This is a genomic window from Nocardioides korecus (assembly GCF_054778395.1).
Window position 1 is genome coordinate 1 of record NZ_BAAGZO010000004.1, and the last position, 222,841, is coordinate 222,841.

Genomic DNA, 222,841 nt, shown 5'->3' on the forward strand with positions numbered 1-222,841 from the left:
GAAAGGCCTTACCGCTCGACTTGCATGTGTTAAGCACGCCGCCAGCGTTCGTCCTGAGCCAGGATCAAACTCTCCGTTGAAAACAAACAGCCACCACCACCCCACAAAGGAAGCGACAGCGACCAAATCTTCAACCTGTGTTCAAACCCCAGCAAGAGGAACGATCACTGACAATAAACATTGTCAGAATCATTGTTCTTACCAAAGGAACCATCACAAACCAACCCAGCACCCAAAAGGCACCAGACCAATCCGCGACAGGTAAATTAATTCGTCGACTTTTGACACACTGTTGAGTTCTCAAGGATCAAACGCGCACCGCTAGCGGATTTCCATCCGGGCCGCGGGGCAACCTGGTAAAACTTACCGGCTCCGCTTGGCCCCGTCAAATCCGGGGACTTGGTGATCCAGTCTCGACTCCGAGCAAACCGAGTTGCTCTGCGTCACCCTCGATGAGGGCCGTCCAGTCCGAACCGAAGTCCCGACCTGGTCGAGTGTCCCGGGGGCCGGCCACCCAGCCTCTCGGCTTTGTGTCCCGCCGCTCCCTGGCGACAAAGAGAACAGTACACACGTCTGCGGGGAACGCGAAATCGGGGGTACCCCTTTCGCGAACCCGCAGGTCAGCGCAGGTGCTCGGGTCTGAGCACCGGGACCCAGAGCGTGTAGCGGTCGGCCCGGTAGACGCTGCGAGTCACCTCCACGACGTTCTCGCGGCAGAACGCGCGGCGCGAGATGTGCAGGACCGGCGCTCCGGGCTCGAGCTCCAGGTGCTCGGCCTCCTCCTCCGTGGCGATCCCGGCGAGCACCGAGTCCTCCCCCCACGTGGGCATCAGGTCGCGCATCGCGAGCCAGAAGTAGAGCGAGCTCGGCAGCTGGTCGTCGAGGAAGTTCGGGAACAGGTCGAGCGAGAGGTAGACGTGCTGGATGGCCATGGGGACGTTGTCGGCCAGCCGCAACCGCTGCCAGTGCGCGATCGCGGACCCCTCCTCGATCTCCAGCGCTCGCGCGACGCCGGGACCGGCGCTCTCCCGCCGGGCCAGCAGGGTGCGCGACTCCGGGCGCTTCCCGCGCCGCTCCATCTCCTCGGTGTACGCCGAGAGCCGCATCTGCATGTCGATCAGCGGCTTGGTCACGAACGTGCCGCGTCCGGCGACCCGCTCCAGCAGTCCCTGGGCGACCAGCGCGTCGATGGCGTGACGCACGGTCATGCGCGCCACCCCGAACTGCTCGGCCAGGTCGCGCTCGGAGGGTGCCGGTGTCCCGGGCTCGGCACTGACGATCACCGAGCGGACGTACTCGCGCACCAGGACGTGCTTGCGTCCACGTCGACCTCCCCCGCGGGAGGAGTGCTCGTCAACCACCGTCTGCGCTCCTTCGTCGTGCCATCAGGCCTGAACCTAGCCAAGGTTGTGGGGTAACGGGCCAGATGGGGCCAACATTTCGCGCCCACGGGGTCCCCGCCCGAGATCGGCAGGGGTGTTGCCGCGTCTCGTTATGGTCGGGGTCCAGGCGCGATCACAGGAGTGCACCTTCGTGACCATCCCCGTTCCCTCCCCCCCGGCCAGCTCACCGGGCGGCGACGACGTCGTCCTGCTCGGGGACGACGGCACCCCCATCGGCACCGCCCCCAGGACCACCGTGCACGACCGGGACACCCCGCTCCACCTCGCCTTCTCGCTGCACCTGGTCGACCAGGACGGTCGGACCCTGCTCACCCGGCGGGCGCTGGACAAGCGCACCTGGCCCGGGGTGTGGACCAACACCTGCTGCGGCCACCCCCGGCCCGGCGAGGCACCGGCCGCCGCCGCGCGTCGTCGGGTGGCCGAGGAGCTCGGGATCGAGGTGGCGGACCCCCGGGTGGTGCTGCCGAGCTTCTCCTACCGGGCGGTCGACGCCAGCGGGCTGGTGGAGAACGAGCTGTGCCCCGTCCACGTCGCCTCCGTCGACGCGGCGGAGGTCGACGCAGCCCTGCGCCCGCACCCCGAGGAGGTCGCCGAGACGGCGTGGGTCGCCTGGGAGGACCTGCACGGCGCGGTGGTGCGCACCCCCATGGCGTTCAGCCCCTGGATGGTCGACCAGCTCGTGGCCCTGGGCCCCGTGGCGCCCCTCGCTGACCGGGAGGTCGGCCGATGAGCACGGTCGTCGTCGTGGGGGCCGGCCTGGCCGGGCTCTCCACGGCCTGCCACCTGGTCGGGCAGGGCCACGAGGTGGTCCTGGTCGAGCGCGAGGCGATCCCCGGCGGGCGCGGCGGACGGGTCGAGAAGGGCGGCCACGTCTTCGACACCGGCCCGACCGTGATGACCATGCCGGAACTGCTGGCCGACGCCACCCGGGCGGCCGGCAGCGACCTGGCCGACGTCGTGACGCTGCAACGGCTGGACCCGGCGTACCGCGCCCGGTTCCACGACGGCACCGAGATCCAGGTGCGCCACGGCCACGAGGCCATGCGGGCCGAGATCGAGCGCACCTGCAGCCCCGGGGACGCGGTGGCCTTCGACGGCTTCGTGGACTGGCTCAAGCGGCTGTACGACGTGGAGCTGCCCCACTTCATCGACCAGAACTTCGACTCCCCGCTCGACCTGCTCCGCTCCCCCGCGGCGGCGGCGAAGCTGCTGGGGATGGGCGGCTTCGGTCGCCTGGGTCCCGCGGTGTCGCGACGCTTCACCGACGAGCGGCTGCGCCGGCTCTTCACCTTCCAGGCGATGTACGCCGGCCTCCCGCCCAGCTCGGCACTGAGCCTCTACGCCGTGATCACCTACATGGACTGCATCGAGGGGGTCTACTTCCCCGTCGGCGGGATGAGCGAGGTGCCGCGCGCGCTCGAGCGGGCCGCCCTGCGCGCCGGCGTCGACGTCCGCTACCGCCAGTCGGTCACCCGTGTCCTGCGTGGTCCCGGCGGGGCCGTCGCCGGCGTCGAGGTGGAGGGCGGGGAGAAGATCCGCGCCGACGCCGTCGTGTGCACCCTGGACCTCCCCGTCGCCTACCGGAACCTGCTCCCGGACCTGACCCCGCCGCGGGTCGTGCGCCGTGGCACCTACTCCCCCTCCGCGGTGGTGTGGCACGTCGGCGCCCGCGGGACGGTCGCGCCGGGCGTGCGCCACCACAACATCCACTTCGCGAAGGCCTGGGACTCCGCCTTCGACGCGCTGATCAAGCAGGGCCGGATGATGCCGGACCCCTCGCGCCTGGTGACGGTGCCGTCGCTGACCGACCCGAGCCTGGCGCCCGAGGGCAGCACCACGATGTACGTCCTGGAGCCGGTGCCCAACCTGGCCGGCGAGGTGGACTGGAAGAAGCAGCGGGCTCCGATGCGCGACTCGCTGATGGCCTTCCTGGACGCCGAGGGATACCCGACCGACGTCGTCGCCGAGGAGCTCGTGGACCCGCTGGACTGGCAGGCCCAGGGCATGGAGCAGGGCACGCCGTTCGCCCTGGCCCACACCTTCCTCCAGACCGGTCCGTTCCGGCCCGGCAACGTCGAGAAGCGGATCCCGGGGCTGTTCTTCGCCGGCTCCGGCACCACGCCCGGCGTCGGGGTGCCGATGGTGCTGATCTCGGGCAAGCTCGCCGCGCAGCGGTGCGCCGACTACCTGCCCTCGCCCCGGCGGGTGGCGTCGTGAGCGTGCTCGACACCCTCGACCCGGTCGTCGCGCAGGGCTACCGCGAGGCGGCGGAGCTCACCCGACGGCACGGGACGACGTACTTCTGGGGGGCCGCGCTGCTGCCGGCCGAGCGGCGCCGCCACGTGCACGCCGTCTACGCGCTGTGCCGGCTGGCCGACGACATCGTCGACGACGCCGTCGCGGAGGGCCGCGACGTCGAGGCCACCCGCTCGCAGCTGGCCTCCTTCCGCAGCCGCTTCGAGGACGCCGTCGCCACCGGGACCAGCACCGACCCGGTGCTCGCGGCCGCGGCCCGCACGGTCGCCGACTGCGCCATCGACCCCGGCTGCTTCGACCGCTTCTTCGGCGCGATGGCCCAGGACCTGGACACCAGCAGCTACCGCAGCTGGGAGGACCTCCTGGGCTACATGGACGGCTCGGCCGCCGTGATCGGCGAGATGATGCTGCCCGTGCTGCAGCCCCGCAGCCCCGAGGCGCTCGAGCCCGCCCGCTCACTCGGCCTGGCCTTCCAGCTGACCAACTTCCTGCGCGACGTCGGCGAGGACCTCGACCGCGGCCGCGTCTACCTCCCCCAGGAGGACCTCGAGCGGTTCGGCGCCGACCCGGCCCGGCGCACGGTCGACGACGGCTGGCGGTCGGTGATGCGCTTCGAGATCGAGCGCAACCGGGCGCTGTACGCCGAGGCCGACCGCGGCCTGGCCCTGCTCGGCGGCTCCGCCGAGCGCTGCGTGCGCACCGCCCGGGTGCTCTACAGCCAGATCCTCGACCGCATCGAGGCCTCCGACTACGACGTCTTCGCCGAGCGCGCCCGGGTGCCCACCTGGCGCAAGGCCGGCACCGCGGCCCGCACGGTGCTCTCGCCGGGTCGGACCTCCGACGGTCGGCCCCGGGTGCCGGTCGAGCTGCGCCGGATGCCCGCGCGCGACCGCCTGGAGCCGAGCTGGCGCGACGCCAGCCCCCGTCGCATCCGCCGCTCGCTGGACGCGGCCCTCGCGCAGGACCCCGGCGGCTGGTACGTCGTCGCCCCCAGCACCGCGCTGCGGAGCCGCTCGATCGTGCGCACCGTCGGCGGCCAGGAGGTGACCCTGTGGCGCACCGCAGACGGGGTCGTCGCCGGCCCCGGCAGCTGCCCCCACCTCGGCGCGCTGCTCGAGGACTGCGAGGTCTTCGGCGACACGCTGCACTGCCGCTGGCACGGCCTCGCCCTCCCGCCCACCGGGGCGGCCGGGTGGACGCCGTACGCCGCCCACGACGACGGGGTGCTGCTCTGGGTGCGCCTGTCCACCCTGGGCGAGGAGACGACGCCGGCGCCGCGGATCACCGCGCGCCCCGACGCCGCGACCTCGGTGGCCGCGGTCGTGGAGGTGCCCGGCACCTGCGAGCCGCGCGACGTGATCGCCAACCGGCTCGACCCGTGGCACGGGTCGTGGTTCCACCCCTACTCCTTCAGCCACCTGCACGTCGTGGAGGAGGCCAGCGACGAGCACGTGCTCACCGTCGACGTCACCTTCCGGCTCAGCCGCACCTGGGGGGTCCCGGTCCGCGCGGAGTTCGCCTGCCCCGACGCCCGCACGATCGTGATGACGATCGTCGACGGCGAGGGGGCCGGGAGCGTGGTGGAGACGCACGCGACCCCGCTGGGCCCCGACGCCCAGGGCCGGCCGCGCACGATGGTCACCGAGGCCACGATCGCGACCTCGGAGCGGGCCGGGTTCGCCGTGGCCCGCCACCTCGCCCCGGCCCTGCGCCCCGCCATGCGCAAGGTGGCCCGGCGGTTGTGGGTCGACGACCTCACCTACGCCGAGCGCACCTGGCTGCTGCGCAGCCGCGGCGAGGACTACGGCGTCTGAGCCGCCCGGCCCACGCGACCGGCCACCAGCCGGTGCAGCGGGGGCACGACGCGCAGGCGCGGCGCCGTGGGCACCGACCACACGCCGTGGCCGCGGACGCCGTACGCCGCCAGCAACCGGTCGGCGGCCTGCCACCCGGTCGTGGCCGCTCGCTCCATCAGGGCCACGGGCAGCTCGCAGCGCACCCCGTCACCGGCGAGGACCACGCTGGGGTCGGGGGTGACCACGCCTGGGCGCGAGGCCCACGCCTCCGTGCCGATCAGGGGGCAGTCCGCCCGGCGCAGCCACTCCTGCTCCACGACCTGCGCCCCGGTCAGCTCGGGGTGCAGCACCAGCAGCTCGCTCCACAGCCGCTCGCGCAGCGGCTCGTCGGCCTCCTCGACGGCGTAGGCGTGCAGCTCCACCACCGACCCGCCGTGCGCGCGGTGCCAGTCGGCGGCGCCGTGCTCGAGCAGCTCCAGCACCGACACGTTGTCGAGCGGTCCGAACCCGCTGGTGGCGCGGAACGGCGCCGACCCGGCCGCCACCGGGCGGCTCAGCCAGACCCGCCAGACCACGAAGTCGGGGGCGTCCCGCTGGTGGGCCACCGCGGCGCGCCAGGGCTCGTCGCCCAGGGTCGGCGAGTCGGCGACCAGCGCGCGCAGGGGCGCCCGGTCCAGGGCCAGGACGACCCCGTCGGCGAGCAGCGCCGGTCCCGAGCCGGCCAGCACCTCGAACCGCTCGCTGCCGCGGCCGTGGCGCACCTGGGTGACGCCCGTGCCGGTGCGCACCTCGACCCCCAGGCCTCGCAGGTGGTCGGCGAGCGGGGCCCACAGCGCGGTGTCGTAGTCGTCGACCGGCACGTCGAAGAGCAGGCCCTCGGCGGAGCCGACGAAGTAGGAGTGGAACATCGCCACGAGCTCCCCGGCGGAGAAGTCGTGGGAGTCGGCGAAGAAGCTGCGGGCGAAGACCTCGAGCGCGAGGTGCCGGGCCTGGTCGGGGAACCGCAGCCGGTCCAGGAAGTCGGCCGCGCTGACCCCGTCGTAGCGCTCGAAGGCCCCGGGGAAGGAGACGTCGAGCAGCTCCATCGCGGCGGCCACGTCGACGCGGGCCAGGTCGCGCAGGCCGAAGGTCGGGGACCGCAGCACGAAGCTCGCCACGTTGAGCGGGGGCGTCCGCGCGATGCCGGTGAAGGAGTCGGTCGGGCCGTCCTTGAGCGAGAGCGGGTAGTCCGGCACCGGCCGCAGCCGGGCGAGCTCGGGGTCGGCCCGTCGGAGCAGCGCACGCAGGTTGTAGTACTGCCGGAAGAAGGCGTGGAAGCCGCGGCTCATCGTGCGCCCTTCCCCCGGCTCGCCCACCGGCCAGGCCGCCACCCGGCCGCCGAGCCGGTCCTCCCGCTCGAGCAGGGTCACCCGCACGCCCCGCTCGGCCAGGGCCGTCGCCGCGGTCAGGCCGGCGATGCCGCCGCCGACGACCACGACGTGGTGGCGGCCGTCGTCACCGGCGCGCCCGTCGGCCGGCGGGTGCCACACGCTGCGGCGGTCGCGCCCGGGCCGCCAGCGGCCGGGCGCGGCGGGGCCACGGGGACCCGGGCTCACGCCGGACGCCGTCCCGTGAAGGTGTGCAGCACCCCGCGCTGCCAGCCGCCGAAGGTGCGGCTGCGGACGTCGGTCAGACCGGCGGCCACCATCCGGCTGCGCAGGCGCTCGGTGGGGTCCATGTCGACGACGCTGCGCCACAGGTAGCGGTAGATCGGGCTGCGCGGGGCGGTCAGCAGGCCCAGCGGCACGACGACGCCCCACGACACCGCGTCCCACACGACGCGGGCCCGCCGGCTCTCGCGGACGCTGTACTCGTGCAGCACCGCGACCCCGCCCGGCACCAGCAGGTCGACCACGCCGCGCAGCAGCGAGTCGCGCGCCGTGACGTTGCGGACCAGGTAGGCGGCGAAGACCCCGTCGTACGCCGCCGAGGTGCCCGCCGTGCCCTCACCCCACGCGGCGGGCTCGAGGTGCTCGGCGTCGTCCTGGACGAAGCGCACGGAGCCCTGCCAGGTCTTGGCCCGCGCCTGGGCGAGCATGCCGGCCGACCCGTCGACGCCGACGAGCTCGTAGGAGGTGTGGCCGGCGGCGCGCAGGGCCGCCTCCAGCGCCCGGGTCGAGGCGCCGGAGCCGCAGCCCAGGTCGACGATCCGCACCGGCCGCACCGGCCGCACCGGCCGGTCGGGCACCGGCCGGGGCAGCTGGGCGACCAGGACGTCGGCCGAGATCCGCAGGTGGCGGTGGTAGCCGGGGTTGAGCGCCACCATCAGGTCGTAGGTCGGTGCCACCCCGTCGAAGGACGCGGGCACCGGGTTGGGAGCGGGGGCGGTGGTGGTCACGGGGTCTCCTGGGGGGACGCGGGTTCGTGGTCGGGGTGGGCAGGGGCGGGGGGCTCTCGCCGGGCGGCGAGGAGCCAGAGCAGGAGGGTCAGGGTCACCATCGCGAAGCCGAAGAGGAAGTCCTCGACGGGGATGTCCCAGGGGAACCGGAGGCCGGAGGTCTCGCTCTCGTCGTAGAGCACGATCGGGTCCGACAGCTTGGTCAGCCAGCCGTCGACGAGGACCTGGAAGCCGACGACGATCGCCATCGAGAGCCAGTACTGCGCCGTGGCGAAGACGCCGGTGCGGGCCCAGCGCAGCTCGAGCAGGACCACGGCCACCACGGACACGACGGCCAGGACGGTGTACTCCGGCATCAGCGACCCTGCCTGACGCCCGGGCCCCGACGGCGCTCGCGCAGCCGGGCGCCCAGGGCGAGCACCCGTCCCACGGCCTCGTAGGTGAGCAGCCCGCAGATCGGGACGACCAGGAAGAACACCAGCTCCTCCAGGGGCATGGCGAAGGGCAGCAGCACGCCCGTGGTGAACCGCTCGCTGTAGTGCCAGGTGCCGCGGGCGATCGCCACGACGTCCCACACCGAGAACAGCACCACCACCGGCGCCAGCGCGAGCAGCAGCCGGCGGGGCCGCCGCCAGACCCTGGCCCCGAGCGCCAGCTCCAGGGGCAGGGTGAGCAGCACGCAGCCCGCCATCAGCAGGAGGTACTGGTAGTGGTCCACCGCGGTCAGCCTAGGAGGTCGCTGGTGACCAGACGCCGACGTCCCGCCCGGAGGGTCCGGACGGGACGTCGTGGCAGGACGGGACGGCTCAGCGTCGGCGCCCCCGGGACAGCAGCAGGATCACCAGCACGGCGATCACGCCCTCGCGCCAGTAGCTCTTGGCGAGCACCGGCAGGACCGCAGCCCCCAGGTCGAGGGCGTCGTCCTCCGCACCGGCGCCGCCGGTGCCGGCCGTGCTGGCAGAGCCCGAGGTCCCGATCGAGCTGACCGGCCTCGTCGTGGTGCCCGCACCCGACGCCGGCGAGCCCACGGGGGCGTCACCCCCGGCGGGAGCCGGGGCCGCGGCCACCGTCGAGGCGGACCCGTCAGCCCCGTCGGCCCCGTCGGACCCGCCGGTCGCCGGGGCGCCGGCTGCACCGACCTTCTTCTCCAGGCAGGCCGTGAACTGGCCGAGCAGCTTGTCGCTGACGTCCTGGATCACGCCCCGGCCGAACTGCGCCGGCTTGCCGGTGATGTTGAGGTCGGTGGTGACCTGGACCCGGGTCGAGCCTCCCCCGACGTCGCTCATCTGGGCCAGGACGTCGGCGCCGGCGGTGCCGTTGCCGCGCTTGTCCTTGCCCTTGGCCTGGATCTTCATGGTGTGGGCGGACTCGTCCTTCTCCACGAAGGTGCCGGTGCCGCCGTAGACCAGGGCGATCGGCCCGAGCTTGACCTTGACCGTGCCCTTGAAGGTGTCGCCGTCGACCTCGGTCACCACCGCGCCGGGGAAGCACTGCCCGACGCTGGCGATGTCGTTGAAGGCGTCCCAGGTCTCCTGGAGCGTGGCCGGGACCGTGAACTCGTGCTTGAGGTCCATCGGCGCCTCAGCCCACGGCCTTCAGCACGGCCCGGCGGGTCAGCACCGTGGCCAGGTGCGTGCGGTACGCCGCGTCGCCGTTGAGGTCCGAGGGCGGGTTGGTGCCCTCGCCCACCCGGTCGCACGCCGCGCGCACGCCGTCCTCGGTGGCCGGCTGGCCCACCAGCGCCTGCTCGGTGGCGCTGGCCCGCAGGGCGGTGGAGCCCATGTTGACCAGGCCGATGCGGGCCTCGCTGATGGTCCCGCCGTCGACCTTGACCGCCGCGGCGACCGAGACGATCGGCCACTGGTGGGCGACCCGCACGAACTTCTCGTAGTGGGTCCCCCAGCCCTCGTGCTTGCGGAACCGGATCGCGGTGAGGATCTCGTCCTCGCCCACGGCGGTGGTGAACAGGTCCTCGAAGAACTCGGTCGCGGGCACCGTCCGCTCCCCGCTCGGGCCCTGGATGACCAGGTCGGCCTCCAGCGCCAGGGTCGGGGCGCCGCAGTCGCCGGCCGGGTCGGCGTGGACCAGGGCGCCACCGAGGGTCCCGCGGTGGCGGATCTGGGGGTCGGCCACCTCCGAGATCGCCTGGTGGAGCAGCGTGAGGCTGCTCCTGATCCCGGCGTCGGCGAGGATCTGGTGGTAGGTCGCCATCGCCCCGATGCTGATCGTGTCGCCCTCGTCGCGGATCTCCCGCAGCGAGTCGATCTTGCCGATGTCGATGACCACCTCGGGAGCGTTGAGGCGCATCCGCAGCACCGGGAGCAGCGACTGCCCACCGGCCAGGATCTTGGCCTCGTCACCGTGCTGGGCCAGGGCGGCCAGGGCCTCCTCGACCGAGGTCGGGGCGACGTAGTCGAACGGGGTGGGGATCACTGGCCTGCTCCTTCGTTGCCGGCGCCGTCGTGGCGCTGGGTCTGGCCCTCACCGTCGGTGGCGGGGTCGAAGTGGGCGGCCGCGGCCCCCACGGTGTCCTGCTGCGCACCCGCGGTGCCCTGCTGGATGGCCTTCCAGACCCGCTCGGGCGTGCAGGGCATCTGGATGTCCTTCACCCCGAACTGGCGGATCGCGTCGAGCACCGCGTTGACCACGGCCGGCGTGGAGGCGATGGTGCCGGCCTCGCCGACGCCCTTGGTGCCGAGCGTGTTGGTCAGCGACGGCGTGGAGTTGTGGCTCACGTCGTAGCTGATGGTGTCGGCGGCGGTGGGCACGAGGTAGTCCACGAAGCTGGCCGAGACCAGGGTCCCGGAGTCGTCGTACACCGCCTCCTCCCACAACGCCTGAGCGATGCCCTGCACCAGGCCGCCGTGCACCTGGCCCTCGACGATCAGCGGGTTGATCACGTTGCCGATGTCGTCGACGCAGGTGTACTTGCGCATCTTGACCTGACCGGTCTCGGTGTCGACCTCCATGGCGCACAGGTGCGTGCCGTGGGGGTAGTTGAAGTTGATCGGGTCGTACGTCGCGTCGGAGTCCAGCGAGGGCTCCATGCCCTCGGGCAGGTCGTGCGCGGCGAAGACGGCCATCGCGATGTCGGTGATGCCCACGCCCTGGTCGGTGCCGCGGACGCCGAAGCGCCCGGCCGAGAACTCGATGTCCTCGACGTTGGCCTCGAGCATGTGCGCCGCGACCGGCTTGGCCTTCTCGATCACCTTGTCGGTGGCCTTGACCAGCGCCTCGCCGCCCACGACCAGCGAGCGCGAGCCGTAGGTGTCCAGGCCCTTGTGGGCGATCTGGGTGTCGCCGTGGAGCACCTCGACGTCCTCGAAGGGCACGCCGAGCCGGTCGGCCACGATCTGGCTGAACGCGGTCTCGTGACCCTGCCCGTGGGCGCTGGCGCCGGTGACGATCTCGACCTTGCCGGTGGCCAGCATCCGCACGCTCGCGTGCTCCCAGCCGCCGGCGCCGTAGTCGAGCGAGCCGAGCACCCGGCTGGGCGCGAGGCCGCACATCTCGGTGAAGGTCGAGACGCCCAGGCCCAGCTGCACCTTGTCGCCGCTGTCGCGACGGCGCTTCTGCTCGGCGCGGAGCTCGTCGTACCCGAAGTTCTCCTTGGCCTTGGCCGTGGCCGCCTCGTAGTTGCCGGAGTCGTACTCCAGCCCCGCGACGGTGGTGAAGGGGAACTCCTCGTGGGTGATCCAGTTGCGCTCGCGGACCACCAGCGGGTCCTCGCCGAGCTCGAGCGCGAGCTCGTCCATGATCCGCTCGATGCCGAACGTGGCCTCGGGCCGGCCGGCACCGCGGTAGGCGTCGGTCCAGGTCTTGTTGGTCAGCACCGTCTGGCAGTTGAACTGGTAGGCGGGGAACTTGTAGATCGCGTTGAACATGAACGCACCCAGGACCGGGACGCCGCCGCCGACGAGGCTGACGTAGGCGCCGAGGTCGGCCAGCAGGTCGACCTTGAGGCCGGTGACCTTGCCCTCCTTGGTGGCGGCCAGGGTGATCTTCTGCCACTGGTCGCGGCCGTGGTGGGCCGACATCAGCGACTCCGAGCGGGTCTCGGTGAACTTCACCGGCTTGCCCGTGCGGCGCGCCACCGCGACGGTGATCCACTCCTCGGGGGTGGTCTGGAGCTTGCCGCCGAAGCCGCCGCCCACGTCGGGGGCGATCACGCGGATCTTGGACTCGGGGATGCCGGTCGTCGCGGCCAGCGCGAACCGCAGGATGTGCGGGATCTGCGTGGCCGACCACATGGTCAGCTGCTCGCCGGTCGGGTCGACCACGGTCGAGCGGGGCTCCATGAACGCCGGGATCAGGCGCTGCTGGCGGAACTCGCGCTCCACCACGACGCCGTTGGCCCGGGCCTCGGCGATGGCGGCCTCGACGTCGCCGCCGGTGCCGGCCGCGGCCGAGTCGAAGGTCCACAGCGCGCTCTTGTTGGTGCCCAGGTCGGGGTGCGCCAGCACCTTGTCCTCGGCCGACTCCTTCAGGTCCAGGGCGGCCGGCAGCTCCTCGTAGTCGACGTCGACCAGCTCGGCGGCGTCACGGGCCTCGGCGGCGCTGCGGGCCACGACGACGGCGACGACCTCGCCGGCGAAGCTGACCCGGTCGGCGGGGACCGGGAGGTGCACCGGGGTGACCTGGTCGGGGGTGATCGGCCAGGCGTTGATCAGGACGCCCTGGGTCTCGGCCAGGTCGGCGCCGGTGAGGACCTCCACGACGTTGGGGGCGCCCTGCGCCTCGCTGACGTCGATGTTGGTGATCTTGGCGTGGGCGAAGGGGCTGCGCACCATGGCCAGGTGCAGCATGCCGTTGAGCTGGATGTTGTCGGTCCAGCGGGTGCGGCCGGTGATGAGGCGCTGGTCCTCCTTGCGCCGGCGGTCGCGGCCGATCTCCAGGCGGGGAGCGGCGGAGTCGGTGGTGGTCTCCTGGGTCGCGGTCATGTCAGACCTCCACGGTCTCGGTCTGGGCTTCGGTGGCGGGCGCGCCCTCGGCGTGGGAGCCGGTGGCACCGCCCCGGGCCGCGGTCTGCACGGCCTTGACGATGTTGTGGTAGCCCGTGCAGCGGCAGAGGTTGCCCTCGATGCCGACGCGGATCTCCTCCTCGGAGGGGTTCGGGTTCTCCTTGAGCAGGTCCACCGACTGCATGATCATGCCGGGGGTGCAGAAGCCGCACTGGAGCGCATGGCACTCGTGGAAGGCGGCCTGCACGGGGTGCAGCTCGCCGTGCTTGGCGAGCCCCTCGATCGTGGTGACCTCGCTGCCGGCGGCCTGGACCGCGAGCACGTTGCACGACTTCACGCTGCGGCCGTCGAGGTGGACGGTGCAGGCACCGCAGTTGCTGGTGTCGCAGCCGATCACGGTGCCGGTCTTGCCCAGCTTCTCGCGGAGGTACTGGACGAGCAGCATCCGGGGTTCGACGTCGTCGGAGACCTTCGCCCCGTCGACGGTGAGTTCGATCCTGGCCATGGGTGCACTCCTAGTGACAGCTCGGGTCATGTGACGGGGCTCACGCTAGGCAGGCACGGTTGGACAAAGGTTGGCGTCAGCCCCGGTCCCGGGCGCCGCGCTCCAGACGCCGGGCGAGGTACGCCGCGGTGGCGCCGACCCCGGCTGCGGCGACCTCCGCGGGGGTGCCCGTGGCGACCACCCGGCCACCCGCGTCGCCGCCGCCGGGACCCAGGTCGACGACCCGGTCGGCGGTGGCGATCGTGTCGAGGTCGTGCTCGACCAGGACGACGGTGTTCCCCGCGTCGACCAGCCGGTGGAGCTGGCGCAGCAGCAGCGCGATGTCGGCCGGGTGCAACCCGGCCGTGGGTTCGTCGAGGAGGTAGAGGGCGTGCCCGCGCCGGGCCCGCTGCAGCTCGGTGGCCAGCTTGATCCGCTGGGCCTCGCCACCGCTGAGCTCGGTGGCCGGCTGCCCCAGGCGCAGGTAACCCAGGCCGACGTCGCTCAGCGTCTCCAGGCTGCGCGACACGGCCGGCACGTCGGCCAGGAACACGGCCGCCTCGTCGACGGTCATCCCCAGCACCTGCGCCACGTCGTGGCCGCGGTAGGTGACCTCGAGGGTCTCGGCGTCGTAGCGCGCGCCGTGACAGGTCGGGCACGGCGCGTAGGTGCCCGGCAGGAAGAGCAGCTCCACCGCGACGAACCCCTCCCCCTGGCAGGTGTCGCACCGACCCTCGGCGACGTTGAAGGAGAACCGGCCGGCGCCGTAGCCGCGGGCCCGGGCCTCGTCGGTCGCGGCGAACAGGCGGCGCACGCCGTCGAAGAGGCCGGTGTAGGTGGCCAGGTTGGACCGCGGGGTGCGTCCGATCGGGCGCTGGTCGACCAGCACGAGGCGGTCGACGGCATCCAGGCCCTCGGCGTGCACGGTGTCCACGTCGGGCGCGGCCGCCGGCTCGTGGCCGGGCTGGTCGTCGCCGGGCTGGTCCTCGGGGTCGCGCGGCTGGCCGAGGTGCCGGCGTACGACCTCGGCGAGGACCTGGGTGACCAGGGTGGACTTGCCCGACCCCGACACCCCCGTCACGGCGGTGAGCACGCCGAGACCGAACTCGGCCGAGACGTCGGTGAGGTTGTGGCGGGTGACGCCGCTCAGGCGCAGCCAGCCCTGCGGCTCCCGCGGGTCGTGCACGAGCGGCTCCACCCGGCCGAACAGGTGGGCGCCGGTCACCGACTCCTCCACCTGCTCCAGCCCCGCGACGGGTCCGCTGTAGAGCACCCGTCCGCCGCCCTCGCCGGCGCCGGGGCCGAGGTCGACCACCCAGTCCGCACGGCGTACGACGTCCAGGTCGTGCTCGACCACGAAGAGCGAGTTGCCGGCCGCCTTGAGCCGGTCCAGCACCTCGAGCAGGGGCTCGGCGTCGGCCGGGTGCAGCCCGGCGGAGGGCTCGTCGAGGACGTAGACCACCCCGAACAGGCCCGAGCGCAGCTGGGTGGCGATCCGCAGGCGCTGGGCCTCCCCGGGCGAGAGCGTGGTCGAGCTGCGGCCCAGGCCGAGGTAGCCCAGCCCGAGGTCGAGCAGCACCTCGATGCGCGCGACCAGGTCGGCGCACAGCCGCACCGCGACCTCGGTGGCCCCGGCGGACGCCGCCACGGGACGCAGCACCTCGGCGAGGTCGGCGAAGGTCAGGGCGTTGAGCTCGGCGATCGTGCGCCCCAGCACCGTGACCGCCAGCGCCTCGGGGCGCAGGCCCGCCCCGTGGCACTCGGGGCACGCGCCGCTGCGCACGAAGCGCATCGCCCGCTCGCGCATCCGCTGGCTGGAGGAGTCGGCCAGGACGTGCAGGACGTTGCGGCGCGCGCTCCAGAACTGGCCCTGGTAGTCGCGCCCGACCGAGTCGTCGACGTCGCCGCGCCGCGTGATCAGCACCGAGGGCTGCTCCTCGGAGTAGAGGACGAAGTCGCGCTGCTCGCGCGGCAGCCGCTCGAAGGGGGTGTCGACGTCGATGCCCAGCGCGTGCACGATCCGGCGCAGGTTGGCGCCCTGCCAGGCCCCGGGCCAGGAGGCGACCGCACCCTCGCGGATGGTCAGCGCGGGGTCGGGGACGAGCAGGTCCTCGGCCACGTCGTGGACCACGCCGAGCCCGTGGCAGCGCGGGCAGGCGCCGGCCGCGGTGTTGGGCGAGAACGCCTCGGCCGCGAGGTGGGCGGCCCCCGGCGGGTAGGTGCCGGCCCGGGAGAACAGCATCCGCAGCAGGTTGGACAGCGTGGTCAGGGTGCCCACCGTCGAGCGCGAGCTGGGGGCGCCGCGACGCTGCTGGAGCGCCACCGCCGGCGGGAGGCCGGTGATCTCCTGGACGTGGGGCGCGCCGACCTGCTGCAGCAGCCGCCGGGCGTACGGCGCGACCGACTCGAAGTAGCGGCGCTGCGCCTCGGCGTACAGGGTCCCGAACGCGAGCGAGGACTTGCCCGACCCCGAGACGCCGGTGAACGCGACCAGGGCGTCCCGGGGCAGGTCGACGTCGACGTGGCGCAGGTTGTGCTCACTCGCCCCTCGGACGCGGACGAGGGGGTCGTGCGGGTCCTGCGGCGCGTGGGTCACCCCACCTGCCTACCCGTCCCGCCGTCCGCGCCGACACCCGGGTCTCGGTCAGGAACCCCTCAGCCGACCCCGGTAGCCTGACGCGCATGTCAGCGACTCCCGACCCGACCTCCTCCCCCCGCACCGCGTGGGGTCACGGCCTGGCCACCCTGACCCGGGACGGCAGCGTCCTGGACACCTGGTTCCCGGCCCCCGCACTGGGCGAGCCGGGCTCCGGCGCGGAGGTCCCGGAGGGACTCAGCTCGCTCGCCGGGAAGGACGCCGCCCGCCGCGTGCGCACCGAGGTCGTGACGGTCACCGCCGACCTCGACGCCGCTCCCGGCGACGCCCACGACGCCTACCTGCGGCTGCACCTGCTCAGCCACCGGCTCGTGCGGCCCCACGGCGTGAACCTCGACGGGCTGTTCGGCCTGCTCGCCAACGTCGTGTGGACCAGCGCGGGTCCGTGCGCGGTCGCGGACTTCGAGCAGGTGCGGCTCGCGCTGCGCGGGCGCGGCCCGGTGCAGGTCTTCGGGGTCGACAAGTTCCCCCGCATGACCGACTACGTGCTGCCCACCGGGGTGCGCATCGCCGACGCCGACCGGGTGCGCCTGGGCGCCCACCTGGCCGATGGCACGACCGTGATGCACGAGGGCTTCGTGAACTTCAACGCCGGCACGCTGGGCGCCTCCATGGTCGAGGGCCGGATCAGCGCGGGCGTGGTCGTGGGCGACGGGTCCGACGTGGGCGGCGGCGCCTCGATCATGGGGACGCTGTCGGGCGGCGGCAAGCAGGTCGTCTCCGTCGGCGAGCGCTGCCTGCTGGGCGCCAACTCCGGCATCGGGATCTCGCTCGGGGACGACTGCGTCGTGGAGGCCGGCTGCTACGTCACCGCCGGCACCAAGGTGACGGTGCGCGACGGCGAGGAGTCGACGGTCGTCAAGGCCGCCGAGCTCTCGGGCGCCGACCACGTGCTGTTCCGGCGCAACTCGGTGACCGGTGCCGTCGAGGCCACCGCCTGGGCCGGCGGCGGCATCGCGCTGAACGCCGTCCTGCACAAGAACTAGTCCCCGGCTCCCCCACCCATGCGCCTGCGCACCCTGGTCTTCCTGGTCGTCCTCGCGGTGGTCGCCGCCGTCGGGGTGGCGACCTGGCGCGGCGCCGGGCCGCTGCCCGACCCCGAGGGCTGCAGCGCCACCCTGGCCGGGCACCGGGTCGACCTCGACCCCGAGCAGGCGAGGTACGCGACCCTGATCGCCGCCCTCGGCGTACGCCGTGGTCTGCCGGCGCGCGCGGTCTCGATCGCCCTGGCCACGGCCTACCAGGAGAGCAAGATCCGCAACCTGACCCACGGCGACCGCGACAGCCTGGGCCTCTTCCAGCAGCGTCCCTCGCAGGGCTGGGGCACGACCGCACAGGTCCGCGACCCCTACCACGCGACCAACGCGTTCTACGACGGCCTGGCCAAGGTCCCGAACTACCGCGACATGCGGATCACCGAGGCCGCCCAGCGGGTGCAGCGCTCGGGCTTCCCCGAGGCCTACCAGGCCCACGCCCAGGACGCCCGCACGCTGGCCTCGGTCCTCACCGGATTCTCCCCCGGCGGCCACTTCACCTGCGTGGTGCGCGAGTCGCAGGAGCGCGGCACCCGGGCGGCGGTCGCCTCCGACCTGGCGGCCGCCTTCGGCTCGCCCACCGTCGTCCCGGGCGCCCGCCAGGACCTCGACGTCGTGGTCGGGCGCGGCGAGGCGGGGCGACGGCAGGGCTGGGCGGTGGCGCAGTACCTCCTGGCCCACGCGGGCAGCCTGCACGTGCGCACCGTGGGGTTCCACGGCCGCCGCTGGCAGACCGGCACCCCCTCGGAGCAGGGCTGGCGGCCCGCCGGGGCCGGGCGCGCGCCGGTGGACCGGGTGCGCGTCTCCCTGGGCTGAGCCGTCAGGACAGGCGGTCGACCGCGGCCGCCACGCGCTCGTCGGTGGCGGTGAAGGCCACCCGCACGTGCCGGCGCCCGGCGTGGCCGTAGAACGCACCCGGCGCGACCAGGACGCCCCGCTCGGCCAGCCACGCGACGCTGTCCCAGCAGTCCTCGTCACGGGTCGACCACAGGTAGAGCGAGGCCTCGGAGTGCTCGACGGCGAAGCCGGCCGACTCCAGCGCTCCCCGCAGGAGCGTGCGCCGGGCGGCGTAGCGGGCGTGCTGCTCGCGGGCGTGGTCGGTGTCGCGCAGCGCGGCCGCCATCGCGACCTGCTGCGGCCCGGGCATCATCAGCCCGAGGTTCTTGCGCACGGCGAGCAGCTCGCCGACGACGCGCGGGTCGCCGGCCACGAAGGCGCAGCGGTAGCCGGCCAGGTTGGAGCGCTTGGACAGGGAGTGGACCACCAGGATCCCCTCGGGGGAGCCCCCGCAGACGTCCGGGTGCAGCACCGAGACCGGCTCCGCCTCCCAGGCGCACTCCAGGTAGCACTCGTCGCTGACCAGCAGGACCCCGCGCTCGCGGCACCACGCCACGACCTTGCGCAGGTGGTCCGGCGGGAGCACCCGCCCGGTGGGGTTCGAGGGGGAGTTCAGCCACAAGACCGCCGGCGTGCGCGGCCCGATCGCGGTCAGCGAGTCGGTGGCCAGGGTGTCCGCCCCGACCAGGGCCGCGCCGACCTCGTACGTCGGGTAGGCGACCTCGGGCAGGACCACGAGGTCACCGGGGCCCACGCCGAGGTGCAGCGGCAGCTGGGCGATCAGCTCCTTGGACCCGACCACCGGCAGCACGCCGTCCAGGCCGAGCCCGGTGACGCCGTGGGACTGCTCGAGCCAGTCCAGGCACGCCTGGCGCGTGGCGACCAGCCCGAGGGTGGTCGGGTAGCCCGGGGAGTCGGCCGCCTCGGCCAGCGCCCGCTGCACGACCTCCGGCGTGGGGTCGACCGGGGTGCCGATGGAGAGGTCGACGATGCCGTCGGCGTGCGCGCGCGCCCGCTCGGCGTACGGCACGAGCCGGTCCCAGGGGAAGTCCGGGAGCCGGCTCGAGACGCTCGCACGACCCAGCGGGCCGGCGGGAGGAGGGGTCACTCCTGGTTCTGGGGAGGCAGCGCCGCGATCAGCGCGTGGTCCTTGTCGATCTCGCCCATCTTCGCCGCGCCGCCGGGCGAGCCCAGGTCGTCGAAGAAGTGCACGTTGGCCTCGTAGTAGTCCTTCCACTCGGCCGGGGTGTCGTCCTCGTAGTAGATGGCCTCGACGGGGCACACCGGCTCGCAGGCGCCGCAGTCGACGCACTCGTCGGGGTGGATGTAGAGCATCCGCTTGCCCTCGTAGATGCAGTCGACGGGGCACTCGTCGACGCACGCGCGGTCCTTGAGGTCGACACAGGGCTGAGCGATGACGTAGGTCACCTGGATCCTCCTAGGAGAGTCATGGTCCGATGCGGACGGCCACCAGCCTAGTATCCCCGGATGGCCGCCGGACGGACGCCCGCCCATCTGGGACCGCACGTCGTGGGCGTCCGGGTGGTGGTACGCCGACGGGTGCCCGGCGAGACGGGTCCGAGCGGGGGCCCCGCGATGACCGACGTGCTCGGGACCTGCGAGTCCTGGGGGCCGTCCGCCGACGGGACGCGGGTCCTGGTGACCGTCCGGCGCGAGGACGGCGAGCTGGTCGAGATCGACGCCGCGGACATCGTCTCGGGCAAGCCGGTGCCGCCCCGGCCCTCCCGTCACCGGCACCTCTCCCCCGCCGACGCCGATCGGCGCGCGGCCCGGGGCTGGCCCCCGACCGAGGTCGAGCCGCTGACCCCCGACGGCGACTGGCTGCTGCGCGCGGCCGGCGGGTTCTCCTCGCGCGCCAACTCGGTCCTGGCGCTGGGCGATCCCGGGATGCCGCCGGAGGGGGCGGTCGGCCGGGTCGAGGGCTGGTACGCCGCGCGCGGGCTGCTGCCCCGGGCCCACGTGCTGGGGGGCGAGCACGCCGAGCCCGCGGTGCTGGAGGCGTTCGCGGCGGCCGGCTGGTCGGCGTACGAGGAGACGCTGCTGCTGCTCGCGCCGGTGCCGCGGGTGCTGCGCGCGCTGCGGGACCGGGCCGGTGCCGCGGAGAGCCCGCACGTCGGGCACGCGACCACGGTCGACGCCGGCTGGCTGGCCACCGACGAGCGGGCCGACCGGTACGGCGCCGACGCCGTGCGGGTGCTCGAGGGCGGCGACGTCGACCTCGTCACCGTGCGCGACGGGGCAGCCTCCCCGGTGCTGGCCCGTGGGCGCGCCAGCCTCGACGGTGACTGGGTCGGGGTCTCGTGCCTGTGGACCGCGCCCGGGCGACGTCGGACCGGCCTGGGCGGGCTGGTCCTGGCCGAGCTCCTCGACCGGGCCGCCGAGCGGGGTGCCACCACGGCCCACCTGCAGGTCGTGGTGGGCAACACCGACGCCCGGTCGACGTACGAGGGCCTGGGGTTCGAGGTGCACCACCGCTACGACTACCTCGCCGCGCCGGGACGCCCCGTCCCCTGAGCCCCGCCCCGCGGTGGGGTCAGGCGCGCGCCCGGCGTCGGTTGACGACCACGGTCCCGGCACCGGCGAGCAGCAGCGCCACCCCGGCGGGGAGCAGACCGCGCTCGGGGCCGCCGGTGCCCGGCAGGGACGAGGTGGTCGGGGAGGTGGTGGCCGAGGTGTAGGCGCCGGCCGCGGAGTAGGTGCCCGCGGTCGAGCCGCCGGTCGAGGTGTAGCCGCCCGCGGTGGAGGTCGTGGTCGACCCCGAGGAGGTGGAGACCGGCGAGGTGCCGCCGGTGGTCGAGCCACCGGTGCCGCCGGACCCGCTGCCGCCGGAGGAGCCCGTCGAGCCCGGGGCGGGCGTCGCGGTGCCGTCACCCGACGGCGAGCCGAGGCGGGTGCCCTCGACGACGAAGTCCAGGGGCGCGAGCTGCTGGCCGGACAGCGCGAGGACGGCCGGGAGCGTGCCGACGCGGACGAGTCCGGCCGGCGGCGTCAGCGCGATCCCGTAGGCCTCGGTGCTGACGTTGGGGGGCATCTTGTCGAGCAGGTAGGTGCCGTCGGCACCGGTGGTCGCCGAGCGCACGATCGAGCCGACGCTCAGCGTCACCTTGGCTCCCTTGACCGGGAGGTTCTCGTCGTCCCTGACGCTGCCGGTGACGTCCTGGCCCTGGGTCTGGGCGAGGGTGAAGGCGGCCCGGGCGTCGCCCAGGGCCAGCTTCACCGGCGCCAGGACCTGGCTCGTGGCCTGGCAGCCGGGCACGCCGCTGTCGTCGATCCGCGCCCGGAGGTCGTCCGAGGCGAGGGTCTGGCCGAAGGACCAGGCGCCCTTCTCGCTGACCGGCACGGCGTCGCCGACCTGGTGGCCGTCGGGGTCGACCAGCAGCACCTTGGCCTTGGTCAGGTCGCACGTGCTGCCCTTGGCCGCCGTCACGGTGCCGCTGAGCTGGTGGGTGCGGGCGACGACCCAGGTCTGGAGGACCGGCGACCCCGACGCCCAGGTCGAGGTCAGCGTCACGGACTGGAGCCGGGCGCGCGGGAGGAACCAGGCGTCGGCGCCGATGGAGTCCCCGGGGGCGTCGGACCCGGTCAGGGTGAGCTGGGTGGGGTCCCAGGTCGGGGCCGCGCCGGGCACCGTGGGGCAGGACCGCATCCGCTCGCGGGTGGCGCAGGCGTTGAAGCCGCTGACGAAGCCGAGGTCCTCGGCGGTCGCGGGCTGGCCGTCGGCGCGCACGCCGGTCACCTGGACGGTCTCGGAGTCGACGTCGCCGACCACGAAGCCCCAGCCGGTCGAGGCGGAGACGGTGGGGGCCACGGCGTCACCGACCGCCTTGGCGCCGGTGAAGGTCAGGGTCGTGGACGACGGGGTGCCGGGCACGTCGGAGGCCGGCCGCACGGACAGGAACCCGCGGCGCTCGCTGCTGCCCCAGTAGCGTCCGGGAGGCGTCTGGGACCCCCACCAGGTCGAGAGCCCGGTGGGCACGCTGGCGGTGCGGTCGGAGTCGCTGACCACGTGTGCGTCGGGGAACCCGGACGCGCCGAGGTGCGGGTCGGCGACGTAGGCCCCGGCGGTGCCCAGGAGGTCGGTGCCCCAGCTGGCGAAGGCCGCCGGTGGGACCACGGGGGTCGCGGCGTCGGCGGACCCGGCGGCGCCCAGCAGGACCGTGGACCCGGCCGAGCCCAGGAGGAGCAGGGCCGTCCCCCACGTCGTCGTCGACCGCCTGCGCGCCATGACCGTGTCCTTCCTCCGGACCAGCGGTCCGCGACTGAGCACGCCGTCGGTGATCGAGCGGCCTGCGTCAGAAGCGTAGGGAGATTGAACCCCATGCGTAGGCAAATGACCGTTTTGCCGGGCCGGCCCGGCGGTGGGCTAGCCCAGCCCGGCGAAGAGGTCGCCCTCCAGGGTCTCGCCGGCCGCGGGGGCGGGGGTGCCCTTGGCGATCCGGTAGTACTCCGTGCCCCAGATCTCGTTGCCCTGGTTGTTCGACAGCGCGAAGACCGGGCCGTCGACCGCGATCTGCGTGCGGTGGGCCCGCAGCGCCTCCATCTTGGCGTGCTGGTAGTCCTCGGCGGCCACGGCCGCGGTCAGGTGCTCGTCCTCGACCATGAAGGCCGGCAGGTGGTCGGGGTCCATCCCCTCGAAGGTCGTGGTGTCCCCGGCGTCGCGCAGGTGGCGCAGCCCGTCGCGCACCTTGCTGGCCGACATCGCCCCCCAGTAGATCTTGGCGATGTCGTGGGCGCCGCCCAGCTCGGGGCGGAACGACGGCACGGCCGCGAGCGAGGCGGCGTACGTCGCGACGCGGTGGGCCTGGATGTGGTCGGGGTGGCCGTAGCCGCCGAACTCGTCGTAGGTGACCAGGACCTGCGGACGGACCTCGCGGATCACCTCGACCAGGTGGCCGGCCGCCTCGGTGAGGTCGGCGAGCCAGAAGGCGTTGGCCGGGACGTCGTCGGCCGCGACCGCGTGGCCGTCGGCGTGCCACTGCATGCCGGAGTCGCGGTAGCGGCCGAAGCCGCCGAGGTAGCGGTGGTCGGTGACGCCGAGCGCCTTCATCGCGTTGGCCAGCTCGACCTTGCGCTGGTCGGCCAGGGTGTCGTCACGGTCCGCGGCCATGTGCTCGAGCTCGGGGACCAGGATCTCGCCCATCTCGCCGCCGGTGCAGGTGACCAGGGTGACGCCCACGCCCTCGGCGACGTAGCGCGCCATCGTCGCGCCCTGGCCGATGCTCTCGTCGTCGGGGTGGGCGTGCACGAGGAGGAGTCGCTTGTCCATGCCCCAACCCTAGGGCGCGGCCCCGTCGGCCCGTCAGGGTCGGTGGCGGCGCTTCGGTGCGGACGGCAGGGTGAACGGTGCCGTGGGCGGCGGCCCGGGGTCGGGCTCCAGCCAGCCGTCGTGCTGCTCCACCAGCAGCTCGAGCATCACCTCGGGAGCGTCGGTGACCACGACCCACGGGTGGTCCTCGTCGTCGTCCTCGCCGGCGAAGGCCTGACGCTCGTACGCCGCGTCGAAGCCGTCGCGCCGCAACCGGGCCACCGCGGTCGCGGCGTCCTCCTCGGTGAAGAACACGCCCCTCACCGGAGGAGCTCCCCCACCGGTCGCCCACCCAGCAGCCCGCACAGCTCGGGCAGGAAGACCCGGTCGGCCCCGACCCAGTCGACCTCGTCGAGCTGGTCGGCCCGCAGCCAGCGCACGGCCCCGTGCTCGTGCGGGACCGGGTCGCCGGAGACCAGGCGTGCGGTGACCGCCACCAGCACGAGGTCCTCCCCCACCACCGACCGGCCCTCGAGCCGCCCGGTCACCTCGACGCGGCAGCCGAGCTCCTCGGCGACCTCGCGCACGGCCGCGGCGTCCGGCGTCTCCCCCGGGTCGACCTTGCCCCCGGGCAGCTCCCAACGCCCGGCGAGGGCGGGCGGTCCGCTGCGCCGGGCCGCCAGGACCCGGCCCGGGGTCGTCACCGCCACCGCCACCACCTCGCGCACCGGCTCAGCCTAGGGCCGTTAGCGTGGAGCGGTGAGCCCGATCCGACTGCAGCGCAGCGACCGTGGCGCCGAGGACGTCGACGCCCTGGTGGCCGGCCTGGGCACGCGCGTCGGCATCGCCGGCGTGCTCGAGGACCTCAACCGCCGCGCCCGACCGGCCCGTCCCCCGGGCCGCGCCGTCGACGACGGCTTCACCTGGGACGCCGCCGACGCGGCCAGCCCCACGTGGTTCCCCCAGGGCATCACCACCTCCGCCGACGCCGGGGCACGCGCGGGGCTCGAGGGTCGCCGGGTGCTCGTCGTGAGCTGGTACAGCAAGCGCACACCCCAGCAGGGCGGCCCCGACCAGGGCAGCCGGATCACGGTCGTCGACCTCGACACGCTCGCCTACCGCCACGTGCTGCTCGTGGTCCCGGAGCGCACGGCCGGTCGGGTGACGGCCGTGCCGCTGCGGGCCCACGCCGGCGGCCTGGTCTGGTACGCCGACCACCTCCACGTCGCCGGCACCACGCGCGGCCTCTACACCTGCCGGCTCGAGGACCTGCTGCGCGTCGACGACACCAGCGCCGTGCTCGGGCACCGCTACGTGCTGCCCGTCCGCCACCGCTACCTCGCCTCGAGCGACCCCGGCACCGAGGACATGCGCTACTCGTTCCTGTCCCTGGACCGCGACGCCGACCCGCCGCAGCTGCTCGCCGGGGAGTACGCCGTGGGGAAGCAGACCCGCCGTCTCGTGCGGTTCCCCCTCGACCCGGACACCGGCCACCTCACCGGCACCGACTCGACGGCCGAGCCGGTGTGGGTGGACGACGGCGGGGCCGGCCACATGCAGGGCGCCGCGGTCGCGCGGGGTCGCTTCTACGTCACCACCAGCCGGGGCGCCCGCCACCGCGGCCGGATGCAGGTGGGCACGCCCGGCTCGCTGCGACCGCGCCGACGGACCCTGCCTCCCGGGCCCGAGGACCTCACGTACTGGCCCGAGACCGACCGGCTGTGGTCGCTGACCGAGCACCCCGGCAGCCGCTGGGTGTTCAGCGTGCCGCGGGCGTGGTTCGACCGGCGGTGGCACCGCCCCTGGTGAGCGCGGCTCCCCGGGGTGGGGAGGTGCGCGCCGTCAGCTGGCCGGGGTCAGCGGGTGCGTGGCGGGCAGGCCGGTCGCCGGGTCGATGACCGGGGTGCACGCGGTGGGGTGGTCCAGGTCGGTGACCGTGGGCACGGGCGAGGTCGTCGCGTCCACCGGGACGGCCCTGGTGAGGTCGATGACGGTCGGCAGACCGGTGAGCACGTCGAGGAGGACGCTGGGGTCCGTCGCCGAGGGCACCGGGCAGCTGGGCAGCGGCCCGGTCGCGGTCGTGGTGTCGACCGGCCCGGTCGTGGGGGTCGGCGTGGGGGTCGGCGTCGGCTTCGGCGTGGGCTTGGGGGTGGGCGTCGGCGTCCCCGAGGGCTGGTGGCCGGGGCCCGTCGAGGGCGTGGTGCCGCCGGGCGTCCCCCCTGCGGTCGGACCCGTCGTCGGGCCCGTCGTCGGGCCGGTCGTCGGGCTCGTCGGGGTGCTCGTCGGGGTGCCGGTGGGAGTCGTGCCGGTCGGCGCGGTGGACGGACTCGACGGGCCGGAGGGGGTCGAGGGGGTCGACGGGCCGCCGGTGGTGGCGGGCGAGCCGGTGGACGGGGTGTGCGGGACGGGGCCTGACGCCGGCCCGGTGACGGCCTTCGTCGGGACCTTCACCGCGTGGGCGGGCTTGCCCGGGCGGGCCGGGGCGCTGGCGGGACGGGTGGTGCCCGGGACGGCCCAGGAGCCGAAGCTGCCGGCCGAGCCGGTGGTCGAGCTGGCGAAGAGGTCGCGCCAGGCGAGCACCTGGGCCAGGTAGTCCTCGGAGTGGTTGTAGGACAGCACGGCCGACCGGACGCCGGCCGGGGTGGACAGGTCGCGACCGCCGGAGCACAGGTAGACCATGGCGGCACCGGCGGCGTCGTCGATGTCCTGCGGGTCCCGGACGCCGTCGCGGTCCATGTCGACACCGACCGTGCGCCAGGTGGAGGGCAGGAACTGCATCGGGCCGACCGCCCGGTCCCACCTGCGGTCCCCGTCGAGGGCGCCGTTGTCGGTGTCGGGGACCGCGGCGAAGGCGTGCCCGTCCAGGCGGGGCCCGACCACGGCGGGCACGGCGCGGTGACGGGCGTCGAGGCGGTGGCCGGCGAGGTTGCCGGACTCCACCTGGCCGATGGCGGCCAGCAGGGGCACGCCGATGTGGCAGGAGGCGGGGGCGCTGGCCGCGGCCGTGGCGTACGCCGAGGCGACGAAGGCCGGCACGTCGAGCAGGGTCGCGTGGCCCGCGGTGACGCCCGAGGCGGAGAAGGCCACGTCGATCCCCCGCGTGGCGGTGGTCGCCGAGCGGGGCACCACGACCGGCTGGGCCATCGAGCCGGCCGCGACCGACGGCACGGGCACGGTGGTCGGCGCGCTCGCGCGCGCCGCGGGAGAGCGTTCGGCGGTCTCGGCCAGACCGGGCTGCGGGGTCGTTCCCAGGGCCGCCAGGACGGCGAGTCCCGGCACCCCCAGTGCGATCGCGAACCTCGTGCGCCTCATGATCCCGGGACAGCCTTCCGTCGTGCTCGCCGAGGCGGTCGCCCCAACCGAGAACCAGTCTGTGGCATCGGGGCAACCCGTGGGGCGAAGTCGGACAAGTCGGACCAAACTCCGGCCACTCGACTAGACAGGTGCGAGTCCACCGGTCCACATCCCAGGACGTCGAGATCTTCACTTGTGCCCCGATCGACCGTACTTTGGTACCTCTCCGGGCGCCGCCCACGTCGCGGGGGGACGCAGGGGGTGCGTGGACACATGTCGACCGGTGCCAGGCAGCACGCCGACCACGAGGCCGTGGTCCGGGTGCTCGCGCGCCCCGAGGACGAGTTCGGCGAGCTGGTCGAGCTCGCGGCCGCGTGGTGCGACGTCCCGGTCGCGGGGATCACGCTGTACGCCGGTCCGGAGCTGGTGGTGCCGGTGGCGACCGGCACGGCACCGTTCACGACGCCGGTCGAGGCCTCCTTCTGCCACGCCGCCCGCGGGCACGACGGGCTGTTCGTGATCGAGGACGCGGCGCAGGACGAGCGCTTCTCCCGGCTGGCGGGCGAGGGCGGCCCGTTCGGCCGCGCCCGCTTCTACGCCTCGGAGCCGCTCACGGCGCCCGACGGCGACATCGTGGGGCGCCTGTGCGTGGTCGACGTCCGCCCCCGCGGCCTGAGCCCGCTGCAGCGCCGGTCCCTGCGCGCCCTGGCCCTCGGCGCGTCCCAGCGCCTGGAGCTGCGGCTGCTGGGGCGCGAGATCCCGTCGGTGCCCCGCGACCCGGGCGAGGAGACCGCCGCCGCCCCGAGCCGGGAGCCCCACGCCGAGGGGGCCCGGATGGCGGCCGAGGTCGTCGCCCAGCTGGCGGCCGAGCTCAGCCACGACCTGCGGGTGCCGCTCAGCTCGGTGATCGCCAGCGTCGAGCTGCTGGAGGAGGAGCTGTCGGGGCACCCCGACGACTCGGTCACCACGCTGCTGGGGCGCGCGGTGCGGGCGGCGGACCGGATGATCCGGATGCTCGACCAGAACATGGAGGTCGGGGCCGACCCGACCCGGCGTACGCGGGTCGACCTCGGCGAGGTCGTCGAGCAGCTGCTGCTCGACTCGGCTCCCCTGCTGCAGCCGGCCGGGGCGATCGTCGAGCACCGCGACCTGCCCACGGTGCTGGCCGACCCCGACGACATGTACTCCGTGCTGCAGAACCTGGTCACCAACTCGGTGAAGTTCGCCCGCCCCGACGTGCCCGCGTGGGTCCGGATCAGCGCGCGCCGGGCCGGCCCGAGCTGGCGGATCTCGGTGCGCGACAACGGGGTCGGCATCCCCGACGACCGGCGGGTGGACGCCTTCTCGCTGTTCAGCCGCACCGGCAGTGAGATCGAGGGACACGGCATCGGGCTGGCCACCGTCGCCCGCATCGTCAAGGCGCACGGCGGCCGGGCCGGCATCGAGCCCGTCCCCGGGAGCGGCACCGAGGTGTGGTTCGAGGTCCCGCGGGCCTGAGCCCTGGCCCGCCCGGACTAGCCTGCGGGCATGAGCACCTTCACCCTCGGCTCCCTGTCCGTGCACCGCGTCGGGTTCGGCGCCATGCAGCTGCCCGGCCCCGGCGTGATGGGCCCGCCGCGGGACCGTGACGAGGCGCTCGCCGTCCTGCGTCGCGCCGTCGAGCTCGGCGTCGACCACGTCGACACCGCGCAGTTCTACGGCCCCGACGTCGCCAACGAGCTGATCCGCGAGGCCCTCCACCCGTACGCCGACGACCTGGTGCTGGTGTCCAAGGTCGGGGCCCGCCGCAACGAGCAGGGCGACTGGCTCCCCGCGCAGCGTCCCGAGGAGCTGCGCGCCTCCGTCGAGGACAACCTGCGCAGCCTCGGCGTCGAGCGGCTGGGGGCGGTCAACCTGCGGCTGATGGACGAGGGTCACGTCGAGGACCCCGCCCAGGTCGTGCCGCTGGAGGACCAGCTGGCCGCGATGGTGGCCCTGCGCGAGGAGGGCAAGATCGCCGGGGTCGGGATCTCCAACGCCGGCGTCGACGCCGTGCGCACCGCCCTGGACCTGGCCGACGTGGTCTGCGTGCAGAACCCGTTCAGCCTGCTCGACCGTCACGACGACGAGGTGCTCGAGCTGTGCGCCGAGCGCGGCGTGGCCTACGTGCCGTTCTTCCCGCTCGGGTCGGCCTTCCCGGGCATGCCCAAGGTCACCGACGACGCCCGCGTGCGCAGCATCGCCGAGCGCCACGGGGTCTCCCCCGCCCAGGTCGGCCTCGCGTGGCTGCTCGCCCACCGCGAGAACGTCCTGCTCATCCCCGGCACCTCCCGCGTGGCCCACCTGGAGCAGAACATGGCCGTCGCCGACGTCGCGCTGGACGCCGACGACCTGGCCCTGCTCGAGGGTCCGGCGGCCTGAGCCGGACCGGGGTCCCGCGCGTGCGACGACCGGCCCGGTCCGCCCTGGCGGGCGGGATCCTGGCCGCCGTCGCGCTGGCCGGGTGCGGCCTCGGCGCGTCCGGGCGCTCCGACCCGCCGCCGGGGCCGGACGCCACGCCGTACACCTCACGGACCTCGCTGGTCGACTGGCCGACCTACCAGCACACCGCCGACCGCGCGGGCCGGGTCGCGGCGGGACCGCGGGGCGCGCTGAAGGTGGGCTGGCGGGCCGACCTGGAGGGGGCGGTCTACGGCCAGCCGCTGGTGCTGGGCGACACGCTGGTGGTGGCCACGGAGGAGAACCAGGTCTACGGCCTGGACGCCCGCACCGGCCGGCAGCGGTGGCGCACCGACCTCGGGACGCCGCAGCCCCGGGCCGGTCTGCCCTGCGGCAACATCGACCCGCTCGGGGTGACCGGCACCCCGGCGTACGACCCGGCGACCCGGCGGCTGTTCGTCGCCGCCGAGACCGAGGGTGGCGCGCACACGCTGTGGTCCCTGGACCCGACCGACGGTCGCAAGGACTGGCACCGGAGCCTGGACACCCAGCCGGACCGCAACCGGCTCGCCGAGCAGCAGCGCGGAGCCCTGCTGGTCACGCAGGGTCGCGTCGTCACGGTGTTCGGCGGGCTGGCCGGTGACTGCGACGACTACGTGGGGTACGCCGCCTCGGTCCCGACCGACGGCCGGGGCGCCACCACGAGCTACGCCGTGCCGACCGCGCGCGAGGCCGGGATGTGGGCCACCCCGGGGGCCGTCGCCTCCCCCGACGGGATGGGCACCCCCGCGGGCACGGTCCTCGTGGCCAGCGGCAACGGCGCCGAGCTGAAGGGTCGGTGGGACGGGAGCGACTCGGTGATCGAGCTGGACGCGGCGAGCATGCGGCGCCGCTCGGTCTTCGCGCCGTCGTCGTGGAAGGACGACAACGTCAAGGACCTCGACCTCGGGTCGAGCTCGCCGGTGCCGGTGCCCGCGCGGCAGCGCGTGGTGATCGCCGGCAAGCGGGGCACCGTCTACCTGCTCAAGACCCCCTTCGGCGGCATCGGCTCCGAGGTGGCCCAGCTCGACGGCTGCCGGGCCTTCGGCGGCTCGGCGGTCGTGGGGTCCTCGGTGGTGATGGGCTGCCACGGCCCCGACGCGATCCGCCTGCTCCGGGTGCGCCGCGACGGCCTGAGCTGGGCTTGGACCGCCAAGGGCCTCTTCACCGCGCCGGTGGTCGCGGGGAGGCGGGTCTACGTGGCCGACCGCGAGACCGGCGACCTGGTGGTGCTGTCGCTGTCCTCGGGCCGCGAGGTCAGCCGACAGCACGCCGGCCGGATGCCGAACTTCCCGTCCTCGGTCGTCTCCGGCGACTGGGTCTTCGTCGGCTCGACCGACGGCGTCACGGCGTTCCGCGGCGAGTAGCCCCCTCGGGTCACCCCGCGAGCAGGGTCTCCAGCATCAGCTCGGGGTGGTCGCGCTCCATCACCCGGATGCGCCACTTGTCGGGGGCGAGCAGCAGCAGGGTGCCGTCGCGGCGCTCGAGGATCTCCACCCCGCGCACGTCACGCCAGGTCGGGGCCGAGGCGGCGTCGGTGCGGCGCGCCTCGGTGTAGCCCAGCCGCTCGAGCCGGATCGCGGCGCCGAACTCCGACTCCATCCGGGCCTGGACGACCTCGAACTGCATCGGGCCCACGGCCGCGAGCACCGGTGACTGGTTGCCGCGCAGGTCCGAGCGGAGCACCTGCACGACGCCCTCGCTGTCGAGCTGGTCGATGCCGCGCTGGAACTGCTTGAAGCGGCCCCGGTCCACCGCCGTCGCGATCGCGAAGTGCTCGGGGGCGAAGGTCGCGATCGGGGGGTACTGCACCGGCTCGTCGACGAAGATCGTGTCGCCGACGGTCAGGGCGTTGGCGTTGACCAGGCCGATGATGTCGCCGGGCCAGGCGGTGTCGACGACCTCGCGGTCGCGGCCGAAGACGCTCTGGGCGTACTTCGTGGCGAACGGCCGGCCGCTCTGGGCGTGGGTCACGACCATGCCGCGCTCGAACACCCCCGAGCAGACCCGGGCGAAGGCGAGGCGGTCGCGGTGGTTGGTGTCCATGCCGGCCTGGACCTTGAAGACGAAGGCGCTGAACGGCGCGGTCACCTCGCGCACCTGGGCGGGACGCCCGTCGGGGTCCTGCGGGTCCGCCGCGCCGTGGTGGAAGGGCGAGGCCGGGGGCGCGAGGTCGACCAGGGTCTGGAGCAGCATCGCGACGCCGAAGTTGAGGATCGCGGAGGCGAACAGCACCGGCGTCGTGAAGCCGGACAGGAACAGCGACTGGTCGTGGTCGGCGCCGTCGGCGCTGAGCAGCTCGGACTCCTCGGTGCTGGCCGTCCAGACGTCGCCCTCGCGGGCCAGGGCGGCGTCGGGGCCCATCCGCTCCTCGGGCGCGCGGGTCGCCCCGCCGGCGGTGCGGGTGTAGGCGACGTACTCCCCGGTCGAGCGCTCGAGCACGCCGCGGAAGTCGCCCGCGATGCCGACCGGCCAGGTCAGGGGCGTCGGGACCAGCCCGATCTGCTCCTGGATCTCCTCCATCAGCGCCAGCGGGTCCAGGCCGGGGCGGTCCCACTTGTTGATGACGGTGATCACCGGGATGCCGCGGGCCTTGCAGACCCGGAACAGCTTGAGCGTCTGGGGCTCCAGCCCCTTGGCCGCGTCGACCAGCATCACCGCGGCGTCGACGGCCGAGAGCACGCGGTAGGTGTCCTCGGAGAAGTCGGAGTGGCCGGGGGTGTCCACGAGGTTGACGACGTGGTCGCCGAAGGGGAACTGCAGCGCCGCGGAGGTGATCGAGATCCCGCGGGCCTTCTCCATGTCCATCCAGTCCGAGACCGTGGCGTGCCGCCCGGCCTTGCCGTGGACCGCGCCGGCCTCGGTGATCGCCCGCGCGTGCAGCGCCAGCGCCTCGGTCAGCGTCGACTTGCCCGCGTCGGGGTGGCTGATCACGGCGAAGGTGCGACGACGGTCGGCCTCGCGCGCGACCTCCTCCACCCGGTGGTGGGAGGTGCTCGAGGCGGGGCTGGCGGGGCTGGTCGTGCTGCTCACGGTGATCGTCCTGCGGGGCTGGGCAGACGCCCGGCGGTGGCGCGGGCGACCGCCCGAGTCTACGCCGGAGGGACCGACGCCCCTTGCCCCAGCGGCGCCGGCGTCGCATCATGCGCCCATGGCCGACGAGGGGCAGGTCGTCCCGCCCACCCGCAAGCGCATCGTCCTGTGCTGCGACGGGACCTGGAACAAGCCCGACGCCGACGTGGTCACCAACATCGAGAAGATCGCACGGACGGTGCAGACCGACCGGCCCTGCCCCGACGGCGTGCAGCAGGTGGTGGAGTACGTCGCCGGCGTGGGCGTGGGGTACGCCGCCGACCGGATCCTCGGCGGCGCCTTCGGGCTGGGCCTGTTCAACAACGTCCGCAACGCCTACCGGTTCCTCGCGCTGAACTACGCCCCCGGCGACGAGGTCTTCGTGTTCGGCTTCAGCCGGGGCGCCTACACCGCGCGCTCGGTCGCGGGCCTGGTCGGCTCGATCGGGCTGCTCACCCGGGCCGGCATGATCCGCGACGGCGTCCTGCGCCAGGCCCTCGACCTCTACCGGCTCCGGCCCGCGCAGGAGACCCCGGAGCAGCTCGCCCGCCGCAAGGAGACGATCGCGGCGTTCCGGGCCGAGCACTGCCACCCGGCGGAGACCACGACGATCCGCTTCCTCGGCGTCTTCGACACCGTCGGCGCGCTGGGGGTGCCCGGGATGCTGCGCACCGGGCACCAGTTCCACGACATCACGCTGGGTCGCGGCGTGGAGCTGGCCCGCCAGGCGCTGGCCATCGACGAGCGTCGGCGGGTCTTCGAGCCGTGCCTGTGGGCCGTCCCCACCGACGAGGTCGACCTGCAGGTGGGCTCGGGCACCGGCGGCCGGCCACGGGTCAAGCAGGTGTGGTTCGCCGGGGCGCACTCCGACGTCGGCGGTGGCTACCCCGAGCAGGGCCTGTCGAACTCGACGCTGCGCTGGATGAGCGACGAGGCGCGCGCGGCCGGGCTGGTCTTCGAGGAGGACGACCTGTCGACGTACCTGGGCAGTCGCAGCGAGGCCTGCGTGCACGACTCGCTCCAGCCCAAGGGGCTCTACTCCGCGATCAACGCCCGCGAGCAGCTGCGCGGCGACCTCGCCTCGTGGCGGCACCCGGGCGTGCGCTCCGGGGTGTTCCTCCCCGACGGCCGCCGCGACCTCGAGCCCGCTCCCCCGCTCGACCCGGGCGGTCGCGACCTCCGGGTCCCGGTCGTGATGGCCTCGACGGCCTGCGAGGACGCCTCCCACGGCTACCGCCCCAGCAACGTGTCGGCGTACGTCGACCGCCACCGCGACCCGTCCGACCCCACGGCGTACGAACCTGCGCCGCGGCTGCCCGAGGGCTCCCTGCCCCCCACCCCCGCCGCCGTGCGCCGCCGCCGGCAGGCGCGGACCTGAGGCTGGTGGGTGCCTTCGACCTCCCCGGGGGCGCTGCAGCCCCCGGTGCCGCACGCCCCGACGGCGCCTCCCACCGGCCGTGGGGTGAGGTACGACCTCGCTCAGGGGCTAGACCAGGAACGCCACGACGGCCGCGAGAGCCGCACCCGAGGTCAGCAGCGACCACCACCAGAGCCTCGGCCCCAGCCTCACCAGCGCGGGACGCGCGGAGAGGACCGCCACGAGCCCCACCAGCAGCACCACGGCGCCGACGACACCCAGCCGGGACGGTCCGCCGGGCCCGGCGCCCGGCGCAGCGCAGGACGCCCTGACGGACCCGACGAGGTGGTCGGGTCCGTCAGCCAACCCCTGCCGATGTGGTCGAACCACTGTTCACGGATCACGGTCGCCACACAGGGTCGGAACCTGCCGTGGCCCGTCCGCCCCAGGGGTGGGGCGAGAGCGCCAGGCTACGTGGCCGCACCACCCGTGGTCGAAGGCTTTCGGCGCCGACCGGTCACGGGCGGACGTCGTCGGACGTAGGCTCCGGCGCATGGCGGAGTACCAGGTGACCCTGTGGCGCGAGCTTCCCTCGATGGTCGCGGCCCGGGCGGGCGACGAGGCGGTCAAGGCCCAGCTCCCACCGAGGTTCCAGGAGGCGATCGACGAGGCGGCGATGCGACTCGGTGACACGGGCGCCGACGACTACCTCGCCGGCTGGGGCCGGTCCCCCTGGACCGCCGCCACGGGTACGCCGGCCGAGGTGCTCGACCGCGTCCTCGCCGAGCTCGAGGCGGAGTGGCCCGCCGACCGGGTGGCCGGGTACCTCGACGGGCTCGGCCGCTAGCCGCTGCCCGCCGCTGGTGCCCGGCCCGGCCGACGTCAGCCGGTGGAGTCGTTCCCGGCCGGGGTCTTCCCGGCCGCGGTCTTCTTCGCGGTGGCCTTCCCCGGGGCCTTCCCGGCCGCGGTCTTCTTGGCCGGGGCCTTCTTCGCGGTGGTCTTCTTGGCCGGGGTCTTCTTCGCCGTGTCCTCGGCACCGGAGGGGAGCCCGAGGGCACGCTCGAGCGCGACCAGCGCCTCGCCGGTGTGGACGGCCAGCCGCTGCAGGTGCGGCACGGCCTCCCGGTCACCGATGAAGCCGAAGTTCATGGTGTCGGCGTACGTCTCCAGGGTGATGTTCAGCGCCATCCCGTGCGCCGGGATCGACACCGGGTAGACCGCCTCCAGGCGCGAGCCGTGCAGGTACAGCGTCTTCCGCGGCCCGGGCACGTTGGAGAGCACCAGGTTGAAGGTGGTCGGCAGCGGGTTCTTGACGCCGGCGATCGCGGACAGCGTCTGGGCGACGCTGGGCGCCAGCAGGTACCCCGAGTACGCCAGGGCGGGCAGCTGACCCAGGCCGGCCATCTGGTCCTTCGCCTGGCTCGTCGAGTCCATCACCGCCTCCAACCGCTCCACCGGGTCCTCCGCGTGGGTGCCCATCGAGGCCATCAGCACGGCGACCTTGTTGCCGCCACCCTCGTCCCCGTCGTCACGGATGTTGACCGGCACGAAGGCCACCAGGGGCTTCGCCGGCAGCTCGCCGAGCTCCTCGAGGTAGGTGCGGAGCCCACCGCCGCAGACCGCCATCACCACGTCGTTCAGGGTCCCGCCCGACGCCTTCGCGACGTCCTTGAAGCGGGAGGTGGCGAACTGCTGGGTGGCGAAGCGACGGGTGCGGCTGGTGCGCTGGTTGAAGATCGAGTCGGGCGCGCTCCAGCCGCCCTTGAGGTTCTCGTGCTCCTGCCCGCGGCTGGTCTCGAGCTTGACGACGGCCTTGGCCACGCCGGCCGCGGAACCCGCCGCGCCGAGCGCACCCTTGGCCGCCCCGGTCACGGTGCCGCTCACGGCGCGGACCAGCGACGCGGACTCCTTCGGGGGCTTGGAGCGCTTCGGCGGGTCGAGGCTGAAGAAGAACTTGCCCTTGCTCTCGGGGTCCTCCGAGAGCGAGCGCCCCAGCATCTTCACCGCGCTGTAGCCGTCCACCAGGGCGTGGTGGACCTTGGTGTAGAGCGCGAACCGACCTCCCTCGAGACCCTCGATGACGTGCAGCTCCCACGGCGGCCGGGTGAAGTCGAGCTGGTGGCTGTGCAGCCGCGAGACCAGGATGCCGAGCTCGCGCTCGTCGCCCGGGCTGGCCAGCGCGGAGCGCCGCACGTGGTAGTCGAAGTCGAAGTTCTCGTCCTCGACCCACGCCTGCCGCGGGTGCCGCAGCAGGAAGGGGTGCGTCAGCTTCTGGTTCCACGGCGCCCGGACCGGCTCGTGCCGCGCCTCCTCCAGGACGTCGCGCAGGTACGTCGGTCCGGCACCGGCCGGTGGCGTGAACGGCATCAGCGACGCCACGTGCATCATCGTCTCGGGCGTCTCGGTCCACAGGAACATCGCGTCCTGCGGGGGAACCCTGCGCTTGGTGGCCATGGGCCGATCCTGCACCACGCAGCCCGATGCGTCCGCCGACCGCGAAGGCTGGCCGCCCCAGCGGGGCCCCGGTCAGACGTTGAAGCGGAACTCCACGACGTCGCCGTCGGCCATCACGTAGTCCTTGCCCTCCATGCGGACCTTGCCGGCCGACTTCGCGGCGGCCATGGTGCCGGCCTCGACGAGGTCGTCGAAGGAGACGATCTCGGCCTTGATGAAGCCCTTCTGGAAGTCGGTGTGGATCACGCCGGCGGCCTCGGGGGCCGTGGCGCCCTTGCGGACGGTCCAGGCGCGCGACTCCTTGGGGCCGGCGGTGAGGTAGGTCTGCAGGCCGAGGGTGTCGAAGCCGACGCGGGCCAGGACGTCCAGGCCGGGCTCGTCGACGCCCATGTCGGCGAGCATCTCGCGGGCCTCGTCGTCGTCGCCGAGCTCGACCAGCTCGGACTCGAACTTGGCGTCGAGGAAGATCGCCTCGGCCGGGGCGACGATCGCGCGCATCCGGTCCTTGAGCTCCTCGTCGGCGAGCTCGTCGGCGTCGCAGTTGAAGACGTAGATGTAGGGCTTGGAGGTCAGCAGCGACAGCTCGCGGACCAGCTCGCGGTCGATCTTCGTGGAGCTGATCGGGGTGCCGGCCTCGAGCGCCTCGAGGGCCTCCTTGGCCGCGGCGAGGTTGGCGGCCCGGGCCTTGTCGCCGCGGGTCTCCTTCTCCAGCCGCGGGACGGCCTTCTCGACCGTCTGGAGGTCGGCCAGGATCATCTCGGTCTGGATCGTGGAGATGTCCGAGGCGGGGTCGACCTTGCCGTCGACGTGGGTGACGTCCTCGTCGGTGAACACGCGGGTCACCTGGCAGATCGCGGAGGACTCGCGGATGTGGGACAGGAACTTGTTGCCCAGGCCCTCCCCCTGCGAGGCGCCGGCCACGATCCCGGCGATGTCGACGAACTCCACCGTCGCGGGCAGGACCTTGGCCGAGCCGAAGATCTTCGCGAGCACGCCCAGGCGGGAGTCGGGGACCCCCACGACGCCGACGTTGGGCTCGATCGTGGCGAACGGGTAGTTCGCGGCGAGCACGTCGTTCTTGGTCAGGGCGTTGAAGAGGGTCGACTTGCCCGCGTTGGGGAGACCGACGATTCCGATGGTGAGTGCCACGGGCGTCGAGTCTAGGTGCGGGCGGTCACCACCCACGAATCGCGCGGCCCCCCACCTCACCTCGCGGCTCCCGGTGTGGCGCGCGCCACAGCGGGTAGTAGACAGTGGGGACCCGCCCGCTCCACCCGACGTACGCCGGAGGCACCGTGACCAACCTCGCCGACAACCTGACCGCGACCGCCGAGAAGTACGGCGACCGTCCCGCGGTGAAGCTCGACGACATCGTCCTGACCTGGGCAGACGTCCAGGAGGGCGCCCGCCGCGTCGCGGGCATGCTCAAGGAGAAGGGCGTCGGTCCGGGCGACCGGGTCGGGATGGTGCTGCCCAACGTGCCGCCGTTCCCGGTCATCTTCTACGGCGCGGTCTCGCTCGGCGCGGTGGTCGTGCCGATGAACCCGCTGCTCAAGGCCCGCGAGGTGAAGTACTACCTCGAGGACTCCGGCGCCTCCATCGTCTTCGCCTGGAAGGACATGGCCGCCGAGGCCGGCAAGGGCGCCTCCGAGGTCGGGATCGAGTGCGTCGAGGTCGGCACCGACTTCGCCGAGGTCCTGGGCGGCTTCGAGCCGCACACCGAGGTGGCCGACCGCGCCGACGACGACGACGTGGTGCTGCTCTACACCTCGGGCACCACCGGGCAGCCCAAGGGCGCCGAGCTGACCCACCACAACATGATCACCAACGCCGCGACCAGCGCCGAGACCCTGATCGAGATCAGCGAGGAGGACGTGGTGATGGGCTGCCTGCCTCTCTTCCACGTCTTCGGCCTCACCTGCGGGCTCAATGCCGTGACGCTCAAGGGCAGCTGCCTGACCCTGATCCCCCGCTTCGACGCCGACAAGGCGCTCGAGGTGATCAAGCGCGACCAGGTGACGGTCTTCGAGGGCGTCCCGACCATGTACGCCGGGATGCTGCACGCCCCGGGCGCCGACGACGCCGACATGTCGAGCCTGCGCACCTGCATCTCGGGCGGCTCGGCGATGCCGGTCGAGGTCATGAAGAACTTCGAGCAGGCCTTCGAGTGCGAGGTCTTCGAGGGCTACGGGCTCTCCGAGACCTCCCCGGTCGCCTCCTTCAACCAGCCCGGCCAGGAGCGCAAGCCCGGCTCGATCGGCACCGAGGTCCGCGGGTGCGAGCTCAAGATCGTCGACGACGAGCGCAACGAGGTCGCCCAGGGCGAGGTCGGCGAGATCGCGATCAAGGGCGAGAACGTGATGAAGGGCTACTGGGGCCGCGAGGAGGCGACCGCCGAGGCCATCGTCGACGGCTGGTTCCTCACCGGCGACATGGCCAAGAAGGACGAGGACGGCTACTACTTCATCGTCGACCGCAAGAAGGACCTGATCATCCGCGGCGGCTACAACGTCTACCCCCGCGAGGTCGAGGAGGCGCTCTACGAGCACGAGGCCGTCCGCGAGGTCGCCGTCATCGGGATCCCCGACGACAGCCTCGGCGAGGAGGTCGGCGCCGCCGTGGCCCTCAAGGACGGCCAGAAGGTCGACGTCGAGGAGCTGCAGTCCTTCGCCAAGGAGCGGCTCGCGGCGTACAAGTACCCCCGCGCGGTCTGGATCGTCGAGGAGCTGCCCAAGGGCCCCACCGGCAAGATCCTGCGCCGCGAGGTCACCGCACCGGAGAAGGAGCAGTCCGCATGACCACCACCGTGGAGACCGAGCAGCCCACCCCTGACGAGGCGCAGGCCGAGCGCAAGCCGGCGGCGAAGAAGACACCCTCCCGCTCGAGCGCGGCGAAGAAGGCCCCGGCCACCAAGGGCGCCGCCACCAAGTCCGCCGTCACGAAACCGGCCGCCCGGAAGACCGCGGCCCAGAAGACGGCGGCCCAGAAGACGGCGGCCCAGAAGTCGGCGGCCCAGAAGTCGGCGGCGAAGAAGGCCCCGGCGAGGAAGACCGCCTCGAAGGACCCCGCCGCGACGGCCGAGAAGCGGATGCACCGCCGCGACGAGTCGCCCGAGGACGCCGCGATCTCCAGCAGCACCGCGCTGGCCACCCCGCTCGACCTGCTGCTGGCCGACGCCGGCACCAGCCCGCTGCGCCGCTTCGTGCCGGGCGTCTCGGGGATCAAGTTCACCGCCGGCCTGGCGCGCCACCCGCGCAAGGTCGCCAAGCGCACCGCGGGGCTGGCCTACGAGCTCACCCGCGTCGGGCTGGGCCGGTCCCACCTCCGCCCGGCCGAGAAGGACCGCCGCTTCTCCGAGGAGGCCTGGGCGCGCAACCCGGTCTTCCGGCGCACCCTGCAGACCTACCTGGCCGCCGGCCGGGCCGCCCGCGGGCTGGTCGACGACGCCGGGATGGACTGGGGCGACGACCAGCGGATCCGCTTCATCGTGGACAACCTCGTCGAGGCCGCCGCGCCCAGCAACAACCCGTTCCTGAACCCCAAGGTGCTCAAGCGCACCCTCGACACCGGCGGCGGCAACCTGCTCGAGGGCGGACGCCGGCTGGTCAAGGACTTCGCGACCGCACCGCGGGTGCCGTCGATGGTCGAGGCCGACGCCTTCGAGGTGGGCCGCGACATCGCGGTCACGCCGGGCGCCGTGGTGCTGCGCACCGACGTCTTCGAGCTGATCCAGTACACCCCGCAGACCCCCCAGGTCCGCTCGGTCCCGCTGCTGATCGTCCCGCCGACGATCAACAAGTACTACGTGATCGACCTCGCCGAGCAGCGCTCGATGGTCGAGTACCTCGTCCAGGCCGGCCAGCAGGTCTTCTGCATCTCCTGGCGCAACCCCGACGTCCGGCACGCCGACTGGGGGCTGGACACCTACGGCCAGGCGATCCTCGAGGCGATGACGGCGTGCGAGGAGGTCACCGGCCAGGACAGCACCGCGATCTTCGGGATCTGCTCGGGCGGCATGATCGCCTCGATGGTGATGGCCCACCTCGCCTCGATCGGCGAGCAGGACCGCGTGGCGGCGTACAGCCTGGCGGTGACGGTCCTGGACCAGGAGCGCGCCGGGGTCACCAGCGCCCTGCTCTCGCACAAGGCGGCGGCGGCCTCGACCCAGGCCTCGAAGGAGAAGGGCTACCTCGACGGGCGCGCCCTGGCCGAGATCTTCGCCTGGCTGCGGCCCAACGACCTGATCTGGAACTACTGGGTCAACAACTACCTGATGGGCCACGCCCCGAAGGCCTTCGACATCCTCTACTGGAACGCCGACCCGGTCCGGATGAGCGCGGCCATGCACCGCGACTTCATGGACCTGGCCATCCGCAACGCGCTGGTGGAGAAGAACGCCGCCGAGATCCTGGGCTCCAAGGTCGACCTGTCCACGGTCACCACCGACGCCTACGTCGTCGCCGGCATCGCCGACCACCTGTGCAAGTGGGAGTCCTGCTACCAGACCACGCAGCTCTTCGGCGGTGACACCAAGTTCGTGCTGTCCACCAGCGGCCACATCGCGGCCATGGTCAACCCGCCCGGCAACCCCAAGGCGAGCTTCCAGACCTCCCCCTCGGGTCACGGCCAGCAGGGCACCGACAACCCCGCCGAGGCCCACGAGTGGTTGGAGCGGGCGGTCAAGGTCAAGGGCAGCTGGTGGGACGACTACGTCGCCTGGCTGGGCGAGCGGTGCGGCGAGGAGAAGACGGCGCCCGAGAAGCTGGGTGACGCCACCCACGAGCCGCTGGCCGAGGCGCCGGGCACCTATGTCCACGACCGCTGAGCGTCCCGTGGCTGCGTCGGGCTCGCGCGACCGCGTGCGGAACGTCTCCGTGCGCGGCATCACCGCGCGGGTCTCGGTGCGCCCGGCCCGGGGGACGTACGCCGACGCGCCGCCGCTCCTGCTGTGCAACGGCATCGGGATCAGCCTGGAGGCCCTCCAGCCGTTCATCGACCACCTCCATCCCGACCGCGGGATCGTGCGCTTCGACGTGCCCGGCATCGGCGGGTCCGCGCTGCCGCCCGGGCCCTACCCGATCGCGGCGCTCTCGTCGTGGGTGACCGCCCTGATGGGCAAGCTGGGGCACCGTCGCTTCGACGTGCTCGGGCTGTCCTGGGGCGGCGGGCTGGCCCAGCAGCTGGCGGTGCAGTCGCCCCGCAAGGTGCGCCGGGTCGTCCTGGTCGCGACCGGCACCGGCGTGCTGATGGTGCCGGCCAAGCCCTCGGTCCTCAAGATCATGTCGACGCCGCGCCGGCACCGGGACCCGGCGTACGCCCGTGAGGTCGCGCCGCTGATCTACGGCGGCACGATGCGCACCGACCCCGCCAAGGGCGCCGCGCTGCTGCACGGCGCCACGAGGTCGGGGCCCAAGCGCGGCTACTACTACCAGCTGGCGGCGATGGCCGGCTGGACGAGCCTGCCGTTCCTGGGCCTGCTCCGGCAGCCCACGCTGGTGATGGGGGGCGACGACGACCCGATCATCCCGGCGGCCAACCCGCGGATGCAGGCCGCGATGATCCCGCACTCCCGGCTGCACCTCTACCACGGCGGGCACCTCGCGATCCTCACCGAGGCCGACGAGCTGGCCCCGGTGGTGGAGGGCTTCCTGGACGAGACCGACGACGAGAGGGAACGCCCGTGAGCGAGGCTGAGGACCTGGCACGTGGCGACCTGGGGCTGTCGGACTCGCCGTTCTCCGACTTCCTCGGCTTCGAGCTGATGCTCCCCGAGCAGGACCGCGAGCTGCTCAGCCGCGTGCGGGCCTTCATGACCCGCGAGGTCGAGCCGGTGATCAACGACTTCTGGACCCGCGCGGAGTTCCCGCACGAGCTGGTGCCCGGGATCGCCGAGCTGGGCATCGCCGGGCTGGCCTACGACGGCCCCGGCTGCCCCGGCCGCGGCGCCCTGGTCGACGGCATGGTCGCCATGGAGCTGGGCCGCGTCGACCCCTCGATCGCGACCTTCATGGGCGTCCACGGCGGGCTGGCGATGGGCTCGATCCAGCTGTGCGGGTCCGACGAGCAGCGCGAGCGCTGGCTGCCCGCCATGGCCCGGATGGAGCTGATCGGCGCCTTCGGCCTCACCGAGCCCGAGACCGGGTCGGCCATCTCCGAGGGCCTGGCCACCACCGCCCGGCGCGACGGCACCGACTGGGTGCTCAACGGCGAGAAGAAGTGGATCGGCAACGCCGCCTTCGCCGACCTGGTCGTGATCTGGGCCCGCGACGAGGAAGACGGGCAGGTCAAGGGCTTCGTCGTGGAGAAGGGCACCGAGGGCATGACCTTCGACAAGCAGGAGGACAAGATCGCCCTGCGGGTCGTGCAGAACGCCGAGATCCACCTCCACGACGTGCGCGTGCCCGAGGACAACCGGCTCCAGCGGGCCGAGTCGTTCCGGTCCACCGCCGACGTGCTGCGCGTGACGCGGATGGGCGTGGCGTGGCAGGCCACCGGGTGCGCCCGCGGCGCCTTCGAGCACGCCCTGCGCTACACCAAGCAGCGCCAGCAGTTCGGCCGCCCGATCGCGGGCTTCCAGATGGTCCAGGACCTCCTGGTCAAGATGCTCGCCGGCGTCACCGCCTCGACCGCGATGAACGCCCGCGCCTCCCAGCTCCAGGACGCGGGACTGCTCAAGGACGAGCACGCCTCGCTGTGCAAGGCCCACGCCACCGTGCGGATGCGCGAGTCGGTGGGCTGGGCGCGCGAGGTCCTCGGCGGCAACGGGATCCTCCTCGAGCACCACGTGGGCCGCTTCGTCGCCGACGCCGAGGCGATCTACTCCTACGAGGGCACCCGCGAGATCAACACCCTGATCGTCGGCCGGGCGATCACCGGCGAGAGCGCCTTCGTCTAGGCGCCGTCCACAGGTTTCTCCACCGACTCGCGGGGGCCGGTCGCGGGGCCGTCCGTGCCCTCGCAGGGTGGGGGACGTGCGCCTCCCGACCGCCCCCGTCCTCGCCGTCCTGCCCGTGCTGCTGGCCGGGTGCTCCCCCGGGGCTCCGCACGACCAGCCCGTCGGCTCGGGTCCCGTCGCCGCGACCCCGGCGGCCGGCTCCCGGGGGCCCCACCCTCGCCCCGTGACGCGCGCCGTGGTCGGGCTGGTGCTGCGCGACCTCGACCCGCTGCAGGGGTTCGCCGCGTCGGCGTACTGCCTGGACGGTGGGAGTGTCCGCTGCGACCTGCCCGCCGACCCCCTCTGGACGAAGTACGCCGAGTGGCGCGGCCCGCGCCTGGGCCACGGCACCGCGGGGACGGACGCGCCGCGGGCGTTCTACCTGGTCGGGGTCCTGGTCCACCGCCGCCCGGACGGCGCCCGCGCCCTGGTCCGCGACGTCGGGCACCGCTCCCCCGCCGGCCCCGTCCACGAGCCGGTGCGGGTCGAGGGGAGGCGGACCTACACCTTCGGCCGGCGGGGCCACGCCGTCGTGCGCTCGACCCGGGTCGGCCACTGGACCGGGGTGGTCTCGGTCAGCCGCGTCGACCTGCTGCGCCTGCGCGAGCGCCCGGTGCGCGACGTCGTGCAGGTCGACACGACGCTCCACCGCGGCCGGGTGAGCGTGCAGGTGCTCGGCTGGCTCGACGGCGCGACCGGTCCCGACCCGGCCGTGGCCCTGGACGCCCTGACCCAGCGGGTGTTGCGGCGGCTCGACCAGCCCTACGCCGCGCTCCTGCGCAGGCCCGGCTGAGGCGCCTCCGCCGGCGTCGTGGCCCGCCAGACCGCCGGGCGCGGGACCGAGCGCACCTCCCGGCTCAGCGTGGGCACCAGCGCGACCAGCCCGCACGCCACCGCCAGGGCGGCCATGGCGCCGCGACCGCCCAGCCACGCCAGGGCCCCGCCGCCGAGGACCGGCGCGAGCGGCATCAGCAGCATCGCGACGAACTGCATGCACGAGGTGGACCGGCCCACCAGCTCGGGCGGGGTCACGGCCAACCGGTAGGCGCCGATGCCGGCGTTGCCGGCCGGGTTGAGCAGCAGCACGGACCCGAGCGCGGCCGCGGCGACGACCGGCCCGTCGACCAGGGCCAGCGGCACCCCCACCACGGCCAGGCTCCAGGCCACCGCGAGGGTGAGGTGGCCGGTCGCCAGCCGCTCCACCAGGCGCGGGGCGAGCAGCCCCCCGACCACCCCGGCCACACCGGCCACGGTCTCGACCAGCCCGATCGTCGTGGGGTGCACCCCGCTCCGGACCAGCCGGAGCACGACGGCGAAGAAGAGCGCGTTGACCACGAGGTTGCTCATCGTCGCCCACACGGTCAGCACGCGCAGGAACCGGTGGCCCACGATGAAGGCCGCCCCCTCGCGCACCTCGGCCAGGGCCCGGCGGCGCGGCCCGACCCGCTCCGGGGCCGCGAGGTCGGTGCGCAGCCGGCCCAGCAGCAGCCGGGCGACGGCGTACGTCACGGCGTCGACGGCGAACGGCAGCCACCGCGCCACGGCGTACAGCGCTCCGCCGAGGGGGCCGCCGGCCACCATCGCGACGAACTGGCGCGACTGCTGCTGGGCCAGGGCCGTGGGCAGGTCCTCCGCGGGCACCACGGCGCGCACGGCCGCGGTCTCGGACGGCCCGAAGAAGGCGGCGGCGACCCCGGTCAGCAGGGCGACCACGAGCAGGTGCGGCACCGTGAGGTGGCCGCTGAGCCCGGCCGCGGCGAGCGAGGCGTAGAGCAGCACCCCGCTGCCCGCCGAGGCGCGCATCACCCGCCGCCGGTCGACCCGGTCGGCCAGCACCCCGGCCGGGAGCAGGCAGGCGACCAGGCCGAGCAGGTGCGCGGCCTCGGCCGCCGCTGCGGTCAGCGTCGAGCCGGTCAGCGCGTAGCCCAGCAACGGGAAGACGAACATGCTCATGTGGCTGCCGAGCTCGCTGATCGTCGTGCCGATCCACAGCACGGTGAAGTCGTGGTGACGGGTGAGGCTGCGGAGACCGGGCATATCCGCACGTTAACTTGCGCAATGTTTCTTGCGCAACAGGTCGTGCGAAAACGCTAGGCTCCCCTGCATGTCTCCGTCGGAGCGGTCCACCCCCGTGCACGACCCGCGCGTGCTGCGCGCGATCGCCCACCCCGTGCGCACGCGCATCCTGGAGGAGCTCGGCGCCGCCGGCCCGATGCGGGCCGCGGACCTGGCGCGGGTGCTCGGCGTCCCGGCCAACCAGGCCAGCTTCCACCTGCGCCAGCTCGCGAAGTACGCCCTCGTCGTCGAGGCCCCCGAGCTCGCCCGCGACGGTCGCGACCGGGTCTGGCGCACCGCCCACGACCGCGGGCTCTCGATCGACACCCGCTCGCTGGCCGACCTCCCCGGAGGCGCGGCGGCCGTCGCGGTGTTCCAGCGGTCGTGGACCGAGGCCGCCCACGACGCCGTACGCCGAGCCGCGGCGGACGGCGAGCGACCCGCCCCCGCGATCGTCAGCGACACCTCGCTGCGGCTGACCCCCGCGGAGGCCCAGGAGCTCAGCGAGGCGATCGGCGAGCTCGTGGACGCCTGGAAGGAGCGCGGCCGGGGCGAGGACCCCAGCCAGGACGGGGAGGGCCGGGTGACCCACCAGCTGCTCCAGATCCTCCAGCCCGCGCGCGACGTCGCCGAGCGTGAGCCGGACCGGAGACTCGACGAGAGCTGATCGTCCTGCCCGAGGCTCGTGGACGGTTCGGGGCCGTCACAGGCCTCGTGGAGGGTCTCTAACCCCGATTCACATGCGGGACCGAGGGCTCCCCCTCCCTCAGAGCCGGCGCAAGCCCTCGACCTCAGAGGACCAGCTCGCCCTCGGCGTCGGAGGCGACGAGGTCGACGGTGGCCAGGATGCGCCAGTCGTGGAAGCCCTCGGGGTCGCCCACGATCTGCTGGACCTCCCAGGTGTGCTCGGTCTTCTCCACCAGCAGCATCCGGGGGCCGCGGGCGTCGGGGCCGGTGTCGATGGAGTCGTGCTCGGCGTAGTAGGCCTCGAGCATCTCGGTCCACTCCCCCTCGCTCGGCCCCTCCAGCTCGGCCAGCTCCCACGGCCGGCGGCGGGCGGCGAGCTCGAGGCGACGGAACAGCGCGTTGCGCACCAGCACGGTGAAGGCGCGGACGTTGGCCGTGATCCGCTCCGGGGCCGGGGGCAGCACGTCGGGACCGGCCTCGGGCAGCACCCGGTCGGGGTCGTTGAGCTGCTCCCACTCGTCGAGCAGGCTGGAGTCGGTCTGGCGCACCACGGCGCCGAGCCACTCGATGATGTCCTCGAGCTCGTCGGTGCGGACCCGCTCGGGCACGGTCTGGCGCAGCGCCCGGAAGGCGTCGCCCAGGTAGCGCAGCACCAGCCCCTCGGAGCGGGTCAGCCCGTAGAACGCGACGTACTCCCCGAAGGTCATGGCGCGCTCGTACATGTCGCGCACCACCGACTTCGGCGAGAGGGCGTCCTCCCCGGCCCACGGGTGCTGGGCGCGGTAGAGCCCGTAGGTGTGCTCGAGCAGCTCCTGGAGCGGCTTGGGCCAGGTGACCTCCTCGAGCAGCTCCATCCGCTCGTCGTACTCGATCCCGTCGGCCTTCATCTCCCCGATCGCCTCGCCGCGGGCCTTGTGCTCCTGCGCGCCGAGCACCGGCCGCGGGTCGTCGAGGGTGGCCTCGACCACCGACACGACGTCCAGGGCGTACGTCGCGGCCTCGGGGTCCAGGGTGTCGAAGACCTCCAGGGCGTACGCCGACAGCGGCTGGTTGAGCGCGAAGTCCAGCTGGAGGCCCTCGGCCAGCCGCACCCGGCGACCGTCGGCCTCGCGCGGGACGGTCTCGACGACCCCGGCCGCGAGCAGCGAGCGGTGCTGGGCCGCCGCGAGCCGCATCAGCCGCAGGCCCGCGCGGTCGTCCTCGTGGTTCTCCCGCAGCAGCCGGCGGATCGCGGCCGCCGGGTCGCCGGGCCGGGCGATCACGTTGAGGAGCATCGCGTGGGAGACCCGCATCCGCGAGACCAGCGGCTCGGGGTCGGCGGCGACCAGCCGGTGGAAGGCCTCCTCGGTCCAGGTCACCTGCCCCTCGGGCGCCTTCTTGCGCTGCACCCGCTTGAGCTTCTTGGGGTCGTCGCCGGCCTTCTTGACCAGCCGGGCGTTCTCCACGACGTGGTCGGGTGCCTGCACCACGACCGTGCCGGCGGTGTCGAACCCGGCGCGGCCGGCGCGGCCGGCGATCTGGTGGAACTCCCGGGCCTTGAGCAGCCGCTGCCGGCGTCCGTCGTACTTGGACAGGCCGGTGAACACCACCGTGCGGATCGGCACGTTGATGCCGACCCCGAGGGTGTCGGTGCCGCAGATGACTTTGAGCAGGCCGGCCTGGGCCAGCTGCTCGACCAGCCGGCGGTACTTCGGCAGCATCCCGGCGTGGTGCACGCCGATGCCGGCCCGGACCAGCCGCGCCAGGGTCTTGCCGAACCCGGGGCTGAACCGGAACGTCGCGATCCGCTCGGCGATCTCGTCGCGCTCGGCGCGGGTGGCCACGTTGACGCTGGTCAGCGCCTGGGCGCGCTCCAGCGCCGCGGCCTGGGTGAAGTGCACGACGTACACCGGCGACTGGTGGGTCGTGAGCAGGTCCTCGAGCGTCTCGTGCAGCGGCGTCACCGCCCACTCGAAGCTGAGCGGCACCGGCCGCGTGACGCTGGTGACGGTCGCGGTCTCGCGGCCCGTGCGCCGCGTCAGGTCGGCGGCCAGCTCCGTGACGTCGCCCAGGGTCGCGGACATGAGCAGGAACTGCGCGCCGGTGAGCTCCAGGAGCGGGACCTGCCAGGCCCAGCCGCGGTCGGGCTCGGCGTAGAAGTGGAACTCGTCCATCACCACCTGGCCCACGTCGGCGGTCGACCCCTCGCGCAGCGCGATGTTGGCCAGCACCTCGGCCGTGCAGCACACGATCGGGGCCTGGGAGTTCACCGAGGCGTCCCCGGTGAGCATCCCGACGTTGTCGGCGCCGAAGACCTCGATCAGCGCGAAGAACTTCTCCGAGACCAGCGCCTTGATCGGCGCGGTGTAGAACGTGCGCCACCCCTGGGCCATCGCGATCGCGTGGGCCCCGAGGGCCACCAGGCTCTTCCCGGTGCCGGTCGGCGTGGAGAGGATGACGTGGTTGCCGCTGACCAGCTCGATCAGCGCCTCCTCCTGCGCGGGGTAGAGGCTCAGGCCCTGGTCGGCCACCCACCCCTCGAGGGCCTCGAAGGTCGCGTCCGGGTCGGCGCCCGCAGGCAGCCGCTCGAGCAGGGGTCGTCCGGTGTCAGCCATGTCCCGCCCATCGTCCCCGACGACCGGGAGCCGGGGCGAATCCTGCCCGTCTAGGCTCGACCGGTGCGCATCGCGACCTGGAACGTCAACTCCCTGCGGAGCCGGATCGACCGCGTCGAGGCGTTCCTCCAGCGCCACGACGTCGACGTGCTGGCACTCCAGGAGACCAAGGCCCGCGAGGACCAGCTGCCGCTGATGGGCCTGCAGAGCCTGGGGTACGACGTCGCGGCCGTCGGGCACGACCAGTGGAACGGCGTGGCCGTCGTGAGCCGGGTCGGGATCGAGGACGTCGAGGTCGGGTTCGAGGGCGTGCCCGGCTTCGGGGACCCGGAGAAGGTCGAGGCGCGCGCGCTCGGGGCGACCTGCGGCGGGGTGCGGGTGTGGTCGCTGTACGTCCCCAACGGCCGCAAGGTCGACGACCCGCACTACGCCTACAAGCTCGCGTGGCTCGCCCGCCTGCGCGAGGCCGCCCGCTCGATGTCGGGCGACACCGCGCTGGTCGGCGACTGGAACATCGCCCCGCGCGACGAGGACGTCTTCGACATCGCCGCCTTCGCCCGGAGCACCCACGTCACCCCGCGGGAGCGGGCCGCGTTCGAGGCGTTCCTCGACGACGGCTGGACCGACGTCGTGCGGCCGCACACGCCTGGCGCGGACGTCTACACCTACTGGGACTACTACCGCCAGCGCTTCGAGCGCAACCGCGGCATGCGGATCGACTTCGTGCTCGGCAACCCCGGCCTGGCAGAGCGGGTCACCGGCGCCTTCGTCGACCGCGACGAGCGGGCCGGCACCGGGGCCAGCGACCACGCCCCGGTCGTGGTGGACCTGCGCGACTAGGCCCCGGACGCACCGCGACCCGGCCCGGCCCCCGCACGTGGGGGCCGGACCGGGTCGTGGCGAGGAGGCTCAGGCCACGTCGTACCGGTCGGCGTCCATGACCTTGACCCACGCCTTGGCGAAGTCGCGGACGAACTTCTCACCCGCGTCGGAGGCCGCGTAGACCTCGGCGACCGCGCGCAGCTCGGAGTTCGAGCCGAACACCAGGTCGTTGCGGGTGCCGGTCCAGACGACCTCGTCGGTGCCGCGCGTGCGGGCCTCGAAGGAGTCGCGGTCGTCGCCGACCTGGCTCCACTCGACGTCCATCGTCAGCAGGTTGACGAAGAAGTCGTTGGTCAGCTGGCCGGGGCGGTGGGTGAGCACACCGGCGGTCGACCCGCCGGTGTTGGCCCCCAGCACCCGCAGGCCACCCACGAGCACGGTCAGCTCGGGGGCGCTGAGGCCCAGCAGGTTGGCCCGGTCGACCAGCAGGAACTCCGCGGGGAGCTCGTGGCCCTTGCCCAGGAAGTTCCGGAACCCGTCGGCCTTGGGCTCGAGCCAGGAGAACGACTCGGCGTCGGTCTGCTCGGCGCTCGCGTCGGTGCGACCCGGGGTGAAGGTCATGTCGAGCGCGTGCCCGGCGTCGGCGGCCGCCTTCTCGACCGCGGCCGTGCCGGCCAGCACGATCAGGTCGGCCAGGGAGATCTTCTTGCCGCCCGTCGCGGAGGCGTTGAAGTCGGCCTGGATGCCCTCCAGGACGCTCAGCGCCCGGGCCAGCTCGTCGGGCTCGTTGACCTCCCAGCCGTTCTGCGGCTCGAGGCGGAGGCGGGCGCCGTTGGCCCCGCCGCGCTTGTCGCTGCTGCGGAACGTCGAGGCCGAGGCCCAGGCGGTCGCGACCAGGCGCGAGACCGGCAGGCCGGACTCGAGGACCTTTGTCTTGAGCGCGGCGACGTCGGCGTCGTCGACCAGCTCGTGGTCCAGGGCCGGGACGCGGTCCTGCCAGAGCAGCTCCTCCGAGGGCACCTCGGCACCCAGGTAGCGCTGGATCGGGCCCATGTCGCGGTGGGTGAGCTTGAACCAGGCACGGGCGAAGGCGTCGGCGAACTGGTCGGGGTTGGCCAGGAAGCGGCGTCCGATCTCGTCGTACACCGGGTCGACCTTGAGGGCCACGTCGGTGGTCAGCATGGTCGGCGGGCGCGAGAGCGAGCCGTCCTGCGGGTCGGGCACCGTTCCGGCCGCGGCACCGTCCTTGGGCTGCCACTGGTGGGCACCGGCCGGGCTCTTGGTCAGCTCCCAGTCCAGGTTGTAGAGGTTCTCGAGGTACTTCATCGACCACTGGGTCGGCGTGGAGGTCCAGGTGACCTCGATGCCGCTGGTGATGGCGTCGCGACCGGCGCCGCTGCCGTAGGAGTTCCGCCAGCCGAAGCCCTGCTCCTCGAGGGGGGCGCCCTCGGGCTCGGGACCGACGTGCTCGTCGGGGTTGGCCGCGCCGTGGGTCTTGCCGAAGGTGTGACCGCCGGCGATCAGCGCGAAGGTCTCCTCGTCGTTCATCGCCATCCGGCCGAAGGTCTCGCGGATGTCGCGGGCCGAGGCCAGCGGGTCGGGGTTGCCGTCCGGGCCCTCGGGGTTGACGTAGATCAGGCCCATCTGGACCGCCGCCAGGGGGCCCTGGAGCTCACGGTCGCCGCGGTAGCGGTCGTTGCCCAGCCAGGTGGTCTCGGGACCCCAGTAGACGTCCTCGTCGGGCTCCCAGACGTCCGCGCGACCGCCGGCGAAGCCGAAGGTCGGCAGGCCCATGTCCTCGAGCGCGACGTTGCCGGTGAACACGATCAGGTCGGCCCAGGACAGGTTGCGGCCGTACTTCTGCTTGATCGGCCACACCAGCCGGCGGGCCTTGTCGAGGCTGGCGTTGTCGGGCCAGCTGTTGAGGGGGGCGAAGCGCTGCATGCCCGCCCCGGCGCCCCCGCGGCCGTCGGCCACCCGGTAGGTGCCGGCGCTGTGCCAGGCCATCCGGATGAAGAAGGGGCCGTAGTGACCGAAGTCGGCGGGCCACCACTCCTTCGAGTCGGTGAGGACCTTCTTCACGTCGGCGCGGAGCTCGTCGAGGTCGACGGTCTCGAACGCGGCGGCGTAGTCGAAGTCCTCCCCCATCGGGTCGGAAGCGGGGTGGTGCTTGCGCAGGATCTTGACGTTGAGCGACTCGGGCCACCAACGCTCGTTGGACGAGCCCTCGGTGGGGTGACTCATCCGGCCGTGGGCGACCGGGCAGCCGCCCGCGTCGTCGGTCTGCATCTGGGCCTCGCGGGTCTCGTGACCGTTCTCGGACACTGTGGTTCCTCTCGTGGTGGGTGGCTGGAGCTGCTGTCAGGGAGTGGGCGGCGCCGGGGCGGTCGCGCTGGTACGGCGTGACGGCTCGCGGCGGCAGTCGGGGCAGGTGCCCCAGAAGATGACCTCGGCCTCGTCGACCTCGAACCCGTGGTCGTCGCTCGGGACCAGGCAGGGCGCCTCGCCGACGGCGCAGTCCACGTCGTCGATCGCGCCGCAGCCGCGGCACACGACGTGGTGGTGGTTGTCCCCGACCCGGGCCTCGTAGCGGGCGACCGAGCCGTGGGGCTGGATGCGACGCACGAGCCCGGCGGCGACCAGGACCCTCAGGACGTCGTACACGGCCTGGTGGGACACCGCGGGGAGGTCGCGGCGGACGCGGCCGATCACGGTCTCGGTGTCGGCGTGCGGCAGGTCGTGGACGGCGGCCATCACGGCCACGCGCGGCCGGGTGACCCTCAGGGAGGTGCCGCGCAGCACGCTCTGCAGCTCCTGGTCCGTCGGCACGCCCCTCACCCTGCCCGAGCGCCCGTCGCGAATCAAGGCCTCTCTTGAATGATTCAAGAAAAGTTGCCACGGTCGTGCCCACCCCGTCGCCGGATCCTGGGTCCTGTCGGTGGGGCCTGCCAGGCTCGCGCCATGTCCCCCGTGGTGACCGTGCTCGTGCTCCTGCTGACCCTGGTCGTCGGCGTCCTCCTCGGCCTGCTCGCCGCGACGGTCGGCCCGCTGCGCCCCCGCCGCTCCGACGACGTGCTGCACGCCCTGTCGGCCCGCGGGGAGGACCAGGCCGTGCTCCGCGACGGCCTCGACCGCCTGCACGACCGCCTGGGCGACGTCGAGCAGCAGCGGGCCTCCTGGCAGGGGCAGCTGCGCCAGCAGGTCGACGACGTGCGCCGCAGCACCGACCTGCTGCGGCGCGAGACCGGCGCCCTGTCGAGCGCGCTGCGCAAGCCGCAGGTGCGCGGGCAGTGGGGCGAGCTGCACCTGCGCCGCGCGGTGGAGCTGGCGGGCCTGGTGGCCCACTGCGACTTCGACGAGCAGGTCTCCCACGTCCGTGACGGCGCCACCCAGCGCCCGGACCTCGTGGTCCACCTCGCGGGCGGTCGCAGCGTCGTGGTCGACGCCAAGGTCCCGCTCGACGCCCAGCTCGACGCCCTCGCGTGCGACGACCCCGACGAGGCCGCCGGCCACCTGCGACGCCACGCCCGCCAGGTCCGCACCCACGTGGAGGCGCTGGCCGGCAAGTCCTACTGGCGCGGGCTGCCGGGGTCACCGGAGTTCGTGGTCATGTTCGTCCCGGCCGAGTCGTTCCTGTCCACCGCGCTGGAGACCGACCCCGTGCTGATCACGTGGGCCGCGGAGCGCGACGTGGTGCTCGCCTCCCCCACCACACTGATCGCGCTGCTGCGCACCGTGGCCCACGGCTGGCGCACCGAGCAGCTGGCCGAGCGCACCCGCGAGATCCACGAGCTCGGCCTGGAGCTGCACTCCCGGCTGGGTGTGATGGGCGGGCACCTCGACCGCGTGGGCCGCTCCCTGAAGGGGGCCGTCGAGGCCTACAACGGCGCCGTCGGCTCGCTGGAGAGCCGCGTCCTGGTCACCGCCCGCCAGTTCGAGGACGTCGGCGTGGCCCGGCAGCCGCTGGCCGCGGTGCGTCCGGTCGAGGTCGCCCCCCGGCCGCTGACGGCCGCCGAGCTGCTCGAGGCCGTGGCTCCCCGGGAGGCCGACCGACCCGGCCTCGACGAACCCGCAGGTCAGCCCACCGGCGAGTCGCGTCGTCCGGCGGGGTGAGCAGTCCTACGGTGACGCTCGTGAGCGCACCCACCCTGTGGGAAGAGGGCCAGATGGCCGGCACCCGCGTCGTCGGGTTGTCGGTGGTGCTCGGCCTGGTCGCCCTCGGACCCGACCTGCTGCTCGGGGGCCGTCTGGGCCTGGTCTTCGACGCCGGGCTGGTGCTGGTCTGCGTCGCGGCCGCGCTGGCGGTGCGCCCGCGCGACTCCCTCACCGTGGCCCTGCTCCCCCCGGCGCTGCTCCTGGGCCTGGTCGTGCTGCTCGCGATCCTCGACCCGGGCCAGGTCGCCCGCGCGGACGACGGCGTGGTCCAGGCCGTGGTCTCGGGGCTGGCGCACCACGCCACGGCCCTGCTGCTGGCCTACCTGCTCACCGTGGGCGTCCTGGTGATCCGGCACCGGGTGCGGGTCGCCCGTCGGGCTCACTCGAACCTGGAGGGGTCCCCCGCGCCCACGCGCGTCACCTCGGGCACGCCGTCGGAGAAGTCGACCACCGTGGTGGGCTCGGCCCCGCACTCACCGGAGTCCACGACCGCGTCGACGGAGTGATCGAGCTCCTCCTTGATCGCCCAGCCGTCGGTCATCGGCTCGTCGTGGTCGGGCAGCAGCAGGGTGCTCGACAGCAGCGGCTCGCCGAGCTGCTCGAGCAGCGCCCGCACGACCGGGTGGTCGGGGATCCGCACGCCGACCGTCTTCTTCTTCGGGTGCATCAGCCGCCGGGGCACCTCGGAGGTGGCCGGGAGGATGAAGGTGTAGGCCCCCGGGGTCGCCGCCTTGATCGACCGGAAGGCCGCGTTGTTGAGCTGCACCAGCTGACCGAGCTGGGCGAAGTCGCGGCACACCAGAGTGAAGTGGTGCTTGTCGTCGAGACGACGCAGGCGCTTGATGCGGTCCAGCCCGTCCCGGTTGCCCAGCTGGATGCCCAGGGCGTAGCAGGAGTCGGTCGGGTAGGCGATCAGCCCGCCGGAGCGCAGCAGCTCCACCATCTGCGCGATGGCCCGGGGCTGGGGGTCCACCGGGTGGACGTCGACGTAGCGGGCCACGTCACCGCTGCTCGGCGGCCAGCGCAGCCGCACGGATGTCGCGGCGCAGCTCCGGGGGCAGCGCGAAGATCAACGACTCCTCGGCCGTGTGCACGGCCTCGGCGTCGGGGAAGCCGCGGGCGGCCAGGTAGTCCAGCACCCCGGTGACCAGCTCGTCGGGCACCGAGGCCCCCGAGGTCACGCTGACCGACCGGACGCCCTCGAGCCAGGCCTCGTCGATCTCGCCGGCGTCGTCGATCCGGTGGGCGGCCAGGGCACCCGCCTCGAGCGCGACCTCGGCCAGGCGCACGGAGTTGGAGGAGTTGGCCGAGCCGACCACGATCACGAGGTCGGCGCCCGGGCTGATCTCCTTGACGGCGAGCTGGCGGTTCTGGGTGGCGTAGCAGATGTCGTCGCTGGGCGGGTCGAGCAGCAGTGGGAACCGCTCGCGGATCGCGTCCACGGTGTCCATGGTCTCGTCGACCGACAGCGTGGTCTGGGACAGCCAGGCCACCTTGGCGGGGTCGCGCACCACGATGCCGGGCACGTCGGCCGGGCTCTGCACGAGCTGGATGTGGGCCGGCGCCTCGCCTGCGGTGCCCTCGACCTCCTCGTGACCCTCGTGGCCGATCAGGAGGATGTCGTAGTCGTCGGTCGCGAAGCGGCGGGCCTCGTGGTGCACCTTGGTCACCAGCGGGCAGGTCGCGTCGATGGTCTTGAGGTTCCGCTCGGCGGCGTCGGCGTGCACCATCGGCGACACGCCATGGGCCGAGAAGACGACCGTGGCGCCCTCGGGCACCTCGTCCAGCTCCTCGACGAAGATCGCCCCGCGCGACTCCAGCCCGGCGACCACGTGCTTGTTGTGCACGATCTGCTTGCGCACGTAGACCGGCGAGCCGTAGAGGTCCAGGGCCTTCTCGACCGTGATGACCGCGCGGTCCACGCCGGCGCAGTAGCCCCGGGGGGCGGCCAGGCGGACGGCGCGCTCGGCGTCGTCGGGCGAGAGGACGCTCGGCGTACCCAGATCAACCATGCCCCCATCGTAGGCGGGGACCTCCACCCCAGGCTCTAGGGTGCGGCCATGGCCCTGGACACCTCGCCCGAGCACCCGGCGCCGGTCCGCCAGATCTCGCAGGCGATCGGCCAGTGGGTGGACCGTCTGGGCGCGGTGTGGGTCGAGGGTCAGATCACCCAGGTCTCCCGTCGCGGCGGGACCGCGACGGTGTTCATGACCCTGCGCGACAAGCTCGCCGACGTCTCGGTCCCCGTCACCTGCCCCCGCGGCGTCCTCGACGCGCTGCCCACCCCCCTGGTCGAGGGGGCCCAGGTCGTGGTGCACGCCCGGCCGTCGTTCTACGCCACCCGGGGGTCGCTCTCGCTGGCCGTGCGCGAGATCCGGCTGGTGGGCGAGGGCGAGCTGCTGGCCCGCCTGGAGCGACGGCGGCAGCTGCTGGCCGCCGAGGGGCTCTTCGCCGTGGCGCTCAAGCGCCCGCTGCCCTTCCTGCCACGCACCGTCGGCCTGGTCACCGGCCAGGGGTCGGCGGCCGAGCGCGACGTGCTGGAGAACGGGCGGCGGCGGTGGCCCGGGGTCAGGTTCGCGGTCCGGCACGCGTCGGTGCAGGGGATCCACGCGGCCCGCGAGGTGATCGAGGCCGTCCGGGCGCTCGACCTCGACCCCGAGGTCGACGTCATCGTGGTCGCCCGTGGTGGCGGCTCGGTCGAGGACCTGCTGCCCTTCTCCGACGAGGCCGTCGTGCGCGCCGTCGCCGCGGCCCGGACGCCGGTGGTCTCTGCCATCGGTCACGAGCAGGACTCCCCGCTGCTCGACCTGGTCGCCGACGTGCGCGCCTCCACGCCGACCGACGCCGCCAAGCGGGTGGTGCCCGACGTGGCCGAGGAGGCCCAGCGGCTGCTCCAGGTCCGCGAGCGCGGCCGCCGCGCCGTGCTGGGCCTGGTCGAGCGCGAGCGTCGCCAGCTCCAGGCCCTGGTCAGCAGGCCCGTCCTGGCCGACCCCCGCGGCGGTCTGGCCGACCGGTTGGCCGAGGTCGACCAGCTGCGCCAGCGCGCCCGGCGCACCTTCGTGCACCGGCTGGACCGCGGCGAGGACGACCTGGTCCACCAGCTGGCCCGCATCCGGGCGCTGTCCCCGCTGGCCACCCTGCGCCGGGGCTACGCCGTGCTCTCCGACGCCGACGGCCGGGCCCTGTCCACGGTCGCGGGCCTGGCGGCCGGCGACGCGATCCACATCCGGGTCGGCGACGGCCGCATCGGCGCGACCACGACCAGCGTCGACCGGATCGACCTGCTCCACGACCCGCACGACGAGCCAGACGACGAACGGACGGACCACGATGACTGACGCACCCGCCACCCCGGCCGGGTCCGAGCCCGACCTGAGCTACGAGGACGCCCGCGACCGGCTCGTCGAGGTCGTGCGCACCCTGGAGCAGGGCGGCACCAGCCTGGCCGAGTCGCTGGCCCTGTGGGAGCAGGGCGAGGAGCTCGCCAAGGTCTGCCAGCGCGCGCTCGAGGGAGCGCGGGAGCGTCTGGACCGCGCCCTGGGCCCCGAGGGTGACCAGGGTGACCAGGGCTCGCAGGGCTAGCGGGGCTAGCGGGCGTTGACCTTGGTCTGCGACACCAGGTCGCGGATCTGGGCGTCGGGGGCCGAGCCCGCGACCAGCACCGACTCCTGCACCCGACCCGGCCCCGGACCGGTGAGCGTGCGGGCGAGGCCGTAGTCACCCCCGGAGTCGGTCCACACCTGCCAGGTCTCCCCGGCCAGCTGCAGGTCCTTGCCGCGCGTCGCGTTCGGGTCGACGTACTGCTTGACCAGGTCGGAGATCGAGGCCCGGGACTCGTCGATGCCGACGAACTTCTGCTTCGTGGTGAGGATGCCGACGTGCCAGGACGGGTTCGTGCCGGTGGTGTACGTCGCGGACGTCGCCTTCCACCCGATCGGCAGCCGCGGCGGGGCCAGCATCGCCAGCTTGTCGTCGGCCACGCCGGCCTTGAGCATCACCCGGTAGTCGACCGCCTGCACGGGCGTCGCGGCGTTGTCGCGGAACAGCCCGCGGAACCCCACGAACGCGACCACGACCAGCACCGTCACCAGCATGGCCGCGAGCAGACCGCTGTTGCTGCGGGTGTAGCGACCCCCCTGGGGAGCCCGGGAGGGCTGGGGGGCGCGCGGGGGCTGGGACTGGCTCATGGACACCATCCTGCCAAGCACCTGGACGGCTAGAGTCGGCGCCATGTCCGAGAGCCACGTCCCTGACTCCCTGTCCGTCGCCCCCAGCTCCCCCGACCGCAACCTCGCCCTGGAGCTGGTGCGGGTCACCGAGGCCGCGGCCATGGCCGCCGGCCGGTGGGTCGGACGAGGCGACAAGAACGGCGCCGACGGCAAGGCCGTGAACGCCATGCGCACCCTGATCTCCACCGTCGGCATGCGCGGCACCGTGGTGATCGGCGAGGGCGAGAAGGACAACGCGCCGATGCTCTACAACGGCGAGGAGGTCGGCGACGGCGACGGCCCCGAGTGCGACGTCGCGGTGGACCCGATCGACGGCACCACGCTGGCCGCCAAGGGCATGGCCAACGCGATCGCGGTGATGGCGGTGGCCCCGCGCGGCACGATGTACGACCCCTCGGCCGTGTTCTACATGGAGAAGCTGGTCACCGGCCCGGAGGCGGCCGACGTCGTCGACATCCGCTACCCCGTCGCCGAGAACGTCCACCAGGTCGCCAAGGCCAAGGGCACGCGCCCCGGCGACGTCACGGTCGTGCTGCTGGACCGGCCCCGCCACGAGCAGCTGGCCGAGGACATCCGCGCCACCGGCGCCCGGATCAAGTTCATCAGCGACGGCGACGTGGCCGGGGCCATCATGGCCGCCCGGGCCGGCACCGGCATCGACCTGCTGCTCGGGGTCGGCGGCACTCCGGAGGGGATCATCGCCGCCTGCGCGATGAAGTGCCTCGACGGCGTCATCCAGGCCCGGCTGTGGCCGACCGACGACGCCGAGCGCCAGCGCGCGATCGACGCCGGTCACGACCTCGACCGCGTGCTGAGCACCGACGACCTGGTCGCGGGCGACGACTGCTTCTTCGTGGCGACCGGCATCACCGACGGCGAGCTCATGCAGGGCGTGCGCTACAAGGCCGGCGGCGCCTCGACGCACTCGCTGGTGATGCGCTCGCGCAGCGGCACGATCCGCTCGATCCACTCCGAGCACAAGCTGTCGAAGCTGCGCGCGTACGCCGACGTCGACTTCGAGAGCTGAGCCGCGCGTGTACGTCGTGGTCGGCGAGTCCCTGATCGACGTGGTGCTGGACGCGGACGGCGACACCACCGAGACCCCGGGCGGCTCGCCGCTCAACGTCGCGGTCGGCCTGGCCCGGCTCGAGGTGCCCGCCACCCTGGTGACCCAGGTCGGGCACGACGAGCGCGCCGAGGTGCTCGTGCGTCACGTCGAGTCCAGCGGCGCCGTCGTGCTCACCGCCCCCACCACCAGCGGCCGCTCGTCCGTCGCCCGGGCCACGCTCGACGCGGGCGGCGCCGCGTCGTACGACTTCGACCTGGAGTGGTCGCTGCCGCGCCAGGAGCTCCCGGCCTGCCAGGGGCTCCACGTCGGGTCCCTGGGCACGATCCTCGAGCCCGGTCGCGAGAGCGTGTCCGACCTGGTCGACCAGGCCGTCGACCGCGACCTGTTCGTCAGCTTCGACGCCAACCTGCGCGAGACCTTCGTCGACGACCGCGACGCCACGTGGGCGCTCGTGCGCGACCTGGGCGCGCGCTGCACCCTGGTCAAGCTCAGCGACGAGGACGCGCTGCTGCTGCGCCCGGACAGCGACCCCGACGACGTCGCCCGCGAGCTGCTGGGCGGCGGACGCACCGAGCTGGTGCTGCTCACCCGCGGGCCCGACGGCGCCACGGCCTTCGCCGGGGACCGCGCCGTGCACGGCACCACCCGGCCGGTGGCCGTCGTGGACACCGTCGGGGCGGGCGACGCCTTCATGGCCGCGACCCTGGCCCAGCTGCACGACCTGGGCGCGCTGGAGCCGGTCGGCCCCGGGGTGCCCACGGAGGAGGCCGAGCTGGCCCGCCTGCTGTCCGGTTCGATCGAGTACGCCGCCCTGACCTGCGAGCGGCGCGGGGCTAACCCACCTCGGCGAGCGGAGCTGGCGCCAAGCTGGCCCGCCTGAGCTGCTGCTCGCGCAGGGCGCTGAGGACGTGGTCGAGCACGACCGGGTCGACCGCCATGCCGCAGTGGCTGGTGCGCACCTCGACGTGGCGGGCCGAGGGGTCCAGGCACGCCTTCCAGTCCACGACGCCGTCGCGCTTGCTGTAGACGGCCGTGAAGGCCACGTCGGGGTGGAGCGGCTCGTGCATCTCGTCGTAGCTGAGCCGGGCGCACTCACCGCCGAAGCAGTCCGAGCTCATGATCGAGCGCAGCCCGGCGCGGTTGAGGTGGCTGAGCAGCTGGGCGTCCCACGCCAGCAGCGCGTGGACGGCGCCCGGCGCCATCACCGGGCTGCCGAGGCTGACGACGCCCTCGACCAGGTCGGGCCGGCGCGCGGCCAGGCCGCGGGCGAGCATGCCGCCCAGGCTGTGGCCCACGATGCTCACCTTGCGGCCGCGGCGCTCGGCGATGGCCTCGATGCGGGCCTCCAGCCGGTCCGAGGACTCCCGCGTGCAGCGGAAGTTGACGTGGATCTGCGAGCGGTAGGTGCGGAACCCCTGGTGGCGCAGGAAGGTCGACATCGCCCGCAGGGTCGCGTCGCCGGCCATGAACCCCGGCACGAGGAGCACCGGGTCGTGGGGCGGCACGCGGTGGCTGCCGGCGTACGGCAGGACCGCGCGGGCGCGTCGGTCGACGCGGTTGCGGCGCACGAGGCGCGTCGCCTCCACGAGGGTGCTGGTCTCCCGAGCCAACGCGCGCACTCCCGTGGGGCCGCCGAAGCCGTCCGGCATCAGGAACGTTCCGAGGGGTGAGGTCACCTTTCGGACGGTAGCGTGAAACAAGTGTTGACGGTCAACTAATCTTCGACAATCTTGACATTTCCGGATTTGAGGTAACTCCATGACGATCCCCGTCTCCGACGAGCTGTTCGCCCCGGTCTCCCCCGGGGTGGAGCTGTGCTACCAGACCTTCGGGTCCCCCGACGGGGATCCGTTGGTCCTGGTGATGGGTCTGGGTGGGCCGATGACCTGGTGGGACCCCGACTGGTGCCGGATGCTGGCCGAGGCCGGCTTCCACGTGGTCCGCTTCGACAACCGCGACACCGGGCGCTCGAGCCGGATGAAGGGCCGCACGACCCGTCGCGGCCTCGTCCAGGCCTTCCTCGGGCGCGGCACCCGGCCGCCGTACACCCTCGAGGACATGGCCGACGACGCGTTCGGGCTGATGGACCACCTCGGCTGGGAGACCGCGCACGTCTGCGGGGTCTCCATGGGCGGGATGATCGTGCAGACGATGGCCCTGCGGCAGCCCGCGCGGGTGCGCTCGATGGTCTCGATCATGTCCACCGTGGGCCGTCGCACCGTCGGGTGGCAGCACCCGTCGCTGCTCCCCCAGCTGATCGGCACCCGCGGCGCCGGCCGGGAGGCGTACGTCGCGTCGTCGGCGCAGATGTGGAAGCTGATCGGCTCCCCCGGCTACCCGCAGACCGACGAGCAGGTGCGCGCCCGGGCCGAGGAGACCTTCGACCGCGGCGTCTCGGCCAGCGGTGTGATGCGCCAGATGCTGGCCATCCTCAACCAGCCCGACCGCTCCCGGGCCCTGGCCTCGCTCCGGATCCCGGCCGCGGTCATCCACGGTGCCGCGGACAAGATGGTGCACATCTCCGGTGGCCGCGCCACCGCCCGTGCCATCCCCGGCGCCGAGCTCGTCGTCCTCGACGGGATGGGGCACGACACGCCGGCCGAGCTGTTCGGCACCTTCACCGAGGTGCTGCGTCGCACCGCCGATCGGGCCCGGTTAACCTCTCCGGCGTGAGCGACGCGCCCGACTTCGAGTACTCCGACCTCCTGCCCACGGGGCCCGACGAGACGCCGTACCGGCTGATCACCACCGAGGGGGTCTCGACCCTCGAGGTCGACGGCCGCACCTTCCTCGAGGTGGAGCCCGAGGCGCTGCGCCGGCTGACCGCGGAGGCCATGCACGACATCGCGCACTACCTGCGGCCCGCCCACCTCGCGCAGCTGCGCCGGATCATCGACGACCCCGAGGCGTCGGGCAACGACCGCTTCGTGGCCACCGACCTGCTCAAGAACGTCAACATCTCCGCCGGCGGCGTGCTCCCGATGTGCCAGGACACCGGCACCGCCATCGTGATGGGCAAGAAGTCCGAGGGCGTGCTGACCGGCATCGAGGACGGCGAGGCCATCAGCCGCGGCGTGCTCGACGCCTACACCACGCTCAACCTGCGCTACTCCCAGCTCGCGCCGCTGACCACCTGGGAGGAGAAGAACACCGGCACCAACCTGCCCGCGCAGATCGAGATCTACTCCACCCCGCAGACCAGCGGGAAGCCGGAGTACAAGTTCCTGTTCATGGCCAAGGGCGGCGGCTCGGCCAACAAGTCCTTCCTGTTCCAGGAGACCAAGGCCGTCCTGAACCCCACGCGGATGCGGGAGTTCCTCGACGAGAAGATCCGCTCGCTCGGGACGGCCGCGTGCCCGCCGTACCACCTGGCCATCGTGATCGGCGGCACCAGCGCGGAGTTCGCGCTCAAGACCGCGAAGTACGCCTCCGCGCACTACCTCGACAACCTGCCCACCTCCGGGTCGATGGCCGCCCACGGCTTCCGCGACCTCGAGCTGGAGGAGGAGGTCTTCGAGCTGACCCAGTCCTTCGGGATCGGCGCGCAGTTCGGCGGCAAGTACTTCTGCCACGACGTGCGCGTGGTCCGGCTGCCCCGGCACGGCGCCTCCTGCCCGGTCGCGATCGCGGTCTCGTGCTCGGCCGACCGCCAGGCGCTGGGCAAGATCACCGCCGAGGGCGTCTTCCTGGAGCAGCTCGAGACGGACCCCGCGTCGTACCTCCCCGAGACCGAGCTGGAGGAGGGCGACGTCGTCGCGATCGACCTCAACCGGCCGATGGACGACATCCTCGCCGAGCTGACGAAGCACCCGGTCAAGACCCGGCTCTCCCTCACCGGCCCGCTCGTGGTCGCCCGCGACATCGCCCACGCCAAGATCAAGGAGCGCCTGGACGCCGGCGAGGAGATGCCCGACTACCTCCGCGACCACGCCGTCTACTACGCCGGCCCGGCCAAGACTCCCGAGGGCTACGCCTCGGGCTCCTTCGGCCCCACGACCGCCGGGCGGATGGACTCCTACGTCGAGCAGTTCCAGGCCGCGGGCGGCTCCAAGGTGATGCTGGCCAAGGGCAACCGCTCCCAGGTCGTCACCCGGGCCTGCGAGGCCCACGGCGGGTTCTACCTCGGCTCGATCGGCGGCCCGGCCGCCCGCCTGGCCCAGGACTGCATCAAGTCCGTCGACGTGCTGGAGTACGCCGAGCTGGGCATGGAGGCGGTCTGGAAGATCGAGGTCGAGGACTTCCCGGCCTTCATCGTGGTCGACGACAAGGGCAACGACTTCTTCACCGACCCCGGTGGCACCGTGACCGTCCCGATCACGGGCCTCCGGGTGCGCTCGGCGGAGTAGCGCTCCTCGTCGTCTCGGCGTTCCTGGTCGTCCCTAGTTGTCGAGGTCGCGGCCCACGTGGGGGTCGCGGTGCTCCTCGGGCTTCACGTAGTCGTCGTTGTCGTGACGGTCGCTCTCGCCCGTGCGGGCGTTGGGGCCCTGACGGCCTTCCTGCACGCCGTCCTCCGGGGCGCCCGCGACCGACTGGTCGGGCTGGATCTCCTCGCCCGCGCCCTGCAGGCCGGCTCCGGCGGCTTCTGAGGTCTGACCCTCGTCGTCGCCCGGCTTCTTCTCCACGCTCTCGAACCTCCGTGATCAGTGGTCGGGCGGCGGACACCGCCCCCGCTGAACCTACCCAGGCGACCCAGCCGGGACCCCGGGCGACCGGGTCCTACAGTGCGACGCAGGTCCGACCAGGGCCGACCGGGGCCGACCAGGAGGGCACCATGACCGAGTACGCCGAGGTGGCGCGCGCCGAGTCCGAGCGCGGGGAGCTCGTGCTGCGCCGCCGCAGCAGCCCGCAGGCGGCCGACGTGCTCGAGCTCCGGGTCAACGGGGTCTTCGTGATGGACACCCAGGAGACCTCCTCGGAGGAGGACATGGCCGTCCTGGCCCTCGACCTCGTCGAGCACCCGCGTCGGGTCGTGGTGGGCGGCCTCGGGCTCGGCTTCACCACCCGGCGGGTGCTGGCCGACCCGCGCGTCGAGGAGGTCGTGGTCGTCGAGATCGAGGAGGCGCTGGTCGGCTGGGTGCGCGACGGCACCGTCCCCCACGGCCCCGCGCTGCTGGCCGACCGGCGACTGCGCGTGGTGACCGCCGACGTGGCCACCGCGATCACCGAGGCGCAGGACACGGGGTCGGCGTACGACCTGGTGCTGCTCGACGTCGACAACGGCCCGGGCTACCTGGTCCACGACGTCAACGCCCGGGTCTACCAGCACGACCTGCTCACCGCGACCCGGGCGCTGCTCGCCCCCGGGGGCGCGCTCGTGGTGTGGTCGGCGTCCCGCTCGCCGCAGCTGCTCGCGACGCTGGCCTCGGTCTTCGGGTCGGCCGAGGAGCTGGTGCGCCCGGTGGGGCTGCAGGGCCGTGACGAGGAGTACCTGCTCTACCTCGCCCGGGCGTGACTAACCTGACGGGCATGGCGCAGGAGACGACCCCGACCCGGACCGAGCACGACAGCATGGGTGACGTCGAGGTCCCCCGCGACGCCCTGTGGCGGGCCCAGACCCAGCGCGCGGTCGAGAACTTCCCGATCAGCGGCAGCACCCTGGAGCCCGCCCACCTGGTCGCGATGGCGCGCGTGAAGCGGTCCGCCGCCCGGGTCAACGCCGACCTCGGCATCCTCACCCAGGAGCAGGCGCGCGCGATCGCCGAGGCGGCCGAGGCGGTCATCGGCGGCGAGCACCACGACGCCTTCCCCGTCGACGTCTTCCAGACCGGCTCGGGCACCAGCTCGAACATGAACATGAACGAGGTGCTGGCCTCGATCGCGGACCGCGCGGGCACCTCGGTGCACCCCAACGACCACGTCAACGCCAGCCAGTCGAGCAACGACACCTTCCCCACGAGCATCCACGTGGCCGCCGTCGAGGCGACCACCGGCCACCTGGTGCCGGCGCTGGACCACCTCGCGCAGGCCCTGGAGGCCAAGGCCGAGGAGTTCGCCGACGTCGTGAAGTCCGGCCGCACCCACCTGATGGACGCGACCCCGGTGATGCTCGGCCAGGAGTTCGGCGGCTACGCGGCCATCGTGCGGATGGGCATCGAGCGGCTCGAGGCCACCCTGCCCCGGGTCGCCGAGCTGCCCCTGGGTGGCACTGCGGTCGGCACCGGCATCAACACCCCCGACGGGTTCGCAGAGCAGGTCATCGCCGACCTCGCCGAGGCCACCGGGCTGCCCTTCCGCGAGGCGCGCAACCACTTCGAGGCCCAGGGCGGCCAGGACGCGCTGGTCGAGCTCTCGGGCCAGCTGCGCACGATCGCGGTGGGCCTGACCAAGATCTGCAACGACCTGCGCTGGATGTCCTCGGGACCCACGACGGGCCTCGCCGAGATCCACCTCCCCGACCTCCAGCCCGGGTCGAGCATCATGCCGGGCAAGGTCAACCCCGTGCTGCCGGAGGCGACCCTGATGGTGTGCGCCCAGGTGATCGGCAACGACGCCACCGTGGCCGTCGCCGGGGCGAGCGGCAGCTTCGAGCTGAACGTGATGATGCCGGTGATGGCCCGCAACCTGCTGGAGTCGATCCGGCTGCTGGCCTCGGTGACGCCGCTGCTCGCCGACCGCTGCATCAGCGGGATCACCGCGGAGCAGGAGCGCCTGCTGGCGTACGCCGAGTCCTCCCCCTCGGTCGTCACGCCGCTGAACAAGCACCTCGGCTACGAGGAGGCCGCGAAGGTCGCCAAGGGGGCGCTGAAGGAGGGCCGCACCATCCGCGAGCAGGTCCTCGCGATGGGGTACGTCGAGCGCGGCGTCCTCACCGAGGAGGAGCTGGACGCCGCGCTCGACGTCCGGAGCATGACCGGCCGCTGAGCCGGCGGGTCCTCAGAGCCCGGCGAGCAGCTTCCTCATCTCCCGGATCTCCGCGGTCTGGCTCTGCCGGATCGAGGCGGCCAGCTTCGTGGCGTCCTGGTTGGCGCCGTCGCTCAGCTCCTTCCTCGCCATCGCCACGGCCCCGGTGTGGTGCTCGACCATCTGGGTCAGGAACAGCCGGTCGAAGGCGGTGCCCCGAGCACGGTCCAGGGCGCGCATGTCGGAGCCGGACATCATGCCGCCCATCGCGCCGCCGGCCGTGCCGGAGGAGGACGGGACCTTCTCGTCCCAGTCGCGCAGCCAGGACGACATCTCCCGGATCTCCGGACCCTGGGCCGCCTCGATCTTCGAGGCCAGGGCCCGGACCTGCGGACCGGCGTCGTGGGTGGCGGCCATCCTCGCCATCTGCACGGCCTGGCGGTGGTGCGGGATCATCTGCTGGGTGAACGTGACGTCGGCGGCGGTGTGGCTGCTGGAGCCGCAGGCGGCGAGCAGGGCGACCAGGACGACGGCGAGGGCGGCCAGGGGCGCGCGCAGGGGTGTGGCGGGGGTCTTCACGGTGTTCTCCTAGGACGGGGTGTGGGCGTGCGGGTGCTGCGAGGGGTGCGAGGGCGCACTCCTCCTCAGCAGCGGCAGACCGACAACGTCCACAGGTCGGGCGGGTCCGGGGGCCGGGCCCGGAGCGGCGCCAGGAGACGCAGGCGCCGGCCGGCGACCACCCGCCACCCGGTGCCTCCCGTGCGCAGGGCGAGGACCACCAGCAGCAGGAGCAGCCCCAGGACGGCGACGCAGGAGCCCATGCCGGGCATGCCCGTCGCCCCGTGGTCGTCGGCTGTGGGCGCCCGCGCGGCCGCCCGGGCGGGCGCGAGGACCGACGTCGCGGCCGTCGCGGTGGTCCCCGTCATCGAGGTCATCGAGGTCATCGGGGTCCCCGGGTCCATCGACCCGTGCGAGGCCAACCCGTGCATGGCCAGCAGGCCCGCCAGCACGACGAACGCCGCCCAGGCGCCGACCGTGGAGGTCGGACCGGACGGCGTACGGCTCATGGGAGCAGGCTAGGGCTCAGTACCAACCGTGGCCGAGCTTGAACGACTCCGCCGCGCAGGCGCTGCCGTAGCGCGCCTTGACGTACCCCAGGCCCCACTTGATCTGGGTCACCGGGTTGTTGGCCCAGTCCGGACCGGCCGAGGCCATCTTGGACCCGGGCAGCGCCTGCGGGATGCCGTACGCCGACGACGAGGGGTTGTCGGCGTGCACGTCCCAGTCGGACTCCCCGACCCACAGGCTGTCCAGGCAGGAGAACTGCGAGGCGTCCATGCCGAACTGCGGCAGCAGCGACTTGGCGATGGTGCGGGGGTCGGCCGTGGAGAGGTCGCGGGTGTGGGTCGCGGACCGGCCGGCACCGCCGGCGAGGGCACGCTTCTTGGCCGGGACGACCGCGGGACGGCGCTCCTCGGACCGCGACACGCGCTGCTGGCGCTCGCGCAGCTCCGCGGCACCGAGCTGCTGCACGGCCGAGGTGGGCTGGCTCGCCGCGGCGGCGGTGGCCGGGGCGCCGGCGGACGCGGGGCCGGTCAGGACGCCGGCGGAGACGGCGACGCCGGTGGCGGCGACCGCGGTCCCGGACAGGAGCAGTGCTCCTCGCAGGCCCTGGCGGCGCAGCCAGTGGGGGTGGCGCAAGCGGCTCTCGGGCGCGCTGCGGTGCTTGGCGACGTGGTGCTTCGACACGTGAGGTAACCCAGACGGTGGAGGACATGGACGTCAGCCACGCTCATGGAACACGCACACGGTGCCGAGACCCGTGCGGAGCGGGCGGGGGAAGGTCCCCACCACAACACCCTTCGGGGTCGAGTTTCAAGTTCAACGACCTGGTCAGCGCCGTGATGCCCGCCACCTGGTGGCCCGGAGCCGCCTCAGGAGCCACAGCGGTCACGGGCACCACGGGCGCCCCAGGGATCACATCGTGACGTGCTCCAGCATCTCGGTCACCAGCGCCGCGATCGGCGACCGCTCGCTCCGGGTCAGGGTGACGTGGGCGAAGAGCGGGTGCCCCTTGAGCCGGTCGACCACCGCGACGATGCCGTCGTGGCGACCCACCCGCAGGTTGTCGCGCTGGGCGACGTCGTGGGTGAGCACGACCTTGGAGTTGGCGCCCATCCGCGAGAGCACGGTGAGCAGCACGTTGCGCTCCAGGGACTGCGCCTCGTCGACGATCACGAACGCGTCGTGGAGCGACCGGCCCCGGATGTGGGTCAGCGGCAGCACCTCGAGCATGCCCCGGTCGAGCACCTCCTCGACCACGTCGGGCGTCGTCACCGCACCGAGGGTGTCGAAGACCGCCTGACCCCAGGGCGACATCTTCTCCGACTCGTTGCCGGGCAGGTAGCCGAGCTCCTGGCCCCCGACCGCGAACAGGGGCCGGAACACCACGACCTTCTTGTGCTGCCGCCGCTCGAGCACGGTCTCCAGACCGGCGCACAGCGCCAGCGCCGACTTGCCCGTGCCGGCCCGGCCGCCCAGGGAGACGATGCCGACCTCGGGGTCCAGGAGCAGGTCGAGCGCGATCCGCTGCTCGGCCGAGCGACCGTGGATGCCGAACGCCTCGCGGTCCCCGCGCACGAGGTGGACCCGCTTGTCCGCGTGCACCCGGCCCAGCGCGCTGCCGCGCTCCGACATCAGGACCAGGCCGGTGTGGCAGGGCAGGTCGCGGGCCTCGTCGAGCTCGAGCACGTGGTCGTCGTACAGCTCGTCGAGGTCCTGGCCGGTGACGTCGACCTCGGTCATGCCGGTCCAGCCGGCGTCGGACTCGTGGATCTGCTCGGAGTGGTACTCCGCCGCGTCCAGGCCGACGGCCGAGGCCTTGATCCGCAGGGGCAGGTCCTTGGAGACGAGCGTGACCCGGTGGCCCTCCTGCGCCAGGTTGAAGGCCACGGCCAGGATCCGCGTGTCGTTGTCGCCGAGCCGGAAGCCCGAGGGCAGCGACTGGGCGTCGGTGTGGTTGAGCTCGACCCGCAGCGTGCCGCCCGCCTCCCCCACCGGGACCGGGGTGTCGAGACGGCCGTGCTCGACGCGCAGCGCGTCGAGCATCCGCAGCGCGGAGCGCGCGAAGTAGCCGAGCTCGGGGTGGTGCCGCTTGCCCTCCAGCTCGGTGATGACCACCACGGGGAGCACGACCTCGTGCTCCTCGAAGCGGCGGATCGCCGCCGGGTCGGCGAGCAGGACCGAGGTGTCGAGGACGTAGGTGCGCCGGGCACCGACCTCCCCGGGGACCTCGTCGTGCTGGGTGCCGGTCCGGTCCTGCTGGGCGGCCGTGTGCGTCGCTGGTGCCACGTGGATCCCCTTGTGACCGTGCGCGCACTCAGCGCCCGGTCCGTTAGCTGGTGTGCTCGGACCGGGAACGGCGCCGGGGGTCAGAGTGCTGACCTCCGGTGGTGCAGTGGTCGTGATCTCTCACGAGCTTCGCCCTCCTGGTATCCGTCCGCTTCCCCGCGGACCGACACCGGCAACGTACGACTGCGCCACGAGCCGTCGGGGGCGACACGCCAGGACGTCGTGTGAACGTCGTGTGTCGTGCGGGAGGGGGTCGCCCCGGGCGACCTGCCCTCGGAGGGCTCAGGCACCGAAGCGGCGCTCGCGCTCGGCGTACGCCCGGACGGCGCGGAGGAAGTCCACGCGCCGGAAGTCGGGCCAGTAGGCCTCGCAGAAGTAGAACTCGCTCTGGGCGCTCTGCCACAGCAGGAAGCCGCCCAGGCGCTGCTCGCCGCTGGTGCGGATCACCAGGTCGGGGTCGGGCTGGCCCTTGGTGTAGAGGTGCTCGGCGATGTGCTCGACGTCGAGGGCCTCGGCGAGGTCCTCCAGGCTGGTCCCGCGGGCCGCGTGCTCGTGCAGCAGCGAGCGGACGGCGTCGGCGATCTCGCGGCGACCGCCGTACCCCACGGCGATGTTGACCAGGAGCCCGTCGACGTCGCGGGTGGCCTCCTCGGCCTCCTTCAGCCGCGCGGCCACGGTCGGGGGCAGCAGGTCCAGCGCCCCCACGGGGTGCAGCCGCCAGCGCCCCTCCGACGCCAACGTCTCCACGGCGTCGCCGATGATCCCGAGCAGGGGCTCGAGCTCCGCGGCGGGCCGGTTGAGGTTGTCGGTGGAGAGCAGCCACAGCGTCACCACCTCGACGCCGATCTCCTCGCACCAGCCGAGCAGCGGCTCGATGTTGGCCGCCCCCGCACGATGCCCTTGGGCGGTGTCGGTGCCCACGGCGCGCGCCCAGCGGCGGTTGCCGTCGAGCATCACGCCGACGTGCTTGGGGACGCGGTCGTGGTCGAGGCGTCGGGCGACCCGGGCCTCGTACGCCGGGTAGAGCACCCGCCGCGCCGCTCGTCTCCAGTCCGCCACGACAGGCGACTGTACTCGCGCCGGGTCCCTGTGATCCCTCCCTCAGAGTTTCCGGCGGTTCGCCGTGGACGCGTACCTTGTCCCCCATGGCCCCAGACCAGCCCCTGCCCTCGCGCGGCTCCCGCGGCCGCGTGCCCGAGCGGGCGGCAGAGCGCCTCAGCGAGGGCGTCGAACGCGTCTCCGAGCGGGTCCGCGAGGTCAAGCAGGACGTCAAGCCGAAGCTGCGCGGCTGGCTGCACGCCGGCACCTCGCCGCTCGCGCTGGCCGCCGGCATCGTGCTGATCTGCCTGTCCCCGAACACCCTGACCCGCATCGGGTCGGCGGTCTTCGCCGCGACCGCGCTGCTGCTCTTCACCGTCTCGGCGATCTACCACCGCGGCACCTGGTCACCGCGCACGTGGGCCTTCCTGCGGCGCTTCGACCACTCCAACATCTTCTTGCTGATCGCCGGCTCCTACACCCCCTTCACGCTGATCCTGCTGCGCGGCTCCGAGCGCGTCGGGCTGCTGACGGTGGTGTGGACCGGCGCGATCCTGGGCGTGCTGTTCCGGATCTTCTGGACCGACGCGCCCCGCTGGATCTACACCCCGATCTACGCCGCTCTCGGCTGGGTGGCGATCTTCTACGCGGGCGACTTCGCCTCGGGCGGCACCGCGGTGATCACCCTGATCGCGGTGGGCGGCGGGCTCTACACCCTGGGCGGGCTGGTCTACGGCCTGAAGCGGCCCGACCCGTTCCCGACCTGGTTCGGCTTCCACGAGGTCTTCCACACCCTGACGATCGCGGCCTTCACCTGCCACTACATCGCCGCCAGCATCGCGACCTACCAGCTGCGCTGACCGCGCCCGTCCGCACGCCGTTCCGCGAGGACCCGCGCGCACAGCAGGGCCAGCAGGCCGAGCACCGTCGCGGCTCCGACCACGAGCAGGACGTCCTGGGCCCGCTCGAGGCCGCTGGACACCGGGCGCCCGGCGTCGAGCGCGTCGAAGGTGCGTCCCCACAGGACGGCGTACGTCGCCAGGGCCGCGAGGAGGACGACCCCCAGGACCACGGCACCCCACCTCACCGCTCGCGGCTGACGCGTCACGACGAGGAGCACGCAGCTCACCAGGGCGAGCACGGGGACACCCGGCAGGGCCAGGCCGACCAGGGCGTCCGCGACAGAGCTCACCCGTGGAACGTAGCGGACCCGCCCGTCCGCGGCGCGGTGGACCGCCGCAGGGAACCGGACGCCGCGCACGGCCGTCCCAGGTGACGTGGCCAGGACCGGAGATCGTCGCTCCCTCACCGTGCTCCCCCGGCGCGCGGTGGCCGGGCTCGCGCTGCTCCTCGGCACGAGCGCCTGCTCGGCCAGGCTCGACCAGGCCTGCACGCTGATGGGCGGCAGCAGCGCTCTCAGCATCGCGGTGGCCCCGACGCTCCGGGCGTCGCTGACCTCGCTCCGGCTCGAGCTGTGCCAGGGCGACCGCTGCGGCCGCACGAGCATCCCGGCGACGCCGCAGGATCCGGGCGAGACCTCGTCGTTCGTCGCCCTCGACGGCCTCGGGGACGGGTGGGACCCGGACGCCACGTCGCGCCTCGAGGTCCGCGGGGTGGCGGTCGACGGGACCGTCGTCGTGCGCCGGACCGAGAGGTTCGAGTTCGACCACTTCTACCCCAACGGCCGCGAGTGCGACGTCACGCCGTACCTCACCCACCACACCCGGCTGACCGATCGGGACCGGGTCGGCTGAGGATGCTCGGCCCGCCCTCACAGGCCGGAGCATGCCACATCCTGGTCTTGTATTCGAACACCTGTTCGACGTAGGATCAGGGCATGCCCGGGTCCCCACGTCCGACGACGGCCCGCACCGCGGAGCTGCTCGCGCTGGTGGACGCGGGCGTGACCGAGAGTCGTCGCGTCGAGGCCCGGCGTGCCGAGCACGTCCTGGCCTGGGTCGAGGCCCACGCCCTCGACGCCGGTGACCCGACGCAGGCTGGCTTGCTGGACTCCCCCGGTGTCGGCACCCTGTCGCTGGGGGCGGCCGAGATCCACGCCGAGCCCTTCTGCGACACTGAGCTCGCCGTGGTCCTGCGGGTCCACCCGCTGGCCGCACGGGCCCTGATGTCCGACGTCGTCGACCTCGCGCGCCGGCTCCCGAGGACCTGGTCGACGCTGCTCGGCGGCGACCTCGAGCTGTGGGTGGCCCGCAAGATCGCGTCCGCCACCCGGCCGCTGGACGCCCGTGGGGCCGCCGAGGTCGACGCGGCCCTGGCCCCGGCGCTGGCCACCCTGCCGACGGGCCGGCTGCTCGACCTCGCCGCGGCCCGGGCGGTCGAGGCCGCCCCGGAGGCCGCCGACGTACGGGCGGCCGAGCGCCGCACCCGGCAGGGGGTCTGGCTCACCCGACCGACGGCAACGGGGAGCACGGCCTGCAGACCCTGGTCGCCCGTGGCCCCGTCCAGGCCGTGCGCCAGACCTGGGCCACGCTGGACCACCTCGCCCACCTGCTCGCCACGCACGGCTGCCCCGACGTCGCGTCCACCGCTCCGGACGGGGCACCACCCACGCTCGAGCAGCTCCGCGGCGAGGCCCTCGGGCTGCTGGCCAACCCGCTGGCAGCGCTCAAGCTGATGGTCGGCTCCGGCGAGCACGACCACCCGGAGGTCGTGGCGGCCGCCATCCGGGACGCCCCGCCGGCCAGCACCCGCCCGCGGGCCGTCGCCCACGTCCACCTCTCGCCGTCGCTGCTCGACGAGGCAGGAGCCGGCTCCCGGGTCGCGCGCGCCGAGGAGCTCGGCGCCCTGACCCGCGCCCAGCTCGTGGACCTCCTCGGCCACCACCACGTCACCCTGCGTCCGGTCATCGACCTGGCCGACGACGTGGCCGCCGACTGCTACGAGGTGCCGGCCCGGGTCGCCGAGCGGGTGCACCTCCTGCGCCCCGCCGACGTGTTCCCCCACTCCAGCGGTCGCTCCCGGCTCACCGATCTCGACCACGCCGAGCCGTACCGCCCCCACGGACCACCCCGGCAGACCCGGGTGTCCAACCTGGCCCACGTCGGACGCACCGCCCACCGCGCCAAGACCCACCACCCCGGCTGGCGGCTGCGACTCGATGACGGCCGAGCCGTCTGGACCACCCCGCACGGCTACGTCCTGGTCACCGACGGCCGGGGCACGCACCGCCTGGGGCCGCCGGGGGTGAGCCGCCCCAGCAGCGGCGTCGCCGAGCGACACGTGCTCGACCTGGTGTGGCAGCAGACCGCCTGAGCGGAGGGTCCACCGGTCGGCGGGACGAGTCCGGCTCCTGTCAGGTCGGGGCCACTAGCGTCCGGGGCCTCCTCGGGCGCTCTCACCGTGCCCGTCCCCCGACCGCCCAGGAGCGCCATGAGCACGCCCGCCCCCGCGTCCACCCACGACCACCGCACCCTCCGGTCCGCCGCGGTCAAGGTCCCCGCCGTCACCGCGATGTTCTGGCTGGTCAAGATCCTGACCACCGGCATGGGCGAGGCGGCCTCCGACTGGCTGGTCTCGATCAGCATCGTGCTGCCGGTCCTGATCGGCCTGGGCGGTCTCGCCTTCACGTTGCGCCGCCAGCTCCGTGCCCCGGCGTACGACGCGGTGACCTACTGGTCGGCCGTGGCGATGGTCGCGGTCTTCGGCACCGTCGCGGCCGACGCCGTCCACGTGATCGGGATCCCGCTCCAGCTCACCACGGCCGGGTACGCCGTCGCCGTGGCCGTCATCCTCGTCTGGTGGCACCGCAGCGAGGGCACCCTGTCGGTGCACAGCGTGGTCGGCGGTCGTCGCGAGCTCTTCTACTGGGCCACGGTGCTGGCCACCTTCGCGCTCGGCACCGCGGCCGGTGACCTGACCGCGTTCGCCTTCCACCTGGGGTACCTGTGGTCCGCGGTCCTGTTCGGCGCCGCCATCCTGATCCCGTGGGGGCTCCACCGCGTCCGCGTCCTGGGCGAGGTCGGCGCGTTCTGGACCGCCTACGTCCTGACCCGCCCCCTGGGCGCCTCGGTGGCCGACTGGCTGGGCAAGGCCAAGCTCGGCGGGCTGGGGTACGGCGACGGCGTGGTCACCCTGGTCTCGCTTGTGCTGATCGCCGCGCTCGTGGGCTGGGTCGCCCGCAGCGAGCGGACGGCCTAGCCCCCGGGCCGCACGATCGGGAACAGGATCGTGTCGCGGATCCCGAGCCCGGTCAGGTTCATCACCAGCCGGTCGATGCCCAGGCCCATGCCGCCGGTGGGTGGCATGCCGTACTCCAGGGCCTGCAGGAAGTCCTCGTCCACCTGCATCGCCTCGGGGTCGCCGGCCGCGGCCAGCAGCGACTGCTGGACCAGCCGGCGACGCTGCTCGGTGGGGTCGACGAGCTCGCTGTACGCCGTGCCCTGCTCGGAACCGAACATGACCAGGTCCCACTTCTCGGCCAGCCGCGGATCGTGCCGGTGCTCGCGCGTGAGCGGGGCGTTCTCCTTGGGGAAGTCGGTGTAGAAGACCGGCGTGGTCGTGGTGGCCTCGCACAGGTCGCCGTAGATGCCCTCGAGCACCGTCCCCCACGGCGTATGCCGGTCCAGCTCGAGCCCGATCCGGGCGGCGTGGGCCAGCAGCGCCTCCCGGGGGGTGTCGGCGGTGACCTCCTCGCCCAGGGCCCGCGAGACCGCCTCGCACACGGTCAGCACCGGCCACTCACCGGACAGGTCGACCTCGGTGACGCGCCCGTCGGCGCCGACGCGGCGGGCCATCGGTGACCCGTGCACGGCGGTGGCGGCCTCCTGGATCACCTGCTGGGTGAGCACCCGCATGCTGTCGTAGTCCTGGTAGGTCGCGTAGACCTCCAGCGAGGTGAACTCCGGGTTGTGCTTGAAGTCCGCGCCCTCGTTGCGGAACTGCCGCCCGATCTCGAAGACCTGCTCCAGCCCGCCGACCACCAGCCGCTTGAGGTGCAGCTCGGTGGCGATGCGGAGGTAGACGTCGAGGTCGTAGGCATTGACGTGGGTCTCGAAGGGACGGGCGTTCGCGCCGCCGTGCACCTGCTGGAGCACGGGGGTCTCGACCTCCATGAACCCGCGGGCGTGCAACGAGTCGCGGACGCTGCGCACCACGGCGGCGCGCAGCCGGGCCACGTCGCGGGCCTCGGGGCGCACGATCAGGTCGACGTAGCGCTGCCGCACGCGCGCCTCGGGGTCGGTCAGGCCGCGGTGCTTGTCGGGCAGCGGGCGCAGCGACTTGCTGGTCAGCACCAGCTCGCGCGCGCAGACCGACAGCTCGCCGCGCCGGGTGGTGAGGACCTCACCGGTGACCGAGACCTGGTCGCCGAGGTCGAGGACCTGCCACAGCCGGTGCCCCTCCTGCCCCAGCACCCGGGCGTCGACCATCACCTGGAGGTCGCCGGACCCGTCGCGCAGGGTCGCGAAGCCCAGCCCGCCGAGGTCGCGCTTGAGCATCAGCCGCCCCGCGATGCTGACCTCGGTGCCGGAGCGGGTGTCGGGCGCCAGGCCCGGCAGCAGCGTGCAGCCGAGCGCGCGCACCTGGGCCAGCGTGTGCGTGCGGGGCGCCCCGACCGGGTAGGGGTCGATGCCCTCGGCACGCAGGCGGTCCAGCTTGGCCCGCCGCACCCGCACCTGCTCGGGCAGCCGCTGGCCGGCCAGCGCCTCCTCGAGGGCGTCGGGCGGGGGCGGGACGAGCGCGAGCACCTGCTCGGCGTGCTCGCGGGTGGCCCGGTCGAAGGTCTCGTCGCCCTCGGCGCGGCGCAGCATCCGGGCCAGCGACGGCTTGGTCAGGAATCCCTCGGCACTGCCGGCGGCGGTGCCGACGCGCGGCAGGTCGGAGGTGTACTCGAAGAGCACGAAGCGCGACTGCCAGGCCGGCTGGTACTTCGCGTTGGCGCGGTAGAGCGACTCCAGCTGCCACGAGCGGCTGGCGAGCACCAGCCCGCGGCGCCACAGCCGGGCGATCGGCCCCGCCCCGATCTCGGCGCCGCGCTCGAAGGCCTCGCGGAACATCGCGAAGTTCAGCGACACCGGGCCTACCCCCAGCCTCGCCGAGTGCTCGGCCAGGGAGGCCACCATCAGCTCGATCAGGCCGTTGTCGGCCGCCGGGTCGCGCCGCATCAGGTCCAGGGAGAGCCCCGTGCGGCCCCACGGCACGAAGCTGAGGAACCCGCGCAGGCGTCCGGTGGCGTCGTACGCCCTGACCATCACGCACTGGCCGTCGACGAGGTCGCCCAGGCGCCCCAGGGCCATCGAGAAGCCGCGCTCGTCGCCGCCGTCGCCGCGCCAGTGCCCGGCGGCCTCGCCGAGGACGGCGAAGTCCTCGCCGGTCAGCGCCTCGTGGCGCTGCACCACGGTGGTGTAGCCGCGACGCTGCAGCCGGCTCACCGACTGCCGCACGGCCTTGAGGCCGGGCCCGTTGAGCGAGAAGGTGCCGAGGTCGAGGATCGCCTCGTCGCCGATGTCGAGGGCGGTCAGCCCGGCCCGGACGTACGCCGCCGCACCGGTCTCCCCCGCCCCCATCACCGCGACCGACACACCGGCGTGGCGGGCCTCGCGCCGCCAGGCCACGATGGCGTCGTCCCAGTGCCGGGGGTCGCCCACCGGGTTGCCGGAGGCCAGGCTGACCGACCCGATCACGCGGTGCGAGACCCCGGCCCGGGCGGTGGCGACGTCGCCGGTGTCCCAGACCACGGCCTTGTCACGCCGGGTCGCGAAGTAGCTCAGCGAGTCGTGCTCGCCGAAGTCGCGGACCATGGCCAGCACCCGCGCCTCGTCCTCGAGCGTCGGGGTGGAGAGCTGACGGGGCGCCCGGAAGAGCACCGCCGCGGACCACAGCAGCACCGCGGCCCCGGACATGCCGATGAACAGCCGGACCACCAGCGGGGCCCGGGCGTCGGTCAGCAGCCCCTCGCGGCCGATGTCGGCGAGCAGCCGTGAGAGCGTGTAGACGGCCGCATCAGCCGGGCCGTCGCTGGTACCGACCCACAGCACCAGGCCCACCCCCACGGCCAGGACCGCGCCGCCCGCGACCAGGAGGACGGCCAGGGCGCGGCGGAAGTTGCCGGGCACGCGTCGCACCGACCACTGCTTGCGGAAGCGCAGCATCACCACCATCGCGGCGCCCGCCAGGACCAGCCCGACCGCCTCGGGCACGGTGCCCCGGCCGGTGGCCAGGTCGACGGCCCGCGCCACCTCGGGGAAGCCGAGCCACCAGAGCATCACCAGCCACCAGGCGGCCCTCAGCCGGCGGCGCAGGCCGACGGCCATCACGAACAGCAGCGCCGAGTAGACCAGGGTGGGGACCAGCGGGATGGTCACGGCGCTGATCGGGTCGACCCGCTGCTGCATGTAGTCACGCCACGGGTCGACGACGGCCACCACGAACACGAGACCGGCGAACACGAGCATGAGTGCAGCGCTGCGGTCGGGCCACCGGTCGTCCTTCACGGGCTCCGGGGCGCACGGCGCACCCGACGGACCCCGTGCGACACCCGAGGTCGGCGGTTGCTGGATGACGGTCATGGTCATCCTTCTACCGGTCCCATCCTGACGGGTCCATGACCGCCCCACCCCGAGGCTCCACACTGGGGCCGTGCCCGTCACCCGTCCCCGCGAGCGCGCAGGAGTGCGCGAGGTGGTCGACGCCGTCGCCTTCGTCCTCGCGGGCCTCGCCGTGGCCTGGCTCGCCGTGCTCGTCCCGGTCACCGGCGCCGGCCCGGGCTGGCGGCTCGTGCTGCTGCTGGCGTTCTGGGTGCTGGTGGCCTACCTGCTGCTCCCCCGGCTGCACCGGGTGCTGACCTACGTCTACGTCCCCGACTACTTCATCGGTCGCACGCGCACCAGCGACGGCCTGCTCGGCGACCCCGTCAACCTGGCCCTGCGCGGCACCGAGGACCAGCTGCGGGCCGCGCTGGAGGGGGCGGGGTGGGTGCAGGCCGACGAGGTGACCCTGGCCAGCGGCGCGCGGATCGTGCGGGCGGTGCTGGGACGCCGGAGCTACCCCGAGGCACCGGTCAGCCCGCTGCACCTGTTCGGGCGGGTGCAGGACCTCGCCTTCCAGCAGGAGGTCGACGGCCGCCCCACCAAGCGCCACCACGTGCGGTTCTGGCGCTGCCCCGAGGGCTGGCGCCTCCCCGGGGGGTACGCCGTGGACTGGCTCGCCGCCGGCACCTACGACCGGGCGATCGGCCTCTCGCTGTGGACCTTCCAGGTGACCCACCGGATCGAGCGCGAGACCGACCTCGAGCGCGACCACGTCGTGGCCAGCCTGACCGGCTCGGTGCCCGGGATCGCGGTGCACCGGATCGAGCACTTCTCCAGCGGCTACCACTCGCGCAACGGCGGCGGGGACCGGATCGTGACCGACGGGACCCTGCCGGTGCTCGACCTCTCCGCCCTGCCGGCCGCCCCACCCGAGCGGGGGCCGCACGTGCCGTCCCTGCTGCGCGCACCGGCCCCCACCCTGTTCGGGGGCGCGGTCGCCCTCCTGCGCGGGCTGACGGCCCTGGCCTCGACCGTGGCCACCGCCTTGGGCGCCGACAGCCTGGTCGACGCCGGCGCCTCCACGCTCACGGTCGCGATCACCGTGGCGGTCTTCGCCGTCACCGGCCTGGTCGACGTCGGCCTGGCCGTGGCGGTGGTGCGCGGCCGCGACTGGGCCCGGCTGCTGCTGCTGGCCGACAGCACGCTGCTGATCGGCGACGCCCTGGTCAACGACCTCGCCGGCGGGCCTCGTCCGACCCTGGGAAACGGGCTGCCCGCCGTCACGCTCAGCATCCTGGTGATGCTGGCCCTGAGCAGCGGCCGGGCACGCGCCTACCCCCGCGAGCGGGCCGCCGAGCGCGCGGCCGGCGCCTGACCGGGCGCCCGCTGACGGTCCCGCACTGCTACTGGAGCGTGCTCGCGGCCACCGATCGTGCCGAGATGTCCGTCGAGGCCACCTCGGACCGGGGAGCAGGAACGCCTCGAGGTCTCGGTGGCGATCCTCGAGCACGCCGACTGCCCGGTCGCGGTCGTGCCGCTCTCCTCCTGAGGCGTCCCGACCCGGCGTGCGCCGGTCGCAGCCTCAGCCGCCGGTCACGTCGCCGGTCCACCGCTCAGGTGCCCGGCCGCAGGGGCGCGAGCGGGACCGCCCACCGCAGGCAGGTGCCACCGCCGGGGGGCACCGACAGGGTGAGGGTGCCGCCGTGGCGGAGCGCGCGCTCGCGGAGGTTGGACAGCCCGCTCTCCACCACGTGCTCGGGCAGGCCCACGCCGTTGTCCACCACCTCGACGACCAGCCCGTCCTCGACGGACACCGACACCTCCAGCCGGTCGGCCCGGGCGTGGCGCACCAGGTTGGACAGCGCCTCGGTCAGCACCGCCACCACCTCGGCCGCCAGGTCCGGGGGCACCCGGGTGCGGATCGGGCCCGAGAGCAGCAGACGCGGGCGGGCGCCGAGGCTGTGCGCCGCCCGCTCGACCAGGCGGGTCACCACGGACTGCAGGTCGGCGGCCTCCTCGGCCGTCCCCAGCTCGAAGATCGTCCGCCGGATGTCCTTGATGGTGGCGTCGAGGTCGTCGACCGCCTGCTCCACCCGACGGGTCAGCGCCGGGGACTCCGAGAGCCGCGCCGCGCCCTGGAGGGACAGGCCCACGGCGAACAGGCGCTGGATGACCAGGTCGTGGAGGTCGCGACCGATCCGGTCGCGGTCCTTGAGGACGGCCAGCTGCTGGGCCTGCGCCCGGCTGCGGGCCAGCTGGATGCTCAGCGCGGCCTGCTCGGCGAAGCCGGCCGGCAGTGCGGGGTCGAGCTCGGCGGCGCGGCCGGCCTGGGCGTCGGTCCACCCCAGGCACAGCACCCCGGTCCACCCGGTCGCGGCGGACAGCGGCAGCAGCATCGCCGAGGTCAGGTCCGGCCACCCCGGCACCTGCCGGAGCGCGGTCTGCTGGCGCGGGTCGTCCTGGAGGCGCTCGCGCACCTGCGGCACGCCCGACTCGACGACCTCGCGCGCGACCGAACGGTCCAGCGGGAGCTCGGCCAGCCGCACCAGGTCGACCGTGCCCCCGGAGACGACGCGGAACTGCATCGACGCAGGATCCGGGCCGGACACGACCCACACCACCTCGGCGCCGGCCAGGTCGCGGGCGCGGTCGGCCACGAGCTGGAGGGCGTCCGCGTCGGTGGGCGCGGCCGCGATCAGCGTGGTGATCTCGGCCGTCGCCTCCATCCAGCGCTGGCCGCGCCGGGCCGCGGCGTACAGGGTGGCGTTCTCGACCGCGACGCCGGCCGCGGCGGCGAGCGCGATCACGATGCGCTCGTCCTGCTCGGTGAAGTCGCCGCCGCCCACCTTCTCGGTCAGGTAGAGGTTGCCGAAGACCTGGTCCCGCGTGCGCACGGGCACCCCGAGGAACGAGTGCATCGGCGGGTGGTGCGGCGGGAAGCCGTACGACGCGGGGTGCTCGCCGAGGTCGTGGAGCCGCAGCGGCTCGGGCCGCTCGAAGATCTGGCCGAGCAGCCCGTGACCGGCCGGCAGGTCGCCGATCGAGGCCGAGCGCTCGGGGTCGATCCCCCGGTGCACGAAGGAGCGCAACCGGCGCTCCGGCCCGGGACCGAGCACCCCGAGAGCGGCGTACCTCGCCCCGGCCAGCGTCCGGGCCGCGGCCACGATGCGCTGGAGCAGTCCGTCGAGCGAGAGGTCGGCCCCCATCGTGACGACGGCGTCGAGCAGGAGCTCCCAGCGCGCGACCTCGTCGAGCTGGTCACGGCCGTCCTCGGCGCGCTGGAGGGCCATGGACGCGCCCCCTTCCCGGGGCGGCCCCCGGTCTCCTCCGTCGGACGACCTCACCCTCCCACCGCAGGCCGCTCCGGGCCAAGGTCCGGGGACGCGGAAGTCGGCGGGACCCTCAGAGGGTGGGGTGGCGGGTCGCGAAGATCGCCGCCTGGGTCCGGCTGGCCAGCCCCAGCTTGGCGTAGAGGCTGGAGGTGTAGTTCTTGATCGTCTTCTCCGCCAGGAACATCTCCTCGGCGATCTGGCGGTTGGTCTTGCCCTCGCCGATCAGGCCCAGGATGCGGCGCTCCTGCGGGGTGAGGGCCTCCACCGCCGGGTCGGTCTCGGGGCCGCGCCGGAGCCGGTCGAGGACCTGGGCGGTCACGGCGGGGTCGAGCAGCGACTGCCCGGCGGCGACCCGACGCACCGTGTCGACGAGGTCGTGGCCGCGGACCTGCTTCAGGACGTAGCCCGAGGCGCCGGCCATGATGGCGGAGAACAGCGCCTCGTCGTCGTCGTACGACGTCAGGATCAGCGCCGCGATCCTGGGCTCGCGCGACCGGACCTCACGGCAGACCTCCACCCCCGAGCCGTCCGGCAGCCGGCCGTCGAGGATGGCCACGTCCACGCGCAGGGCGGGGATCCTGCGAGCCGCCTCGGCGGCGAGGCCGGACTCTCCCACGACCACGATGTCGCCCTCGCTCTCGAGCAGGTCGCGGATCCCGCGGCGCACGATCTCGTGGTCGTCGAGCAGGTAGACGCGGATCGGAGAGGGCGTGACGTCGTCCATGGGCCGACGATAGGCGGTCGGGGGCCCGGAGGGGACCTGTCGCTGGTCCCGGCGACGCGGGACCGCCGGCCCCCGGACGCACGAGGACCCCGTGCCGCCGGCACGGGGTCCCCACGGTCTCCCGGACGGGCCGGGCGCGACTCTCGATCAGCTCTTGAAGGCGTCCTTGACGTTCTCGCCGGCCTGCTTGACGTTGGACTTGCCCTGCTCGGCCTTGCCCTCCGCCTTGAGCTCGTCGTCGTTGGTCACGTTGCCGACGACCTCCTTGGCCTTGCCCTTGAGCTCCTCGGCCTTGTTCGAGGCCTTGTCTGCGATACCCATGGTGGTTCCTCTCGGTTGGGGATTGTCTACCAGTCTTGTGGACCCACCCAACTCCGTGGGTGATGTCCACGAGAACGCTCGGGAAAGAGCTCCCGACGTCGTCCTCAGCGCACCCGTGGAAGGCTGCGGGACAGGGAGGCGACCTTGAGCTGCACGCTGCAGCGCAGGTCGTCGCGCTCGAGCACCTGGGCCAGCTGCGCCGAGACCAGGTCGGCCTGGCGGGCCAGCAGGGCCAGGTCGGCCTCGGGCTCGATGGTGGCGGTGAGACGGGCGACCAGCTGGCCGCGGTCGCGGACCACGACACCACGGGCGCTGCGCACCCCGAGGGTGTCGGAGAAGGCGTCCGCCGCGGCGCCGGCGACCTTCGAGGCGTTCACGTCGAGGCGACCGCCCGAGCCGGAGCCGCGCAGGTGGAGCCGCGCGACGTTCTGGCGGTTGAGGTGCGCCGCGATCCAGCGCAGGCCCAGCAGGACCAGGAGCACGCCGACCACGGCGCTGGCCCAGGGCCACCAGGCCTGGCCCACCAGGTCGGTGGCCGAGCTGGTGCGCAGGGTGCCGGTGACCGGGCCGCGACCGCTCCAGGTCCAGAGCGCACCAGCGCCCAGGGCGATCAGCAGCAGGGCCACCAGCAGGGTGACGACACGGTCGATGGCGAAGGTGAGTCGGCTCATCATGAGAGGTCCTCGTTCCGGATGTAGACCTTGGTGCGCGGGGTGTTCTCCACGGCGTCGAGGCTGGCGGCCAGGCGCTGCTCGAGGTCCTTGGCGATCTCGACGTTGCGGTCCTTGCTCGCCACGGTCGTGGCGCGGACCTTCATCGAGCGCGACGTGGCGTCGACGTGCACGTCGGTGACGGCGTCGGCGCCCTCGACCGCGGACGAGGCGATCTTGGCCAGGTCCTTGGTGCGCAGGTGGACGCCGGTCTCGGCCTGCAGCGCCACCGAGCGCCGGGGACGGCGCAGCAGCCCCACGGGCAGCAGCAGGAGACCCACCACCACCGCGACGATGCCGACGGCGAGGACGAGCGGGTCGGTCCACTTCGTCCCGTCGACGGCCTTGACGACCGCCCCGGTCCAGGACGACCCCTGGATCGCGCCGGTGCGGACCAGCGCCTCCTGGACGCCGACCACGCCGAGCGCGATCAGCAGCAGGGCGAGCAGCTGGGCCACGAGGGGGGCGCTGCCGACCCCGACCGGGGCCTTGGCGGCCCTCAGCACGGGCGTCTCGGGCGACGCGGGGTGGGACCCGGTGTCGTTGGTCGTGGTGCTCATCGGTGGCTCCTCACTGCACTCGTCGGTGGGCGGTCTCGACGTGGACCACGTCGGCCACGGTGACGTCGACCGCGGTCACGGTCACCCCGGTCAGCGTGGCCACGCGCTCGGAGACGTGCTCGCGGACCTGGGTGGCCAGCCGGCTCAGGGGCGTCGGCCAGGTGGCCGCGACCTCCACCTTGATCCGCGAGGTGCCGCCGGCCACGACGGCCTCGGCGTGCGGCAGGCCGCCCCGCACCGCGCGCAGCAGTCCGCTGCGGGTGTCGGTGGCGCCCTCGACCTCACCGGTGGCGATGGAGGCGATCCGCTCGACCACCTTGTCCGCGATCGAGGTGCGACCACGGTCCTCGGGAGCGGGGAGCCCGCCTCCCGGGGTCGCGGCGCCCTCGTCGACCTCAGCCACGGTCGCGCCGCACGATCTGGGACAGGTCGAGCTCCCCGTCGAAGTGGCCGCCGATCACGTAGCCGGCCGCGCCGAGGACCAGCGCGATCAGGAAGCCGACGAAGCCGCCGGCGGCGGCGGCGATGGCCAGCAGGAGGCCGGCGATGAGTCCGATGGTGGAGGTGGTCATGGTGACTCCTGGGGCTGTGGGGTGGGCGGGGTTCGTTCGGGTGTGGTGCGGGTGATCTGCGGGTCAGAGGTCGAGGTAGCGGCGGTGTCCCGGCCAGCCCGGAGGCAGCCGGGCCCGGGCGCCGCGGGCGGAGCGACGTACGGCTCCCCGGGCGCGGCGCAGGCCACGGGCGACCGGCTGCCAGGGACCCGGTGGGTCCAGGGCGACCTGGGCCGCGGCCCCGACCTCGCGGTCGGCGTAGCGCTGGTCGACCCGGGCCAGCTCGTCCTGCATGCGGGCCGGGTCGCCCCCGCGGTCGGGGTGGTGGGCCAGGAGGACGGCGCGCCGGTCGGCCCGCCACTGCTGACGCAGCGACGGCTCGACCGGCCCTCCCCAGCCCACGGCCCTAGACCTGCTCGGCAGCCGGTGCGACGTCCTCGACGACGACCGACACCTCGGTGTCGACCAGGGGGGCGACCGCGGCCCGGACGGCCTCGGCGACCTCCAGGAGCGGACGACCCATGGCGACGGTGACGTGCACCTCGGCCCCCTCGGGCCGCAGCCGCACACCGCGCACCTGTCGTCCGACGAGGTAGGTGCCCACCTCGCCGAACGAGCCGGCGTGCAGCCCCGTGACCCCCGGCACGGCCAGGGCCGCCTGGGCGACCCGATCGGCCGGTGTGTCCGGGCGGTCCGGGGAATCCGCGGTGCCGGGCTGGTCGGTGGTCACTTGACCCGCGGCTCGCTGTCCGTGGACTCGTCGTTGCGGTCGTCGCTCTCGACGTGGACGTCCTGGACCTCCACGTTGACCTCGGTCACCTCGAGGCCGGTCATGCGCTCGATCGAGGCGATCACGTTGCGGCGGATGCCGCTGGCCAGGTCGGCGATGGACACGCCGTACTCCGCCACGAGGGTCACGTCGACGGCGGCCTGGCGCTCGCCGACCTCGACCGACACGCCCTGGGAGTGGTTGCTGCTGCTGCCGGGGATGCGCTCGCGCAGGGCGCCGACCGCACGGGAGGCGCCGCCGCCGAGTGCGTAGACACCGGAGACCTCGCGGGCCGCGATGCCGGCGATCTTGGACACGACGGTGTCGGCGATGGTGGTGCGACCGTCGTTGCCGACCAGCTGGTTGCCGGTGGTGGCCTTCTCTACGGACTTCTCGGTCATGTGATGACTCCTTCGTCGTCAGTGCGGATTCGGTCGAACACACGTAGGACGTGCCCAGTCGTGCGATCCTCACGCCGGTGTGCCCCGGATCACATTTGCGACGGGCCCTAGGGTCGGGCCTGTGACCGAGGAGCGCAGCGACCCGGGCGACCCGGGCGGGGCCTCCCGGGCCAGCGAGGCCGCCCTGGCACGCCGTGCGGGGCTCGGCGACCGGGCTGCGTACGAGGAGCTGTTCGCCCGGCTGTTCCCGGGGTCGTTCCGGTTCGCGCTGCGGATGCTCGACGGGGACGAGGCGCTGGCCGAGGACGCCGTGCAGGAGGCGTGGGTCAAGGCCTGGCGCAAGCTGCCGGACTTCCGGGCCACCTCGAAGTTCTCCACCTGGCTGTTCACCATCGTGACCCGCGAGGCCCTCGACGTACGCCGCCGCACGCGACCGCTCGCGGTCGACAACGACCTCCTCGAGCCGCTGACCCACCGGTCGACGCTCCAGCGCGGCCCGTCTGCGGACACCGACCCGCACCAGGCCCTGATGGCCCGCGAGCTGTGGGAGAACTTGACCCTCGCGCTGTCCGAACTACCGTGGCGCCAACGCGCCAGCTGGCTGCTCCGGGAGCTCGAGGACTTCTCCTACGACGACATCGCGCGGGTCCTCGACACGACGCCCACCGTGGTGCGCGGCCAGCTGCACCGGGCCCGGCGCACCCTCGCGATCAGGATGGAGCAGTGGCGATGACCGCAGCACCGGGGCCCGCCGACGAGCCGGTCCCAGCCGACACCCCCGACTCCCCCGACTCCGCCGACTCCCCCGAATTGGGCCTGCCGGCGGGCCTGGAGGCCTCCCTGGCCGCGGCCACCGCCCAGCTCCGCGCCCGCCCGGTCCCCCGCTCGGTCGAGATCGCCGACGAGGTCCTCCGGCGCAGCCTGGAGACCCCCCGCCCCGCCGTGCTGGTGCACGGCCGCGGCCGCTTCGACTTCGTCAAGATGAGCTCGACGGTCATCACCGCGGTGCTCCAGCAGCGGCTCGACGGGGGACTGTCCGGGGCCGCGGTCAGCCGGGTCCTGCTCGACGTCGACCGCGACGAGCACCTCCGGGCGGCCACGATCGAGCTGTTCGTCCGGTTCGGCACCGACATCCTGAGCCAGGCCGACCTGGCGCGCGAGCTCGCGCGGTCGACGCTGGAGGAGCTGCTCGGCCCCGAGCCGGGGACCGCGCCCACGACCGAGGTGGTGGTGGGCCACGTCCACGTCAGCGACGTGACGCGCGGCGACCCCCGGCTCGTGGACCCGGACGAGGAGTGACCCGGGCGGTCGTGGTCGGCAGCGGGCCCAACGGGCTCGCGGCCGCCCTCACCCTGGCCGACCAGGGTCTCGAGGTCACCGTGCTCGAGGCCGCGGACACCCTGGGGGGCGGCACCCGCAGCCGCGAGCTGACCCTGCCGGGCCTGGTGCACGACGAGTGCTCGGGCTTCCACCCGCTCGCGGTCGACAACGCCTTCACGCGCCGCTTCGACCTCGCCGCCCAGGGGCTGCGCTGGCGCTGGGCCGAGGTGGAGTACTCCCACCCGCTCGACGACGGTCGCGGGGCCGCGGCCTGGCGCTCGGTCGAGCGCACGGCGGCGGCGCTGGGTCCCGACGAGCGGGCCTGGCTCCAGGTGTTCGGCTCGGTCAGCCGGCACTTCGACCGGGTGGCCGAGGACTTCCTGCGCCCGGTCGTCCACGTCCCGACCCACCCGGTCGCGCTGGCCACCTTCGGCGCCCGTGCGGTCGCGCCCGCGACGCTGCTGGCGCGTCGCTTCGCCACCCCCGAGGCCCGGGCGCTCTTCGCCGGGGCCGCGGCCCACGCGATGCGCCCCCTCACGGCCCCGCTCACCTCCGCCATCGGCCTGGCGCTCGGCGCCTCGGCCCACCGCTACGGCTGGCCCGTGGCCGAGGGCGGGTCGGCGTCGATCAGCCGGGCCGTCGTGGGCCTGCTGACCCAGCTCGGCGGGCGGGTCGAGACCGGCGTCGAGGTCACCTCGCTGGACCAGGTCGGGGACGCCGACGTCGTCCTGCTCGACCTGGCCCCGGCCGCCGCGGCCCGGGTGATCGGCGACCGGCTGCCGGCCCGGGTGCGACGCTCCTACGAGCGCTACCGCCACGGGCCCGGCGCCTTCAAGCTCGACCTCGCCGTCGAGGGCGGCGTCCCGTGGCGCCACGCTGAGTCGCGAGCGGCCGGGACCGTCCACGTCGGCGGCACCCTGGCGGAGGTCGCCCACACCGAGCGCGAGGTCGACCGTGGCCGGATGCCCGAGCGGCCCTTCGTGCTGGTGGGCCAGCAGCACCTGGCCGACCCGGGTCGCTCCCGCGACGGCGTGCACCCGGTCTACGCCTACGCCCACGTGCCCGCCGGGTGGGACGGCGACCCGGCGGTGGCCCGCGAGGCCCTGCTGGGGCAGCTCGAGCGGTTCGCCCCCGGGGTGCGCGAGCGGGTCGTCGCCGAGCACGTCACGACGCCGCGCGACTGGGAGCGCCTGGACGCCAACTTCGTGGGGGGCGACGTGATCACCGGCGCCAACACCGTGGGCCAGCTGCTGCTGCGTCCGCGGCCGGCCCTGGACCCCTACGCCACGGGCGTCGACGGGGTCTACCTGTGCTCGGCCGCGACGCCGCCCGGCGCCGGGGCGCACGGGATGTGCGGCTGGAACGCCGCCCGGTCGGCGCTGCGGCGGCTCTAGCCCTGCTGACCCGCGTCGGTGGGGCCCCAGGGCGCGGTGGGGGCCAGGAGGGCGGCCACGACGGCGTCGAGGTCGAGGTGCTCGGACTCCTGCCCCGAGGGGACCAGGCGCTGCGTCGCGACCAGGAAGCGCATCAGCGAGCGCGCCTCGGCCTGGAGCATCACCCAGCCCTCGGGCGAGCCGAGCTCGATCACGACCACGGCACCGCCGCGGTTGCCCACCGACGGCCAGACGTGCACGTCCCCGTCGCCGCTGGGCTGGTCCAGCCCGTCGTCGAGCAGGTCCCGGCCCAGGTCCCACACGACCGGCCCGCCGGCGGCCCAGAACGTCGCGCGGACGGCGTACGGGTCGCGGGCGTCGTAGTGCAGCTCGGCTGGGACCATCTCCACCGACCCCAGCTCGTCGACCAGCTCCAGCCGCAGCTGGTGCGTGAGGGAGTGGGGAGTGGTGGCGTCGACGCGGTCCGAGCGAGTCATGCGGTGTTCCTGGCCTTCCGTGCCGTGGGTGACCCGGGGTCCGGATCGGGCCCGCGAGGATGTCTCCATCCTCGCCACCGCAACACGGGTCGCGGCAGGGACCGACGTGGCATCTGTGCGTAGTACCCAGACACCGGACCAGGGCCCGGAATGCCAGCAAAACGCGACGAACCGCGCACTCGGCCGGCCCCGCTAGGCTGAGCCGATGTCCACCTTCGAGCTCACGTCGGAGAACTTCGAGTCCTCCGTCGCCGACAACGACATCCTGCTGGTCGACTTCTGGGCCGGCTGGTGCGGGCCGTGCCGCCAGTTCGCCCCCACCTACGAGGCCGCCGCGCAGGCCCACCCCGACATCGCGTTCGGGTCGGTCGACACCGAGGCCGAGCACGAGCTCTCCGCCGCGGCCCAGGTGTCCTCGATCCCGACCCTGATGGCCTTCCGCGAGGGCGTGCTGGTGTTCTCCCAACCCGGCGCCCTGCCCCCGGCCGCGCTGGAGCAGCTGATCACCGCGGTGCGCGAGCTCGACATGGACGACGTGCACCGGCAGGTCGCGGGAGGCGCACCCGGTGGACGCGGCTGACTGGGACCGGCGCTACGCCGGCACCGACCTGGTCTGGTCGGCCTCGCCCAACGTCTTCGTCGAGCAGGAGGTCGCCGACCTGACCCCGGGCACCGCCCTGGACCTGGCCTGCGGCGAGGGACGCAACGCGCGCTGGCTGGCCGGTCGGGGGTGGCGGGTCACCGCGGTCGACTGGTCGGCCGTCGGCGTCGACAAGGGGCGCCGGCTGAGCCCGGAGGTGCACTGGCAGGTCGGCGACGTGCTGACCTGCCCACTGCCGAACGCCCTCGACCTGGTCGTCGTCGCCTACTTCCAGGTGCCCGCCCCCGAGCGCCGCACGGCGCTGCGGCGCTGCGCCGCCGCGCTGGCCCCCGGCGGGCGCCTGCTCGTGGTCGCCCACGACTCGACGAACCTGACCGAGGGCACGGGCGGCCCCCAGGACCCGGCGCTGCTCTACACCGCCCAGGACGTGCTCGACGACGTCGCGGACGTGCCCGGGGTGGACTGGGAGGTCCTCCGGGCCGAGCGTGTCGAGCGCCCGGTGCCCGCGGCCGACGGCCACGGCGCCGCCGGCACCGCCCTGGACGCGCTGGTGCACGCCCGCCGCGGGGACTGAGGGCGCCCCGGCGGCCTCAGGTCCGCTGGACCTCGAAGAAGTCCGCGAGGGCGGGCACCCGGCGGAGCACGAAGCGGTCCAGGAGCAGCACCGCCACCAGGCTCACCCCGAACACCGGCAGCAGCACCCCCAGCACCACCACGGCCGCCCCCAGGCCCGGAGAGGCGCGCAGCGGCATCCGTCCGCGGGGCGCCCCCGTCCGTGCGCCGGAGGGCCGTCGGCGCCACCAGGTGAGCGGGCCGGTGACGCACAGGGCGATCACGCCGAGGCAGAAGCCCGCGGCCAGGACCGTGCTCGCCGTGCCCAGGCTGCGGCCCTCGTGCAGGCCGATGCCCTGGGCCACCACCTTGGCCAGCACCGGGTAGTCCTCGAAGCCGTACGCCGACCGCACCGCGCCGCCGAAGCGGTCGACGTGGACGGTGCGCTCGTCCGAGGGCGCGTCGAAGGCGTAGCCGATCACCGAGAAGGTGCCCCGCTCCCCCGCCGGCAGCGCCACCGTCATCGGGTGCCGCAGCCCCTCGCGCCAGGCCACGGCGAGCGCGGTGTCGACGTCCACCACCGGCGTGCCCTCCTCGGCGGCCGCCCCCGCAGGCACCGGGGTGCGCTGGAGCCCCCACGGGACCGCTGCGTGGCTGTGCGGGAGCGACTCGTCCAGCGTCGAGGACGGCGAGGAGACCGCTCCCGGGTCCGTGCTCCACATCGAGGAGCCGCCGGCGGTGGCCACCCGCTGGACGGCGCCGCCGAAGACGCCGGTCCAGGGCAGCCCGGTGACCAGCATCGCCACCAGGCCGACGCCGACCACGCCCCCGAGCACCGCGTGGCCCGAGCGCAGCCGCGCCCCGGGGCGACCGGCCCGCCGGACCCGCCGCCGGGCGGCGCGACCGCGCTCCAGCAGGACGTAGCCGGTGACGGCCGAGACCAGCGCCCAGCAGGCGCCCAGCTCCATCACCAGGTCCCCGGTGCGGCCCGACATCAGGTCGGCGTGCAGCCGGATCGCGGTGCCGCTGAGCGTGGCGTCGGGGTCGAGGTCGCCGAGCACCTCGGAGGTCCAGGGGTCGACGAACACGTCGCGGCCCTCGCCGTCGGACCGGGTCACCGAGAAGACCGTGCTGCGGTCGGGCGCCGACGGCTCGGTCAGCGACACGACCTCGGCGCCGGGCAGCGCCCGCTCGACGGCGCGCTGCTGGGCGGCGTACGGCTGGGTGAGGGTGGAGCCGGCGGGCTGCTGGACCCGCATCAGGTCGGCGTGCAGCAGTGGTTCGAGCTGGAAGCGGAACAGGTAGACCAGGCCGGTGCCGGCGAGGACGAGCAGCACCGGCACCACCACGACGCCGGCGTAGAAGTGCCAGCGCCAGAACGCGCGGAAGAGGCCGCCCCGGGAGCGGGCGCGGGACGCGGCGGGCGGACGCGGCGGGCTGGCGGTGGGCAGGGTCGGGACAGGGGTGGGCATGCGGGAACTCCGGAGGGTGCGCAGGTGGGTGGAGCAGGGTCAGGCGACGGCGGCTGCCGTCGGCGGACCCCTCCTGCTCACGTCGCCGGCCGGGAGGTGCGGCACCGGCACCCAGGGGGCCCGGAGGTGGTCCCCGAGCCGGGCCCGCGGAGCCGTGCCCTCCCGCGGGCGCACGACGAGCAGCGCCCGCCGCAGCACCTCCAGCGTCCCCAGCGCCCGGTCGAGCGCGTGCGACCAGGCCCGACCGGCCAGACCGAGGACGACCCACAGGGCGCGCTCGCCCCGGGCCAGCCACCAGCCGCACACGGTGGCGGCGAGGACGTGGGCGGCGAGCATGCCCGGGTGGTCCAGCGGGCTCCCCGCCATCCCCGGCATCCCCGCCATCCCGGGCATCCCGTGCTCCTCGTGGGCGTGCCCGGCCGTCAGCGACAGCGCCAGGTGCACGCCCTGCTGGCCCAGCACGAGCAGCGCGCAGGTCCGGACGGCGGAGGCCGGGCGCCGGAGCAGGGGCGCGGCCAAGGCCGCTCCGCCCAGCAGCAGCGCGAGCACGGTCAGCGGGCCCGGGAGCAACCCGCCGGCCTCGACGTGCGCGAGTGCGCCGGTCGTCCAGGCCACCGCCGACAGCACGAGCGCGCGGGCGGCGAGGAGGCCGCCCACGGCCCGCTGGTCAGCCACCCCCGCGACCATCCTCGGGTCAGGTGGACCGGGGCTCGGGACCCGTGGAGCCGGCGCCCTCGGCGTCGCGCTCGGCCTGGGTGGGGATCCGCGGGGTCTTCGAGGGGCGATCGGGGCTGGGCGCGAAGACGTCACCGCGCTCGGCGTTGGCGCGCACCGTGCGCAGGTGCCGGCTCAGGCTGATGCCCAGCAGGGCGACCGCCACACCGAGGGCGATGAACACCGCGAAGGCGACCCAGCCGGCCTTGACGTCGTCGGGCGCCGGCACGGGGTCCTTCGCAGGGAGGACGAGGAGCGGCAGCAGCACGGCGTACATGCCTCCAGTGTCTCAGGTGCCCGGTCGGGGCCCCCCATCCAGGTCAGTCCAGGTCGGGGAGGTCGCGGATGCCCGCGAACAGGTCGTCCTCGGGCAGGGTCGTCTCGACGTGGGAGGTCACCAGCTCGAACTCCTCGGTCGGCCACACCCGGCGCTGGAGGTCCAGCGGCGCCTTGAAGAAGAACCCGTCGGGGTCGATCTGGGTGGCGTGGGCGATCAGGGCCCGGTCGCGGACCTCGAAGTAGTCCCCGCACGGGACCTGGGTGGTGATCCGGGCGTCGTGCTCGGGGTCGACCTTCCACTCCTTCAGCCGCTCCGCGAACGGCGACTCGAGCCCCTCGGCCTCCATCGCCTCGTGGATCGCGACGAAGCGCGGCCGGTTGAAGCCGTGCTGGTAGTACAGCTTCAGCGGCTGCCAGGGCTCCCCGGCGCCGGGGAACCGCTCGGGGTCCGCGGCCGCCTCGAAGGCCACCATGGAGATCCGGTGGCACATGATGTGGTCGGGGTGGGGGTAGCCGCCGTTCTCGTCGTACGTCGTGACGACGTGCGGCCGGAACTCCCGGATCAGCCGGACCAGCGGCTCGGCGGCCACCTCGGGGTCGACCAGGCCGAAGCAGCCCTCCGGCAGCGGCGGCTTGGGGTCGCCCTCGGGCCACCCGGAGTCCACGAAGCCGAGCCAGTCCTGGCGCACGCCGAGGATCTCGCGGGCCGCGTCCATCTCCTGGCGGCGGATCTCGGTGATGTTCTCCAGCACCTCGGGGCGCTCCATCTTGGGGTTGAGGATCGACCCCCGCTCACCCCCGGTGCAGGTGACCACGTGGACGTCGACGCCCTCCCGGACGTACTTCACCGTGGAGGCCGCACCCTTGCTCGACTCGTCGTCGGGGTGGGCGTGCACGTGCATCAACCGGAGCATGCCGCCCATCCTAGGAGTGGGCCCGGGTGGCAGGATCGGTGAGGTGAGCGACCTGATGTCGGAGCGCTACGGCGCGCCCAGCCGCACCCGCAGGCGCACGACCCTGGTCGTGTCGGGCCTGGTGGGTGCGGTGGCCCTCGCCTGGGTCGTGTGGGCCGCCTGGTTCCAGAGCAACCCGGAGGTCCAGTCGGCCCTGGTCTCCTTCGACGTGGTCGACCAGCACTCGGTCACCGCGCGGGTCAGCGTCGAGCCCACCTCGCGCTCGGTGTCGGCCAGCTGCAAGCTGCGGGCGTACGCCGAGGACCACTCCGTGGTCGGCGAGCGCAACTTCCGGGTGCGCGACGCCTCGGGCACGGTGCGGCTGACCGTGCCGTTCCGCACCGAGCGCGGGGCCACCTCGGTCGAGATGATCGGGTGCACCGCCCCGGGACAGTCGCGTCCGCGCTGACCGCGTTGGTAGCCTCGACCACTTGCCCGAACGACCTCACCACCGATCCAGGAGCTGCACATGACCGAGTCGACCCAGAGCACGTCGACCCAGAGCACCGTCTGGCTCACCAAGGCCAAGCACGAGCAGCTCACCGCCGAGCTGGAGGAGCTGCGCGGGCCGCGGCGCGCCGAGATCGTCAAGCGCGTCAGCGACGCCCGCGACGAGGGTGACCTGAAGGAGAACGCCGGCTACCACGCCGCCCGCGACGAGCTGGGCAAGCTCGACGGCCGGATCCAGCAGCTCACCGACATGCTCGAGCGTGCCGAGGTCGGCGAGACCCCGGCCGACGACGGCGTCGTGGAGCCCGGCATGAAGGTGACCGTCAACCTGGTCGGCCTCGACCTGGAGGAGACCTTCCTCTTCGGCGCCCGCGAGATGGCCGGCGACGACATCAAGGTCTACTCCCCGCAGTCGCCCCTGGGCCAGGCCATCCACGGCGCCAAGCGGGGCGACACCGTCTCCTACACCCTGCCCAACGGCAAGGAGATCAAGGCCGAGATCACCGAGGCCGTGCCGTACGCCGGCTGAGCCTCAGTCCACGATCCGGTAGCCGTGCTCGCGCAGCCGCGCGAGCACGGCCTCGGCGTGGTCGGCCCCGCGGGTCTCGAGCTGGAGCCGCACCTCGACCTCGCCGACGTGCAGCCGCGTCGAGGTGCGCTCGTGGGCGACCTCGAGCACGTTGACGCTCGCCTCGGCCAGGCCCACGAGCAGCTGCGCGAGGCCGCCGGGACGGTCGGGGATGACGCAGCCGAAGTTGAGGTAGCGCCCACCCGAGGACAGGCCGTGGCGGATCAGGTTGCCCAGCAGCAGCGGGTCGACGTTGCCGCCCGAGAGCACGGCCACGATCGGCGTCTCCCAGCGCTGCGGCTCGTCCATCACCGCGGCCACGGCAGCCGCCCCCGACGGCTCGACCACCATCTTGGCGCGCTCCAGGAGCAGCACCAGCGCCCGTGACATCGAGTCCTCCGAGACCGTGACGACCTCGTCGACGTGCTGCTGGATCGCGGCGAAGGGCACGTCGCCGGGCTTGGCGACCGCGATCCCGTCGGCCATGGTCGCCATCGTCTCCAGGGCGACCGGCGCACCGGTGCGCAGCGACTCGGGGTAGGCGGCCGCCTGCTCGGCCTGCACGCCCACCACCCGCACGTCGGGGCGCAGCGCCTTGATCGCGAGCGCCATCCCGGCGAGCAGCCCGCCGCCACCGGTGGGGACCAGCACGGTCCGGACCTGGGGTGCCTGCTCGAGGACCTCGAGCCCGGCGGTGCCCTGCCCCGCGACGATGTGGGGGTGGTCGAAGGGGTGGATGAAGACCGCCCCGGTCTCCTCGGCGAACTCCTGGGCCGCGACCAGCGCCTGGGTCAGGAACTCCCCGTGGAAGCGCACGTCGGCGCCGTAGCCGCGGGTGGCGTTGGCCTTGGGGATCGCGGCGCCGACGGGCATGAAGACCGTCGCCCTGATCCCCAGCACCTGCGCGGCCAGCGCCACCCCCTGGGCGTGGTTGCCGGCCGAGGCGGCCACCACGCCGCGGGCGCGCTCCTCGGCGGACAGGGCGTGCAGGCGGGTGTAGGCCCCGCGGATCTTGAACGACCCGGTGCGCTGGAGGTTCTCGCACTTGAGCAGCACCTCGCCGCCGACCAGGGCCTGCAGCCAGCGGGACTCCTCCATGGCGGTGACCAGGGCGACCTCGCCGACGACGTCGACGGCGGCCCGGACGTCGTCCAGCCCGACGCTGGCCACGGGGTGCTCGCTCACGACTCCTCCTCCACGACGTCGTCCGCCGACCGGTGGACCGGTTCGGGGGTCTCACCTACCGCGGTGTCGGCCGCGAGGTGCTGCACCACCGCGTTCAGCGACGCCGCCAGCGGCACCGCGATCAGGGCCCCGGAGACGCCGGCCACGAGCACGCCGAGCGCGATCGCCACGATCACGCCGAGCGGGTGCACCGAGACGAAGCGGCCCATCAGGAAGGGCTGGAGCACGTGGGCCTCGAGCTGCTGCACCGCGACGATCACGCCGAACATGATCAGCGCGGTGACCGGCCCCTGGGTGACCAGCGCGACCAGGACCGCGACCGTGCCGGAGATGAAGGCCCCGATCAGCGGGATGAACGCCCCGAGGAACACCAGGACGCCGATCGCGCTCACGAAGGGCACCCCCAGCACCGCCGCGCCGATCATCACGCCCATCGCGTCGGTGGCGGCCACCACGACGGTGGCGCGCACGAACTGGGTCAGCGAGCGCCAGGCCACCCGCCCCGAGGAGTCGGCCCTGACCCGGCCCGCGCGCGGGAAGAGCCGCACCAGCCAGGCCCAGATCAGGGGCCCGTCGGCGAGGAAGAAGTAGGTCGCGAACAGCACGATGAACGCCCCGGCCACGATGTGGCCCAGGGCCGCGCCCAGCTCGGTGGCGGCCGTCACCGCGTCGGCGCTGCTCTGCTGGATCTTCTCCTGGGCCTGGGCGAGCGCCGAGGTGATCTGGGAGTCGGTCACGTGCAGGGGTCCGTCCATCAGCCACGTGCGGATCTGGCCGAGCCCGCTGGTGACCTGGGTGGACAGGTCGCTGACGCCGTTGGAGACCTGGTTGCTGACGAAGGTGATCAGCAGCGCGATGAACCCGATGCCGAGCAGGACCACCACCAGGGCGGCCACCTTGCGCGAGAGCCCGAGCCGCTGGAGCCGGCTGACCACCGGGGTGACCAGGGCCGCGATCAGCAGCGCGATCACCAGCGGGAGTACGACGACCAGGAAGTAGTTCAGGACGTAGAGGATCACCGCGAGGGTCCCGGCCATGACCAGGAAGCGCCACGACCAGGCGGCGGCGAGGTCCACGCCGTACGGCACGCGGGCGGGCTTGAGGTTGGAGGGACCGCCCGCGATCTCGGGGGAGGAGTCCATCGCCCGGCGGGCGGCCCGGAGCTCGGCCCACTGCGCACCGATCCGCTCGCGCAGCTCGCGGGACTCCGCGTCCTGGAGGGCGTCGTCCGCCTCGTCCGGCCGACCGACGGGCCCGGGACGGGGCGTCGAGCGACGCCGCCACCGGCCTAGGCGCGCGCGGCTTCCGCTGTCGGGGGCGGCGTCGTCGGCCGGGGTGGTGGAGGGCACGCGGACAGGCTACGGGCCAGCGCGGCCGACGCGGCCGGCCGACTCTCCGCCAGCAGCCCGACGGCGGCCAGGACGTAGTCGCGGTCGACCACGACCCGCGGGTCCTCGGGGAGCTGCCAGCCCTCCGGCGAGGCCCCGGTCAGACCGTCCAGGACCCGGCCGACGGTGCGGTCGGGGGCGTGTCGCAGCACCCCGCCGGACCCGACCAGCAGGCCCACGCGGCGCAGGTCCTGGCCGCTGCGCTCGACGACCCGGCCGTCGGGACCGACCACGACCCGCGAGCGGCCGACGTGGCGGCGCAGGGCCAGGGTGGCGGCGACGCGCGCGAGCGCCGCGTCCTCGTCCTCCTCCGCGGGGGTCGTGGGCACCACCTCCGGAGAGGCCGTACGCCGCTCCGCCGCCGCGCCGAGGGCCAGGTCCACCGGGTCTAGCGGGTCCACCAGGCCCGCCTCGCGCCCGGCCGCGAGGGTCGACGTCGCGCTCCAGCGCATGCCCAGGTCGCCCTCGACGGTGCGGGTGACCGGCGTGCTGGCCACCACCTCGCGGCCCAGGCCGGCGTCCTCGGGGTCGAGCCGGACCACGGAGTGCACGTCGGTGGTGGCGCCGCCGACGTCGACGACCACCACGTCGACACCGACCTCGCGGGCCAGCACCTCGACCCCGGTCAGCACCAGGTCGGGCGTGGGCCCCTGGACCATCGCGGCGAAGTCGGCCCGGGCGCTCAGGTGCTTGCCCCCGATCACGTGGGCCAGGAACATCTCGCGCACCGCCCGACGGGCGCCGCCGGGGGCGAGCACGCCGATGCGCGGCACCACGTTGTCGGTGACCGTGACGGGGAGGTCGCCCAGCGCCGCGCGGACCTCGGGCCGGGCCTCGGCGTTGCCGGCCACCACCACGGGGCCGCGCCAGCCGCTCGCGGCCAGGCGACGGGCCCCGCCGAGGACGCCCTCGGTGTCGCCGCCGTCGGTGCCGCCGGTGAGCAGGACCACGTCGGGGGCCGCCCCGCCCGGGGCGGCCAGGTCGGCGAACTCCTCGTCGCCGCTGGCCCGGCTCAGGACCGCGACCACCTTGCCGCCGCTGGACAGGGCCACCCGGCGGCCGGCCTCGGCCGTCACGAGCGCCTCGCTACCCACCACCGCGATCCGCAGGCCGCCGCCGGCCGAGGAGCACGCCAGCACCGGGGCGTCGGAGGCGCCCGGGTGGGCGCCGGTGAGGGCGTCACGGCACGCGTCGATCCCGTCCAGGACGTCGGTGCCCACGGTGGTGCGGTGCTCCGCGGTGCCGAGCAGCTCCCCGGTCAGGTCCTCGACCAGCGCCGCCTTGGTGAAGGTGGAGCCGACGTCGACGCACAGCACCAGCGCCACGAGGGGCCCCTAGACCTGGCCCAGCGCGCGGTCGAGGTCGGCCAGCAGGTCCTCGGCCGTCTCGATGCCGACGCTGAGCCGGATCAGGTCCGAGGGCACCTCGAGGTCGGTGCCGGCGACGCTCGCGTGGGTCATCCGGCCCGGGTGCTCGATCAGCGACTCCACGCCACCCAGGGACTCCCCGAGCGTGAACACCTCGGTGCGGCCGCAGACGTCGACGGCGTGCTGCTCCCCGCCGGTGACCCGGAAGGACACGATGCCGCCGTACCTCTTCATCTGGCGCGAGGCCACGGCGTGGCCAGGGTGCTCCTCGAGGCCGGGGTAGATCACCTGCTCCACGGCCGGGTGGGCGGCGAGGAACTCCACGACCCGCTCGGCGTTGTCGCAGTGGCGGTCCATCCGCACGCCCAGGGTCTTCAGCCCGCGCAGGACCAGCCAGGAGTCGAAGGGCCCGGCGACCGCGCCCATCGCGTTCTGGTGGAAGCCGACCTGCTCGGCGACCTCGAGGTCGCGCACGACCAGGGCGCCGCCGACGACGTCGGAGTGGCCGCCGGCGTACTTGGTCGTGGAGTGCACCACGACGTCGGCGCCCAGCGTCAAAGGCTGCTGGAGGTAGGAGGAGGCGAAGGTGTTGTCGACCACCAGCAGGGCCCCGGCGTCGTGGGCGACGGCGGCCAGCGCCTCGACGTCGCCGATGTTGAGCAGGGGGTTGGTGGGGGTCTCCAGCCAGACCAGCTTCGTCTCGCCGGGCCGGATCGCGGCCCGGACGGCGTCGACGTCGCTGACCGGCGCCGCGGCGTACGACAGGCCCCAGCGGGTCGCGACCTTGTCGAAGAGCCGGAAGGTGCCGCCGTAGGCGTCGTCGGGGATGACGACGTGGTCACCGGGCGAGCACAGGCTGCGCAGCAGGGTGTCCTCGGCGGCGAGGCCGGAGGCGAACGCGAAGGCCCGCTCCCCCTCCTCCAGCGCCGCGAGGTTGCCCTCGAGCGCGGTGCGGGTGGGGTTGCCCGACCGGCTGTACTCGTAGCCGCCCCGCAGGCCACCGACGCCGTCCTGCTTGTACGTCGAGGTCGCGTAGATCGGGGGGATCACCGCCCCGGTCATCGGGTCCGGCTCGTAGCCGGCGTGGATGGCACGGGTCTCGAAGCCGGACTTGGACCGGTGCTCCTCGGACTGCTGGGGACGCTGCTCCTGGGTCACCGGCGCCACGCTACCCGCCCGGGAACACGCACCCCCGGCCTACTGTTGGGCCCAGTGGATCCGACGAAGGGAACACCGATGTTCTTCACCCGCAGCACCCCCACGCTCCCCACCCCCGAGGAGGCCCTGAAGGGCCGCGAGGAGCGGTGGTTCCCCCTGGCCGAGCGGCACAAGGCGCTGGACGCCCCGCTCGTCACCGACGAGGTCCCCGAGGGCTACCAGGTCGCGCTGTTCGGCCTGGGTTGCTTCTGGGGCGCCGAGGAGATCTTCTGGCAGGTCCCGGGCGTGTGGTCCACCTCCGTCGGGTACGCCGGCGGCAGCACGCCGAACCCGTCGTACGAGGAGGTCTGCAGCGGGCGCACCGGCCACACCGAGGCCGTCCGCGTGGTCTTCGACCCGGCGCAGGTCTCCTACGACGAGCTGGTCGCCACCTTCTACGAGGTGCACGACCCGACCCAGGGCATGCGCCAGGGCAACGACACCGGCACGCAGTACCGCTCGGCGATCTACTTCGAGACCCCCGAGCAGGAGCAGGTGGCCCGCGAGGTCACCGAGCGCTACCAGGCCGAGCTGACCAGGCGCGGGTTCGACCGGATCACCACCGAGGTGCGCCCGGCCGCGGACACGCCGTACTACTACGCCGAGGACCACCACCAGCAGTACCTGCTGAAGAACCCCTTCGGCTACCGCTGCCACGCCAAGACCGGCGTCCCGGTGCCCCGAGCCTCCTGAGACCCCGTCGTGAGGTGCGCCTCACGTGTGCCGCGTGGGGCGACGGGTACACCAGAAGTGCGTGCGTCCCTCGCACGCACCACTAGGGAGGGAACACCATGGGAATCATCGGCGTCATCATCGCGGGCTTGATCATCGGTCTGCTGGGCAAGTTCGTCGCCCCGGGCGACAAGGACAACATCCCGCTCTGGCTGACCCTGCTGTGCGGCATCGGCGGCGTCATCCTGGGCTACTACGTCTACGCCGCCTTCGGCGGCAACGGGAGCAACGGCGTCGACTGGACGCGTTGGCTCGTCGCGATCATCGTGTCCGCCGTCCTGGTGGTCATCGCCTCGACCGTGACCGGTCGCAACACCAACCGCGGCTCGCGCGTCTGAACCACGCACCTCGCACCCCCGGCCCGGAGCCTCGCGCTCCGGACCGGGGGTGTCGCGCGTCCAACCTGAATGTCCCGATTCCGCCCCGATGGGCCCCCTGAGGCACACTGGGGCCCATGAGCGACCAGACTCCGCCGCCCGGTCCCGCCGAGCCCACCCGGCCCGTCGACCAGGGCACGAGCGAATCGACCCCGCCTCCGCCGCCCCCGGCCTCCGACCTTCCGCAGCAGCGCGGCCAGCCCGTGCCCCCGCCGCCGCCGGCGAAGAAGTCCAAGAAGGGCCTGCTGATCGGCCTGGTCGCCGGTCTCGTGGTGCTGGCCCTGATCGCCGGCGGCGTGGCCGCCTTCGCGCTGGGTGCCTTCAAGAGCGGACCGGACAAGCACTCCATCGCCACCCCGGCGACCGCGGGTGGTCTCAACCGCGACGCGGCCAAGGAGAAGCAGCTCCAGCAGCAGCTCGACGCCGCCGAGCAGCAGTTCAAGACCCAGGCCAAGAACGTGTCCTACACCAAGTCGGGCGTCTACCAGCAGGGCGACTCCAAGAAGGGCCCCACGGGCGCCCTGGTGTTCCTCGGCGCCAAGCTGAGCAAGATGCAGAGCCCCACCGCCTTCGTCAACGCCTTCTCCAAGCAGGCCGGCACCAACGGCTTCAAGATCTCCAAGATCGCCGCGGGCGACGCCGGCGGCAAGGCCGTGTGCGCCGAGCAGTCGCAGGGCCAGAAGGTCGCGATCTGCGCCTGGGCCACCAACGACACCATGGGCGAGCTGGTCCCGACCGTCCCCGGCTACGACTCCAAGCAGCTGTCGAAGATCCTGGTCGCGATGCGGTCGGACATCGAGAAGACCCAGTAGCACCTCCCGTGCTCACCCGGTGGGGCCGTGACCTCGACCCCGAGCACCCTCACCCCGAGCACCCCCGCCCCCAGCTGGTCCGACCCGGCTGGGTCAGCCTCAACGGCCGCTGGGAGCACGCGTTCACCGCGAGCTCCCGGCGGCCGTCGGCGTGGGACGGCCCGATCGTGGTGCCGTTCTCCCCTGAGACCCTCCTCTCCGGGGTCGGGCGCCAGCTCCGGCCGCACGAGTGGCTCTGGTACCGCCGCACCTTCGCCCCTCCCCCGCTCGTGCCCGGCGGCCGGCTGCTGCTGCACCTGGGGGCGGTTGACCAGTCGTGCACGGTCTGGGTCGACGGCACCGAGGTCGGCTCCCACACCGGCGGCTACCTGCCCTTCACCCTCGACGTCACCGACGCGCTCCTCGGGACCCCCGTCTCGACGCTCGAGGTGCGGGTGCGCGACCTGTCGGAGACCTCCTTCCACGCCCGTGGCAAGCAGCGCCTGGACCGCGGGACGATCTGGTACACCGCCCAGTCGGGGATCTGGCAGAGCGTGTGGCTCGAGCCCGTCGCACCGGCGTACGTCGGGGGGCTGGTGCTCGTACCGCACCTGGCCAGCGGCGAGCTCGAGGTCACCGTCGTGGGCCGCGGACGCGACGTCCCGGCCACGGCGACCGTCACCGTCGACGACCAGACCGGCGTCGCGGTCCCCGTCGGCGTCCCGACCCGGGTCCGCCTCGACGACCCGCGTCCCTGGACGCCGGCGGACCCGCACCTGCACGACCTGGTGGCGCGGCTCGGCGACGACCGGGTCACCTCCTACGCGGGCCTGCGCTCCCTGGGGGTCGGCACCGACGCCGGCGGCCGGCCGCGGCTGCTGCTCAACGGCCAGGTCCAGGCGCACGTCGGCGTCCTGGACCAGGGCTACTGGCCCGACGGGCTGCTCACCCCGCCCAGCGACGCCGCGGTGGTGCACGACCTGGAGACCGTGCGCGACCTCGGCTTCACGGTGCTGCGCAAGCACGCCAAGATCGAGCCGCTGCGGTGGTACCACCACTGCGACCGCCTCGGTCTGCTGGTCTGGCAGGACGTCGTCAACGGGGGTGGCCGCTACCGCGCACTCACCACCACCCGCCCTGCGCGCCTGGGCAGCTGGGTCCCCGACCGGGCCCACGGCCTGTTCGGCCGGCAGGACCCGGAGGGGCGCGCCGAGCTGCTCGGCGAGGTCGACGCCACGGTGGAGCTGCTGCGCAACGCCCCGAGCGTGGTGCTGTGGACGCCGTTCAACGAGGGCTGGGGCCAGTTCGACGCCGCCGCGGTGGCCCGGCGCGTGACCCGCCTGGACCCCACCCGCCCGGTCAACCACGTGAGCGGCTGGGTCGACCAGGGTGCGGGCGACGTGCGCAGCTTCCACGCCTACCTGCGCCCCTTCCGGCTCCCCCGGCGCGAGCACTGGCGGCGCGGGTGGCGACCGGCCCGCGTCGTCGCCCTGAGCGAGTACGGCGGGATGAGCCGCCGCGTCGAGGGCCACGACTGGAGCACCCGGGAGTTCGGCTACCGCCACCTCGAGGACGCTGCCGGCCTGACCGCGGCCTTCGCCGAGCTGCACGACGACCTGGTCCACCAGGCCGAGCGCGGGCTCGCCGCGACCGTCTACACCCAGCTCAGCGACGTGGAGGACGAGCTGAACGGGCTGGTCACCTGGGACCGCGAGGTGCTCAAGCTCGACGCCGACGTCGTACGCCGGGCCACCGCGCGGCTGCGCCGGGCCATGGGCGAGCCGGTCAGCTAGGACCGCTCGCGTCCACCCACTCCTGACCCACCACGGCCAGGTCCGCCTCGCCGCCGGTCAGCTCGGCCACGATCTCCTCGGCCACGGGACGGGCGACCGGGGGGATCGCGAAGCGCAGCGAGGCCTGGTCGAAGTACTCCACGCCCAGGACCCGGGCGCCGCGGGAGCGCAGGTCGTGCTCGAGCCGGCCGACGGCGGCGATGTCGACGACCACCTCGCACACGTCCTGGAGCACCCGCTCGAGGGTCCCGACCTCCTCGAGCACCGCGCGCGCCGCGTCGGCGTACGCCCGGGCCAGGCCGCCGGTGCCGAGCAGCGTGCCCCCGAACCAGCGCGACACCACCACGACCACGTCGCTCAGCCCGCGGCCCCGCAGCACCTCGAGCACGGGCGGACCGCCGGTGCCGGACGGCTCGCCGTCGTCGCTGGACTGCTCGAGCAGCCGCTCCGGCCCGATGACGAGGGCGTGCACGTGGTGGCGGGCACCCCAGTGCTCGCGCCGCAGCTGGTCCACGACCGCGCGGGCGTCGGCCTCGTCGCGGACCCGGGCCACGGTGCCGAGGAAGCGTGAGCGGCGGACCTCGTGCTCGACCGAGCCGTCGCGCGCCACGGTCAGGTAGGAGGTGGCCGGCACGGGCACGAACCTACCGGGCGCGTGCCCAGCCGCCCGCCTGGGAGCATCGGGGCATGGACGCACCCTCCTCCGACCGGCCCCGTCCCGACCAGCCCCGCCCCGAGCGCCCTCGACGGATCGTCTCCCTGCTGCCCTCGGCCACCGAGATCCTCTTCGCCATCGGGGCCGGCGACCAGGTCGTGGGCGTGACCTTCGAGTGCGACTTCCCCGCCGAGGCCCGCGAGCGGCGGATCGTGTCCACCAGCGCGCTGCCCGAGGGGCTGTCCTCGGCCGACATCGACGCCTTCGTGGCGGCGGCGGTGCGTGCCGGGGAGGACCTCTACCACCTCGACGCGGGCGCGCTGGCCGACATCGACGCCGACCTGGTCGTGACCCAGGACCTCTGCGCCGTGTGCGCGGTCGACGTCTCGGTCGTCGACGACGCGCTCGCGCACCTGGGCTGCACGGCGGAGGTGGTCACCACCGACCCGCACACGCTGGAGGAGGTCCTGGAGACCGTCGTGCTCCTGGGCGAGGTCACCGGGCACCGCGAGGAGGCCGACGCCCTGGTCGCCTCGCTGCGCGCCCGGCTGGCGGCGGTCGAGGAGCGCGTGGCCGCTCGCACGACCCCGGCTCCCCGGGTGCTGCTGCTGGAGTGGACCGACCCGCCGTACGCCCCCGGCCACTGGGTGCCCGAGATGGTCGCCCTCGCCGGCGGCGAGCCGGTGCTGGGCCGCGCCGGGGCCAAGTCGGTGCGCGTGACCTGGGAGGACGCCCGGGCGGGCGACCCGGAGATCGTGGTCTGCGCCCCCTGCGGGTTCGACCTCGAGGGTTCCGCGGCGCTGGCCCGGGACCTGGTCGACGCGGGTGAGCTCCCGGCGCACCTGCCGGTGTGGGCCGTCGACGCCAACGCGTCGTTCGCCCGTCCCGGACCGCGCCTGGTCGACGGCGTGGAGGCCCTCGTGCGGGTCGTCGAGGCGGGCACCGAGGCCTCGACCGCCAGCGAGTGGCGGGGCGACCTTGGGAGTGACACCCCACCACTCCTCGTCCGCGGCGGCGGTGTTGGAGGGACCCCGGAGGGCCACCCGCCAGGGGGACGAGCGGTGCTGCGGGACCAAGGATAGGCACCCGGACCGGCCCGCAACGAGGAACTCACCAGTCCGGATCAGACCAGTTGCGCGGACCCCGTCCCGGGGTCAGGCGGGAGCGACGAAACCGAGCAGGTCCTGCCGGGTCAGCACGCCGATCGGGCGGCCGTCCTCCTGCACGAGCAGGGCGTCGGCGTCCCTGAGCGCGGCCACCGCCTCGGGCACGCCGGTGCCGGCACCGACCGAGGGCAGCGGCGGGTCCATGTGGTCCTCGACCTGGTCCGCGAGCCGCGCGTCACCGGCGTACAGCGCGTCGAGGAGGCGGCGCTCGGAGACCGACCCGGCCACCTCGGCCGCCATCACCGGCGGCTCGGCGAGCACGACGGGCATCTGCGACACGCCGTACTCCTGCAGGATGGCGACGGCCTCGGCGATGGTCTCGTGCGGGTGGGTGTGGACCAGGTCGGGCAGGCGGCCCTTCTTGGTGTGCAGGACCTCGCCGATGCTCAGGCCGCTGCCCGGGTCGGAGAGGAAGCCGTAGCGCGCCAGCCAGTCGTCGTTGAACACCTTGGTCAGGTAGCCGCGCCCGCTGTCGGGCAGCAGCACCACGATCACGGCCTCGCGACCCGCGCCGCCCCAGTCCGGGTCGGCGTCGAGCTCGTGGGCCAGCTGCACCGCGGCGTACGCCGCCATGCCGGCCGACCCGCCGACCAGCAGGCCCTCCTCGCGCGCCATCCGGCGGGTGAAGGCGAAGCTGTCCTTGTCCGAGACCTCGATCACCCGGTCGGCCACCGAGCGGTCGTAGGTGTCGGGCCAGAAGTCCTCCCCCACGCCCTCGACCAGGTAGGGGCGGCCGGTCCCGCCGGAGTAGACCGAGCCGTGCGGGTCGGCGCCGACGACCTGCACCTCGGGGTTGCGCTCCTTGAGGTAGCGGCCCACCCCGCTGATGGTCCCGCCGGTGCCCATGCCGGTGACGAAGTGGGTGATCCGCCCGTCGGTCTGGTCCCAGATCTCCGGACCGGTGGTCTCGTAGTGGGACAGCGGGTTGAACGGGTTCGCGTACTGGTTGGGCTTCCAGGCGTTCGGCGTCTCCCGGACGAGCCGGTCCGAGGTGCTGTAGTAGCTGTCCGGGTGCTCGGGGGCCACCGCGGTGGGGCAGACCACGACCTCGGCGCCGTAGGCGCGCAGGACGTTGCGCTTGTCCTCGCTGACCTTGTCGGGGCACACGAAGATGCAGTGGTAGCCGCGCTGCTGGGCGACCAGGGCCAGACCGACCCCGGTGTTGCCCGAGGTCGGCTCGACGATCGTGCCGCCGGGGACCAGCTCGCCGCTGGCCTCCGCGGCGTCGATCATCCGGACCGCGATCCGGTCCTTCACCGAGCCCCCGGGGTTGAGGTACTCGACCTTCGCGAGCACGAGCGACGAGGTGGTGCCGACCGTGCGGTTGAGCTTGACCAGCGGGGTGTTGCCGATCAGGTCCAGGAGGGAGTTGGCGTACTTCATGGAGGCGAATCTACTGGCCCCGACGGCCCCGAATAGAATCCAGGAGTGGGGACAGCAGCGGCAGCACGCAGACTCGCGGCAGCCGCGGCTGTCGGGGGCGGTGGTCTGTCCCTCCTCGGCGGCTCGCTGTACGCCGTCCTGAAGGCCGAGGCGGGCGTCGCGCGACGCCTGATCGGCGAGACCGACGGCCGGGTCCCCGACGCGACGGGGTGGTACGGCCGGGGACGCCCCGGCCCCGCCCTGCGCCTGGCCCTCCTGGGCGACTCCAGCGCCGCCGGGTACGGCGTGCACAGCGTCGAGCAGACCCCGGGTGCCTGGCTGGGCTCTGGCGTGGCCGAGCAGGCGGACCGCCGGGTGCACCTGCGCTCGTACGCCGTGGTGGGGGCGCAGTCCAGCGACCTGGCCCCCCAGGTCGACCAGGTGCTCGGCACCGGTCCCGACGTCGCGGTCGTCCTGATCGGCGCCAACGACGTCACCCACACCGTGCTGCCGGCCGCCTCGGTGCGCCACCTCTCCCAGGAGGTGCGCCGCCTGCGGGAGGCCGGCGTGCAGGTCGTCGTCGGCACCTGCCCGGACCTGGGCACCATCGCCCCGATCCAACCGCCCCTGCGCCAGGTCGCGCGAGCGTGGTCGCGTCGCCTGGCGGCCGCCCAGACCATCGCCGTCGTCGAGGCCGGCGGGCGGACGGTGTCCCTCGGCTCGATCCTGGGGCCCGAGTTCGCCGCCGCCCCGGCGCTGCTGTTCGGCCCCGACCGCTTCCACCCCTCGGCCGCGGGCTACGAGGCGCTGGGCCGTGTGATGGTCCCCTCGGTGCTCTCCGCCCTCGGGCTCGGCGAGGCCGGCGAGGACGCCCCGCGCGAGACCCGTGGCGAGGCGGTCCTGCCGATCGGCTACGCCGCGGTCAAGGCCAGCCAGAACCCCGGCACCGAGATCGACGGCACCGAGGTCGGCGGGGCCACCCGGGGCGTGGGCGGACGCTGGGTCACGCTGATGCGCCGGCGCCAGGTGCCCACCGGTGCCGCCGAGGTCCCCGACGCGCAGGACGCCCCGGCCGGGTAGGGCCGGGGCGTCCTGGTCGATCGGTCGATCGAGTCGGGCTAGCCGCTAGTTGTTGCCGCGCAGGATCGCCAGCAGGCGCAGGATCTCGATGTAGATCCACACGATGGTGACGGTCAGACCGAAGGCCGCGCGCCACGACTCGCGCTCGGGGAGGCCGGCGGCGACGCCGCGCTCCACGAAGTCGAAGTCCAGGATCAGCATCAGGACGCCGAGCCCCAGGCCGAGCAGGCTCGAGACCAGACCCATCGGGCCGAAGCCGTTGAACCCGAAGCTGGAGCCGAAGAAGCCCAGCACCATGTCGAGCAGGCTGACGGCCACGAAGCCGAACATCGCGGCGATCACCCAGGTGCGGAACTTCTGCCCGACCTGGATGTTGAAGAACTTGTACGCCACGAGCGTGCCGCCGACCGCGGCCATCGTGCCCACGACCGCCCCGAGGACGAGCCCGCTGCCGAAGCCGGACTCCAGGGCCTTGCTGAAGGCGCCGATGAAGATGCCCTCGAGCGCGGCGTAGCCGATCACCAGGGCGGGGCTGATCACCTTCTTGAAGCTGTTCACCATGGCCAGCGCGAAGCCGCCCAGGGCGCCGACCATCGAGATGGCGTAGAGCCCCGAGAGCTGGGCCTGGGTCTCGATCGGGCCGGTGAGCACCCAGGTCAGGGCCGCGAAGACCATCACGACGGCGAGCGTGAGGCCGGTCTTCTGCACGACCGAGTCGACGGTCATCCGGCCCTGGTCGACCTGGGGCGCGTAGCCGGTGCCGTAGGGGTCGTTGCCGTAGCCCTGGTCGCCGTAGCCCTGGCCGGCGTAGCCGCCCTGCTGGGGACGACCCACGTTCCACTGGGACGGGTCGGTGTAGCCGGTCGAGGTCGCGCCGCGGGCGTTGCGGCCGTTGAACCCCTCGGACCGGTTGAAGATCGGGTTGCTGCTCTGCATGGCGTCCTCCTGTGGATGCCTGACGGGCGCCCCACTCTGGTGCCCGCGACGACGCCCGAGCCTCTCGGGCGTCACTGACTCAACGGGCGAGACGTACCCCGTGTTCCCACGCGTCACACCCGTGCCCCGGGTGGGACTCGAACCCACACTGCGCGGTGTTTAAGACCGCTTCCTCTGCCGTTGGGATACCGGGGCGGACCGTCCGACTATAGGGAGCCGGGCCGCCCCAGCTCCGCCGCCCGTCCCAGGACCGCGTCGAGCATCGGCTCGGTGAGCCGTCCGGTGAAGGTGTTCTGCTGGGAGGGGTGGTAGCAGCCGAGCAGGCGGAGATCGGCGTACGGCCCCTGCAGCGGGACCTCGACGCCGTGGCCGAAGCGCGGTCGGGGGCGCGGGACCGCGACGCCGGCGGCCGCCAGGGCCCGCAGCGAGGCGTCCCACCCGAACCCGCCCAGGGCGACCACGACGCGCACGTGGGGCAGCAGCAGGCGCACCTCCCGCTCGATCCACGGGGCGCAGGTGTCGCGCTCCTCGGTGGTCGGCAGGTTCTGGGGCGGGGCGCAGCGCACGGCGGCGACCATCCGGGCGCCGACCAGGCGCTGGCCGTCGTCGGCGCGGACCGAGGTCGGCTGCGTCGCCAGCCCCACCCGGTGGAGCGAGGCGAACAGCCAGTCCCCCGAGCGGTCGCCGGTGAAGACCCGGCCGGTGCGGTTGGCGCCGTGGGCGGCCGGGGCGAGGCCCACGACCAGGACACCGGGCTCCGGGTCGCCCCAGCCAGGGATCGGGCGGCCCCAGTAGTCCTCCTCGGCGTACGCCGCCCGCTTCTCGCGCGCGACCTGCTCGCGCCAGGTCACCAACCGCGGGCAGGCGGCGCACACCGAGACCCGGGCGTCCAGGACGGGCAGGTCGGCGCGGGCCGCGAGCCGGGCCACGCCCGCCGCGCTCCGGGCGACCGGCGGGACGGGGTCCCCCGGGGCCACCGGGTCGCCCGGCCACCCCGATCCGGGTGGCACCGGGCCCGGGTCGCTCACGCGTCCTCGGCCGCCAGGGACCAGGCGATGCCGTCGAGGATGTCGTGCTCGGAGACCAGGATCGAGCCGACCCCGGTGCGCCGCAGGACGCGGTCCAGGATCAGGCCGCCGGCGCCGATGACGTCGGCGCGACCGGGGTGCATGTAGGGCAGCGCCCGACGCTCCTCCACCGTCATGGCGAGCAGGCGCGAGACCGCGCCCTGGAGCGCGTCGCGCCGCAGGACGGCGTGGTGGATCAGGTCGTGGTCGTAGCGCTCGAGGTCGAGCACCGCCGCCGCGAGCGTGGTGACGGTGCCGGCGACGCCGATGACGGCTCCGGCGCGGGCCGGGTCGACCTCGCAGTCGTCCAGGGCGGCCTCGATGTCGTCGGTCGCGGCCCGGACCTGCTCGGCCGTGGGCGGGTCGTCGGCCAGGTGCCGCTCGTTGAGCCGCACCGAGCCGATGTCGAGGGACCGGGCGCCCTCGACGGTGCCGTCGGCGTCGCCCAGGATCAGCTCGGTCGAGCCGCCGCCGATGTCCAGGACCAGGAGCGGGCCGGGCAGGGGCGGCAGCGTGCGGGTCGCCCCGGCGAACCCGGTGCGGGCCTCGGCGTCGCCGTCGAGGATCCGCGGGGTGGCGCCGACCCGCTCGGCGATCCCGTCGAGGAACTCCGCGCTGTTCTCGGCGTCGCGCGCGGCCGAGGTGGCGCAGAAGCCGACGCGGTCGACGTCGTGCTCCCGGACGAGGTCCATGAACTCCTCGGTGGCGGTGAAGACGCGCTGCAGCGAGGCCTCGGCGATCCGGCCGGTGCGGTCCACGCCCTGGCCCAGGCGGACCACGCGCATCTCGCGCACCACGTCGGTCAGGCGGCCCGGGGACCCCTCGGTCCCGGCCTCGACGTCGGCGACCAGCAGCCGCAGCGAGTTGGTCCCGCAGTCGAAGGCGGCGACGCGGGTCACGCGGGCTCCTGCGGGTCGACGCAGGGACCGCTCTCCCACCAGGGACCGAGTGCCTCGAGCACCTCGTCGCCGAGCGGGTTGACCCCCGGGCCCTGGGCCAGCGCCTGGCCGGCGAGGACGTGGAGGCACTTGACCCGGTCGGGCATGCCGCCGGCCGAGACCCCGGCGATCTCGGGGACCTCCCCGATCGCCTCGCGCGCGGCGAGGTAGGACGCGTGCGCCGCGCGGTAGCCGGCCGCCAGGTCCTCGTCCTGGCCCAGGCGCTCGGTCATCTCGCGCATCAGCCCGGAGGCCTCCAGGGTGCCGATCATCGACGCGGCCCGGGGGCAGGTGAGGTAGAAGGTCGTGGGGAACGGGGTGCCGTCGTCCAGGCGTGGCTCGGTGGCGACCACGTCGGGGTTGCCGCACGGGCAGCGGTGGCCCACGGCGTGCACCGAGCGCGACGGACGTCCCAGCTGGGCCCGGACGACCGCGGTGTCGCGCGCGTCGAGCCCGCCGGACGCGGGAGCCGGCTCAGCCACCGCTGGAGCTGGGGTCGGCCGAACGGGGCGTGATCTTGGTGGCCGGGGTCGAGACGCGCTCGGGGTGGTCGGCGGTCTCGACGGTGCCGTAGACGCGCTGCCACCACGGGTCGCGCAGCGGCTTGGCCACCGACGACGGGTCGGGCAGGGTGCTGGCGGTCGAGAGCGGCTTGCCGTCTCGTCCGACGACCTGGTAGCTGGTCTCGCCGGGCAGCACCCACCCGAACCGCTGGCGGGCCTGCGCCTCGATGTAGGCCTTGTCGTTCCAGCGGCCCTTCTCCTTCTTCAGCGCCGCGATGTCCTTCTCGGACTGGGAGATCTGGGCCCTGAGGTCGGCGATGTGCGAGCGCTGCTCCAGGTAGGCGCGCATCGAGGAGGCGTAGGAGACGACGAGCAGGGCGGCCACCACGACCAGCACGGCCATCCGGTTGGTGAACCGGGGCCGGGGACCGCGCGGGGCCGCGGCCGACCGTCCCGACCCGCTGCGGGCCGGGCGGCTGTTGCGCGGGCTCGACCCCGGGCGCACGTCGCGGCGCGAGGTGCGCTGCGGCGTACGCCGACCGGGGGTGCGGGGAGAGCCCGAGGAGGCAGGCACGACTGGTGCTCCTGGTCCCTCAGCCCTGGAAGCGCGGGAAGGCGGCGCGACCGGCGTAGCGGGCCGCGTCGTCGAGCTCCTCCTCGATGCGCAGGAGCTGGTTGTACTTGGCGACGCGCTCGGAGCGGGCCGGGGCGCCGGTCTTGATCTGGCCGCAGTTCGTGGCCACTGCCAGGTCGGCGATCGTGGTGTCCTCGGTCTCGCCGGAGCGGTGGCTCATCATGCAGCGCATCCCGTTGCGGTGGGCGAGGTCGACGGAGTCGAGGGTCTCGGTCAGGGAGCCGATCTGGTTGACCTTGACCAGCAGGGCGTTGGCGTTGCCACCGTCGATGCCGCGCTGGAGCCGCTCCACGTTGGTGACGAACAGGTCGTCGCCGACGATCTGGATCTGGTCGCCCAGCCGGCCGGTCAGGGTGGCCCAGCCGTCCCAGTCCTCCTCGTCCAGCGGGTCCTCGATGGACACGATCGGGTAGGAGGAGACCAGGTCGGCGTAGTAGTCGGTCATCTGGGCCGAGCTGCGCTTCTTGCCCTCGAAGGTGTACTTCCCCTTCTCGCAGAACTCGCTCGCGGCCACGTCCAGGGCCAGGGCGAAGTCGGTGCCGAGGGTGAAGCCGGCGCTCTTCACGGCGTCGGCGATCAGGTCGAGCGCGGCCCGGTTGCTGGACAGCTCGGGGGCGAAGCCGCCCTCGTCGCCCACCCCGGTGGCCAGGCCCTTCTTCTTCAGCACGGCCTTGAGGGCGTGGTAGACCTCGGCGCCCTGCTGCAACGCCTCGCGGAAGGAGGAGGCCCCGATCGGGGCGATCATGAACTCCTGGATGTCCACGTTGGTGTCGGCGTGGGCGCCGCCGTTGAGGATGTTCATCATCGGCACCGGGAGCAGGTGGGCGTTGGGCCCGCCGACGTAGCGGAACAGCGGCAGGCCGGAGCTGACCGAGGCGGCGCGGGCGACGGCCAGCGAGACGCCCAGGATGGCGTTGGCGCCGAGGTTGGCCTTGTTGGGCGTGCCGTCGAGGTCGATCATCGCCTGGTCGACCAGGCGCTGGTCGCTGGCGTCGAGACCGACGATCTCGGGCTCGATCTGGTCCTGGACCGCGGCGACGGCCTTCTCGGTGCCCTTGCCGCCGTAGCGCTTGCCGCCGTCGCGCAGCTCGACCGCCTCGAAGGCGCCGGTGGAGGCACCCGAGGGGACCGCGGCGCGGCCGACGGAGTCGTCGTCGAGGAGGACCTCGACCTCGACCGTGGGGTTGCCGCGGGAGTCGAGGATCTCGCGGGCGATGACGGTGTCGATGGAGGCCAAGGCAGATGCTCCTGCGTCGAGGGGGTCGGGCACCGCGGGACGGGCCCGGAGGCACGTCCACCCTAACCGCGTCCGGCCTCCGGGGCGCGCAGCACCCGCGGCCGTCGTCCGGGTCTAGTCGGGCCCGCCCAGCAGCAGGTCGCCCCCGCCGGTGAGCGACCCCAGCGAGCGGCACCGACCGACCTTCAGGTCGCAGGACAGCACCGCCAGCGGGCTGCCGTCGCTCAGGGCGACGCCCCACAGCCGGCCCGGGCCGGTCCAGCGCGCGAGCTCGAACCCGTCGCCCACGACCCCGCTGGGCTGCACGCGTCGCCGCGTGCCGGTCCGGAACGGGTCCAGCGGACGGGTCGCCGAGACCACGAGGCCGTAGCCCCCGGCCCCGCCCGGCCCCACGCGGACGGGTGCGGCCGGGTCGGCGGGCGCGTTGTCGCGCAGCGGGCGCACCCGCAGGTCGGCCGGCTCGCCGAGCAGGTCACGGGCCCGGACGGGCGTCACGGAGGCGGGGGCCACGGCCCGTCCGGTGCGGACGTCCCACGCCCGCTGCCGCCCCGCGACCGTCACCCGCACGTGCCGTCCGTCGCGGTCGGTGACGAGGTCGGTCGCCGGGAGGTCCGGTCCACCTACCCCGGTGTCGCGCACCACCCGGGTGTCGGTGGTCCAGAGCCGGCCGGCGTCGAGGAAGAAGACGGCCCCCCGGACGAGCACGAACGACTCCACCGAGCGCGGGGCCAGGTCCCAGGACCGGGTGCCGACGTGCAGGACGCTGCCCTCGACCCACACGACGTCCGCCGGGTCGTCGGGGCGCAGGGACCCGGTGGCGGGCGGGACCCGGTCCGGCACCCCCGCCGTCGCCGCACCGGTGGGACGGGGGGCCACCGTGACGGTCCCCGTGGGCCGCGCCGGGGTGGTCTCGTCGTCGGTGCCGCCCAGGCGACCCGTGACGAGCCAGGCGGTCGCGCCGGCCAGGGCCAGGAAGCAGACCAGGGAGAGCACGGTCGTGACGGACAGCCAGGGGCGCCGCCTGCGTGGGCTCACGCCTGCGCCCGGCGTACGGCGTCGCGCAGGGCCTGCTCGGGGTCGACGCCGGTCGCGCGGGCCTCCGCGACCAGCGCCAGGAGGCGGTCGCCCAGCTCGGGGGAACCCGGCTTAGCCGGGACCGGACGCCCGGCCCGCTCGAGGCGGTCGAGCAGCTTGGTGGCCCGGGTGAGGGCCGGGAGCGCGAGCGGGACGCCCTCCATCAGCGTGGTGCGCTGCTTCTCGGTGGCCTTGAGGGCCTCCCAGGTCTCGTTGATCCGGACCGGGTCGGTCTCCACCACGTCACCGAAGACGTGCGGGTTGCGGCGCAGCAGCTTCTCGCGCAGGCCTGCGGCCACGTCGTCGAGGTCGAACCACCCCTCCTGCTCGGCCACGGCCGCGTGGAAGTAGACCTGGAGCAGGACGTCGCCGAGCTCCTCGCGCAGGTGGTCGCGCGCGACGTCGGGGTCCGCCGCGGAGTCCAGCTCCTCGATCGCCTCGAGCGTCTCGAAGGTCTCCTCCAGCAGGTGGCGGGCCAGGGTGCGGTGGGTCTGGGCGGCCTTCCACCCGCACTCCGCCCGCAGGCGCCGCATGATCTCGACGAGCTCGATCAGCGGCGAGTCCCCGCCGCCGTCGTCCACCGGCTCAGCCGCACTTCTGACTGGCCGGGAGCGACGCCGCGAAGGTGGGGTCCAGGTCGGTCTTGGCAGCGGCCTTGGCGTAGTCGGAGCCCGCCTGCGACACCGAGCCGTCACCGGCCCCGGGGAAGCCGTCCTTGCCGGGCGCGTAGCGCGCGTCGGTGTCGATGCGGGGCTTGGTGGACTTCAGCCAGGCGGCGCGCTGGGCCAGGCCGGCGTTGAGCAGCTGCTCGATGTTCTGCGCCGTCGGCTTCTGACCGGTCTTGGTCGAGGCGACGTCGACCAGCTGGGCGCGGGCCCGGGCCCACTTCGTGAACGTGGAGGTCAGCGTGGCCTCGGGACCGGCCTTGAGCGGCGCGAAGAGCGGCTCGACCTGGCTCAGGAACGCCTTGACCACCAGCGGGTCGGCCGAGGCCTTCTGCGAGTCGCCGTACTCCCGCGACAGCGCGGTGTCCATCAGCAGGCCGAGCGAGCTGGTGGTGAGCTTGGACCGTGAGGTCGCGGTGACGCCCTGCTGGCCCTTGAGGCTCTCGCGCAGGTCGCACTGCGCCGCGGCGACGGCCTGCACCTGGCGGTCGGAGATCGTGGTGTCGCCGACGACCGCGGCGGTGCCGGGGGCGACCTGGCCGCAGCCGGAGAGCAGCAGTCCGCCGGCCAGCAGCACCGGGCCGAGCACGGCCCCGCGTCGGGTCTTCACGATCCGGTCTCCTCACTGCCGCGGCGAGCCGCGGCGCCGTCCGTCGGCGCGAGCACGCCGTCGATCACCTGCCGCGCCCAGGCCAGGAGCTCCTCGTCACGCGGCGCCTGGGCCCCGAACCCGGTCGGGAGGGGCCGCGGCACGAGCATCGTACGCACGGGTGCCTTGTAGAGGCTCTTGGGATGCAGGCGGTTGAGGCGCACGACCCGCGAGTCGGGCAGGTCCACGGGGTGGAACCGGACGAACTTGCCCTGGACGGTGACCTCGGAGAGGCCGGCGTCGCGGCAGCGGGCGCGGAAGCTGGCCACGGCCAGCAGGCGCGCCACGGGCGGCGGCGGCGGGCCGTAGCGGTCCACCAGCTCCTCGGTGAGCCGCGCGACGTCGGCGTCCTCGCGGACCTCGGCCAGCCGCTTGTACATCTCCAGGCGCAGGCGCTCGCTGGGGACGTAGTCGTGCGGGAGGTGGGCATCGATCGGCAGCTCGATCTTGACCTCGATCGGCTGCTCGACGGCCGGTCCGCCGTCGGTGCGGAACTCCGCGACCGCCTCGCCGACCAGCCGGACGTAGAGGTCGAAGCCGACGTCGGCGATGTGGCCCGACTGCTCGCCGCCGAGCAGGTTGCCCGCGCCGCGGATCTCGAGGTCCTTCATCGCGATCGCCATGCCGCCGCCGAGGTCGGAGTGCTGGGCCAGGGTGGCGAGGCGCTCGTGGGCGGTCTCGGTCAGCGGCTTGTCCTGCGGGTAGAGGAAGTAGGCGTAGGCCCGCTCGCGCGAGCGGCCCACCCGGCCGCGCAGCTGGTGCAGCTGGGAGAGCCCGAGGGTGTCGGCCCGCTCGATGATCATGGTGTTGGCGTTGGAGACGTCCAGGCCCGACTCGACGATGGTGGTGCACACCAGCACGTCGAAGCGCTTCTCCCAGAAGTCCAGCATCACCTGCTCGAGCTGGTGCTCCCCCATCTGGCCGTGGGCGGTGGCCACGCGGGCCTCGGGGACCAGCTCGCGGATCTTGGCCGCGGCCTTCTCGATCGAGGTGACCCGGTTGTGGATGAAGAAGCACTGGCCGTCGCGGAGCAGCTCGCGACGCACGGCCGCGGTGACCTGGCGGTCCTCGTAGGCCCCGACGTAGGTCAGCACCGGGTGCCGCTCCTCGGGCGGGGTCGCGATCGTGGACATCTCGCGGATGCCGGTGATCGCCATCTCCAGCGTGCGCGGGATCGGCGTCGCGGACATCGAGAGCACGTCGACGCTCGTGCGCAGGCGCTTCATCTGCTCCTTGTGCTCGACGCCGAAGCGCTGCTCCTCGTCGACGATGATCAGCCCGAGGTCCCTGACCCGGATGTCGGGGTTGAGCAGGCGGTGGGTGCCGATCACGATGTCGACCGACCCGTCGGCCAGCCCGGCGATGACCTCCTTGGCCTCCTTCTCGGACTGGAACCGGCTCAGCGGCTTCAGCGTCACCGGGAAGCCGCTCATCCGCTCGGCGAAGGTGGCGAAGTGCTGGGTGACCAGCAGGGTCGTGGGCACCAGCAGCACGACCTGCTTGCCGTCCTGGACGGCCTTGAACGCCGCGCGCACGGCGATCTCAGTCTTGCCGTAGCCCACGTCGCCGCAGACCAGGCGATCCATCGGCACCACCCGCTGCATGTCGGCCTTGACCTCCTCGACCGTGCTGAGCTGGTCGGGGGTCTCGTGGAAGGGGAAGGCGTCCTCGAGCTCGGTCTGCCACGGGGTGTCGGGGCCGAAGGCGTGGCCCTTGGTGGCCTGGCGGGCGGCGTACAGCTTGATCAGCTCGGCCGCGATCTGGCGCACGGCCTTGCGCGCCCGGCCCTTGCGCTTGGCCCAGTCGGCGCCGCCGAGGCGGTCCAGGCTGGGCTGCTCGCCGCCGACGTAGCGGGTGACCTGGTCCAGGGTGTCCGCGGGCACGTAGAGGCGGTCGGCGGGGTGACCGCGCTTGGAGGCGCCGTACTCCAGGACGAGGTACTCGCGCACCGCGCCCTGGACGGTGCGCTGCTTCATCTCCACGAACCGGCCCACGCCGTGCTGCTCGTGGACCACGAAGTCCCCGGCCTTGAGCTCCAGGGGGTCGATCTGCTTCTTGCGGCGCACCGGCATCTTGCGCATGTCGCGCGTGGTGGCCTTCTGCCCCGCGACGTCCTCGCCGGTGAGCACCATCAGGCCGGGATCGAGGAGCGTCAGCCCGTGGGAGATGCACCCGCGGGTCACCTGCACCACGCCGTCGCTAGAGGCCTCGACGTCCTCGACCAGGCGGGCGGGCACGTCGTGCTCGGCGAGCACCTCGACCATCCGCTGGGCCTGCCCGTGACCCTGGTGCACGGTGACGACCTGACGCCCGGCGGCGAGCGCGGCGCGCACGTCGGTGACGGCCTGCTCGACGTCGCCGCGGTAGGCCTCGGCCGGCTGGGCCTCGACCACGGCCGCGCCCCCGTCCTCCCCGGCACCCTCTTCGGGGAGGTCGAGCCCGAACGGGCTGATCCCCCACCAGGCCTGGCCACGGGCCAGCGCCACCGAGCGGACGTCGCCGACGCCGCGCAGGCTGGCCGCGCCGAGGTCGATCGGGGCCTGCCCGCCGGTGGCCGCCGCGGCCCAGCTGGCCTCGAGGAACTCCTCGCTGGTGGCGACCAGGTCGTGGGCACGGGTGCGGACCCGCTCGGGGTCGAGCACGAGCACGTGGGTCTGCGCGGGCAGCAGCTCGACGAGCAGCTCCATGTCGTCGGTCAGCGCCGGGGCCAGCGATTCCATGCCCTCGACGGCCATGCCCTCGGCGAGCTTGTCGGTGATCTCGCGCAGCTGGGGGTGGGCCTGGCCGAGCTCGGCCGCGCGTCGGCGTACGTCGGGGGTCAGGAGCAGCTCGCGGCACGGCGGCGCCCACAGGCGCTGCACCGGCTCGACCGTGCGCTGGTCGGCCACCGCGAAGGTGCGGATCTCCTCGATCTCGTCGCCGAACAGCTCCACGCGCAGCGGGTGCTCCTCGGTCGGGGGGAAGACGTCGACGATGCCGCCGCGCACGGCGAACTCGCCGCGCTTCTCCACCAGGTCCACGCGGGAGTACGCCGCGGCCGAGAGCCGGGCGACCACGTCGTCGAGCTCGATCTCCTGGCCCGGGACCAGCTCGACCGGCTCGAGGTCGGCCAGACCCCTGACCTGGGGCTGGAGCACCGAGCGCACCGGGGCGACCACCACGCGGACCGGGCCGTTGCTGGTGTCGGTGCCGGGGTGGGCGATGCGGCGCAGCACCGCGAGCCGGCGCCCGACGGTGTCGCTGCGGGGGCTGAGCCGCTCGTGGGGCAGGGTCTCCCAGGCCGGGTAGAGCACGACCGAGTGCGGGTCGACGACGTCCTGGAGCTCCTCGGTGAGGTCCTCGGCCTCCCGCACGGTGGCGGCCACGACCAGGACGGTGCGACCGGCGTCGACCAGGCCCTTGACCACGAAGGGGCGCAGGGCGGCCGGACCGGTCAGGTCCTGGACCGGGACGCCGTCGCGGGCGTCGGCCATCGCACCGGCCAGGGTGGGGTTGCGGAGGACCAGGTCGGCCAGGGCGGCGGTGCTCATCGGGGTGCTCCTCGCGGGGCTGAGGTGGGACGGCGCGTGCGCGGGCGCACGACGCGAGCCCCCAGCCGGAGCGGACAGGGGGTCGCCCCGAGTCTACGAGGGCCGACCGACAGGTCGGTCACGTCGGGTCGGGGGCCACCTCGGCCTCGCTGCGCAGCACGCAGAACTCGTTGTCCTCGGGGTCGGCGAGCACCACCCAGCCGCGCCCGTCCGGCGTGCGCCGGTCGTCGACCTCGCGTGCGCCCAGGCCGAGCAGGCGGCCGAGCTCGTCGTCCCGCGTCCCGGCACCGGGCCGCAGGTCGAGGTGGATCCTGTTCTTGACCTGCTTGGCCTCCGGCACCTCGATGAACAGCAGCGGGTGACCGCCGTCCGGGCGCTGGATCCAGCACTCCTGGTGCCCGGGGGCGTTGGGGTCCTCGGGCTGGTCGACGTAGCCCAGGACCTCCTTCCACCACGCGGAGAGGGCGAAGGCGTCCCGGCAGTCGATGCTGGTGTGGGAGATGTACGACGTCATCGACCCACCATGGCGCCCGCGTCCGGCCGGCGCCAGCGGGATCTAGGAGACGACGACCTCGATGCGCTGGAACTCCTTGAGCTCGGTGTAGCCCGTGGTCGCCATCGCGCGGCGCAGGGCCCCGACCAGGTTCATCGTGCCGTCCGCCACGTGCGAGGGGCCGAAGAGGATCTGCTCCAGCGTGCCGACCGTGTCGAACTGCACCCGCTGGCCGCGCGGCAGCTCGGCGTGGTGGGCCTCGGTGCCCCAGTGGAAGCCGCGGCCGGGGGCGTCGGTGGCGCGGGCCAGAGGGGAGCCGACCATCACCGCGTCGGCACCGCAGGCCACCGCCTTGGCGATGTCGCCGCTGCGGCCGATCGAGCCGTCGGCGATGACGTGCACGTAGCGGCCGCCGGACTCGTCGAGGTAGTCGCGGCGGGCGGCGGCGACGTCGGCCACCGCGCTGGCCATCGGGACCGCGACGCCCAGGACGGTGCGGGTGGTGTGCGCGGCGCCTCCGCCGAAGCCGACCAGCACGCCCGCGGCGCCGGTGCGCATCAGGTGCAGCGCGGCCTGGTACGTCGCGCAGCCGCCGACGATCACGGGCACGTCGAGCTCGTAGATGAACTCCTTGAGGTTCAGCGGCTCCGCGGTGGAGGAGACGTGCTCGGCGCTGACCGTGGTGCCGCGGATGACGAACATGTCCACGCCGGCGTCGACGACGGTCTTGGCGAACTCCTTGGTGCGCTGCGGGCTCAGCGACCCGGCGACCGTGGTGCCCGACTCGCGCACCTGGCGCAGCCGCTCGGTGATCAGCTCGGCCCGGACCGGCTCGGTGTAGATCTCCTGCATCCGGCGGATCGCGTCGGTCCCGGTCAGGGAGGCGACCTCCTCGAGCAGGTGGGTCGGGTCGTCGTACCGCGTCCAGAGGCCCTCGAGGTTGAGCACCCCCAGCCCGCCCAGACGGCCCAGCTCGATGGCGGTCTCGGGCGACATCACGGAGTCCATCGGCGCGGCCACGATGGGGGTGTCGAAGCGGTAGGCATCGATCTGCCAGGCGGTGGACACCTCCTCGAGGTCGCGGGTGCGCCGGCTGGGCACGATCGCGATGTCGTCGAAGGAGTAGGCCCGGCGTCCGCGCTTGGCGCGCCCGATCTCGATCTCGGTCACCGCGCAACCCTAGCCGCCGAGGAGGCCCGTGTGTCCCCCGAGGCGGCCCGTGGGGCGGCCGAGGGGGCCCGTCCGGTCGGGTGCGCGCACACTTGGTGGCATGCCCCTGGTTCGCATCGACCTGACCGAAGGACGCTCCGAGGAGGAGCTGCGCCTGATCGCCGACACCGTGCAGTCCTGCATGGAGGACGTCTTCGCCGCGCCGGCGCGCGACCGCTACCAGGTGATCACCGAGCACCGGCCCGGTCGGATCATCTGCGAGGACACCGGGCTCGGCCTGGAGCGCACCGACGGGCTGATGGTGGTCCAGGTGACCCAGCAGGGACGGTCCGCGGACCAGAAGCAGGCGCTGTACGCCGCCCTGGCGGAGCGCCTCGCCGAGAAGGCCGGTGTGCGGCCCGAGGACCTGGTGGTCTCGGTGGTGGCCGCCGAGCGCGAGGACTGGTCCTTCGGGATGGGCCGCGCCCAGTTCCTGACCGGCGAGCTCTAGGCGGGTCCGGGCTCGACCCGGCCGTTGACCGCGTGGTCGAGGGCGGCGGCCAGCCAGCGCACGTAGCGCTCCTCGTCCCAGCCCAGCCCGGCCAGGCACAGGTAGTTCTCCGCGGTGGTGAGGGTCTGCACGGCGCCGACCGCGTCGGGGGCCGTGGTCGCCCCGGTCGCGACCACCTCGACCATGGCACGGGATAGGCGCAGGCGGCGCAGCTCGGCCCCCCGGCGCAGCGCCTCGGCGACGGGGTCCTCGTCGGCCGCCTGCCACAGCACCCGCACCAGCCCGGCGATCGGGCGGATCATCGATGCCGTGAACCGGGCGACCTGCTCGCGACGCTCGGCCGGCTCGGCGTCCGGGTCGACGCCGAACGCGACGAAGGCGTCGTGCATGTCGCCGGCACCGGCCATCCGCTGCCGCATCACAGAGATCAGCAGGTCGCTGCGGGAGACGAACCGGCGGGCCAGGTCCAGCTCGGGCACCCCGGCGAGCCGGGCCACCCTCTCGAAGGTCGTGCCCGACCAGCCCCACCGCAGGAAGGCCTCGGCGGCGGCGTCGAGCACCTCGGGACGTGCCCCGTGGTCCGGCGTGGCGCCGGTGAGGTCGAGGTGCATCACCAACAGGTCGGCGTACCCCTCCTCGCCGGGCAGGGCGAACGCGCCCGGGACGGTGCCCACGACCTCGAACCCCAGGGAGCGCCACAGCCGCACGGCGGCCAGGTTGGTCGAGACCACGGCGTTGAACTGGATCGCGCGGAAGCCCCGCGCGCGGTGCCAGGCGACGACGTGCTCGCCCAGCGCCCGCCCCACGCCGCGACCGCGTGCCTGCGGCCCGACCACGAACGACGCGGTGCCGACGTGGGCCCCGGGGCCGGGCCGGTTGGGCCCCGCCTTGGCCGCGCCGAGCACGGTCTCACCGTCGACGGCCACCACGAGCAGCTCGCCGACCCAGGTGGCCCGGGTCGCCGCGACATCGGCGGGCACCTCGAGGGCGTAGGTCCGCCCCTGCCGGGCCACGTCCACGACGAGGTCGTGCACCTGGGGCCAGTCCCGCTCCTCCAGGGGGCGCAGCACCACCGGAGGACTGGTCGGCGTGGGGGCGGGCACGGCAGGAGATGTTACGACGCCGAGCGGCTCCTGGCGCTCACCCCTGGGCGCGTCCCACGGCCGAGACCTGCAGCTGCGGGCTGGATCCGGTGGACCCCTGGCAGGCCTGGGTCCGGTAGGCCACGAAGCGGCTGACCCGCGACCCGGGCGGGTAGACCCGCAGCCCGTCCGAGGTCGTCGGGGCGCACGTCGCCGCGTCGTAGTTGCCGGCGTCGGCGACCTGGAGCACCGCGGTCGTGGTCTGGCCGGGGGCCAGGCTCACCTGCCGCAGCGACCCGGTGCGGACCGCCGGCGACCCGATCTGGCGACCCGCGCCACCGCCCACGAAGGACACGCCCGGGTGACCGTCCAGGACGCACCGGGAGGCGCCGGTGTTGCGGAAGGTCAGCAGCACGAACTGGCTGCCGGCGGCACCGCCTCCGGCGGCCTGGTCGAGGCCGACGGCCAGCCCCGAGGCGGGGCAGGTGCCGGTGGTGCCGGCGCTCGCCGCCCCGGTGGCCCCCGAGGACGCGGTCGGGGACGACGTGGGCGACGCCGCGGCGGACGGGGACGTACCCGTCGTGGCGGTGGCACCTGCGGTGGGGCTGCTGCTCGGGGAGGCCGACGCCGAGGCGGAGGACCCCGTGACCGGGGCGTCGGTGACGCCGGAGGAGGCCTGGACCCCGTTGCCGCCGCACCCGGCGAGCAGGACGGTGGCCAGGACGGGGGCCAGGACGGGGGTCAGGACGGCGATCGCGGGGGTGGCCCCCGGACGCCGACGGAGCGAGGAGCGCGAGGAGGTGGTCATGGCTCCCACGCTAGGACGGCCAGGTCGCGCTGCCCGCACGGTCAGGTCACGGTCCTGTGACCTCGGTCGACCCGGTGGATCCTGGCCGCCCGGGGCGGTCGGCGGCCGCCTCCGGGACGACCAGGGAGGCGCACGCCCCTCCCGAGGCGGGGTTGGTCAGGCGCAGCGGGGCCCCCAGCACCGCGGCCTGGCCGGCCGCGATCACCAGCCCCAGACCGTTGCCGCCCGGTCGGCCCGGACCGCTGCGGAACCGGCGCGGCCCGTCGCGCAGGAGGGCGGCGTCGAACCCGGGGCCGTGGTCGCGCACGCTCACCTCCCGCCCCTCCTGGCGGACCTCCACGGGGGCCCGCCCGTGCTCCAGCCCGTTGCGCACCAGGTTGCTCAGCACCCGCTCGAGCCGGCGGGGGTCGGTGAGCACCTCGACCGGCTCGGCGGAGGTCACGAGCACGACCTCCCCCTCCGCGTGCTCCCCGCTGACCAGGCCCCGGTGCACGGCCCGGCGCACGGTCTCCGCGAGGTCGACCGTCTCGAGGTCGGCCTCCTCGGCGCCACGGTCCAGGCGGGAGACCTCGAGCAGGTCCTCGACCAGGGTCGTCATCGCGGCCGCGCGGTCGCGCACCAGCTCGGCGGGCCGTGAGTCGTCGAGCAGCGCCGCCGCGGTGACCAGCCCGGTGACCGGCGTGCGCAGGTCGTGCGCCACGTCGGCGGTGAACTGCCGTTCCTGCGCCAGCCGGGCCCGCAGCCGCGCCGCCATCGCGTCGACCGCGTCGGCGAGGTCGCCGACCTCGTCGCGCCCCCGGCCCACCGACTCCCGCAGCGACGGGGCCCCCTCCGCCCCGGCGGCGACCTCGCGCGCGGAGCGGGCGGCGAGCCGCAGGCGTCGGGCGAGGCCGTTGGCCGAGAGCAGGCCCAGGAGCGCGGCCAGCAGGACGGTCACCGTCCCCGCGGCGACCAGCGACCGGTCGACCGCGGCCAGGCTGCGGTCGGCGGGCCGGAGCGTGGACCGCGTGCTCAGCACGACACCGCCGGACCGGACGGCGGCCCAGACGGTGCGCGTCCCCGACCCGGTGACCAGGGTCGCGCGGGCGCCGTCGCGCCGCACCGCCGCCAACAGCGCGGAGGGCACGCCGCGGTCGCCGACCCGGGCGTCGAAGCTGAGCAGGCCCGTGCGGCGGTAGACCTGGGCGGCGACCGCGATCCGCTCTGAGGCTCCGGAGCGCGCCTGCTGGACCCGGTCGAGCACCAGCAGGGCGTGGACCGCGACCCCCAGCCCGGTCACCGCGAGGAGCACGATCAGGGTGATCACGACGGCGATGCGCAGGCGCAGGCCGGTCCGCGGGCGGCGTACGCCGGGGAGCGCCACGTCAGGACCGCAGCCGGTAGCCGAAGCCGCGCACGGTCTCGACCCGCTCCGCGCCGACCTTGGCCCGGAGCCGTTGGACGTGCACGTTGACCAGGTGGGCCTCGTCCTGCCAGGGGTCGTGCTCCCAGACCCGCTCCAGCAGCTGGCGCCGCGACAGCACCGCCCCCGGGACGTCGGCCAGGGCCAGGAAGAGCCTCATCTCGGTCGCGGTCAGCGCCACCGGGGCGTCGCCGCGACGCAACGTCAGCGACCGCCGGTCCAGGGTCAGGTCCCCGAACCGCTCCACCGCCTCGCCGGGCGGGGGCGGCTCGGCCGGCGTCGCACGGCGTACGACGGACCGCAGCCGCGCGAGCAGGACCTGCACGTCGAACGGCTTGGTGACGTAGTCGTCGGCCCCCGCCTCCAGACCTCCCACCACGTCGACGGCGTCGGTGCGCGCCGAGACCAGCACCACCGGGGTGGAGCCGGCCTCGCGGATCCGCCGCGTCAGCGTGACGCCGTCCAGACCCGGCAGCACGACGTCGCTGAGCACCACGTCGAACGCCGGGTCGGCCGACCCGAACAGTCCCCAGGCCTCGAGCCCGTCGGTCACCCAGGCGACCTCGTGGCCGTGGCGCTCGAGGTGCAGCTGGGTCGCCTCCCCGATGACCGGGTCGTCCTCGACGAGCAGCAGCCGCACCCGGGTCCCCTCAGCGCCAGGAGTAGTTCGGCGCCTCGGCGGTGATCTGGATGTCGTGGGGGTGGCTCTCCTTGAGCCCCGCGGAGGTGATCCGCACGAAGCGACCCCGCTCGCGCAGCTCGGGGATCGTGCGCGCGCCGACGTAGAACATCGACTGGTGCAGGCCGCCGATCAGCTGGTGGGCGACCGCGGACAGCGGGCCGCGGTAGGCGACCTGGCCCTCGATGCCCTCGGGCACGATCTTGTCGTCGCTCTCGACGTCGGCCTGGAAGTAGCGGTCCTTGGAGTAGGACTTCTTGCCCCGGCTGCTCATCGCCGCCATCGAGCCCATGCCGCGGTAGGCCTTGTACTGCTTGCCGTTGACGAAGACCAGCTCGCCGGGGCTCTCCTCGCAGCCGGCGAGCAGGGAGCCGAACATCACCGACTCGGCGCCGGCGACCAGGGCCTTGGCGATGTCGCCGGAGTACTGCAGGCCGCCGTCGGCCACGAGCGGGACGTCGGCGGGACCGCAGGCCAGCGAGGCCTCGTGCACGGCCGTCACCTGGGGCACGCCGACCCCGGCGACCACGCGCGTCGTGCAGATCGACCCGGGGCCGACCCCGACCTTGACGGCGTCCACGCCCGCGTCGACCAGCGCCTGGGCACCGGCGCGGGTGGCGACGTTGCCGCCCATGACCTGCACGTGGCGGGTGGCGGGGTCGCTCTTGAGGCGCCGGATCATGTCGAGCAGCAGGCGCGCGTGACCGTGGGCGGTGTCCACCACGAGGACGTCCACGCCGGCCTCGACCAGGGTGGTGGCCCGCTCCCAGGACTCGCCGAAGTAGCCGACCGCGGCCCCCACCAGGAGGCGGCCGTCGCCGTCGTTGGAGGCGTGCGGGAACTGCTCGGACTTCACGAAGTCCTTGACCGTGATCAGGCCGGCCAGGCGACCCTGCTCGTCGACGATCGGGAGGCGCTCGCGCTTGTGCTGGCGCAGCAGGGCGGTGGCGTCGTCGCGGGAGATACCCACCGGCGCGGTGATCAGCGGCATCGGGGTCATCACCTCGTCGACCTTGGTCGTGGCCCACTCGGCGACCGGGGTGAAGCGGAGGTCGCGGTTGGTGATGATGCCCAGCAGCCGGTTGTCGACGTCGACGACGGGCAGGCCCGAGACGCGGTACTCGCCGCAGATCGCGTCGAGCTCCTCCAGCGTCTTGTCGGGCGTGATCACGACCGGGTTGGAGATCATGCCGGTCTGGGTGCGCTTGACCAGGTCGACCTGGTAGGCCTGGTCCTCGATCGAGAGGTTGCGGTGCAGGATCCCGATGCCACCCTGGCGGGCCATCGCGATCGCCATCCGGGACTCGGTCACGGTGTCCATCGCGCTGGAGATCAGCGGGGTGCGCAGCGAGATGTCGCGGGTCAGGCGCGTGCTGGTGTCGACCTCGCTGGGGATCACGTCGGTCTCGCCCGGCAGCAGCAGGACGTCGTCGTAGGTCAGGCCGAGCGTGGCGAACTTGGACGGGACTTCTGCGTCTGACATCGGATCTTCGGGCCCTTCGCTGCGGTTGCTCTGGTCGCCGATCCTAACGTCCGGCGGGGGCGCTCTCTTCCCCCCTGCGACCGCGCAGCGCGCCTCGCCTACCGCTGCGGCGCCGCCCCGGCCGGACGGCGTACGCCGGTCACGGCGATGCGCGCGGCCAGGGTCCCGGCGCTGACCCGCACCCGCGCCCGGAGGCCGGCGCCCAGGACCATCGGGACCACGCCCTCCTCCTCGGCCGGGGCGACCAGGAGCAGGTCGGCGTGGCCGGCGTCGGCGACCTGGGCGGCCGCCCGGAGCAGCAGCCCGGTGCCGATGCCCAGACGACGCCATGCCGGCGCGACCTCGACGCCGAGCTCGGGCACCGTCGCGTCGCCCCGGAAGGTGGCGACGCCGACGACGTGGCCGCCGATCCGCGCGACCACGCCCAGGAGGCCCGGGACGGCCTGGGTCCGGTCGTCGGGAGCGGGTGCGACGTCGTACTCCACGGGGGCGGAGCGCCGGACCGGGGCGGCCGGGCCGGACGGGCCCGACCCGGTCGCCGGGGCGACCGCGGCGCTGGCCACCGTCGAGGCCAGGCCACGCAAGGCCGCGGCCCGGGAGTGCTCGGTCGCGCTCCACCGCTCCGGGTGGGCGCCCAGCAGTCGCTCGAGGAGCCGCGGCAGGGCCTCCGGGTCGGCGACGACGTCCTGGGCGGCGTGCAGCCACCGCGTCGGCTGGTCGATCAGGTCGTGGGTGGTGCAGGGCTCGACGCTCACCTCGTCCCCTCCCGCACCACCCACGAGCTCAGCGACCGCCCGAGCGGTCCAGTCGTCAGGGGCACTGATCACCAGCTCGTCGGTGACCCGCCCGAGGTCGGGGAAGATCTGCAGACCCAGGATGTTCAGCCCGTTCTGCCCGCACAGCGAGGCCAGCTCGGCGAGTGCGCCCGGGCGCTCGGTGAGGGTGCATCGCACGCGGAAGAACATGCGCCCATCGTGACGAGCACGTGTTGCGCGCGATGGGCGCGGATGTTTCGCGCAGGTCAACAAAACGCGGACGGCCGCCCCGCGCGGGTGTGCGGGACGGCCGTCGGCAGGTGGAGCGGTGGAGCAGGTTCAGCAGGTGGAGGACTACTTGGTGAAGCCGACCTGGGTGTAGTCGGTGGCCTGGAACTGCGTGGCGCCGGTGTTGACCAGGCCCTTCTGCACGGCCCAGATGGTCGGGGTCGTGCCGAGGGTGACGATCGGGACGTAGTCGAAGATGACCTTGTCGATGTCGTTGGCGATCGCCTGCTGCTTGGTCGGGTCGAGCTCGGCGTTCGCCTTGTCCCACAGCGGGCCCAGGCGCGGGTCGGTGATGCCGGTGAAGTTCTGGCCCGCGTCGGCCGGGTCGAACAGCGACTGGGTCGTCGAGACCGGGAAGGGCGTGCCCTGCCAGCTGAAGGACGTCATGTCGTAGTTCTTCTTGATGATGTAGTCGCTGAAGTACTTGTCGGTCGGGACGGTGTCCAGGGTGACAGGGATGCCGACCTTCTTCAGGAAGCCCTCGATCAGCTGCGCGCGCTGGGCGTTGGTCGGGGTGTCGGAGGGCACCAGGATCTTCAGGGACAGCGGCGTGCCGCCCTTCTCGTAGACCCCGCCGGAGCCCTTGGTGTAGCCGGCGGCCTTCATCTCCGAGGCGACGGCCTTGGTGCTGTAGTCGATCTCGCTGCTGGAGATGTCCTTGTAGCCGGCCTGGCCGGGGACGTAGACGACGCTGCCCTGCACGGCCGGCTTCACGCCGAGCTGCTTCTGGGTGACGGCGACGAAGGTCTTGCGGTCGATGGCGTGGGCGATCGCCCGACGCAGGTGCACGTCGGCCAGGGGGCCCTTGGAGGCGTTGAACGTCAGGTGCGTCCAGGTCAGACCGCCGGACTTCTCGATGACCGCGTCGGTGCGCTTCTGGGCCTGGGCGAGCACGTCGGGGTTGGCCTGGGTGTCGACCAGGTTGATCTCCTTGTTCGCGAAGGCCTGGCCCAGGGAGCTCTGGTTGACCACGCGGAAGACGATCTTGTCGAGCTTGGGCTTGCGGCCCCACCAGCGCGGGTTGGGGGTCTCGGTGACGACGCCGGCGTTGGAGTCGATCTTGGAGATCACGTAGGGCCCGTTGCTGGGGTACATCTTCTTGGTGAACCCGGTGTTGAAGGCGTTCGGGTCGGAGGTCACCGACGACGGGAGGGCCGGGTACATCGAGTTGGGCCAGTCGGCGTTCACCTTGCTGTAGGTGATCGTGTACTCGTAGTCCGAGGCGCCCTTGTCGATCGACTTGATGTCGCGCCAGCCGGCGTCGGAGAGGATCTCGTACTTCTTGTTCTTGCCGTTGAAGACCTTCCAGAAGTTGACCACGTCGGTGTAGGTGATCGGCTTGCCGTCGGACCACACGGCCTTCGGGTTCAGCTTGACCTGGATCTTCTGGGGGCTCTTGGAGACCAGCTTGGCGGACTCGATGTAGTTGGGGTCCACCTCCCACTTGCCGTCGGAGGTGAACTTGATGCCGGTCTGGCTCACCGCGGGCGCCTCGAGGGTCGCGGTGTCGGCGAGGCCGTCGCTGGCCTGGAGCTGGTTGAAGTTGGTCGGCAGCTGGCTGACGGCCTGCACGAGGGTGCCGCCCTGCTTGACCTGGTCGTACGACGCCGTCTTCCACGCCGTGTTGGGGAGCACCGCCCCGTTGGAGCTGCCGGAACCGCCGGACCCGGAGGATCCCGGCGCGGTGTTGCTGCCGCCGCACGCCGCGACCGACAGCAGCGCTGCGGCCGTGGCGGCCGCGAGGGCCGCGTTCTTCTTGGTGTTCATGACTTCCTCCTGTGGTGGTGGTGCCGGAGTGGAGCGGTGACGCGGTGGAGCCGGTGGAGCGGTCGGTTCAGTCGGGGATGATCTCGGCGGCGTGCTCGGCGCTGCGGTCGACGTGGTGGCACGCCGCCGAGGTGGCGCCGACCAGGCGCAGGGCGGGGTCCTCGGTCAGGCAGCGCTGCTGCCGGCCCTCGTCGAGGGTCGCGAACAGCGGGCACCGGCCGTGGAAGTTGCACCCGGCGATGTCGTCGGTCGGGCTGGGCAGGTCGCCCACGAGCAGGATCCGCTCGCGGCTGCGCTCGGCGACCGGGTCGGGGATCGGGACCGCGGACATCAGCGCCTGGGTGTAGGGGTGCAGCGGCCGGGCGAAGACGTCGCCGACGTCGCCGGTCTCCACGATCCGGCCGAGGTACATCACCGCGACCGTGTCGGCGATCTGGCGCACGACCGACAGGTCGTGGGCGACGAACAGGTAGGACAGGCCGAGCTCGACCTTGAGGTCGTCGAGCAGGTTCATCACGCCCGCCTGGATGGAGACGTCCAGGGCCGAGACCGGCTCGTCGAGGACGAGGAGTCGGGGCTCGGTGGCCAGGGCCCGGGCGATGCCCAGTCGCTGGCGCTGACCGCCGGAGAACTCGTGGGGGTAGCGACCGGTCATCGAGTGGTCGAGCCCGACGAGGTCGAGCAGCTCGGCCACGCGCGCGCGGCGGGCGTCCTTGCCGACGCCGTGCACGGTCAGCGGCTCGCCGACGATGTCCTCGATCGTGAGCCGGGGGTCCAGGGCCGCCATCGGGTCCTGGAAGACGACCTGCACGTCCTTGCGCAGCGCCAGCCGGTCGGACTTGGACAGGGTCGAGACGTCGGTTCCGGCGACCGTGATCGACCCGGCCTGGGGGTCGGCGAGCTCGAGGATCTCCAAGATGGTGGTGGACTTGCCGCAGCCGGACTCCCCGACCAGGCCCAGCACCTCGCCGCGACGGATGGTCAGGTCGATGCCGTCCACGGCCTTGACCGTGCCGATCTGCTTCTTGAACACCGCACCGGTGGTGAGCGGGAAGTGCCGCTGGAGCCCGCGGACGCTCAGGATCGGGTCCTCGGCGCTCCCGGGGACCACGGTCTCCGCCACCGGGACCGGCCGGGGGAAGACGTCGGCCGCGGTCAGGGCGCCGGACTCCAGCTCGGGCGAGCGCAGGCAGGCCGCGGCGTGGTCGCCGGCCAGCTGCAGCAGCGGCGGCTCCTCGGCGGTGCACTCGGGCACGCTGATCGGGCAGCGGGGCTCGAAGGGGCACCCGGGCGGGAGCGCGGACAGGGACGGCGGACGCCCCTCGAGCGGGACCAGGCGGGTGCGGCCGGCGGTGACCAGGTTGGGCACCGAGCGCAGCAGCCCGATCGTGTAGGGCATCTCGGGCTTGGCGAAGACGTCGTCGACCGGACCGGTCTCGACGAGCCGGCCGGCGTACATCACCGCGATCCGGTCGGCGTTGCCGGCGACCACCCCGAGGTCGTGGGTGATCAGCACGACGGCGGCGCCGGTGATGTCCTTGGCCTTCTGGAGCACCTCGAGGATCTGGGCCTGGATGGTGACGTCCAGGGCCGTGGTCGGCTCGTCGGCGATGATCAGCTGGGGGTCGTTGGCGATCGCGATCGCGATCATCACGCGCTGCCGCATGCCGCCGGAGAACTCGTGCGGGAAGGACCGCACCCGGCGCTCGGGGGCCGGGATGCCGACCACGCGCAGGAGCTCCACCGCCCGCACCTGGGCCGCCTGCTTGCTCAGCGAGCGGTCGTGCAGCCGGAGGCCCTCGGCGATCTGGTCGCCCACGGTGTAGACGGGCGTCAGGGCCGACAGGGGGTCCTGGAAGATCATCGCGATCGAGCTGCCGCGCAGCTCCGAGAGCTCGCGGTCGCTGCGGCCGAGCAGGGGCTCGCCCTTCCAGAGCACCTCCCCCTCGACCTGGGCGCTGCGGGGCAGCAGGCCCATGACGGCCATCGAGGAGACCGACTTGCCCGACCCCGACTCCCCCACGATGCCCAGGAACTCGCCCTGGTCGACGGTGTAGGAGATCCCCCGGACCGCCCGCACGTCGCCGCCGCCCTGCGGGCCCGGCCGCTGGGGGAAGCTCACGGAGAGGTCGCGGACCTCCAGGAGGGGCGCGTCAGTCACTGGTGCTCCCGGACGTGGGGTCGACGGCGTCGCGCAGGGCGTCGCCGATGAGGCTGACCGCGAAGAGCAGCACGATCAGCACGAGGGCGGGGAAGAGGAACATCCACGGACGGGTGGTCGCCGAGGGCGTGCCGTCGGCGAGCAGCACGCCCAGGGAGACGTCGGGACGCTGCACGCCGAAGCCGAAGTAGGACAGCGCGGTCTCGGAGTTGATCGCCGCGACCACCCCGAGGGTGGCGTCCACGATCAGCAGCGAGGCGACGTTGGGCAGGATGTGGCGCCGGATGATCGTGCCGGTGCCGACCCCCATGAACCGGGCCGCCTTGACGAACTCGCGGTCGCGCAGCGACTTGGTCTGCTGCCGGATCACCTGGGCCATCACCATCCAGCTGAACAGCGCGATGAACGCGGTCAGCGCCAGGAACGACAGGCTCTTGAAGATCGGGCTCAGCAGCACCAGCACGAAGAAGACCGGCAGGACCAGCAGCAGGTTGATGAACCAGCTGATCACCGCGTCGGCCTTGCCGCCGAGGTAGCCCGCGAAGGCCCCCACGAAGGCCGCGATCGCCGTGCCGGCCGGCCCCGCGATCAGGCCGATCACCAGGGACTTGCGCAGGCCCGAGACGGTCTGGGCGTAGATGTCCTGGCCGATGTCGTCGGTGCCGAACCAGTGCAGGCTGCTCGGCCCGGTCGAGGAGTTGATCAGGTCCTGGTAGTCCGGGGTCCACCGGCTGATCCAGAGGCCGACCACCGCCCACACCATCATCCCGAGCACCACGACGGCGCCGATCCAGAAGCGGGGGGTGGCGCGCAGGCGCAGCCAGATCAGGCGGGCGCGGCTGGCGTTGCGGGGAGCCTTGCCGGGCTCGACCAGCTGGGCGGTCGGGTCGACGCCCACCGCGATCGGGTCGGTGACCGACATCAGATCCTCACTCGCGGGTCGAGGGCGGCGTACAGGACCTCCGCCAGGGTGGAGGAGATCAGCACCAGCACCGAGAGGTAGAACACCGAGCCGGCGGCCGAGTTGACGTCGCTCTGGGTGATCGAGGTCAGGGCCAGCTCGCCCATGCCGTGCCAGGTGAAGATCAGCTCCAGGAAGGTCGAGCCGGCCACCAGGGTGCCGAAGCTGTAGGCGAAGTACGTCGACATCGGGATCAGCGCGACCCGGACACCGTGGCGGATCATCGCCGACCCGCGGGTGCGGCCCTTGGAGCGCGCGGTGCGGATGTAGTCGCTGGAGAGCACGTCGAGCATCGCGTTGCGCTGGTAGCGGGAGTACGACGCCGCGCCCAGCGCGGTGAGCGCGATCGTCGGCAGCACGATGTGGCTGAGCCGGTCGAGCAGGATCGCGCCGGTGCCGGACGTGCCGGGGGTGTACTGCCCGGTGAAGGAGATCACCTGGGTGCCCACCGCGTCGTTGAACTTGGTGGCCAGGATCATCAGGATCACCCCGAGCACGAACACCGGCGTGGCGAGCAGCAGGTAGGAGACGTAGGTGACGACCTGGTCGCTGGCCTTGTACTGCCGCACCGCCCCCCACACGCCGAAGACGACCCCGAGCAGCGCCCCGAGCAGGGAGCCGATCAACAGCAGCTGGAGGCTCACCCCCGAGCGCACGAGCATGTCGTGGCCGACGGAGTCCTGGCTGAAGTTCAGCCCGAAGGAGCCGTGCAGCACGATCCCGGTGAACCAGTCCCAGGTGCGCTGGAGCAGCGGCACGCTGGGGTCGACCCCGAGGCGGGCCAGGCTGGACCTGATGGCGGAGTCGCTGGGTCGCGGGTTGCGGCCGTAGAACCGGGCCGCCGGGTTGAGCACGGCGCTGGCCAGGACGTAGCCCAGCACGGTCGCGATCACCGTCAGGATCAGGTAGTTGACGAAGCGCCGGAGCGTGTACAGGATCACGCGGTCACCGGACGGTGTCCCGGGTGCAGCACGTGGGGACCTCTGGATCTACTCGCGGGGGAAGGGGCCGAACATTCGGTTGCACGCTAGCAACCGTCGAGGCCGGAAATCGTGATGGATCTCATGCGTCACGGCAACAACCCGATAACGAATGCGACGGCCACCAGGGCCACCAGGACCGCGGCCTCGCGGCTCCGCCAGGTCACCGAGCCGGTGCGGTCGGCGTCGCGGGCGGGCCCTCCGGAGCGCGTCCAGGCGTCCCGGAACCGCTCGACGGTGACCGTGGAGGCGGACTGCTCGACCGGCGGCGTCGGGAGCGCGCGGCCCCGGAGACCACCCGCTCCACGGGCGGGCCGGCGCCGCGGGACGCCGGGAGCGTTCCAGGAGGTGACGCGCCGGAGCCGGCCGCCCTCGCCGCGGTAGGCGAGCACGACCAGGCCGCGGACGTCGACGGTCTCCAGCGCGGCGTACGGCACCTCGTGGACGCGCAGCGGGTTGACCACCCGGAGCGCGTCGGTGCCGACCTCCAGGCGCGGGCTGAACAGCCCCACCCAGGCGAGGTAGGAGACGGCGGCCACGACCAGCACGGTCTGAACGGCGTACGCCGCCGACCCCTCGACGACCGCGTCGACGACGCAGGCCGCCCCGACCACCCACACGGCCAGGGGCACCCAGACCGCCCCGGACTGACGCAGGGCCACCGCCCGCTGCGGGGCAGGGCCGTCCGGGCCGTCGGGACCGGTCTGGTCGGCGGGGACACCTCGTCGAGCTCGCACGCGCCCAGGCTAGGCGCGGACCGGGGCGGGACCCCCCGCGCCCCGCCCCGCAGCCCCCGCTCTCAGACCACGAGGCCCAGCAGCAGGACGAAGACCAGCCCGCTGACCGAGAGCACCGTCTCCATCAGGGACCAGGACTTGAGCGTCTGGCCGACCGAGAGGCCGAAGTACTCCTTGACCAGCCAGAAGCCGGCGTCGTTGACGTGGGAGAAGAACACCGAGCCCGAGCCGATCGCGAGCACCACCAGCGAGGTCTCCCCCGTGCTGAGGCCCTCGACCAGGCCCAGCATCAGCGCCGAGGCCGTGATGGTGGCGACGGTGGCCGAGCCGGTGGCGAGGCGGATCAGGACCGCCAGCACCCAGGCCAGGACCAGCACCGAGATGTTCGCGCCCTTGGCCCAGTCGGCGAGCAGCGTGCCGATGCCGGTGTCGACGAGCACCTGCTTGAAGCCGCCGCCGGCCGAGACGATCAGCAGGATGCCGGCGATGGCGGGCAGCGAGGACTCCACGGTCCTGGTGATGCCGGCCCGGTCCATGCCCGAGGCGCGGCCCAGGGTGAACATCGCGACCACGACCGCGATCAGCAGCGCCACGAAGGGGTTGCCGATGACGTCGAAGACCTGCTGGAGACGCTGCTCGGGGTCGTCGACGGCGATGTCGACGACGGCCTTGGCCATCATCAGCGCCACCGGCAGCAGCACCGTCGCGACGGTGGCGCCGAAGGCGGGGCGGTCACCGACGGTGCGCTCGTCGCGGCCCTCGAAGATCTCCGGGGCCGGCACGTCGACCCAGCGGCCGGCGAGCTTGCCGAACAGGGGCCCGGCGACCACGACGGTCGGGACGGCCACGAGCACGCCCAGCATCAAGGTGGTGCCGAGGTCGGCGCCCAGGGAGCTGATCGCGACCAGCGGGCCGGGGTGCGGGGGCACCAGGCCGTGCATCGCCGAGAGGCCGGCCAGCGTCGGGATCCCGATGGTGATCACCGAGAGCTGCGCCCGGCGGGCGACCAGGTAGATCACCGGCATCAGGAGCACCAGGCCGATCTCGAAGAACATCGGCAGCCCGATCAGGGCACCGACCCCGGCCATCGCCCAGGGCAGGGCGCGGCGCGAGGAGCGGCCCACGATGGTGTCGACGATCTGGTCGGCGCCACCGGAGTCGGCCAGCAGCTTGGCGAACATCGCGCCCAGGGCGATCAGGGCCCCGACGCCGGCCGCGGTGGCACCGAATCCGGTGGAGAAGCTCGTGATCACGCCGCCGACGTCCTGGCCGGCCACGATGCCCACGGTCAGCGCGCCGAAGATCAGGGCGAGGAACGGGTGCAGCTTGGCGAAGGTGATCAGGGCGACGATCAGCGCGATGGCCACGAGGGCCGCGGTGACCAGCTGCCAGCCGGCGGCGACCGGCTGGGTCAGCGGCGCCGCGTCGGCGAGGGGGACGAACATCATGGGCGGGGCTCCTTGCTGGGCGTGGCGTGCTGGTCGACGTAGGTCTGGACGATCGCGTCGACCGGCTGGTCGACGTCGACGACGAGCCCGAGCTCGTCGGGGTCGAGGGGCTCGAGGGTGGCGAACTGCGAGGCGAGCAGCGAGGGCGGCATGAAGTGGCCGGGACGGCTGGCCTGGCGCCGGGCGATCACCTCGGGGCTGCCGGCGAGGTGGAGGAACTCGCACCGCGGCGCGTGCGCCCGCAGCTGGTCGCGGTAGGCGCGCTTGAGCGCCGAGCAGCTCATCACTCCCCCGGTCGCCGCGTGGTCGTCGAGCCACCGGCCGATCGCCTCCAGCCACGGTCGACGGTCGTCGTCGTCGAGGGCGTGGCCGGCGGTCATCTTGACGATGTTGGCCTCGGGGTGGAAGTCGTCGGCGTCCGCGAACGGCACCCGCAGGCGCTGCGCGAGGGCGGCCCCCACGGTCGACTTGCCCGAGCCCGAGACGCCCATGGCGACCACGAGCGGCGGGGTGGGTGGCAGCGAGGTGCTGGTCATGCGGTCTCCCTTGTGACGGTCACCACAGTCCACCCCAAAGATATGATCTTTGCAAGACCCGGACGGATATTGATCGGATCTTCTTTCCGTGGGAGGCACCTGTCAGGATGCGGGCATGACTGTCGGCCGGGCCCACGGGGCGCTGCACGCCGAGGTGCTCGACGCGCTCGGCGCCCGCCTGGTCTCCACCGACCACGGCGACCCGGCGCACCTCGCGGCCGGGACGGTGCTGACCCTCGAGGCGATCTCCCGGGAGTACGCCGTGTCCACCCCCGTGGCCCGCGAGGCCGTGCGGGTGCTCGAGTCGATGGGGCTGGTGACCTCGCGCCGCCGGGTGGGCGTGACCGTCCAGCCGCGGTCGGCGTGGAACGTCTTCGACCCGCGGCTGATCCGCTGGCGCCTGGCCGGCGAGGACCGCACCGCCCAGCTGCTCTCCCTCAGCGAGCTGCGCCGAGGCTTCGAGCCGGTGGCGGCCTCACTGGCCGCCGAGCGGGCCAGCGCCGCCCAGTGCTCCGAGCTGGCCGCGGCGGTCAGCGACATGACGGTGCTGGGCCGCGAGGGCGACCTCGAGGCCTATCTGGTCGCCGACGTGCGCTTCCACGCCACCCTGCTCGAGGCCAGCGGGAACGAGATGATCCGGGCCCTGGCCCAGGTGGTGGCCGAGGTCCTCGCCGGACGCACCCACCACGACCTGATGCCGGCCCGACCCAACCCCGAGGCGATCGCGCTGCACGACGCCGTCGCCCGGGCCGTGCGCGAGCGCGACCCCGTCGCCGCCGAGCACGCGATGCGGTCGATCATCGACGAGGCCGCCGCCGCCATGCGCCGGGAGCACGACGGCTCCTGATCGGCGTACGGCCTGCTGGGGCGCCACGGGGGCGGCGGTTTCCCAGGTGATGAACCGAAACTGCCTCTCTGCACACCAGATCTGGTGTGCAGAGAGGCAGCAAGGGCTCATCACCTGGGAAACCGGCAGGGCCTCCAGGGTCAGAGGTGGTTCAGCGGTCGATCAGTGACCGTGCCCGTGGCCGGAGGCAGCCTCGGGCTGCTCCTCCTCGGGCTTGTCGACGATCAGCGTCTCGGTCGTGAGCAGCATGCCCGCGATCGAGGTCGCGTTGACCAGGGCCGACTTGGTGACCTTGACCGGGTCGAGCACGCCCTGGGAGACCAGGTCGCCGTAGGTCTGGGTCGCGGCGTTGTAGCCGTTGCCGACCCCGAGCTCGCGGACCTTGGCGATCACGACGTAGCCCTGGTCGCCACCGTTCTCGGCGATCCAGCGCAGCGGCTCGTCGGCGGCCTTGCGCACGACGCGCACGCCGATGGCCTCGTCGCCGGTCAGGCCGAGGTCGCCCTCGAGCACGGACACCGCGTGGATGAGGGCGGAGCCGCCACCGGCGACGATGCCCTCCTCGATCGCGGCGCGCGTCGCGGAGACGGCGTCCTCGATGCGGTGCTTCTTCTCCTTGAGCTCGACCTCGGTGGCGGCACCCACGCGGACGACGCACACGCCGCCGGCGAGCTTGGCCAGGCGCTCCTGGAGCTTCTCGCGGTCCCAGTCGGAGTCGGTCGACTCGATCTCGGCCTTGATCTGGTTCACGCGACCGGCGACCTCGTCGGCCTGCCCGCCACCCTCGACGATGGTGGTGTTGTCCTTGGTCACCACGACGCGGCGGGCGGTGCCCAGCGCCTCGAGGCCGACCTGGTCGAGCTTGAGCCCGACCTCGGGGGCGATGACCTGACCACCGGTGAGGGTGGCGATGTCCTGCATCATCGACTTGCGGCGGTCACCGAACGCGGGGCTCTTGACGGCCACGGCGTTGAAGGTGCCACGGATCTTGTTCACGACCAGGGTCGAGAGCGCCTCGCCCTCGACGTCCTCGGCCAGGATGAACAGCGGCTTGCCGGCGGCGATGACCTTCTCCAGCAACGGGAGCAGCTCGGCGATCGCCGAGATCTTCCCCTGGTGCAGCAGGATGTAGGGGTCGTCGAGGACGGCCTCCATCGACTCCTGGTCGGTGACGAAGTACGGCGAGAGGTAGCCCTTGTCGAACTGCATCCCCTCGGTGAACTCAAGGTCGGTGCCCATGGTGTTGGACTCCTCGACCGTGATGACGCCGTCCTTGCCGACCTTGTCGAACGCCTGCGCGAGCAGGTCGCCGATGTGGCTGTCGCGGCTCGAGACGGTCGCGACGGCGGCCATGTCGCTGCGGTCGTCGACGTCGCGGGCGGCCTCGTCGAGCGCCTTGCTGACGGCGGCGGTCGCCTTGTCCATGCCCCGCTTGAGGCTCATCGGGTTGATCCCGGCGGCCACGGAGCGCAGGCCCTCGTGGACCATCGCCTGGGCCAGCACGGTGGCGGTGGTGGTGCCGTCACCGGCGACGTCGTTGGTCTTGGTGGCCACCTCCTTGGTCAGCTGGGCGCCGAGGTTCTCGAACGGGTCGTCCAGCTCGATCTCGCGGGCGACGGTCACCCCGTCGTTGGTGATGGTGGGCGCACCCCACTTCTTGTCCAGGACGACGTAGCGGCCGCGGGGGCCGAGCGTCACCTTGACGGCATTGGCGAGCTTGTCCACGCCGCGCTCGAGCGAGCGACGGGCGTGCTCGTCGAACTCCAGGATCTTGGGCATCTCGGTGGATGCTCCTTTCGTGTGTTCGGTGGAGGAGAAAAGCGACAGTCCGAGGCGAAGAGCGTCCCGAGGTCGGGAGCGGTCTTCGACCTCGGACTATCGAGGGGGTTCGGTCAGCCGACGATGGCGAGGACGTCGCGCGCGGAGAGGATGAGGTACTCCTCGCCGGCGTACTTGACCTCGGTGCCGCCGTACTTGCTGTAGATGACCTTGTCGCCGACGTTGACGTCGAGCGGGACGCGGTTGCCCTTGTCGTCGATGCGACCCGGACCCACGCTCAGGACCTCGCCCTCCTGGGGCTTCTCCTTCGCGGTGTCAGGGATGACCAGGCCGGAAGCCGTGGTCTGCTCGGCCTCGAGGGCCTTGACGACGATCCGGTCCTCGAGGGGCTTGATGTTGACCGACACGATGTCGACCTCCACTTTCCACAAGTCGTTGGTTGCTGTCTTGAAGTTCGCGCGCCTGGTCCGACGTACGCCGTCGCGGGGGTCGCGCATCGGCACGGGCGCTGGCACCCTCACCAGGAGAGTGCCAGTGGAAAAACTAGCACTCGGGCTCCGCGAGTGCCAGCGCGCCCACCTGTGCGCGAGGATGCGGGGCGTGGACGTCGCGGCGGTGGAGCAGCTGGTCGGCCCGTCCGGGCAGGCCCTGCTCGCGCGGGCGACGCGCGCCACCGAGGACGACCCCGATCCGCTGCGCGTGCAGACGGAGCTGCGGCGGCACGCCGAGCCGGCCCTGGTGGCCGCCGCGCTGACCCAGGTCGAGCTGCGACGTCGTGCCCGCGCCAAGTTCGGCGACCTGGCCGACGTCATGTTCTTCACCCCCGACGGGCTGGAGCAGTCGACCCGGCTGCCCGTCGCCGCCCACCGCGCCGCACGGCTGGTGGCGGCCGGCACCGGCACCGTGGTCGACCTCGGCTGCGGCATCGGCGGCGACCTGGTCGCGCTGGCCCGGGCCGGGATCACCTGCGCCGGCGTCGACCTGGACCCGGTGCGGGTCGCGGTCGCGCGGGCCAACCTCGCGGCCCTCGGCCTGGGTGGGGCGGTCGCCGTCGCCGACGCGACCACCGTCGACACCACCCCCTTCGACGTGGCCTTCGCCGACCCGGCCCGGCGCACCGCGCGGGGACGGACGTTCGACGCCGACGGCTGGACCCCGCCGTGGCCCTTCGTGGAGGGGCTGCTGCGCCGCGCCTCGTGCGTGAAGACCGCCCCCGGGATCCCCCACGACCTGGTCCCCGAGGGCGTCGAGGCCGAGTGGGTCAGCGACCACCGCGAGGTCAAGGAGGCCGTGCTCTGGTCGGGCCGGCTGGCCACGACCCGCCGGCGGGCCACCGTCCTCGGCGACGGCGGGCTGGCCACGATGACCGACGACGAGGACCCGGGTCCTGGCGCGGTCGGCGTCGGCCCGGTGTCGGCGTACCTCCACGAGCCGGACGGCGCCGTCGTCCGCGCCGGCCTGGTCACCGCCGTGGCCGCGGTCGTCGGCGGGCAGCTGGTCGACGAGCACATCGCCTACGTCACCTCCCCGGAGCCGGTGCGCACGCCGTTCGCGCGCTGCTACCGGGTGCTCGAGGAGGTGCCCTACCGGGAGAAGCCGCTGCGGGCCGCCCTGCGCGAGCGCGGCGTGGGGCGGCTGACCATCAAGAAGCGGGGCGTCGCGGTGGTGCCGGAGGAGCTGCGCAAGCGGCTGAGCCTGCGCGGGGACCAGGAGGCGACCCTGGTGCTGACCCGGGTGGCCGGCCGCGGCACCGCGCTGCTGGTGGAGCCCGTCACGTGAGCGAGCCTCCCCCCGGCCGGACCGGGGTCCCGCCGGCAGCCGCCGCTCCCGTCGACCCCGCGGCCGACCACCGCCGCTGGATCGCGCTCCTGGTCTGCTGCAGCGCGCTGTTCATGACGCTGCTCGACGTCTCGGTGACCAACGTCGCGCTGCCCTCGATCGCGGACTCGACGGGGGCCGGGCCCGCGCAGCTGCAGTGGGTGGTCAGCGGCTACACCCTGGCCTTCGGGCTGGTGCCGGTGCTGGCCGGCCGGCTCGGCGACGACCACGGCCGCCGCCGGATGTTCCAGGTCGGCGTGATCGGCTTCGCGCTGACGAGCGCGCTCTCCGGGCTGGCGCCCACGGCCCCGGTGCTGATCGCGATGCGGGTGCTCCAGGGGATCTCCGGGGGCCTGATCAACCCCCAGGTCTCGGGTCTGATCCAGCAGATGTTCCGCGGGGGTGAGCGCGGCCGGGCCTTCGGTGCGCTCGGCACCACGGTCGGCCTCGGCACCGCGCTGGGACCGCTGGTGGGCGGCGTGCTGATCGCGCTCGGCGGCCCCGACCTGGGCTGGCGGCTGGTGTTCTTCGTCAACGTGCCGGTCGCGGTCGTGGTCGTGGTGATGGCCCGGCGGTTCCTGCCCGACAGCCCGGCCACCGGCCGGCACCGGCTCGACGTGGTCGGCGCCCTGCTGCTCGGCGCGGCGACCCTGTGCGTGCTGGTCACCGCGGTGGAGTACGACTCGGTGGGCTCGCGGCTGCTGCTGCTCGCGGTCCCCACCGTGGTCCTGCTCGTCGTCTTCTGGCGGCGCGAGAGCCGCCTGACCCGCACCGACGCCGACCCGCTGGTCGACCTGCGGCTGTTCCGTCGGCCGTCGTACACCTCCGGGGTCGTGCTGGCGCTGTGCTACTTCCCCGCCACCGCGGGCCTGCCGCTGGTGCTGGCCCTCTACTTCCAGCGCGGGCTCGGCTACAGCGCCCTGGAGTCGGCGCTGGGCGTGACGTCCTTCGCCGTGGGCAGCGCGGTCGCCGCCCAGACCGCGGGGCGGTTCGTCACCCGGCTGGGTCGACCGATGGTGGTCGGCGCGGCGCTGCTGTTCGGCCTCGGCGCGGTCGCGATGGCCCTGGTCGCGCGCACCGTGCCCACCGAGCACGCCGCGCTGGTGCTGGCGGGCCCGCTGTTCGTGATGGGGCTGGGCAACGGCGGGCTGATCACGCCCAACCAGGCGCTCACCCTGGCCGACGTCGACCCGGTCACCGGCAGCACCGCCGGCGGCGTCCTGCAGACCGCGCAGCGGGTCGGGCTCGCGATCGGTCAGGCGGTGATCGGGGCGGTGTTCCTGTCCGCGGTGGACGGCACCGGCCCCGCGGCGTACGCCGGTGGGCTGGGCGCCGCGGTCACCGCCGCCCTGGGCTTCGTGGCCCTCGCCGTGGCGATCGGGACCGCCGACATCCTGCGTCAGCGGTCGCGCGCACGCCGCTGAGCGACCATCGCGAGCGCCCGCCCCAGGAGCAGCGCGAGCAGCACGCCGGTCACGTCGGCGACCCAGTCGCGCCAGTCGCCGTCGCGCTGGATCGGCAGGGTGGCCTGGAGCACCTCGCTCAGGGCGGCGTACGCCGCGAGGCCCACGCCGAGCCGGACCCGCGGGACGGCCGCGAGCAGGCCCGACAGCGTCAGCACGGCGAAGATGGTGGCGTGCACGACCTTGTCGTTCGGGCCGCCTCTGGGCACGTCGGGGCCCGGGGTCAGGAAGGCCACCAGGCTGGCCAGCACGAGCAGCAGGAAGAGCGTCCGCGCCGCCACCAGCGCGACCGGGCGGGCGCCGGTGGTCGTGCTCAGGACAGGCCGGCGCGCTCGGCGCCGATGGTGGTGTCGGGCCCGTGGCCGGTGTGGACGACCGTCTCGTCGGGCAGGTCCAGCAGGCGGGTGCGGATCGACTCCAGGATCAGGTCGGCGTCGCTGAAGGACCGACCCGTCGCCCCGGGGCCGCCCTGGAAGAGGGTGTCGCCGGTGAAGACGCAGCCGAGGTCGTGGACGTAGAGGCAGATCGCGCCCGGTGCGTGGCCCGGCGTGTGGATCACCTTGAGCGCCGCGCCGCCGACCTTGATCGTCTGGCCGTCCTCGAGGTCGACGTCCCACAGGAAGTCGGGGTGGGTGAGCTCCCAGACCTCCTTGTCGGCGGGATGCATCAGGATCGGGGCCGAGACCCGCTCGCGCAGCGCCGGCGCCACCCGCACGTGGTCGTCGTGGGCGTGGGTGGCGATGATCGCCTTGACCTGGCGACCCGCGACCACGGCGAGGATGTCGTCGACGTCATGGGGGGCGTCGATCACGACGCACTCGTCGTCGTCGCCGATGACCCAGACGTTGTTCTCGACCTCGTGGGTCTCGCCGTCGAGGGAGAAGGTGCCGCTGGTGGTGGCGTGGTCGACACGGACGTGGGAGCTCATGGGGCGACCCTACGCAGGCGGGTGCGGGAGGATCGGCGGGTGGCCACCCTCGAGCAGCTCTGGGGCGACCTGACCCGGGTCGGACCCGACCGCGGCGACCACCGGGTCGCCCTGCGTGCCGCCGTCTCGGTCCTGGTGCCGCTGCTGGTGCTGGCCGCGCTGGGGCGGCTGGAGTGGTCGATCTACGCCACCTTCGGGGCGTTCACCTCGCTCTACGGCCGGGAGCGGCTGCACCCGGCGCGCACCCGCATGCAGGTCACCGCCGCCGGGGTCCTGACGACCTGCGTGACCCTCGGCGTCCTGGTGGGGTCGCTGCCGGAGCGCCGGTGGGTCGCGGTGGTGGTCGGGGCGATGGTCGCGGGGCTGGCCTCGCTCGCCTCCGACGCCCAGGGGTGGCACCCGCCCGGGCCGCTGTTCCCGGTCTTCGCCTTCGCCGCGACCGCCTCGATCGACTCCTCGGCCGCGGACGTGCCGGTCGGCCTGCTGGTCACCGGGTCGGCCGCCCTGCTCGCGGTGGCGGTGGGCGGCGCCGGCCAGCTGCGCCGCGCGCGGGTCCGTCCCCAGGAGGTCGCGCGCACCCCCGTGCCCCGCGTCGACCTCGCCGCGGTGGCCCGGCGCCACGTCGCCCGCTGCGCCGGGGCCGCCCTGGTCGCCGGGGCGGTCGCGACCGGCCTGGGCATCGGGCACCCCTACTGGGCCGTCGTCGGGGCGGTGGTGCCGCTCTCGGCCCACGCCCTGCTCGCCCAGGTCGTCCGGGGCGTGCAGCGCCTGGTGGGGACGGCCCTGGGCCTGGTCGTCGCGGCGGCGCTGCTGGCCCTGGACCCGCGCGGGCTGGTGCTGGTCGTGGTGGTCGTGGTCCTGCAGGGGGTTGCGGAGCTGCTGGTGGGCCGCAACTACGCGCTCGCGCTGGTGGCGGTGACCCCGCTGGCCCTGCTCGTGGGGCACCTGGCGGCGCCCAGCCCGGCGGGTCCGCTCCTGCTCGACCGCGGGGTCGAGACCGTGGTCGGCGTCGCCGTCGGCGTCCTGGCCGGGTGGCTGACCCGGGACCGGCGGCCCCGCGGCACCGGTGGTGGGGGCTCAGCAGCCGCGGCGTGAGGCTCCGGGCACGTCCAGCGGCAGCCGTCCCGGGGCTCGCTGCTGCCCGAGGAGGACGGCGACCAGGTTGTCCAGGACGACCGGCTCGTCGCCGTACGTCGCCAGCTCGACGCGCGAGGACACCCGTCCGAGCACGCCGGGACGGTCCAGCGCGACGGTGACGTCGGCGGGTGCCGGGGTGCCGCCGTCGCTGCCGACCAGGGCCAGGGTGGGGGCGTCCGCGCGCACGACGACGGTGCGGAAGACCGGCACCTTCTTGGTCACCTCGACGCGGGTGCGGACCTTGACCACGCGGAACTTCTTCCCCCCGGGCTTCGGGTGACGGATGCGCTTCCTGACCTTGGTCACCTCGGTGCGGTGGCCGGTGACCACCCGGCGGCTGCCCGCACGCACGCGCCTGGTGGTGTCGTGCAGGACCGTCACCCCGCGCGCCTCCAGCCGGGGCCCGAGGGCGGCCACGTCGGAGGCGGGTCCGACCAGGCGCACGCGGTCGGCGACCAGGCGACCCGAGCACGGGCCGGCCACCGACGTGGTCGCGGCCCGGGTCAGGGCCGCAGCCGCGCCGCGCCCGCTGCCGGGGGCCGCTGCCCGACCCCGCGGCAGCGCGTGCAGGGCGTCGATCATCCGGGCGGCGGCCTGGTCGAGCCGGCCACGGTCGAGGTGACCGGTGCGCACGGCGCGCACGATCGCGTCGCGGGCGGCCCGGGGGTCGGGCGGCATCAGCAGCACGTCGGCCCCCGCCCGCAGCGCCCGCACCGCGGCGGCGGGACCGGGTGCCTGCTGCTGCACGCCGGCCATGTCGAGGGCGTCGGTGACCACGAGACCCCGGAACCCCAGGTCGCGGCGCAGCAGGCCGGTGGTCACCCGGCGCGAGATCGACGCCGGGACGCCCCGGTCGACGGACCGGACCGCGATGTGGCCCACCAGGACGGCCGGCGCGTGGGCGGCGACCGCCGCGACGAACGGGACCAGGTCGGTGCGGCGCATCCGCCGCAGCGACCGGTCCTGGACCGGCAGGCCCAGGTGGCTGTCGGTCGTCAGCGCCCCGTGACCGGGGAAGTGCTTGACCACCGGGAGCACGCCGGCGTCCTCGACGCCCCGGGTGGCGGCCACCACCTGGCGCGCCACCGCGGCGGGGCGTCCACCGGCCGAGCGGGAGCCGATGGCGCTGTCCCGGTCGCCGACCGTGACGTCGGCGTCGGGGGCCAGGACGACGTCGAAGCCCAGGCCCCGCATCTCCGCGGCGCTGGCGCGGGCGGCCCGCCGGGTCAGGTCGGGGTCGTCCGCCGCGCCGGTGGCCATGAACGCCGGGAAGTCGGTGCTCGGCGCCCCGACCCGGTCGACGAGCCCGCCCTCCTGGTCGACGCCGACGAAGGCGGGCCATCCGCGTCGTCGCACGACCCGGTCGACGCTGCGGTTGACGCCGCGGACCTGGTCGGGCGAGGTCACGTTGTCGCTGAACGCGATCACGCCGCCGAGGTGGAGGCGCCGCACGAGCGGCGCGGGCGAGGCGGTCCCGGTCCAGCGCGTGACGATCACCTGTCCGGCGGTCTGGCGCAGGGTCATCCGGCGTACGGCGCGCTCGCCGAAGGTGGGCCCGGGCTCCTGCGGGGCGGCCGACGGCGTGCGTCGCCCCTCCCCCGTCGCCTCCGGACCCCCGCTGCTGCACCCGGTGAGGAGCAGCAGGAGGGTCAGGAGGCCGACCAGGGGCCGGGGCACGGCGCTCAGAGGATGACGACCGAGCGCAGCACGTCGCCGGAGTGCATCTTCTCGAAGGCGGCCTCGACGTCGCCGATCCCGATCTCCTCGCTGACGAACGCGTCGAGGTCGAGGCGACCCTGGGTGTAGAGGTCGACCAGCATCGGGAAGTCGCGGCTGGGCAGGCAGTCGCCGTACCAGCTGGACTTCAGCGACCCGCCGCGCCCGAAGACGTCGATCAGCGGGATCTCCGGGATGGTCATGTCCGGGGTCGGCACGCCGACCAGGACCACGGTGCCGGCCAGGTCGCGGGCGTAGAACGCCTGCTTCCAGGTCTCGGGGCGACCGACCGCGTCGATGACCACGTCGGCGCCGAAGCCGCCGGTGAGCTCCTGGATCGCCTCGACGGCGTCACGGTCCTTGCTGTTCACGGTGTGGGTCGCACCGGCGGTGGTGGCCGCCGCGAGCTTCTTCTCGTCCAGATCGACCGCGATGATCGTGCCCGCACCGGCCAGGGCCGAGCCCGCGATCGCGGCCACGCCGACACCGCCGCACCCGATCACCGCGACCGACCTGCCGCGCCCGACGTTGCCGGTGTTGATCGCCGCACCGATACCGGCCATCACGCCGCACCCGAGCAGGCCCACGGCCGCCGGACGCGCCTCGGGGTCGACCTTGGTGCACTGACCGGCCGCGACCAGGGTCTTCTCCGCGAAGGCCCCGATCCCCAGGGCCGGGCTCAGCTCGGTGCCGGCGCCCTCCCCGTCGGCCAGCGTCATCTTCTGGGTGGCGTTGTGGGTGGCGAAGCAGTACTGCGGCTCCCCGCGCTTGCAGGCCCGGCACTCACCGCAGACCGCGCGCCAGTTCAGCACCACGAAGTCGCCCGCGGCGACCTCGGTGACGCCCTCGCCGACGGCCTCCACGATCCCGGCGGCCTCGTGGCCGAGCAGGAACGGGAACTCGTCGTTGATCCCGCCCTCGCGGTAGTGCAGGTCGGTGTGGCACACCCCGCACGCCTGGACCTTCACCAGCGCCTCCCCCGGGCCCGGGTCCGGGACGTTGATCGTCACCAGCTCGACCGGCGCCCCCTTGCTGCGGGCGATGACGGCCTTGACCTGCTGCATGCGGTGCTCCTCGTTCGGTGGGGTGCGGGGGGAGACCCCATCCAAGCCGACGGCCGGTCGGGGTGCGCCGCCCGGGGCGTACGACGGCGGCAGTTTCCCAGGTGATGAACCCACACCGCCTCCTCACAGAGGTTGCACCCTGTGCAGAGAGGCAGGAAGGGTTCATCACCTGGGAAACCGGGCGGCCTGCCCGATGCCGCGCCCGCCCGCCCGCTCAGACGGCGAGGACCTCGGTGACGGGGAGGGAGGAGTCGGCGGGGAGGTCGAGGGAGGAGGGGGTGCGGCCGCGGGCGACCATCTCGGAGCCGAGCGCGGCGACCATGGCGCCGTTGTCGGTGCACAGGCCGGGGCGGGGGACGCGGACGCGGATGCCGTGGACGGCGGCGCGCTCCTCGGCCAGGACGCGCAGGCGCGAGTTGGCGGCCACCCCGCCGCCGATCAGGATGTCCTCGATGCCCTGGTCCCGCGCGGCGTCGACGGCCTTGCGGGTCAGCACGTCGCAGACCGCCTCCTGGAAGGACGCGGCCACGTCGGCGACCGGGACCGGTTCACCGGACAGCTCGCGTGCCTGGACCCAGCGGGCCACCGCCGTCTTGAGCCCGGAGAAGGAGAAGTCGAAGCGGTGCCGCTCCAGGTCGCGGCGCGAGGAGAGCCCCCGGGGGAAGTCGATGGCCACCGACGAGCCGGACCTGGCGGCGCGGTCGACGTGGGGTCCGCCGGGGAAGGGCAGGCCCAGCAGGCGGGCGACCTTGTCGAAGGCCTCACCCGCGGCGTCGTCGATGGTCGAGCCCAGGGGCTCCACGGTGGTGGTCACGTCCTCGACCCGCAGCAGCGAGGAGTGCCCCCCGGAGACGAGCATCGCCAGGCACGGGTCGGGCAGGGCGCCGTGCTCGAGCTGGTCGACGGCGACGTGGGCGGCGAGGTGGTTCACGCCGTACAGCGGCTTCTCCAGCGCCAGCGCCAGCGCCTTGGCCGCCGCCACGCCCACCAGGAGCGCGCCGGCCAGGCCCGGGCCGGAGGTGACGGCGATCGCGTCGACGTCGGCGGGGACGATGCCCGCGGTCTCGCACGCGCGCCGGATCGTGGGCACCATCGCCTCGAGGTGGGCCCGCGAGGCGACCTCGGGCACGACGCCGCCGAAGCGGGCGTGCTCCTCGACCGAGGACGCGACCGCGTCGGCGAGCAGCGTGTGGCCGCGGACGATGCCGACCCCGGTCTCGTCGCAGGAGGTCTCGATGCCGAGCACGAGCGGTTCGGAGAGGGGTACGCCGGTCACGGCGTCATCGTGCCACCGGTCGGGCCCGGCAGGTCGACCCGGAGCACGACCTGGAGCACCAGGGCGGTCGCCCCGTCGGCGTAGTAGCGGCGTCGACGCGCCAGCTCCACGAACCCCGAGCGGGCGTAGAACGCGATCGCCCCCGCGTTGTCCTCGCGCACCTCCAGCAGCACCCGCTCGGCGCCGGCGGCCACGGCCCGCGAGAGCACCGCGGCCAGCAGGGCCGAGGCGACCCCGTGCCGCCGGGCCTCCTCGGCGACGGCGATCCGCTGGAGCTCGGCGACGTCGCCGGCCAGCGAGGTCACGGCGTGCCCCACGACCGCTCCCCCGGCCTCGGCTACCAGGTAGCCGACCGTCGGCAGCTCCGCGCGGAGCCCGGCCTCGACCAGCCCGGCGCTCCAGGCGTCGCGGCCCAGGCACGCGGCCTCGAGGCGCACGACGTCGTCGAGGTCGGCCGCGGTCGCGTCGCGCACCTCGGTCGCGTCACCCCTGGCCCCGCCCACCCGGTCATCCTCCCAGTCCTCGGCGACGACCGCGGCCGCCCGGACCCATCCGGGACGGCGTCGGCGCCGAACACCACGCATGGCACCTCACCCCGACACCCGCTCCCGCGGCCTGCTCGCCCCGTTCGTCTCCGGCGTGCTGGCCGCCCTGGCCGGGTCGGCGGTCGGGCACCTCGTCGCCGCCGTCCTCGTCCCGGCGAGCTCGCCGGTCCTGGCCGTCGGCACCGAGGTCATCAACCTGACCCCGACGCCGGTCAAGACCTGGGCCGTGCGCACCCTGGGCAGCAACGACAAGCCCGTCCTGGTCGGCAGCGTGCTCGTGGTGACGCTGCTGCTCGCCGGCGTCGCCGGTGTCCTGGCCAGCCGCCGGTTCCCGGTCGGCGCGGCGCTGCTCACGCTGCTCGTGGCCCTGGCCGGGGTCTTCGCCCTGGTCCAGCCGGCCGCCGGTCTCGTCGACGCCCTGCCCGCCGTGGCGACGGCCCTGGTCGGCCTGCTCGTCCTGGCGCTGCTGGTGGGTCGCCTCCACCTGCCCCGTCGCGGGAAGCGCGAAGCCGGCGCGACCGACGCCCCGGCACGGTCGACCGACCGCCGCGGCTTCCTGGTCGGGGCCGGCGCGATCGCGGCCACCGCGGTCGTCCTCGGTGGTGCCGGCGAGCTGGTGATCCGGGCCCGCAACAAGATCTCCGACGTGGTGCTGCCCAAGCCGAAGAACCCGCTCCCCGCCATGTCGGCCGGCCTGGACCAGCGCGTCCCGGGCGTGAGCCCGTTCGTGACGAAGAACGCCGACTTCTACCGCGTGGACACCAACCTGAGCGTCCCGGTCGTCGACGTCGGCTCCTGGAAGCTCACGGTCGACGGGGACGTCAAGAACCCCTTCAGCCTCTCCTTCGAGGAGCTGACCAAGATGAACGTCGTCGAGCGCGACATCACCATGACCTGCGTGAGCAACGAGGTCGGCGGCAACCTGCTCGGTGCCGCCCGCTGGCTCGGCGTACCCCTCAAGGACGTCCTGGACCGGGCCGGGGTCGGCAGCAAGTCCGACCAGATCCTGTCCACCGCCGTCGACGGGTTCACCATCTCGACGCCGCTCAAGGCCGCGCTCGACGGGCGCGACCCGATCCTCGCCTTCGGCATGAACGGCCAGCCGCTCCCGCGCGAGCACGGCTTCCCCGTGCGCCTGCTCACCCCCGGCCTCTACGGCTACGTCGGCTCCACCAAGTGGCTGACCCAGCTGACCCTGACGACGTACGCCGCGCAGGAGGCCTACTGGACCAAGCGCAAGTGGGCCATCGACGCCCCGATCAAGCTCTCGAGCCGCGTGGACACCCCGGCCCCGCTGTCGACGATCAAGGCCGGCGACACCGTGATCGCCGGGGTCGCCTGGGCCCAGCCGGTCGGCGTCGCGAAGGTCGAGGTCCGCATCGACGGCGGCGCCTGGCAGGAGGCCAAGCTCGGCTCCGACGCCGGCACGCAGTACTGGCGCCAGTGGTACCTCCCCTGGAAGGCCACCTCGGGCAGCCACATGATCGCCGTGCGCGCCACGGACGTGAAGGGCAAGACCCAGACCGCCAAGCGCGCCACCCCGTTCCCGGCGGGCTCCAGCGGCATCCAGGAGGTCGTCGTGACGGCGACCTAGGAAAAAAGTTTCAGATCGCCCCATCCGCCCGGACCCGGGCACCGAACACCTAGTACAGACGTCAACCGAAAGGCATCACCATGAACAGCACTCTGCGTCGCACCGGCCTTGCCGCTCTCGCCCTCACCCTCTCCACCGGCGTGGCGGCCTGCGGCTCCTCCTCCAGCGACTCGAGCGGTTCCTCGAGCAGCTCGGCCTCGTCCTCCTCGCCGTCGGCCTCCGCCTCGGAGTCCCCCTCGGCCTCGGCGTCGTCGGCCTCCTCGACCAAGCCCTTCGGCTCGGCCTGCACCGCGGTCCCGGCCTCCGGCTCGGGTTCGTTCCAGGGCATGTCGACCGCCCCGGTGGCCACCGCCGCCAGCAACAACCCGGTCCTGAAGACCCTGGTCGCCGCGGTCACCGCCGCCAACCTGGGTGACACCCTGAACTCCGCGAAGGACATCACCGTCTTCGCGCCGGCCAACGCCGCCTTCGCCAAGATCCCGGCCAAGGACCTCAACGCGCTGCTCAAGAACAAGAAGGAGCTCACGAAGGTCCTGACCCACCACGTGGTGGCCGGCCGCCTGAGCCCCGACCAGCTGGCGGGCACCCACAAGACCCTCGCCGGTGACACCGTCACCGTGAAGGGCTCCGGCGAGAAGTTCACCGTCGGCTCCGCCAACGCCAACGTCATCTGCGGCAATGTGCAGACCGCGAACGCCACCGTCTACATCCTCGACGGCGTTCTCACGCCCGGCAAGTGACATCGCTCCAGATCTGCGAAAGTTGATCCATGGATCAGTTCGGTAGCGGCGCCTCCGGTCTCCCTGTCGGGGGACCGGAGGCGTCGGTGCAGCCCCGCGGGGGCGCACCGGAGCGGCGCAACGCCCCCTCGAGGTCCCAGGACCCCGCACACCTGGGGGACCTGCTGCGGCGCTCCGCCCGAGCCGACGAGGTCGCGTTCGCGGAGCTGTACGACGCCACCTCCGCCCGCGCCTACGGACTGGCGGTCCGGGTCGTCCGCGACCCGGCCCAGGCCGAGGAGGTGACCCAGGAGGCGTTCCTGGAGATCTGGCGCACGGCCAGCCGGTTCGACCCGGCCAAGGGCAGCGCGGTGTCCTGGATCCTCACGCTGGTGCACCGCAAGGCCGTCGACCGGGTCCGCTCGGCCGAGGCCAGCACCCGACGCGACACGACGTACCACCAGGACAACGTGGTGGTCGAGCACGACTCCACCGCCGAGGCAGCACACGCCTCGCTCGAGGCCCGCCGCGTGCGGCAGGCGGTGGCCACGCTGACGCCGGCCCAGCAGGAAGCGCTGGAGCTGGCCTACTTCAAGGGCTACACCCACACGGAGGTCGCGAAGATGCTCGACCTCCCGCTGGGCACGGCCAAGACACGAATTCGAGACGGACTGATCCGTCTCCGGGACATGATGGGGGTGGGACAGTGACCGAGTCGTTGCACGCACTGTCCGGTGCCTACGTGGTCGACGCCCTCGACGACCACGAGCGCGAGATCTTCGAGGAGCACCTGCCGGGTTGCCTGGACTGCCAGGCCGAGGTGGCCAGCCTGCGTGAGGCCACGGCCGAGCTCGCCCACCACGCGGCCCTCACCCCGCCCGCCTCGCTGCGCGCCTCGGTCCTGGCCGGCATCGCCGGTGTCCGGCCGCTGCCGCCGCCGGTCGCCGACCCCGAGGAGTCCCCGGGGTCCGTGACCCCGAGGACCGCGACCGTGACCTCCCTGAGCAGCCGACGTCCGCGTCGCCGCCTCGCGAAGGCCGTCGCCGGGCTCGCCGCCGCCGCCGCGGTCGCCACCGGGGTCGTCCTCCAGCCCTGGCAGGACACGCCGCCCGTCTCCACGATCAGCGCCGCCGACCAGGTGGTGACGGCCGGTGACGCCCAGAAGGTGTCGCTCGGCTTCACCGACGGCTCGCGCGCCGACGTCTACCGCTCCAAGTCCAAGGGCCAGGCGGTGGTGGTCACCCACGGGATGGCCGCACCCCCGTCCGGCAAGGCCTTCGAGCTGTGGCTGCGCGACGCCTCCGGCGTGATGCACCCCGCCGGGTTGATGCGCACCGCCGGCGACAACAAGGTGCTGCTGCGCGGTGACGCCAACAAGGCCACCGCCGTCGGGATCACCGTCGAGCCGTCCAGCGGCTCCCCGCGCCCGACCACCAAGCCCATCGCCATGTTCGACCTCTCGCAAGGAACCGCATGACCTCCACGCCCCCCACCCGCGTCGCCGTCGTCGGCAGCGGGGTGGCGGGGCTGGTCGCTGCCCACGTGCTGAACCGGTCGACCCAGGTCACCCTGTTCGAGGCCGACAGCCGGCTCGGCGGCCATGCCGACACCCACGAGGTGCAGCACGGCGACGGCACGCTCCGGATCGACACCGGCTTCATCGTCCACAACGCGCGCACCTACCCCCACCTGCTGCGCCTGTTCGACGAGCTGGGCGTGGAGACCCAGGAGTCCGACATGTCGATGTCGGTGCGCTCCGACGACCAGGGCCCGCACGGCCTGGAGTGGGCCGGCGCGCTGGGCTTCCCCGGGCTCTTCCCGACCTGGCGCAACGCGGTGCAGCCGGGGTACCTGCGGATGCTCACCGAGATCCCCCGCTTCCACCGGGCCGCCCGCGCGCTCCTGGCCCTGCCCGAGACCGACGCCGACGCGGAGGAGACCCTCGGCGCGTTCCTGGACCGGGGCGGCTACACCCCCCTGTTCCGCACGCACTTCATGGAGTCGCTGGTCGCCTGCGTGTGGTCCTGCGACCCGGCGGTCGCGCTGGAGTACCCCGCTCGCTACCTGTTCAGCTTCCTGGCCCACCACGGCATGCTCCAGATCTTCGGCTCGCCGCGGTGGCGCACGGTCACGGGGGGCTCGCACTCCTATGTGCAGCCGCTGGCCGCCCGCCTGCCCGACGTGCGGCTGGGCACCAAGGTGACCTCGCTGGCCGAGACCGCCGACGGCGTCGAGCTGACCGACGGCAACGGGCGGGTCGAGACCTTCGACGCCGTCGTCGTGGCCACCCACCCGGGCCAGGCGCTGGCGATGCTGGCCGAGCCGACGCCGGCGCAGGCCGAGCTGCTGGCCGCGATGCCGTACTCCCCCAACACCGCCCAGCTGCACACCGACGACAGCGTGCTGCCCCGGCACCGGCGGGCCCGGGCCTCGTGGAACTACCTGCGTCGCCCCTCCGGCGTGGACCGCACGGTCACGGTCAGCTACGACATGACCCGCCTGATGCGGCTGCCCGCGCGTCCCGACGGCAAGCGGTACGTCGTGACCCTGGGCGGCCAGGACCTCGTCGACCCGTCCCAGGTCATCGAGACGATGGAGTACGAGCACCCGATCTACACCCCGGCCTCGGTGGCCGCCCAGCGTCGGCTGCGCGAGGCCGACACCGACCGCGTCGTCTTCGCCGGCGCCTGGCACGGCTGGGGCTTCCACGAGGACGGCGCCCGCTCCGGCGTGCAGGCGGCCGCCCGGCTCGGCGTCGAGTGGGGCGCCCCCGAGGACCGCCCGCTGCCGGTGGAGGCCTCGACGTACGCCACCACCATCCGGCACACCCGCCGCAGGCCCTTCGCCCGCACCTTCAGCCTGCGCTCGCAGACCTGGCTGGTCGACCTCGACCACGTCCCGGACCACGGCGCGCTGGCCGCGGTCAAGGGCAGCTTCGAGGCCCGCGACCACCTCGGCGACCCGGCGCTGGGCCTGAAGGACAACGTCGAGCGCTTCCTGGCGCTCAACGGGGTCGAGCCCGACGGGGGTCGGATCGTGATGGCCGCGCTGCCGCGGGCCTTCGGCTACTGCTTCAACCCGATCAGCGTGTTCTGGTGCCACCGCCGCGGCGGTGAGCTGGCCGCGGTCGTGGTCGAGGTGCACAACACCTACGGCGACCGGCACGCCTACCTCGTGCACCCCGACGCCCAGGGCCGGGCACGCACCGAGAAGCAGATGTACGTCTCGCCGTTCCACGGCACCGACGGCCACTACGAGATCGCGGTGCCCCGGCCCGACGAGCGCCTGCACGTCGCCGTCACCCTGCACGCCGACGACGGCGCGGTCTTCTCCGCGACCCTCGACGGCGAGCGCACCGAGCGTCCCCGTCCCTGGAGCACCGCGCCCCAGGCGCTGCGCGGCTCCCTGCTCATCCGCGCCCACGGCCTCCTGCTGTGGGCTCGCCGACTCGGGATCCGTCCGCGGCCCGACCACCCCCGACAGGAAGGCGTCCAGTGACGACCACCCCTTCTCGCCCGCTCTCCGCCTGGCCCGGCCTCGACGTCGTCCCCTCGGGACCCCGGTCGGCCGTCGCCTCGCGCGTCGCGCGTCAGATCTTCCGTGCCGCCGTGCGACGGCTGCCGGTCACCGTCCACGAGGGCGGGCAGACCTTCGGCCTGGGTGGCCCCGAGATGGTCATCCACCGGCCCGAGGAGTTCTACGCCCGGCTCGGGAAGGACGGCCTGATCGGCTTCGGCGAGGCCTACCTGGTGCGCGCCTTCGAGGCCGAGGACCTGGGCGGCTTCCTGACCGTGCTCGCCGCGGAGATGCCCCGGCTGGTGCCCGAGCCGCTGCAGAAGCTGCGGGCGGCGTACGTCCGGCGTCCCCCGAAGACCCACGACAACACCACCGACCACACCCGCGACAACATCGCGCACCACTACGACCTATCCAACGACATGTTCCGGACCTTCCTCGACGAGACGCTGAGCTACTCCTCCGCGCTCTTCGACACCTCGGTGATCGAGCACGCCGGCTGGAGCCAGGCCGCGCCGCCCGAGGGTGGCCACGACGAGTCGCTGGCCGACGCGCAGGTGCGCAAGGTCGAGCGGCTCCTGGACCAGGCCGGCGTCACCGCCGGCACCCGGCTGCTCGAGATCGGCACCGGCTGGGGCGAGCTGGCCATCCGGGCCGCGCGTCGCGGCGCACACGTGCACTCGGTGACGCTGTCGAGCGAGCAGCTGGAGCTGGCCGAGCAGCGCGTCGCCGAGGCGGGGTACGCCGACCAGGTGAGCATCGCGCTCAGCGACTACCGCGACGTCACGGGCAGCTTCGACGCGATCGTCTCGGTGGAGATGATCGAGGCCGTCGGGCACGACTACTGGCCGACGTACTTCGCCACGATCGACCGTCTGCTCGCCCCCGGCGGCAAGGTCGGCATCCAGGCGATCACCATGCCCCACGACCGGATGCTGGCCACGCGGCAGACCTACACCTGGATCCACAAGTACATCTTCCCCGGCGGCTTCCTGCCCTCGACCGAGGCGATCCAGCAGGTCGTCCGCGAGCACACCTCGCTGGCGATCAGCGACCGGCTGTCCTTCGGCCGCCACTACGCCGAGACCCTCCAGCGCTGGGACGCCGCGTTCGCCGCGGCCTCGGCCGAGGTGCGCGCGCTCGGGTTCGACGAGACCTTCGAGCGGATGTGGCACTTCTACCTGGAGTACTCGCGGGCGGGCTTCGCCTCGGGCTACATCGACGTCCAGCAGATCACTCTCGAGAGGCCCCCCGCATGACGACGACGCAGACGCGTCCCTCCACCCCGACGGCCGACGGTGCCGCCGCCCGCCTGGCCGAGGCGCTGCGGCCCTTCGTGGGCGGGGACCTCCCGGTCCGGCTCCGCGCGTGGGACGGCTCGGAGGTCGGACCGACCGACGCACCGCTGGTCGAGATCCGCACCCCCGACGCGATCCGCCGGCTGCTGTGGCACCCGGGCGAGCTCGGCGCGGCGCAGGCCTACGTCACGGGCGAGATCGAGGTGCACCACGACCTCGACGACGCGCTGACCCACGTCTGGGCGGTCGCCGCCGAGCGCGGGCTGAGCGGCGTACGGCCCTCGCCGAAGGCGTTCGCCCAGGCGCTGCGCACGGCCCTGGACCTCGGCGCCCTCGGACGCGCCCCCGAGGCCCCGGCCTCCCAGGCCCGTCTGCGGGGTCGGCTGCACTCCAAGCTGCGCGACAGCCGGGCGATCAGCCACCACTACGACCTGTCGAACGAGTTCTACTCCCTGATCCTCGAGCCGCAGATGGCCTACTCCTGCGGCTACCACCGCAGCGACGAGCCCGGCTACACGCTCGAGGACGCCCAGCGCGACAAGCTCGACCTGGTCTGCACCAAGCTGGGTCTCGAGCCGGGGATGCGGTTCCTCGACATCGGCTGTGGCTGGGGCTCGCTGTCCCTGCACGCCGCAGAGCACTTCGGCGCCCAGGTCACCGGCGTGACGATCGCCGCGGAGCAGAAGAAGTTCATCGACGAGCGCATTCGCGAGCGGGGTCTGGAGGACCGGGTCGAGATCCGGCTCCAGGACTACCGCGAGGTCCCCGAGGCCCACGGCCGCGGCGCCGGCCCGTTCGACGCCGTCGGCTCGCTGGAGATGGGCGAGCACGTCGGGCAGAAGAACTACGGCACCTACGCCCGCGTCCTCCACGACGCCGTCAAGCCGGGCGGCCGGGTCCTGATCCAGCAGATGTCGCGCTCCGGCGGACGCTCGGGCCACCCCGGCGGCGGACCGTTCATCGAGTCCTTCATCGCTCCCGACATGACCATGCGACCCGTCGGCGAGACCGTCGCGCTCCTCGAGCGCGGGGGGCTCGAGATCCGCGACGTGCACGGCATGCGCGAGCACTACGTGAAGACCGTCGCCGGGTGGCTGGAGAACTTCGAGGCCAACCTCGAGCGCCTGACCGAGCTGACCAGCGAGGAGGTCGTGCGCGTGTGGCGGCTCTACCTCGTCGGCGGCGCGATGGCCTTCCGCGACGGCCGCATGGGCGTCGACCAGATCCTGATGGTCAAGCCGGGAGCAGCCCACACCCTGTCGCCCGTGCGGAGCTGGTGACCGCAGGCGCCACCACCGCCACGACCGGCGCCGACCCGCTCCTGGCGGAGTGGTCACGGCCCGCTCGAGACGGTGGAAGACTCCGCACGTGCTGACCGTCCTCCTGGCCTCGCTCGTCGCGGTGACCGTCCTGATGCTGGCCACGGCGCTGCTGGCCCGCCGCCTGGGTCGGGTCGTCGTCGTCGACGCCACCTGGGGCCTGGGCTTCGTCGTCGTCGCCCTGACCTCGGCCCTGGTGGGCAGCGCCGGCGTCCGGTGGCTGCTGCTGGTGCTGGTCGGCGTGTGGGGCCTGCGCCTGGCCTGGCACACCGGGCGCCGCCTGCTGGCCTGGGGCGAGGAGGATCCGCGGTACGCCGATCTGCTGGACGGCAAGCCCTTCTCCTACGCCGTCACCCGGGTCTTCCTGACCCAGGGCCTGGCGATGTGGGTCGTCTCGCTGCCGGTGCAGGTCGCCGCCGTGACGCCCACCCGGTGGGCCCCGCTGGTCTGGCTCGGCGTGCTGGTGTGGGTCGTCGGGATGGTCTTCGAGACCGTCGGCGACGCCCAGCTCTCGGCGTACCGCGCACGGCCGAGGGAGTCCCGCCCCCCGGTCATGGAGACCGGGCTGTGGCGCTTCACCCGGCACCCGAACTACTTCGGCGACGCCTGCGTGTGGTGGGGGATCTGGCTGGTCGGCCTCGGCGGCGGCTGGATCGGGCTGGTGACGATCTTCGCCCCCGTGCTGATGACCTACTTCCTGGTCTTCGCCACCGGCGCCCGGCTGCTCGAGCGCACGATGATGCAGCGCCCCGGCTACCCCGAGTACGCCGCCCGCACGTCGATGTTCGTGCCCCTGCCGCCCCGCCGGAGGGCCGCCGTCTAGTCGTCACCCACCCGGGTGGCGGGGGTCCGACATCTCCTAGGGTCGTGGGGTGAACTCGGGGGCAAGCTTCGCCATCGGGACCGGCTCGCTCGTGCTGGTCGCCGTCCTCAGCCTGCTGTGCGTGACCGCGGTGGTCACCTCCGTGCGGCTCGCCGGTCGCCGTCGTGGGTGGTCCCCCGGGGCGACCGCCTCCCGCACCTGGGCCGGCGCCACGGCCGCCGTGGCCGTCCTCTGCCTGGTGCTGATCCGCGTGCTGCCGTCGCCGCTCCCGAGGCAGGGGTGGACCGGATCGGTCTCCCAGGTGGGGTCCGGACCCGACTGGACGATGACCTGGCCCGACGCGGGATCCCGGACCACCGACACGCTCGTGTGGCTGCCGTGCGTGCTGGCGCTGCTGTGGGCCGTGCTGCACACCCTGCGGGGCGGGGCAGGCCGCACCCGCCCCCTGCTCGACGTGGCCCCACCGGTCGCCGTCGCCGCCCTCTGGCTGGTCTCCCTGCCGCTGCAGATCACCGTCTTCACCGTCGGGCTCCTCGGGACCCTGACCTGGGTGGGGCTCGCCCTGTGGCTGGTCGGGGAGGCGCTGGTCGCCACCGGCCGGACGACGGTCGGCGACGTGGGGGTCTGGGCGGGGATCGCGCTCGTGGCCGCCGACGCGTGGCCGGGCTACGTCGGGCTGGTCTCGCCGGTCGTGGTCGCGCTGCTGGCGGTGCGCTCGGCCCGGCGCGGTCGCACGCCGGCCGTCAGCTGACGCGCTTGGGCTTGCCGGGCTCGACGGCGTCGGGGCGACGCAGGTAGAGCGGCTCGGGGTCGAGCAGCTCGAACCGGCCGCCGACGACCCCGTCGGCGAGCACCGCCGCGGAGGGGTGCTCCGGAGCGCGCCCGTCGGGGAAGTGCTCGGGGTAGAGCAGCGCGCCCCGGCCCACGACCGGGGTGCCGGTGGCCGCGTCGACCGGCTTGACGACCTCCGGGCCGCGCACCCGCACTCCCCCGGCGTACGCCGCCAGGTAGACCTCCTTGCGGCGCGCGTCGGTCGCCACGACCACCTCGTCGAGCCCGGCGTCCTGGGCCTCGGCGGCGAGCACGTCGAGGGTGCAGACCCCGACGACCTCCAGGTCGAGGGCGAAGGCCAGCGTGCGCGCGGTGACCAGGCCGACCCGCAGGCCCGTGAACGGACCGGGGCCGACCCCGACCGCGATCCGGGTCAGGTCGCGCACGGTCGCGCCGGCCTCCCGCAGGACCTGGTCGATGCCCGGCGCCAGCATCTCCCCGTGGCGCATCGACTCCTGCGAGGCCGACGTCGCCACCACGGAGGTGCCGTCGTGCAGGGCCACGGTGACGTGCGGGGTGGCGGTGTCGAAGGCGAGCAGCACGAGGCCGAGCCTAGGCGACCCCAGGACGGATCAGGGCCCGGGGCGGGCGCGGGGAGCGGTCACAGGTCCAGGTCGCGCCAGCGGGTGCCTACCGGGGTCAGGCGCAGGGTCCGGACGTCGTCGTCGGCGCGCGAGAGCGTGATCTCGAGCCGGTCGTGGGACAGCGCCTCGGCCAGCCCCTCCCCCCACTCGACGACCGTGACGGCCTCGTCGACGTCGGTGTCGAGGTCGAGGTCGTCCAGCTCGGCGGCCGCGCCGAGGCGGTAGGCGTCGACGTGCACCAGCGACGGCGCGGCCCCGCCGGCCAGCGCCGGGTGCACCCGGGCGATCACGAAGGTGGGTGAGGTGACGTGGCCACGCACCTCGAGCCCCTCGCCGATGCCCTGGGTCAGGGTGGTCTTGCCGGCCCCCAGGTCGCCGCTGAGGATGACCAGGTCACCGGGGCGCAGCACCCCGGCCAGGCGGGCGCCGAACGCGCGGGTGTCCTCGGGCGTGACCAGCGTGCGCTCGAGCGGGAGCAGCCGCAGCATGGTGAGCCGGTGGCCCTCGCGCGCCGACTCGACGTACCCCTGCCGGCGCCAGAACTCCACGGTCCGGGGCAGCTCGACGCGGGCCTCGAGCTCGAGGCCGGCGTACCCCCGCTCCTCGGCGAGCTCGCGGGCGCGCGTCGACATCTGGGCGGCGACGCCGAGACCGCGCACGGTCGGCAGCACCCCGACCCGGCGCAGCCCGAGCATCCGGCCCCGCGGCTCCAGGAGCAGCGTGCCGACGGGGCGGCCGTCGTGGACCACGAGCAGGCCGCCGTGGGCGTCGAGGGCGGCCCGGACGGACTCCAGGGTCTCCTCCAGCGCCGTCGCGGGCGGGTCGAGGACCGGACGGTCGCGGAAGGCCGCGTGGATCAGCTCCAGCGACTCCTGGGCTCGGGAGCCGTCGACGAGCAGGATCTCGGTCGTGCTCATGCCGCCGCCCCCCGCTCCACGGCCCGCCGGACCAGCTCCTCGAGGGCCTCGTCGACCTCGTCGCGGGCCTCGAAGATCACCATGTGCCCGGCGTCCTTGCACTCCACGAGGGTCGCGGTGGGCAGCAGGTCGGCCATCTTGCGGCTGTGGTCGATCGAGGTCAGGCGGTCCTTGGTGCCGCAGACGATCACCGTCGGCACCCCGGCGAAGGCGTGCAGCTGCGCGAACTTGTCCAGGGTGGAGAAGTGCGGGAAGAACTCCGCGATCACGTCGAAGGAGGTGCCGGCCAGCATCTCGTCGAGGAACTCCACCTCGGCCGCCGGCACGTCCTTGCGGCCGAACGCGAACAGGTCGGCCATCACGAACCCCAGGTTGGAGCCCGAGCGGCGCGCGGAGTCGACCAGCTCGGGCGCGCGGGCCAGGGTGGCGACCACGCGCGGGGTGAGCAGCTGGCCCAGGCCGTCGGGGATCCAGCGGCTGAGCGTGCGGTGCGGGCGCAGGCCACCGGCGGTCGTGGCGATCAGCGCGACCCCGTCGACGCGGTCGGCGAACACCTCGGGGTGGCGCTCGGCGAAGGCCATGATCGACATGCCCCCCATCGAGTGCCCGACCAGGACCACGCGTCCGTGCGGGGCGAGGGTGCGCAGGGCCACGGCGAGGTCGTCGCCGAGCTGGTCGATGGAGGCGTGCTCGCGGTCGGAGCGACCCGAGCGTCCGTGGCTGCGCTGGTCGTAGAAGGCCATCCGGTGCTTGCCGCGGAAGGCCTCGCGCTGGAAGTGCCAGCAGTCCAGGTTGAGGCAGTAGCCGTGGACGAAGACCAGGGTCAGGTCGTCGTCGTCGTGCTCGTCACCGTTGTCGTACGGCGCGATCTCGTCGACCTCGCCGTGCAGCACGACACCGTCGTCGCAGGTGATCTCCACCGGCGTCGAGTGCAGGCTGCCCAGCCGGTCGGCTGCGGCCGCACCGGCGTGGCGCTGCCGCACGATCTTCTTCTCCACCACGACGCCGGTGGCCAGGGCGGCCAGCGCGGTCGCGCCGAGGCCGCCGGCGGCGTACGCCAGTGATCGCCGCTTGCCCATCAGTCCTCTTCCCCCTGCTCCCCGACCCAGGTGCGCACGTGGCGCCCTCGCGTGCGGGTGACGATCTCGTAGTCGATGGTGTCGCACCAGCGCGCCCAGTCCGTGGCGGTCGGCTCGCCGCGGGTGCCCGGCCCGAACAGCACCACCTGGTCGCCGGGCCGCGCGTCGGGGGCGGCCACGACGAACTGGTCCATGCAGACCCGGCCCAGCACCGGGCAGCGGATCCCGTCGATCTCCACCTCGGCCCGCGAGCTGGCCGCGCGCGGCACGCCGTCGGCGTACCCCAGGGGCACGAGGGCGACGCGCACGGGCCCGGTGGCGACGTACGTGTGGCCGTAGGAGACCCCGTCGCCGGCCTGGAGCTCCTTGACCGCGACCACGGTGCCGCGCACCGTCATCGCGGGGGTCAGGCCGAGCTCGGCGGAGGTGACGACCGCGGGCGCCGGGCTCAGGCCGTACGCCGCGATGCCCACCCGCACCAGGTCGAACCGCATCGCCGGGTGCAGCAGCGCGCCGGCCGAGTTGGCCAGGTGGCGCACCTCGGGCCTCAGGCCCGCGTCCTGCGCCAGCGTCAGCGCCTCGGTGAAGGCCTCGAGCTGGGCGGCGTTGGCGGGGTGGTCGGGCTCGTCGGAGCAGGCCAGGTGGGACCACAGCCCGGTCACCTGCACCTGGCCCTCGAGCTCGGCGTGCCGGGCGGCGGTGATCAGGGCCAGCCACTCCTCGCGCGGGGCCCCGTTGCGCGACAGCCCGGTGTCGAACTTGAGCTGGAGCCGGGCGGACCGGCCCGTCTCGGCCGCGGCGCGGGCCACGTCCTCCACCTGGGCCACGCCGGAGGCGGTGACGTCGACGTCGGCGGCCACGAGCGGGGCGACGTCGGTGCCGGGCGCGGTCAGCCAGCACAGCAGCCGTCCGTCGTCGCCGCCCTCGCGCAGGGCGAGCGCCTCCTCGGCGGTGGCGACCCCGAGCCAGGGGACCCCGGCCGCGCGCGCCGTGCGGGCCACGGGCAGCATCCCGTGGCCGTAGGCGTCGGCCTTGACCACCACCATCAGCGCCGGCGGCGTGCCCTCGGCCCCCTCGCTGAGGAGGTCCTGCAGCACCCGCACGTTGCCCGCGATCGCGGCGAGGTCGACGACGACCTCGGCCTGGGCGGGCGTGGGAGGGGCGGCGTCACTGTCCATGGCGCGCCCATCCTCCCCTACTCAGGCGAGGATGCCTCGGACCACCTGCGGCACGGCCGCCGCGACCTCGCTCGCGGTGAGCGGCCCGCCGTCGCTGGCCAGCGCCGCGGCGGCGCCGTGCAGCCACGACCCGCACGAGGCGGCGTCCCACGGGTCCAGGCCCGCGGCCAGCAGCGCCCCGATCAGCCCGGCGAGCACGTCGCCGGCGCCCGCGACGGCCAGCCAGGGCACGCCGCTGGTGGTGACCCGGGCCCGTCCGTCGGGCCGGGCGACGATCGTGCGGCGGCCCTTGAGCAGCACGACCGCGTCGTACGCCGCGGCGGCGCGGCGGGCGAACCCGAGCTGGTCGGCCTCGACCTCGGTGCGCTCCACCTCGAGCATCCGCGCCAGCTCGCCGGCGTGCGGGGTCAGCACGAGGGTGCCGCTGCCGGGTTCGACGTGGACCAGCGCGTCGGCGTCCACGACCACCGGGACCCCGTCGGCGAGGGCGTCCGCCAGCGCCTGCTCGGCGTCGCTGTCGCCGCCGGAGCCGACCACCCAGGCCTGCACGCGGCCGGCCGCGGCGACCACCTCCGGGTGGCGGGCGCGCACGGCGTCGGTGGCCGAGCCCAGGTAGCGCACCATCCCGGCCAGGCCCGCGACCGCGGCCGAGGTGCTCAGGACGGCGGCGCCCGGGTAGGTCTGCGAGCCGGCGCGGACGCCGACGACCCCACGGAGGTACTTGTGGTCGAAGGGTCCCGGCACCGGGAGCAGCGCCGCCACGTCCTGGCCCTGGAGCGCCTCGACCGGGGCGGTCGGCAGGTCGAGCCCGAGGTCGACCAGGTGGACCACGCCGCAGGCCATCGCCGCGGGGTCGACCAGGTGGGCGACCTTGTGCGTGCCGAAGGTGACGGTCAGGTCGGCCGTGACGTGGGGCCCCTCCACGTGACCGGAGTCGACGTCGACCCCCGAGGGCACGTCGACGGCCACGACCGGCGCCTCGGGGAACAGCGCGAGGGCCTCGCGGGCGTCGTCGCGCAGGCCCGGTCGTCCCCCGATGCCGACGATCCCGTCGACGACCACGTCGGGTGCGTGCGCCGTGGCGGCCTCGACGACCACCCCGCCGGCGCGGCGCAGCGCGGCCAGGCCGTCCTCGCGGCAGGCCGGGGCCAGCAGCAGCGCCTCGACGTGGGCTCCCCGACGGGCCAGGACCGCTCCGGCCCAGAGCGCGTCGCCGCCGTTGTCGCCGGGACCGACGAGCAGCAGCACGCGGGCGGCGTACGCCCCGCCGAGGAGGTCCGCGACCGCCACGGCCAGCCCGAAGGCGGCCCGCTGCATCAGGGCTCCCTCCGGCAGCGTCGCCATCAGCGCGGCCTCCGCCGCCCGGACCTGCTCGATCGTGTGCGCGCTCCTCATGGGCGTCAACCTAGTCCGGGGGCGGGCTCAGCCCTCGAGCACCACGAAGGCCAGGGCGAGGCCGCCGTCGTGGGACAGGCTCAGGTGGATGGTCGTGGCGCCGGCGGCCGCGACGGCGGCGGCGACGGTGCCGCGGGTCTCGAGGCGGGGCGGCCGCCCCGACCCGCCGACGACCTCCGCGTCCTGCCAGGACAGCCCGTCCGGGGAGCCGAGCGCCTTGCTGAGCGCCTCCTTGGCCGCGAACCGGGCGGCCAGGGACTCGATCGGCAGCACGGCCTCGGCGGGGGTGAAGAGCCGCTCCCGCACCGTCGGGGTGCGCCGGAGCACCTCCTCGAGCCGGGCCACCGGCACGAGGTCGGTGCCGACGCCGACGATCACGGAGGGTGACTACTCGACCGTGACCGACTTGGCCAGGTTGCGCGGCTGGTCGACGTCGTGGCCCATCACGGTGGCCAGCTCGCAGGCGAACAGCTGGAGCGGGACCGTGGCCAGGATCGGCTGGAGGAGCGTGGGGACGACGGGCAGCGTGATCGTGTGGTCGGCGTACGGCGCCACCTCGGTGTCGCCCTCCTCGGCCAGCACCAGCGTGCGCGCACCACGGGCCCGGATCTCCTGGATGGCGCTGATCATCTTGTCGTGCAGCTGGTCGCGTCCGCGGGGCGGCACGACGCAGAAGACCGGCAGGCCCTCCTCGATCAGCGCGATCGGCCCGTGCTTGAGCTCACCGGCCGCGAAGCCCTCGGCGTGGATGTAGGCCAGCTCCTTGAGCTTCAGCGCCCCCTCGAGCGCGACCGGGAAGCCGGCGTGGCGACCGAGGAAGAGCACCGAGCGCGTGCCCAGGTAGGACCGGGCGAGCTCGTAGACCGACTCGGCGTCGGCCAGCACCCGCTCGAGGTGGGCCGGCATCTTCTCCAGCTCGGCGACCACGGCGGCGATCTCGTCGCCGAACTTGGTCCCGCGCACCTGGGCCAGGTAGAGCCCCAGGACGTAGCAGGCGACCAGCTGGGTCAGGAAGCCCTTGGTCGAGGCCACGCCGATCTCGGGCCCGGCGTGGGTGTAGATCACCGCGTCGGACTCGCGCGGGATCGTGGAGCCGTTGGTGTTGCAGATCGCCAGGACCTTGGCCTTCTGCTGCCGGGCGTAGCGGATCGCCATCAGGGTGTCGGCGGTCTCGCCGGACTGGCTGATCGCCACCACGAGGGTGTTGCGGGTCAGGATCGGGTCGCGGTAGCGGAACTCGTGGGCCAGCTCCACCTCGCAGGGGATCCGGGTCCAGTGCTCGATGGCGTACTTCGCGACGAGGCCGGCGTACGCCGCGGTGCCGCAGCCCACGATCACGATCCGGTCGACGTCGCGCAGCTCGTCGTCGGTGATGCGCACCTCGTCGAGCTGGAGCGCGCCGTTGCCGTCGTGGCGACCCAGCAGCGCGTCGGCGACCGCGCGGGGCTGCTCGAAGATCTCCTTGCGCATGAACCAGTCGTAGCCGTCCTTCTCGGCGGCCGAGAGGTCCCAGTCGACGTGGTACGGCGTGCCCTCGGCCTGCGACCCGTCGAAGTCGGTGACCTCCACGGAGTCGCGGGTGATCGTGACGACCTGGTCCTGGCCCAGCTCGAGGGCCTCGCGGGTGTGCTCGATGAAGGCGGCGACGTCGGAGCCGAGGAAGTTCTCGCCCTCGCCCAGGCCGACCACGAGGGGCGAGTTGCGGCGGGCGGCGACGACGCGGTCGGGGTCCTGGGCGTCGACGGCGACCAGCGTGAACGCGCCCTCGAGGCGGCGGCAGACCGCCTGCATCGCCGAGGTGAGGTCGCCGGTCTCGGTCAGCGCGTCCTCGAGCAGGTGGGCCGCGATCTCGGTGTCGGTCTCGGAGAGCAGGTCGTGGCCCGCGTCCTCGAGCTCGGCCCGCAGCCGCGCGAAGTTCTCGATGATGCCGTTGTGCACGACCGCGACGCGGCCCTGCTGCCCCTGGTGGGGGTGGGCGTTGACGTCGTTGGGGGCCCCGTGGGTGGCCCACCGGGTGTGGCCCACGCCGGTGGTGGAGGGCGGCAGCGGGTGCTCGGCCAGCGCCTTCTCCAAGTTGGCGAGCTTGCCGGCCTTCTTGTCCGAGGCCAGGGAGCCGTCCGCGACGACCGCGATCCCGGCGGAGTCGTACCCGCGGTACTCGAGGCGCCGCAGCCCCTCGATCACGACGTCACGCGCCTGCTGGTGGCCGACGTACCCCACGATTCCGCACATGGGGGCGAGTCTAGATCGGGTCGGCGCCGCCGTCCGGACACCTGGCCCCTAGGGTGGCGCGCATGTCGAACGGCTCGCACCCGGGCGAGAGCTCCCCGTACGTCGAGCTGGAGCGGGCCGCCTGGTCGGCGCTCGGGCGGGCCACCGAGCAGCCCCTGACGCCGGCGGAGATCGAGCGGGTCAAGGGCCTGGGCGACCAGCTGGACCTGCGCGAGGTCCAGGAGGTCTACCTCCCGCTGTCGCGCCTGCTCAGCCTGCACGTCAAGGCGGCCGGCGACCTCCACCGCAGCACCGAGGACTTCCTGCACCAGCGCCAGCCGCCGCGCACACCGTTCGTGATCGGGCTGGCCGGCTCGGTGGCCGTGGGCAAGTCCACGACCGCCCGCGTGCTCCAGCAGATGCTCGCCCACTGGCCCGAGCACCCCAGCGTGGCCCTCGTCACCACCGACGGGTTCCTGCTGCCCAACGCCGAGCTGCGCAAGCGGGGGCTGCTGGCCCGCAAGGGCTTCCCGGAGTCCTACGACCGCAAGGCGCTGCTGCGCTTCGTGGTCGACATCAAGTCCGGCAAGGACGAGGTGGAGGCGCCGACGTACTCCCACCTGGTCTACGACGTCGTCCCCGAGGAGCGCGTCGTGGTGGCCAAGCCCGACGTGGTCATCATCGAGGGCCTCAACGTGCTCCAGCCCGCACGGACCCGCGAGGACGGCTCGACCGGGCTGGCGCTGAGCGACTTCTTCGACTTCTCGGTCTACGTCGACGCCGCCACCAGCGACATCCGGCGGTGGTACACCGACCGCTTCCTGCGCTTGCGCGAGACCGCCTTCCGCGACCCCGCGTCGTACTTCGCCCGCTACGCCTCGCTCTCCCACGACGAGGCGGTCAGCGAGGCCAACCGGATCTGGGACGAGATCAACGGCCCCAACCTGAAGCAGAACGTGCAGCCCACCCGGGCCCGCGCCGACGCGGTCCTGCGCAAGGACCACGACCACTCGGTGCGCTGGGTGCGCCTCCGCAAGCTCTGACCGCCGGGCGGGCGGGCGCGCTGGCGCCCGTCGCCGGACCGGTGCGCCACACTGGCGCTCGTGCTGCACCTGCGACTGCGCGTCCCGTCGGACCTGACCGAGGAGGTCACCGACCTGCTGGTCGGCGACGCCACCGTGACCAACGTGGCGGTCGTGCCCGGCGGGTTCCGCGACCCCGTGGGGTGCCTGGTGCTGGCCGACGTGGCGCGCGAGAACGCCACCGGCGTGGTCGGACGGCTGCGCGCGCTCGACCTGGAGGAGCGCGGGTCGATCACCATCGACGAGATCGGCACGATCCTGTCCACCGAGGCGACCCGGGCCGAGCAGCTGGCGCCGGGGGCCCCGGACGACGGGGTCGTGTGGGTCTCGGTCGAGCAGCGGCTGCGCGACGACTCGCGGCTGTCGTGGGCGTTCGTGGCGTTCATGACCCTGGCCACGCTGATCGCGGGCACCGGGCGGATCCTGGACCAGCCGATCCTGATCGTGGGCGCGATGGTCGTGGGTCCGGAGTTCGTGCCGATCGCCGCGATCTGCTTCGCCCTGGCCCACCCCCGCCCCTCGCTGCTCCCCCGCGCCCTGGTCGCGCTCGGCGCCGGCTTCGGGATCGCCACGGTGGTCGCGACCGCCGCCTGGTCCGTGGCGTACGCCGCCGGCGCGTTCACCCGCACCCAGGCCGGCACGGGGCCCCAGACCGACTTCATCGTCAGCCCCGACGCGTGGTCGCTCGTGGTGGCCCTGCTCGCCGGCGTGGCCGGCACCCTGTCGCTGACCACCGGCAAGTCGGGCCCGCTGGTCGGGGTGTTCATCTCGATCACCACGATCCCCGCGGTCGGGACGGTCGCGGTCTGCCTGGCCTGCGGGATCTGGGCCGAGGCGGGCTCCGCGCTCGTGCAGCTGGGGATCAACCTGCTCGGGATCGTCGTCGCCGGCACGCTCACCCTGGTCGTGCAGCGGCTCGCGTGGCGGCACACCTCGGGCCGGCACCACTCCCGGGTGCTCGGTCGATGACCGGGCCGGAGGGAGAGCCGGTGAGCGGACCGCCGGCGACCCGCTGGGAGCGGATCGCGGACACCCGGGAGACGCCGTACGTCCAGAACTTCACCGCCTCGCTCGACGCCGGCGAGGACGTCGACGGCGAGGCCCGGCTGGCCGACGTGCTGCTCCCCCGCGGTGGCCGCGTGCTGGACCTCGGCTCGGGGATCGGTCGGGTGGCCGACGCGCTGCGCCGGCGCGGCCACGACGTGACCGCGGTCGAGAAGGACCCCGCGCTGGTGGCGATCAGCCGCGAGCGCTTCCCCGAGGTGCCGGTCCTCCAGGCCGACCTGCTCGAGGTGTCGCCGCGGCGACTGGTCGAGGCGGGGCGGCCTGCGGCGTACGACCTCGTGGTGGCCGTCGGCAACGTGCTCGTCTACCTGGCCGAGGACACCGAGGTGACGGCGCTGCGGGCGGCGGCCTCGGTGCTGGCCGAGGACGGACGCGTGCTGGTCGGGTTCCACCCGGTCGACGGGCCCGAGCACAGCCGCGACTACGCGCCGGCCGAGCTCACCGCCCACGCGGCGGAGGCGGGCCTGGTGGTGCAGCAGGTCTTCGGCGGCTACGACCTCGCGCCTCCGGCCGACGACTACGTGGTCGCGGTGCTGGTGCCGCGGGCCGCGGACGGGCCCGCGCGCTAGCCCCTTCCCCGGCGTCCTACGGTGGGTGGCATGGACCACAGAGGACTCGGAAGAACCGGCATGCAGGTCAGCCCGCTGTGCCTGGGCGCGATGATGTTCGGCGCCTGGGGCGAGCCCGACCACGACGAGTCGACGCGGATCATCCACCGCGCCCTCGACTCCGGCATCAACTTCGTCGACACCGCCGACGTCTACTCCCGCGGCGAGTCCGAGGAGATCGTCGGCAAGGCGCTCAAGGGCCGGCGCGACGACGTCGTCCTGGCCACCAAGTTCCACGGGCCGATGGACGTGGCGATGGGCGAGCCGGGCGGTGACCCCAACAAGCGCGGCAACTCGCGGCGCTGGATCGTCCAGGAGGTCGAGAACAGCCTGCGGCGGCTCCAGACCGACTGGATCGACCTCTACCAGGTGCACCGGCCCGACACCGGCACCGACGACGACGAGACCATCGCCGCGCTCACCGACCTGCAGCGCCAGGGCAAGATCCGCGCGTTCGGGTCGTCCACCTTCCCGGCGTACCGCATCGTCGAGGGCCAGTGGATCTCGGAGAGGAAGGGCCTCGGCCGGTTCGTCACCGAGCAGCCGCCGTACTCCCTGCTGAACCGGGGCATCGAGCGCGACGTCCTCCCGGTGGCCGAGAAGTACGGCATGGGCGTCATCCCGTGGAGCCCGCTGGCCGGGGGCTGGCTGACCGGCCGCTTCCGCCAGGGTCAGGAGGCGCCGCAGACCAACCGCGCCAAGATGATGCCCGCGCGCTTCGACACCTCGAACCCCGCCAACCAGGCCAAGCTCGACGTCGTCGAGCAGCTCGCGGTGCTGGCCGAGGAGAACGACCTCACGTTGATCCACCTCGCGCTGGCCTTCGTGATCCAGCACCCGGGCGTGACCGCGCCGATCATCGGCCCGCGCACGATGGAGCAGCTCGAGACCCAGCTCGGCGCCACCGAGGTGACGCTGAGCACCGAGGTGCTCGACCGGATCGACGAGATCGTCGCGCCGGGCAGCAACGTCGGCGACCAGGACAACGGCTACGTCACCGACGCCCTGAACGACCCGTTCCTGCGTCGCCGCCGCACCGCCTGACCCGCCCCCACGCCCGCACCCGCCCACCCGCTCCCAGGAGGACCTCCATGACCGCACGCACCACCCCGCCGTTCCGCGCCGACCACGTCGGCAGCCTGCTGCGCCCGAAGGCGCTGCTCGAGGCCCGGGAGGGCCACAAGGCCGGGAGCGTGAGCGCCGAGGACCTGCGCGCGGCCGAGGACGCCGCCATCTCCGACGTGGTGCGGCTCCAGGCCGACGCGGGCCTGCAGACGGTGACCGACGGCGAGTTCCGGCGCACGTCGTGGCACATGGACTTCATCTACTCCATCACCGGCGTGCGGCGCACCGAGGAGCAGCTCGAGGTCAAGATGCGCAACGCCAGCGAGGACCGGTCCTTCACCTCGGCCGGCCTGGTGGTGGACGCGCCGGTGCGGATCGAGGAGCCCATCTTCGGGGAGGCCTTCGACCACCTGCGCTCGGTGGCGCCCGAGGGGATGACGCCGAAGCTGACCATCCCCTCGCCGAGCATGGTCCACTACCGCGGCGGCACGGCGGCGATCGATCCCAGCGTGTACGCCGACGAGGACGCCTTCTGGGACGACCTCTCCGCGGCGTACGCCGACCAGGTGCGGATGATCGCCGAGCGGGGCTGCACCTACCTCCAGCTCGACGACACCTCGCTGGCCTACCTCAACGACCCCGAGCAGCGCGCCGGCGTGGCGGCCAAGGGCGGCGACGGCGAGCACCAGCACGAGCGCTACATCCGCCAGATCAACGCCGCGCTCAAGGACCGCCCGTCGGGCCTGGCCGTCACGACCCACATGTGCCGCGGCAACTACCGCTCCAGCTGGGCCGCGTCGGGCAGCTACGACTTCGTCGCCGAGGCGCTGTTCAGCGAGCTCGACGTCGACGGCTTCTTCCTGGAGTACGACGACGAGCGCTCCGGCGGCTTCGAGCCCCTGCGATTCGTCCCCGAGGGCAAGCAGGTCGTGCTCGGCCTGGTCACCACCAAGAGCCCGGTCCTGGAGAGCAAGGACGACCTCAAGCGCCGCATCGACGAGGCCGCGAAGTACGTCCCGCTCGAGCAGCTCTGCCTCTCCCCCCAGTGCGGCTTCTCCTCCACCGTCGAGGGCAACGACCTCACCCAGGACGACGAGATCGCCAAGTTGCAGCTGGTCGTCGAGGTGGCCCAGGAGGTCTGGGGCTGACCCGACCTGGCGCCGGTCTGGTCCCGCTGAGGGAGCGCAGCGGCCACACATTTGTGTAGCGGATGCAGCAGGATCGCGAGATCCGGGTGCAACTGCTACACAAAAGTGTGGCCACGGGTTCGGGTGCGGCGGACCCCAACCTCCCGGACAGCCAGCGGGCCCGGACGAGAGGTCTCGTCCGGGCCCGGTCAGGCGTACGGCGCGCTCAGGCGCCCTTGCCGGTCACCGTGACGGGGACGTTGCCGCGCGTGGCCTTGGAGTAGGGGCACACCTCGTGGGCGGCCTCGACCAGCTCCTGGGCCTTGGCGTCGTCCACGCCAGGGATGGTGGCGACGATGTCGGCGGTGATGGCGAACGACTCGCCCTCGGGGCCGAACCCGATGGCGATGTCGAGGGTCGAGCCGGAGGCGTCGACGCCGTGCTTCTTGGCCACCAGGCCGAGCGCGCCCTGGAAGCAGGCGCCGTAGCCGACGGCGAACAGCTGCTCGGGGTTGGTGCCGGTGCCGGGTCCGCCCGTCTCCTTGGGGGCGGTGAGCGCCAGGTCCAGCACCCCGTCCTCGGACGTCGCGTGGCCCTGACGGCCGCCGGTGACGGTGGCGCGGGCGGTGTAGACGATCTTCTCGGGTGTGTTGGTCATGGTGGGCCCAACCGGCGCGCGGGCCGCGTTGTTCCGTCGGCCGCCGTCGGTGACGATGAGGTGTGCCTCCCGCGATGCTCCCGCCGGTCGTCCCCGCCGGCACCCTCGGCGCCCACCCCCAGCCCGTGGTCCGAGCCGGTGACCTGCGGCTGCGACCCTTCGACGCCCGCGACGCCGACGCCCTCGCAGCGGCGTACGACGACCCGGACATCCGTCGCTGGCACGTCCGCTCGCTCACCCCCGCCGAGGCGGGCGCCTGGGTGGAGGAGCAGCACCGACGGTGGGCCGCGGAGACCGGCGCGGGCTGGGCCGTCGTCGAGGAGGGCGAGCTGGTCGGGCGGGTGGGACTGCGCACGATGGAGCCGGCGGAGGGGGAGGCCGAGGCGGCGTACTGGGTGCTGCCCGCGGCCCGTGGCCGCGGCGTCGCCACCCGGGCGCTGGGGGCCATGACGGACTGGGTCCTCGCCCAGGGCTTCCACCGGGTTTCACTGAGGCACTCGACCCTCAACGAGCCGTCCTGCCGCGTGGCCCTGCGCGCGGGGTTCGCCGCCGAGGGCGTCGCCCGCGGTTCGGCACTGCACGAGGACGGCTGGCACGACATGCACGTCCACGCCCGGCTGCGCACCGACCGGGCCGGATGACCCGCGGCCCTACAGCGCCAGCTGGTCCTTGACGACCACGGCGAGGCGGTCCGCGATGGCACCGGCCTGCTCGGCGGTCGCGGCCTCGACCATGACGCGCACGAGCGGCTCGGTGCCCGACGGCCGGAGGAGGACTCGGCCGGAGTCGCCGAGCTCGGCCTCGGCGTCGGCGACGGCCGCGGCGAGCACGAAGTCCTCGTCGGCGCGGGCCTTGTCGACGCCGGGCACGTTGACCAGCACCTGCGGCAGCCGGGTCATCACCGCGGCCAGGTCGGCCAGCGTCCGGCCGGTGGCGACCATCCGGTCGAGCACGTGGAGGGCGGTCAGGATGCCGTCGCCGGTGGTCGCGTGCTGGCTCATGATGACGTGGCCGGACTGCTCGCCCCCGAGGGTGAACCCGAGGTGCTTCATCGCCTCCAGGACGTAGCGGTCCCCCACCTTCGTCTGCCGTACGCCGATCCCGGCCGACCGCATCGCCTGGACGAACCCGAGGTTGCTCATCACCGTGGCCACGACCGTGTCCTCGTGGAGCACCCCGGCCTCGCGCATGGACAGCGCGAGGATGGCGAGCAGCTGGTCGCCGTCGACCACCGCGCCGGAGGCGTCGACGGCCAGGCAGCGGTCGGCGTCGCCGTCGAGCGCGAAGCCGACGTCGGCGCCGAGCTCGGTGACCGCCCGCTGGAGGACCTCGAGGTGGGTCGACCCGCACCCGTCGTTGATGTTGAGGCCGTCGGGCTCGGCGCAGATCGCGACCACCTCGGCGCCGGCCTCGGCCAGGGCCAGCGGGCCGACCTGCGAGGCGGCCCCGTGGGCGCAGTCCAGGACGACCTTGAGCGGCCGGGCGGGCGCGTCGCCGGATCCGAGGGAGCCGCCGATGGTGGAGACCAGGTGGGCGGCGTACTGCTCGACGGCGGTCTCGTGGACGCGCACCCGCCCGACCGTGCCGCCGGTGGGGCGGTCCCAGGGCTCGCGCAGCCGCTTCTCGATGGCGCGCTCGATGGCGTCGTCGAGCTTGACCCCGCCGCGGGAGAGGAACTTGATGCCGTTGTCGGGCATCGCGTTGTGGGACGCCGAGAGCATCACGCCGAGGTCGGCGTCGAGCTCGGCGGTGAGCCACGCGACGCCGGGGGTGGGCAGCTCACCGAGCAGCAGCACGTCGACGCCGGCCGAGGCCAGGCCCGCGACCACGGCCGCCTCGAGGAACTGCCCGGAGATCCGGGTGTCGCGACCGACCACGGCGACCGGCCGGTGGCCCTCGAAGGAGCCGCGCTCGGCCAGGACGTGGGCGGCGGAGACGGACAGGTCGAGCGCCAGCTCGGCGGTCAGGTCGGCGTTGGCCAGGCCCCTGACCCCGTCGGTGCCGAACAGGCGTGCCATGTGAGAACCCTTCGGTGGGGACCGGTGGAACAGGTGCGGTTTGTCCGCGTACGTGACGCTACAACGACGAAGGCCGCCCCGCAGCCGATGGGCTGCGGGACGGCCGACGTGCGTGACCTGGCGGGAGGCCTGGGTCAGCGCTTGCTGAACTGGGGCGCCTTGCGGGCCTTCTTGAGACCGGCCTTCTTGCGCTCGATGACGCGGGCGTCACGCGTGAGGAGCCCGGCCTTCTTGAGCTCGGGGCGGTTGGCCTCGGTGTCGATGGCGTTGAGGCAGCGGGCCACGCCGAGACGCAGGGCGCCGGCCTGACCGGTGATGCCGCCACCGTGGATGCGGGCGATCACGTCGAAGCGGCCCTCGAGCTGCGTCGTCGCGAAGGGCTCGTTGACGACCTGCTGGTGCAGCTTGTTGGGGAAGTAGCTGTCCAGCTCGCGACCGTTGACGGTCCACTTGCCGCTGCCGGGGACGATCCGGACGCGGGCGACGGCCTCCTTGCGACGGCCGGTGGCCGCGGCGGGGGCGATGGTCGCGGGACGCTCGGGGGCGTCGGCGCTGGGGGCGCTCTCCGAGGAGTAGGCGATGCCCTGCTCGTTGGTCTCGAAGGTCTCGGTCTCGTCCTGGGTGGTCTCGTCAGCCACGGTGTTCCTTGCCTGTTCGTTCGAAGATGTGGTCACTGGGAGATCTGCTTGATCTCGAAGGGCTTGGCCTTCTGGGCGGTGTGCGGGTGCTCGGGACCGGCGTACACCTTGAGCTTCTTGAGGATCTGACGACCGAGGCGGTTCTTGGGGAGCATGCCCCAGACCGCGTTCTCGATGGCCTTGCGAGCGTCCTTCTCGAGCAGCTCACCCACGGGGGTGGCCGTCAGACCGCCCGGGAAACCCGAGTGGCGGTAGGACATCTTCCGGGTCGCCTTGGTGCCGGAGAGCGACACCTGCGAGGCGTTGACGATGATGACGAAGTCGCCGACGTCCATGTGGTTGGCGAACATAGGCTTGTGCTTGCCGCGCAGCAGCGTGGCTGCGGTCACGGCGAGGCGACCCAGGCGGACGTCGGCAGCGTCGATGACGTGCCACTCACGCTGGATGTCGCCGGGCTTGGGGCTGTACGTGCGCACGGTGGTGCCTCACTACTCGTTCGTGGCCGTCCCGGGGGGTTTCCCGCGACGGTGGTGGAACCACGCCTTCTGACGAACACTGCACAGGGAAGTGGGACCGGAGATCCGGCCACCAGCCACCCGGGACTGCACCCGGTCGCACGCGCGAGGCGCGTAAGTGACCGGACGCGGCAGGAGACGCGACCACTCAAGATACCAACCGGTCCGGCGGATGCGCAAAACGCCTGACCCGGTGGTTGACACGACACCCCGGGGCATAGGTTGACCGGACGTGCCTCGGGCCGACCGGCCAGGGGCCAGCACAGGAGTGCGAGGAGCCGACGTGACCGACACCGGTGACAACAACACCCTGACCGTGCGGGACAACCGGACGGGCAAGGAGTACCAGATCCAGATCAGTGACGGCGCCATCAAGGCCGCCGAGCTCGGTCAGATCAAGATCGACGAGGACAGCCCGGGTCTGTCGACCTACGACCCCGGCTTCGTCAACACCGCCTCGTGCAAGAGCTCGGTGACCTACATCGACGGTGAGAAGGGGATCCTCGAGTACCGCGGCTACCCCATCGAGCAGCTCGCGGAGAAGTCCAACTTCCTCGAGGTCGCCTACCTGCTCATCCACGGCGCGCTGCCCTCGCAGGAGGAGTACGCCGCGTGGGAGCACGAGATCACCCACCACACGTTCCTCCACGAGAACGTGAAGACCTTCATGCAGGGGTTCCGGTACGACGCCCACCCCATGGGCATGCTGATGGCCTCGGTCGGGGCGCTGTCGACCTTCTACCCCGAGTCGAACAACATCGCCGACGCCGACAACCGCCACATGCAGATCGTGCGGATGATCGCCAAGATGCCGACCCTGGGCGCCTGGGCCTTCCGCCACGCGCAGGGCAAGCCCTACGTCTACCCCGACAACGACCTCTCCTACACCGCCAACTTCCTGGCGATGCTGTTCAAGATGAGCGAGCAGAAGTTCGAGGCCGACCCCCGCCTGGTCAAGGCCCTCGACGTGCTGTTCATCCTGCACGCCGACCACGAGCAGAACTGCTCGACCAACGCGGTCCGCTCGGTCGGCTCCTCGCAGGTCGACCCCTACTCCGCGGTCGCCGCGGGCGTGGGCGCCCTCTACGGCCCGCTGCACGGTGGCGCCAACGAGGCGGTGCTGCGGATGCTGCGGCGGATCGGCTCGAAGGAGAACATCCCCGCCTTCATCGAGGGCGTGAAGAACGGCAACGAGAAGCTGATGGGCTTCGGGCACCGGGTCTACAAGAACTACGACCCCCGCGCCAAGATCATCAAGAAGGCCTGCGACGACGTCTTCGAGGTCACCGGGGTCAACCCGCTCCTGGAGATCGCCCAGGAGCTGGAGAAGATCGCGCTGGAGGACGAGTACTTCGTCAAGCGCAAGCTCTACCCCAACGTCGACTTCTACTCCGGCCTGATCTACGAGGCCTTCCAGTTCCCGCCCGAGATGTTCACCGTCCTGTTCGCGATCGGCCGCACCCCCGGCTGGCTCGCGCAGTGGCTGGAGCTCGTGCAGGACAAGGAGCAGAAGATCGCCCGTCCCAAGCAGATCTACACCGGCGACCGGACCCTGGACTTCGTCCCGGCCTCCGAGCGCTGGAAGTGATCCGCCGGTCATGACCGATCAGGGTGGAGCACGTCCGACGTACGTCCTCGTCGACGGCGAGAACATCGACGCCACGTTGGGCGGCTCCATCCTGGGTCGACGGCCGCACTCGGCCGAGCGTCCGCGCTGGGAGCGCCTGCTCCAGTTCGTGGACGAGGAGTGGGGCACGACTCCCTCCGGCCTGTTCTTCCTCGCCGTCAACGCCGAGCTGCCGATGTCGTTCGTGCAGGCGCTCACCGCGATCGGCTACCGGCCCGTCCCGTTGTCGGGCGACGCCGGCGAGAAGGTCGTCGACATCGCCATCCAGCGCACGATGGCCGAGCTGGCCCGTCGCGACGCCGACGTGGTGCTGGTCAGCAACGACGGAGACTTCGTCCCGCAGGTCACCCAGCTGCTCGACGGCCGACGCCGCGTGGGGATCGTCGGGTTCGACGAGTTCCGCAACCACCACTTCACGCCGCTGATCGCGCGCGGCCTGGAGACCTTCGACCTGGAGTACGACGTCCGGGCCTTCCGCGAGACCCTGCCCCGCGTGCGGATCATCCCGATCGAGGAGTTCGACCCGCTCGACTTCCTGTGAGGCCGGCCGCCTCGATCTCCAGCAGCGAGGCGCCGTGCCGCTCGGCCTCGAACGCCTCCTTGCCGCCGCGCACGCCGAAGAGCCGCTTGCCCCAGACCAGGTAGACGACGGCGAAGACGTTCAGGACGAACGCGACGATGCGCAACCAGGTCTGCTTCTCGACGAGCTCGTAGATCTCGAGGGGGATGAAGATCCCGGTGCCGACCACGGCGACGTACTCACCCCAGCGCTTCATCAGCCACAGGCCGACCGCCTCGAGCAGCTCCAGGGCGCCGTACGCCAGGACCCCGAGCGCGACCAGGCGCAGCGTCGAGGGGTTGGCCGCCAGCGCCTCGTGGATCAGCTTGACCGGCCCGGCCGACTGCAGGTCGACGCCGAGCTTGTCGGCGACCGGGCGCAGCAGCGGGAGGTCCCGCTTGAACACCTGGTTCAGCGCGTCCTGGCTGCCCTGGAACCGGTAGACGCCGTACGCCAGGGCGACCAGGAGCAGCCCGCGGATCGCCCGCTCGAGCGCCAGCAGGCGCAGGATGAAGGCGTCCTTGAGCGCGTCGCCGCGCAGCACCAGCGGGGCCTCGTCGGCCGGCCCGCTCCCGTGCGGCTCCCCGAGCACGAAGTCGCCGCAGCGCAGGCAGCGCCACGCCTCCCCGACCTCGGTCCGGGTGCCGAGCCGCGCCGCGAGCGCCTCCTCGTCGGGGCGGTAGGTGACGTGCCCGTGCCTGCCGCAGGAGCGCAGGTTCCAGTCGTAGTGCCGTCTCGGCCGCCAGTTCACGAGCCTCACCGTAGCGAGGCAGGGCCTCTCAGGAGCGTGTCCTCGCCGCAGCCAGCACCCCGAGGAGCCCGATGGCCCCGGCCAGGACGTAGACCACGAGGAACGGGTCGACGCCGCCGCGCTCCGCGGCCGCGAAGCCCACGCCAGCCACCGACAGCGCCAGGGCGGCGCCCATCGAGTCGGCCACCGAGAGCGCCGAGGAGTTGAGCCCGCGGTCGCGGTCGGTCGACGCGTCCAGCATCGCCACCGAGGTGCGGGGGTAGGCGAAGCCCATGCCGGCCCCCGCGAGGACGTACGCCGCGACCGGTAGCACCGCCGACAGCCCGCTCCCCGCGACCCGGAGGGCGACGGTGACCCCGAGGGCGACGATGCCGACCAGGACCACCGAGGTGCCGGCCCGCATGGCCTGCTCGTGGGTGATCCGGGCCCCGAGCCGGGACTGCACCTGGCTGGCCAGGGCCCACACCACGCCGACGAGGGTGAGGGCGATGCCGGCGTGACCCACCGAGAGACCCCACCGGTCCTGCAGGACGTAGACGACGTAGGCCTCCGCGCAGAAGAACGCCGCGCTCAGCAGCCCCCGGGTCGCCACGACGGCCGGCAGCCCGCGCCGCCCGGTCAACGTGCCGGCGGGGAGCAGCCGCGCGACGGCGACGAGGACGACGAGGAGAGCGACGACCGCGCCGCCCCGGGCCAGGCCGGTCGCCGAGCCGAGCAGCTCCAGGGCGAGCACGGCGACCGCGGCGACGCAGGCCCACCCCAGGCGCGACACCGGCGTGGCGGTTCCCTCGGGGTGGGCCTCCATCCGTCGCAGCGCCGGGGCGATCAGCACGAGCGCCAGGACCACCAGCGCGATCGTGCCGGTGAAGACCCACCGCCACCCCAGGGCACCCGCGACCAGGGCCGCGAGTCCGGGTCCTAACAGGGCCGGCAGCACCCACGCGGCCGCGAACGAGGCGAAGATCGCCGGCTGCAGGACGCTCGGGTAGAGCAGCCCGACGACGACGTACACCCCCACGACGAGGGCGCCCCCGCCCAGGCCCTGGAGGACCCGGCCCGCGATCAGCACCTCCATGCTCGGCGCCGTGCCGCAGACCAGGAGCCCGAGGGAGAACAGCGCCATCGCGATCAGCAGCGGGGCGCGCGGCCCGGCACGGTCGCTCCACATGCCGGCACCGACCATCCCCACGACGCCGCTGGCCAGGGGCGCGGCGAAGGAGAGCGCGTAGAGCCCGAGGCCGTCGAGGTCGCGCGCGACGGTCGGCATCACGGTCGTCACGGCCATCGCCTCGAACGCCACGAACGCGATCAGCCCGAACATCCCCACGGTGGTCGCCAGGTGGGCCGGCGAGAGGATGCCCCCGCGGTCCTCACCGGCCGCGCTGCTCGTCGTCGTCCTGTTCACCCCAGGACGTTACGACCCACCCCTCCCACGACGGTCGAGCAGGTGGCCCGGCGACCGTCGTCGCGACCTCAGCCGCGCGTCCGCGCCCGGGTCGCGAAGTACCCCGGCATGAACCGGCTCGTCGGTGAGTCGTGGTGGGGCGCCTCGGCGAAGTCGGTGATCACGAACCCGGCCGCGAGCTGACCGCCCACCTGGTCGGTCATGGTGTGGCTGTGCTCCAGGGCGGCCTGGGGTCCGAACACGCGGTCGCGCTCCCCGGGAGACAGGTCGGCCGCGTCGGAGAACGGGAGCGGGTGGCGCACGACGAGCTCTCCCCGCTCCTCCATCGGCTCGTAGTCGAAAATGAAGATGTCGGGGTTCATGAAGCCGACCAGGAGCTCGCCGCCGGGCCGCAGGACGCGCCGGCACTCGCGCCAGACCGGGTGCAGGTCGGGGCAGAAGACGTTGGAGACCGGGTTCACGACCAGGTCGAACGACCCGTCGGCGAAGGCGCCCAGGTCGCGCATGTCGCCCAGGACCGTCGTGAGGTCCAGGCCGTCCCGCGCCGCGACCAGCTCGTCCTGGCCGAGCTGGGCCGGGGAGTTGTCGAAGACGGTCACGTTCGCCCCGGCCGCCGCCAGGATCGGGCCCTGCTGACCGCCCGCGCCGGCCAGGCACAGGACGTCGACGCCGGCCAGGTCGGCCGGGAACCACGAGCGGTCGACCGGCTCGTGGCCGATCAGCACGATCGACCACTCCCCCGCCCGGGCGCGCTCGACCTCCTCGGAGGTGACCGGCCGGGTCCATTGATCCTGCGCGGCGACGAGGCTGTCCCAGGCGACCCGGTTGTGCTCGACGACGTCGATCGGCTCGTCCACGTGCGGCTCCTCCGGTAGCGGGGACCACATCGAACCATCCGCACCCGTCGCGGCGCTCAGGTCGTCGGGACGAGCGCCGCCGCGAGTCGCTCGAGCCCGTAGTCGAAGGCGTCCTCGAGGTCGCCACCGAGGTGGAACGACCCCGCCAGCTCCATGCTCACGAACCCGGTGACCCAGGCGGTGGCGAACCGCGCCGCCTCGAGCGCCCGGTCGGGGCCGACCAGGGCCTCGGCGGCGCGGAGCACGGGCTCGGACATCCGCTGCGGCGTGCCCGGGTCGGGGCGGGTCGTCAGCAGCAGCCGGAACGCCTCGGGCCGGTCGTGGCCGAAGGACCGGTAGGCGCGCACGAGGCCGGCCAGCGTGCCGTCGGTCGAGGCCAGCCGGGCGCCGACGTCCTCGGCGGCGTGGGCGGCGACCAGGCCGAGGAGCTCGTCGCGGTCGCGGACCTTCTTGTACAGCGACGGAGCGCGTACGCCGACCCGCGCGGCCACCGCCTGCATGGTCAGGCCCGCGGGACCGGCCTCCTCCAGCAGGGCGCAGCCCGCGGCCACGACCTCGGCCAGCGACGTCCGCTCCGGTGCCGGCACGACGACTCCTCTCGAAGGCTATTGACGTTAGCCATGATGGCTAATTACCGTAGCCTTTGTCTACCACACCCGAGGAGCACGCCATGGAGATCGGCCCCCACCTGCACCGCATCGGCAACGACACCGTCGCCGCCTACCTGGTCACCACCGACGAGGGCGTCACCGTCGTCGACGCCGGGCTGCCGGGGCACTGGGCCGACCTGGTCCGCGAGCTCGAGGTCCTCGGCCGACGCCTGGACGAGGTGCGCGGACTGGTCCTCACCCACGGCGACTCCGACCACACCGGCTTCGCCGAGCGGCTGCGCCGCGAGCACGGCGTCCGGGTCTTCGTGCACGTCGACGACGCCGACCGCGCAAAGGGTGGACCCAAGCCGAGGACCGGGCTCGGGCCGGTGCGGCCGGGAGCCCTGCTCGGGTTCACGGCGTACGCCGTCGCGAAGCGGGCGTGGCGGAGCGAGGCCCTGACCGAGGTCGTCGAGGTGCGCGACGGCCAGACGCTCGACCTGCCCGGCGAGCCGCGGATCGTCAGCACCCCGGGCCACTCCCCCGGCAGCGTCGCCGTCCACGTGCCGCTGGCCGACGCCGTCATGGTCGGCGACGCGCTGACCACCAAGCACGTGCTGACCGGCCGGCGCGGGCTCCAGCCGGCGCCCTTCACCGACGACCCGGCGCTCGCGCTCGACTCGCTGGGCCGGCTCGCCGGGCTGGACGCCTCCTGGGTGCTGCCCGGGCACGGCACGCCGTGGCAGGGCGAGCTCGGCGCCGTCGAGGCGGAGGTGCGCCGGGCGGCGCGCTGACGGGCCTGGTCTCGACCACGGGCCAGGCGGCCCTGCTCGACCGACGAGACGCCGCGACCGGGCTCAACCGGGCCGGTCGGCGTTCTCCGCAGCCCGGCGCAGCAGCAGGGTGCGCTCGCCCTCGTTCCGCGTCCGCCCGGCCGCCTCGGTGAAGGCGGCGGCGGCCTCGGCGTGGCGGCCGGCCCGCTCGAGGAGGTCGCCCCGGACGCTCGGGACCAGCGGTGAGCCGCCGAGGGCGTCCGGCGGCACCGCGTCGAGGACGGCCAGGCCGGCGGCCGGGGCGTGGGCGCGGCCGTGGGCGACGGCGCGGTTGACCTCGACGACCGGGCCGGGCGCGGCGGTGGCCAGGACGTCGTACAGCGCGGCGATCCGGCCCCACCGGGTGTCCCCCGGACGTGCGGCGCGGGCGTGCTCGGCGGCGATCGAGGCCTGGAGGAAGTAGGACCCGACCGGATCCCCCCGCGCGGCGAGCCGCTCCGCGGACGCGAGCACCGAGAGCCCCCGTCGCACCTGCACCGCGTCCCAGCGGGAGCGGTCCTGGTCCTCCAGCAGCACGGGCCGGCCGTCGGCGTCGGTGCGCGCCCCCAGCCGCGAGCCCTGGAGCTCGAGCAGCGCCTGGAGACCGAGCACCTCGACGTCGTCCGGGACGAGGTCGGAGAGCAGCCGCGCCAGGCGGACGCCCTCGTGGGCGAGGTCGGGACGGGTCCAGTCCTCGCCCGCGGTCGCGCTGTAGCCCTCGTTGAAGACGAGGTAGACGACCGCCATCACGTCGCCCAGGCGCGCGGCCCTCTCGGCCCCGGTCGGCAGCTCGAACTCCGCCCGCGCCTGCGCCAGCGTGCGCTTGGCCCGGGAGATCCGCTGACCCATCGTGGTCTCGGAGGTCAGGAAGCCGCGGGCGATCTCGGCGGTGGTCAGTCCGCCCACCAGCCGCAGGGTCAGCGCGGCCCTCGACTCGGGGCTCAGCGAGGGGTGGCAGGACAGGAAGACCAACCGGAGGACGTCGTCCTCGATGTGGTCGACCTGGTCGTCGAGGTCGGGCACCTGCTGCTCCTCCCCCTCGCGGGCGTGCCCGAGCTCGGTGACCTTGCGTCGCAGCGTCTCGGCGCGGCGCACGTGGTCGACCAGCCGCCGCTTGGCGGTGGTCATCAGCCAGGCGCCGGCGTTGTCGGGCACGCCGGAGACCGGCCACTGCTCCAACGCGGCGACCAGCGCGTCCTGCGCGAGGTCCTCGGCCAGCGCCACGTCACGGGTCATCCGCGTGAGGGCGCCGACCAGGCGGGCCGACTCGGCCCGCCACGTGGCGACGACGGCCCTCGTGGGCCCGTCGTCCTCGTCCAGCGTCGAGGGTCCCGGCACCGCGCCAGCCTAGGCGCGGCCCCGGGGACGGCTCACTCGGTCGGCGCGTCCGGCCCGTCGGAGATCTGGCGCATCGTGGAGACGACCGTGACCTCGGGCCAGTGGTCGGCGTGCAGCTGGGCGAACAGGCGCTGGTCCTCGATCGCCTCCTCGCGGGTGGCGTACTCGGTGATCGCCCAGCCGCCGACGACCTCCTTGCCCTCGGCGTACGGCCCGTCGACGCGGCTGACCTCGCCCTGGCGCACGACGAAGTTCACGGCGTCCTCGGTGCCGAACAGACCGCCGCCGTCGAGGAAGGTCCCCTTCGCGGCGCGCTCCCCGATGTAGGCGTCCATCGCCTCGAACAGCGCCTTCGGGGGCATCCCGATGTTCTCTTCCATCCTGACGAAACCCATGAAACGCGGCATCTTCGATCACTCCTGGTGTGGTGGTGGGGCCTGCTTCTCGGACGTACGTCGAACGGGGGTGGGCGTTCTCGACATCGGGTCCGGATCTTTTTCTCGACGCGGCCTCAGACCTGCCGGCGGTCCTTCCAGTACGGCGCCCGCAGGTCGCGCTTGAGGATCTTGCCGGTGGGGTTGCGGGGCAGCAGACCGGTGACGTCGACGGTCTTGGGGCACTTGAAGTGGGCCAGGCGCTCGCGGCACCAGGCCACCAGCTCCTCCTCGGTCGCCTCCTGACCGGGGTGCAGGGAGACGACGGCCTTGACGGTCTCGCCCCAGCGCTCGTCGGGGACCCCGATGACGGCGACCTCCGCGACGGCCGGGTGCTCGGCCAGGACCCGCTCGACCTCGGGGCTGTAGATGTTCTCCCCGCCCGAGATGATCATGTCCTTGAGCCGGTCCTCGACGTAGACGTAGCCGTCGGCGTCGACCTTGCCCATGTCGCCGGTGCGGAACCAGCCGTCGGCGGTGATCACCTCGGCGGTGGCCTCGGGCTTGCCGAGGTAGCCCTTCATCACCTGCGCGCTGCGGAACCACAGCTCGCCGTGCTCGCCCTCCGGCACGTCCTCGAGGGAGCCGGGGTCGACGACCCGCACCTCCGCACCCGGGAGCGGCTGCCCCGCGCTGACCAGCCGCTCGGGGTGCTCGGCGTCGCGGTGCTCGGCCGGCATCAGGTGGGTGATCACGCCGCACACCTCGGTGAGGCCGTAGACCTGGATGAAGTCGGTGTCGGGCCAGGCCTGGATCGCCGCCCGCAGCAGCGGCAGCGGCATCGGGGCGGCGCCGTAGCAGTAGGTCTTGAGCCGGCCGAAGAGCGCGATCGCGTCGTCGCCGGACTGCAGCACCTGGGCGAGCACGGCCGGCACCAGGAAGGTGCGGTTGGCGCCCTGCAGGATCGCCCCGGCCAGGGAGGCGCCGTCGGGGTCGCGGGTCATCACCGAGGGGACGCCGTCGTGGATCCCGAACAGGACGTACGACGACCCGCCGACGTGGAACAGCGGCATCGAGACCATGTTCTTGTTACCGGGGTCGAAGGCCCAGCCGTCGTGGGCGTTGAGGGTGTGGGCCAGCATGTTGGCCTGGGTCAGCATCACGCCCTTGGGGTGGCCGGTCGTGCCGGAGGAGTACATCACCAGGCAGACGTCGTCGGGGGTGACCTCGGGGTCCCGCCCGAGCGGCGTCGCACCGGCCAGCAGCGCCTCGTAGGCGTCGCCCTCCGCGCCGTCCGGGGTCACCTCGACGACGTGCCGCACGTGGGTCAGGCGGTCGCGGATCCGGTCCACGGTGGGCACCAGCTCGGAGCCGACCAGCAGCACCGTCGCGCCGGAGTCGTTGACCGCGTAGTCGATCTCGGCACCGGCCAGACGGAAGTTCACGATCGCGTTGGCGGCCCCCAGCGAGGCCGCGGCCATCGTCAGCTCGACGCAGGCGGGGTGGTTCTTGTCCAGGAACGACACCACGTCGCCACGCCCGACCCCGAGCTCGCGCAGGGCGCCGGCCAGTCGGCGTACGCGCTCCTCGGTCTGGGCCCAGGTCCACGTGCGGCCCAGGTAGGTGAACGCCTCGGCGTCGGGGGTCTCGCGCGCCCAGTGGGCGAGGCGGTCGTCGAGGAAGGTCGGCGGGGCGAGCTCGGCGGTCGCGGCGGTCATCGAGGTCTCCTGGGGTGAGCGGGCGGCGGTGCTCCGAGAGGGCTGAGCGTGACACAGGCCACAACGGCCGGCAACGGCGCGCGGTTCCCGGTCCGACGTGGACCGACCCGCCAGGATGGGGCGGTGCGCAAGCTCTTCTGGGTCCTCGTCGTGCTCGTCGTCGTGGCCGTGGGCGCCGACCGGCTGGCGGCGTACGTCGCGGAGGGCGTGGCGGCCTCCTCGCTCCAGGACTCCCAACGGCTCAGCACGAAGCCCGACGTCCACGTCGCCGGCTTCCCGTTCCTGACGCAGTTCGCGCGGCGGCACTACGGCGAGGTGGTGGTGAGCGACGCGGACGTGCAGGCGGGCGCCCAGGGCCGGCGGCTGCGGCTGCGCGGCGTCCGCGTGGTGCTGACCGACGTGCGCACCAACCAGGACTTCTCCCGGTTCTCGGCCGCCCGGGCCCGCGCGACGGCGACCGTGCCGTATGCCGAGCTGAGCCGCCTGACCGGGCTGCGGATCTCCTACGGCGGCCAGGGTCGCGTGCGCGCGGGCAAGCGGATCGAGGTGGCCGGCCAGACCCTCACCCCAAGCGTCACGATCACGCCGACGCTGCTCGACGGCGCGGTCTCCCTGGGCAGCTCACTGGCCGGCGGGTCGCTGCCGAGCGGGGTCGCCGCGGTGCTCGAGGAGGCCCTGGGCACGCGGATCCCGCTGACCGGCCTGCCCTTCGGCGTACGCCCGACCTCGCTGAGCGCCACCCCGGGCGGGGTCCGGCTGCGGCTCGTGGGCCGCGACCTCGCCTACCCCTGAGTCGTCAGGTCGCCTCGATCCGGCCGGGCTCCGGTGCGTCCGAACCACCCCGGTTGCTGCCGGTCACGATCGCGCTCGCCACGACCACCAGCACCAGGCCGGCGACCTGCGCGGCGTGCAGCCGCTGGCCGAGGATCAGCAGGCCCGCGAGCGCGGCCACGGCCGGCTCCATCGAGAGCAGGATCCCGAAGACCGAGGCGGCCAGCCGGCGCAGCGCCAGCATCTCCAGGGAGTAGGGCAGCAGCGAGGACAGCAGTGCCAGCCCCACGCCCTTGGCGAGGTGCTCGGTGGTCCACAGGTGGTCCGCCGACAGCCCCGCCGGCAGCACCACGAGGGTGGCGACCACCATCGCGATCGCCAGACCGTCCAGACCGGGGAAGGCGGCCCCGGTGTGCCCGCTCAGCAGGATGTACGCCGCCCAGCACACCCCCGCGACCAGGGCGAGCCCGATGCCGACCAGGCTCAGGTCACCCAGCGGCGCGGTCAGGGCCTCCGAGACCAGCAGCACGCCGGCCGCCGCGGCCGCGACGGCCAGCAGGTCCAGCAGCCGGCGCGAGAGCACGGTGGCCAGGACCAGCGGGCCGAGGAACTCCACCGTCACCGCGACGCCCAGCGGGAGGTGGACCAGGGCGCCGTAGAAGGCCCAGTTCATGCCGGCCAGCGCGACTCCGAAGGCCACCACCGTGGCCCAGGACCGCCGGGAGTGGCCCCGCAGCCTCGGCCGGGCGACGGCGGCCAGGATGATCGCGGCGAAGCCGATCCGGAGCAGCACCGAGCCGCCCGCGCCGATGGTCGGGACCAGCGTCGCGGCCAGCGCCCCGCCGAACTGCACCGAGAGCACCCCGGCCAGGACCAGCAGGGGTGCCGGGACGGCGGCAGCACTCCCTCGCCACGCCCCCTCGACCACCGCCCCACCCTAGGGGCCGCGGCGTCCCCCTCGACGGGCGACCTCAGCGGGCGCGGACCACCCGCTCCTCGTCCCAGACCGGACCGTCGGACTCGTAGACCTCGCCGTCGGAGCCGTAGACCAGGTAGCGGTCGAAGTCGCGGGCGAACCACCGGTCGTGGGTCACCGCGAGGACGGTCCCCTCGAAGCGGGCCAGGCCCTCCTCCAACGCCTCGGCCGACTCGACGTCGAGGTTGTCGGTGGGCTCGTCGAGCAGCAGCAGGGTCGCCCCGGACAGCTCGAGCAGCAGGATCTGGAAGCGCGCCTGCTGCCCGCCCGAGAGCGAGCCGAAGGTCTGGTCGGCGGCGTGGGCCAGCTCGTAGCGGTCCAGCGCGCGCGACGCGGGCTCGCGCGGCAGGCCGTTGCGGTGGTCGTCGCCGCGGTGGAGCACGTCGAGCAGGGTGCGCGACTGCAGCTCGGGGTGGGCGTGGGTCTGCACGAACCAGCCCGGTCGCACCCGTGCCCCGAGCTTGGCCCGCCCGCGGTGGCGCACCGGCGCGATCGGCACGTCGCCGACCGGGCGGTGCTCGACGTCGGGGTCGCTTCCCCCGGCGGCGAGCAGCCGCAGGAAGTGCGACTTCCCCGAGCCGTTGGAGCCCAGGACCGCGACCCGCTCGCCGTACCAGACCTCGAGGTCGAAGGGCTTCATCAGGCCCTCGAGCTCGAGCTGCTCGCAGACCACCGCCCGCTTGCCCGTGCGGCGGCCGGTCAGGCGCATCGTGACCTGCTGCTCGCGCGGCTGGCCCGCGGGCGGGCCGGCCTCCTCGAACTTGCGCAGCCGGGTCTGGGCGGCGCGGTACTGCGAGGCCAGCCCGTCGTTGAACTCCGACTTGACCCGGTAGCGCAGCACCAGCGCCTTGAGCTTGGCGTGCTCCTCGTCCCAGCGCCGCTGGAGCTCCTCGAAGCGCTCGAAGCGGTCCCGGCGAGCCTGGTGGTACGCCGCGTAGCCGCCGGGGTGCGTCCACACGGTGTTGCCCGCCGCGCCGAGCTCGACGGTCACCACCCGGGTCGCGGTGTTGGCCAGCAGCTCGCGGTCGTGGCTGATGAACAGGATCGTCTTGGGCGACTCGCGGATCCGACGCTCGAGCCAGGTCTTGCCCGGCACGTCGAGGAAGTTGTCGGGCTCGTCGAGCAGGAGCACCTGGTCGGGACCGGCCAGGAGGTACTCCAGCACCAGCCGCTTCTGCTCACCGCCGGAGAGGGTGGCCAGGTCGCGGTACTTCACCTGGTCGAACCCGACCCCGAGCGCCGCGGTGCAGCAGGTGTCCCACACGACCTCGATCTCGTAGCCGCCGGCGTCGGCGAACTCGGCCAGCGCGCCGGCGTACGCCATCTGGGTGGGCTCGTCGTCGGCCTCCATCAGCGCGAGCTCGAGCCGGTCGACCTCGGCGGCGGCCTGCTGCACGCGGTCGGGGGCGACCGACAGCAGCAGCTCGGCGACGCTCGTGGCCTCGCGCCCGACGGCCTGGCGCATGATGCCCAGCCCGCCGGACCGGGTCACCGCCCCGGCGTGCGGGACCAGCTCGCCGGTGACGATGCGCAGCAGGGTGGTCTTGCCGGCCCCGTTGGCCCCGACCAGCGCGACCTTGGCCCCGTCGGCGACCCGGAACGAGACGTCGTCGAGCAGCACCCGCCCGTCCGGCAGCTCGTAGCGCACCCCGGCGACCTCGACATGACCCACGCCCCGATCATCCCCGCCCCCGCTCCGCCCTGTCACATCGGTTTCCCCCGCCGAGAGGGGAATCCCCGCACACCACCAGCCGCCGAGAGGGGGATCCGCGCACACCAGGAGCCGCCGAGAGGGGGGCCCGCGCACACCAGCAGGTGCCGAGAGGGGGATCCGCGCACGCTGCGGCTCTCGTCCGGGCGTCGCGGGCGTGCCGCGATCCCCCGGTCGGCGTCCCCGGGCGTGTCCGGAACCCCCTCTCGGCGCAGGACTGCGTGCGGGGATGCCCCTCTCGGCGCAGGACTGCGTGCGCGGATGCCCCGGTGGGCTAGCGCTGGGCCGGCGGGCCGGAGCGGAGGGTGCGGCGGAGCTCGGCGGCGGGGTGGGCGGGAGCGTCGGGGGTGGCGTACGGCGCGAGCCCCCAGGCGTACGCCGCGGCCAGCGCCTGCAGACGGGCGGCCCGGGTGATCCCGGCCTGACGGCCCAGCGACCGGATCGTCGCGTCGTCGATCGGGGTGCTCGGCTTGCCCAGGGCGGCGGCGGCCCGCTGGAGGTGGCCCTGCGCCCGCGCGGCCGACAGCCCGACCACACGCACCCCGCCCGGTCCGGTCTCGCCCGCCGTCGACCGCAGCGACTGCTCGACCCAGGCCCGGAGGCCCCGCTGCATCCGGCTCACGCCGTCGCCGACGCTGCCCGCCCGGCGCACGACCGCGACCGCCTTCTCGTCCCCGGTGGCCTCGGTGAGCGCGGGGACGAACGCGTCCGGCGCACGCGTCGTGGCGGCGTACGCCGGCAGCCCCTGGACCCACTGGTCGGCGAGCCGCATCGCGGTCTGCGGGTCGTTGGCGTCGACCTCGACCGGCGGGGCGCCACACGCGGAGACGACCAGCGCGAGCACCCCCAGCAGGCCGGCCAGCAGCCCGGGCACGCGTCGGTCGGGTCGGGGGCTCGAGGGTCGTGCGAGAAGGCGTGGCACAGTGCCCTGAAGGCTACCGAGCCGGTGAGCGAGCCGGCGGATCTGGAGGAGCACGTGCCGGGACTGCGAGGACTGCGAGGTCTGGCGGGCAAGACCGCCGTCGTGACGGGGGCGAGCCGGGGCATCGGCCTGGGCATCGCCCAGCGGCTGGTCGAGGAGGGCGCGCGGGTGGTCGTCACCGCCCGCAAGCGCGAGGCGCTGGACGCGGCCGTGGAGCAGCTCGGCGGGCCCGAGCACGCACTCGGGGTCGCGGGCGGCGCCGACGACGCCGAGCACCGCGAGGAGACCGTCGCCGCGGCCGTCGCGACCTTCGGCAGCCTGGACCTGCTGGTCAACAACACCGGCATCAACCCGGTCTACGGACCGCTGATGGACCTCGACCTCGACGCCGCGCGCAAGATCACCGAGGTCAACACCATCGCCGCGCTGGGGTGGGTGCAGGCCGCCCACCGCGCCTGGCTCGGCGAGCACGGCGGCGCGGTCGTCAACGTGGCCTCGGTCGCCGGGCTGCGGCCCGCCCCCGGCATCGACCTGTACGGCGCGAGCAAGGCGATGCTGATCCGCCTGACCGAGTCGCTGGCCGTCGAGCTCGGCCCGGCGATCCGGGTCAACGCCGTGGCGCCGGCCGTGGTGAAGACCCGGTTCGCCACTGCGCTCTACGAGGGGCGCGAGGAGCAGGTCGCCGCGGCGTACCCGCTGAAGCGGCTGGGGACCCCCGAGGACGTCGCCGCGACCGTGGCCTTCCTGCTGTCGGAGGAGTCGGCCTGGACCACCGGCCAGACGGTCGTGCTCGACGGCGGCGTCACCCTCACCGGCGGCGTCTGAGCACACCCCGACCGGCCGGCCGGTCCCGGTCGTAGGGTGGCCGGCATGGACCTCAGCCTCACCGACGAGCAGGAGAGCTTCCGCGCCGCTGCCCGCGCCTTCCTCGACAAGGAGGCCGTGCCGCACCGCACCGAGTGGGACCGCCGCGAGGCCGTCGACCTCGACATCGTGCCCAAGATGGCCGAGCTCGGGTTCTTCGGCCTCACCATCCCCGAGGAGTACGGCGGGGTCGGCGGTGACTACGTCACCTACGCCATCGCCATGGAGGAGCTCGGCCGGGCCGACTCCGCCCTGCGCGGCATCGTCTCGGTCTCGTCGGGCCTGGTCGGCAAGTCGATCCTGTTCCACGGCACCGAGGAGCAGAAGCAGGAGTGGCTCCCCCGCCTGGCGACCGCCGAGGTGCTCGGCTGCTTCGGCCTGACCGAGCCCGACATCGGCTCCGACGCCGGCAACCTCACCTCCAAGGCGCGCCGCGACGGCGACGACTGGGTCCTCAACGGGCAGAAGCTGTTCATCACCAACGGCACCTGGGCCGACGTCGCCCTGGTCTTCGCCCGCACCGGCGGCGACGGTCCCCGCGGCATCTCGGCCTTCCTGGTGCCGACCGACACCGAGGGGTTCGAGGCCCGCGAGATCAAGGGCAAGCTCGGCCTGCGCGGCCAGGCCACCGCCGAGCTGTTCCTCACCGACGTGCGGGTCCCGGCCTCGGCGATGCTCGGCGAGGAGGGCACCGGCTTCAAGATCGCGATGTCCTCGCTCGACAAGGGCCGCGTCGCAGTGGCCGCCGGCTGCGTCGGGATCGTGCAGGGCTGCCTGGAGATCGCCGTCGAGCACTCGGTCACCCGGACCCAGTTCGGCCGCACGATCGCGTCCTTCCAGCTGGTGCAGGACATGATCGCCGACATCTCCCTGGACGCCGACGCGGCGCGGCTCCTGGTCTGGCGCGCCGCCGACCTGATCGACCGTGGCGAACCCTTCGGCACGGCCGCGTCCAAGGCCAAGCTCTACGCCTCCGAGGCCGCCGTGCGCGCGGCCAACAACGCCATCCAGGTCTACGGCGGCGCGGGCTACGTCGACGAGTACCCGGCCGAGAAGTACCTCCGCGACGCCCGCGTGATGACGCTCTACGAAGGCACCAGCCAGATCCAGAAGCTGCTCATCGGCCGCGCCGAGACCGGCGTCAGCGCCTTCCTCTGACCCCCAACGGCTCGAACGGCTCGACCAGCGGGACCCCTCGTCGGTCGAGCGCGTCCCGCCTGTCGCGACCGCCCATCCCCCTCACCTAGGAGACGCATGACCGTCCTGTCCCTCGCCAGCATCCTCGCCGAGTCCGCCCGCCGCGTCCCCGACAAGGTCGCGGTCGTGGAGGGCAACCAGCGGGTCACCTACGCGGAGCTGTGGCGCGACGCGAGGCGGTACGCCGCCGGGCTGGTCGAGCAGGGTCTGGGGGCCGGGTCGAGGGTGGCCCTGGTCTGCCCCAACGTCACCGACTTCGTGCGGGCCTACTACGGGATCCTCGCGGCCGGCGCCACGGTCGTGCCCGTGCCGACGCTGCTCAACGCCGAGGAGGCGGCGTACCTCGTCCAGCACTCCGGCGCCCAGGCGGTGCTGCACCACGCGACCTTCGCCGACGTCGCCGGCGGGGCCGCGCAGGCCGCCGGCGTGCCCGCCCACGACGTGACCGGCTTCGCCGCGGGCCTCGAGCCCATCGCGGCGCACGTGAGTCGCGACGCCGACGACATGGCCGTGATCTTCTACACCAGCGGGACGACCGGTCGCCCCAAGGGCGCCGTGCTCAGCCACCTCAACCTGGTCATGAACGCGACCGTGAACGCGTTCGACGCCAACCCGATCCGCCGCGACGACGTGGTGATGGGCTGCCTGCCGCTGTTCCACACCTTCGGCCAGACGGTGTCGATGAACTCCACCTTCCGCGTGGGCGCGACCCTGGTGCTCCAGCCGCGGTTCGACCCGGTCCAGGCGCTGGAGATCATGCGGACCGAGGCCACCACGCTCTTCTTCGGCGTGCCCACCATGTACATCCACCTCCTCACCGCCGCCCGCGCCGCCACCGAGCTGCCGGACCTGCGCGAGTGCGTCTCGGGTGGGGCGTCGCTGCCGGTGGCCGTGCTGGAGGACTTCGAGAAGACCTTCGCCACCACCGTCTACGAGGGCTACGGGCTGTCCGAGACCTCGCCGACCGCCTCGGTCAACCAGCCCTGGTTCGGCACCCGCGCCGGCACCGTGGGCCACCCGATCTGGGGCGTCGACGTCGAGATCGCCGACGAGCACCTGCTCGAGGAGATCAGGCTGCTCCCGCGCGGCGAGCTCGGGGAGATCGTGATCCGCGGCCACAACGTCTTCCAGGGCTACCTCGACAACCCCGGGGCGACCGCGCAGTCCATCGTCGACGGCTGGTTCCGCACCGGGGACATCGGCCGCCTCGACGAGGACGGCTTCATCTGGATCGTGGACCGCACCAAGGACCTGATCATCCGCGGCGGCTTCAACGTCTACCCGCGCGAGGTCGAGGAGGTGCTGATGCGCCACCCCGGGATCGCGCAGGTCGCGGTGATCGGGCTGCCCGACGCCAGCAGCGGCGAGGAGATCTGCGCCGTGGTCGTGCCGGCCGACGGGGCGACGCTCGAGCCAGCCGAGCTGATCGCCTGGTCGCGCGAGCACCTGGCCAAGCACAAGTACCCCCGCGTCGTGCACCTGCTCGACGAGCTCCCCACCGGACCCAGCCACAAGGTCCTCAAGCGCGAGCTGCGGACCCGCTTCACCGACTGACCCGACGCTCCCCGGCCCCGGCCGCCGCACCCAGCCCGCGGCGCCCGGGGTCGGCGTACGCCTGCCCGCGGAGCGTCCCCGCCGCAGCACCTGAACGTGGACTGACGGCACCCCCGCGCGGCACACAGGTCGTGCAGGTCGCTCACAGGAAGCACACAGCCTCCGGGGCCATGGTGGGACACATGAGCGATCAGCAGCTGCCCGAGGACCGGGACCGCCAGGCCCGCCGCACCAGCACCGTGCGGCGCGGGGTCGTGGCCGCCGGCACCGTCAGTGCCCTCGGGGCCGCGGTCGCCATCGGTGCCGCGACCACCGCGAGCGGCTCGACCGGCACCACCACCACCGGCGGCACGGGCACGGGCACGACCGAGCCGAGCAGCACCACGCCCACCGCCAGCCCGAGCGCCACCGCGACCACCACCACGCGCCCCCGGCACCACCGCCGGGCCCAGGCCCAGAAGGCCCCGCAGACGCGGTCCGCCACGCCGAGCACCCAGCAGGGCACCTCGGGCTCCTCCTCCTCGGGCCGGCTCGCCACGCCGGGCGGCGGCGCGCCGCCCCAGGGCCACTCGGGGGGCTCGTGAGCCAGGACCCCCGCGACCCCCACGACGCACACCACCACCCCTCGCACGGAGAAGAGACCACGATGAACGAGACGCCGCAGCAGCCCCAGCACCGCCCGCTCCCCCTGCCCACCACCCCGCAGCAGGCCGCCCGCGCCCGCAGCACCCGCCGCGTCGGCCGGGCCCGCGCCCTCGTCGCCGGCGGCGCCGTCCTGGCCTCCGTGGCCGGCGCCGGGGCCCTCGTGGTCGCGAACGCGACCGCCGACACCTCCTCCAGCACCTCCACCGCCTCCTCGAGCACGAACAGCTCCAGCGCGACGAGCAGCACCAGCAGCACCAGCAGCACCAGCAGCAAGGCGAGCTCGACCACCTCGGGCCTGGTCTCCAGCGGCAGCGGGAGCACCAGCAACGCCTCCACCAGCGGGTCGTGACCACGGTGGACGACGCGATCACCGGCGGTGGGACGGCCGCCAGCGACTGGGACCTGTGGAGCACCCGGGCCCGCCTGGTCGTCACCGACCCGGCGACGCTCGACGACGCCCGCGCCCTGGTCGACGACGAGCTGCTCGCGGTCGAGCTGGCCTGCAGCCGCTTCCGGCACGACAGCGAGCTGATGACGCTGGTGCGCGACGCCGACGGCGGCGCCGAGGTGAGCCCGCTGCTGGCCGAGCTGGTCGGCGAGGCCCTGGAGGCCGCCCGCGAGACCGACGGCGCCCTGGACCCGACGCTGGGATCGGCGCTGGTCAGCATCGGCTACGACCGCGACATCTCGGTGCTGCGGACCGAGGGCGCACCGCGTCCGGTCCCCGTCGTCGTGCGCCGCGCCCCCGGCTGGAGGTCCCTGAGCCTGGACGGGACGCACCTGCAGATGGCCCCCGGCACCCAGCTCGACCTCGGCGCCACCGCGAAGGCCTCGGCGGCCGACCGGTGCGCCCGGCTGGTGCACGACCGCCTCGGCACCGGGGTGCTGGTCTCGCTGGGCGGCGACATCGCCACCGCGGGGCCCGGACCCGACGGTGGCTGGCAGGTCACCGTGCAGGACCTCCCCGACGACGTGCCGCAGCAGATCACGCTCACGCCCGGGGCCGCCGTGGCCACCTCCAGCAGCGCGAAGCGCACCTGGGACCAGCACGGCGTCCCCCGTCACCACCTGCTCGACCCGCGCACCGGCGAGCCCACCCGCGGCCCGTGGCGCAGCGCGACCGTCGTGGCACCGACGTGCCTCCAGGCCAACACCGTGACCACCGCGGCCCTGGTCAAGGGCGCCGACGCCGTCGGCTGGCTCCGCGCGACCGGCTGGCCCGTCCGGCTCGTCCCCCACCACGGCCCGGTCGTCACCCTCGGCGGCTGGCCGCAGGAGGTGGCGGCATGAGCGAGGCCCTGTGGGCCCTCGGCCGCGGCACCGGTCTGGTCGCCCTGGTGATGTTCACCCTGACCCTCGCCCTGGGCGTGCTGACCCGGTCGGGACGCGACGCCGTCGGCCTGGGGCGGTTCGGGCTCAACGAGGTCCACCGCACGGCCGCACTCACCGGCGTCGGCCTGATCGCGGTGCACGTCGGGACGCTGCTCCTCGACCCCTACGCCCAGCTCGAGGTGGTCGACCTGGTCCTGCCCTGGGTGGGCACCTACCGCACCTTCTGGCTCGGGCTCGGCACGCTGGCCGTCGACCTCCTGATCGTGGTCACCGTCGTCAGCCTGCTGCGCGACAAGGTCGGCCCACGCGTCTTTAAGGCCGTCCACTGGGCGACGTACGCCCTGTGGCCGGTCGCGCTCCTCCACTCGCTCGGCACCGGCACCGACGCCGGGTCGCTGTGGATGGACGCCATCGCCGTCGTCTGCACCGCGGTCGTCGCGGCCTCGGTGGGCTGGCGCCTCCTCCCGTCGTACGCCGAGCGCGGCAACGCCCGCACCTCCAGGAACGTGATCCGATGACCGAGCTCGACACCCGTCGCCCCACCGGCGCCCGTCGCCTCCTGGGTGCGGCGCCCGAGACGCCCCTGCCGCGCCTGGCCCCCGAGGAGCTGGTCGCCCTGACCGAGGCCTCCGGCCTGACCGGCCGGGGAGGCGCGGGCTTCCCCACCGCCCGCAAGATCGCCGGCGTCGCGGGCCGCCACCCCGTGGTCGTCGGCAACGCGATGGAGGGCGAGCCGCTGAGCTCCAAGGACGCCGTCCTGCTCCAGCACTCCCCCGGCCTGGTCGTCGACGGTCTGGCCCTGCTGGCGCGCACGCTCGAGGCGAGGCGCGCGGTCCTGGCCACCGGCCCGGAGGTCGACTCCACCGCCGTCCGCGCCGCTGCCGCCGGCACGGAGGTCGAGGTCCTCGACCTCGAGGGCGGCTTCGTCGCCGGGCAGGAGTCGGCGCTCGTGCGCCAGGTCGACGGCGGCCCGCCGGTGCCCACCGACCCGCTGGTGCCGGTCTACCGCAAGGGCGTCGGCGGCCGACCCACCCTGGTGCTCAACGCCGAGACCCTCGCCCAGCTCGCCCTGGCCGCGCGCCACGGCGCTGGCTGGTTCCGCGAGCAGGGCACGGCCGAGGACGCCGGCACCTTCCTGACTACCATCACCGCCTCGTCGGCGGACCTGATGACCCACCCCGGCGTGCTCGAGGTGGCCCGCGGGACCACGCTCCGCTCGGTGCTCGAGGCCGCCGGCACCGACCTGGACCGGGTGGGCGCCGTGCTCGTCGGCGGCTACCACGGCGCCTGGGTCCCGGCGTACGCCCTGGAGACGCGGCTGACCCGCGCCGACCTCGCGGCGTACGGCGCCTCCCCGGGCGCGGGCGTCCTGCACGTCCTGGACCGCGACGCCTGCCCGCTCGTCCACGCGGCCGAGATCGCGGCGTACCTCGCCGGGGAGAGCGCCCGCCAGTGCGGCCCCTGCGTCAACGGCCTGCCCCGGATGGCCCAGTCGCTGCGCCGCCTGGCCCGCCCCGGCCACCACCCGGGCCTGCTGGCCGAGGTCGACCGGATGACCGCCCTGGTGAACGGTCGTGGCGCCTGCGCCCACCCCGACGGCACGGTGCGCTTCGTCGCGAGCACGATGCGCACCTTCTCCGACCACGTCTCGCAGCACCTGGAGGGTGAGTGCCGTGCGCGTGCACGTTGACTGGACCCGGTGCGACGGCCACGGCGCCTGCGCCGAGCTGCTGCCCGAGCTGCTGGCCCCCGACGAGTGGGGCTTCCCCCTGACCCGCACCGGCGAGAGGGACCCCACCGTCCCGCCCGACCTCCTCGACCACGCCCGCCGCGCGGTCAAGGCCTGCCCGCTCCAGGCGCTGCGGCTGGTCGACCAGCCGGGCTGACCCCGGGCTGCCCGCCGCGCTCAGTCCACCGGCGCCTCGAGCGGGGGTACGCCGACCCGGGCCTCGGCTCGGTCGCGGTTCCCCAGCACCACCAGCGCCAGCCCGAGGAGCATCACCGCGAGCCCGGCGAGCGCGGCCGGCGGCGGGGTCTGTCCCAGCAGGAAGGCCGCGATCGTCGCGGCGCCGGGCACCTCGAGCAGCAGGGCGAGCGAGACCACCAGCGGACCCGTCGTCGCGAGCAGGTGGTTGAAGACCGAGTGCCCCAGCAGCTGCGCCGTCGCCGTCACCAGCAGGAGCAGCCCCCACTGCCCCAGGGGGTAGCCGCCCAGGTCCTGTCCCGCGACCAGGCACGTCACCACCAGGACCAGGGCGCAGGAGCCGTAGCAGACGAAGGTGTAGGTCGTGGTGCTCGTGCTCTGCCGCGCCCGCGAGCCCAGGACGGTGTACGCCGCCGCGGCGATCCCCCCGACCAGGGCCAGCCCGTCGCCGGCCAGCGCCCGGGGTGAGAGCGAGAAGTCCACCCCGGAGACGACCAGCACACCGGTCAGGGCGAGGACCAGCCCGAGGACCACCGTGCCGGCGTACCTCTGACCGCGCAGGAGCTGCCACGCCACGATCCACACCAGTTGCAGGCACACGATGGCGGTGGCCGAGGCGACCGAGGTCAGGGTCAACGAGGTCACCCAGGTCGCGAAGTGCACGGCCAGGGCCAGCCCGGAGGCCAGCACCAGCCCGAGCCGCCGGCCGCGCAGCGTGGCGAGCCCGTCGCGGTGGGTGGTCAGGGCGGTCGGGGCCAGGGCGACGGTGGCGAAGGCGTTGCGCCAGAAGGCGATCGCCAGGGGCGGCACCACCGCGTAGGCCATCAGGGGTCCCGACAGGGACACCGCGACCACGGCGACGGCCAGGAGGAGCAGGGTGCGCACGAGCGCCATCCTCGCCCGGACCCGGGTCGCGCCCGCGACCGGGTGGCGGCCTCAGGCCCGGTGCGACTCCAGCACCCGGAAGCCCTTGGCGCTGCTCAGCTTCTCGGTCGGGAACCCCTGCTCCTCGAGCCAGCGGGTCAACGAGTCGGCGCCGAGGTTCTTGCCCACCACCATCACCGCCCGCCCCTCACGGGTCAGGCGCGGCAGCCACTGCAGCAGCAGCTCGTGCAGGGCGTCCTTGCCCACGCGGATCGGGGGGTTCGACCAGATCTCGTCGTACGCCGCCCCCGGGTCGACCTGGTCGGGGGTCAGCGCCCGGAAGCGGTCCGCCACCCCGAGGCGCTCGGCGTTCTCCTGCGCGAGCAGCAGGGCGCGCTCGTTGACGTCGACGGCCGTGACCCGGGCCTCGGGCACCGCGACCGCGATGGCGAGCCCGATCACGCCGTAGCCGCACCCGAGGTCGAGCACCTCGCGGGCGCCCTCGGGCGGACCCTCCTCGCGCAGCAGCACGCCGGTCCCGACGTCGACCCGCCCCTGGGCGAACACCCCGGACCCCGACGTCAGCTCCAGCCAGTGGCCCCACACGTGCGCGCGCACCGGCGCCCGCTTGAAGGGGGTGCTGGGGTCGGCGGTGAAGTAGTGCTCCTCCACGCCTCTCCTCCTCGCGTCGCGACGGTCCACAGGGTGCTGCGAGGACCCACTTTTCCACAGCCCGTCGTACGCCGCTGGTGCCGCCCGGAGCGAGCAGGTGGGCTGCCCGTCATGAGCGCACCCGCCACGACCGAGGACCTCGAGATCACGCCCCCCGCCGACGTGCCCGACGCCGTCGGCGCCCCCGACCCGCCCGCACCACCGGTCGCCCCGGCGACCGCCTCGCCCCACCTCAACGAGGTCGTCCTGACCGGCCGGGTCAGCGCGACGCCCGAGGAGCGCGAGCTGCCCAGCGGCGACCGCCTGGTCACCTTCCGGGTGATCGTCGACCGCCCACCCGAGCGGGGCAGCACCAAGCGGGCCGTCGACGTGATCGACGTGGCGTGCTGGGGTGCCCGGGTGCGGCGGTCGGCCCTGAAGCTCTCCGCGGGCGACGCGGTCCGCGTCGAGGGCTCGTTGCGACGACGCTTCTTCGCGGCCGGCGCCGGCCGGGCCAGCCGCTACGAGGTCGAGGCCCGGCGTGCGGTCCGAGATCCCGGGTGAGCCCCGCGGCGACCCGCGCCGGGGCCGGCCCTCAGGCCTCCAGCGTGCGCACGGCCCGGGACTCCCGGGCCCGGGCGGCCAGCTGGGCGTCGTCGGGGTAGGCGACCTCCTCCAGGGTCAGCCCGTGGGCCCGGGCGACCTTGACCGACGGGTCCCGCCGCCGGCCCGCCAGCACCTCGTGGACCCAGTCCGCGGGCTGGCGGTGCTCACCCACCGCGACCAGGCAGCCCACCAGGGACCGCACCATGTGGTGGCAGAACGCGTCCGCGCGCACCGTGGCCACCGCCAGCCCCGCGGGGTCGCGCTCCCACCGCAGGTCGAGCAGGGTCCGGATCGTGGTGGCCCCGACCCGCTTGCGGCAGAACGAGGCGAAGTCCTGCTGGCCCAGCAGCCCCGACGCCGCCGCGTTCATGGCCTCGAGGTCCAGCCGCCGGTCGTGGACCAGCACGTGGGAGCGGGTCAGCGGGTCGACCAGCTCGGGGCCGTCGGCGACGCGGTAGGCGTAGCGGCGCCACACCGCGCTGAACCGGGCGTCGAAGCCCTCGGGCGCGGCGCTGACCCGGTGGATCCGCAGGTCGGGGTCCAGGGTCCCGTTCAGCCGCCGGGTCAGGGTCGCCGTCGCGTCCTCCCGGCTGCGTCCCCGCGCCGCCTCGAGGAGGTCCGGCTCGAGGTCGAGGTGGGCGACCTGGCCGCGGGCGTGGACCCCGGTGTCGGTGCGTCCGGCGACCGTCAGCCGGGCCTGGTCGGTGCGCAGCACCATCCGCAGGGCCTGCTCCAGCTCGCCCTGCACGGTGCGCAGGCCCGTCTGGGCGGCCCAGCCGTGGAAGGAGGTCCCGTCGTAGGCGAGGTCGAGTCGCAGTCGCACGCCCCGCATCCTCCCCCACCGACCGGGCCCGGCGCGGGCCGGGGCGACGCCCCGGTGAGAGGCTCTCCCTCGTGCGCGCCCCCCTGCCCCGCCTCCTGCAGCTGGTCGCGGGCTGCCTGGTCCTCGGGCTCGGGGTGACCCTGCTCCTGCGGGCCGACCTGGGCTCCGACGGCTACTCCACCCTGGTCAACGGTGTGGCCCTGTCCTCCGGCGTCCCCTTCGTGGTGGCCAACCTCGGCGTGAGCGTGCTCTTCCTCGTCCTGGCCGCCCTGCGTCGCGTCCCGCCGGGTCTGGGCACCGTGGTGCAGGTCGTGGTGGTCGGGGTGAGCGTGTCGCTGCTGCTGCCCGTGATCAGCACCCCGTCGTCGCTGCTCGGGCAGGTCCTGCTCCTGGCGGCGGCCTTCCCGGTGCTCGCGGTCGGGATCGCGGCCTACCTCGGCACCCAGCTGGGAGCGGGCCCCGCGGAGGGGGCGGCCCTGGCCTGGGACCCGCCGGTGCCGTTCCGCTGGAGCTACAGCGCGGTCCAGGGCGGCGGGGCCCTGGTCGGCTGGGCGCTGGGGGCCACCCTCGGTGCCGGCACCGTCGCGGTGATCGTCCTGCTCGGCCCCGGCGTCGACCTGGCCAGCCGGCTGCTCCGCCTCGACGTCCACCAGCGCTGACCCGACCTCCTCGGCGCGGGTGGGGGGGCTGAGCAGGGCCGAGGAGGCGCGCCCTGCTCGACAGGTCGGGGAGGATGGGGCCATGAGCTCCGCGACCCCCGAGCCCCCGGCCTCCACCGACCAGCCACGCCCGGTCGTCGTCCTGTGCGCGCCGCACCACGCCGACGTCCTCGAGGCGCAGTTCGCCCGCTACACCCACGACTACGACGTGCGCACCACGACGGACGCCGCCTCCACGACCGCTCTGCTGACGGCTGACACCCTCGGACCGGTCGCGTTGGTGGTCACCGAGACCGAGCTGCCCGACGCCCACGTCCTGCGCGCCCTGTCGGCCTGGCGGGCGCAGGCCCCGCGCGCCCGCCGGCTCGTCGCCGCGCACCACGAGCACTTCCGGCTGCGCGCCGACGAGCTCCGTCCGGGCCTGGCCACCGGCAAGTACGACGCCTACCTGCTGATGCCGCGCGGCGTGCGCGACGAGGAGTTCCACACCGCCGTCACCGAGATGCTGTCCGACTGGGGCTCGACCGCGCCGGTCGTCCCCACGGTCCACATCGTCTCCGCCCGCCTCGACGCCGTCACCGTGGCCCTGCGCGACTTCGCCTACCAGATGGGGATGCCGGCCGAGGTCGTCGCGCCCGACTCCGACCTCGGCCTGGAGATCGTCGCCCGCCACGCCGCCGGGGGCCACGAGCACGACGCCGAGCTCCCCCTGGTCTCCGCCCTGGGCGGTCGCACCAGCCAGCCCCGGTCGGTGCAGGAGCTGGCGGCCACCATCTACGGCGCTCCCGACCAGGTCGACGTCGACGAGGTGGTCGACCTGGTCGTCGTGGGCGCCGGCCCCGCCGGACTGGCCGCGGCCGTCTACGGGTCCTCCGAGGGCCTGTCCACGGTCGTCCTGGAGGCCGGCGCCGTGGGCGGGCAGGCCGGCACCAGCTCGATGATCCGCAACTACCTGGGCTTCCCCCGCGGGATCTCGGGCATGCGGCTGTCCCAGCGCGCCCGGAGCCAGGCCCTGCGCTTCGGGACCCGCTTCTTCACCGGGTGGCCGGCGGTCGACGTGGTCCCCGGTGCCGTCGGGGAGCCGCACACCGTCCTCACCGACGGCGGCCAGGTGCGGGCCCGCTCGGTGCTCGTGGCCACCGGGGTCGACTACCGCCGCCTGGGCGTCGACTCGGCCGAGGAGCTGGTCGGTCTGGGCGTGCACTACGGCGCCACGGTCAGCGCGGCCCCCGAGATGGAGGGCCGCGACGTCTTCGTGGTGGGCGGCGGCAACTCCGCGGGCCAGGCGGCCCTGCACCTGGCCCGGTTCGCCCGCTCCGTCACCCTCCTCGTGCGCCGCCGCGACGTGCGCGAGACGATGTCGGACTACCTGGTCCGCGAGATGCACTACCTGCCCTCGGTGACCGTGCAGCCCTGCACCGCCGTCGTCGGGGCCGGTGGCGAGGGACGGCTCGCCTGGGTGGACCTGCGCGACCTCGAGACCGGCGAGGTGACCCGCCGTGAGGCCGGCGGCCTGTTCCTGCTGCTCGGCGCCGAGCCCCGCTGCGACTGGTTGCCGCCCGACGTGGCCCGCGACGAGCGCGGCTTCGTGCTCACCGGCCGCGACGTCCCCACGGACCGGTGGACCGACGGGCTGCCTCCCGCCAACCTGGCCACGACGGTCCCGGGCCTGTTCGCCGCGGGCGACATCCGGGCCGGCTCGATGAAGAGGGTGGCCGCGGCCTCGGGCGAGGGCGCCAGCGTGGTCCCGCTCGTGCACGCCCACCTGGCCGCGCTCGACCACGGCACCGGCTGAGCGGCGTACGACCGGGAACGCCGCAGGGCCCCTCACCACGCCGTGGTGAGGGGCCCTGCGGGGTGCTGCGTCAGGGCTGGGTGCTCAGGCGCCGGCCTTGGTGAAGCCGGCGGCCTCGGCGGACTCGGCGGAGTCGAACCACACCTCGGCCACCGTCTGGGCGTACCACTGGCCGTCGGGCTCGTGGAACTTCTTGGAGTCCTCGTTGCCCTTGACCGGGAAGCCCTCGGGGACCTCCTCGGGGTCGGCCAGCGGGGCGTGCGAGCCGGGGTAGGCCGACTCCCCGTCGGTCTCGGCCTGGTCCTGCGCCGCGCTCACCTCGGTGGGCTCGGTCTCCACGACCTGCTCGGTGCCGGACTCGTCGGTGGCGACGACCTCGGCCGGCGCGTCAGCGGCCGGCTGGGACACCGCGGCCGGGGCCGAGGTGCTGGTCGAGCGCGACGAGGACGCGGTGCCCGGGGTGAACGCCTCGGTCACCAGCTCGATGACCGCCATGGGGGCGTTGTCGCCCTTGCGGGGGCCCAGCTTGGTGATGCGGGTGTAGCCACCGGGACGCTCGGCGAAGGTCGGCGCGATCTCGGTGAAGAGCTGGTGCACGACCGACTTGTCGCGGATGGTCTTGAGGACCTCGCGACGGTGGTGCAGGCTCTCGACGGTGCCGAGGTCGGCCTTCTTGGCCTTGGTGATCAGCTTCTCCGCGACCGGGCGCAGCGTGCGCGCCTTGGCCTCGGTGGTGGTGATCCGGCCGTGCTCGAACAGCGCCGTCGCCAGGTTCGACAGGATCAGGCGCTGGTGGGCCGGGCTACCGCCGAGGCGGGCACCCTTCTTGGGGGTAGGCATGGTTCTTCTCGATTCTCCCCGGCCGTGTCAGGTACCGGAGTAGAGGCAGGTTGGTTGTGCGAGGGGCTGAGCCTTCGGCTCAGTACTGCTCGTCCTCGACGAACGAGTCGTCGTCGTCGTCGTACGCCGCCAGGGCGGTCGCCGGGTCGAAGCCGGGGGCGCTGTCCTTGAGGGACAGACCCATCTCGACCAGCTTGGCCTTGACCTCGTCGATCGACTTCGCACCGAAGTTGCGGATGTCGAGCAGGTCCTGCTCCGAGCGGCTGATGAGCTCACCCACGGTGTGGATGCCCTCGCGCTTGAGGCAGTTGTAGGACCGGACGGTCAGGTTCAGGTCCTCGACCGGGAGGGCGAGGTCCTGGGCCAGCTGCTCGTCGACGGGCGACGGGCCGATGTCGATGCCCTCCGCCTCGACGTTGAGCTCACGGGCCAGACCGAACAGCTCGACCAGGGTCTTGCCCGCCGACGCGATCGCGTCGCGGGGGCTGATCGAGGCCTTGGTCTCGACGTCGATGACGAGCTTGTCGAAGTCGGTGCGCTGCTCGACGCGGGTGGCCTCGACCTTGTAGGTCACCTTCAGCACGGGGCTGTAGATCGAGTCGACCGGCAGGCGGCCGATCTCGTTGTCGGCACCCTTGTTCTGCACCGAGGAGACGTAGCCGCGGCCACGCTCCACGATCAGCTCCATCTCGATCTTGCCGTTGGAGTTGAGCGTGGCGATCTTCAGGTCGGGGTTGTGCACCTCGACGCCGGACGACACCTCGATGTCGGCGGCGGTGATCACGCCGGCCCCGGACTTGCGCAGGACCATGGCGATCGGCTCGTCGTGCTCGCTGGAGACGACGAGGCCCTTGAGGTTGAGGATGATCTCGGTGACGTCCTCCTTGACACCCTCGATGGTCGAGAACTCGTGGAGAGCCGTGTCGACCTTGATGCTGGTGACGGCCGCGCCCGGGATGGAGGAGAGCAGGGTGCGACGCAGGGAGTTGCCGAGGGTGTAGCCGAAGCCGGGCTCCAACGGCTCGATGACGAACCGCGAGCGGAACTCGTTGACGACCTCTTCAGAGAGTGTCGGGCGCTGAGCGATGAGCACTGGTGGTGTCCTTTCCGAGCCCCTCCGCTATATGACGGACTCGAACTCACAGGTGGTTGAGCGGATGGAGGAGGGAGTTACTTCTTCGAGTAGTACTCGACGATGAGCTGCTCCTGGACGGGCAGCTCGATCTGCGCACGCAGCGGGCGCGAGTGCACGAGGATGCGCATCCGCGACGGCATGGCCTCGAGCCACGCCGGGACGATCCGGTCGCCGTGGGTCTCGCGAGCCACGATGAACGGGGTCATCTCCAGGCTCTTCTCGCGCACGTCGATGATGTCGTGGGCGTCCACCTGGTACGACGGGATGTCGACCTTGTGGCCGTTGACGCGGAAGTGGCCGTGCACGACGAGCTGACGGGCGTGGCGACGCGTGCGGGCGAACCCGGCGCGGTAGACCACGTTGTCCAGACGGCACTCGAGCAGCTGCAGCAGGTTGTCACCCGTCTTGCCGCTGCGGCGGGCCGCCTCCTCGTAGTAGTTGTGGAACTGCTTCTCCATCACGCCGTAGGTGAAGCGGGCCTTCTGCTTCTCCTGCAGCTGGTTGCGGTACTCGGACTCCTTGATGCGGGTCCGGCCGTGCTGCCCGGGGGCGTAGGGGCGCTTCTCGAACGCCTTGTCCTCACCGACGAGGTCGACACCGAGACGGCGCGACTTCTTGGTCATGGGGCCGATGTAACGAGCCATGGGTCAAAGTCTCCTGTTCAGTCTCGGGTCAGACGCGCCGGCGCTTGGGCGGGCGGCAACCGTTGTGGGGGGTGGGGGTGACGTCCTGGATGGTGCCGACCTCGAGGCCGATCGCACCCAGCGAGCGGATCGCGGTCTCGCGGCCCGAGCCCGGGCCCTTGACGAAGACGTCGATCTTCTTCATCCCGTGGTCCATCGCACGACGACCAGCGGCCTCGGCGGCCATCTGCGCGGCGAACGGGGTGGACTTGCGCGAGCCCTTGAAGCCGACGGTGCCGGCCGAGGCCCACGAGATCACCGCACCGGTGGGGTCGGTGATGGTGACGATGGTGTTGTTGAACGTGCTCTTGATGTGGGCTTCGCCCTGAGCGATGTTCTTCTTCTCCTTGCGGCGCACCTTCTTGGCGCCGGCCGCGGTGCGGCTCTTGGGGGGCATGCAGTACTCCTGAGTCTTCTGGGGTCAGTTCGAGGCGGTGATCGTCAGGCGGAGCCTGAGGTCACTTCGCCTTCTTCTTGCCGGCGACGGTGCGCTTGGGGCCCTTGCGGGTGCGAGCGTTCGTCTTGGTGCGCTGTCCACGCACGGGCAGGCCCATGCGGTGACGACGGCCCTGGTAGCTGCCGATCTCGATCTTGCGGCGGATGTCCGCCTGGACCTCGCGACGGAGGTCACCCTCGATCTTGTAGTCCGCTTCGATGGCGTCGCGGAGCTTGACCAGGTCGTCGTCGTTCAGCGTGTGGACCCGAGCGTTCGGGTCGATGCCGGTGACGGCCAGAAGCTGCTGGGAGCGGGTACGGCCGATGCCGTAGATGTAGGTGAGTGCGATCTCGATGCGCTTTTCGCGCGGGAGGTCGACACCGACGAGGCGTGCCATGTGGTGGCCCTTCTTGTGTGTGCACGGTGGTCTGGTCGTGTCGCGTCCTGGCGGTCCCGAGGGGTTCCTCGAGCCAGGCTCCGGCCATCCGCTCCGGAGGTGGTGGGGACCAGGACGAGCGAGCTCGTCGTGGTCCCGTAGCGATCACATGGTGATGGTGGTGTTCAGTTGTGACGCAGCGGGCTGGTTCAGCCCTGGCGCTGCTTGTGACGCGGGTTCTCGCAGATCACCATGACGCGGCCGTGGCGACGGATCACCTTGCACTTGTCACAGATCTTCTTGACGCTCGGGTTGACCTTCATGTCAGCCCTTTCTCTTCGAGTCGGCTACTTACTTGTAGCGGTAGACGATGCGACCTCGGGTGAGGTCGTAGGGGGAGAGCTCCACCACGACGCGGTCCTCGGGGAGGATCCGGATGTAGTGCTGGCGCATCTTGCCGCTGATGTGGGCGAGCACCTTGTGTCCGTTGGAGAGCTCCACCCGGAACATGGCATTGGGGAGGGCCTCCACGACGGAGCCCTCCATCTCGATCACGCCTTCCTTCTTCGGCATGTCCTCCGCAATCTGTTGTCGATGTCGTGCCTACCGTGTGGCCCGGGAACCGCCCACCCCGGGACAGCACGCTGCGACCAGGGTGGTGGACCTCGTGGGACGATCGCTGGTGCACGAACCCCTGAGCGCACGACCGCGACGCCTCAGCATCGAGATCACGCTCGTCGGGCAGCCGCTAGGCACCACGAAACGAAGCCCACGTTGGGCCAAGAGTCGAGTGTACGCGGAAACGCCTCCCCACCGCCAATCGCGGCCCCCTCAGCGTGCGTGCAGCTCCACGAACCGCGACAGCACCGTCATCGGATGCTCGACGGGAACCGCGCGCGAGCGCTCCTTGAGGGTCTCGGCCTCGGCGGGGTCGAAGTAGCCCGCGTGCTGGTAGACCTCGATCCGGGTGCACACCCCCGCCAGGTCGAGCTCGGGGTGGAACTGCGTCGCGTAGACGTGGCGGCCCACCCGGAACGCCTGGGTCGGGCACGCCGGCGAGGTCGCCAGCCGCACGGCACCGGACGGCAGCTCGAGCAACGACTCCTTGTGCCCGCCGTACGCCGCGAACTCACGGGGTACGCCGGAGAACACCGGGTCGGCCCGCCCCTCCGGGGTCAGCGCCACCGACAATGGGCCCACCGGCTCGGGGAAGGACCGGTCGACCACCCCGCGCTGGTGCGTCCCGAGCACCCCGATGCCGTAGCACGCCCCGAGGAACGGCAGGTCGCGCTCGACCACCTCGTCGAGCAGCACCGCGAGGTCGGCCTCGGCCTCGACCTGGGCGCGGGACTTGGAGTCCTCGGGGTCGCTGGCGTTCCACGGCCCGCCGCCGAGGAGGACCCCGCTGAACGAGTCGAGGTCCACCCGCCCCAGGCGCTCCTCGCAGAGCACCCGCCGGGGCAGCTCGTGGGGATCCAGGCCCGTGAACCGCAGGAAGGAGGCGTACTCGTCCTCGGCGGCCTCGGGCTCGGCGCGGATGGAGAGCAGCAGGAACGGGAGCAGGTCAGTCCCCGCCGTAGGGCACGCCGAGCCGGCCCAGCATCTCCCGGCCGCCGTCGAGCGCGGTCAGGACCCACGCGCCGTCGGGGGTGAGGGTGAAGGTGTGCTCGAAGTGCGCGGCCCAGCTCCCGTCGTCGCTGACGATGGTCCAGTCGTCGTCGTCGACCAGGGTGTCCTTGCTGCCCAGCGTCACCATCGGCTCGACCGCGAGGGCCAGGCCCAGCTCGAGCTTGGGACCCCGCCCGGGGCGGCCGAAGTTCGGCACGTTGGGCGGCTGGTGCATCGCGGTCCCGATGCCGTGACCGGTGAAGTCCTCCAGGATGCCGAAGCTCCCGCCGGTGGGGTGAGGCTGGGAGCGCACCGAGGTCTCGACGGCGTGGGAGATGTCGGAGACCCGGCCGCCCAGCCGGGCGGCCGCGATCCCGGCCCACATGGAGGCCTCGGTGACCCGCATCAGCTCGCGGACGTCGTCGCGGACCTCGCCGACGCCGACGGTGATCGCGGCGTCGCCGTGCCAGCCGTCGACGATCGCGCCGCAGTCGATGGAGATGACGTCCCCGTCGACCAGGACGCGCTCCCCCGGGATCCCGTGCACGACCTGGTCGTTGACCGAGGCGCAGATCGTGGCCGGGAATGGCGGGTGGCTGTAGCCCTTGAAGGACGGAACGCCACCGGCGCCGCGGATGTGCTCCTCGGCGAGCGCGTCGAGCTCACCGGTGCTGACGCCCGCGCGCACGTGGTCGCGCAGCAGCTCGAGGGTCTCCCCCACGAGCCGGCCCGCCACCCGCATCAGGGCGATCTGCTCCGGTGTCTTGATCTCGATGCCGCGGTCGCGCCACCCCATGGGACGTGTCCCTCGGCTCAGCTCGGGCTGACGTCGGACAGGGCCGCGAAGACGCGCTTGGTGACCTGGTCGACCTCGCCCATGCCGTCGACCTCGTGGAGCAGGCCACGCTCGCGGTAGACCTCGATCAGGGGCTCGGTCTGCTCGGCGTACACCTCCTGGCGGCGGCGCACGACGTCCTCGGTGTCGTCGGAGCGGCCGTCGGTCTCGGCGCGCTGGAGCAGGCGCTGCACGAGCTCCTCCGGGTCGACCGTGAGCACGACGACCGCGTCGAGCTGGTGCCCGGTGAACTTGATCATCCCGTCGAGCTCCTCGACCTGGGCCAGGGTGCGTGGGTAGCCGTCGAGCAGGAAGCCGGGCTTGGCGTCGTCCTCGTCGATGCGGTTGCGGACCATCCGGTTGGTGAGGTCGTCGGGGACGTACTCCCCCGCGTCCATGTACTCACCCGCCTTGACGCCGAGCTCGGTGCCCTTGGACACGTTCTCGCGGAAGATGTCGCCGGTCGAGATCGCCGGGATGGCGAACTGCTCGGCCACACGGCTGGCCTGGGTGCCCTTGCCGGCCCCGGGGGGCCCCATCAGGATGAGTCGCATTAACGCAGGAATCCTTCGTAGTTGCGCTGCTGGAGCTGGCTCTCGATCTGCTTCACCGTGTCGAGGGCGACACCGACCATGATCAGCAGCGAGGTGCCGCCGAACGGGAAGTTCTGGTTGGCCTGGACGACCACCAGGGCGATCAGCGGGATCAGGGACAGCAGACCGAGGTAGAGAGCACCTGGCAGCGTGATGCGGGTGAGGACGTAGTTGAGGTACTCCTCGGTCGGCTTGCCCGCCCGGATCCCGGGGATGAAACCGCCGTACTGCTTCATGTTGTCGGCCACCTCTTGGGGGTTGAAGGTGATGGCGACGTAGAAGTACGTGAAGAAGATGATCAGCAGGAAGTAGGCCAGCATGTACAGCGGGTGATCGCCCCGCACGAAGTACCGCTGGACCCACTCGAGCACCGGGTTGGTGGACCCGGCGTTGAACTGGACCGCCATGGCCGGCAGGTAGAGCAGGCTCGAGGCGAAGATGACCGGGATGATGCCGGCCTGGTTGACCTTCAGGGGGATGTACGTCGAGGAGCCGCCGAACATCTTGCGCCCGACCATCCGGCGCGCGTACTGCACGGGGATGCGGCGCTGGGCCTGCTCGATGAAGACCACGGCCGCCATCACGACGAGCCCGACCAGGATCACCGCGCCGAAGACGTAGGGGCCCTTGGCCTTCTGCACGCCCCACAGGGCGGCCGGGAAGGTGGCGACGACCTGGGTGAAGATCAGGATCGACATGCCGTTGCCGATGCCGCGGTCGGTGACCAGCTCGCCGAGCCACATGATCACGGCGGTGCCGGCGGTCATCGTGACGACCATCAAGATCGCCTGGAAGGTGGTGTCCTCGTAGAGGAGGTCCTTGTTGCAGTTCTGCAGCAGGTTGTTGGTCCGCGCCAGGGCCACGATGCCGGTGCCCTGGAGGATCGCGAGCGCCAGCGTCAGGTAGCGGGTGTACTGGGTGATCTTGGTCTGCCCGGACTGACCCTCCTTCTTCAGCGCCTCGAGCCGTGGGATGACCACGACGAGCAGCTGCAGGATGATGCTGGCCGTGATGTACGGCATGATCCCGAGCGCGAAGATCGTCAGCTTCAGCAGCGCACCGCCGGAGAAGACGTTGATCAGGCCGTAGAGGCTGCTGTTGTTCTTGTCAGCCAGGCAGCTCTGCACGTTGGGCACGTCGACACCCGGGATCGGGATCTGGGACCCGAGCCGGAAGATGGCCACGATCAGAAGCACGAACAGCAGCTTCTTGCGCAGGTCCGGCGTGCGGAAAGCGTTGACGAATGCCCCTAGCACGAGCTCCTCTTTCGATGGTGACGCGTCGACCCCGGCGCAGAAGTCCACCCGGACCAGATCCGTGGAAGCCTAACAGGGCAGGAGGACCGCCCACGGACTGGTCCGTGAGGATCTTCCTGCCCTGTCGGCGAGATGTGTGGTGCAGCCTCAGCGCTCGGTCGCGGTGCCACCGGCAGCCGCGATCTTCTCCTTGGCGGAGGCGGAGAACTTGTCCGCGGTCAGCTGGACCGCGACGGTGATCTCACCCTGGCCCAGCACCTTGACGGGCTGGCCCTTGCGCACCGCACCGCGGGCGACGAGCTCGGAGACCCCGACCGTGCCGCCCTCGGGGAACAGCGCGGAGATCCGGTCCAGGTTCACGACCTGGAACTCGACCTTGAACGGGTTCTTGAACCCCTTCAGCTTGGGCAGGCGCATGTGGATGGGCATCTGGCCACCCTCGAACGCCACCGGGACCTGGTAGCGGGCCTTGGTGCCCTTGGTGCCACGTCCCGACGTCTTGCCCTTGGAACCCTCACCGCGACCCACACGGGTCTTGGCGGTCTTGGCACCCGGAGCCGGGCGCAGGTGGTGCAGCTTCAACGACGACATCAGTCAACCTCCTCGACCGTCACCAGGTGACGGACGGTGTGGACCATGCCCCGGAACTCGGGACGGTCCTCCTTGACGACCACGTCACCGATCCGCTTCAGACCCAGCGAGCGCAAGGTGTCGCGCTGGTTCTGGTTGCGGCCGATGCCGGACTTCTTCTGCTCGACCTTCAAGCGTGCCATCAGACCGGCACCTCCTGGCTGACGCCCTCCGGGACCTCGGCCTTGGCGCGCAGCAGTGCGGCCGGGGCGACGTCCTCGACGCGCAGACCACGACGAGCGGCCACGGCCTCGGGCTCTTCGAGACCCTTCAGCGCGGCCACCGTGGCGTGCACGATGTTGATCTGGTTGGAGGAGCCGAGCGACTTGCTCAGCACGTCGTGGATGCCGGCGCACTCGAGCACCGCACGCACCGGACCACCGGCGATGACGCCGGTACCCGGGGAGGCGGGGCGCAGGAACACGACGCCGGCCGCCTTCTCACCCTGGACGGGGTGAGGGATGGTGCCCTGGATGCGGGGGACGCGGAAGAAGCTCTTCTTCGCCTCCTCGACGCCCTTGGCGATCGCCGCGGGCACCTCCTTGGCCTTGCCGTAGCCGACACCGACCATGCCGTCGCCGTCGCCGACGATCACCAGGGCGGTGAAGCTGAAGCGACGACCACCCTTGACGACCTTGGCGACACGGTTGATCGCGACGACGCGCTCGATGTACTGGCTCTTCTCCTGCTGGCCGCCACGACCACCGTCACGGCCGCCGCGGCGCTCACCGCCGGAGCGCTGTCCGCGCTGGGGTCCGCTCATGGTTCTACCTCTTCCAGTTTCTTGAAGCTGACGTGATCAGAAGGTCAGGCCGCCCTCGCGGGCGCCGTCCGCGAGGGCCGCGACGCGACCGTGGTACTTGTTGCCGGCGCGGTCGAAGACCACACCGTCGACACCGGCGGACTTGGCGCGCTCGGCGACGAGTGCACCGACCTTGCGGGCCTTGGCGGTCTTGTCCCCGTCGGTGGAGCGCACGTCGGCCTCCATCGTCGAGGCGTACGCCAGGGTCTTGCCGACCAGGTCGTCGACGACCTGCACGGTGATGTGCTTCGAGGAACGGGTGACCACCAGGCGCGGACGCTCGGAGGTGCCGTTGACCTTCTTGCGACCACGGATCTGACGACGCGTGCGGGACGCGGCGCGGGCAGCGGTGTGCTTGCCTCGCTTGAGTGAGATGGCCATCACTTACCAGCCTTTCCGACCTTGCGGCGAATCTGCTCGCCCGCGTAGCGGACGCCCTTGCCCTTGTAGGGCTCCGGCTTCCGCAGCTTGCGGATGTTGGCGGCGACCTCGCCGACGAGCTGCTTGTCGATGCCCTGGACACCGAGCTTGGTGGGGCTCTCGACGGTGAAGGTGATCCCGTCGGGGGCGTTGAACGTGATCGAGTGCGAGTACCCGAGCTGGAACTCCAGCTGGGTCGGGCCCTTGGACAGGACGCGGTAACCCACGCCCACGATCTCGAGCTTCTTCTCGTACCCCTGGGTGACGCCGAGGACCATGTTGTTGATCAGGGTCCGGGTCAGACCGTGGAGGGCACGGCTGTTGCGGTGGTCGTCGGGACGCTTGACCTCGAGGGTGCCCTCGGCGTTCTCGACGGTGATGGGCTCAGCGACGACGTGGGACAGGGTGCCCTTGGGGCCCTTGACCGTGACGAGCTGCTGCTGGACCTGCACGTCGACCCCGGACGGGACCGGGACGGGCAGCTTGCCGATGCGTGACATGTGCTTCTACCTCAGCTTCCTGGTCACCAGACGTAGGCGAGGACTTCCCCACCCACGCCCTTGCTGTTGGCCTGACGGTCGGTGAGCAGACCCTGGCTGGTCGAGATGATCGCGACGCCGAGGCCACCGAGCACCTTGGGCAGGCCCGTGCTCTTGGCGTAGACGCGCAGGCCGGGCTTGCTGATCCGGCGCACGCCGGCGATGGAGCGCTCGCGGTTGCGGCCGTACTTCAGCTGGATCTCGAGGGTCTTGCCCACGACGTCCTCGTGGTCGGCGACCTCGAAGGAGGTGATGTAGCCCTCCTGCTTGAGGATCTGGGCGACGCCCTCCTTGAGCTTGCTGTGGGGCATGCTCACGGAGTCGTGGAACGCCTGGTTGGCGTTGCGCAGACGCGTCAGCATGTCTGCGATCGGGTCAGTCATGGTCATGGCCGTATCGGCCCTTTCTCCACCCTGGTTTCGACCCGAGTCTCGGGTCGACCTGGAGCGATCGTTGATGTGTGCGGGGACGAGGCAGGCCGAGAGGCCTGCGTCGAGGTGGTTACCAGGAGCTCTTGGTGACGCCGGGGAGCTCGCCGCGGTGGGCCATCTCCCGCAGGCAGATCCGGCACAGGCCGAACTTGCGGTAGACCGCCTTGGGCCGGCCGCAGCGCTGGCAGCGGGTGTAGCCGCGCACCGCGAACTTCGGCTTGCGGGCCGCCTTGACCTTCAGTCCAGTCTTCGCCATGTCAGTTGTTCTCCTTGAACGGGAAGCCGAGCTTCTTCAGCAGCGCGCGACCCTCGTCGTCGTTCGTCGCCGTGGTGACCACGGTGATGTCCATGCCGCGCGAGCGGTCGATGCGGTCCTGGTCGATCTCGTGGAACATCACCTGCTCGGTCAGGCCGAAGGTGTAGTTGCCACGGCCGTCGAACTGACGGTCCGAGAGACCGCGGAAGTCACGGATGCGGGGCAGCGCCAGGGCCAGCAGGCGGTCGAGGAACTCCCACATGCGGTCGCCGCGCAGCGTCACGTGGGCGCCGATCGGCATGCCCTCGCGCAGCTTGAACTGGGCGATGGACTTGCGGGCCTTGGTGACCTGCGGCTTCTGGCCGGTGATCGCGGTGAGGTCGCGCACGGCGCCCTCGATCAGCTTGGAGTCGCGGGCAGCCTCGCCCACACCCATGTTGACCACGATCTTGGTCAGGCCGGGGACCTGCATGACGTTGGCGTAGCCGAACTGCTCGCGCATCGCGGGGAGGATCTCCTCGCGGTACCGGGCCTTCATGCGGGGCCCTGCGGTCTGCTCGGCCGACTGGTCGTTGTTGATCTCGGTCATTGCCTCAGTCATCAGATCTCTTCTCCGGTCTTACGGGAGACGCGCACGCCACGGGTGGCCTTGTACGTCGACCCGTCGGAACGGCGCTTCTCGACCTCCACGCGCTTGGAGCCGAGGCGGGTCGTGCCCTCACCCTCGACGACCATCACGTTGGAGGCGTGGATCGGGGCCTCGGAGGTCACGATGCCGCCGGTGCTCCCGGCCGCGCCGCCCTGGTTGGCCGCCTTGGTGTGGCGCTTCATCAGGTTGACGCCCTCGACGACCACCCGCTGCTCCTCGCGGAGCACCTGGATGACCTTGCCCGAGACGCCCTTGTCCTTGCCGGCGATCACCTTGACGGTGTCGCCCTTCTTGATCTTGACGCTCATCTCAGAGCACCTCCGGCGCCAGCGAGATGATCCTCATGAAGCGCTTGTCACGCAGCTCGCGGCCCACGGGGCCGAAGATGCGCGTGCCACGGGGCTCACCGTCGCCCTTGAGGATCACTGCGGCGTTCTCGTCGAAGCGGATGTAAGAACCGTCGGGACGGCGGCGCTCCTTGGTGGTGCGCACGATCACGGCCTTGACGACGTCGCCCTTCTTGACGTTGCCGCCCGGGATCGCGTCCTTGACGGTGGCGACGATGACGTCGCCGATGCCGGCGTAGCGCCGACCAGAGCCGCCGAGCACGCGGATGCAGAGGATCTGCTTCGCACCCGTGTTGTCGGCGACCTTGAGTCGCGACTCCTGCTGGATCATGGTCTGTCTCCTACTTCGCCTTCTCGAGGATCTCCACCACGCGCCAGCGCTTGGTCGCGCTGAGGGGGCGGGTCTCCATGATCAGGACACGATCTCCGACGCCGCAGTCGTTCTGCTCGTCGTGGGCCTTGAGCTTGCTGGTGCGGCGCAGCACCTTGCCGTACAGCGCGTGCTTGACGCGGTCCTCTACGGACACGACCACGGTCTTGTCCATCTTGTCGCTGACGACCAGGCCCTCGCGGACCTTGCGTGCGGCGCGGTTCTCCGTAGCGTTCTCGCTCATGCGCCGACCTCCTCGGACTCGGTGGTGGAGCCCGGGGCCGTCCGGATGCCGAGCTCGCGCTCACGCACCACGGTGTAGATCCGGGCGATGTCCTTCTTGACCGCGCGCAGGCGGCCGTGGCTCTCGAGCTGGCCGGTGGCCGCCTGGAACCGGAGGTTGAAGAGCTCCTCCTTGGCCTCGCGCAGCTTGCCCTCGAGGTCGACGTTGGTCAGGTCGTCCATGTCGTGTGCGGTTGCCATCAGAAATCACCTGCTTCACGAGTGACGAACTTGCACTTCATCGGGAGCTTGTGGATCGCGCGGCGCATGGCCTCGCGGGCCACGTCCTCGGGGACGCCGGACAGCTCGAACATGATGCGTCCGGGCTTGACGTTGGCGACCCACCACTCGGGGGAGCCCTTGCCGGAACCCATGCGGGTCTCGGCCGGCTTCTTGGTCAGCGGGCGGTCGGGGTAGATGTTGATCCACACCTTGCCGCCACGCTTGATGTGACGCGTCATCGCGATACGAGCGGACTCGATCTGACGGTTGGTCACGTAGGCGGGCTCGGTGGCCTGGATGCCGAAGTCACCGAAGGAGAGCTTCGTGCCGCCCTTGGCCGCGCCCGTGCGCTTGGGGTGGTGCTGCTTGCGGTGCTTGACCCTGCGGGGCATCAACATGTCGCTCAGCCCTCCCCGTTGGTGGAAGCGGCGGCCTCGGCCGGCGCTGCGGAAGCGGTCGGCGCAGCGGAGTCCGCCGCGGGAGCGTCGGTGCGAGCCGGACGGTCGCCGCGGGTGCCGCGGGTCGGCCGGTCGCCGCCACGGTCGCCACGAGCACCGCCGGGGCCGCCACGGCCACGACCGGGCGCACCGGCCCGGGCAGCAGCCTGGGCCTCGCGCTCGGCGCGGGTGCCCGCGACCTCGCCCTTGTAGATCCAGACCTTCACGCCGATGCGGCCGAAGGTGGTCTTGGCCTCGTAGAAGCCGTAGTCGATGTCGGCGCGCAGGGTGTGCAGGGGCACGCGGCCCTCGCGGTAGAACTCCGAGCGCGACATCTCGGCGCCGTTGAGACGACCCGAGCACTGGATCCGGATGCCCTTGGCACCGGAGCGCATCGAGGTCTGCATGGCCTTCTTCATCGCACGACGGAACTGCACGCGACCGGCGAGCTGCTCGGCGACGCCCTGGGCGACCAGCTGCGCGTCGATCTCGGGCTGCTTCACCTCGAGGATGTTCAGCTGCACCTGCTTGCCGGTGAGCTTCTCCAGCTCGCCGCGCAGGCGGTCGGCCTCGGCGCCGCGGCGACCGATGACGATGCCGGGGCGGGCGGTGTGGATGTCGACGCGGACCCGGTCACGGGTGCGCTCGATCTCGACCTTGGCGATGCCGGCGCGCTCCATGCCCTTGGACAGCAGGCGACGGATGGCGACGTCCTCGCCGACGTAGCTCTTGTACAGCTTGTCGGCGTACCACCGGCTCTTGTGGTCGGTCGAGATGCCGAGGCGGAACCCGTTCGGGTTGATCTTCTGACCCATCAGGCCTTCCGTCCCTTCGTCTTCGGGCCGGCGGTGAGGGCGACCTGGTCGGCCGTCTGCACCACCAGCGTGATGTGGCTGGTGCGCTTGTTGATCCGGGTGGCCCGGCCCTGCGCACGCGGACGCCACCGCTTCATCGTCGGGCCCTCGTCGACCATCGCCTTGCTGACGACCAGGGCACCTCGGTCGAGGTCCTCCGTGGTGGTCGCGTTGGCGACGGCGCTCTCGAGCACCTTGTAGACGGTCTCGCTGGCGGCCTGCGGCGCGAACTGCAGCAGGGCCAGGGCGTCGTCCACGGGCAGGCCGCGGACCATGTCCACGACCCGGCGCGCCTTCATCGGGGTGATCCGGACGAAGCGAGCACTGGCGAACGCACCCGGCTGGTCACCGAGCAACGAGTCACGACGGGCACTGGTGCGCCCACGTTCTCCTACGGTCATAGTCTCTATCTCTCCTGTAGCCCCCGCGTCAGCGGCGGCGGCTCTTCCGGTCGTCCCTGACGTGCCCGCGGTAGGTGCGGGTCGGTGCGAACTCGCCGAGCTTGTGGCCGACCATGGAGTCGGTCACGAAGACGGGGACGTGCTTGCGTCCGTCGTGCACGGCGAGCGTGTGGCCGATCATGGCCGGCACGATCATCGAGCGACGCGACCACGTCTTGATCACGTTGTGGGTCCCGGCGTCGTTCTGCGTGTCCACCTTCTTCATCAGGTGGTCGTCGACGAACGGGCCCTTCTTCAGGCTGCGAGGCATCTGGTTTCTTCCCTACTCAGCGCTTGTTCTTGCCGGAGCGGCGGCGACGGACGATCAGGGCATCGCTGGCCTTGCGCTTGCGCGTGCGGCCCTCGGGCTTGCCCCAGGGGGAGACCGGGTGGCGACCACCGGAGGTCTTGCCCTCACCACCACCGTGCGGGTGGTCGACCGGGTTCATGACGACACCACGGACGGTGGGGCGCTTGCCCTTCCAGCGCATGCGGCCGGCCTTGCCCCAGTTGATGTTGGACTGCTCGGCGTTGCCCACGGCACCGACGGTGGCGCGGCAGCGCACGTCGACGTACCGCATCTCGCCCGACGGCATCCGCAGCTGGGCCCGCGAGCCCTCCTTGGCGACCAGCTGGGCGCTGTTGCCGGCGGAGCGGGCGATCTTGGCGCCGCCGCCGGGACGCAGCTCGATGCAGTGGATCGTGGTGCCGACCGGGATGTTGCGCAGGGGCAGGTTGTTCCCGGGCTTGATGTCAGCCGTGGGACCCGCCTCGAGGGCCGTGCCCTGCACGACGTTGAGCGGCGCGATGATGTAGCGCTTCTCGCCGTCGGCGTAGTGCAGCAGCGCGATGCGCGCGGTGCGGTTGGGGTCGTACTCGATGTGCGCGACCTTGGCCGGCACCCCGTCCTTGTCGTAGCGACGGAAGTCGATGATCCGGTAGGCACGCTTGTGCCCGCCGCCCTGGTGCCGCGTCGTGATCCGGCCCTGGTTGTTGCGGCCACCCTTCTTGGGCAGCGGCTTGACCAGGGACTTCTCCGGCGTGGTGCGGGTGATCTCGACGAAGTCGGCGACCGACGAGCCACGACGGCCCGGCGTGGTCGGCTTGTACTTGCGGATAGCCATGTGAGTTCCTCAGCTCCTCTTCGACCCGGTCAGCCGACCGGGCCGGTGAAGATGTCGATGCGGTGACCCTCGGCCAGGCTCACGATGGCGCGCTTGGTGTCCTTGCGCTTGCCCAGACCGGTGCGCGTGCGACGGGTCTTGCCCACGCGGTTGATGGTGTTCACCGAGGTGACCTTGACGTCGAAGATCTTCTCGACCGCGATCTTGATCTCGGTCTTGTTGGCGTCGGGGTGCACCAGGAAGGTGTACTTGTTCGCGTCGAGGAGGCTGTAGCTCTTCTCGCTCACGACCGGCGCGATCAGGACGTCGCGGTGGTCCTTGTGCAGGGTGCTCACTTCGCCTCCTCGGCGTTCTCGGCGTCGTTGCCGGGGGCCTCGACGACGGTGGCGGAACGGTGCGACGACGCGGCGGTGCCGTTGACGAAGGAGTCGTAGGCGCCCTGGGTGAAGATGACGTCGTCGGAGAGCAGCACGTCGTAGGTGTTCAGCTGGTCGACGGCCAGCAGGTGCACCGAGGCGACGTTGCGCAGCGAGAGCCAGGTGACGGTGTCGTCGCGCTCCAGGACGACCAGCTGACGCCGGTGGCCCGAGAGGTCGACCAGCGCCGCGACGGCGGCCTTGGTCGAGGGGACGGTGCCGGTGACCAGCGACTCCACGACGTGGATGCGACCCGAGCGGGCCCGGTCGGAGAGGGCACCGCGCAGGGCGGCGGCCTTCATCTTCTTGGGCGTGCGCTGGTCGTAGTCGCGCGGCTGCGGGCCGTGCACGACGCCACCGCCGACGAACTGCGGCGCGCGGGTCGAGCCCTGGCGGGCGCGGCCGGTGCCCTTCTGCTTGTAGGGCTTGCGACCACCGCCGCGGACCTCGCCGCGGGTCTTGGTCGCGTGCGTGCCCTGGCGGGCCGCGGCCTGCTGGGCCACGACGACCTGGTGGATCAGCGGGATGTTGGTCTCGACGCCGAAGATCTCCGCGGGGAGATCGACGTTCACGGTCTTCGCGCTCATGCGCCGGCCTCCTCGGTCTTCTTCGCAGCCGAGCGGATGACGATGAGGCCACCCTTGGGGCCGGGGACGGCACCCTTGAGCAGGATCAGGCCCTTCTCGACGTCCACGGCGTGCACGGTGACGTTCTGGGTGGTGATCGTGTCGCTACCCATGCGGCCGGCCATCCGGGTGCCCTTGAAGACACGACCGGGGGTGGCGCAGGCGCCGATGGAGCCGGGCTTGCGGTGGTTGCGGTGGGCACCGTGGGAGGCGCCGACGCCGTGGAAGCCGTGACGCTTCATGACACCGGCGTAGCCCTTGCCCTTGCTGGTGCCGGTGACGTCGACGTCCTGGCCGGCGGCGAACAGGTCCGGGCCGAGCTCCTGACCCACGGCGTACGACGCGGCGTCGTTCGTCCGGATCTCGGTCACGTGGCGGCGGGGGGTGACCCCGGCCTTGCCGAAGTGACCGGCGGAGGGCTTGGTGACCTTGGCGCCGTCGATCTCGCCGAAGCCGATCTGGATGGCGTTGTAGCCGTCCTTCTCGGGGGTGCGGACCTGGGTCACCACGTTGGTGCCGGCCGCGATCACGGTGACGGGGACGATGCGGTTGTTCTCGTCCCAGGTCTGGGTCATGCCGAGCTTGGTGCCCAGCAGCCCCTTCAGGTTGCGTTCGAAAGTGTGAGCCATGACGACCTCAGAGCTTGATCTCGATGTCGACGCCGGCAGGCAGGTCGAGACGCATGAGCGAGTCGACCGTCTTCGGCGTGGGGTCAATGATGTCGATGAGGCGCTTGTGGGTGCGCATCTCGAAGTGCTCGCGGGAGTCCTTGTACTTGTGGGGCGAGCGGATGACGCAGTAGACGTTCTTCTCCGTCGGCAGCGGCACCGGGCCGGCCACCTTCGCGCCCGTGCGAGTCACGGTGTCCACGATCTTCCGCGCCGAGGTGTCGATCACCTCGTGGTCATAGGCCTTGAGCCTGATGCGGATCTTCTGTCCCGCCATCAAACAACGTCCTTACTTCGTAGTCCCAACGAAATCTGTCTCGGGCCCCCTCGTCGAGGTGACCCGCCCTGCTTCCCGCTCCTCCGACCCCCGCGGTCGGGCGTGTCGCGCATTGTGCTCGTGGCGCGACGCAGCCCACCGTGCTGATCGTTGCTGGTGCGGCACCCGGGATCCGGGCTGAACGAGCTCTCCTGGTGCGGCGCGGACACGCGACGACGACCGCCACCGCGAGGTGGCATCAGGAGAACCTGTTCATCAGTCAATGTCCGCGCCCCGGCGAACCCGCTGAGGCAACCGCACCATCTTGACAGAGGTCCACGCCGTACGCCAAATCGGTTCGGGCTCCCCCGCCGCGTCCCGGCTGGCAGGATGGGCCCCGCGTGACCGTAGGCCGGTCGCCAGAGCGGCCCGTCACGGGTGCGGGCCGCCGAACGATCCGGGAGCCAGATGTCCTACTACCCACCGCCGGGGGCCCCGGACGACTATTCCGGCCGTCCCGCTGCCGGGCCCGGCGGCCCCGCCGGTCTCGGTGGGCCGCCCCCACCGGGACCGCAGGGTCCGGGAGCTCCGTGGGGCCCGGCGGCGTACGGGCCACTCGTGCACAAGCCCGGGATCGTCCCCCTGCGCCCGCTCCTGCTCGGCGACATCCTGGGTGGGGCCCTGCAGACGGTGCGGCGCAACCCGCGCGCCACGGTCGGGATGGCGCTGCTGGTCACCTTCGCCTTCATGCTGGTGCCGATCGTGGGGACCCTCGTGCTCGGGGCGACCGGGACGCTGCCGTCGGTCGACCCGCTCGACGAGGGCGGCTCGACCGGCCTGGGTCCCACCGACCTCGGCTTCGTGCTGTCCTCGCTGGTGACGGCGGTCTTCTCCGGCCTATCCGGCATCGTCATCACCGGGCTGATCGTGCGGGTCGTCGAGCAGGCCGTGCTCGGGCGCCGGATCACCACCGCCCAGGCCTGGCAGGGCACCCGGGGCCGGCTGCTGCCGCTGCTCGGGCTGACGGCGCTGGTCACGCTGGGCGCGCTGGTGGTCGTCGGCCTGCCCACCGGGATCGCCCTGCTCCTCGGCCTGGCGACCGGCAACGACGTGCTGACGGTGCTGCTCGTGGTCCTGGGCGTCCTGGCCGGGGTGGTGGTGATGTTCGTCCTGTACGTCCGCTACGTCCTGCTCGCGGCCCCCGCGCTCGTGCTCGAGGGCACCGGGGTCCTGGCCTCCTTCCGCCGGGCCGCGGCCCTGTCGCGGGGCCAGTTCTGGCGGATCCTGGGGATCTACCTGCTCGCCAACCTCGCAGCCACGGTCGTCGGCCAGGTGATCGGGGTGCCGTTCGCGATCCTGGGTGCCGTCGGGCTCTTCGTGCTGCCGCCGAGCTGGGCCCTGGCCGGGACGCTGCTGACCAGCCACGTCTCCACCATCCTCACCGGGGCCCTGATCGGCCCCTTCACCTCCGGCGTCCTGGTGCTGCTCTACCTCGACCAGCGGTTCCGCAAGGAGGGGCTCGACATCGAGCTGATCGACCGCACGCTGGGGCCGGGGTCCCCGGAGCGGCCGCGGTGACCCCGTGAACCTCGTGCTGATCCCGGTGGTGGTGGACCCCGGCCCGGGGACGGCCCGCGACTGGGTGAGTCGCGAGCTGGCCCGGCCCGAGTACCAGGAGTCGCTGCTGCAGCGGGCCCAGCGATGGTTCGGGGAGCTGCTCGACCGCGTCTCGGCGACGCCCGACGCCCTCAGCGGCCTCTCGCCGCTGGTGGGTCTGCTCCTGCTGGTGCTGGTCGTCGCCCTCGGGGCGTTCCTGCTCTCCCGCCTCGGCGCCAACCCCGCGCTGCCCGCCGGGTCCGCGGAGGTGTTCGCCGTCGGTCGTGACCCGGCCGTGGCCCACCGCTCCCGGGCCGAGGCGGCCCTGGCTGCCGGTCGCTGGGACGAGTCCGTCCTCGAGGCCGTCCGCGCCCTGACCTCGACCCTGGTCGAGCGCGGCCTCGCGCCGGAGCGGGCCGGCGTGACCGTGCACGAGATCACCGCCGACGCCGCGCGGCTGTTCCCGGCCGAGCAGGGGCGGCTCGAGCAGGTGGGGCGCACCTTCGACGAGACGAGGTACGGCGACCGCCCGACCGGCGAGGACCAGGCGCGCGCGGCCGTGGAGCTGGAGCGCGACCTGGCCCGCGCCACCCCCGGCGGCGCCCGCGTCACCGGCCCGGTGGCGGCGGCGCCCCGATGAGCGCCACGACGACCCTGTCGGCGAGACCCGGGACCGGGGGGACCGCGGGGCGCGCGGCCCGCACCCGTCGGCGTACGCCGTGGGTGGTGGGGGCGGGCATGCTCCTGGTGCTGGTCGTGGTCTCGGTGCTCACCCGCGACTCGGCGCGCTTCGACGGCGCGCTCGACCCGCGCAACCCGGGCCGCGACGGGGCCCAGGCGCTGGCCCGCGTGCTGGACGCCCACGGCGCACCCGTGACCGTCGCCCGCGGCCAGGACCAGCTGCTCGCCACCCCGGTCGACGCCGGCACGACCGTGGTGGTCACCGACCCCGGCGAGCTCGGCCCCAGCACCCTGCGCACGCTGCGCCGCCACGCCGATGGGGCCGCGGCGCTGGTGCTGGTGGGCCCGGCGGCCACGCTCGCCGCGCTGCTCGACGTCGACACCTCGGGCGCAGTCACGGGCACACGGACGGCCGGCTGCGACACCCCCCTGGTCCGGGGCCTGTCCCTGCGCGCCCGCGACGCCGACGGGCTCGACGGGCTCGACGGAACCGGGTGCTTCGGCGCGACCCTGGGCCGGGTCGGCGGCACCTGGACCCTGAGCTCCCCCGGCTCGCTGGCCAACACCCACCTGCGCGAGGCCGACAACGCCGCCGTCGGGCTGCGGCTGCTCGGGCAGGGCGACTCGGTGCTGTGGTATGTCGCGGACAGCGCCGACACCCCGGCCGACGACGGGGTCGACCTCGCCGGGCTGCTGCCCCCCTGGCTGGTGCCCTCGCTGCTGCTGCTGAGCGCCGCGCTGGTCGCGCTGGTGCTCTGGCGCGGCCGTCGACTCGGCCCCCTGGTCACCGAGCCGCTCCCGGTCGTCGTGCGCGCCGTCGAGTCGACGCGCAGCCGGGGCCGGCTCTACCGCCGCACCGCCGACCGGCAGCACGTGGCCGACGTGCTCGCCGGCGCCACCCGACGCCGGCTGCTGGAGGTGCTGGGACTGCCGCGCAGCACCCGCACCGAGGCCCTCGTCGCCGCGGTGGCGGCCCGCACGGGCCGCGACCCGCGCGAGGTGCACGACCTGCTCACAGGCTCCACCTCCGGGGCCGCCGGCTCCCGGAAGGACGCCCCGCTGGTCGGTCTCGGCCCGCGTCTGCTCGAGCTCGAGGACGAGGTACGCAGCCCATGACAGAGCACTCCCCCACCGGCACCGCCGACACCAGTGGCAGCCCCGGGGCATCGGCCCCGGACGGCCCCGACGCGGCGGCCGCCCACGACGCCCTCGAGGCCGTACGCCGGGAGGTCGCCAAGGCGGTCGTCGGCCAGGACGCCGCGGTCTCGGGGCTGCTGGTCGCCCTGCTCACCCGCGGCCACGTCCTGATGGAGGGCGTGCCCGGGGTCGCCAAGACCCTGCTGGTGCGCAGCCTCGCGGCGGCGCTGGACGTCGACACCCGCCGGGTGCAGTTCACCCCCGACCTGATGCCCGGCGACATCACCGGCTCCCTGGTGATCGAAGGCGGCGGCCACGAGCTGACCTTCCGCGAGGGCCCGGTCTTCACCAACCTGCTGCTCGCCGACGAGATCAACCGGACGCCACCGAAGACCCAGTCGGCGCTGCTGGAGGCGATGGAGGAGGGGCAGGTCTCCACCGACGGCCGCAGTCGACGGCTGCCCTCGCCGTTCCTGGTGGCCGCGACCCAGAACCCGGTGGAGCACGAGGGCACCTACCCGCTGCCCGAGGCCCAGCTCGACCGCTTCCTGCTCAAGGTCCACCTGCCGGTGCCCGGCCGCGACGACGAGCTGGCCATCCTGGCCCGCCACGCCGCGGGGTTCGACCCCCAGGACGTCGTCGGCGCCGGGGTGCGGCCGGTCGCCGGCGCCGTCCACGTGGAGGCGGGGATCCGGGCGGTGCGCTCGGTGCGCGTGGCCGACGACGTGGCGGCGTACATCGTGGACATCGCGCGGGCCACCCGGCAGGCCCCCTCGCTGAGCCTGGGCGTCAGCCCCCGCGGCGCCACGGCGCTGCTGCGCTCCAGCCGCGCCTGGGCCTGGCTGGGCGGGCGCGACTTCGTCACCCCCGACGACGTGAAGGCGGTCGCCCACGCCACCCTGGCCCACCGGCTCGCCCTGCGCCCCGAGGCCGAGCTCGAGGGCGTCGTCGTCAGCCAGGTGCTCAGCGCGGCGATCGGCTCCGTGCCGGTCCCGCGCTGACGCCGTGGCGATCACCTGGCGGGTCCCGCTGCTCGTCCTGGTCGGCCTGCTCCCGGTGGTGCTGCTGCCCTCGGGGACG

235 protein-coding genes, 1 tRNA gene, 1 rRNA gene and 1 pseudogene (1 of these 238 cut by a window edge) are annotated in these 222,841 nt (G+C 73.3%); 88 read left to right on the plus strand and 150 right to left on the minus strand.

Features of this window, described 5'->3' with window-relative positions:
* Both ACYVDA_RS08410 and ACYVDA_RS08415 read right to left on the minus strand, forming a co-directional pair.
* Window positions 1-80 (minus strand): 16S ribosomal RNA (locus ACYVDA_RS08410); the annotation flags it as partial.
* A gap of 540 nt (window positions 81-620) precedes the next feature.
* Window positions 621-1,361 (minus strand): GntR family transcriptional regulator, encoded by a 741-nt coding sequence (locus tag ACYVDA_RS08415; RefSeq protein ID WP_460817153.1) that lies wholly within the window; start codon window positions 1,359-1,361, stop codon window positions 621-623.
* Window positions 1,362-1,533: 172 nt separating this feature from the next.
* On the opposite strand from ACYVDA_RS08415, the gene idi reads away from it, so the two are divergent.
* The 3 genes from idi to ACYVDA_RS08430 are packed head-to-tail and all read left to right on the plus strand — an operon-like array spanning window position 1,534 to window position 5,473.
* Window positions 1,534-2,133 (plus strand): isopentenyl-diphosphate Delta-isomerase, encoded by a 600-nt coding sequence (idi, locus tag ACYVDA_RS08420; protein WP_460817155.1) that lies wholly within the window; start codon window positions 1,534-1,536, stop codon window positions 2,131-2,133.
* Entirely contained in the window at window positions 2,130-3,620 is a 1,491-nt protein-coding gene (locus tag ACYVDA_RS08425; RefSeq protein ID WP_460817158.1) for a phytoene desaturase family protein, read from the plus strand. The genes idi and ACYVDA_RS08425 overlap by 4 nt, the downstream gene beginning before the upstream one ends.
* On the plus strand, window positions 3,617-5,473 hold the full coding sequence (locus tag ACYVDA_RS08430) for a DUF5914 domain-containing protein (RefSeq protein WP_460817161.1): 1,857 nt from the start codon (window positions 3,617-3,619) through the stop codon (window positions 5,471-5,473). The genes ACYVDA_RS08425 and ACYVDA_RS08430 overlap by 4 nt, the downstream gene beginning before the upstream one ends.
* Here the strand turns inward: ACYVDA_RS08430 and ACYVDA_RS08435 are convergent.
* From ACYVDA_RS08435 to ACYVDA_RS08475, 9 genes are all read right to left on the minus strand, one after another.
* The gene (locus ACYVDA_RS08435) at window positions 5,461-7,050 is read right to left on the minus strand and encodes an FAD-dependent oxidoreductase (protein WP_460817163.1); all 1,590 of its coding nucleotides are present in this window, start codon (window positions 7,048-7,050) and stop codon (window positions 5,461-5,463) included. The genes ACYVDA_RS08430 and ACYVDA_RS08435 overlap by 13 nt on opposite strands.
* Window positions 7,047-7,832 carry a class I SAM-dependent methyltransferase gene (locus tag ACYVDA_RS08440; protein ID WP_460817165.1) on the minus strand — a complete coding sequence of 262 codons (786 nt, stop codon included), beginning with the start codon at window positions 7,830-7,832 and terminating at the stop codon, window positions 7,047-7,049. The genes ACYVDA_RS08435 and ACYVDA_RS08440 overlap by 4 nt, the downstream gene beginning before the upstream one ends.
* Window positions 7,829-8,188 carry a lycopene cyclase domain-containing protein gene (locus ACYVDA_RS08445; protein WP_460817167.1) on the minus strand — a complete coding sequence of 120 codons (360 nt, stop codon included), beginning with the start codon at window positions 8,186-8,188 and terminating at the stop codon, window positions 7,829-7,831. The genes ACYVDA_RS08440 and ACYVDA_RS08445 overlap by 4 nt, the downstream gene beginning before the upstream one ends.
* Window positions 8,188-8,550: a lycopene cyclase domain-containing protein gene (locus ACYVDA_RS08450; protein WP_460817170.1), complete on the minus strand. Its 363-nt coding sequence runs from the start codon at window positions 8,548-8,550 to the stop codon at window positions 8,188-8,190. The genes ACYVDA_RS08445 and ACYVDA_RS08450 overlap by 1 nt, the downstream gene beginning before the upstream one ends.
* An 88-nt stretch (window positions 8,551-8,638) precedes the next feature.
* Window positions 8,639-9,406, minus strand: coding sequence for an SRPBCC family protein (locus tag ACYVDA_RS08455; RefSeq protein WP_460817173.1), 768 nt, complete (start codon window positions 9,404-9,406; stop codon window positions 8,639-8,641).
* A 7-nt stretch (window positions 9,407-9,413) separates the two neighbouring features.
* Complete coding sequence (locus tag ACYVDA_RS08460; protein WP_460817176.1) at window positions 9,414-10,265, minus strand: FAD binding domain-containing protein; 852 nt, start codon at window positions 10,263-10,265, stop codon at window positions 9,414-9,416.
* Window positions 10,262-12,772 carry a xanthine dehydrogenase family protein molybdopterin-binding subunit gene (locus tag ACYVDA_RS08465; protein WP_460817178.1) on the minus strand — a complete coding sequence of 837 codons (2,511 nt, stop codon included), beginning with the start codon at window positions 12,770-12,772 and terminating at the stop codon, window positions 10,262-10,264. The genes ACYVDA_RS08460 and ACYVDA_RS08465 overlap by 4 nt, the downstream gene beginning before the upstream one ends.
* Window position 12,773: 1 nt before the next feature.
* Window positions 12,774-13,298, minus strand: a complete 525-nt coding sequence (locus ACYVDA_RS08470) for a (2Fe-2S)-binding protein (protein WP_460817180.1) — start codon at window positions 13,296-13,298, stop codon at window positions 12,774-12,776.
* A gap of 76 nt (window positions 13,299-13,374) precedes the next feature.
* Entirely contained in the window at window positions 13,375-15,873 is a 2,499-nt protein-coding gene (locus ACYVDA_RS08475; protein ID WP_460817182.1) for an excinuclease ABC subunit UvrA, read from the minus strand.
* Window positions 15,874-15,959: 86 nt separating this feature from the next.
* Here ACYVDA_RS08475 and dapD point away from each other — a divergent pair, with 86 nt between their 5' ends.
* Together dapD and ACYVDA_RS08485 are read left to right on the plus strand one after the other, a co-directional pair.
* Window positions 15,960-16,919: a 2,3,4,5-tetrahydropyridine-2,6-dicarboxylate N-succinyltransferase gene (gene dapD, locus ACYVDA_RS08480; RefSeq protein ID WP_460817184.1), complete on the plus strand. Its 960-nt coding sequence runs from the start codon at window positions 15,960-15,962 to the stop codon at window positions 16,917-16,919.
* Window positions 16,920-16,937: 18 nt separating this feature from the next.
* The gene (locus tag ACYVDA_RS08485) at window positions 16,938-17,783 is read left to right on the plus strand and encodes a hypothetical protein (RefSeq protein WP_460817186.1); all 846 of its coding nucleotides are present in this window, start codon (window positions 16,938-16,940) and stop codon (window positions 17,781-17,783) included.
* Window positions 17,784-17,787: 4 nt separating this feature from the next.
* Here ACYVDA_RS08485 and dapC read toward each other — a convergent pair whose 3' ends face one another.
* Window positions 17,788-18,912: a succinyldiaminopimelate transaminase gene (gene dapC / locus ACYVDA_RS08490; protein ID WP_460817188.1), complete on the minus strand. Its 1,125-nt coding sequence runs from the start codon at window positions 18,910-18,912 to the stop codon at window positions 17,788-17,790.
* Entirely contained in the window at window positions 18,909-19,232 is a 324-nt protein-coding gene (gene fdxA / locus ACYVDA_RS08495) for a ferredoxin (RefSeq protein ID WP_460817191.1), read from the minus strand. Before fdxA ends, dapC begins: the two co-directional genes overlap by 4 nt.
* A 60-nt stretch (window positions 19,233-19,292) precedes the next feature.
* Here fdxA and ACYVDA_RS08500 point away from each other — a divergent pair, with 60 nt between their 5' ends.
* Complete coding sequence (locus tag ACYVDA_RS08500) at window positions 19,293-20,339, plus strand: GNAT family N-acetyltransferase (protein WP_460817194.1); 1,047 nt, start codon at window positions 19,293-19,295, stop codon at window positions 20,337-20,339.
* Window positions 20,340-20,358: 19 nt separating this feature from the next.
* Here ACYVDA_RS08500 and ACYVDA_RS08505 read toward each other — a convergent pair whose 3' ends face one another.
* The 4 genes from ACYVDA_RS08505 to ACYVDA_RS08520 form a co-directional block, all read right to left on the minus strand.
* The gene (locus tag ACYVDA_RS08505; protein ID WP_460817196.1) at window positions 20,359-22,050 is read right to left on the minus strand and encodes a carboxypeptidase-like regulatory domain-containing protein; all 1,692 of its coding nucleotides are present in this window, start codon (window positions 22,048-22,050) and stop codon (window positions 20,359-20,361) included.
* 138 nt (window positions 22,051-22,188) lie between these two features.
* Window positions 22,189-23,091, minus strand: coding sequence for an N-acetyl-1-D-myo-inositol-2-amino-2-deoxy-alpha-D-glucopyranoside deacetylase (gene mshB, locus ACYVDA_RS08510; RefSeq protein ID WP_460817198.1), 903 nt, complete (start codon window positions 23,089-23,091; stop codon window positions 22,189-22,191).
* Window positions 23,092-23,124: 33 nt separating this feature from the next.
* Window positions 23,125-23,385: a hypothetical protein gene (locus ACYVDA_RS08515; protein WP_460817200.1), complete on the minus strand. Its 261-nt coding sequence runs from the start codon at window positions 23,383-23,385 to the stop codon at window positions 23,125-23,127.
* A gap of 5 nt (window positions 23,386-23,390) precedes the next feature.
* On the minus strand, window positions 23,391-23,798 hold the full coding sequence (locus ACYVDA_RS08520; protein ID WP_460817203.1) for a (deoxy)nucleoside triphosphate pyrophosphohydrolase: 408 nt from the start codon (window positions 23,796-23,798) through the stop codon (window positions 23,391-23,393).
* Between the two features lie 31 nt (window positions 23,799-23,829).
* On the opposite strand from ACYVDA_RS08520, the gene ACYVDA_RS08525 reads away from it, so the two are divergent.
* Window positions 23,830-24,879 (plus strand): hypothetical protein, encoded by a 1,050-nt coding sequence (locus tag ACYVDA_RS08525; RefSeq protein ID WP_460817205.1) that lies wholly within the window; start codon window positions 23,830-23,832, stop codon window positions 24,877-24,879.
* A gap of 33 nt (window positions 24,880-24,912) precedes the next feature.
* Here the strand turns inward: ACYVDA_RS08525 and ACYVDA_RS08530 are convergent, their stop codons facing one another.
* Window positions 24,913-26,382: a lytic transglycosylase domain-containing protein gene (locus ACYVDA_RS08530; protein WP_460817206.1), complete on the minus strand. Its 1,470-nt coding sequence runs from the start codon at window positions 26,380-26,382 to the stop codon at window positions 24,913-24,915.
* A 255-nt stretch (window positions 26,383-26,637) separates the two neighbouring features.
* Between ACYVDA_RS08530 and ACYVDA_RS08535 the strand changes: the two genes are divergently transcribed.
* Genes ACYVDA_RS08535 through ACYVDA_RS08545 form a run of 3 tightly spaced genes read left to right on the plus strand, consistent with a single transcriptional unit; the run spans window position 26,638 to window position 30,188 of the window.
* Window positions 26,638-27,861: a sensor histidine kinase gene (locus ACYVDA_RS08535; RefSeq protein WP_460817208.1), complete on the plus strand. Its 1,224-nt coding sequence runs from the start codon at window positions 26,638-26,640 to the stop codon at window positions 27,859-27,861.
* 30 nt (window positions 27,862-27,891) lie between these two features.
* Entirely contained in the window at window positions 27,892-28,764 is an 873-nt protein-coding gene (locus tag ACYVDA_RS08540; protein WP_460817210.1) for an oxidoreductase, read from the plus strand.
* 20 nt (window positions 28,765-28,784) lie between these two features.
* A complete protein-coding gene (locus ACYVDA_RS08545; RefSeq protein WP_460817212.1) occupies window positions 28,785-30,188 on the plus strand; it encodes an outer membrane protein assembly factor BamB family protein in 1,404 nt (467 codons plus the stop codon).
* A gap of 10 nt (window positions 30,189-30,198) precedes the next feature.
* Here the strand turns inward: ACYVDA_RS08545 and ACYVDA_RS08550 are convergent, their stop codons facing one another.
* Entirely contained in the window at window positions 30,199-31,854 is a 1,656-nt protein-coding gene (locus ACYVDA_RS08550) for a peptide chain release factor 3 (RefSeq protein ID WP_460817214.1), read from the minus strand.
* A 118-nt stretch (window positions 31,855-31,972) separates the two neighbouring features.
* Here ACYVDA_RS08550 and ACYVDA_RS08555 point away from each other — a divergent pair, with 118 nt between their 5' ends.
* Entirely contained in the window at window positions 31,973-33,271 is a 1,299-nt protein-coding gene (locus tag ACYVDA_RS08555; protein ID WP_460817216.1) for a DUF2235 domain-containing protein, read from the plus strand.
* A 108-nt stretch (window positions 33,272-33,379) separates the two neighbouring features.
* On the opposite strand, the gene ACYVDA_RS08560 is transcribed toward ACYVDA_RS08555, so the two are convergent.
* On the minus strand, window positions 33,380-33,616 hold the full coding sequence (locus tag ACYVDA_RS08560; protein ID WP_460817218.1) for a hypothetical protein: 237 nt from the start codon (window positions 33,614-33,616) through the stop codon (window positions 33,380-33,382).
* Window positions 33,617-33,803: 187 nt separating this feature from the next.
* Here ACYVDA_RS08560 and ACYVDA_RS08565 point away from each other — a divergent pair, with 187 nt between their 5' ends.
* Complete coding sequence (locus ACYVDA_RS08565) at window positions 33,804-34,097, plus strand: virulence factor (protein ID WP_460817220.1); 294 nt, start codon at window positions 33,804-33,806, stop codon at window positions 34,095-34,097.
* Window positions 34,098-34,132: 35 nt separating this feature from the next.
* Here the strand turns inward: ACYVDA_RS08565 and ACYVDA_RS08570 are convergent, their stop codons facing one another.
* A complete protein-coding gene (locus ACYVDA_RS08570) occupies window positions 34,133-35,704 on the minus strand; it encodes a WS/DGAT/MGAT family O-acyltransferase (protein WP_460817222.1) in 1,572 nt (523 codons plus the stop codon).
* A 72-nt stretch (window positions 35,705-35,776) separates the two neighbouring features.
* Window positions 35,777-36,853: a redox-regulated ATPase YchF gene (gene ychF, locus ACYVDA_RS08575; RefSeq protein WP_460817225.1), complete on the minus strand. Its 1,077-nt coding sequence runs from the start codon at window positions 36,851-36,853 to the stop codon at window positions 35,777-35,779.
* A gap of 104 nt (window positions 36,854-36,957) precedes the next feature.
* Here ychF and ACYVDA_RS08580 point away from each other — a divergent pair, with 104 nt between their 5' ends.
* From ACYVDA_RS08580 to ACYVDA_RS08600, 5 genes are all read left to right on the plus strand, one after another.
* A complete protein-coding gene (locus tag ACYVDA_RS08580; protein ID WP_460817227.1) occupies window positions 36,958-38,502 on the plus strand; it encodes a long-chain-fatty-acid--CoA ligase in 1,545 nt (514 codons plus the stop codon).
* Window positions 38,499-40,529, plus strand: coding sequence for an alpha/beta fold hydrolase (locus ACYVDA_RS08585; protein WP_460817229.1), 2,031 nt, complete (start codon window positions 38,499-38,501; stop codon window positions 40,527-40,529). Before ACYVDA_RS08580 ends, ACYVDA_RS08585 begins: the two co-directional genes overlap by 4 nt.
* Window positions 40,513-41,388, plus strand: a complete 876-nt coding sequence (locus tag ACYVDA_RS08590; protein WP_460817230.1) for an alpha/beta fold hydrolase — start codon at window positions 40,513-40,515, stop codon at window positions 41,386-41,388. Before ACYVDA_RS08585 ends, ACYVDA_RS08590 begins: the two co-directional genes overlap by 17 nt.
* A complete protein-coding gene (locus ACYVDA_RS08595) occupies window positions 41,385-42,599 on the plus strand; it encodes an acyl-CoA dehydrogenase family protein (protein ID WP_460817232.1) in 1,215 nt (404 codons plus the stop codon). The genes ACYVDA_RS08590 and ACYVDA_RS08595 overlap by 4 nt, the downstream gene beginning before the upstream one ends.
* Before the next feature lie 76 nt (window positions 42,600-42,675).
* Window positions 42,676-43,431 carry a hypothetical protein gene (locus ACYVDA_RS08600; protein ID WP_460817234.1) on the plus strand — a complete coding sequence of 252 codons (756 nt, stop codon included), beginning with the start codon at window positions 42,676-42,678 and terminating at the stop codon, window positions 43,429-43,431.
* On the opposite strand, the gene ACYVDA_RS08605 is transcribed toward ACYVDA_RS08600, so the two are convergent.
* Window positions 43,401-44,675, minus strand: a complete 1,275-nt coding sequence (locus tag ACYVDA_RS08605) for an MFS transporter (RefSeq protein ID WP_460817236.1) — start codon at window positions 44,673-44,675, stop codon at window positions 43,401-43,403. The two genes, ACYVDA_RS08600 and ACYVDA_RS08605, sit on opposite strands and share 31 nt — an antisense overlap.
* Window positions 44,676-44,742: 67 nt before the next feature.
* Here ACYVDA_RS08605 and ACYVDA_RS08610 point away from each other — a divergent pair, with 67 nt between their 5' ends.
* Window positions 44,743-45,360 (plus strand): ArsR/SmtB family transcription factor, encoded by a 618-nt coding sequence (locus ACYVDA_RS08610; protein WP_460817238.1) that lies wholly within the window; start codon window positions 44,743-44,745, stop codon window positions 45,358-45,360.
* A 124-nt stretch (window positions 45,361-45,484) separates the two neighbouring features.
* Here the strand turns inward: ACYVDA_RS08610 and ACYVDA_RS08615 are convergent, their stop codons facing one another.
* On the minus strand, window positions 45,485-47,974 hold the full coding sequence (locus ACYVDA_RS08615; protein ID WP_460817240.1) for a DEAD/DEAH box helicase: 2,490 nt from the start codon (window positions 47,972-47,974) through the stop codon (window positions 45,485-45,487).
* Window positions 47,975-48,037: 63 nt separating this feature from the next.
* Here ACYVDA_RS08615 and ACYVDA_RS08620 point away from each other — a divergent pair, with 63 nt between their 5' ends.
* Window positions 48,038-48,814 (plus strand): exodeoxyribonuclease III, encoded by a 777-nt coding sequence (locus tag ACYVDA_RS08620; RefSeq protein ID WP_460817242.1) that lies wholly within the window; start codon window positions 48,038-48,040, stop codon window positions 48,812-48,814.
* Window positions 48,815-48,883: 69 nt separating this feature from the next.
* Here the strand turns inward: ACYVDA_RS08620 and katG are convergent, their stop codons facing one another.
* Complete coding sequence (katG, locus tag ACYVDA_RS08625) at window positions 48,884-51,085, minus strand: catalase/peroxidase HPI (RefSeq protein ID WP_460818144.1); 2,202 nt, start codon at window positions 51,083-51,085, stop codon at window positions 48,884-48,886.
* Window positions 51,086-51,157: 72 nt separating this feature from the next.
* Window positions 51,158-51,625, minus strand: coding sequence for a Fur family transcriptional regulator (locus tag ACYVDA_RS08630; RefSeq protein WP_460817244.1), 468 nt, complete (start codon window positions 51,623-51,625; stop codon window positions 51,158-51,160).
* A gap of 132 nt (window positions 51,626-51,757) precedes the next feature.
* Between ACYVDA_RS08630 and ACYVDA_RS08635 the strand changes: the two genes are divergently transcribed.
* Entirely contained in the window at window positions 51,758-52,909 is a 1,152-nt protein-coding gene (locus ACYVDA_RS08635; protein WP_460817246.1) for a DNA recombination protein RmuC, read from the plus strand.
* A gap of 53 nt (window positions 52,910-52,962) precedes the next feature.
* Window positions 52,963-53,295, plus strand: a pseudogene (locus tag ACYVDA_RS08640) (DUF6542 domain-containing protein); the annotation flags it as partial.
* Between the two features lie 35 nt (window positions 53,296-53,330).
* Here the strand turns inward: ACYVDA_RS08640 and ACYVDA_RS08645 are convergent.
* Together ACYVDA_RS08645 and ACYVDA_RS08650 are read right to left on the minus strand one after the other, a co-directional pair.
* Window positions 53,331-53,951, minus strand: coding sequence for an L-threonylcarbamoyladenylate synthase (locus ACYVDA_RS08645; RefSeq protein WP_460817249.1), 621 nt, complete (start codon window positions 53,949-53,951; stop codon window positions 53,331-53,333).
* A gap of 1 nt (window position 53,952) precedes the next feature.
* On the minus strand, window positions 53,953-54,963 hold the full coding sequence (locus ACYVDA_RS08650) for a 4-hydroxy-3-methylbut-2-enyl diphosphate reductase (RefSeq protein ID WP_460817250.1): 1,011 nt from the start codon (window positions 54,961-54,963) through the stop codon (window positions 53,953-53,955).
* Window positions 54,964-55,011: 48 nt separating this feature from the next.
* Here ACYVDA_RS08650 and xseA point away from each other — a divergent pair, with 48 nt between their 5' ends.
* Both xseA and ACYVDA_RS08660 read left to right on the plus strand, forming a co-directional pair.
* On the plus strand, window positions 55,012-56,289 hold the full coding sequence (xseA, locus tag ACYVDA_RS08655) for an exodeoxyribonuclease VII large subunit (RefSeq protein WP_460817252.1): 1,278 nt from the start codon (window positions 55,012-55,014) through the stop codon (window positions 56,287-56,289).
* On the plus strand, window positions 56,282-56,533 hold the full coding sequence (locus tag ACYVDA_RS08660) for an exodeoxyribonuclease VII small subunit (RefSeq protein ID WP_460817253.1): 252 nt from the start codon (window positions 56,282-56,284) through the stop codon (window positions 56,531-56,533). The genes xseA and ACYVDA_RS08660 overlap by 8 nt, the downstream gene beginning before the upstream one ends.
* A 5-nt stretch (window positions 56,534-56,538) precedes the next feature.
* Here the strand turns inward: ACYVDA_RS08660 and ACYVDA_RS08665 are convergent, their stop codons facing one another.
* A complete protein-coding gene (locus ACYVDA_RS08665) occupies window positions 56,539-57,138 on the minus strand; it encodes a DUF4245 family protein (RefSeq protein ID WP_460817256.1) in 600 nt (199 codons plus the stop codon).
* Between the two features lie 43 nt (window positions 57,139-57,181).
* On the opposite strand from ACYVDA_RS08665, the gene glpX reads away from it, so the two are divergent.
* Window positions 57,182-58,207 (plus strand): class II fructose-bisphosphatase, encoded by a 1,026-nt coding sequence (glpX, locus tag ACYVDA_RS08670; protein ID WP_460817258.1) that lies wholly within the window; start codon window positions 57,182-57,184, stop codon window positions 58,205-58,207.
* 7 nt (window positions 58,208-58,214) lie between these two features.
* The gene (locus ACYVDA_RS08675; RefSeq protein ID WP_460817260.1) at window positions 58,215-59,129 is read left to right on the plus strand and encodes a carbohydrate kinase family protein; all 915 of its coding nucleotides are present in this window, start codon (window positions 58,215-58,217) and stop codon (window positions 59,127-59,129) included.
* On the opposite strand, the gene ACYVDA_RS08680 is transcribed toward ACYVDA_RS08675, so the two are convergent.
* Window positions 59,083-59,925: an alpha/beta fold hydrolase gene (locus ACYVDA_RS08680; RefSeq protein ID WP_460817263.1), complete on the minus strand. Its 843-nt coding sequence runs from the start codon at window positions 59,923-59,925 to the stop codon at window positions 59,083-59,085. The genes ACYVDA_RS08675 and ACYVDA_RS08680 overlap by 47 nt on opposite strands.
* 82 nt (window positions 59,926-60,007) lie before the next feature.
* Here ACYVDA_RS08680 and ACYVDA_RS08685 point away from each other — a divergent pair, with 82 nt between their 5' ends.
* Both ACYVDA_RS08685 and ACYVDA_RS08690 read left to right on the plus strand, forming a co-directional pair.
* On the plus strand, window positions 60,008-60,922 hold the full coding sequence (locus ACYVDA_RS08685; protein ID WP_460817265.1) for an alpha/beta fold hydrolase: 915 nt from the start codon (window positions 60,008-60,010) through the stop codon (window positions 60,920-60,922).
* Entirely contained in the window at window positions 60,919-62,595 is a 1,677-nt protein-coding gene (locus ACYVDA_RS08690; protein WP_460817268.1) for a fumarate hydratase, read from the plus strand. Before ACYVDA_RS08685 ends, ACYVDA_RS08690 begins: the two co-directional genes overlap by 4 nt.
* A 33-nt stretch (window positions 62,596-62,628) precedes the next feature.
* On the opposite strand, the gene ACYVDA_RS08695 is transcribed toward ACYVDA_RS08690, so the two are convergent.
* The gene (locus ACYVDA_RS08695) at window positions 62,629-62,871 is read right to left on the minus strand and encodes a hypothetical protein (RefSeq protein ID WP_460817271.1); all 243 of its coding nucleotides are present in this window, start codon (window positions 62,869-62,871) and stop codon (window positions 62,629-62,631) included.
* A 149-nt stretch (window positions 62,872-63,020) separates the two neighbouring features.
* Between ACYVDA_RS08695 and ACYVDA_RS08700 the strand changes: the two genes are divergently transcribed.
* Together ACYVDA_RS08700 and ACYVDA_RS08705 are read left to right on the plus strand one after the other, a co-directional pair.
* A complete protein-coding gene (locus ACYVDA_RS08700) occupies window positions 63,021-63,701 on the plus strand; it encodes a spermine/spermidine synthase domain-containing protein (RefSeq protein WP_460817273.1) in 681 nt (226 codons plus the stop codon).
* A 14-nt stretch (window positions 63,702-63,715) separates the two neighbouring features.
* A complete protein-coding gene (locus ACYVDA_RS08705) occupies window positions 63,716-65,110 on the plus strand; it encodes a class II fumarate hydratase (RefSeq protein WP_460817275.1) in 1,395 nt (464 codons plus the stop codon).
* Window positions 65,111-65,122: 12 nt separating this feature from the next.
* On the opposite strand, the gene ACYVDA_RS08710 is transcribed toward ACYVDA_RS08705, so the two are convergent.
* From ACYVDA_RS08710 to ACYVDA_RS08730, 5 genes are all read right to left on the minus strand, one after another.
* The gene (locus ACYVDA_RS08710; RefSeq protein WP_460817278.1) at window positions 65,123-65,668 is read right to left on the minus strand and encodes a DUF305 domain-containing protein; all 546 of its coding nucleotides are present in this window, start codon (window positions 65,666-65,668) and stop codon (window positions 65,123-65,125) included.
* 65 nt (window positions 65,669-65,733) lie between these two features.
* Window positions 65,734-66,156, minus strand: coding sequence for a DUF6153 family protein (locus ACYVDA_RS08715; protein WP_460817281.1), 423 nt, complete (start codon window positions 66,154-66,156; stop codon window positions 65,734-65,736).
* Window positions 66,157-66,172: 16 nt separating this feature from the next.
* The gene (locus ACYVDA_RS08720) at window positions 66,173-66,838 is read right to left on the minus strand and encodes an aggregation-promoting factor C-terminal-like domain-containing protein (RefSeq protein ID WP_460817283.1); all 666 of its coding nucleotides are present in this window, start codon (window positions 66,836-66,838) and stop codon (window positions 66,173-66,175) included.
* A 228-nt stretch (window positions 66,839-67,066) separates the two neighbouring features.
* Entirely contained in the window at window positions 67,067-68,440 is a 1,374-nt protein-coding gene (locus ACYVDA_RS08725) for a PhoH family protein (protein WP_460817286.1), read from the minus strand.
* A 282-nt stretch (window positions 68,441-68,722) separates the two neighbouring features.
* Entirely contained in the window at window positions 68,723-69,499 is a 777-nt protein-coding gene (locus tag ACYVDA_RS08730) for an isoprenyl transferase (RefSeq protein WP_460817289.1), read from the minus strand.
* Between the two features lie 86 nt (window positions 69,500-69,585).
* On the opposite strand from ACYVDA_RS08730, the gene trhA reads away from it, so the two are divergent.
* Complete coding sequence (gene trhA / locus ACYVDA_RS08735; protein ID WP_460817291.1) at window positions 69,586-70,338, plus strand: PAQR family membrane homeostasis protein TrhA; 753 nt, start codon at window positions 69,586-69,588, stop codon at window positions 70,336-70,338.
* Here trhA and ACYVDA_RS08740 read toward each other — a convergent pair.
* A complete protein-coding gene (locus ACYVDA_RS08740; RefSeq protein WP_460817294.1) occupies window positions 70,323-70,670 on the minus strand; it encodes a hypothetical protein in 348 nt (115 codons plus the stop codon). The two genes, trhA and ACYVDA_RS08740, sit on opposite strands and share 16 nt — an antisense overlap.
* A gap of 85 nt (window positions 70,671-70,755) precedes the next feature.
* Here ACYVDA_RS08740 and ACYVDA_RS08745 point away from each other — a divergent pair, with 85 nt between their 5' ends.
* The 3 genes from ACYVDA_RS08745 (at window position 70,756) to ACYVDA_RS08755 (ending at window position 73,636) form a co-directional block, all read left to right on the plus strand.
* On the plus strand, window positions 70,756-71,232 hold the full coding sequence (locus tag ACYVDA_RS08745; protein ID WP_460817296.1) for a hypothetical protein: 477 nt from the start codon (window positions 70,756-70,758) through the stop codon (window positions 71,230-71,232).
* A gap of 715 nt (window positions 71,233-71,947) precedes the next feature.
* Window positions 71,948-72,751: a hypothetical protein gene (locus tag ACYVDA_RS08750; protein WP_460817299.1), complete on the plus strand. Its 804-nt coding sequence runs from the start codon at window positions 71,948-71,950 to the stop codon at window positions 72,749-72,751.
* Window positions 72,752-72,868: 117 nt separating this feature from the next.
* Entirely contained in the window at window positions 72,869-73,636 is a 768-nt protein-coding gene (locus ACYVDA_RS08755) for a COG4705 family protein (RefSeq protein WP_460817302.1), read from the plus strand.
* Here ACYVDA_RS08755 and lysX read toward each other — a convergent pair.
* Window positions 73,633-77,004 carry a bifunctional lysylphosphatidylglycerol synthetase/lysine--tRNA ligase LysX gene (gene lysX, locus ACYVDA_RS08760; protein WP_460817303.1) on the minus strand — a complete coding sequence of 1,124 codons (3,372 nt, stop codon included), beginning with the start codon at window positions 77,002-77,004 and terminating at the stop codon, window positions 73,633-73,635. The genes ACYVDA_RS08755 and lysX overlap by 4 nt on opposite strands.
* A gap of 70 nt (window positions 77,005-77,074) precedes the next feature.
* On the opposite strand from lysX, the gene ACYVDA_RS08765 reads away from it, so the two are divergent.
* Window positions 77,075-78,340 (plus strand): LssY C-terminal domain-containing protein, encoded by a 1,266-nt coding sequence (locus tag ACYVDA_RS08765; protein ID WP_460817306.1) that lies wholly within the window; start codon window positions 77,075-77,077, stop codon window positions 78,338-78,340.
* A 238-nt stretch (window positions 78,341-78,578) separates the two neighbouring features.
* On the opposite strand, the gene ACYVDA_RS08770 is transcribed toward ACYVDA_RS08765, so the two are convergent.
* The 10 genes from ACYVDA_RS08770 to ACYVDA_RS08815 all read right to left on the minus strand — a co-directional run bounded on the left by ACYVDA_RS08770 (window position 78,579) and on the right by ACYVDA_RS08815 (window position 84,333).
* On the minus strand, window positions 78,579-80,255 hold the full coding sequence (locus ACYVDA_RS08770; RefSeq protein ID WP_460817308.1) for a sensor histidine kinase: 1,677 nt from the start codon (window positions 80,253-80,255) through the stop codon (window positions 78,579-78,581).
* 112 nt (window positions 80,256-80,367) lie between these two features.
* Window positions 80,368-81,021 carry a response regulator gene (locus ACYVDA_RS08775; RefSeq protein ID WP_460817312.1) on the minus strand — a complete coding sequence of 218 codons (654 nt, stop codon included), beginning with the start codon at window positions 81,019-81,021 and terminating at the stop codon, window positions 80,368-80,370.
* A 147-nt stretch (window positions 81,022-81,168) separates the two neighbouring features.
* Entirely contained in the window at window positions 81,169-81,342 is a 174-nt protein-coding gene (locus ACYVDA_RS08780; protein ID WP_460817315.1) for a CsbD family protein, read from the minus strand.
* A 104-nt stretch (window positions 81,343-81,446) separates the two neighbouring features.
* Window positions 81,447-82,013, minus strand: a complete 567-nt coding sequence (locus ACYVDA_RS08785; RefSeq protein WP_460817318.1) for a hypothetical protein — start codon at window positions 82,011-82,013, stop codon at window positions 81,447-81,449.
* A complete protein-coding gene (locus ACYVDA_RS08790; RefSeq protein WP_460817321.1) occupies window positions 82,013-82,612 on the minus strand; it encodes a hypothetical protein in 600 nt (199 codons plus the stop codon). Before ACYVDA_RS08790 ends, ACYVDA_RS08785 begins: the two co-directional genes overlap by 1 nt.
* A 10-nt stretch (window positions 82,613-82,622) precedes the next feature.
* Entirely contained in the window at window positions 82,623-83,015 is a 393-nt protein-coding gene (locus tag ACYVDA_RS08795) for an Asp23/Gls24 family envelope stress response protein (protein ID WP_460817324.1), read from the minus strand.
* Window positions 83,008-83,184: a DUF2273 domain-containing protein gene (locus ACYVDA_RS08800; RefSeq protein ID WP_460817326.1), complete on the minus strand. Its 177-nt coding sequence runs from the start codon at window positions 83,182-83,184 to the stop codon at window positions 83,008-83,010. Before ACYVDA_RS08800 ends, ACYVDA_RS08795 begins: the two co-directional genes overlap by 8 nt.
* Window positions 83,185-83,247: 63 nt before the next feature.
* The gene (locus ACYVDA_RS08805; protein WP_460817328.1) at window positions 83,248-83,565 is read right to left on the minus strand and encodes a hypothetical protein; all 318 of its coding nucleotides are present in this window, start codon (window positions 83,563-83,565) and stop codon (window positions 83,248-83,250) included.
* A gap of 4 nt (window positions 83,566-83,569) precedes the next feature.
* Entirely contained in the window at window positions 83,570-83,893 is a 324-nt protein-coding gene (locus tag ACYVDA_RS08810; RefSeq protein ID WP_460817331.1) for a hypothetical protein, read from the minus strand.
* Entirely contained in the window at window positions 83,890-84,333 is a 444-nt protein-coding gene (locus ACYVDA_RS08815) for an Asp23/Gls24 family envelope stress response protein (protein WP_460817333.1), read from the minus strand. Before ACYVDA_RS08815 ends, ACYVDA_RS08810 begins: the two co-directional genes overlap by 4 nt.
* Before the next feature lie 121 nt (window positions 84,334-84,454).
* Between ACYVDA_RS08815 and ACYVDA_RS08820 the strand changes: the two genes are divergently transcribed.
* Genes ACYVDA_RS08820 through ACYVDA_RS08830 form a run of 3 tightly spaced genes read left to right on the plus strand, consistent with a single transcriptional unit; the run spans window position 84,455 to window position 87,047 of the window.
* Window positions 84,455-85,066 (plus strand): RNA polymerase sigma factor, encoded by a 612-nt coding sequence (locus ACYVDA_RS08820; protein ID WP_460817337.1) that lies wholly within the window; start codon window positions 84,455-84,457, stop codon window positions 85,064-85,066.
* Window positions 85,063-85,632, plus strand: coding sequence for a hypothetical protein (locus ACYVDA_RS08825; protein WP_460817339.1), 570 nt, complete (start codon window positions 85,063-85,065; stop codon window positions 85,630-85,632). Before ACYVDA_RS08820 ends, ACYVDA_RS08825 begins: the two co-directional genes overlap by 4 nt.
* Window positions 85,629-87,047: a phytoene desaturase family protein gene (locus tag ACYVDA_RS08830; RefSeq protein WP_460817341.1), complete on the plus strand. Its 1,419-nt coding sequence runs from the start codon at window positions 85,629-85,631 to the stop codon at window positions 87,045-87,047. The genes ACYVDA_RS08825 and ACYVDA_RS08830 overlap by 4 nt, the downstream gene beginning before the upstream one ends.
* Here the strand turns inward: ACYVDA_RS08830 and ACYVDA_RS08835 are convergent.
* Window positions 87,044-87,523, minus strand: coding sequence for an SsgA family sporulation/cell division regulator (locus ACYVDA_RS08835; RefSeq protein WP_460817343.1), 480 nt, complete (start codon window positions 87,521-87,523; stop codon window positions 87,044-87,046). The genes ACYVDA_RS08830 and ACYVDA_RS08835 overlap by 4 nt on opposite strands.
* A 205-nt stretch (window positions 87,524-87,728) precedes the next feature.
* On the opposite strand from ACYVDA_RS08835, the gene ACYVDA_RS08840 reads away from it, so the two are divergent.
* Together ACYVDA_RS08840 and ACYVDA_RS08845 are read left to right on the plus strand one after the other, a co-directional pair.
* Complete coding sequence (locus ACYVDA_RS08840) at window positions 87,729-88,103, plus strand: thioredoxin family protein (protein ID WP_460817345.1); 375 nt, start codon at window positions 87,729-87,731, stop codon at window positions 88,101-88,103.
* The gene (locus tag ACYVDA_RS08845; RefSeq protein ID WP_460817347.1) at window positions 88,090-88,698 is read left to right on the plus strand and encodes a methyltransferase domain-containing protein; all 609 of its coding nucleotides are present in this window, start codon (window positions 88,090-88,092) and stop codon (window positions 88,696-88,698) included. The genes ACYVDA_RS08840 and ACYVDA_RS08845 overlap by 14 nt, the downstream gene beginning before the upstream one ends.
* Before the next feature lie 16 nt (window positions 88,699-88,714).
* On the opposite strand, the gene ACYVDA_RS08850 is transcribed toward ACYVDA_RS08845, so the two are convergent.
* The 4 genes from ACYVDA_RS08850 to mca are packed head-to-tail and all read right to left on the minus strand — an operon-like array spanning window position 88,715 to window position 92,064.
* The gene (locus ACYVDA_RS08850; protein WP_460817349.1) at window positions 88,715-90,148 is read right to left on the minus strand and encodes a PepSY-associated TM helix domain-containing protein; all 1,434 of its coding nucleotides are present in this window, start codon (window positions 90,146-90,148) and stop codon (window positions 88,715-88,717) included.
* Between the two features lie 39 nt (window positions 90,149-90,187).
* Window positions 90,188-90,823, minus strand: coding sequence for a hypothetical protein (locus tag ACYVDA_RS08855; protein WP_460817351.1), 636 nt, complete (start codon window positions 90,821-90,823; stop codon window positions 90,188-90,190).
* 19 nt (window positions 90,824-90,842) lie between these two features.
* The gene (locus ACYVDA_RS08860) at window positions 90,843-91,139 is read right to left on the minus strand and encodes a hypothetical protein (protein WP_460817352.1); all 297 of its coding nucleotides are present in this window, start codon (window positions 91,137-91,139) and stop codon (window positions 90,843-90,845) included.
* A gap of 43 nt (window positions 91,140-91,182) precedes the next feature.
* Window positions 91,183-92,064, minus strand: coding sequence for a mycothiol conjugate amidase Mca (gene mca, locus ACYVDA_RS08865; RefSeq protein ID WP_460817354.1), 882 nt, complete (start codon window positions 92,062-92,064; stop codon window positions 91,183-91,185).
* Between the two features lie 34 nt (window positions 92,065-92,098).
* Between mca and ACYVDA_RS08870 the strand changes: the two genes are divergently transcribed.
* Both ACYVDA_RS08870 and greA read left to right on the plus strand, forming a co-directional pair.
* Window positions 92,099-92,503 carry a DUF4307 domain-containing protein gene (locus ACYVDA_RS08870; protein ID WP_460817356.1) on the plus strand — a complete coding sequence of 135 codons (405 nt, stop codon included), beginning with the start codon at window positions 92,099-92,101 and terminating at the stop codon, window positions 92,501-92,503.
* Between the two features lie 60 nt (window positions 92,504-92,563).
* On the plus strand, window positions 92,564-93,073 hold the full coding sequence (greA, locus tag ACYVDA_RS08875; protein WP_460817359.1) for a transcription elongation factor GreA: 510 nt from the start codon (window positions 92,564-92,566) through the stop codon (window positions 93,071-93,073).
* 3 nt (window positions 93,074-93,076) lie between these two features.
* Here greA and ilvA read toward each other — a convergent pair whose 3' ends face one another.
* The 4 genes from ilvA to ACYVDA_RS08895 are packed head-to-tail and all read right to left on the minus strand — an operon-like array spanning window position 93,077 to window position 98,210.
* The gene (gene ilvA / locus ACYVDA_RS08880) at window positions 93,077-94,297 is read right to left on the minus strand and encodes a threonine ammonia-lyase (protein ID WP_460817361.1); all 1,221 of its coding nucleotides are present in this window, start codon (window positions 94,295-94,297) and stop codon (window positions 93,077-93,079) included.
* Entirely contained in the window at window positions 94,294-95,646 is a 1,353-nt protein-coding gene (locus tag ACYVDA_RS08885) for an AI-2E family transporter (protein WP_460817363.1), read from the minus strand. Before ACYVDA_RS08885 ends, ilvA begins: the two co-directional genes overlap by 4 nt.
* Window positions 95,586-97,010 carry a glutamate mutase L gene (locus tag ACYVDA_RS08890; RefSeq protein WP_460817366.1) on the minus strand — a complete coding sequence of 475 codons (1,425 nt, stop codon included), beginning with the start codon at window positions 97,008-97,010 and terminating at the stop codon, window positions 95,586-95,588. Before ACYVDA_RS08890 ends, ACYVDA_RS08885 begins: the two co-directional genes overlap by 61 nt.
* A 9-nt stretch (window positions 97,011-97,019) precedes the next feature.
* Window positions 97,020-98,210, minus strand: coding sequence for a cystathionine gamma-synthase (locus ACYVDA_RS08895; RefSeq protein ID WP_460817368.1), 1,191 nt, complete (start codon window positions 98,208-98,210; stop codon window positions 97,020-97,022).
* Window positions 98,211-98,288: 78 nt separating this feature from the next.
* Here ACYVDA_RS08895 and msrA point away from each other — a divergent pair, with 78 nt between their 5' ends.
* From msrA to ACYVDA_RS08915, 4 genes are all read left to right on the plus strand, one after another.
* Window positions 98,289-98,942 (plus strand): peptide-methionine (S)-S-oxide reductase MsrA, encoded by a 654-nt coding sequence (gene msrA / locus ACYVDA_RS08900; RefSeq protein WP_460817369.1) that lies wholly within the window; start codon window positions 98,289-98,291, stop codon window positions 98,940-98,942.
* 98 nt (window positions 98,943-99,040) lie between these two features.
* A complete protein-coding gene (locus ACYVDA_RS08905; protein WP_460817371.1) occupies window positions 99,041-99,319 on the plus strand; it encodes a GlsB/YeaQ/YmgE family stress response membrane protein in 279 nt (92 codons plus the stop codon).
* A gap of 116 nt (window positions 99,320-99,435) precedes the next feature.
* On the plus strand, window positions 99,436-100,170 hold the full coding sequence (locus ACYVDA_RS08910; protein WP_460817373.1) for a hypothetical protein: 735 nt from the start codon (window positions 99,436-99,438) through the stop codon (window positions 100,168-100,170).
* Between the two features lie 8 nt (window positions 100,171-100,178).
* Complete coding sequence (locus ACYVDA_RS08915) at window positions 100,179-101,942, plus strand: glycoside hydrolase family 2 protein (protein WP_460817376.1); 1,764 nt, start codon at window positions 100,179-100,181, stop codon at window positions 101,940-101,942.
* Here ACYVDA_RS08915 and ACYVDA_RS08920 read toward each other — a convergent pair.
* Window positions 101,935-102,576, minus strand: coding sequence for an IMPACT family protein (locus tag ACYVDA_RS08920; RefSeq protein WP_460817378.1), 642 nt, complete (start codon window positions 102,574-102,576; stop codon window positions 101,935-101,937). The two genes, ACYVDA_RS08915 and ACYVDA_RS08920, sit on opposite strands and share 8 nt — an antisense overlap.
* A gap of 53 nt (window positions 102,577-102,629) precedes the next feature.
* Between ACYVDA_RS08920 and ACYVDA_RS08925 the strand changes: the two genes are divergently transcribed.
* Window positions 102,630-103,679, plus strand: a complete 1,050-nt coding sequence (locus ACYVDA_RS08925) for a cobalamin-binding protein (RefSeq protein WP_460817379.1) — start codon at window positions 102,630-102,632, stop codon at window positions 103,677-103,679.
* Window positions 103,680-103,751: 72 nt separating this feature from the next.
* Here ACYVDA_RS08925 and ACYVDA_RS08930 read toward each other — a convergent pair whose 3' ends face one another.
* Window positions 103,752-105,146: a cystathionine beta-synthase gene (locus tag ACYVDA_RS08930; protein ID WP_460817381.1), complete on the minus strand. Its 1,395-nt coding sequence runs from the start codon at window positions 105,144-105,146 to the stop codon at window positions 103,752-103,754.
* A gap of 45 nt (window positions 105,147-105,191) precedes the next feature.
* Here ACYVDA_RS08930 and ACYVDA_RS08935 point away from each other — a divergent pair, with 45 nt between their 5' ends.
* Window positions 105,192-106,205, plus strand: coding sequence for an SGNH/GDSL hydrolase family protein (locus ACYVDA_RS08935; protein WP_460817384.1), 1,014 nt, complete (start codon window positions 105,192-105,194; stop codon window positions 106,203-106,205).
* Between the two features lie 45 nt (window positions 106,206-106,250).
* On the opposite strand, the gene ACYVDA_RS08940 is transcribed toward ACYVDA_RS08935, so the two are convergent.
* The 13 genes from ACYVDA_RS08940 to ACYVDA_RS09000 form a co-directional block, all read right to left on the minus strand.
* A complete protein-coding gene (locus ACYVDA_RS08940) occupies window positions 106,251-107,141 on the minus strand; it encodes a Bax inhibitor-1/YccA family protein (RefSeq protein ID WP_460817387.1) in 891 nt (296 codons plus the stop codon).
* Window positions 107,142-107,263: 122 nt separating this feature from the next.
* A tRNA-Leu gene (locus ACYVDA_RS08945) sits at window positions 107,264-107,336 on the minus strand.
* Window positions 107,337-107,347: 11 nt separating this feature from the next.
* Window positions 107,348-108,169 carry a uracil-DNA glycosylase gene (locus tag ACYVDA_RS08950; RefSeq protein WP_460817389.1) on the minus strand — a complete coding sequence of 274 codons (822 nt, stop codon included), beginning with the start codon at window positions 108,167-108,169 and terminating at the stop codon, window positions 107,348-107,350.
* Window positions 108,166-109,107, minus strand: a complete 942-nt coding sequence (locus tag ACYVDA_RS08955; protein WP_460817391.1) for a Ppx/GppA phosphatase family protein — start codon at window positions 109,105-109,107, stop codon at window positions 108,166-108,168. The genes ACYVDA_RS08950 and ACYVDA_RS08955 overlap by 4 nt, the downstream gene beginning before the upstream one ends.
* Window positions 109,104-109,628 (minus strand): DUF501 domain-containing protein, encoded by a 525-nt coding sequence (locus tag ACYVDA_RS08960; protein ID WP_460817393.1) that lies wholly within the window; start codon window positions 109,626-109,628, stop codon window positions 109,104-109,106. The genes ACYVDA_RS08955 and ACYVDA_RS08960 overlap by 4 nt, the downstream gene beginning before the upstream one ends.
* Window positions 109,621-110,223, minus strand: a complete 603-nt coding sequence (locus ACYVDA_RS08965; RefSeq protein WP_460817396.1) for an FtsB family cell division protein — start codon at window positions 110,221-110,223, stop codon at window positions 109,621-109,623. Before ACYVDA_RS08965 ends, ACYVDA_RS08960 begins: the two co-directional genes overlap by 8 nt.
* 19 nt (window positions 110,224-110,242) lie before the next feature.
* Window positions 110,243-111,520 (minus strand): phosphopyruvate hydratase, encoded by a 1,278-nt coding sequence (gene eno, locus ACYVDA_RS08970; RefSeq protein WP_460817398.1) that lies wholly within the window; start codon window positions 111,518-111,520, stop codon window positions 110,243-110,245.
* A 114-nt stretch (window positions 111,521-111,634) separates the two neighbouring features.
* On the minus strand, window positions 111,635-112,555 hold the full coding sequence (locus tag ACYVDA_RS08975) for a hypothetical protein (protein ID WP_460817400.1): 921 nt from the start codon (window positions 112,553-112,555) through the stop codon (window positions 111,635-111,637).
* Window positions 112,552-113,175, minus strand: coding sequence for a nucleoside triphosphate pyrophosphohydrolase (locus tag ACYVDA_RS08980; RefSeq protein WP_460817402.1), 624 nt, complete (start codon window positions 113,173-113,175; stop codon window positions 112,552-112,554). Before ACYVDA_RS08980 ends, ACYVDA_RS08975 begins: the two co-directional genes overlap by 4 nt.
* A 4-nt stretch (window positions 113,176-113,179) precedes the next feature.
* Window positions 113,180-113,869 (minus strand): hypothetical protein, encoded by a 690-nt coding sequence (locus ACYVDA_RS08985; RefSeq protein WP_460817404.1) that lies wholly within the window; start codon window positions 113,867-113,869, stop codon window positions 113,180-113,182.
* Window positions 113,866-117,438: a transcription-repair coupling factor gene (gene mfd, locus ACYVDA_RS08990; RefSeq protein WP_460817406.1), complete on the minus strand. Its 3,573-nt coding sequence runs from the start codon at window positions 117,436-117,438 to the stop codon at window positions 113,866-113,868. Before mfd ends, ACYVDA_RS08985 begins: the two co-directional genes overlap by 4 nt.
* A 118-nt stretch (window positions 117,439-117,556) precedes the next feature.
* Window positions 117,557-117,952, minus strand: a complete 396-nt coding sequence (locus tag ACYVDA_RS08995) for a VOC family protein (protein WP_460817409.1) — start codon at window positions 117,950-117,952, stop codon at window positions 117,557-117,559.
* Between the two features lie 42 nt (window positions 117,953-117,994).
* Window positions 117,995-119,101 (minus strand): GuaB3 family IMP dehydrogenase-related protein, encoded by a 1,107-nt coding sequence (locus ACYVDA_RS09000; RefSeq protein ID WP_460817412.1) that lies wholly within the window; start codon window positions 119,099-119,101, stop codon window positions 117,995-117,997.
* A gap of 100 nt (window positions 119,102-119,201) precedes the next feature.
* Between ACYVDA_RS09000 and ACYVDA_RS09005 the strand changes: the two genes are divergently transcribed.
* Window positions 119,202-119,591 carry a tautomerase family protein gene (locus ACYVDA_RS09005; protein WP_460817413.1) on the plus strand — a complete coding sequence of 130 codons (390 nt, stop codon included), beginning with the start codon at window positions 119,202-119,204 and terminating at the stop codon, window positions 119,589-119,591.
* Here ACYVDA_RS09005 and ACYVDA_RS09010 read toward each other — a convergent pair.
* From ACYVDA_RS09010 to ACYVDA_RS09070, 13 genes are all read right to left on the minus strand, one after another.
* The gene (locus tag ACYVDA_RS09010) at window positions 119,588-120,694 is read right to left on the minus strand and encodes a GNAT family N-acetyltransferase (RefSeq protein WP_460817416.1); all 1,107 of its coding nucleotides are present in this window, start codon (window positions 120,692-120,694) and stop codon (window positions 119,588-119,590) included. The two genes, ACYVDA_RS09005 and ACYVDA_RS09010, sit on opposite strands and share 4 nt — an antisense overlap.
* A gap of 37 nt (window positions 120,695-120,731) precedes the next feature.
* Window positions 120,732-121,481 (minus strand): DUF4232 domain-containing protein, encoded by a 750-nt coding sequence (locus tag ACYVDA_RS09015; RefSeq protein ID WP_460817419.1) that lies wholly within the window; start codon window positions 121,479-121,481, stop codon window positions 120,732-120,734.
* A gap of 46 nt (window positions 121,482-121,527) precedes the next feature.
* A complete protein-coding gene (locus ACYVDA_RS09020) occupies window positions 121,528-122,844 on the minus strand; it encodes a sensor histidine kinase (RefSeq protein ID WP_460817421.1) in 1,317 nt (438 codons plus the stop codon).
* Between the two features lies 1 nt (window position 122,845).
* Window positions 122,846-123,523, minus strand: coding sequence for a response regulator (locus ACYVDA_RS09025; RefSeq protein ID WP_460817425.1), 678 nt, complete (start codon window positions 123,521-123,523; stop codon window positions 122,846-122,848).
* Between the two features lie 10 nt (window positions 123,524-123,533).
* Window positions 123,534-125,045: an IMP dehydrogenase gene (guaB, locus tag ACYVDA_RS09030; protein WP_460817428.1), complete on the minus strand. Its 1,512-nt coding sequence runs from the start codon at window positions 125,043-125,045 to the stop codon at window positions 123,534-123,536.
* A 98-nt stretch (window positions 125,046-125,143) separates the two neighbouring features.
* On the minus strand, window positions 125,144-126,010 hold the full coding sequence (locus ACYVDA_RS09035; RefSeq protein ID WP_460817430.1) for a GNAT family N-acetyltransferase: 867 nt from the start codon (window positions 126,008-126,010) through the stop codon (window positions 125,144-125,146).
* Between the two features lie 144 nt (window positions 126,011-126,154).
* Window positions 126,155-127,855 (minus strand): ABC transporter family substrate-binding protein, encoded by a 1,701-nt coding sequence (locus tag ACYVDA_RS09040; RefSeq protein ID WP_460817432.1) that lies wholly within the window; start codon window positions 127,853-127,855, stop codon window positions 126,155-126,157.
* Between the two features lie 67 nt (window positions 127,856-127,922).
* Window positions 127,923-130,016 carry an ABC transporter ATP-binding protein gene (locus ACYVDA_RS09045; RefSeq protein ID WP_460817434.1) on the minus strand — a complete coding sequence of 698 codons (2,094 nt, stop codon included), beginning with the start codon at window positions 130,014-130,016 and terminating at the stop codon, window positions 127,923-127,925.
* A complete protein-coding gene (locus ACYVDA_RS09050; RefSeq protein ID WP_460817437.1) occupies window positions 130,009-130,938 on the minus strand; it encodes an ABC transporter permease in 930 nt (309 codons plus the stop codon). The genes ACYVDA_RS09045 and ACYVDA_RS09050 overlap by 8 nt, the downstream gene beginning before the upstream one ends.
* Window positions 130,938-131,918: an ABC transporter permease gene (locus ACYVDA_RS09055; RefSeq protein ID WP_460817439.1), complete on the minus strand. Its 981-nt coding sequence runs from the start codon at window positions 131,916-131,918 to the stop codon at window positions 130,938-130,940. Before ACYVDA_RS09055 ends, ACYVDA_RS09050 begins: the two co-directional genes overlap by 1 nt.
* Window positions 131,919-132,046: 128 nt before the next feature.
* Window positions 132,047-132,694 carry a hypothetical protein gene (locus ACYVDA_RS09060; protein WP_460817441.1) on the minus strand — a complete coding sequence of 216 codons (648 nt, stop codon included), beginning with the start codon at window positions 132,692-132,694 and terminating at the stop codon, window positions 132,047-132,049.
* Window positions 132,695-132,756: 62 nt separating this feature from the next.
* Complete coding sequence (locus ACYVDA_RS09065; RefSeq protein ID WP_460818146.1) at window positions 132,757-134,139, minus strand: GntP family permease; 1,383 nt, start codon at window positions 134,137-134,139, stop codon at window positions 132,757-132,759.
* Window positions 134,139-134,678, minus strand: a complete 540-nt coding sequence (locus tag ACYVDA_RS09070) for a gluconokinase (RefSeq protein ID WP_460817443.1) — start codon at window positions 134,676-134,678, stop codon at window positions 134,139-134,141. The genes ACYVDA_RS09065 and ACYVDA_RS09070 overlap by 1 nt, the downstream gene beginning before the upstream one ends.
* A gap of 115 nt (window positions 134,679-134,793) precedes the next feature.
* Between ACYVDA_RS09070 and ACYVDA_RS09075 the strand changes: the two genes are divergently transcribed.
* On the plus strand, window positions 134,794-135,525 hold the full coding sequence (locus tag ACYVDA_RS09075) for a FadR/GntR family transcriptional regulator (protein WP_460817445.1): 732 nt from the start codon (window positions 134,794-134,796) through the stop codon (window positions 135,523-135,525).
* A 162-nt stretch (window positions 135,526-135,687) separates the two neighbouring features.
* Here ACYVDA_RS09075 and groL read toward each other — a convergent pair whose 3' ends face one another.
* Window positions 135,688-137,304, minus strand: a complete 1,617-nt coding sequence (groL, locus tag ACYVDA_RS09080) for a chaperonin GroEL (RefSeq protein WP_460817448.1) — start codon at window positions 137,302-137,304, stop codon at window positions 135,688-135,690.
* 113 nt (window positions 137,305-137,417) lie between these two features.
* Entirely contained in the window at window positions 137,418-137,711 is a 294-nt protein-coding gene (gene groES, locus ACYVDA_RS09085; RefSeq protein ID WP_460818148.1) for a co-chaperone GroES, read from the minus strand.
* A gap of 193 nt (window positions 137,712-137,904) precedes the next feature.
* Here groES and ACYVDA_RS09090 point away from each other — a divergent pair, with 193 nt between their 5' ends.
* Together ACYVDA_RS09090 and ACYVDA_RS09095 are read left to right on the plus strand one after the other, a co-directional pair.
* Window positions 137,905-139,083 (plus strand): class I SAM-dependent methyltransferase, encoded by a 1,179-nt coding sequence (locus ACYVDA_RS09090; RefSeq protein WP_460817450.1) that lies wholly within the window; start codon window positions 137,905-137,907, stop codon window positions 139,081-139,083.
* A complete protein-coding gene (locus tag ACYVDA_RS09095; RefSeq protein WP_460817453.1) occupies window positions 139,080-140,546 on the plus strand; it encodes an MFS transporter in 1,467 nt (488 codons plus the stop codon). Before ACYVDA_RS09090 ends, ACYVDA_RS09095 begins: the two co-directional genes overlap by 4 nt.
* On the opposite strand, the gene ACYVDA_RS09100 is transcribed toward ACYVDA_RS09095, so the two are convergent.
* Window positions 140,522-140,866, minus strand: coding sequence for a VanZ family protein (locus ACYVDA_RS09100; RefSeq protein WP_460817455.1), 345 nt, complete (start codon window positions 140,864-140,866; stop codon window positions 140,522-140,524). The genes ACYVDA_RS09095 and ACYVDA_RS09100 overlap by 25 nt on opposite strands.
* 32 nt (window positions 140,867-140,898) lie before the next feature.
* A complete protein-coding gene (locus tag ACYVDA_RS09105) occupies window positions 140,899-141,513 on the minus strand; it encodes an MBL fold metallo-hydrolase (RefSeq protein WP_460817457.1) in 615 nt (204 codons plus the stop codon).
* Between the two features lie 39 nt (window positions 141,514-141,552).
* Here ACYVDA_RS09105 and ACYVDA_RS09110 point away from each other — a divergent pair, with 39 nt between their 5' ends.
* Window positions 141,553-142,608 (plus strand): FUSC family protein, encoded by a 1,056-nt coding sequence (locus tag ACYVDA_RS09110; RefSeq protein ID WP_460817460.1) that lies wholly within the window; start codon window positions 141,553-141,555, stop codon window positions 142,606-142,608.
* On the opposite strand, the gene ACYVDA_RS09115 is transcribed toward ACYVDA_RS09110, so the two are convergent.
* The 4 genes from ACYVDA_RS09115 to rimI form a co-directional block, all read right to left on the minus strand.
* Entirely contained in the window at window positions 142,591-144,327 is a 1,737-nt protein-coding gene (locus tag ACYVDA_RS09115) for a glycoside hydrolase family 3 N-terminal domain-containing protein (RefSeq protein WP_460817462.1), read from the minus strand. The genes ACYVDA_RS09110 and ACYVDA_RS09115 overlap by 18 nt on opposite strands.
* 5 nt (window positions 144,328-144,332) lie before the next feature.
* Window positions 144,333-145,430 (minus strand): S-(hydroxymethyl)mycothiol dehydrogenase, encoded by a 1,098-nt coding sequence (locus tag ACYVDA_RS09120; RefSeq protein ID WP_460817464.1) that lies wholly within the window; start codon window positions 145,428-145,430, stop codon window positions 144,333-144,335.
* Window positions 145,431-145,644: 214 nt separating this feature from the next.
* Complete coding sequence (tsaD, locus tag ACYVDA_RS09125; protein WP_460817466.1) at window positions 145,645-146,706, minus strand: tRNA (adenosine(37)-N6)-threonylcarbamoyltransferase complex transferase subunit TsaD; 1,062 nt, start codon at window positions 146,704-146,706, stop codon at window positions 145,645-145,647.
* Window positions 146,703-147,209: a ribosomal protein S18-alanine N-acetyltransferase gene (rimI, locus tag ACYVDA_RS09130; RefSeq protein ID WP_460817470.1), complete on the minus strand. Its 507-nt coding sequence runs from the start codon at window positions 147,207-147,209 to the stop codon at window positions 146,703-146,705. Before rimI ends, tsaD begins: the two co-directional genes overlap by 4 nt.
* A 79-nt stretch (window positions 147,210-147,288) precedes the next feature.
* Here rimI and ACYVDA_RS09135 point away from each other — a divergent pair, with 79 nt between their 5' ends.
* Complete coding sequence (locus ACYVDA_RS09135; RefSeq protein ID WP_460817472.1) at window positions 147,289-148,845, plus strand: molybdopterin-dependent oxidoreductase; 1,557 nt, start codon at window positions 147,289-147,291, stop codon at window positions 148,843-148,845.
* Between the two features lie 61 nt (window positions 148,846-148,906).
* Here the strand turns inward: ACYVDA_RS09135 and ACYVDA_RS09140 are convergent, their stop codons facing one another.
* The gene (locus tag ACYVDA_RS09140; RefSeq protein WP_460817474.1) at window positions 148,907-149,173 is read right to left on the minus strand and encodes a hypothetical protein; all 267 of its coding nucleotides are present in this window, start codon (window positions 149,171-149,173) and stop codon (window positions 148,907-148,909) included.
* Between ACYVDA_RS09140 and ACYVDA_RS09145 the strand changes: the two genes are divergently transcribed.
* From ACYVDA_RS09145 to ACYVDA_RS09180, 8 genes are all read left to right on the plus strand, one after another.
* Window positions 149,172-149,585, plus strand: a complete 414-nt coding sequence (locus ACYVDA_RS09145) for a fasciclin domain-containing protein (protein ID WP_460817478.1) — start codon at window positions 149,172-149,174, stop codon at window positions 149,583-149,585. The genes ACYVDA_RS09140 and ACYVDA_RS09145 overlap by 2 nt on opposite strands.
* Window positions 149,586-149,614: 29 nt before the next feature.
* Entirely contained in the window at window positions 149,615-150,274 is a 660-nt protein-coding gene (sigK, locus tag ACYVDA_RS09150; RefSeq protein ID WP_460817480.1) for an ECF RNA polymerase sigma factor SigK, read from the plus strand.
* Window positions 150,271-151,041, plus strand: coding sequence for an anti-sigma factor (locus tag ACYVDA_RS09155; protein WP_460817483.1), 771 nt, complete (start codon window positions 150,271-150,273; stop codon window positions 151,039-151,041). Before sigK ends, ACYVDA_RS09155 begins: the two co-directional genes overlap by 4 nt.
* Complete coding sequence (locus ACYVDA_RS09160; protein WP_460817486.1) at window positions 151,038-153,062, plus strand: DUF1365 family protein; 2,025 nt, start codon at window positions 151,038-151,040, stop codon at window positions 153,060-153,062. The genes ACYVDA_RS09155 and ACYVDA_RS09160 overlap by 4 nt, the downstream gene beginning before the upstream one ends.
* On the plus strand, window positions 153,059-154,339 hold the full coding sequence (locus ACYVDA_RS09165; protein WP_460817488.1) for a class I SAM-dependent methyltransferase: 1,281 nt from the start codon (window positions 153,059-153,061) through the stop codon (window positions 154,337-154,339). Before ACYVDA_RS09160 ends, ACYVDA_RS09165 begins: the two co-directional genes overlap by 4 nt.
* Entirely contained in the window at window positions 154,336-155,658 is a 1,323-nt protein-coding gene (locus tag ACYVDA_RS09170; RefSeq protein WP_460817490.1) for a class I SAM-dependent methyltransferase, read from the plus strand. Before ACYVDA_RS09165 ends, ACYVDA_RS09170 begins: the two co-directional genes overlap by 4 nt.
* A gap of 88 nt (window positions 155,659-155,746) precedes the next feature.
* Entirely contained in the window at window positions 155,747-156,520 is a 774-nt protein-coding gene (locus ACYVDA_RS09175) for a DUF1295 domain-containing protein (protein WP_460817493.1), read from the plus strand.
* A 49-nt stretch (window positions 156,521-156,569) separates the two neighbouring features.
* The gene (locus ACYVDA_RS09180; protein WP_460817495.1) at window positions 156,570-157,271 is read left to right on the plus strand and encodes a hypothetical protein; all 702 of its coding nucleotides are present in this window, start codon (window positions 156,570-156,572) and stop codon (window positions 157,269-157,271) included.
* Here the strand turns inward: ACYVDA_RS09180 and tsaB are convergent.
* Genes tsaB through glmS form a run of 7 tightly spaced genes read right to left on the minus strand, consistent with a single transcriptional unit; the run spans window position 157,264 to window position 164,736 of the window.
* Window positions 157,264-157,893 (minus strand): tRNA (adenosine(37)-N6)-threonylcarbamoyltransferase complex dimerization subunit type 1 TsaB, encoded by a 630-nt coding sequence (tsaB, locus tag ACYVDA_RS09185; protein ID WP_460817497.1) that lies wholly within the window; start codon window positions 157,891-157,893, stop codon window positions 157,264-157,266. The two genes, ACYVDA_RS09180 and tsaB, sit on opposite strands and share 8 nt — an antisense overlap.
* A gap of 59 nt (window positions 157,894-157,952) precedes the next feature.
* The gene (gene tsaE, locus ACYVDA_RS09190) at window positions 157,953-158,852 is read right to left on the minus strand and encodes a tRNA (adenosine(37)-N6)-threonylcarbamoyltransferase complex ATPase subunit type 1 TsaE (protein WP_460817499.1); all 900 of its coding nucleotides are present in this window, start codon (window positions 158,850-158,852) and stop codon (window positions 157,953-157,955) included.
* Window positions 158,849-159,931, minus strand: coding sequence for an alpha/beta fold hydrolase (locus ACYVDA_RS09195; RefSeq protein WP_460817502.1), 1,083 nt, complete (start codon window positions 159,929-159,931; stop codon window positions 158,849-158,851). The genes tsaE and ACYVDA_RS09195 overlap by 4 nt, the downstream gene beginning before the upstream one ends.
* Window positions 159,931-161,109 carry an alanine racemase gene (gene alr, locus ACYVDA_RS09200; protein ID WP_460817503.1) on the minus strand — a complete coding sequence of 393 codons (1,179 nt, stop codon included), beginning with the start codon at window positions 161,107-161,109 and terminating at the stop codon, window positions 159,931-159,933. Before alr ends, ACYVDA_RS09195 begins: the two co-directional genes overlap by 1 nt.
* Before the next feature lie 21 nt (window positions 161,110-161,130).
* Window positions 161,131-162,504 carry an NAD(P)H-hydrate dehydratase gene (locus ACYVDA_RS09205; RefSeq protein WP_460817505.1) on the minus strand — a complete coding sequence of 458 codons (1,374 nt, stop codon included), beginning with the start codon at window positions 162,502-162,504 and terminating at the stop codon, window positions 161,131-161,133.
* 27 nt (window positions 162,505-162,531) lie between these two features.
* Complete coding sequence (locus ACYVDA_RS09210; RefSeq protein ID WP_460817507.1) at window positions 162,532-162,882, minus strand: holo-ACP synthase; 351 nt, start codon at window positions 162,880-162,882, stop codon at window positions 162,532-162,534.
* 9 nt (window positions 162,883-162,891) lie between these two features.
* Window positions 162,892-164,736, minus strand: coding sequence for a glutamine--fructose-6-phosphate transaminase (isomerizing) (glmS, locus tag ACYVDA_RS09215; protein WP_460817509.1), 1,845 nt, complete (start codon window positions 164,734-164,736; stop codon window positions 162,892-162,894).
* 62 nt (window positions 164,737-164,798) lie between these two features.
* On the opposite strand from glmS, the gene coaA reads away from it, so the two are divergent.
* Genes coaA through ACYVDA_RS09240 form a run of 5 tightly spaced genes read left to right on the plus strand, consistent with a single transcriptional unit; the run spans window position 164,799 to window position 169,683 of the window.
* Complete coding sequence (coaA, locus tag ACYVDA_RS09220; RefSeq protein ID WP_460817511.1) at window positions 164,799-165,758, plus strand: type I pantothenate kinase; 960 nt, start codon at window positions 164,799-164,801, stop codon at window positions 165,756-165,758.
* 60 nt (window positions 165,759-165,818) lie between these two features.
* Window positions 165,819-166,766 carry a DUF389 domain-containing protein gene (locus tag ACYVDA_RS09225; RefSeq protein WP_460817512.1) on the plus strand — a complete coding sequence of 316 codons (948 nt, stop codon included), beginning with the start codon at window positions 165,819-165,821 and terminating at the stop codon, window positions 166,764-166,766.
* Between the two features lie 20 nt (window positions 166,767-166,786).
* Window positions 166,787-167,431 carry a class I SAM-dependent methyltransferase gene (locus ACYVDA_RS09230; RefSeq protein ID WP_460817515.1) on the plus strand — a complete coding sequence of 215 codons (645 nt, stop codon included), beginning with the start codon at window positions 166,787-166,789 and terminating at the stop codon, window positions 167,429-167,431.
* A gap of 30 nt (window positions 167,432-167,461) precedes the next feature.
* Window positions 167,462-168,514, plus strand: a complete 1,053-nt coding sequence (locus ACYVDA_RS09235) for an aldo/keto reductase (RefSeq protein WP_460817517.1) — start codon at window positions 167,462-167,464, stop codon at window positions 168,512-168,514.
* 47 nt (window positions 168,515-168,561) lie between these two features.
* Entirely contained in the window at window positions 168,562-169,683 is a 1,122-nt protein-coding gene (locus tag ACYVDA_RS09240; protein ID WP_460817519.1) for a 5-methyltetrahydropteroyltriglutamate--homocysteine S-methyltransferase, read from the plus strand.
* Between the two features lie 205 nt (window positions 169,684-169,888).
* On the opposite strand, the gene ACYVDA_RS09245 is transcribed toward ACYVDA_RS09240, so the two are convergent.
* Entirely contained in the window at window positions 169,889-170,320 is a 432-nt protein-coding gene (locus ACYVDA_RS09245) for an organic hydroperoxide resistance protein (protein WP_460817522.1), read from the minus strand.
* 62 nt (window positions 170,321-170,382) lie between these two features.
* On the opposite strand from ACYVDA_RS09245, the gene ACYVDA_RS09250 reads away from it, so the two are divergent.
* The gene (locus ACYVDA_RS09250; RefSeq protein ID WP_460817525.1) at window positions 170,383-170,961 is read left to right on the plus strand and encodes a GNAT family N-acetyltransferase; all 579 of its coding nucleotides are present in this window, start codon (window positions 170,383-170,385) and stop codon (window positions 170,959-170,961) included.
* A 9-nt stretch (window positions 170,962-170,970) separates the two neighbouring features.
* Here ACYVDA_RS09250 and glmM read toward each other — a convergent pair whose 3' ends face one another.
* The 3 genes from glmM to rplM all read right to left on the minus strand — a co-directional run bounded on the left by glmM (window position 170,971) and on the right by rplM (window position 173,452).
* Complete coding sequence (glmM, locus tag ACYVDA_RS09255; RefSeq protein ID WP_460817527.1) at window positions 170,971-172,338, minus strand: phosphoglucosamine mutase; 1,368 nt, start codon at window positions 172,336-172,338, stop codon at window positions 170,971-170,973.
* Between the two features lie 134 nt (window positions 172,339-172,472).
* Window positions 172,473-172,976, minus strand: a complete 504-nt coding sequence (rpsI, locus tag ACYVDA_RS09260) for a 30S ribosomal protein S9 (protein WP_460817529.1) — start codon at window positions 172,974-172,976, stop codon at window positions 172,473-172,475.
* Between the two features lie 32 nt (window positions 172,977-173,008).
* Window positions 173,009-173,452 (minus strand): 50S ribosomal protein L13, encoded by a 444-nt coding sequence (rplM, locus tag ACYVDA_RS09265; protein ID WP_460817531.1) that lies wholly within the window; start codon window positions 173,450-173,452, stop codon window positions 173,009-173,011.
* 322 nt (window positions 173,453-173,774) lie between these two features.
* Between rplM and ACYVDA_RS09270 the strand changes: the two genes are divergently transcribed.
* Both ACYVDA_RS09270 and ACYVDA_RS09275 read left to right on the plus strand, forming a co-directional pair.
* Window positions 173,775-175,079 carry a citrate synthase gene (locus ACYVDA_RS09270; protein ID WP_460817533.1) on the plus strand — a complete coding sequence of 435 codons (1,305 nt, stop codon included), beginning with the start codon at window positions 173,775-173,777 and terminating at the stop codon, window positions 175,077-175,079.
* Window positions 175,080-175,089: 10 nt separating this feature from the next.
* Window positions 175,090-175,659, plus strand: a complete 570-nt coding sequence (locus ACYVDA_RS09275) for an NYN domain-containing protein (protein ID WP_460817536.1) — start codon at window positions 175,090-175,092, stop codon at window positions 175,657-175,659.
* Here the strand turns inward: ACYVDA_RS09275 and ACYVDA_RS09280 are convergent.
* From ACYVDA_RS09280 to ACYVDA_RS09295, 4 genes are all read right to left on the minus strand, one after another.
* On the minus strand, window positions 175,619-176,428 hold the full coding sequence (locus ACYVDA_RS09280) for a DUF2127 domain-containing protein (RefSeq protein WP_460817538.1): 810 nt from the start codon (window positions 176,426-176,428) through the stop codon (window positions 175,619-175,621). The genes ACYVDA_RS09275 and ACYVDA_RS09280 overlap by 41 nt on opposite strands.
* Before the next feature lie 28 nt (window positions 176,429-176,456).
* Window positions 176,457-177,833 (minus strand): MFS transporter, encoded by a 1,377-nt coding sequence (locus ACYVDA_RS09285; RefSeq protein ID WP_460817541.1) that lies wholly within the window; start codon window positions 177,831-177,833, stop codon window positions 176,457-176,459.
* A gap of 68 nt (window positions 177,834-177,901) precedes the next feature.
* Window positions 177,902-178,690 (minus strand): class I SAM-dependent methyltransferase, encoded by a 789-nt coding sequence (locus tag ACYVDA_RS09290; RefSeq protein ID WP_460817543.1) that lies wholly within the window; start codon window positions 178,688-178,690, stop codon window positions 177,902-177,904.
* Between the two features lie 56 nt (window positions 178,691-178,746).
* The gene (locus ACYVDA_RS09295) at window positions 178,747-179,277 is read right to left on the minus strand and encodes a TetR/AcrR family transcriptional regulator (RefSeq protein WP_460817546.1); all 531 of its coding nucleotides are present in this window, start codon (window positions 179,275-179,277) and stop codon (window positions 178,747-178,749) included.
* A gap of 83 nt (window positions 179,278-179,360) precedes the next feature.
* Here ACYVDA_RS09295 and ACYVDA_RS09300 point away from each other — a divergent pair, with 83 nt between their 5' ends.
* Window positions 179,361-180,074: an MBL fold metallo-hydrolase gene (locus ACYVDA_RS09300; protein WP_460817548.1), complete on the plus strand. Its 714-nt coding sequence runs from the start codon at window positions 179,361-179,363 to the stop codon at window positions 180,072-180,074.
* Between the two features lie 63 nt (window positions 180,075-180,137).
* Here the strand turns inward: ACYVDA_RS09300 and ACYVDA_RS09305 are convergent, their stop codons facing one another.
* The 3 genes from ACYVDA_RS09305 to ACYVDA_RS09315 all read right to left on the minus strand — a co-directional run bounded on the left by ACYVDA_RS09305 (window position 180,138) and on the right by ACYVDA_RS09315 (window position 183,522).
* Complete coding sequence (locus ACYVDA_RS09305) at window positions 180,138-181,430, minus strand: RNA polymerase sigma factor (protein WP_460817551.1); 1,293 nt, start codon at window positions 181,428-181,430, stop codon at window positions 180,138-180,140.
* A gap of 32 nt (window positions 181,431-181,462) precedes the next feature.
* On the minus strand, window positions 181,463-181,810 hold the full coding sequence (locus tag ACYVDA_RS09310) for a YciI family protein (RefSeq protein WP_460817554.1): 348 nt from the start codon (window positions 181,808-181,810) through the stop codon (window positions 181,463-181,465).
* 131 nt (window positions 181,811-181,941) lie between these two features.
* A complete protein-coding gene (locus ACYVDA_RS09315) occupies window positions 181,942-183,522 on the minus strand; it encodes a long-chain-fatty-acid--CoA ligase (RefSeq protein ID WP_460817556.1) in 1,581 nt (526 codons plus the stop codon).
* Window positions 183,523-183,645: 123 nt separating this feature from the next.
* On the opposite strand from ACYVDA_RS09315, the gene ACYVDA_RS09320 reads away from it, so the two are divergent.
* On the plus strand, window positions 183,646-184,314 hold the full coding sequence (locus ACYVDA_RS09320) for an LmeA family phospholipid-binding protein (RefSeq protein ID WP_460817558.1): 669 nt from the start codon (window positions 183,646-183,648) through the stop codon (window positions 184,312-184,314).
* Window positions 184,315-184,318: 4 nt separating this feature from the next.
* Here ACYVDA_RS09320 and ACYVDA_RS09325 read toward each other — a convergent pair whose 3' ends face one another.
* The 3 genes from ACYVDA_RS09325 to ACYVDA_RS09335 form a co-directional block, all read right to left on the minus strand.
* The gene (locus ACYVDA_RS09325) at window positions 184,319-185,221 is read right to left on the minus strand and encodes an EamA family transporter (RefSeq protein WP_460817561.1); all 903 of its coding nucleotides are present in this window, start codon (window positions 185,219-185,221) and stop codon (window positions 184,319-184,321) included.
* 43 nt (window positions 185,222-185,264) lie between these two features.
* On the minus strand, window positions 185,265-186,941 hold the full coding sequence (locus tag ACYVDA_RS09330) for an ABC-F family ATP-binding cassette domain-containing protein (RefSeq protein ID WP_460817564.1): 1,677 nt from the start codon (window positions 186,939-186,941) through the stop codon (window positions 185,265-185,267).
* Between the two features lie 313 nt (window positions 186,942-187,254).
* A complete protein-coding gene (locus tag ACYVDA_RS09335) occupies window positions 187,255-187,854 on the minus strand; it encodes a hypothetical protein (protein ID WP_460817566.1) in 600 nt (199 codons plus the stop codon).
* 72 nt (window positions 187,855-187,926) lie between these two features.
* On the opposite strand from ACYVDA_RS09335, the gene ACYVDA_RS09340 reads away from it, so the two are divergent.
* The 9 genes from ACYVDA_RS09340 to ACYVDA_RS09380 all read left to right on the plus strand — a co-directional run bounded on the left by ACYVDA_RS09340 (window position 187,927) and on the right by ACYVDA_RS09380 (window position 195,380).
* Entirely contained in the window at window positions 187,927-188,727 is an 801-nt protein-coding gene (locus tag ACYVDA_RS09340) for an SDR family oxidoreductase (protein ID WP_460817568.1), read from the plus strand.
* Between the two features lie 45 nt (window positions 188,728-188,772).
* Window positions 188,773-189,924: an acyl-CoA dehydrogenase family protein gene (locus ACYVDA_RS09345; RefSeq protein WP_460817571.1), complete on the plus strand. Its 1,152-nt coding sequence runs from the start codon at window positions 188,773-188,775 to the stop codon at window positions 189,922-189,924.
* A gap of 96 nt (window positions 189,925-190,020) precedes the next feature.
* Window positions 190,021-191,517: a long-chain-fatty-acid--CoA ligase gene (locus tag ACYVDA_RS09350; protein WP_460817573.1), complete on the plus strand. Its 1,497-nt coding sequence runs from the start codon at window positions 190,021-190,023 to the stop codon at window positions 191,515-191,517.
* A gap of 182 nt (window positions 191,518-191,699) precedes the next feature.
* Window positions 191,700-192,101: a hypothetical protein gene (locus ACYVDA_RS09355; RefSeq protein WP_460817575.1), complete on the plus strand. Its 402-nt coding sequence runs from the start codon at window positions 191,700-191,702 to the stop codon at window positions 192,099-192,101.
* Window positions 192,098-192,511, plus strand: coding sequence for a hypothetical protein (locus ACYVDA_RS09360; protein ID WP_460817577.1), 414 nt, complete (start codon window positions 192,098-192,100; stop codon window positions 192,509-192,511). Before ACYVDA_RS09355 ends, ACYVDA_RS09360 begins: the two co-directional genes overlap by 4 nt.
* Entirely contained in the window at window positions 192,508-193,452 is a 945-nt protein-coding gene (locus ACYVDA_RS09365) for an FAD:protein FMN transferase (protein WP_460817580.1), read from the plus strand. The genes ACYVDA_RS09360 and ACYVDA_RS09365 overlap by 4 nt, the downstream gene beginning before the upstream one ends.
* Window positions 193,449-194,012, plus strand: coding sequence for a ferric reductase-like transmembrane domain-containing protein (locus tag ACYVDA_RS09370; protein ID WP_460817581.1), 564 nt, complete (start codon window positions 193,449-193,451; stop codon window positions 194,010-194,012). Before ACYVDA_RS09365 ends, ACYVDA_RS09370 begins: the two co-directional genes overlap by 4 nt.
* On the plus strand, window positions 194,009-195,184 hold the full coding sequence (locus ACYVDA_RS09375) for an NADH-ubiquinone oxidoreductase-F iron-sulfur binding region domain-containing protein (protein ID WP_460817584.1): 1,176 nt from the start codon (window positions 194,009-194,011) through the stop codon (window positions 195,182-195,184). Before ACYVDA_RS09370 ends, ACYVDA_RS09375 begins: the two co-directional genes overlap by 4 nt.
* Window positions 195,168-195,380 (plus strand): ferredoxin, encoded by a 213-nt coding sequence (locus tag ACYVDA_RS09380; protein ID WP_460817586.1) that lies wholly within the window; start codon window positions 195,168-195,170, stop codon window positions 195,378-195,380. Before ACYVDA_RS09375 ends, ACYVDA_RS09380 begins: the two co-directional genes overlap by 17 nt.
* Window positions 195,381-195,400: 20 nt before the next feature.
* Here the strand turns inward: ACYVDA_RS09380 and ACYVDA_RS09385 are convergent, their stop codons facing one another.
* Window positions 195,401-196,303: a DMT family transporter gene (locus ACYVDA_RS09385; protein WP_460817588.1), complete on the minus strand. Its 903-nt coding sequence runs from the start codon at window positions 196,301-196,303 to the stop codon at window positions 195,401-195,403.
* A 51-nt stretch (window positions 196,304-196,354) separates the two neighbouring features.
* The gene (locus ACYVDA_RS09390) at window positions 196,355-196,954 is read right to left on the minus strand and encodes a class I SAM-dependent methyltransferase (protein WP_460817591.1); all 600 of its coding nucleotides are present in this window, start codon (window positions 196,952-196,954) and stop codon (window positions 196,355-196,357) included.
* A gap of 111 nt (window positions 196,955-197,065) precedes the next feature.
* On the opposite strand from ACYVDA_RS09390, the gene ACYVDA_RS09395 reads away from it, so the two are divergent.
* Complete coding sequence (locus tag ACYVDA_RS09395; RefSeq protein ID WP_460817593.1) at window positions 197,066-197,497, plus strand: single-stranded DNA-binding protein; 432 nt, start codon at window positions 197,066-197,068, stop codon at window positions 197,495-197,497.
* Between the two features lie 31 nt (window positions 197,498-197,528).
* Here ACYVDA_RS09395 and truA read toward each other — a convergent pair whose 3' ends face one another.
* Window positions 197,529-198,362 carry a tRNA pseudouridine(38-40) synthase TruA gene (gene truA, locus ACYVDA_RS09400; RefSeq protein ID WP_460817595.1) on the minus strand — a complete coding sequence of 278 codons (834 nt, stop codon included), beginning with the start codon at window positions 198,360-198,362 and terminating at the stop codon, window positions 197,529-197,531.
* A gap of 71 nt (window positions 198,363-198,433) precedes the next feature.
* On the opposite strand from truA, the gene ACYVDA_RS09405 reads away from it, so the two are divergent.
* Both ACYVDA_RS09405 and ACYVDA_RS09410 read left to right on the plus strand, forming a co-directional pair.
* Window positions 198,434-199,021, plus strand: a complete 588-nt coding sequence (locus ACYVDA_RS09405) for a hypothetical protein (RefSeq protein WP_460817599.1) — start codon at window positions 198,434-198,436, stop codon at window positions 199,019-199,021.
* 82 nt (window positions 199,022-199,103) lie between these two features.
* Window positions 199,104-200,816: an NAD(P)/FAD-dependent oxidoreductase gene (locus ACYVDA_RS09410; protein WP_460817601.1), complete on the plus strand. Its 1,713-nt coding sequence runs from the start codon at window positions 199,104-199,106 to the stop codon at window positions 200,814-200,816.
* Between the two features lie 84 nt (window positions 200,817-200,900).
* Here ACYVDA_RS09410 and rplQ read toward each other — a convergent pair whose 3' ends face one another.
* The 32 genes from rplQ to rpsJ all read right to left on the minus strand — a co-directional run bounded on the left by rplQ (window position 200,901) and on the right by rpsJ (window position 218,368).
* Window positions 200,901-201,656: a 50S ribosomal protein L17, sunset domain variant gene (rplQ, locus tag ACYVDA_RS09415; RefSeq protein ID WP_460817604.1), complete on the minus strand. Its 756-nt coding sequence runs from the start codon at window positions 201,654-201,656 to the stop codon at window positions 200,901-200,903.
* 79 nt (window positions 201,657-201,735) lie between these two features.
* The gene (locus ACYVDA_RS09420) at window positions 201,736-202,749 is read right to left on the minus strand and encodes a DNA-directed RNA polymerase subunit alpha (RefSeq protein WP_460817607.1); all 1,014 of its coding nucleotides are present in this window, start codon (window positions 202,747-202,749) and stop codon (window positions 201,736-201,738) included.
* Window positions 202,750-202,826: 77 nt separating this feature from the next.
* Window positions 202,827-203,435: a 30S ribosomal protein S4 gene (gene rpsD, locus ACYVDA_RS09425; RefSeq protein ID WP_460817608.1), complete on the minus strand. Its 609-nt coding sequence runs from the start codon at window positions 203,433-203,435 to the stop codon at window positions 202,827-202,829.
* A 28-nt stretch (window positions 203,436-203,463) separates the two neighbouring features.
* The gene (rpsK, locus tag ACYVDA_RS09430) at window positions 203,464-203,871 is read right to left on the minus strand and encodes a 30S ribosomal protein S11 (RefSeq protein WP_056681707.1); all 408 of its coding nucleotides are present in this window, start codon (window positions 203,869-203,871) and stop codon (window positions 203,464-203,466) included.
* 61 nt (window positions 203,872-203,932) lie between these two features.
* A complete protein-coding gene (gene rpsM / locus ACYVDA_RS09435) occupies window positions 203,933-204,307 on the minus strand; it encodes a 30S ribosomal protein S13 (protein WP_460817611.1) in 375 nt (124 codons plus the stop codon).
* Between the two features lie 188 nt (window positions 204,308-204,495).
* Window positions 204,496-204,609: a 50S ribosomal protein L36 gene (rpmJ, locus tag ACYVDA_RS09440; RefSeq protein WP_008361054.1), complete on the minus strand. Its 114-nt coding sequence runs from the start codon at window positions 204,607-204,609 to the stop codon at window positions 204,496-204,498.
* A gap of 28 nt (window positions 204,610-204,637) precedes the next feature.
* Window positions 204,638-204,859: a translation initiation factor IF-1 gene (gene infA, locus ACYVDA_RS09445; RefSeq protein WP_056536352.1), complete on the minus strand. Its 222-nt coding sequence runs from the start codon at window positions 204,857-204,859 to the stop codon at window positions 204,638-204,640.
* Window positions 204,860-205,117: 258 nt separating this feature from the next.
* Window positions 205,118-205,849: a glutamine amidotransferase gene (locus ACYVDA_RS09450; RefSeq protein WP_460818150.1), complete on the minus strand. Its 732-nt coding sequence runs from the start codon at window positions 205,847-205,849 to the stop codon at window positions 205,118-205,120.
* Between the two features lies 1 nt (window position 205,850).
* Window positions 205,851-206,690, minus strand: coding sequence for a type I methionyl aminopeptidase (map, locus tag ACYVDA_RS09455; RefSeq protein WP_460817612.1), 840 nt, complete (start codon window positions 206,688-206,690; stop codon window positions 205,851-205,853).
* Between the two features lie 17 nt (window positions 206,691-206,707).
* Window positions 206,708-207,283: an adenylate kinase gene (locus tag ACYVDA_RS09460; RefSeq protein WP_460817614.1), complete on the minus strand. Its 576-nt coding sequence runs from the start codon at window positions 207,281-207,283 to the stop codon at window positions 206,708-206,710.
* Window positions 207,283-208,578, minus strand: a complete 1,296-nt coding sequence (gene secY, locus ACYVDA_RS09465; protein ID WP_460817616.1) for a preprotein translocase subunit SecY — start codon at window positions 208,576-208,578, stop codon at window positions 207,283-207,285. Before secY ends, ACYVDA_RS09460 begins: the two co-directional genes overlap by 1 nt.
* 147 nt (window positions 208,579-208,725) lie before the next feature.
* Window positions 208,726-209,169: a 50S ribosomal protein L15 gene (gene rplO, locus ACYVDA_RS09470; RefSeq protein ID WP_460817618.1), complete on the minus strand. Its 444-nt coding sequence runs from the start codon at window positions 209,167-209,169 to the stop codon at window positions 208,726-208,728.
* The gene (gene rpmD, locus ACYVDA_RS09475; protein WP_460817620.1) at window positions 209,169-209,351 is read right to left on the minus strand and encodes a 50S ribosomal protein L30; all 183 of its coding nucleotides are present in this window, start codon (window positions 209,349-209,351) and stop codon (window positions 209,169-209,171) included. The genes rplO and rpmD overlap by 1 nt, the downstream gene beginning before the upstream one ends.
* Window positions 209,351-209,971: a 30S ribosomal protein S5 gene (gene rpsE / locus ACYVDA_RS09480; RefSeq protein ID WP_460817622.1), complete on the minus strand. Its 621-nt coding sequence runs from the start codon at window positions 209,969-209,971 to the stop codon at window positions 209,351-209,353. The genes rpmD and rpsE overlap by 1 nt, the downstream gene beginning before the upstream one ends.
* 36 nt (window positions 209,972-210,007) lie before the next feature.
* Complete coding sequence (gene rplR, locus ACYVDA_RS09485) at window positions 210,008-210,391, minus strand: 50S ribosomal protein L18 (protein ID WP_460817625.1); 384 nt, start codon at window positions 210,389-210,391, stop codon at window positions 210,008-210,010.
* Window positions 210,391-210,930, minus strand: a complete 540-nt coding sequence (rplF, locus tag ACYVDA_RS09490; protein ID WP_460817627.1) for a 50S ribosomal protein L6 — start codon at window positions 210,928-210,930, stop codon at window positions 210,391-210,393. The genes rplR and rplF overlap by 1 nt, the downstream gene beginning before the upstream one ends.
* A 23-nt stretch (window positions 210,931-210,953) precedes the next feature.
* Entirely contained in the window at window positions 210,954-211,358 is a 405-nt protein-coding gene (rpsH, locus tag ACYVDA_RS09495; RefSeq protein WP_460817630.1) for a 30S ribosomal protein S8, read from the minus strand.
* 112 nt (window positions 211,359-211,470) lie between these two features.
* Entirely contained in the window at window positions 211,471-211,656 is a 186-nt protein-coding gene (locus ACYVDA_RS09500; RefSeq protein ID WP_091729424.1) for a type Z 30S ribosomal protein S14, read from the minus strand.
* Window position 211,657: 1 nt separating this feature from the next.
* A complete protein-coding gene (rplE, locus tag ACYVDA_RS09505) occupies window positions 211,658-212,257 on the minus strand; it encodes a 50S ribosomal protein L5 (protein ID WP_460817633.1) in 600 nt (199 codons plus the stop codon).
* Window positions 212,257-212,613, minus strand: a complete 357-nt coding sequence (gene rplX / locus ACYVDA_RS09510; RefSeq protein WP_460817636.1) for a 50S ribosomal protein L24 — start codon at window positions 212,611-212,613, stop codon at window positions 212,257-212,259. Before rplX ends, rplE begins: the two co-directional genes overlap by 1 nt.
* Window position 212,614: 1 nt before the next feature.
* Window positions 212,615-212,983 (minus strand): 50S ribosomal protein L14, encoded by a 369-nt coding sequence (rplN, locus tag ACYVDA_RS09515; protein ID WP_460817637.1) that lies wholly within the window; start codon window positions 212,981-212,983, stop codon window positions 212,615-212,617.
* A 10-nt stretch (window positions 212,984-212,993) separates the two neighbouring features.
* A complete protein-coding gene (rpsQ, locus tag ACYVDA_RS09520; RefSeq protein ID WP_460817639.1) occupies window positions 212,994-213,266 on the minus strand; it encodes a 30S ribosomal protein S17 in 273 nt (90 codons plus the stop codon).
* Window positions 213,263-213,505 (minus strand): 50S ribosomal protein L29, encoded by a 243-nt coding sequence (gene rpmC / locus ACYVDA_RS09525; RefSeq protein ID WP_460817642.1) that lies wholly within the window; start codon window positions 213,503-213,505, stop codon window positions 213,263-213,265. The genes rpsQ and rpmC overlap by 4 nt, the downstream gene beginning before the upstream one ends.
* Window positions 213,505-213,924 carry a 50S ribosomal protein L16 gene (rplP, locus tag ACYVDA_RS09530; RefSeq protein WP_460817644.1) on the minus strand — a complete coding sequence of 140 codons (420 nt, stop codon included), beginning with the start codon at window positions 213,922-213,924 and terminating at the stop codon, window positions 213,505-213,507. Before rplP ends, rpmC begins: the two co-directional genes overlap by 1 nt.
* A gap of 5 nt (window positions 213,925-213,929) precedes the next feature.
* Window positions 213,930-214,778, minus strand: a complete 849-nt coding sequence (rpsC, locus tag ACYVDA_RS09535; RefSeq protein WP_460817647.1) for a 30S ribosomal protein S3 — start codon at window positions 214,776-214,778, stop codon at window positions 213,930-213,932.
* Window positions 214,778-215,218 (minus strand): 50S ribosomal protein L22, encoded by a 441-nt coding sequence (gene rplV, locus ACYVDA_RS09540; RefSeq protein WP_460817649.1) that lies wholly within the window; start codon window positions 215,216-215,218, stop codon window positions 214,778-214,780. The genes rpsC and rplV overlap by 1 nt, the downstream gene beginning before the upstream one ends.
* A gap of 28 nt (window positions 215,219-215,246) precedes the next feature.
* Window positions 215,247-215,528 (minus strand): 30S ribosomal protein S19, encoded by a 282-nt coding sequence (gene rpsS, locus ACYVDA_RS09545; RefSeq protein WP_460817652.1) that lies wholly within the window; start codon window positions 215,526-215,528, stop codon window positions 215,247-215,249.
* 16 nt (window positions 215,529-215,544) lie between these two features.
* On the minus strand, window positions 215,545-216,381 hold the full coding sequence (gene rplB, locus ACYVDA_RS09550; protein WP_460817654.1) for a 50S ribosomal protein L2: 837 nt from the start codon (window positions 216,379-216,381) through the stop codon (window positions 215,545-215,547).
* Between the two features lie 29 nt (window positions 216,382-216,410).
* Entirely contained in the window at window positions 216,411-216,716 is a 306-nt protein-coding gene (gene rplW / locus ACYVDA_RS09555; RefSeq protein ID WP_460817655.1) for a 50S ribosomal protein L23, read from the minus strand.
* The gene (gene rplD / locus ACYVDA_RS09560) at window positions 216,713-217,384 is read right to left on the minus strand and encodes a 50S ribosomal protein L4 (protein ID WP_460817657.1); all 672 of its coding nucleotides are present in this window, start codon (window positions 217,382-217,384) and stop codon (window positions 216,713-216,715) included. Before rplD ends, rplW begins: the two co-directional genes overlap by 4 nt.
* Window positions 217,381-218,052 (minus strand): 50S ribosomal protein L3, encoded by a 672-nt coding sequence (rplC, locus tag ACYVDA_RS09565; RefSeq protein ID WP_460817659.1) that lies wholly within the window; start codon window positions 218,050-218,052, stop codon window positions 217,381-217,383. The genes rplD and rplC overlap by 4 nt, the downstream gene beginning before the upstream one ends.
* A gap of 7 nt (window positions 218,053-218,059) precedes the next feature.
* Window positions 218,060-218,368, minus strand: coding sequence for a 30S ribosomal protein S10 (gene rpsJ / locus ACYVDA_RS09570; RefSeq protein WP_008360994.1), 309 nt, complete (start codon window positions 218,366-218,368; stop codon window positions 218,060-218,062).
* A gap of 597 nt (window positions 218,369-218,965) precedes the next feature.
* On the opposite strand from rpsJ, the gene ACYVDA_RS09575 reads away from it, so the two are divergent.
* The 5 genes in view from ACYVDA_RS09575 to ACYVDA_RS09595 are tightly spaced (at most 4 nt apart) and all read left to right on the plus strand, a layout consistent with a single transcriptional unit that may run on beyond the window.
* Window positions 218,966-219,925, plus strand: coding sequence for a hypothetical protein (locus ACYVDA_RS09575; RefSeq protein WP_460817662.1), 960 nt, complete (start codon window positions 218,966-218,968; stop codon window positions 219,923-219,925).
* A 4-nt stretch (window positions 219,926-219,929) separates the two neighbouring features.
* Complete coding sequence (locus tag ACYVDA_RS09580; protein ID WP_460817664.1) at window positions 219,930-220,583, plus strand: DUF4129 domain-containing protein; 654 nt, start codon at window positions 219,930-219,932, stop codon at window positions 220,581-220,583.
* A complete protein-coding gene (locus tag ACYVDA_RS09585; protein WP_460817666.1) occupies window positions 220,580-221,740 on the plus strand; it encodes a DUF4350 domain-containing protein in 1,161 nt (386 codons plus the stop codon). The genes ACYVDA_RS09580 and ACYVDA_RS09585 overlap by 4 nt, the downstream gene beginning before the upstream one ends.
* Window positions 221,737-222,762, plus strand: coding sequence for an AAA family ATPase (locus ACYVDA_RS09590; RefSeq protein ID WP_460817669.1), 1,026 nt, complete (start codon window positions 221,737-221,739; stop codon window positions 222,760-222,762). The genes ACYVDA_RS09585 and ACYVDA_RS09590 overlap by 4 nt, the downstream gene beginning before the upstream one ends.
* A 4-nt stretch (window positions 222,763-222,766) precedes the next feature.
* A protein-coding gene (locus tag ACYVDA_RS09595) for a DUF58 domain-containing protein (protein ID WP_460817672.1) crosses the window boundary here: on the plus strand, window positions 222,767-222,841 show its beginning. It continues 1,212 nt past the right edge of the window; 75 of the gene's 1,287 nt are visible here — the first part of the coding sequence; the start codon lies at window positions 222,767-222,769; its stop codon lies off the right edge, out of view.

Coding starts and splice junctions, on each gene's coding strand:
- ACYVDA_RS08425 (WP_460817158.1), top strand. CDS start 2,130: ATGAGCACGGTCGTCGTCGTGGGGGCCGGCCTGGCCGGGCTCTCCACG.
- ACYVDA_RS08445 (WP_460817167.1), bottom strand. CDS start 8,188: ATGCCGGAGTACACCGTCCTGGCCGTCGTGTCCGTGGTGGCCGTGGTC.
- ACYVDA_RS08455 (WP_460817173.1), bottom strand. CDS start 9,406: ATGGACCTCAAGCACGAGTTCACGGTCCCGGCCACGCTCCAGGAGACC.
- ACYVDA_RS08465 (WP_460817178.1), bottom strand. CDS start 12,772: ATGACCGCGACCCAGGAGACCACCACCGACTCCGCCGCTCCCCGCCTG.
- ACYVDA_RS08470 (WP_460817180.1), bottom strand. CDS start 13,298: ATGGCCAGGATCGAACTCACCGTCGACGGGGCGAAGGTCTCCGACGAC.
- dapD (WP_460817184.1), top strand. CDS start 15,960: ATGTCAGCGACTCCCGACCCGACCTCCTCCCCCCGCACCGCGTGGGGT.
- ACYVDA_RS08485 (WP_460817186.1), top strand. CDS start 16,938: ATGCGCCTGCGCACCCTGGTCTTCCTGGTCGTCCTCGCGGTGGTCGCC.
- ACYVDA_RS08500 (WP_460817194.1), top strand. CDS start 19,293: ATGGCCGCCGGACGGACGCCCGCCCATCTGGGACCGCACGTCGTGGGC.
- ACYVDA_RS08505 (WP_460817196.1), bottom strand. CDS start 22,050: ATGGCGCGCAGGCGGTCGACGACGACGTGGGGGACGGCCCTGCTCCTC.
- mshB (WP_460817198.1), bottom strand. CDS start 23,091: ATGGACAAGCGACTCCTCCTCGTGCACGCCCACCCCGACGACGAGAGC.
- ACYVDA_RS08530 (WP_460817206.1), bottom strand. CDS start 26,382: ATGAGGCGCACGAGGTTCGCGATCGCACTGGGGGTGCCGGGACTCGCC.
- ACYVDA_RS08535 (WP_460817208.1), top strand. CDS start 26,638: ATGTCGACCGGTGCCAGGCAGCACGCCGACCACGAGGCCGTGGTCCGG.
- ACYVDA_RS08540 (WP_460817210.1), top strand. CDS start 27,892: ATGAGCACCTTCACCCTCGGCTCCCTGTCCGTGCACCGCGTCGGGTTC.
- ACYVDA_RS08555 (WP_460817216.1), top strand. CDS start 31,973: ATGGCCGACGAGGGGCAGGTCGTCCCGCCCACCCGCAAGCGCATCGTC.
- ACYVDA_RS08565 (WP_460817220.1), top strand. CDS start 33,804: ATGGCGGAGTACCAGGTGACCCTGTGGCGCGAGCTTCCCTCGATGGTC.
- ACYVDA_RS08570 (WP_460817222.1), bottom strand. CDS start 35,704: ATGGCCACCAAGCGCAGGGTTCCCCCGCAGGACGCGATGTTCCTGTGG.
- ACYVDA_RS08585 (WP_460817229.1), top strand. CDS start 38,499: ATGACCACCACCGTGGAGACCGAGCAGCCCACCCCTGACGAGGCGCAG.
- ACYVDA_RS08590 (WP_460817230.1), top strand. CDS start 40,513: ATGTCCACGACCGCTGAGCGTCCCGTGGCTGCGTCGGGCTCGCGCGAC.
- ACYVDA_RS08605 (WP_460817236.1), bottom strand. CDS start 44,675: ATGCCCGGTCTCCGCAGCCTCACCCGTCACCACGACTTCACCGTGCTG.
- ACYVDA_RS08610 (WP_460817238.1), top strand. CDS start 44,743: ATGTCTCCGTCGGAGCGGTCCACCCCCGTGCACGACCCGCGCGTGCTG.
- ACYVDA_RS08615 (WP_460817240.1), bottom strand. CDS start 47,974: ATGGCTGACACCGGACGACCCCTGCTCGAGCGGCTGCCTGCGGGCGCC.
- katG (WP_460818144.1), bottom strand. CDS start 51,085: ATGCAGACCGACGACGCGGGCGGCTGCCCGGTCGCCCACGGCCGGATG.
- ACYVDA_RS08635 (WP_460817246.1), top strand. CDS start 51,758: ATGTCCCCCGTGGTGACCGTGCTCGTGCTCCTGCTGACCCTGGTCGTC.
- ACYVDA_RS08650 (WP_460817250.1), bottom strand. CDS start 54,963: ATGGTTGATCTGGGTACGCCGAGCGTCCTCTCGCCCGACGACGCCGAG.
- xseA (WP_460817252.1), top strand. CDS start 55,012: ATGGCCCTGGACACCTCGCCCGAGCACCCGGCGCCGGTCCGCCAGATC.
- ACYVDA_RS08660 (WP_460817253.1), top strand. CDS start 56,282: ATGACTGACGCACCCGCCACCCCGGCCGGGTCCGAGCCCGACCTGAGC.
- ACYVDA_RS08665 (WP_460817256.1), bottom strand. CDS start 57,138: ATGAGCCAGTCCCAGCCCCCGCGCGCCCCCCAGCCCTCCCGGGCTCCC.
- glpX (WP_460817258.1), top strand. CDS start 57,182: ATGTCCGAGAGCCACGTCCCTGACTCCCTGTCCGTCGCCCCCAGCTCC.
- ACYVDA_RS08685 (WP_460817265.1), top strand. CDS start 60,008: ATGACGATCCCCGTCTCCGACGAGCTGTTCGCCCCGGTCTCCCCCGGG.
- ACYVDA_RS08700 (WP_460817273.1), top strand. CDS start 63,021: ATGACCGAGTACGCCGAGGTGGCGCGCGCCGAGTCCGAGCGCGGGGAG.
- ACYVDA_RS08705 (WP_460817275.1), top strand. CDS start 63,716: ATGGCGCAGGAGACGACCCCGACCCGGACCGAGCACGACAGCATGGGT.
- ACYVDA_RS08715 (WP_460817281.1), bottom strand. CDS start 66,156: ATGAGCCGTACGCCGTCCGGTCCGACCTCCACGGTCGGCGCCTGGGCG.
- trhA (WP_460817291.1), top strand. CDS start 69,586: ATGGCCCCAGACCAGCCCCTGCCCTCGCGCGGCTCCCGCGGCCGCGTG.
- ACYVDA_RS08755 (WP_460817302.1), top strand. CDS start 72,869: ATGAGCACGCCCGCCCCCGCGTCCACCCACGACCACCGCACCCTCCGG.
- lysX (WP_460817303.1), bottom strand. CDS start 77,004: ATGACCGTCATCCAGCAACCGCCGACCTCGGGTGTCGCACGGGGTCCG.
- ACYVDA_RS08770 (WP_460817308.1), bottom strand. CDS start 80,255: ATGGCCCTCCAGCGCGCCGAGGACGGCCGTGACCAGCTCGACGAGGTC.
- ACYVDA_RS08775 (WP_460817312.1), bottom strand. CDS start 81,021: ATGGACGACGTCACGCCCTCTCCGATCCGCGTCTACCTGCTCGACGAC.
- ACYVDA_RS08780 (WP_460817315.1), bottom strand. CDS start 81,342: ATGGGTATCGCAGACAAGGCCTCGAACAAGGCCGAGGAGCTCAAGGGC.
- ACYVDA_RS08785 (WP_460817318.1), bottom strand. CDS start 82,013: ATGAGCCGACTCACCTTCGCCATCGACCGTGTCGTCACCCTGCTGGTG.
- ACYVDA_RS08790 (WP_460817321.1), bottom strand. CDS start 82,612: ATGAGCACCACGACCAACGACACCGGGTCCCACCCCGCGTCGCCCGAG.
- ACYVDA_RS08800 (WP_460817326.1), bottom strand. CDS start 83,184: ATGACCACCTCCACCATCGGACTCATCGCCGGCCTCCTGCTGGCCATC.
- ACYVDA_RS08815 (WP_460817333.1), bottom strand. CDS start 84,333: ATGACCGAGAAGTCCGTAGAGAAGGCCACCACCGGCAACCAGCTGGTC.
- ACYVDA_RS08825 (WP_460817339.1), top strand. CDS start 85,063: ATGACCGCAGCACCGGGGCCCGCCGACGAGCCGGTCCCAGCCGACACC.
- ACYVDA_RS08835 (WP_460817343.1), bottom strand. CDS start 87,523: ATGACTCGCTCGGACCGCGTCGACGCCACCACTCCCCACTCCCTCACG.
- ACYVDA_RS08840 (WP_460817345.1), top strand. CDS start 87,729: ATGTCCACCTTCGAGCTCACGTCGGAGAACTTCGAGTCCTCCGTCGCC.
- ACYVDA_RS08850 (WP_460817349.1), bottom strand. CDS start 90,148: ATGCCCACCCCTGTCCCGACCCTGCCCACCGCCAGCCCGCCGCGTCCG.
- ACYVDA_RS08860 (WP_460817352.1), bottom strand. CDS start 91,139: ATGTACGCCGTGCTGCTGCCGCTCCTCGTCCTCCCTGCGAAGGACCCC.
- mca (WP_460817354.1), bottom strand. CDS start 92,064: ATGGGCGGCATGCTCCGGTTGATGCACGTGCACGCCCACCCCGACGAC.
- greA (WP_460817359.1), top strand. CDS start 92,564: ATGACCGAGTCGACCCAGAGCACGTCGACCCAGAGCACCGTCTGGCTC.
- msrA (WP_460817369.1), top strand. CDS start 98,289: ATGTTCTTCACCCGCAGCACCCCCACGCTCCCCACCCCCGAGGAGGCC.
- ACYVDA_RS08905 (WP_460817371.1), top strand. CDS start 99,041: ATGGGAATCATCGGCGTCATCATCGCGGGCTTGATCATCGGTCTGCTG.
- ACYVDA_RS08910 (WP_460817373.1), top strand. CDS start 99,436: ATGAGCGACCAGACTCCGCCGCCCGGTCCCGCCGAGCCCACCCGGCCC.
- ACYVDA_RS08925 (WP_460817379.1), top strand. CDS start 102,630: ATGGACGCACCCTCCTCCGACCGGCCCCGTCCCGACCAGCCCCGCCCC.
- ACYVDA_RS08930 (WP_460817381.1), bottom strand. CDS start 105,146: ATGAAGTACGCCAACTCCCTCCTGGACCTGATCGGCAACACCCCGCTG.
- ACYVDA_RS08940 (WP_460817387.1), bottom strand. CDS start 107,141: ATGCAGAGCAGCAACCCGATCTTCAACCGGTCCGAGGGGTTCAACGGC.
- mfd (WP_460817406.1), bottom strand. CDS start 117,438: ATGAGCACCGCCGCCCTGGCCGACCTGGTCCTCCGCAACCCCACCCTG.
- ACYVDA_RS08995 (WP_460817409.1), bottom strand. CDS start 117,952: ATGACGTCGTACATCTCCCACACCAGCATCGACTGCCGGGACGCCTTC.
- ACYVDA_RS09005 (WP_460817413.1), top strand. CDS start 119,202: ATGCCCCTGGTTCGCATCGACCTGACCGAAGGACGCTCCGAGGAGGAG.
- ACYVDA_RS09015 (WP_460817419.1), bottom strand. CDS start 121,481: ATGACCACCTCCTCGCGCTCCTCGCTCCGTCGGCGTCCGGGGGCCACC.
- guaB (WP_460817428.1), bottom strand. CDS start 125,045: ATGTCAGACGCAGAAGTCCCGTCCAAGTTCGCCACGCTCGGCCTGACC.
- ACYVDA_RS09035 (WP_460817430.1), bottom strand. CDS start 126,010: ATGTTCTTCCGCGTGCGATGCACCCTCACCGAGCGCCCGGGCGCACTC.
- ACYVDA_RS09040 (WP_460817432.1), bottom strand. CDS start 127,855: ATGAACACCAAGAAGAACGCGGCCCTCGCGGCCGCCACGGCCGCAGCG.
- ACYVDA_RS09050 (WP_460817437.1), bottom strand. CDS start 130,938: ATGTCGGTCACCGACCCGATCGCGGTGGGCGTCGACCCGACCGCCCAG.
- ACYVDA_RS09065 (WP_460818146.1), bottom strand. CDS start 134,139: ATGTTCGTCCCCCTCGCCGACGCGGCGCCGCTGACCCAGCCGGTCGCC.
- ACYVDA_RS09070 (WP_460817443.1), bottom strand. CDS start 134,678: ATGACCAGCACCTCGCTGCCACCCACCCCGCCGCTCGTGGTCGCCATG.
- ACYVDA_RS09075 (WP_460817445.1), top strand. CDS start 134,794: ATGACTGTCGGCCGGGCCCACGGGGCGCTGCACGCCGAGGTGCTCGAC.
- groL (WP_460817448.1), bottom strand. CDS start 137,304: ATGCCCAAGATCCTGGAGTTCGACGAGCACGCCCGTCGCTCGCTCGAG.
- ACYVDA_RS09105 (WP_460817457.1), bottom strand. CDS start 141,513: ATGAGCTCCCACGTCCGTGTCGACCACGCCACCACCAGCGGCACCTTC.
- ACYVDA_RS09120 (WP_460817464.1), bottom strand. CDS start 145,430: ATGCAGCAGGTCAAGGCCGTCATCGCCCGCAGCAAGGGGGCGCCGGTC.
- ACYVDA_RS09135 (WP_460817472.1), top strand. CDS start 147,289: ATGGCACCTCACCCCGACACCCGCTCCCGCGGCCTGCTCGCCCCGTTC.
- ACYVDA_RS09145 (WP_460817478.1), top strand. CDS start 149,172: ATGTCGACCGCCCCGGTGGCCACCGCCGCCAGCAACAACCCGGTCCTG.
- ACYVDA_RS09140 (WP_460817474.1), bottom strand. CDS start 149,173: ATGCCCTGGAACGAACCCGAGCCGGAGGCCGGGACCGCGGTGCAGGCC.
- sigK (WP_460817480.1), top strand. CDS start 149,615: ATGGATCAGTTCGGTAGCGGCGCCTCCGGTCTCCCTGTCGGGGGACCG.
- ACYVDA_RS09160 (WP_460817486.1), top strand. CDS start 151,038: ATGACCTCCACGCCCCCCACCCGCGTCGCCGTCGTCGGCAGCGGGGTG.
- ACYVDA_RS09170 (WP_460817490.1), top strand. CDS start 154,336: ATGACGACGACGCAGACGCGTCCCTCCACCCCGACGGCCGACGGTGCC.
- tsaE (WP_460817499.1), bottom strand. CDS start 158,852: ATGAGCACGACCGAGATCCTGCTCGTCGACGGCTCCCGAGCCCAGGAG.
- ACYVDA_RS09195 (WP_460817502.1), bottom strand. CDS start 159,931: ATGGGCAAGCGGCGATCACTGGCGTACGCCGCCGGCGGCCTCGGCGCG.
- alr (WP_460817503.1), bottom strand. CDS start 161,109: ATGGACAGTGACGCCGCCCCTCCCACGCCCGCCCAGGCCGAGGTCGTC.
- ACYVDA_RS09205 (WP_460817505.1), bottom strand. CDS start 162,504: ATGAGGAGCGCGCACACGATCGAGCAGGTCCGGGCGGCGGAGGCCGCG.
- glmS (WP_460817509.1), bottom strand. CDS start 164,736: ATGTGCGGAATCGTGGGGTACGTCGGCCACCAGCAGGCGCGTGACGTC.
- coaA (WP_460817511.1), top strand. CDS start 164,799: ATGTCGAACGGCTCGCACCCGGGCGAGAGCTCCCCGTACGTCGAGCTG.
- ACYVDA_RS09235 (WP_460817517.1), top strand. CDS start 167,462: ATGGACCACAGAGGACTCGGAAGAACCGGCATGCAGGTCAGCCCGCTG.
- ACYVDA_RS09240 (WP_460817519.1), top strand. CDS start 168,562: ATGACCGCACGCACCACCCCGCCGTTCCGCGCCGACCACGTCGGCAGC.
- ACYVDA_RS09245 (WP_460817522.1), bottom strand. CDS start 170,320: ATGACCAACACACCCGAGAAGATCGTCTACACCGCCCGCGCCACCGTC.
- glmM (WP_460817527.1), bottom strand. CDS start 172,338: ATGGCACGCCTGTTCGGCACCGACGGGGTCAGGGGCCTGGCCAACGCC.
- ACYVDA_RS09275 (WP_460817536.1), top strand. CDS start 175,090: ATGACCGATCAGGGTGGAGCACGTCCGACGTACGTCCTCGTCGACGGC.
- ACYVDA_RS09300 (WP_460817548.1), top strand. CDS start 179,361: ATGGAGATCGGCCCCCACCTGCACCGCATCGGCAACGACACCGTCGCC.
- ACYVDA_RS09310 (WP_460817554.1), bottom strand. CDS start 181,810: ATGGAAGAGAACATCGGGATGCCCCCGAAGGCGCTGTTCGAGGCGATG.
- ACYVDA_RS09315 (WP_460817556.1), bottom strand. CDS start 183,522: ATGACCGCCGCGACCGCCGAGCTCGCCCCGCCGACCTTCCTCGACGAC.
- ACYVDA_RS09345 (WP_460817571.1), top strand. CDS start 188,773: ATGGACCTCAGCCTCACCGACGAGCAGGAGAGCTTCCGCGCCGCTGCC.
- ACYVDA_RS09350 (WP_460817573.1), top strand. CDS start 190,021: ATGACCGTCCTGTCCCTCGCCAGCATCCTCGCCGAGTCCGCCCGCCGC.
- ACYVDA_RS09355 (WP_460817575.1), top strand. CDS start 191,700: ATGAGCGATCAGCAGCTGCCCGAGGACCGGGACCGCCAGGCCCGCCGC.
- ACYVDA_RS09370 (WP_460817581.1), top strand. CDS start 193,449: ATGAGCGAGGCCCTGTGGGCCCTCGGCCGCGGCACCGGTCTGGTCGCC.
- ACYVDA_RS09375 (WP_460817584.1), top strand. CDS start 194,009: ATGACCGAGCTCGACACCCGTCGCCCCACCGGCGCCCGTCGCCTCCTG.
- ACYVDA_RS09395 (WP_460817593.1), top strand. CDS start 197,066: ATGAGCGCACCCGCCACGACCGAGGACCTCGAGATCACGCCCCCCGCC.
- ACYVDA_RS09410 (WP_460817601.1), top strand. CDS start 199,104: ATGAGCTCCGCGACCCCCGAGCCCCCGGCCTCCACCGACCAGCCACGC.
- rplQ (WP_460817604.1), bottom strand. CDS start 201,656: ATGCCTACCCCCAAGAAGGGTGCCCGCCTCGGCGGTAGCCCGGCCCAC.
- rpsD (WP_460817608.1), bottom strand. CDS start 203,435: ATGGCTCGTTACATCGGCCCCATGACCAAGAAGTCGCGCCGTCTCGGT.
- rpsK (WP_056681707.1), bottom strand. CDS start 203,871: ATGCCCCCCAAGAGCCGCACCGCGGCCGGCGCCAAGAAGGTGCGCCGC.
- rpsM (WP_460817611.1), bottom strand. CDS start 204,307: ATGGCACGCCTCGTCGGTGTCGACCTCCCGCGCGAAAAGCGCATCGAG.
- rpmJ (WP_008361054.1), bottom strand. CDS start 204,609: ATGAAGGTCAACCCGAGCGTCAAGAAGATCTGTGACAAGTGCAAGGTG.
- infA (WP_056536352.1), bottom strand. CDS start 204,859: ATGCCGAAGAAGGAAGGCGTGATCGAGATGGAGGGCTCCGTCGTGGAG.
- map (WP_460817612.1), bottom strand. CDS start 206,690: ATGGGGTGGCGCGACCGCGGCATCGAGATCAAGACACCGGAGCAGATC.
- ACYVDA_RS09460 (WP_460817614.1), bottom strand. CDS start 207,283: ATGCGACTCATCCTGATGGGGCCCCCCGGGGCCGGCAAGGGCACCCAG.
- rplO (WP_460817618.1), bottom strand. CDS start 209,169: ATGTCGTCGTTGAAGCTGCACCACCTGCGCCCGGCTCCGGGTGCCAAG.
- rpmD (WP_460817620.1), bottom strand. CDS start 209,351: ATGGCACGCTTGAAGGTCGAGCAGAAGAAGTCCGGCATCGGCCGCAAC.
- rpsE (WP_460817622.1), bottom strand. CDS start 209,971: ATGAGCGGACCCCAGCGCGGACAGCGCTCCGGCGGTGAGCGCCGCGGC.
- rplR (WP_460817625.1), bottom strand. CDS start 210,391: ATGGCCATCTCACTCAAGCGAGGCAAGCACACCGCTGCCCGCGCCGCG.
- rplF (WP_460817627.1), bottom strand. CDS start 210,930: ATGTCACGCATCGGCAAGCTGCCCGTCCCGGTCCCGTCCGGGGTCGAC.
- rpsH (WP_460817630.1), bottom strand. CDS start 211,358: ATGACCATGACTGACCCGATCGCAGACATGCTGACGCGTCTGCGCAAC.
- ACYVDA_RS09500 (WP_091729424.1), bottom strand. CDS start 211,656: ATGGCGAAGACTGGACTGAAGGTCAAGGCGGCCCGCAAGCCGAAGTTC.
- rplE (WP_460817633.1), bottom strand. CDS start 212,257: ATGACTGAGGCAATGACCGAGATCAACAACGACCAGTCGGCCGAGCAG.
- rplX (WP_460817636.1), bottom strand. CDS start 212,613: ATGAGCGTCAAGATCAAGAAGGGCGACACCGTCAAGGTGATCGCCGGC.
- rplN (WP_460817637.1), bottom strand. CDS start 212,983: ATGATCCAGCAGGAGTCGCGACTCAAGGTCGCCGACAACACGGGTGCG.
- rpsQ (WP_460817639.1), bottom strand. CDS start 213,266: ATGAGCGAGAACGCTACGGAGAACCGCGCCGCACGCAAGGTCCGCGAG.
- rpmC (WP_460817642.1), bottom strand. CDS start 213,505: ATGGCAACCGCACACGACATGGACGACCTGACCAACGTCGACCTCGAG.
- rplP (WP_460817644.1), bottom strand. CDS start 213,924: ATGTTGATGCCCCGCAGGGTCAAGCACCGCAAGCAGCACCACCCCAAG.
- rpsC (WP_460817647.1), bottom strand. CDS start 214,778: ATGGGTCAGAAGATCAACCCGAACGGGTTCCGCCTCGGCATCTCGACC.
- rplV (WP_460817649.1), bottom strand. CDS start 215,218: ATGACCGTAGGAGAACGTGGGCGCACCAGTGCCCGTCGTGACTCGTTG.
- rpsS (WP_460817652.1), bottom strand. CDS start 215,528: ATGCCTCGCAGCCTGAAGAAGGGCCCGTTCGTCGACGACCACCTGATG.
- rplB (WP_460817654.1), bottom strand. CDS start 216,381: ATGGCTATCCGCAAGTACAAGCCGACCACGCCGGGCCGTCGTGGCTCG.
- rplD (WP_460817657.1), bottom strand. CDS start 217,384: ATGAGCGCGAAGACCGTGAACGTCGATCTCCCCGCGGAGATCTTCGGC.
- rplC (WP_460817659.1), bottom strand. CDS start 218,052: ATGGCTCACACTTTCGAACGCAACCTGAAGGGGCTGCTGGGCACCAAG.
- rpsJ (WP_008360994.1), bottom strand. CDS start 218,368: ATGGCGGGACAGAAGATCCGCATCAGGCTCAAGGCCTATGACCACGAG.
- ACYVDA_RS09585 (WP_460817666.1), top strand. CDS start 220,580: ATGAGCGCCACGACGACCCTGTCGGCGAGACCCGGGACCGGGGGGACC.
- ACYVDA_RS09590 (WP_460817669.1), top strand. CDS start 221,737: ATGACAGAGCACTCCCCCACCGGCACCGCCGACACCAGTGGCAGCCCC.